Annotated in this window: 198 protein-coding genes, 1 tRNA gene, 5 pseudogenes and 1 riboswitch; of the genes and pseudogenes, 92 read left to right on the forward strand and 112 right to left on the reverse strand. The window is 72.2% G+C overall.

What is annotated here, in order from left to right; all coding sequences use genetic code 11:
- Nucleotides 1-222: 222 nt before the first annotated feature.
- Nucleotides 223-699: a nitroreductase/quinone reductase family protein gene (locus AB0D74_RS25355; protein WP_362591219.1), complete on the reverse strand. Its 477-nt coding sequence runs from the start codon at nt 697-699 to the stop codon at nt 223-225.
- A complete protein-coding gene (locus AB0D74_RS25360) occupies nt 696-1,883 on the reverse strand; it encodes an acyl-CoA dehydrogenase family protein (protein WP_362591221.1) in 1,188 nt (395 codons plus the stop codon). Before AB0D74_RS25360 ends, AB0D74_RS25355 begins: the two co-directional genes overlap by 4 nt.
- 99 nt (nt 1,884-1,982) lie before the next feature.
- Here AB0D74_RS25360 and AB0D74_RS25365 point away from each other — a divergent pair, with 99 nt between their 5' ends.
- Nucleotides 1,983-3,152, forward strand: a complete 1,170-nt coding sequence (locus AB0D74_RS25365) for an acetyl-CoA acetyltransferase (RefSeq protein WP_362591224.1) — start codon at nt 1,983-1,985, stop codon at nt 3,150-3,152.
- 129 nt (nt 3,153-3,281) lie between these two features.
- Nucleotides 3,282-4,283: an expansin EXLX1 family cellulose-binding protein gene (locus tag AB0D74_RS25370; RefSeq protein WP_362591226.1), complete on the forward strand. Its 1,002-nt coding sequence runs from the start codon at nt 3,282-3,284 to the stop codon at nt 4,281-4,283.
- A 106-nt stretch (nt 4,284-4,389) separates the two neighbouring features.
- Here AB0D74_RS25370 and AB0D74_RS25375 read toward each other — a convergent pair whose 3' ends face one another.
- Entirely contained in the window at nt 4,390-4,836 is a 447-nt protein-coding gene (locus AB0D74_RS25375; protein ID WP_362591229.1) for a hypothetical protein, read from the reverse strand.
- Between the two features lie 141 nt (nt 4,837-4,977).
- Between AB0D74_RS25375 and AB0D74_RS25380 the strand changes: the two genes are divergently transcribed.
- Nucleotides 4,978-5,649: a pyridoxal 5'-phosphate synthase gene (locus AB0D74_RS25380; RefSeq protein ID WP_362591232.1), complete on the forward strand. Its 672-nt coding sequence runs from the start codon at nt 4,978-4,980 to the stop codon at nt 5,647-5,649.
- A 43-nt stretch (nt 5,650-5,692) separates the two neighbouring features.
- Here AB0D74_RS25380 and AB0D74_RS25385 read toward each other — a convergent pair whose 3' ends face one another.
- From AB0D74_RS25385 to AB0D74_RS25410, 6 genes are all read right to left on the reverse strand, one after another.
- Nucleotides 5,693-6,901 carry a cytochrome P450 gene (locus AB0D74_RS25385; RefSeq protein WP_362591235.1) on the reverse strand — a complete coding sequence of 403 codons (1,209 nt, stop codon included), beginning with the start codon at nt 6,899-6,901 and terminating at the stop codon, nt 5,693-5,695.
- Nucleotides 6,902-6,940: 39 nt separating this feature from the next.
- The gene (locus AB0D74_RS25390; RefSeq protein ID WP_362591237.1) at nt 6,941-8,335 is read right to left on the reverse strand and encodes an FAD-dependent oxidoreductase; all 1,395 of its coding nucleotides are present in this window, start codon (nt 8,333-8,335) and stop codon (nt 6,941-6,943) included.
- Nucleotides 8,325-8,552, reverse strand: a complete 228-nt coding sequence (locus AB0D74_RS25395; RefSeq protein WP_362591241.1) for a ferredoxin — start codon at nt 8,550-8,552, stop codon at nt 8,325-8,327. The genes AB0D74_RS25390 and AB0D74_RS25395 overlap by 11 nt, the downstream gene beginning before the upstream one ends.
- Before the next feature lie 247 nt (nt 8,553-8,799).
- Nucleotides 8,800-9,681: a GNAT family N-acetyltransferase gene (locus tag AB0D74_RS25400; protein WP_362591244.1), complete on the reverse strand. Its 882-nt coding sequence runs from the start codon at nt 9,679-9,681 to the stop codon at nt 8,800-8,802.
- Nucleotides 9,682-9,731: 50 nt separating this feature from the next.
- Nucleotides 9,732-10,355, reverse strand: coding sequence for a GNAT family protein (locus AB0D74_RS25405; RefSeq protein WP_362591247.1), 624 nt, complete (start codon nt 10,353-10,355; stop codon nt 9,732-9,734).
- A gap of 68 nt (nt 10,356-10,423) precedes the next feature.
- A complete protein-coding gene (locus AB0D74_RS25410; protein WP_362591250.1) occupies nt 10,424-10,909 on the reverse strand; it encodes a Zn-ribbon domain-containing OB-fold protein in 486 nt (161 codons plus the stop codon).
- Between the two features lie 227 nt (nt 10,910-11,136).
- Here AB0D74_RS25410 and AB0D74_RS25415 point away from each other — a divergent pair, with 227 nt between their 5' ends.
- From AB0D74_RS25415 to AB0D74_RS25445, 7 genes are all read left to right on the forward strand, one after another.
- Nucleotides 11,137-12,756, forward strand: a complete 1,620-nt coding sequence (locus tag AB0D74_RS25415; RefSeq protein WP_362591762.1) for a subtype B tannase — start codon at nt 11,137-11,139, stop codon at nt 12,754-12,756.
- A 301-nt stretch (nt 12,757-13,057) separates the two neighbouring features.
- A complete protein-coding gene (locus AB0D74_RS25420; protein ID WP_362591253.1) occupies nt 13,058-14,263 on the forward strand; it encodes an NAD(P)/FAD-dependent oxidoreductase in 1,206 nt (401 codons plus the stop codon).
- Nucleotides 14,264-14,424: 161 nt separating this feature from the next.
- A complete protein-coding gene (locus tag AB0D74_RS25425; RefSeq protein ID WP_362591256.1) occupies nt 14,425-15,969 on the forward strand; it encodes an FAD-dependent oxidoreductase in 1,545 nt (514 codons plus the stop codon).
- Nucleotides 15,970-16,087: 118 nt separating this feature from the next.
- On the forward strand, nt 16,088-18,325 hold the full coding sequence (locus AB0D74_RS25430; protein ID WP_362591258.1) for an acetate--CoA ligase family protein: 2,238 nt from the start codon (nt 16,088-16,090) through the stop codon (nt 18,323-18,325).
- Nucleotides 18,325-19,110 carry an enoyl-CoA hydratase-related protein gene (locus tag AB0D74_RS25435; protein ID WP_362591261.1) on the forward strand — a complete coding sequence of 262 codons (786 nt, stop codon included), beginning with the start codon at nt 18,325-18,327 and terminating at the stop codon, nt 19,108-19,110. Before AB0D74_RS25430 ends, AB0D74_RS25435 begins: the two co-directional genes overlap by 1 nt.
- A gap of 61 nt (nt 19,111-19,171) precedes the next feature.
- Nucleotides 19,172-19,771, forward strand: coding sequence for a flavin reductase family protein (locus AB0D74_RS25440; RefSeq protein ID WP_362591263.1), 600 nt, complete (start codon nt 19,172-19,174; stop codon nt 19,769-19,771).
- Between the two features lie 244 nt (nt 19,772-20,015).
- Nucleotides 20,016-21,545 carry an ATP-binding protein gene (locus tag AB0D74_RS25445; protein WP_362591266.1) on the forward strand — a complete coding sequence of 510 codons (1,530 nt, stop codon included), beginning with the start codon at nt 20,016-20,018 and terminating at the stop codon, nt 21,543-21,545.
- Here AB0D74_RS25445 and AB0D74_RS25450 read toward each other — a convergent pair.
- The gene (locus tag AB0D74_RS25450) at nt 21,542-22,888 is read right to left on the reverse strand and encodes an MFS transporter (RefSeq protein ID WP_362591269.1); all 1,347 of its coding nucleotides are present in this window, start codon (nt 22,886-22,888) and stop codon (nt 21,542-21,544) included. The two genes, AB0D74_RS25445 and AB0D74_RS25450, sit on opposite strands and share 4 nt — an antisense overlap.
- Before the next feature lie 70 nt (nt 22,889-22,958).
- Between AB0D74_RS25450 and AB0D74_RS25455 the strand changes: the two genes are divergently transcribed.
- Nucleotides 22,959-23,999, forward strand: coding sequence for a helix-turn-helix domain-containing protein (locus AB0D74_RS25455; RefSeq protein WP_362591273.1), 1,041 nt, complete (start codon nt 22,959-22,961; stop codon nt 23,997-23,999).
- On the opposite strand, the gene AB0D74_RS25460 is transcribed toward AB0D74_RS25455, so the two are convergent.
- The 4 genes from AB0D74_RS25460 to AB0D74_RS25475 form a co-directional block, all read right to left on the reverse strand.
- A complete protein-coding gene (locus AB0D74_RS25460) occupies nt 23,886-25,160 on the reverse strand; it encodes an MFS transporter (RefSeq protein WP_362591276.1) in 1,275 nt (424 codons plus the stop codon). The two genes, AB0D74_RS25455 and AB0D74_RS25460, sit on opposite strands and share 114 nt — an antisense overlap.
- A gap of 129 nt (nt 25,161-25,289) precedes the next feature.
- On the reverse strand, nt 25,290-26,339 hold the full coding sequence (locus tag AB0D74_RS25465) for a Zn-dependent alcohol dehydrogenase (RefSeq protein WP_362591278.1): 1,050 nt from the start codon (nt 26,337-26,339) through the stop codon (nt 25,290-25,292).
- Nucleotides 26,339-27,493 (reverse strand): acyl-CoA dehydrogenase family protein, encoded by a 1,155-nt coding sequence (locus tag AB0D74_RS25470; protein WP_362591281.1) that lies wholly within the window; start codon nt 27,491-27,493, stop codon nt 26,339-26,341. Before AB0D74_RS25470 ends, AB0D74_RS25465 begins: the two co-directional genes overlap by 1 nt.
- 210 nt (nt 27,494-27,703) lie before the next feature.
- Entirely contained in the window at nt 27,704-28,618 is a 915-nt protein-coding gene (locus AB0D74_RS25475; RefSeq protein WP_362591284.1) for an SDR family NAD(P)-dependent oxidoreductase, read from the reverse strand.
- 86 nt (nt 28,619-28,704) lie between these two features.
- Between AB0D74_RS25475 and AB0D74_RS25480 the strand changes: the two genes are divergently transcribed.
- Nucleotides 28,705-29,640 carry a cyclase family protein gene (locus AB0D74_RS25480; protein WP_362591287.1) on the forward strand — a complete coding sequence of 312 codons (936 nt, stop codon included), beginning with the start codon at nt 28,705-28,707 and terminating at the stop codon, nt 29,638-29,640.
- A 324-nt stretch (nt 29,641-29,964) separates the two neighbouring features.
- On the opposite strand, the gene AB0D74_RS25485 is transcribed toward AB0D74_RS25480, so the two are convergent.
- The 3 genes from AB0D74_RS25485 to AB0D74_RS25495 form a co-directional block, all read right to left on the reverse strand.
- The gene (locus tag AB0D74_RS25485) at nt 29,965-30,441 is read right to left on the reverse strand and encodes an ATP-binding protein (RefSeq protein ID WP_362591765.1); all 477 of its coding nucleotides are present in this window, start codon (nt 30,439-30,441) and stop codon (nt 29,965-29,967) included.
- A 553-nt stretch (nt 30,442-30,994) separates the two neighbouring features.
- Complete coding sequence (locus AB0D74_RS25490) at nt 30,995-31,867, reverse strand: acyl-CoA dehydrogenase family protein (RefSeq protein WP_362591290.1); 873 nt, start codon at nt 31,865-31,867, stop codon at nt 30,995-30,997.
- A 6-nt stretch (nt 31,868-31,873) separates the two neighbouring features.
- The gene (locus AB0D74_RS25495) at nt 31,874-33,004 is read right to left on the reverse strand and encodes an acyl-CoA dehydrogenase family protein (RefSeq protein WP_362591293.1); all 1,131 of its coding nucleotides are present in this window, start codon (nt 33,002-33,004) and stop codon (nt 31,874-31,876) included.
- Between the two features lie 119 nt (nt 33,005-33,123).
- Between AB0D74_RS25495 and AB0D74_RS25500 the strand changes: the two genes are divergently transcribed.
- Nucleotides 33,124-34,671: an AMP-binding protein gene (locus tag AB0D74_RS25500; protein ID WP_362591296.1), complete on the forward strand. Its 1,548-nt coding sequence runs from the start codon at nt 33,124-33,126 to the stop codon at nt 34,669-34,671.
- On the opposite strand, the gene AB0D74_RS25505 is transcribed toward AB0D74_RS25500, so the two are convergent.
- Both AB0D74_RS25505 and AB0D74_RS25510 read right to left on the reverse strand, forming a co-directional pair.
- Nucleotides 34,655-35,167 carry an EF-hand domain-containing protein gene (locus AB0D74_RS25505; RefSeq protein ID WP_362591299.1) on the reverse strand — a complete coding sequence of 171 codons (513 nt, stop codon included), beginning with the start codon at nt 35,165-35,167 and terminating at the stop codon, nt 34,655-34,657. The two genes, AB0D74_RS25500 and AB0D74_RS25505, sit on opposite strands and share 17 nt — an antisense overlap.
- 167 nt (nt 35,168-35,334) lie before the next feature.
- A complete protein-coding gene (locus tag AB0D74_RS25510) occupies nt 35,335-35,709 on the reverse strand; it encodes an STAS domain-containing protein (RefSeq protein WP_362591302.1) in 375 nt (124 codons plus the stop codon).
- Nucleotides 35,710-36,108: 399 nt separating this feature from the next.
- On the opposite strand from AB0D74_RS25510, the gene AB0D74_RS25515 reads away from it, so the two are divergent.
- Both AB0D74_RS25515 and AB0D74_RS25520 read left to right on the forward strand, forming a co-directional pair.
- Nucleotides 36,109-36,690 (forward strand): sigma-70 family RNA polymerase sigma factor, encoded by a 582-nt coding sequence (locus tag AB0D74_RS25515; protein WP_362591305.1) that lies wholly within the window; start codon nt 36,109-36,111, stop codon nt 36,688-36,690.
- Nucleotides 36,691-36,743: 53 nt separating this feature from the next.
- Nucleotides 36,744-37,967: a maleylpyruvate isomerase N-terminal domain-containing protein gene (locus AB0D74_RS25520; RefSeq protein ID WP_362591767.1), complete on the forward strand. Its 1,224-nt coding sequence runs from the start codon at nt 36,744-36,746 to the stop codon at nt 37,965-37,967.
- 328 nt (nt 37,968-38,295) lie between these two features.
- Here the strand turns inward: AB0D74_RS25520 and purU are convergent, their stop codons facing one another.
- Nucleotides 38,296-39,180: a formyltetrahydrofolate deformylase gene (gene purU / locus AB0D74_RS25525; protein WP_362591308.1), complete on the reverse strand. Its 885-nt coding sequence runs from the start codon at nt 39,178-39,180 to the stop codon at nt 38,296-38,298.
- 56 nt (nt 39,181-39,236) lie between these two features.
- Nucleotides 39,237-39,683, reverse strand: coding sequence for a hypothetical protein (locus tag AB0D74_RS25530; protein ID WP_362591311.1), 447 nt, complete (start codon nt 39,681-39,683; stop codon nt 39,237-39,239).
- A 172-nt stretch (nt 39,684-39,855) separates the two neighbouring features.
- On the opposite strand from AB0D74_RS25530, the gene AB0D74_RS25535 reads away from it, so the two are divergent.
- On the forward strand, nt 39,856-41,181 hold the full coding sequence (locus tag AB0D74_RS25535) for an ABC transporter substrate-binding protein (protein ID WP_362591314.1): 1,326 nt from the start codon (nt 39,856-39,858) through the stop codon (nt 41,179-41,181).
- A gap of 72 nt (nt 41,182-41,253) precedes the next feature.
- Here the strand turns inward: AB0D74_RS25535 and AB0D74_RS25540 are convergent, their stop codons facing one another.
- Nucleotides 41,254-42,882, reverse strand: a complete 1,629-nt coding sequence (locus tag AB0D74_RS25540) for a hypothetical protein (RefSeq protein WP_362591317.1) — start codon at nt 42,880-42,882, stop codon at nt 41,254-41,256.
- Nucleotides 42,883-43,081: 199 nt separating this feature from the next.
- A complete protein-coding gene (locus AB0D74_RS25545; RefSeq protein ID WP_362591320.1) occupies nt 43,082-44,467 on the reverse strand; it encodes a transcriptional regulator in 1,386 nt (461 codons plus the stop codon).
- 275 nt (nt 44,468-44,742) lie between these two features.
- Between AB0D74_RS25545 and AB0D74_RS25550 the strand changes: the two genes are divergently transcribed.
- From AB0D74_RS25550 to AB0D74_RS25560, 3 genes are all read left to right on the forward strand, one after another.
- Entirely contained in the window at nt 44,743-45,405 is a 663-nt protein-coding gene (locus AB0D74_RS25550) for a bifunctional DNA primase/polymerase (RefSeq protein WP_362591323.1), read from the forward strand.
- Between the two features lie 216 nt (nt 45,406-45,621).
- A complete protein-coding gene (locus AB0D74_RS25555; RefSeq protein ID WP_362591326.1) occupies nt 45,622-46,395 on the forward strand; it encodes an ABC transporter ATP-binding protein in 774 nt (257 codons plus the stop codon).
- Nucleotides 46,392-47,984, forward strand: coding sequence for a transporter (locus AB0D74_RS25560; protein WP_362591329.1), 1,593 nt, complete (start codon nt 46,392-46,394; stop codon nt 47,982-47,984). Before AB0D74_RS25555 ends, AB0D74_RS25560 begins: the two co-directional genes overlap by 4 nt.
- A 251-nt stretch (nt 47,985-48,235) precedes the next feature.
- Here the strand turns inward: AB0D74_RS25560 and AB0D74_RS25565 are convergent, their stop codons facing one another.
- Nucleotides 48,236-49,096 carry an alpha/beta hydrolase gene (locus AB0D74_RS25565; protein WP_362591332.1) on the reverse strand — a complete coding sequence of 287 codons (861 nt, stop codon included), beginning with the start codon at nt 49,094-49,096 and terminating at the stop codon, nt 48,236-48,238.
- A 520-nt stretch (nt 49,097-49,616) separates the two neighbouring features.
- Nucleotides 49,617-50,309 carry a metal-dependent transcriptional regulator gene (locus tag AB0D74_RS25570; RefSeq protein ID WP_351702825.1) on the reverse strand — a complete coding sequence of 231 codons (693 nt, stop codon included), beginning with the start codon at nt 50,307-50,309 and terminating at the stop codon, nt 49,617-49,619.
- A gap of 321 nt (nt 50,310-50,630) precedes the next feature.
- On the opposite strand from AB0D74_RS25570, the gene AB0D74_RS25575 reads away from it, so the two are divergent.
- The gene (locus AB0D74_RS25575) at nt 50,631-51,386 is read left to right on the forward strand and encodes an SIS domain-containing protein (RefSeq protein ID WP_362591335.1); all 756 of its coding nucleotides are present in this window, start codon (nt 50,631-50,633) and stop codon (nt 51,384-51,386) included.
- A 13-nt stretch (nt 51,387-51,399) separates the two neighbouring features.
- Here the strand turns inward: AB0D74_RS25575 and AB0D74_RS25580 are convergent, their stop codons facing one another.
- The 3 genes from AB0D74_RS25580 to pdxH form a co-directional block, all read right to left on the reverse strand.
- Nucleotides 51,400-52,821 carry a PAS domain S-box protein gene (locus tag AB0D74_RS25580; RefSeq protein ID WP_362591339.1) on the reverse strand — a complete coding sequence of 474 codons (1,422 nt, stop codon included), beginning with the start codon at nt 52,819-52,821 and terminating at the stop codon, nt 51,400-51,402.
- 114 nt (nt 52,822-52,935) lie between these two features.
- Nucleotides 52,936-53,385, reverse strand: a complete 450-nt coding sequence (locus AB0D74_RS25585) for a GNAT family N-acetyltransferase (RefSeq protein ID WP_362591342.1) — start codon at nt 53,383-53,385, stop codon at nt 52,936-52,938.
- A 308-nt stretch (nt 53,386-53,693) separates the two neighbouring features.
- The gene (pdxH, locus tag AB0D74_RS25590) at nt 53,694-54,386 is read right to left on the reverse strand and encodes a pyridoxamine 5'-phosphate oxidase (RefSeq protein ID WP_362591345.1); all 693 of its coding nucleotides are present in this window, start codon (nt 54,384-54,386) and stop codon (nt 53,694-53,696) included.
- 145 nt (nt 54,387-54,531) lie between these two features.
- On the opposite strand from pdxH, the gene AB0D74_RS25595 reads away from it, so the two are divergent.
- On the forward strand, nt 54,532-55,632 hold the full coding sequence (locus AB0D74_RS25595; RefSeq protein WP_362591348.1) for a citrate synthase 2: 1,101 nt from the start codon (nt 54,532-54,534) through the stop codon (nt 55,630-55,632).
- 93 nt (nt 55,633-55,725) lie between these two features.
- Here AB0D74_RS25595 and AB0D74_RS25600 read toward each other — a convergent pair whose 3' ends face one another.
- The 8 genes from AB0D74_RS25600 to AB0D74_RS25635 all read right to left on the reverse strand — a co-directional run bounded on the left by AB0D74_RS25600 (nt 55,726) and on the right by AB0D74_RS25635 (nt 66,026).
- Nucleotides 55,726-56,319 carry a TetR/AcrR family transcriptional regulator gene (locus AB0D74_RS25600; RefSeq protein ID WP_362591351.1) on the reverse strand — a complete coding sequence of 198 codons (594 nt, stop codon included), beginning with the start codon at nt 56,317-56,319 and terminating at the stop codon, nt 55,726-55,728.
- 56 nt (nt 56,320-56,375) lie between these two features.
- Complete coding sequence (locus AB0D74_RS25605) at nt 56,376-57,110, reverse strand: enoyl-CoA hydratase family protein (protein WP_362591354.1); 735 nt, start codon at nt 57,108-57,110, stop codon at nt 56,376-56,378.
- Nucleotides 57,107-58,702 (reverse strand): 4-coumarate--CoA ligase family protein, encoded by a 1,596-nt coding sequence (locus tag AB0D74_RS25610; protein ID WP_362591357.1) that lies wholly within the window; start codon nt 58,700-58,702, stop codon nt 57,107-57,109. Before AB0D74_RS25610 ends, AB0D74_RS25605 begins: the two co-directional genes overlap by 4 nt.
- 58 nt (nt 58,703-58,760) lie before the next feature.
- Nucleotides 58,761-59,927, reverse strand: a complete 1,167-nt coding sequence (locus AB0D74_RS25615) for an acyl-CoA dehydrogenase family protein (protein WP_362591360.1) — start codon at nt 59,925-59,927, stop codon at nt 58,761-58,763.
- An 81-nt stretch (nt 59,928-60,008) separates the two neighbouring features.
- A complete protein-coding gene (locus tag AB0D74_RS25620) occupies nt 60,009-61,853 on the reverse strand; it encodes a biotin carboxylase N-terminal domain-containing protein (RefSeq protein ID WP_362591363.1) in 1,845 nt (614 codons plus the stop codon).
- Nucleotides 61,854-61,861: 8 nt separating this feature from the next.
- A complete protein-coding gene (locus AB0D74_RS25625; RefSeq protein ID WP_362591366.1) occupies nt 61,862-63,460 on the reverse strand; it encodes a carboxyl transferase domain-containing protein in 1,599 nt (532 codons plus the stop codon).
- A complete protein-coding gene (locus tag AB0D74_RS25630) occupies nt 63,457-65,235 on the reverse strand; it encodes an acyclic terpene utilization AtuA family protein (protein ID WP_362591369.1) in 1,779 nt (592 codons plus the stop codon). The genes AB0D74_RS25625 and AB0D74_RS25630 overlap by 4 nt, the downstream gene beginning before the upstream one ends.
- Nucleotides 65,232-66,026 carry a TIGR03084 family metal-binding protein gene (locus AB0D74_RS25635; RefSeq protein ID WP_362591372.1) on the reverse strand — a complete coding sequence of 265 codons (795 nt, stop codon included), beginning with the start codon at nt 66,024-66,026 and terminating at the stop codon, nt 65,232-65,234. The genes AB0D74_RS25630 and AB0D74_RS25635 overlap by 4 nt, the downstream gene beginning before the upstream one ends.
- A 321-nt stretch (nt 66,027-66,347) precedes the next feature.
- On the opposite strand from AB0D74_RS25635, the gene AB0D74_RS25640 reads away from it, so the two are divergent.
- Both AB0D74_RS25640 and AB0D74_RS25645 read left to right on the forward strand, forming a co-directional pair.
- Nucleotides 66,348-67,337 carry a permease gene (locus tag AB0D74_RS25640; protein WP_362591769.1) on the forward strand — a complete coding sequence of 330 codons (990 nt, stop codon included), beginning with the start codon at nt 66,348-66,350 and terminating at the stop codon, nt 67,335-67,337.
- Nucleotides 67,334-68,179, forward strand: coding sequence for a TIGR03943 family protein (locus tag AB0D74_RS25645; protein ID WP_362591374.1), 846 nt, complete (start codon nt 67,334-67,336; stop codon nt 68,177-68,179). Before AB0D74_RS25640 ends, AB0D74_RS25645 begins: the two co-directional genes overlap by 4 nt.
- Here AB0D74_RS25645 and AB0D74_RS25650 read toward each other — a convergent pair.
- The 4 genes from AB0D74_RS25650 to AB0D74_RS25665 all read right to left on the reverse strand — a co-directional run bounded on the left by AB0D74_RS25650 (nt 68,149) and on the right by AB0D74_RS25665 (nt 71,323).
- On the reverse strand, nt 68,149-69,183 hold the full coding sequence (locus tag AB0D74_RS25650) for an EamA family transporter (RefSeq protein ID WP_362591377.1): 1,035 nt from the start codon (nt 69,181-69,183) through the stop codon (nt 68,149-68,151). The genes AB0D74_RS25645 and AB0D74_RS25650 overlap by 31 nt on opposite strands.
- A gap of 146 nt (nt 69,184-69,329) precedes the next feature.
- Nucleotides 69,330-70,007, reverse strand: coding sequence for a hypothetical protein (locus AB0D74_RS25655; protein ID WP_362591380.1), 678 nt, complete (start codon nt 70,005-70,007; stop codon nt 69,330-69,332).
- A gap of 76 nt (nt 70,008-70,083) precedes the next feature.
- Nucleotides 70,084-70,260 carry a hypothetical protein gene (locus AB0D74_RS25660; protein WP_362591383.1) on the reverse strand — a complete coding sequence of 59 codons (177 nt, stop codon included), beginning with the start codon at nt 70,258-70,260 and terminating at the stop codon, nt 70,084-70,086.
- 175 nt (nt 70,261-70,435) lie between these two features.
- Complete coding sequence (locus AB0D74_RS25665) at nt 70,436-71,323, reverse strand: hypothetical protein (protein ID WP_362591386.1); 888 nt, start codon at nt 71,321-71,323, stop codon at nt 70,436-70,438.
- 315 nt (nt 71,324-71,638) lie between these two features.
- Between AB0D74_RS25665 and AB0D74_RS25670 the strand changes: the two genes are divergently transcribed.
- A complete protein-coding gene (locus AB0D74_RS25670) occupies nt 71,639-72,184 on the forward strand; it encodes a Fic family protein (protein ID WP_362591389.1) in 546 nt (181 codons plus the stop codon).
- 33 nt (nt 72,185-72,217) lie between these two features.
- Here the strand turns inward: AB0D74_RS25670 and AB0D74_RS25675 are convergent, their stop codons facing one another.
- From AB0D74_RS25675 to AB0D74_RS25695, 5 genes are all read right to left on the reverse strand, one after another.
- Nucleotides 72,218-74,383 (reverse strand): ABC transporter ATP-binding protein, encoded by a 2,166-nt coding sequence (locus AB0D74_RS25675; RefSeq protein WP_362591392.1) that lies wholly within the window; start codon nt 74,381-74,383, stop codon nt 72,218-72,220.
- A gap of 93 nt (nt 74,384-74,476) precedes the next feature.
- Entirely contained in the window at nt 74,477-74,608 is a 132-nt protein-coding gene (locus AB0D74_RS25680; RefSeq protein ID WP_352356046.1) for a hypothetical protein, read from the reverse strand.
- A 275-nt stretch (nt 74,609-74,883) separates the two neighbouring features.
- Entirely contained in the window at nt 74,884-76,038 is a 1,155-nt protein-coding gene (locus AB0D74_RS25685; RefSeq protein ID WP_362591396.1) for a peptidoglycan bridge formation glycyltransferase FemA/FemB family protein, read from the reverse strand.
- Nucleotides 76,039-76,243: 205 nt separating this feature from the next.
- Nucleotides 76,244-77,002 carry a metallophosphoesterase family protein gene (locus AB0D74_RS25690; RefSeq protein WP_362591399.1) on the reverse strand — a complete coding sequence of 253 codons (759 nt, stop codon included), beginning with the start codon at nt 77,000-77,002 and terminating at the stop codon, nt 76,244-76,246.
- On the reverse strand, nt 76,999-79,959 hold the full coding sequence (locus tag AB0D74_RS25695) for an FAD-binding and (Fe-S)-binding domain-containing protein (RefSeq protein ID WP_362591402.1): 2,961 nt from the start codon (nt 79,957-79,959) through the stop codon (nt 76,999-77,001). The genes AB0D74_RS25690 and AB0D74_RS25695 overlap by 4 nt, the downstream gene beginning before the upstream one ends.
- A 156-nt stretch (nt 79,960-80,115) precedes the next feature.
- Between AB0D74_RS25695 and serC the strand changes: the two genes are divergently transcribed.
- The gene (gene serC / locus AB0D74_RS25700) at nt 80,116-81,234 is read left to right on the forward strand and encodes a phosphoserine transaminase (protein ID WP_362591405.1); all 1,119 of its coding nucleotides are present in this window, start codon (nt 80,116-80,118) and stop codon (nt 81,232-81,234) included.
- A gap of 66 nt (nt 81,235-81,300) precedes the next feature.
- Here the strand turns inward: serC and gcvH are convergent, their stop codons facing one another.
- From gcvH to AB0D74_RS25715, 3 genes are all read right to left on the reverse strand, one after another.
- Nucleotides 81,301-81,693 (reverse strand): glycine cleavage system protein GcvH, encoded by a 393-nt coding sequence (gene gcvH, locus AB0D74_RS25705; RefSeq protein WP_362591408.1) that lies wholly within the window; start codon nt 81,691-81,693, stop codon nt 81,301-81,303.
- A gap of 163 nt (nt 81,694-81,856) precedes the next feature.
- Complete coding sequence (locus AB0D74_RS25710; RefSeq protein ID WP_362591411.1) at nt 81,857-82,396, reverse strand: hypothetical protein; 540 nt, start codon at nt 82,394-82,396, stop codon at nt 81,857-81,859.
- 158 nt (nt 82,397-82,554) lie between these two features.
- Nucleotides 82,555-83,568: a WD40 repeat domain-containing protein gene (locus AB0D74_RS25715; protein WP_362591414.1), complete on the reverse strand. Its 1,014-nt coding sequence runs from the start codon at nt 83,566-83,568 to the stop codon at nt 82,555-82,557.
- Between the two features lie 94 nt (nt 83,569-83,662).
- Between AB0D74_RS25715 and AB0D74_RS25720 the strand changes: the two genes are divergently transcribed.
- From AB0D74_RS25720 to AB0D74_RS25730, 3 genes are all read left to right on the forward strand, one after another.
- Complete coding sequence (locus tag AB0D74_RS25720) at nt 83,663-84,346, forward strand: GDSL-type esterase/lipase family protein (protein ID WP_362591417.1); 684 nt, start codon at nt 83,663-83,665, stop codon at nt 84,344-84,346.
- Between the two features lie 88 nt (nt 84,347-84,434).
- Nucleotides 84,435-85,022 (forward strand): Uma2 family endonuclease, encoded by a 588-nt coding sequence (locus AB0D74_RS25725; RefSeq protein ID WP_362591420.1) that lies wholly within the window; start codon nt 84,435-84,437, stop codon nt 85,020-85,022.
- Between the two features lie 50 nt (nt 85,023-85,072).
- A complete protein-coding gene (locus AB0D74_RS25730; RefSeq protein WP_362591423.1) occupies nt 85,073-86,065 on the forward strand; it encodes an aldo/keto reductase in 993 nt (330 codons plus the stop codon).
- Nucleotides 86,066-86,291: 226 nt separating this feature from the next.
- On the opposite strand, the gene thpR is transcribed toward AB0D74_RS25730, so the two are convergent.
- Nucleotides 86,292-86,864 carry an RNA 2',3'-cyclic phosphodiesterase gene (gene thpR / locus AB0D74_RS25735; RefSeq protein WP_362591425.1) on the reverse strand — a complete coding sequence of 191 codons (573 nt, stop codon included), beginning with the start codon at nt 86,862-86,864 and terminating at the stop codon, nt 86,292-86,294.
- Between the two features lie 25 nt (nt 86,865-86,889).
- Between thpR and AB0D74_RS25740 the strand changes: the two genes are divergently transcribed.
- Complete coding sequence (locus tag AB0D74_RS25740) at nt 86,890-87,408, forward strand: GNAT family N-acetyltransferase (protein WP_362591428.1); 519 nt, start codon at nt 86,890-86,892, stop codon at nt 87,406-87,408.
- Between the two features lie 59 nt (nt 87,409-87,467).
- On the opposite strand, the gene AB0D74_RS25745 is transcribed toward AB0D74_RS25740, so the two are convergent.
- Together AB0D74_RS25745 and AB0D74_RS25750 are read right to left on the reverse strand one after the other, a co-directional pair.
- Entirely contained in the window at nt 87,468-88,817 is a 1,350-nt protein-coding gene (locus AB0D74_RS25745) for an MFS transporter (RefSeq protein WP_362591431.1), read from the reverse strand.
- Between the two features lie 29 nt (nt 88,818-88,846).
- The gene (locus tag AB0D74_RS25750; protein ID WP_362591434.1) at nt 88,847-89,284 is read right to left on the reverse strand and encodes a MarR family transcriptional regulator; all 438 of its coding nucleotides are present in this window, start codon (nt 89,282-89,284) and stop codon (nt 88,847-88,849) included.
- Nucleotides 89,285-89,466: 182 nt separating this feature from the next.
- On the opposite strand from AB0D74_RS25750, the gene AB0D74_RS25755 reads away from it, so the two are divergent.
- Nucleotides 89,467-89,661 carry a ribbon-helix-helix protein, CopG family gene (locus AB0D74_RS25755; protein ID WP_362591441.1) on the forward strand — a complete coding sequence of 65 codons (195 nt, stop codon included), beginning with the start codon at nt 89,467-89,469 and terminating at the stop codon, nt 89,659-89,661.
- Here the strand turns inward: AB0D74_RS25755 and AB0D74_RS25760 are convergent.
- Complete coding sequence (locus AB0D74_RS25760) at nt 89,654-91,105, reverse strand: NCS2 family permease (protein ID WP_362591444.1); 1,452 nt, start codon at nt 91,103-91,105, stop codon at nt 89,654-89,656. The genes AB0D74_RS25755 and AB0D74_RS25760 overlap by 8 nt on opposite strands.
- Nucleotides 91,106-91,217: 112 nt before the next feature.
- On the opposite strand from AB0D74_RS25760, the gene AB0D74_RS25765 reads away from it, so the two are divergent.
- Both AB0D74_RS25765 and AB0D74_RS25770 read left to right on the forward strand, forming a co-directional pair.
- Nucleotides 91,218-91,472 carry a DUF2530 domain-containing protein gene (locus AB0D74_RS25765; RefSeq protein ID WP_362591447.1) on the forward strand — a complete coding sequence of 85 codons (255 nt, stop codon included), beginning with the start codon at nt 91,218-91,220 and terminating at the stop codon, nt 91,470-91,472.
- A gap of 253 nt (nt 91,473-91,725) precedes the next feature.
- The gene (locus tag AB0D74_RS25770) at nt 91,726-94,125 is read left to right on the forward strand and encodes a cation-translocating P-type ATPase (RefSeq protein WP_362591450.1); all 2,400 of its coding nucleotides are present in this window, start codon (nt 91,726-91,728) and stop codon (nt 94,123-94,125) included.
- Nucleotides 94,126-94,201: 76 nt separating this feature from the next.
- On the opposite strand, the gene AB0D74_RS25775 is transcribed toward AB0D74_RS25770, so the two are convergent.
- From AB0D74_RS25775 to AB0D74_RS25795, 5 genes are all read right to left on the reverse strand, one after another.
- Nucleotides 94,202-94,984, reverse strand: coding sequence for a hypothetical protein (locus AB0D74_RS25775; RefSeq protein ID WP_362591453.1), 783 nt, complete (start codon nt 94,982-94,984; stop codon nt 94,202-94,204).
- Nucleotides 94,985-95,157: 173 nt separating this feature from the next.
- Nucleotides 95,158-96,090: a hypothetical protein gene (locus AB0D74_RS25780; protein WP_362591456.1), complete on the reverse strand. Its 933-nt coding sequence runs from the start codon at nt 96,088-96,090 to the stop codon at nt 95,158-95,160.
- A gap of 117 nt (nt 96,091-96,207) precedes the next feature.
- Nucleotides 96,208-96,966 carry a calcium-binding protein gene (locus AB0D74_RS25785; RefSeq protein ID WP_362591459.1) on the reverse strand — a complete coding sequence of 253 codons (759 nt, stop codon included), beginning with the start codon at nt 96,964-96,966 and terminating at the stop codon, nt 96,208-96,210.
- A 109-nt stretch (nt 96,967-97,075) separates the two neighbouring features.
- Nucleotides 97,076-100,219, reverse strand: coding sequence for a molecular chaperone Hsp90 (locus AB0D74_RS25790; RefSeq protein ID WP_362591462.1), 3,144 nt, complete (start codon nt 100,217-100,219; stop codon nt 97,076-97,078).
- A gap of 263 nt (nt 100,220-100,482) precedes the next feature.
- Nucleotides 100,483-101,409, reverse strand: coding sequence for a DUF3027 domain-containing protein (locus tag AB0D74_RS25795; RefSeq protein WP_362591465.1), 927 nt, complete (start codon nt 101,407-101,409; stop codon nt 100,483-100,485).
- Nucleotides 101,410-102,018: 609 nt separating this feature from the next.
- On the opposite strand from AB0D74_RS25795, the gene AB0D74_RS25800 reads away from it, so the two are divergent.
- The 4 genes from AB0D74_RS25800 (at nt 102,019) to AB0D74_RS25815 (ending at nt 105,467) form a co-directional block, all read left to right on the forward strand.
- Entirely contained in the window at nt 102,019-103,362 is a 1,344-nt protein-coding gene (locus AB0D74_RS25800) for an MFS transporter (protein ID WP_362591468.1), read from the forward strand.
- 62 nt (nt 103,363-103,424) lie between these two features.
- Complete coding sequence (locus AB0D74_RS25805) at nt 103,425-103,898, forward strand: DUF2771 domain-containing protein (RefSeq protein WP_362591471.1); 474 nt, start codon at nt 103,425-103,427, stop codon at nt 103,896-103,898.
- On the forward strand, nt 103,868-104,626 hold the full coding sequence (locus AB0D74_RS25810; protein WP_362591474.1) for a futalosine hydrolase: 759 nt from the start codon (nt 103,868-103,870) through the stop codon (nt 104,624-104,626). Before AB0D74_RS25805 ends, AB0D74_RS25810 begins: the two co-directional genes overlap by 31 nt.
- The gene (locus AB0D74_RS25815; protein WP_362591477.1) at nt 104,613-105,467 is read left to right on the forward strand and encodes a 1,4-dihydroxy-6-naphthoate synthase; all 855 of its coding nucleotides are present in this window, start codon (nt 104,613-104,615) and stop codon (nt 105,465-105,467) included. Before AB0D74_RS25810 ends, AB0D74_RS25815 begins: the two co-directional genes overlap by 14 nt.
- A gap of 67 nt (nt 105,468-105,534) precedes the next feature.
- Here the strand turns inward: AB0D74_RS25815 and AB0D74_RS25820 are convergent, their stop codons facing one another.
- On the reverse strand, nt 105,535-105,918 hold the full coding sequence (locus tag AB0D74_RS25820; RefSeq protein ID WP_089101875.1) for a cold-shock protein: 384 nt from the start codon (nt 105,916-105,918) through the stop codon (nt 105,535-105,537).
- A gap of 188 nt (nt 105,919-106,106) precedes the next feature.
- Here AB0D74_RS25820 and AB0D74_RS25825 point away from each other — a divergent pair, with 188 nt between their 5' ends.
- The gene (locus AB0D74_RS25825; protein ID WP_093501502.1) at nt 106,107-106,361 is read left to right on the forward strand and encodes a hypothetical protein; all 255 of its coding nucleotides are present in this window, start codon (nt 106,107-106,109) and stop codon (nt 106,359-106,361) included.
- Here the strand turns inward: AB0D74_RS25825 and AB0D74_RS25830 are convergent.
- From AB0D74_RS25830 to AB0D74_RS25840, 3 genes are all read right to left on the reverse strand, one after another.
- The gene (locus AB0D74_RS25830; RefSeq protein WP_362591482.1) at nt 106,334-106,972 is read right to left on the reverse strand and encodes an HAD family hydrolase; all 639 of its coding nucleotides are present in this window, start codon (nt 106,970-106,972) and stop codon (nt 106,334-106,336) included. The genes AB0D74_RS25825 and AB0D74_RS25830 overlap by 28 nt on opposite strands.
- 266 nt (nt 106,973-107,238) lie before the next feature.
- Nucleotides 107,239-108,153, reverse strand: coding sequence for a hypothetical protein (locus tag AB0D74_RS25835; RefSeq protein WP_362591484.1), 915 nt, complete (start codon nt 108,151-108,153; stop codon nt 107,239-107,241).
- Between the two features lie 84 nt (nt 108,154-108,237).
- Nucleotides 108,238-109,863: a substrate-binding domain-containing protein gene (locus AB0D74_RS25840; RefSeq protein WP_362591487.1), complete on the reverse strand. Its 1,626-nt coding sequence runs from the start codon at nt 109,861-109,863 to the stop codon at nt 108,238-108,240.
- A gap of 237 nt (nt 109,864-110,100) precedes the next feature.
- Here AB0D74_RS25840 and AB0D74_RS25845 point away from each other — a divergent pair, with 237 nt between their 5' ends.
- Nucleotides 110,101-112,647: a helicase-associated domain-containing protein gene (locus AB0D74_RS25845; protein ID WP_362591490.1), complete on the forward strand. Its 2,547-nt coding sequence runs from the start codon at nt 110,101-110,103 to the stop codon at nt 112,645-112,647.
- A 122-nt stretch (nt 112,648-112,769) separates the two neighbouring features.
- On the opposite strand, the gene AB0D74_RS25850 is transcribed toward AB0D74_RS25845, so the two are convergent.
- Nucleotides 112,770-113,312, reverse strand: a complete 543-nt coding sequence (locus AB0D74_RS25850; protein ID WP_362591493.1) for a hypothetical protein — start codon at nt 113,310-113,312, stop codon at nt 112,770-112,772.
- Nucleotides 113,313-113,544: 232 nt separating this feature from the next.
- Between AB0D74_RS25850 and AB0D74_RS25855 the strand changes: the two genes are divergently transcribed.
- On the forward strand, nt 113,545-115,188 hold the full coding sequence (locus tag AB0D74_RS25855; protein WP_294001275.1) for a DNA repair helicase XPB: 1,644 nt from the start codon (nt 113,545-113,547) through the stop codon (nt 115,186-115,188).
- Here AB0D74_RS25855 and AB0D74_RS25860 read toward each other — a convergent pair.
- Together AB0D74_RS25860 and AB0D74_RS25865 are read right to left on the reverse strand one after the other, a co-directional pair.
- Nucleotides 115,146-116,294, reverse strand: a complete 1,149-nt coding sequence (locus AB0D74_RS25860) for a glycosyltransferase 87 family protein (RefSeq protein WP_362591772.1) — start codon at nt 116,292-116,294, stop codon at nt 115,146-115,148. The two genes, AB0D74_RS25855 and AB0D74_RS25860, sit on opposite strands and share 43 nt — an antisense overlap.
- A gap of 144 nt (nt 116,295-116,438) precedes the next feature.
- Nucleotides 116,439-116,624 carry a hypothetical protein gene (locus tag AB0D74_RS25865; protein WP_351957006.1) on the reverse strand — a complete coding sequence of 62 codons (186 nt, stop codon included), beginning with the start codon at nt 116,622-116,624 and terminating at the stop codon, nt 116,439-116,441.
- Between the two features lie 410 nt (nt 116,625-117,034).
- Here AB0D74_RS25865 and AB0D74_RS25870 point away from each other — a divergent pair, with 410 nt between their 5' ends.
- The gene (locus AB0D74_RS25870; protein WP_362591774.1) at nt 117,035-119,002 is read left to right on the forward strand and encodes a UvrD-helicase domain-containing protein; all 1,968 of its coding nucleotides are present in this window, start codon (nt 117,035-117,037) and stop codon (nt 119,000-119,002) included.
- A gap of 104 nt (nt 119,003-119,106) precedes the next feature.
- On the opposite strand, the gene AB0D74_RS25875 is transcribed toward AB0D74_RS25870, so the two are convergent.
- Nucleotides 119,107-119,685, reverse strand: a complete 579-nt coding sequence (locus AB0D74_RS25875; protein WP_362591497.1) for a helix-turn-helix transcriptional regulator — start codon at nt 119,683-119,685, stop codon at nt 119,107-119,109.
- A gap of 73 nt (nt 119,686-119,758) precedes the next feature.
- On the opposite strand from AB0D74_RS25875, the gene AB0D74_RS25880 reads away from it, so the two are divergent.
- Complete coding sequence (locus AB0D74_RS25880) at nt 119,759-120,463, forward strand: ABC transporter ATP-binding protein (protein ID WP_362591500.1); 705 nt, start codon at nt 119,759-119,761, stop codon at nt 120,461-120,463.
- 5 nt (nt 120,464-120,468) lie between these two features.
- On the forward strand, nt 120,469-123,291 hold the full coding sequence (locus tag AB0D74_RS25885) for an FtsX-like permease family protein (RefSeq protein ID WP_362591777.1): 2,823 nt from the start codon (nt 120,469-120,471) through the stop codon (nt 123,289-123,291).
- A 208-nt stretch (nt 123,292-123,499) separates the two neighbouring features.
- Here AB0D74_RS25885 and AB0D74_RS25890 read toward each other — a convergent pair whose 3' ends face one another.
- Both AB0D74_RS25890 and AB0D74_RS25895 read right to left on the reverse strand, forming a co-directional pair.
- Nucleotides 123,500-124,210, reverse strand: coding sequence for a copper homeostasis protein CutC (locus tag AB0D74_RS25890; RefSeq protein WP_362591503.1), 711 nt, complete (start codon nt 124,208-124,210; stop codon nt 123,500-123,502).
- Nucleotides 124,211-124,346: 136 nt separating this feature from the next.
- A pseudogene (locus AB0D74_RS25895) lies at nt 124,347-125,049 on the reverse strand (maleylpyruvate isomerase family mycothiol-dependent enzyme).
- Between the two features lie 47 nt (nt 125,050-125,096).
- Here AB0D74_RS25895 and AB0D74_RS25900 point away from each other — a divergent pair.
- The 4 genes from AB0D74_RS25900 to AB0D74_RS25915 all read left to right on the forward strand — a co-directional run bounded on the left by AB0D74_RS25900 (nt 125,097) and on the right by AB0D74_RS25915 (nt 132,153).
- Nucleotides 125,097-125,762, forward strand: coding sequence for a hypothetical protein (locus AB0D74_RS25900; RefSeq protein WP_362591506.1), 666 nt, complete (start codon nt 125,097-125,099; stop codon nt 125,760-125,762).
- Nucleotides 125,763-125,772: 10 nt separating this feature from the next.
- On the forward strand, nt 125,773-126,840 hold the full coding sequence (locus AB0D74_RS25905; RefSeq protein WP_362591509.1) for a GNAT family N-acetyltransferase: 1,068 nt from the start codon (nt 125,773-125,775) through the stop codon (nt 126,838-126,840).
- Nucleotides 126,841-126,959: 119 nt separating this feature from the next.
- A complete protein-coding gene (locus AB0D74_RS25910) occupies nt 126,960-127,367 on the forward strand; it encodes a hypothetical protein (RefSeq protein ID WP_362591512.1) in 408 nt (135 codons plus the stop codon).
- Between the two features lie 13 nt (nt 127,368-127,380).
- The gene (locus AB0D74_RS25915) at nt 127,381-132,153 is read left to right on the forward strand and encodes a caspase family protein (RefSeq protein WP_362591515.1); all 4,773 of its coding nucleotides are present in this window, start codon (nt 127,381-127,383) and stop codon (nt 132,151-132,153) included.
- Here AB0D74_RS25915 and AB0D74_RS25920 read toward each other — a convergent pair.
- Both AB0D74_RS25920 and AB0D74_RS25925 read right to left on the reverse strand, forming a co-directional pair.
- On the reverse strand, nt 132,095-132,376 hold the full coding sequence (locus AB0D74_RS25920; RefSeq protein ID WP_362591518.1) for a DUF4031 domain-containing protein: 282 nt from the start codon (nt 132,374-132,376) through the stop codon (nt 132,095-132,097). The two genes, AB0D74_RS25915 and AB0D74_RS25920, sit on opposite strands and share 59 nt — an antisense overlap.
- Entirely contained in the window at nt 132,373-132,756 is a 384-nt protein-coding gene (locus tag AB0D74_RS25925) for a hypothetical protein (protein ID WP_362591521.1), read from the reverse strand. The genes AB0D74_RS25920 and AB0D74_RS25925 overlap by 4 nt, the downstream gene beginning before the upstream one ends.
- 55 nt (nt 132,757-132,811) lie before the next feature.
- On the opposite strand from AB0D74_RS25925, the gene AB0D74_RS25930 reads away from it, so the two are divergent.
- The 3 genes from AB0D74_RS25930 (at nt 132,812) to AB0D74_RS25940 (ending at nt 136,343) form a co-directional block, all read left to right on the forward strand.
- Complete coding sequence (locus AB0D74_RS25930; RefSeq protein ID WP_362591524.1) at nt 132,812-133,750, forward strand: MurR/RpiR family transcriptional regulator; 939 nt, start codon at nt 132,812-132,814, stop codon at nt 133,748-133,750.
- 138 nt (nt 133,751-133,888) lie between these two features.
- Nucleotides 133,889-134,818: an N-acetylmuramic acid 6-phosphate etherase gene (murQ, locus tag AB0D74_RS25935; protein WP_362591527.1), complete on the forward strand. Its 930-nt coding sequence runs from the start codon at nt 133,889-133,891 to the stop codon at nt 134,816-134,818.
- 16 nt (nt 134,819-134,834) lie between these two features.
- Entirely contained in the window at nt 134,835-136,343 is a 1,509-nt protein-coding gene (locus AB0D74_RS25940; RefSeq protein WP_362591530.1) for a PTS transporter subunit EIIC, read from the forward strand.
- 31 nt (nt 136,344-136,374) lie between these two features.
- Here the strand turns inward: AB0D74_RS25940 and AB0D74_RS25945 are convergent, their stop codons facing one another.
- Both AB0D74_RS25945 and AB0D74_RS25950 read right to left on the reverse strand, forming a co-directional pair.
- Nucleotides 136,375-137,283 carry an aminoglycoside phosphotransferase family protein gene (locus tag AB0D74_RS25945; protein WP_362591533.1) on the reverse strand — a complete coding sequence of 303 codons (909 nt, stop codon included), beginning with the start codon at nt 137,281-137,283 and terminating at the stop codon, nt 136,375-136,377.
- The gene (locus AB0D74_RS25950; RefSeq protein WP_362591780.1) at nt 137,280-137,672 is read right to left on the reverse strand and encodes a hypothetical protein; all 393 of its coding nucleotides are present in this window, start codon (nt 137,670-137,672) and stop codon (nt 137,280-137,282) included. The genes AB0D74_RS25945 and AB0D74_RS25950 overlap by 4 nt, the downstream gene beginning before the upstream one ends.
- 118 nt (nt 137,673-137,790) lie before the next feature.
- Here AB0D74_RS25950 and AB0D74_RS25955 point away from each other — a divergent pair, with 118 nt between their 5' ends.
- Entirely contained in the window at nt 137,791-138,630 is an 840-nt protein-coding gene (locus AB0D74_RS25955) for a helix-turn-helix transcriptional regulator (protein ID WP_362591536.1), read from the forward strand.
- Nucleotides 138,614-138,925 (forward strand): DUF397 domain-containing protein, encoded by a 312-nt coding sequence (locus AB0D74_RS25960; protein ID WP_362591539.1) that lies wholly within the window; start codon nt 138,614-138,616, stop codon nt 138,923-138,925. The genes AB0D74_RS25955 and AB0D74_RS25960 overlap by 17 nt, the downstream gene beginning before the upstream one ends.
- Here the strand turns inward: AB0D74_RS25960 and AB0D74_RS25965 are convergent.
- The 3 genes and pseudogenes from AB0D74_RS25965 to nthB form a co-directional block, all read right to left on the reverse strand.
- Nucleotides 138,867-139,193: a nitrile hydratase accessory protein gene (locus AB0D74_RS25965; protein WP_362591542.1), complete on the reverse strand. Its 327-nt coding sequence runs from the start codon at nt 139,191-139,193 to the stop codon at nt 138,867-138,869. The two genes, AB0D74_RS25960 and AB0D74_RS25965, sit on opposite strands and share 59 nt — an antisense overlap.
- Nucleotides 139,190-139,786, reverse strand: a complete 597-nt coding sequence (gene nthA / locus AB0D74_RS25970; RefSeq protein ID WP_362591546.1) for a nitrile hydratase subunit alpha — start codon at nt 139,784-139,786, stop codon at nt 139,190-139,192. The genes AB0D74_RS25965 and nthA overlap by 4 nt, the downstream gene beginning before the upstream one ends.
- Nucleotides 139,783-140,634 (reverse strand): annotated as a pseudogene (nthB, locus tag AB0D74_RS25975) (nitrile hydratase subunit beta). Before nthB ends, nthA begins: the two are co-directional and overlap by 4 nt.
- Here nthB and AB0D74_RS25980 point away from each other — a divergent pair.
- From AB0D74_RS25980 to AB0D74_RS25990, 3 genes are all read left to right on the forward strand, one after another.
- Complete coding sequence (locus AB0D74_RS25980; RefSeq protein WP_362591549.1) at nt 140,633-141,208, forward strand: hypothetical protein; 576 nt, start codon at nt 140,633-140,635, stop codon at nt 141,206-141,208. The pseudogene nthB and the gene AB0D74_RS25980 sit on opposite strands and share 2 nt — an antisense overlap.
- A 104-nt stretch (nt 141,209-141,312) precedes the next feature.
- Nucleotides 141,313-142,107 (forward strand): SDR family oxidoreductase, encoded by a 795-nt coding sequence (locus AB0D74_RS25985; RefSeq protein ID WP_362591552.1) that lies wholly within the window; start codon nt 141,313-141,315, stop codon nt 142,105-142,107.
- 56 nt (nt 142,108-142,163) lie between these two features.
- Nucleotides 142,164-143,069 (forward strand): helix-turn-helix domain-containing GNAT family N-acetyltransferase, encoded by a 906-nt coding sequence (locus AB0D74_RS25990; RefSeq protein ID WP_362591555.1) that lies wholly within the window; start codon nt 142,164-142,166, stop codon nt 143,067-143,069.
- On the opposite strand, the gene AB0D74_RS25995 is transcribed toward AB0D74_RS25990, so the two are convergent.
- A complete protein-coding gene (locus AB0D74_RS25995) occupies nt 143,052-144,605 on the reverse strand; it encodes a carboxylesterase family protein (protein ID WP_362591558.1) in 1,554 nt (517 codons plus the stop codon). The genes AB0D74_RS25990 and AB0D74_RS25995 overlap by 18 nt on opposite strands.
- A gap of 473 nt (nt 144,606-145,078) precedes the next feature.
- Between AB0D74_RS25995 and AB0D74_RS26000 the strand changes: the two genes are divergently transcribed.
- Both AB0D74_RS26000 and AB0D74_RS26005 read left to right on the forward strand, forming a co-directional pair.
- The gene (locus tag AB0D74_RS26000; RefSeq protein WP_362591561.1) at nt 145,079-145,582 is read left to right on the forward strand and encodes a hypothetical protein; all 504 of its coding nucleotides are present in this window, start codon (nt 145,079-145,081) and stop codon (nt 145,580-145,582) included.
- The gene (locus AB0D74_RS26005; RefSeq protein WP_362591564.1) at nt 145,573-145,977 is read left to right on the forward strand and encodes a hypothetical protein; all 405 of its coding nucleotides are present in this window, start codon (nt 145,573-145,575) and stop codon (nt 145,975-145,977) included. Before AB0D74_RS26000 ends, AB0D74_RS26005 begins: the two co-directional genes overlap by 10 nt.
- 32 nt (nt 145,978-146,009) lie before the next feature.
- Here the strand turns inward: AB0D74_RS26005 and AB0D74_RS26010 are convergent, their stop codons facing one another.
- Nucleotides 146,010-147,137: an NADH:flavin oxidoreductase gene (locus AB0D74_RS26010; RefSeq protein ID WP_362591567.1), complete on the reverse strand. Its 1,128-nt coding sequence runs from the start codon at nt 147,135-147,137 to the stop codon at nt 146,010-146,012.
- A gap of 177 nt (nt 147,138-147,314) precedes the next feature.
- The gene (locus AB0D74_RS26015) at nt 147,315-148,382 is read right to left on the reverse strand and encodes a tyrosine-protein phosphatase (RefSeq protein ID WP_362591570.1); all 1,068 of its coding nucleotides are present in this window, start codon (nt 148,380-148,382) and stop codon (nt 147,315-147,317) included.
- Nucleotides 148,383-148,589: 207 nt separating this feature from the next.
- Between AB0D74_RS26015 and AB0D74_RS26020 the strand changes: the two genes are divergently transcribed.
- The gene (locus tag AB0D74_RS26020; protein ID WP_362591573.1) at nt 148,590-149,246 is read left to right on the forward strand and encodes an NAD(P)H-dependent oxidoreductase; all 657 of its coding nucleotides are present in this window, start codon (nt 148,590-148,592) and stop codon (nt 149,244-149,246) included.
- Between the two features lie 63 nt (nt 149,247-149,309).
- Here AB0D74_RS26020 and AB0D74_RS26025 read toward each other — a convergent pair whose 3' ends face one another.
- The 5 genes from AB0D74_RS26025 to thrC all read right to left on the reverse strand — a co-directional run bounded on the left by AB0D74_RS26025 (nt 149,310) and on the right by thrC (nt 154,349).
- Nucleotides 149,310-149,927, reverse strand: a complete 618-nt coding sequence (locus tag AB0D74_RS26025; protein WP_362591575.1) for a helix-turn-helix domain-containing protein — start codon at nt 149,925-149,927, stop codon at nt 149,310-149,312.
- Nucleotides 149,928-150,125: 198 nt separating this feature from the next.
- Nucleotides 150,126-151,748, reverse strand: coding sequence for a chaperonin GroEL (groL, locus tag AB0D74_RS26030; RefSeq protein WP_362591578.1), 1,623 nt, complete (start codon nt 151,746-151,748; stop codon nt 150,126-150,128).
- A 323-nt stretch (nt 151,749-152,071) separates the two neighbouring features.
- On the reverse strand, nt 152,072-152,278 hold the full coding sequence (locus AB0D74_RS26035) for a cold-shock protein (protein WP_019057200.1): 207 nt from the start codon (nt 152,276-152,278) through the stop codon (nt 152,072-152,074).
- 468 nt (nt 152,279-152,746) lie between these two features.
- Nucleotides 152,747-153,022: a ubiquitin-like small modifier protein 1 gene (locus AB0D74_RS26040; RefSeq protein WP_362591580.1), complete on the reverse strand. Its 276-nt coding sequence runs from the start codon at nt 153,020-153,022 to the stop codon at nt 152,747-152,749.
- A gap of 43 nt (nt 153,023-153,065) precedes the next feature.
- Entirely contained in the window at nt 153,066-154,349 is a 1,284-nt protein-coding gene (gene thrC / locus AB0D74_RS26045) for a threonine synthase (protein ID WP_362591583.1), read from the reverse strand.
- Between the two features lie 18 nt (nt 154,350-154,367).
- A riboswitch (SAM riboswitch) is annotated at nt 154,368-154,529 on the reverse strand.
- 157 nt (nt 154,530-154,686) lie between these two features.
- Here thrC and AB0D74_RS26050 point away from each other — a divergent pair.
- Nucleotides 154,687-155,631 (forward strand): glucosyl-3-phosphoglycerate synthase, encoded by a 945-nt coding sequence (locus AB0D74_RS26050; protein ID WP_362591586.1) that lies wholly within the window; start codon nt 154,687-154,689, stop codon nt 155,629-155,631.
- 94 nt (nt 155,632-155,725) lie between these two features.
- A complete protein-coding gene (locus tag AB0D74_RS26055; protein WP_362591783.1) occupies nt 155,726-157,165 on the forward strand; it encodes a trehalose-6-phosphate synthase in 1,440 nt (479 codons plus the stop codon).
- Nucleotides 157,166-157,248: 83 nt separating this feature from the next.
- Here AB0D74_RS26055 and otsB read toward each other — a convergent pair whose 3' ends face one another.
- The 3 genes from otsB to AB0D74_RS26070 form a co-directional block, all read right to left on the reverse strand.
- On the reverse strand, nt 157,249-158,100 hold the full coding sequence (gene otsB, locus AB0D74_RS26060) for a trehalose-phosphatase (RefSeq protein ID WP_362591589.1): 852 nt from the start codon (nt 158,098-158,100) through the stop codon (nt 157,249-157,251).
- A gap of 119 nt (nt 158,101-158,219) precedes the next feature.
- A complete protein-coding gene (locus tag AB0D74_RS26065) occupies nt 158,220-158,453 on the reverse strand; it encodes a DUF3263 domain-containing protein (protein ID WP_362591592.1) in 234 nt (77 codons plus the stop codon).
- Between the two features lie 17 nt (nt 158,454-158,470).
- A complete protein-coding gene (locus tag AB0D74_RS26070) occupies nt 158,471-159,742 on the reverse strand; it encodes an extracellular solute-binding protein (RefSeq protein ID WP_362591595.1) in 1,272 nt (423 codons plus the stop codon).
- 131 nt (nt 159,743-159,873) lie between these two features.
- Between AB0D74_RS26070 and AB0D74_RS26075 the strand changes: the two genes are divergently transcribed.
- The 3 genes from AB0D74_RS26075 to AB0D74_RS26085 all read left to right on the forward strand — a co-directional run bounded on the left by AB0D74_RS26075 (nt 159,874) and on the right by AB0D74_RS26085 (nt 163,101).
- Nucleotides 159,874-160,812, forward strand: a complete 939-nt coding sequence (locus AB0D74_RS26075; RefSeq protein WP_362591598.1) for an ROK family protein — start codon at nt 159,874-159,876, stop codon at nt 160,810-160,812.
- 122 nt (nt 160,813-160,934) lie between these two features.
- Nucleotides 160,935-162,065: an N-acetylglucosamine-6-phosphate deacetylase gene (gene nagA, locus AB0D74_RS26080; RefSeq protein ID WP_362591786.1), complete on the forward strand. Its 1,131-nt coding sequence runs from the start codon at nt 160,935-160,937 to the stop codon at nt 162,063-162,065.
- Between the two features lie 106 nt (nt 162,066-162,171).
- On the forward strand, nt 162,172-163,101 hold the full coding sequence (locus tag AB0D74_RS26085) for a 1-phosphofructokinase family hexose kinase (protein ID WP_362591601.1): 930 nt from the start codon (nt 162,172-162,174) through the stop codon (nt 163,099-163,101).
- Here AB0D74_RS26085 and AB0D74_RS26090 read toward each other — a convergent pair.
- Nucleotides 163,098-164,048 carry a carbohydrate-binding protein gene (locus AB0D74_RS26090; RefSeq protein WP_362591603.1) on the reverse strand — a complete coding sequence of 317 codons (951 nt, stop codon included), beginning with the start codon at nt 164,046-164,048 and terminating at the stop codon, nt 163,098-163,100. The two genes, AB0D74_RS26085 and AB0D74_RS26090, sit on opposite strands and share 4 nt — an antisense overlap.
- Nucleotides 164,049-164,166: 118 nt before the next feature.
- On the reverse strand, nt 164,167-165,822 hold the full coding sequence (gene cdgB / locus AB0D74_RS26095; RefSeq protein ID WP_362591606.1) for a diguanylate cyclase CdgB: 1,656 nt from the start codon (nt 165,820-165,822) through the stop codon (nt 164,167-164,169).
- A 379-nt stretch (nt 165,823-166,201) separates the two neighbouring features.
- Here cdgB and AB0D74_RS26100 point away from each other — a divergent pair, with 379 nt between their 5' ends.
- Together AB0D74_RS26100 and AB0D74_RS26105 are read left to right on the forward strand one after the other, a co-directional pair.
- A complete protein-coding gene (locus tag AB0D74_RS26100; protein ID WP_362591609.1) occupies nt 166,202-166,720 on the forward strand; it encodes a flavin reductase family protein in 519 nt (172 codons plus the stop codon).
- A 75-nt stretch (nt 166,721-166,795) separates the two neighbouring features.
- Nucleotides 166,796-167,083, forward strand: a pseudogene (locus AB0D74_RS26105) (GNAT family N-acetyltransferase); the annotation flags it as partial.
- Nucleotides 167,084-167,152: 69 nt separating this feature from the next.
- Here the strand turns inward: AB0D74_RS26105 and arfB are convergent.
- Nucleotides 167,153-167,581: an alternative ribosome rescue aminoacyl-tRNA hydrolase ArfB gene (arfB, locus tag AB0D74_RS26110; protein WP_362591611.1), complete on the reverse strand. Its 429-nt coding sequence runs from the start codon at nt 167,579-167,581 to the stop codon at nt 167,153-167,155.
- Nucleotides 167,582-167,763: 182 nt separating this feature from the next.
- Here arfB and AB0D74_RS26115 point away from each other — a divergent pair, with 182 nt between their 5' ends.
- Nucleotides 167,764-168,339 (forward strand): TerD family protein, encoded by a 576-nt coding sequence (locus AB0D74_RS26115; RefSeq protein WP_362591614.1) that lies wholly within the window; start codon nt 167,764-167,766, stop codon nt 168,337-168,339.
- 56 nt (nt 168,340-168,395) lie between these two features.
- Here AB0D74_RS26115 and AB0D74_RS26120 read toward each other — a convergent pair.
- From AB0D74_RS26120 to AB0D74_RS26140, 5 genes and pseudogenes are all read right to left on the reverse strand, one after another.
- Nucleotides 168,396-168,860 (reverse strand): annotated as a pseudogene (locus tag AB0D74_RS26120) (hypothetical protein); the annotation flags it as partial.
- Between the two features lie 85 nt (nt 168,861-168,945).
- The gene (locus tag AB0D74_RS26125; protein WP_362591617.1) at nt 168,946-169,170 is read right to left on the reverse strand and encodes a DUF397 domain-containing protein; all 225 of its coding nucleotides are present in this window, start codon (nt 169,168-169,170) and stop codon (nt 168,946-168,948) included.
- A gap of 715 nt (nt 169,171-169,885) precedes the next feature.
- A complete protein-coding gene (locus AB0D74_RS26130; protein WP_362591620.1) occupies nt 169,886-170,734 on the reverse strand; it encodes a helix-turn-helix transcriptional regulator in 849 nt (282 codons plus the stop codon).
- Nucleotides 170,735-170,746: 12 nt separating this feature from the next.
- Nucleotides 170,747-171,265 carry a DUF6879 family protein gene (locus AB0D74_RS26135; RefSeq protein WP_362591623.1) on the reverse strand — a complete coding sequence of 173 codons (519 nt, stop codon included), beginning with the start codon at nt 171,263-171,265 and terminating at the stop codon, nt 170,747-170,749.
- Nucleotides 171,246-171,521 carry a hypothetical protein gene (locus tag AB0D74_RS26140; RefSeq protein WP_362591626.1) on the reverse strand — a complete coding sequence of 92 codons (276 nt, stop codon included), beginning with the start codon at nt 171,519-171,521 and terminating at the stop codon, nt 171,246-171,248. Before AB0D74_RS26140 ends, AB0D74_RS26135 begins: the two co-directional genes overlap by 20 nt.
- A 411-nt stretch (nt 171,522-171,932) precedes the next feature.
- Between AB0D74_RS26140 and AB0D74_RS26145 the strand changes: the two genes are divergently transcribed.
- The 4 genes from AB0D74_RS26145 (at nt 171,933) to AB0D74_RS26160 (ending at nt 179,341) form a co-directional block, all read left to right on the forward strand.
- A complete protein-coding gene (locus AB0D74_RS26145) occupies nt 171,933-172,790 on the forward strand; it encodes a helix-turn-helix domain-containing protein (RefSeq protein WP_362591628.1) in 858 nt (285 codons plus the stop codon).
- A 73-nt stretch (nt 172,791-172,863) separates the two neighbouring features.
- Nucleotides 172,864-173,388, forward strand: coding sequence for a GNAT family N-acetyltransferase (locus tag AB0D74_RS26150; RefSeq protein ID WP_362591631.1), 525 nt, complete (start codon nt 172,864-172,866; stop codon nt 173,386-173,388).
- Nucleotides 173,389-173,431: 43 nt separating this feature from the next.
- Nucleotides 173,432-173,932 (forward strand): hypothetical protein, encoded by a 501-nt coding sequence (locus tag AB0D74_RS26155; RefSeq protein ID WP_362591634.1) that lies wholly within the window; start codon nt 173,432-173,434, stop codon nt 173,930-173,932.
- A 117-nt stretch (nt 173,933-174,049) separates the two neighbouring features.
- A complete protein-coding gene (locus AB0D74_RS26160) occupies nt 174,050-179,341 on the forward strand; it encodes a hypothetical protein (RefSeq protein ID WP_362591637.1) in 5,292 nt (1,763 codons plus the stop codon).
- A gap of 130 nt (nt 179,342-179,471) precedes the next feature.
- Here AB0D74_RS26160 and AB0D74_RS26165 read toward each other — a convergent pair whose 3' ends face one another.
- Nucleotides 179,472-180,158 carry a pentapeptide repeat-containing protein gene (locus AB0D74_RS26165; RefSeq protein ID WP_362591640.1) on the reverse strand — a complete coding sequence of 229 codons (687 nt, stop codon included), beginning with the start codon at nt 180,156-180,158 and terminating at the stop codon, nt 179,472-179,474.
- A 147-nt stretch (nt 180,159-180,305) separates the two neighbouring features.
- Between AB0D74_RS26165 and AB0D74_RS26170 the strand changes: the two genes are divergently transcribed.
- Nucleotides 180,306-181,280: a zinc-binding dehydrogenase gene (locus tag AB0D74_RS26170; RefSeq protein WP_362591643.1), complete on the forward strand. Its 975-nt coding sequence runs from the start codon at nt 180,306-180,308 to the stop codon at nt 181,278-181,280.
- A gap of 239 nt (nt 181,281-181,519) precedes the next feature.
- Nucleotides 181,520-184,528: a BTAD domain-containing putative transcriptional regulator gene (locus AB0D74_RS26175; protein ID WP_362591646.1), complete on the forward strand. Its 3,009-nt coding sequence runs from the start codon at nt 181,520-181,522 to the stop codon at nt 184,526-184,528.
- On the opposite strand, the gene AB0D74_RS26180 is transcribed toward AB0D74_RS26175, so the two are convergent.
- The 3 genes from AB0D74_RS26180 to AB0D74_RS26190 all read right to left on the reverse strand — a co-directional run bounded on the left by AB0D74_RS26180 (nt 184,504) and on the right by AB0D74_RS26190 (nt 186,991).
- Nucleotides 184,504-185,163, reverse strand: a complete 660-nt coding sequence (locus AB0D74_RS26180) for a sigma-70 family RNA polymerase sigma factor (protein WP_362591649.1) — start codon at nt 185,161-185,163, stop codon at nt 184,504-184,506. The two genes, AB0D74_RS26175 and AB0D74_RS26180, sit on opposite strands and share 25 nt — an antisense overlap.
- Before the next feature lie 102 nt (nt 185,164-185,265).
- Nucleotides 185,266-186,147 (reverse strand): hypothetical protein, encoded by an 882-nt coding sequence (locus tag AB0D74_RS26185; protein ID WP_362591651.1) that lies wholly within the window; start codon nt 186,145-186,147, stop codon nt 185,266-185,268.
- Between the two features lie 16 nt (nt 186,148-186,163).
- The gene (locus AB0D74_RS26190) at nt 186,164-186,991 is read right to left on the reverse strand and encodes a lytic transglycosylase domain-containing protein (RefSeq protein WP_362591654.1); all 828 of its coding nucleotides are present in this window, start codon (nt 186,989-186,991) and stop codon (nt 186,164-186,166) included.
- 173 nt (nt 186,992-187,164) lie between these two features.
- Here AB0D74_RS26190 and AB0D74_RS26195 point away from each other — a divergent pair, with 173 nt between their 5' ends.
- From AB0D74_RS26195 to AB0D74_RS26230, 8 genes are all read left to right on the forward strand, one after another.
- Nucleotides 187,165-188,061, forward strand: coding sequence for a DUF6668 family protein (locus tag AB0D74_RS26195; protein WP_362591657.1), 897 nt, complete (start codon nt 187,165-187,167; stop codon nt 188,059-188,061).
- Entirely contained in the window at nt 188,058-188,336 is a 279-nt protein-coding gene (locus AB0D74_RS26200) for a hypothetical protein (protein ID WP_362591660.1), read from the forward strand. The genes AB0D74_RS26195 and AB0D74_RS26200 overlap by 4 nt, the downstream gene beginning before the upstream one ends.
- A 144-nt stretch (nt 188,337-188,480) precedes the next feature.
- Nucleotides 188,481-188,771, forward strand: a complete 291-nt coding sequence (locus tag AB0D74_RS26205; RefSeq protein WP_362591663.1) for a hypothetical protein — start codon at nt 188,481-188,483, stop codon at nt 188,769-188,771.
- Nucleotides 188,772-188,791: 20 nt separating this feature from the next.
- Nucleotides 188,792-189,700, forward strand: a complete 909-nt coding sequence (locus AB0D74_RS26210; protein ID WP_362591666.1) for a hypothetical protein — start codon at nt 188,792-188,794, stop codon at nt 189,698-189,700.
- A gap of 1 nt (nt 189,701) precedes the next feature.
- Entirely contained in the window at nt 189,702-190,919 is a 1,218-nt protein-coding gene (locus AB0D74_RS26215; protein ID WP_362591668.1) for a hypothetical protein, read from the forward strand.
- 248 nt (nt 190,920-191,167) lie between these two features.
- Nucleotides 191,168-192,661, forward strand: a complete 1,494-nt coding sequence (locus AB0D74_RS26220; RefSeq protein ID WP_362591671.1) for an SCO6880 family protein — start codon at nt 191,168-191,170, stop codon at nt 192,659-192,661.
- On the forward strand, nt 192,658-194,502 hold the full coding sequence (locus AB0D74_RS26225) for an ATP/GTP-binding protein (RefSeq protein WP_362591674.1): 1,845 nt from the start codon (nt 192,658-192,660) through the stop codon (nt 194,500-194,502). Before AB0D74_RS26220 ends, AB0D74_RS26225 begins: the two co-directional genes overlap by 4 nt.
- Nucleotides 194,499-196,337, forward strand: a complete 1,839-nt coding sequence (locus tag AB0D74_RS26230; protein WP_362591677.1) for a TraM recognition domain-containing protein — start codon at nt 194,499-194,501, stop codon at nt 196,335-196,337. Before AB0D74_RS26225 ends, AB0D74_RS26230 begins: the two co-directional genes overlap by 4 nt.
- Nucleotides 196,338-196,429: 92 nt before the next feature.
- On the opposite strand, the gene AB0D74_RS26235 is transcribed toward AB0D74_RS26230, so the two are convergent.
- Nucleotides 196,430-196,600, reverse strand: coding sequence for a hypothetical protein (locus AB0D74_RS26235; protein WP_362591680.1), 171 nt, complete (start codon nt 196,598-196,600; stop codon nt 196,430-196,432).
- 73 nt (nt 196,601-196,673) lie between these two features.
- Nucleotides 196,674-198,188, reverse strand: coding sequence for a hypothetical protein (locus tag AB0D74_RS26240; protein WP_362591683.1), 1,515 nt, complete (start codon nt 198,186-198,188; stop codon nt 196,674-196,676).
- A gap of 139 nt (nt 198,189-198,327) precedes the next feature.
- On the opposite strand from AB0D74_RS26240, the gene AB0D74_RS26245 reads away from it, so the two are divergent.
- Nucleotides 198,328-198,726 (forward strand): DUF4913 domain-containing protein, encoded by a 399-nt coding sequence (locus tag AB0D74_RS26245; RefSeq protein WP_362591686.1) that lies wholly within the window; start codon nt 198,328-198,330, stop codon nt 198,724-198,726.
- A 30-nt stretch (nt 198,727-198,756) separates the two neighbouring features.
- Here AB0D74_RS26245 and AB0D74_RS26250 read toward each other — a convergent pair whose 3' ends face one another.
- A complete protein-coding gene (locus tag AB0D74_RS26250; RefSeq protein WP_362591689.1) occupies nt 198,757-200,163 on the reverse strand; it encodes an aldo/keto reductase in 1,407 nt (468 codons plus the stop codon).
- 175 nt (nt 200,164-200,338) lie between these two features.
- Here AB0D74_RS26250 and AB0D74_RS26255 point away from each other — a divergent pair, with 175 nt between their 5' ends.
- From AB0D74_RS26255 to AB0D74_RS26270, 4 genes are all read left to right on the forward strand, one after another.
- A complete protein-coding gene (locus AB0D74_RS26255) occupies nt 200,339-201,187 on the forward strand; it encodes an MHYT domain-containing protein (RefSeq protein ID WP_362591692.1) in 849 nt (282 codons plus the stop codon).
- Between the two features lie 138 nt (nt 201,188-201,325).
- On the forward strand, nt 201,326-201,982 hold the full coding sequence (locus tag AB0D74_RS26260; protein WP_362591694.1) for a rhomboid-like protein: 657 nt from the start codon (nt 201,326-201,328) through the stop codon (nt 201,980-201,982).
- 10 nt (nt 201,983-201,992) lie between these two features.
- Nucleotides 201,993-203,411, forward strand: a complete 1,419-nt coding sequence (locus tag AB0D74_RS26265) for an FAD-binding oxidoreductase (protein WP_362591697.1) — start codon at nt 201,993-201,995, stop codon at nt 203,409-203,411.
- Between the two features lie 97 nt (nt 203,412-203,508).
- Nucleotides 203,509-206,763 carry a Tat pathway signal protein gene (locus tag AB0D74_RS26270; RefSeq protein ID WP_362591700.1) on the forward strand — a complete coding sequence of 1,085 codons (3,255 nt, stop codon included), beginning with the start codon at nt 203,509-203,511 and terminating at the stop codon, nt 206,761-206,763.
- A gap of 187 nt (nt 206,764-206,950) precedes the next feature.
- Here the strand turns inward: AB0D74_RS26270 and AB0D74_RS26275 are convergent, their stop codons facing one another.
- On the reverse strand, nt 206,951-207,760 hold the full coding sequence (locus AB0D74_RS26275; protein WP_362591703.1) for a hypothetical protein: 810 nt from the start codon (nt 207,758-207,760) through the stop codon (nt 206,951-206,953).
- On the opposite strand from AB0D74_RS26275, the gene AB0D74_RS26280 reads away from it, so the two are divergent.
- A complete protein-coding gene (locus AB0D74_RS26280; protein ID WP_362591706.1) occupies nt 207,761-208,801 on the forward strand; it encodes a site-specific integrase in 1,041 nt (346 codons plus the stop codon).
- Nucleotides 208,802-208,880: 79 nt separating this feature from the next.
- On the opposite strand, the gene AB0D74_RS26285 is transcribed toward AB0D74_RS26280, so the two are convergent.
- Nucleotides 208,881-208,954: transfer RNA gene (locus tag AB0D74_RS26285), tRNA-Thr, on the reverse strand.
- A gap of 230 nt (nt 208,955-209,184) precedes the next feature.
- Here AB0D74_RS26285 and ugpC point away from each other — a divergent pair.
- From ugpC to AB0D74_RS26300, 3 genes are all read left to right on the forward strand, one after another.
- A complete protein-coding gene (ugpC, locus tag AB0D74_RS26290) occupies nt 209,185-210,321 on the forward strand; it encodes a sn-glycerol-3-phosphate ABC transporter ATP-binding protein UgpC (RefSeq protein ID WP_362591709.1) in 1,137 nt (378 codons plus the stop codon).
- Between the two features lie 287 nt (nt 210,322-210,608).
- A complete protein-coding gene (locus AB0D74_RS26295; protein ID WP_362591712.1) occupies nt 210,609-211,070 on the forward strand; it encodes a hypothetical protein in 462 nt (153 codons plus the stop codon).
- A gap of 85 nt (nt 211,071-211,155) precedes the next feature.
- Nucleotides 211,156-211,887, forward strand: a complete 732-nt coding sequence (locus tag AB0D74_RS26300) for a nucleotidyltransferase family protein (protein ID WP_362591715.1) — start codon at nt 211,156-211,158, stop codon at nt 211,885-211,887.
- Nucleotides 211,888-212,215: 328 nt separating this feature from the next.
- On the opposite strand, the gene AB0D74_RS26305 is transcribed toward AB0D74_RS26300, so the two are convergent.
- The 7 genes and pseudogenes from AB0D74_RS26305 to AB0D74_RS26335 form a co-directional block, all read right to left on the reverse strand.
- Complete coding sequence (locus tag AB0D74_RS26305) at nt 212,216-213,910, reverse strand: DoxX family protein (protein WP_362591718.1); 1,695 nt, start codon at nt 213,908-213,910, stop codon at nt 212,216-212,218.
- A 117-nt stretch (nt 213,911-214,027) separates the two neighbouring features.
- Nucleotides 214,028-214,135 (reverse strand): annotated as a pseudogene (locus AB0D74_RS26310) (TrmH family RNA methyltransferase); the annotation flags it as partial.
- A gap of 88 nt (nt 214,136-214,223) precedes the next feature.
- Complete coding sequence (gene rlmB / locus AB0D74_RS26315; RefSeq protein WP_362591721.1) at nt 214,224-215,165, reverse strand: 23S rRNA (guanosine(2251)-2'-O)-methyltransferase RlmB; 942 nt, start codon at nt 215,163-215,165, stop codon at nt 214,224-214,226.
- Between the two features lie 107 nt (nt 215,166-215,272).
- Nucleotides 215,273-216,670, reverse strand: coding sequence for a cysteine--tRNA ligase (gene cysS / locus AB0D74_RS26320; protein ID WP_362591724.1), 1,398 nt, complete (start codon nt 216,668-216,670; stop codon nt 215,273-215,275).
- Nucleotides 216,671-216,818: 148 nt separating this feature from the next.
- Nucleotides 216,819-217,310, reverse strand: coding sequence for a 2-C-methyl-D-erythritol 2,4-cyclodiphosphate synthase (gene ispF, locus AB0D74_RS26325; RefSeq protein WP_362591727.1), 492 nt, complete (start codon nt 217,308-217,310; stop codon nt 216,819-216,821).
- Nucleotides 217,300-218,064 (reverse strand): 2-C-methyl-D-erythritol 4-phosphate cytidylyltransferase, encoded by a 765-nt coding sequence (ispD, locus tag AB0D74_RS26330; protein ID WP_362591729.1) that lies wholly within the window; start codon nt 218,062-218,064, stop codon nt 217,300-217,302. Before ispD ends, ispF begins: the two co-directional genes overlap by 11 nt.
- 341 nt (nt 218,065-218,405) lie before the next feature.
- Nucleotides 218,406-218,888 carry a CarD family transcriptional regulator gene (locus AB0D74_RS26335; RefSeq protein ID WP_003953493.1) on the reverse strand — a complete coding sequence of 161 codons (483 nt, stop codon included), beginning with the start codon at nt 218,886-218,888 and terminating at the stop codon, nt 218,406-218,408.
- A gap of 641 nt (nt 218,889-219,529) precedes the next feature.
- Here AB0D74_RS26335 and AB0D74_RS26340 point away from each other — a divergent pair.
- Nucleotides 219,530-220,207 (forward strand): DUF461 domain-containing protein, encoded by a 678-nt coding sequence (locus tag AB0D74_RS26340; protein WP_362591732.1) that lies wholly within the window; start codon nt 219,530-219,532, stop codon nt 220,205-220,207.
- Between the two features lie 197 nt (nt 220,208-220,404).
- On the opposite strand, the gene AB0D74_RS26345 is transcribed toward AB0D74_RS26340, so the two are convergent.
- Together AB0D74_RS26345 and AB0D74_RS26350 are read right to left on the reverse strand one after the other, a co-directional pair.
- Nucleotides 220,405-221,085 carry a response regulator transcription factor gene (locus tag AB0D74_RS26345; protein ID WP_010358452.1) on the reverse strand — a complete coding sequence of 227 codons (681 nt, stop codon included), beginning with the start codon at nt 221,083-221,085 and terminating at the stop codon, nt 220,405-220,407.
- On the reverse strand, nt 221,082-222,338 hold the full coding sequence (locus tag AB0D74_RS26350; RefSeq protein WP_359207598.1) for an ATP-binding protein: 1,257 nt from the start codon (nt 222,336-222,338) through the stop codon (nt 221,082-221,084). Before AB0D74_RS26350 ends, AB0D74_RS26345 begins: the two co-directional genes overlap by 4 nt.
- Before the next feature lie 222 nt (nt 222,339-222,560).
- Between AB0D74_RS26350 and phoU the strand changes: the two genes are divergently transcribed.
- From phoU to AB0D74_RS26365, 3 genes are all read left to right on the forward strand, one after another.
- Nucleotides 222,561-223,250, forward strand: a complete 690-nt coding sequence (gene phoU, locus AB0D74_RS26355) for a phosphate signaling complex protein PhoU (protein WP_362591737.1) — start codon at nt 222,561-222,563, stop codon at nt 223,248-223,250.
- 156 nt (nt 223,251-223,406) lie between these two features.
- The gene (locus AB0D74_RS26360) at nt 223,407-223,562 is read left to right on the forward strand and encodes a hypothetical protein (RefSeq protein WP_177233040.1); all 156 of its coding nucleotides are present in this window, start codon (nt 223,407-223,409) and stop codon (nt 223,560-223,562) included.
- Nucleotides 223,563-223,737: 175 nt separating this feature from the next.
- Nucleotides 223,738-223,986: an SCO4226 family nickel-binding protein gene (locus AB0D74_RS26365; RefSeq protein WP_362591740.1), complete on the forward strand. Its 249-nt coding sequence runs from the start codon at nt 223,738-223,740 to the stop codon at nt 223,984-223,986.
- 39 nt (nt 223,987-224,025) lie between these two features.
- Here AB0D74_RS26365 and AB0D74_RS26370 read toward each other — a convergent pair whose 3' ends face one another.
- The gene (locus AB0D74_RS26370; RefSeq protein WP_362591743.1) at nt 224,026-225,015 is read right to left on the reverse strand and encodes an alpha/beta hydrolase; all 990 of its coding nucleotides are present in this window, start codon (nt 225,013-225,015) and stop codon (nt 224,026-224,028) included.
- Between the last annotated feature and the right edge of the window lie 38 nt (nt 225,016-225,053).

The following is a 225,053-nucleotide window of genomic DNA, read 5'->3' on the forward strand; positions in this document are numbered from 1 at the left end:
CTCCTCCACCTGCCCCCGGTCGACTGCGCGCTGGATCAGGGACGGAAGTTCCGGAGCCGCCCGCACGATCCTAAAAACAGGGGCGCACCGCAGCGCCCCTGTTTTTAGGGGCGCGGGGAACTGCGCGGCCCGCCCCCACTCGCCCGCGGCCGACAGCGGTCGGCAGCGCCCCAAAGGGGCGCGGGGAACTGCGCGATCAGCCACGACGGCGGGGCGTACGTCTCAGGGGGTGCTCTGTCGGTGGGTCAGGCGGAAGATGCGGATCTGGCGGTCTATGCGGTCCTGGTAGGCGGCGTAGGGCGGCCAGAACGTGAGGAGTCGCTGCCAGGCAGCCGCCCGTTCCGGCCCCTCCAGGAGCCGGGCGGTGACCGGGATGTCGCGGCCCTTCCAGCTGATGTCGGCGTCGGGACGGGCCAGGAGGTTGTAGGTCCAGGCGGGATGACCGGTGCGGCCGAAGTTGGAGCCGACGAGGAGCCAGTCGTCGCCCTCGGGCATGCACGCCAGTGGAGTGCGGCGGGGCCGGCCGCTGCGGGCGCCGGTGGAGGTGAGGATCACCCCGGGCAGCATCTGGGCGCTGAGCAGCACCCGGCCGCCGCTGAGCCGGTGCACGGCGCGGTCCAGGGCCGGGATCACGTGCGGGGCCACCTTGGCGAACCCCCGGGTGGCGGACACCTTCTGCACCAGCCGTACGCCGATCACACCGCCACCTCCCGCCCCGCGAACAGCCCGGCCGCCTCGGCCGCGTACCCGCGCAGCCGGTGCGCGGGCCCGAACAGCAACTCGTCCCCGGCGGCCCGCTTGAAGTACAGGTGGGCCTCGTGCTCCCAGGTGAACCCGATCCCGCCGTGCAGCTGGATGCCCTCCCCCGCGGCGGTCCGCAGCGCCTCCAGCGCCTGCGCGAGCGCCAGGCCGCCGGCCGGCTCCCCGTGCACGGTCGCCCAGGCCGCGTAATAGGCCGCGGACCGCGCCGCCCGCACGGCCACGTACACGTCGGCCAGCCGGTGCTTGACCGCCTGGAAGGACCCGATCGGCCGCCCGAACTGCTCCCGCTGCTTCACGTACTCCACGGTCCGCTCCAGCGCCCGGTCGGCGGCTCCCACGGCCTCGGCGGCGAGCACGGCGGCCACGAAGTCGCCGAGGCCGGCGAGCGCGGAACGGACGTCGGTGTCCGGGGCGGGACCCAGCAACTCGGCTTCGGCATTGCGCAGTTGCACCCGGCCCTGACTCCGGGTGGCGTCCAGGCTGGTCCGCCGGGTCCGCACCACCCCGGCGGCGTCGCCCGGCACCAGGAAGAACAGGACGCGCGAGCGGGCGTACCCGCCGGTGTGCGCGGGGACGAGCAGCAGTCCGGCGCTGTGGCCGTCGAGGACCTGGTCGGCCTCCCCGTACAGCCGCCACCGGTCCGCCGTGCGGCGGGCCTGGACTCCCCCGGCCCGGCCGCCGCCCGCCCAGTCGGCGGCGGGCGGCCCGGTGAGCGCGAGGGCGCCGCCGAGCCGGGTGCCGGGGACGGCGAGGGCGGCGGTGAGGCTGCCGTCGGCGATCCGCGGGAGCAGTTCGGCTCGCTGGGCGTCGGTGCCGAGGGCGAGCAGCAGCGGGGCGGCGAGCACGGCGGTGGCGAGGAACGGGACGGGGGCGAGGGCCCGCCCCAACTCCTCGGCGGCGAGGACGACTTCCGTGCGGGAACAGCCGGTCCCGCCGTACGCCTCGGGCAGGGCGAGGCCGGGCAGGCCGAGTTGTTCGCCGAGGACGGTCCACAGGGCGGTGTCGTACCCCTCCGGCCTGTCGACGGCGGCCCGCACGTCCTCCGTACCGCAGCGCTTGTGGAGCAGTTCACGCAGGGCGCGCCGGATCTCGTCCTGCTCGTCGGTGAAGCGGGCGTCCATGACCGGACCTCCTGACGATCTGACGGCCCGTCATGCTAGGGGCGCCGGATGCAGATGCACAGGGGTGGAGTCCAGCGGATCTGATGTACCGTCAGATTCATGACTGGACCCCGCAAGGTCGCCGTGGTCGGCGTGGCCCTGTCCGACTGCGGCCGGGTGGACGAGGCCACCCCGTACGCCCTGCACGCCCAGGCGGCCCGCCGCGCGCTGGCCGACGCCGGTCTCGGCCGGGACGTGGTGGACGGCTTCGCGTCGGCGGGGCTCGGCACGCTGGCGCCCGTGGAGGTGGCCGAGTACCTGGGCCTGCGCCCCACCTGGGCCGACTCCACCTCCGTGGGCGGCTCGACCTGGGAGGTCATGGCGGCCCACGCGGCCGACGCGATCGCCGCCGGCCACGCCAACGCGGTCCTGCTGGTGTACGGCTCGACGGCCCGCGCCGACATCCGGGCGGGGCGGCGCACCGGGAACCTGTCCTTCGGCGCCCGCGGCCCGCTCCAGTTCGAGGTGCCCTACGGCCACACCCTCATCGCCAAGTACGCGATGGCCGCCCGCCGTCACATGATCGAACACGGCACCACCGTCGAGCAGTTGGCGGAGATCGCGGTCCAGGCCCGGGCCAACGCGGCGCTGAACCCGGACGCGATGTTCCGTACCCCGATCACGGTCGACGAGGTCCTGTCCGGACCGATGATCGCCGACCCGTTCACCAAACTGCACTGCTGCATACGCTCGGACGGCGGCGCGGCGGTCCTGCTGGCGGCCGAGGAGTACGTACGGGACTGCCGTACCGCCCCGGTGTGGGTCCTCGGCACGGGCGAGTGCCTCTCCCACGCCACCATGTCGGAGTGGGCGGACTTCACGGTCTCCCCGGCGGCGGTGAGCGGCGAACTGGCCTTCCGGCGGGCCGGGGTCACGCCCGCCGACGTCGACTTCGCCGAGATCTACGACGCGTTCACCTACATGACCCTGGTCACCCTGGAGGACCTCGGCTTCTGCGCGAAGGGCGAGGGCGGGGCGTTCGTGGAGAAGGGACGGCTGCGGGTCGCGGGCGGGGAGCTCCCGGTGAACACCGACGGCGGCGGCCTGTCGGCCCAGCACCCCGGGATGCGCGGCCTGTTCCTCCTCGTGGAGGCGGTACGGCAACTGCGCGGCGAGGCCGGCGAACGGCAGGTGCGGCGGGCGGACGGGGGTCTGCCGCAGCTGGGGGTGGCGTCGGGGACGGGCGGCTGGTTCTGCTCGTCGGGGACGGTGGTGCTGGGACGGGGGTGACACGGGCTCCGCGAGCGGCTGAAAAAACCCACGGGACGGCGGCAACCTCCCGGGGCCCGGCGGCAACTGTCGTACGGAAGCTTCGATGTTCGAAGGACGTGCACCGCCGAACCGCGTAAGGATCCCTCCGTGGCCTCCTCCTCACATCGCCGACGCCCGCAGCCGGACCGGGACTTCGCCTGGCGCCCGGTGCGCGGACCGCTGCTCGCCGTGACCGCCGTGGCCGTCGTCGCCCTGGTCGTGACCCTGGCCGTGGCCTTCCGCCCCGGCACCGCGGCAGGCGCCGCCGGACCGGAGCGGGCGGTGGCCGGATCCGCGTCGCGGGCCGCACCCAGCGCGACGACGGCCTCGGCCACGCCGACACCTTCGAAGCCGTCGAAGCCGTCGACCGCGTCACCGAAGCCGTCCGCGAGCAGCCGGACCACCCCGAAGGCGTCCCCGTCCACCACCGCCTCCCGGCGTGCGGAGAGCGGCACCGCCCACGCCCCCTCCGTCGCCACCACCACCGCCCCCGCGGCCGGCCGGATCCGCCCCGGCACCACCTACCAGGGCGTCGCCACCTCCTACGACGTCGGCAACGGCGACGGCGCCTGCTCCTACGGCCCGACCTCCGACGTGATGACCGCGGCGATGAACACCGCGGACTACGAGACGGCGAAGGCCTGCGGCGCGTACGTCTCCGTCCGCGCGGCGAGCGGTACGGCCATCACCGTACGGATCACCAACGAGTGCCCGGCGCCCTGCGCGCCCGGCCAACTCGACCTCAGCCAGCAGGCGTTCGCGAAGCTGGCGCCCCTGTCGGCGGGCCGGATCGCGATCACCTGGAGCCTGCTGAGCCCGGCCACCTCCGAGACCGTCTCGATCCGCTACAAGACCGGCTCCACCCAGTACTGGTGCGGCATCCAGGCGATCGGCCACCGCAACCCGCTGGCCCGCCTGGAGGTCCGCACCGGCAGCGGCTGGCTGGCGCTGACCCGCACCGGGTACAACTACTTCCTCTCCGAGCAGGGCACCGGCTGCGGCCACGACATCCGCCTCACCGACATCTACGGCGAACAACTCACCGTGCCGGCCCTCGCGGTACGCCCGGACGCGACCCAGCAGACCGGGGTCCAGTTCGCGCGGCATTGAAGGAACGCGCCCCGAAGGGGGCGCGGGGAACTGCGCGACCAGCCACAACGGCGCCGCACTCGACGACGAACCGGCGGCCCCCGGCAAAGCGCCTAGCGCCCGGCGCCTAACGGGCCGGCACGATCCGGTGGCTCCGCCTGGGCTCGGGCCCGTCGAGAAGCGCGACGCCGATGTGGTGGCGGCTGCGCACCCACGCCGTGGGCGTCAGGACGAGCCCGACGACCGCGACGAACACGCTGGCCGAGAAGACGGCCGGCAGCGCCCTGCCGCCCTCGTGGACCGCGTAGCCGACGGCGGCGACGGAGACGAGCAGGGAGAACCCCGACACCGCCGCCCACCCGTTCCGCACCCGCCGGGTCCGCGCGTGGTCGGCGACCTCGGCGAGGACGGCCGCCGTACAGACGGGACACTCCAGCTCGACCCGGTCCCGCCCCTCGGCCGGCCGCACCAGCCGGAAGTCGCGGGCGGCCCAGGTGACGGCCCGCGTCCTGCGCCGTCCGACATCGCCGTTTACATGGCGTACAGCCACTTTCACGGTCTTCGGTCCCCTCATGCCGGACAGTGTGCGGGCGGGGCACAGGTGTTCGCAGCGGTTTGCTCGGTTGTGCCCCCTGGCTTGGCCGCGGGGCCCCGGGGCCGCCGTACGAGGTGGCTGATGACACGGGTGCGGGAGTTGCCGAGTGATACTCGGCACATGGCAGCAACGGATCTTCACGCGCTCCTGAAGTCGCTCCGCGTCTGGCACCCCGAGGCCACGGAGCTACGGCCGTTCGACCCCGGGTCGGCGCCGGACGCCCCGCTCCCGCTCTTCACCACGTGGTTCGCGGAGGCGGTGGCGGCCGGACAGCCGGAGCCGCACACCGTGTCGCTGGCGACGTCGGACGACACGGGCCGGGCGGACGTCCGGATCGTGATGCTGCACGGCGCGGACGCGCACGGCTGGTCCTTCGCGTCGCACGTGACCAGCCGCAAGGGGCACCAGCTGAGCGCCCGCCCGTACGCGGCCCTCGCCTTCTACTGGCCGGTGCTGGGCCGCCAGGTCCGGCTCCGCGGCCCCGTCACCGCGGCGCCCTCGGAGGAGAGCCAGGCCGATCTGCACGCCCGCTCGACCGGCGCCCTGGCGGCGGCGCTCACCGGCCGCCAGAGCAGCCCCCTGTCCTCGCTGGAGGAACTGCGCACGGAGTCGGAGGCGGCCTGGCGACGCGCCCACGCCGACCCGGCCGCCCCCTCCCCGACCTGGACCCTGTACCACCTGCGCCCCGAGGAGGCGGAGTTCTTCCAGGGCGACCCGGACCGCCGGCACGTCCGGCTCCGGTACGTCGCCGAGGAGGACGGCGGGTGGCGGAAGGAATTGCTCTGGCCGTGACCGCCGTGATCGGCGGGGCCGCCGGGGCCGCCGGGGCCGGTGCTCAGGCCGCGAGGCCCTCGATCGCCACGGGCAGGTGGCGGGGGCCGCGCAGCACCGCGTTGGCACGGTACGGCGGCGGGTCCTCCAGCAGCCCGGAGAACTTCACCCGCCGGAACAACTCGGGTACGGCCGCGTGGAGTTCGATCCGGGCGAGCGGGGCGCCGAAGCAGTAGTGGATGCCGGTGTAGAAGCCGAGGTGCTCGTTGTCCTTGCGGTCGGGATCGAACCGGTCGGGGTCGTGGAAGCGCGCGGGGTCGCGGTTGGCCGCGGCCAGCATGAGCCAGACCGGCGAGCCCTTGGGAATCGTGGTGCCGGCGACCTCGATGTCGGCCAGGGCGGTGGTCCACGGGACGAACTGCACCGGGGGCTCGAACCGCAGCACCTCCTCGATGAGCGGGACGGCCAGCCGCGGCTCCTTGTGGAACCGGTCGAGGAGGTCGGGGTGGCGCAGCAGGGTGAGGGTCGTGTTGGTGATCGCGTTGACGGTGGTCTCGTGGCCGGCGACCAGCAGCAGCACCGCGGTGGCCTCCAGGTCCGCCGGTGTCATGTCGGGGGCGAGCGCGCTGAGTATCCCGGGGCCGGGGTGGCGGCGCCTGGTCTCGATCAGCTCGGCCAGGTAGCCGCCCATCTCCTGGCGGGCCCGCTGTGCCTGCTCCTGCGCGTCGTCGCCGCCGGCCGCGGGATCGAGGGACGACGCCAGGGCGTCGGCCCAGCCGTGGAAGCGCGGTTCGTCCTCGCGCGGCACGCCCAGCACCCGGCAGATGGCGGTGACGGGCAGCGGGTAGGAGAAGTCCTCGACGATGTCGACCCGGTCCTTGCCGTCGAAGGCGTCGAGCAGTTCGGTGACGACCGTGGACAGTTCCCCGCGCAGGCCGTCGAGGAACCGGGGGCTGTGCGGCGGCCCGAACGGCCGGTTGATGGTGTCGCGCAGCCGGTCGTGCACGGGCGGGTCGGTGAAGATGAAGCTGGGCGGCAGGCCGGACTCCTCCGTCGGCTGCCCGACGCGGGCGTAGCCGGGCGGGCGGTTGCTGGTGTCGTTGCTCAGCCGAGGGTCGTTGGCCAGCCCCCGTACCTCGTGGTAGGTGCTGACCAGGTAGGTGCCGTCGTCCTCCCGCAGGACCGGTGTCTTGCGCAGCTCCGCGTAGAGCGGGTACGGATCGGCCCGGTTGGCGTAGTCGGCGATCTGTGCGGAGATGGGCTCGGGCGTCATGGCGTCTCCTCGGGGCTCCGGGCGGTACAAGGCCGCTGGTCAGGCATGCGACGGAACGAACTCGACACGCCGTTCGCTCGGTGAGTGACCCGTCAGCGTGACCGTGGCCCCGTGGGTGGGCAGGTGGGGGTCGGGGAAGGCGGGGTCGACCGGCTCCAGCGTCTCGGTCCTGCGGTCGACCGTGCGGTACTCCGGCGGGAAGGGCGCCCCGGACGCGATCTGCTGCTCGTAGAACCCCAGCCACTTGGCCCCGTCGAAGGCCACCGCGGCGATGCACCGGCCGTGGTACCCGTACACCGCGACGAACCGCTCCTCGGTGAGCGCCCCCTGCGCGACGACCAGCTGGTCGCCCAGCGAGGGCACGCCCACCGACTTGATGTTGACGCCGAACTGGGAGGACCAGAACATCGGCAGCCACAGATGCGGCCGGCGCTCCGGGCTCGCGCAGATCATGTTGTGGGCGGCGATCTCGGCCTGCTCGACCGCGTTGCCCCAGTGCTCCAGCGACAGGAACTGGTAGTCGAACAGCGGGTGGGGACTGCGTGCGACGTCCCCGGCGGCGTAGATGTCGTCGGTGACGATGCCGTTGACGTCGAACACCCGGCACCCCGCGTCGCACGCGATCCCCCGGGGCCCCGCGGCCACCCCGGACCCGGCCAGCCAGTCCGTGTTCCGCATGGCACCGAGCGAGACGACCGCCACCTGCACGTCGATCACCGAACCGTCGGACAGATGGGCGCGCCTGAGCCGCCCCACGTCGTCGCCCTCCAGGGCGGTGACGCTGATGCCGCAGCGCAGGTCGACACCGTGCTTGCGCTGCAACCGGTCCGCGACCGCGCCGACCACCCCGCCGAGCGCGCCCACCAGCGGAGCCGGGCCGCGTTCCGCGACCGTCACGTCGAGGCCCAGCTCCCGGCAGGCCGAGGCGACTTCGGAACCCGTGAAGCCGGCCCCGATCACCAGCACCCGGGACACGCCCCCGGCCAGTTTCCGGGTCAGGCGCGCGGAGTCGTCGCGGGTGCGCAGCACGAACACCCCGTCCAGCGCGGCCTCCTCCGGGTGGATCCAGGGCCGGGCCCTGGTCCCGGTGGTGATCAGCAGCCGGTCGTAGGGGACGCTGTCGCCGTTCGCCAGGATCACCCGCCTGGCGTCCCGGTCCAGTTCCTCGGCGGCGACCCCCAGCCGCCACTCGGCGTCGATGTCCCGCCGCCGCGGCAGCGTGGTGTCCTCGGGCCGCGCCCGCCCGAGCAGCGCCTGCTTGGACAGCGGCGGCCGGTCGTAGGGTTCGTACGGCTCGTCGCCGATCATGGTCAGTGACCCGGTGAAGCCCTGCTCGCGCAGGGTCTCCGCGGCACGCAGACCGGCCAGCGAGGCGCCGACGACGACAATGCGGCCCTCGCGCCGCAGGACCTCGACCTCCGTGTCAGCCGGCATGGGACTCCACCCGCCTCGTCGGCTCGTCGGAGTAGTCGACCAGGATGGCCTGGACGGGGCAGGCGGCAGCGGCCTCCTCCACCCGGTCGCGGAGTTCCTCGTCGAAGCGAGGGGAGAACAGCAGCGCTTCCTCGCCGTGCAGGGCGAAGACGTCCGGGGCGAGGAAGACGCACTGCGCGAATCCCTGGCACCGGTTGAGATCGACGACAAGCCTCATCGGGCACCCGCTCTCTGCGCGAGCCGCGGCTCCCCGCGTACCCCGCGACCACCCGCGCTCGGTCCATACGCCGGCCGGCGTGCCTTCCTCCCAGCGTGTGCCTCCGCAGAGGGCCTCGCAAGACGAGCAATCCGGTCTGCGGTTCCCCGCGCCCCCAGGGGCGCGGGGAACCGCGCGACCAGCCACAACGCACCCGCAGACGACAGACGGCAGAGGCAAACGGCAGACCGCGGCTCCGCCGCTCCGCTCAGGACACCGCCCCGAACTCGTACAGCGCCCAGTCCGCCACCGCCCGGTAGCCGATCCGCTGGTAGAGCCCGTTGCTCGTCGGATTCGCGAGGTCCGTGAAGAGCAGCACCTCGGCGGCGCCCGCGGCCAGCGCCGCCCGGCTCACCTCCGCCGTCACCGCACCCGCGTACCCACGGCCGCGCAGTTCCGGCGGGGTGTAGACCGGCCCGACCCGGACCTGACCGGCGACCGCGAGGGTCAGGCCGGCCATGGAGACGGGGGTGCCGTCGGCGGTCTCCCAGAGCGTGGCGCCACCGTAGGAGAGCCGGAAGTCGGCCCAGTCCGCGGCGTCCCGGCCCCCGTGCAGGCCCGCGTCGGCCACGAACCCGTCGTACCAGCGGATCAGCAGGTCCCGGTCGGAGGACGCGGCCATCCTCGCCCGCCCCTCCGGCGCCGGGTCGGGAGGCGTCAACTCGGCGAGCCGATACAGGCGTTGCAGCTCGCGCGGCTTTCCCGGCGCCCCCGTACGGCGCGTCCACTCCGCCACGAACGCCTCCGCCGTGGCGGCATCGGCGCAGATCCCGGAGACCGGGTGGCCGAGGGCGAGGAGCCGTACGGCCAGCGCCTCGGCCTCGGCGGCCGTGAGGCGGGTGACGTTCAGGGCGTACGGGGGCGTGTGCAGCAGCGCCGCGGCCACCCCGCCGTCGCCGCGGGTCAGAAGCCCGAAGAACGGCGGGTCGTCGCCGTACGCCCGCGGCCCCCGCAGCCGGAGCTGTGCCGTGACCGTGAGGTGGACAGTGTGGAGATCGGGACGGGAGCGGAGGAAGTCGCCGCCCCGGTAGAGGTGTTCGTCGACGTCGTCGGTGAAGTGCCAGGAGGCCGACCGGAGTTGTGCAGTCATGGTTGATGGTCCCGGCGGATCGCCGCACTCCGCACCCGAATTGACCCGGTCTACCCCCGCGCCGGGACCCGGTCGAGGTCCGGGCTCGGGTCCGTGGCGAGGCGGCCGTGCAGGTGCACGTCCCGGAAGGCGTCCTTCCGGCCGGCCTCGAACATCGCGCCCCGCAGCGTCCCCTCGTAGTCGTAGCCGCATGTCAGGGCTATCCGGCAGGACGCGTCATGGCCGAGGGCGTGCCCCAGCTCCAGGCGGTGCAGGCCCAGTTCGGCGAAGGCCCAGTCCGTGGCCAGCGCCAGGGCACGGGTGGCGACCCGGCGGCCCCGCGCCTCGGGCAGCACCCAGTAGCCCACGCGGGCCGTCCGGAACGTGTGGTCGATCATGTTGACGCCGACGTGGCCGAGGGTCGTACCGCTCGCCGCGTCCGCGATCCGGAACGGCGCGCAGGTGCCGTCCGCCGCCTGCTTCCGCTGCGCGACCAGGGTGGCGCGGGCACCCGCGAGGTCGCTCACCTCGGTGAGCGGGGTGTTCCAGCGCCGGAAGTCCGGGTCGGTACGGCTGCGCAGCCAGGCCTCGACCTGCGCCTCCGCGTCCGGGTCCCAGCGGTCGAGCCGCAGACCGTGACCGTGCGGGGTGGCGTCGGGGCGATGGGCGGCGGGCTGTTCGTCGGTGAGGGCCATGGGGCCATTCAAACGCGTGCGCCGGGCCAGGCCCCAGCGGGTTTCCCCGCCCGGCCGGGCGGGCGGCCTCAGTGCGGCGGTGCGGATTCCCGTGCCGGCGCCGGTGCTGGTTCCGGCGCCGGGCGGAACACCGGTGCCCCCTCCCGGAAGGCGACCTCCAGCTCCAGTCCGGCGCGCAGGGTCCCCGGGTCGGCGGCCACCAGTTCCGTCATCATGCGCGGCCCCTCCGCGAGGTCGACCACGGCCGGCACGTACGGGACGCGGTCGCCGAACGGCGGGAGGTCGTTGCGGTGGACGACGGACCAGGTGTAAAGGGTCGCGCGGCCGGTGGCCCGTTCCCAGGTGACGTCCTCGCTCCAGCAGTGCGGGCAGAACTCCCGGGGGTAGTGGTGGGCCCGGCCGCAGTCGCCGCAGCGGCGCAGCAGCAGCCGGCTCTCGGCCGCCGCCTCCCAGTAGGGGCGGGTGAAGGCGTCCGGTTCGGGGCGGTCGTACCGCGGGCGCTCGCCGCGTATGCCGTGCGTGCCGTGCGTGCCGTCGGAACTCGTCGCGTCCATGAATGTGACGGTACGTCAGTTCCTGAAGCGCAGCCCAGCCCCGGATGGGCAAAACCTGTGCGATTCCGGTGGGCCTGTGGGTCCCCCGTGAGATCCCGGAAAATTGTTGACGATTTTGTCGGCGCAAGATTACGTTCGCAACCGCAAGGCCAAGGAGTTCGGCACGAGGGTTCGACACGAGAGGCAGCAGGGTGAAGCACAGGGCAGTCAAGCGCAGGACCGTGGTCATGGGGATCGGCGCCACGGCCGGTGTCGCGGCAGTCGGCGGTATCGCCCTCAGCGCGCAGGCGTCGAGCGGTTCCTCCTCGTCCCCGGACTCGCTGGCCTTCGACCCGGACGGGTACGCGAAGCTGACGAAGACGATCACGGACGCCGAGGGCACCGAGCACGAGGTGACCTACCACTTCTGGAAGGCGATCACCTACGTCGCCGACCCGGTGGACGCCACCTACCAGTCCCTGATCGTCAGCGCCCCGGTCGAGATCGACGGCACCGCCGTCGACCCGGCGAACGCCCCGATCCTGCTCGCCAACTCCGTCGGCGGGTACATGCCCTCCTCCGTGGCCGACGCCACCGAGGTCGGCGGCGGCGGTTCCGCCATGGGCGGCGGCGCGGCGCCGAGCGGTGCGCCCACCGGCGCGGCCCCCAGCTCCTCCGCGAGCACGGCCGCCAACGCCAACGGCAACACCAACGCCACCGGCGGCGCCACCTCCAGCAACCAGCTGCTCGCGCTGGCCGCCGGGTACGTCGTGATCGAGCCCGGCGCCCGCGGCCGTACCCTCAAGAACTCCGACGGCGCGTACTACGGCACCGCCCCGGCCGCGATCGTCGACCTCAAGGCCGCCGTCCGGTACATCAGGGCGAACAAGGGCCTGATCCCCGGCGACACCGAGCGCATCGTCTCCGCGGGCACCAGCGCGGGCGGCGCCCTGTCCTCGCTGCTCGGCGCGTCCGGCGACAGCCCGATCTACGAGAAGTACCTGAAGGAGCTCGGCGCGGCCGACGCCTCCGACGCGATCTTCGCGGTCGGCGCCTGGTGCCCGATCACCGACCTGGAGCACGCCGACGGCGCCTACGAGTGGAACTGGGGCACCAACGACCTCGCCACCGGCAAGCAGGTCGACCAGTCCGTCTCCAAGGACCTGAAGGCGCAGTTCGCCGAGTACCAGGCGGGCCTGAAGCTGCGCGGCCTGGCCGGCTTCGGCCCGCTGACCGCCCGCAACTACGACGACTACCTGGTCGAGCAGTACCTGCAGCCCTCGGCCACCAGGTACCTCGCCGCCCTCTCGGACTCGGACCGCGATACGTACCTGGCGAAGAACACCTTCATCACCTGGTCCGGCGGCAGGGCCGCGTTCGCCTGGGACGACTTCCTCACCCACGTCGGCGCCCGCAAGAAGGACACCCCGGCGTTCGACGCCTTCGACCTGTCGGCCGGCGAGAACAATGAATTCGGAGCGGGCACCACCGAGACCCGCCACTTCACGGCGTACGGCGCGAAGAATGACACCACGGGCCTCAGCAGCAAGCGGGTCGCCGCCGACATCCCCGAGAAGCTGAACCTGATGAACCCGATGTACCACCTGGTCGAGAGGGTCAACGACCGCCGCTCCAGGCACTGGTGGATCCGTCTCGGCACCAGCGACTCCGACACCTCGCACGTCGTCTCCGCGAACCTGGCGGCCCGCCTGGACAACCTCGGCGACGACGTGAACCACCTCTACTACTGGGACGAGGGACACGGCGCCAACACCGACCCGGGCGACTTCATCACCTGGATCGCCACGGTGACGGGCTATGACAAGAGCAAGGGCAAGAGCAAGGGCAAGAAGGACAAGCGGAATTAACAGGCATCAGCGGAAGTAAGAAGCTCTCACAATCGTGATGGCGCTCTCGTAGCCGCGATAGCCTCCCCGAACGCGGTGTCCTTTTTCCCGTCTGTCTAAGGACGCCGCCCACCCGTGACGTCGGGCCCCAGCGCACCGGGGCCCGACGTCACGGGCTTTTCTCTTTTCGACCCGCCGAACGCCAGATGAGGTGGGCTACGTCACAGGACCCACGCACTTCTCCTACGGGTGTGATCAATCCGCAACCAATTCCGGTCTTGACCGAGACCCATCAACGTGAAGCGTGATTACGCTCGCGCTCATGGCCGCATTCCCCCCCACCGTTTCGCCCGTCTACGTCATCGGCGCAGGCCCCGGAGGGCTCGCCGCCGCTTACGCGCTGCGGGCCCGGGGCATCCGTGCCGTGATCCTGGAGAAGTCGGACGACGTCGGCGCGTCCTGGCGCCGCCACTACGACCGTCTCCACCTGCACACCACCCGGCGCCTGTCCGCGCTCCCCGGGCTGCCCATGCCGCGCCGGTTCGGCCGCTGGGTCTCCCGTGACGACGTGGTGCGCTACCTGGAGAAGTACGCCGAGCACCACGAACTGGAGATCGTCACCGGCGTCGAGGTCTCCCGCGTGGAACGCTCGCCCGACGGCGACGGCTGGCTGCTGCACGCCTCCGGCGGACGGGAGCTGACCGGCTCCGCGGTGGTGGTCGCCACCGGCTTCAACCACACCCCGCGCATCCCCGACTGGCCGGGCCGGGACGGCTTCCGCGGCGAGTTCCTGCACGCCGGCGCGTACCGCGACGCCAAGCCCTTCGCCGGCCGGGACGTCCTCGTCGTCGGCACCGGCAACACCGGCGCCGAGATCGCCGTCGACCTGGCCGAGGGCGGCGCCTCCCGGGTGCGGCTGGCCGTCCGCACGGTCCCGCACATCCTGCGCCGCTCCACCGCGGGCTGGGCGGCCCAGTACAGCTCCGTCCTGGTACGACGGCTCCCGACCGGCTTCGTCGACCGGCTGGCCCGCACGATGGCCAAGGTCAGCGTGCCCGACCTGGCCGAGCAGGGCCTGCCCCGCCCCGACAGCGGCCTCTACAGCAGGGTGAAGCAGGGCGCCATCCCGGTCCTGGACGTCGGCCTGATCGACGCGGTGCGCCGGGGCAGGGTCGAGATCGTGGCCGCCGTCGACGGCTTCGAGGACGGCGAGGTCGCCCTCGCCGACGGCACCCGCGTCTCCCCCGACGCGGTGATCGCCGCGACCGGTTACGTCCGCGCTCTGGAGGGCCTGGTCGGCCACCTCGACGTGCTCGACGACCGCGGCCACCCGGTCGCCCACGGCCCCCGCACCCCGAAGAACGCCCCCGGCCTCTACTTCACCGGCTACACCAACCCCATCAGCGGCAACATCCGCGAGATGGCCATCGACGCGGAGAAGATCGCGAAGGCCGTCGCCAGGACGGCCGCGAGGTCGACCGCCGAGCGGCAGCGGCAGGCCCGGTCCGAGCGGCAGCAGACGGCGTAGATAGCCCCGATCTCCTTGTAGAGCAACCCCGTTGCCCATGTGACGCAGGCGACGGGTGTTGGTTGTTACCGGCGGTAGCATCCCGCCCGTGCCCGGGACCAGAATGTGAGCCCTGCTCAACTTTCCGGTTCCACCCCTCTCGCCCAGCACGGAGGACGCACGTGGCACGTGAAAGACAGCTCTCCCCCCGGCCCTCCCCGCGGCTCTCCCGCCGCTCCCTCCTCGGCGCCGCCGCCGGGGCCGCCGGCCTCACCGCGGTCTCCGCGGGCACCGCTTCGGCCGACTCGGCCGCCACGGCTGCCGCGTCCGCCGCGACCGCCGCGTCCCGGACCGTGGACGTCGCGATCGTCGGTGGCGGCATCGCCGGGCTCACCGCGGCCCGTGACCTGGTGGCCGGCGGCAGGACGGTGGCGGTGCTGGAGGCCCGGGACCGGGTCGGCGGCCGGGTGGTGAACCTGAAGCTGGCCAACGGCGGCTTCACCGAGGGCGGCGGCGAGTTCATCGGCCCCACCCAGAACCGCATCAAGGCCCTCGCCGACTCCCTGGGCGTCGCCACCTTCACCACCTACAACACGGGGAACAACCTCCTCTACAAGGACGGCAAGCGCACCCCGTACGACACCAGCGGCCTGCTCGGCTCGGTCCCGCCGGTGGACGCGGCGGGCCTCGCCAACGCGGCGATCGTGCAGTCGGAACTGGACAGCATGGCCGCGACGGTGCCGGTGGACGCCCCCTGGACCGCCGCCAAGGCCGCCGAGTGGGACAAGCAGACCTTCGAGAGCTGGCTGAACGCCCACGCGATCGTGCCCTCCGCCAAGTTCCTGCTGGACCTGGCCTGCACGTCGGTCTTCTCGGCCCAGCCCCGCGAACTCTCCCTGCTCTACGTCCTCTACTACATCGCCGCCGCCGGCGACGAGTCCGACGCCGGCACCCTGGAACGCCTCACCGACACGGCGGGCGGCGCCCAGGAGTCCCGTTTCGTCGGCGGCTCCCAGCAGGTCCCGATCAAGCTGGCCGCGACCCTCGGCGACCGGGTGGTGCTGAGCGCGCCGGTGCGGTCGATCGCCGGGTCCGGTGGCGCGTACGTCGTCACGGCGGACGGCATCACGGTCACCGCGACCCGCGTCGTCGTCGCCCTGCCGCCCCCGCTGGCCGCCCGCATCAGCTACGACCCGCTGCTCCCGGCCGCCCGCGACCAGCTCACCCAGCGGATGCCGATGGGCTCGATCGGCAAGGCCATCGCGGTGTACGACACCCCGTTCTGGCGGGCCGACGGCCTCAACGGGCAGGCGGTCAGCGACTCCGGCGTGGTCCGCTCGACCTTCGACAACTCCCCGCCGGACGGCTCCTACGGCGCCCTGATGGGGTTCATCGAGGCCGACGAGATGCGGGCGTACGACGCGGCGGCCGAGGCCGACGTCAGGGCCGCCGTGCTGGCCGACTACGCCAACTACTTCGGCGACAAGGCCAAATCCCCCACTTCCTTCGTGCTCCAGCGCTGGGACAATGAGGGCTTCTCGCGGGGCGGCCCGGTGGCCTACGCGCCGCCCGGGGTGCTCACCGAGTACGGGGCCGCGCTGCGCGAGCCGGCGGGCGGGATCCACTGGGCCGGGACGGAGACGTCGACGTTCTGGACCGGGTACATGGACGGGGCGGTGCGGTCGGGCGAGCGGGTGGCGAAGGAGGTACTGGCCGCCCTCGGGTGAGAAGAAGAGCTGCTTCGTCCCTCAACTTTGCGTGCAGACCAGTTCCTGACGCAGCGTCAGTTCAGTAATCTGACACTGCGTCAGTTAATTGTGCTGTCACACAGGAGCGGGCGGAACGATGCTTGGATCAACCCACGGCACCCTCACCACCGACTCCCGCCGGGCCCGGGTCATCGCCTGCGGTGAGCAGCGTCCCGGGCCCGCCGTCCACGGCCGCGCGGCCGACTCGGACGACGCGGACGCGCTGGACGTCAGCGGACGGCCGCTGTACGCGGACGTACCGGATCTGGACAGGTTCTTCCGCCCCGAGTCCGTCGCCGTGATCGGCGCCTCGGACGCCGAGGGGCGGCCCAACACCGGTATCACCCGGCAGCTGCTCGACTGGGCCGGGCGGGTCGGGGCCCGGGTGCACCCGGTGCATCCGACCCGGCCGTCCGTGTTCGGCATCGCCTGCGTGCCCTCCGTCGCCGACCTGCCCGAGCAGGTCGACCTCGCGGTGCTGCTGGTCGCCGACCCGCTGCCGGTGATCGAGGAACTGGCCGAGGCCAAGGTGCGGTTCGCCGTGGCCTTCGCCTCCGGGTTCGCCGAGACCGGCGAGGAGGGCGCGGCGGCCCAGACCCGGCTGGCGGCGGCCGTACGCCGGTCCGGGCTGCGGCTGCTCGGCCCGAACACCAACCTGAACGCCTTCGAGCGGTTCCGCGAGGACCTGGACGGCCCGGCGATCGCCCTGATCACCCAGTCCGGGCACCAGGGCCGGCCCGTCTTCGCCGCCCAGGAACTCGGCATCCGGCTCTCGCACTGGGCGCCGACCGGCAACGAGGCCGACCTGGAGACCGCCGACTTCATCTCCTACTTCGCCGAGCGCCCCGAGGTCGGCGCCATCGCCTGCTACGTCGAGGGGCTCAAGGACGGCCGTGCCTTCCTGCTCGCCGCCGACCGCGCGGCCCGCCGCCGGGTCCCGGTGGTCGCCGTGAAGGTCGGCCGCACCGAGGCCGGCGCCCGCACCGCCGCCTCCCACACCGGCAAGCTGACCGGCGCAGACGATGTGGTCGACGCCGCGCTGCGCCAGTACGGCGTGATCCGCGTCGACGGCCTCGACGAACTCCAGGACACCGCGGCCCTGCTGGCCCGGGCCCGGCCGCCGCGCGCCGACGGGGTGGTCGTCTACTCGATCTCGGGCGGCACCGGCGCGCACGTCGCCGACCTCGCCTCCGGCCTCGGCCTGCGGCTGCCGGAACTGTCGGCGGCCCGGCAGGCCGAGCTGCACCAGTGGATACCGGAGTACCTGAGCGTGGCCAACCCGGTCGACAACGGCGGGCACCCGGTGGGCGACTGGCGCGGCCGGAAGATCATCGACGCGATCCTCGCCGACCCGGAGGTCGGGGTGCTCGTATGCCCGATCACCGGCCCGTTCCCGCCGCTCAGCGACAAGCTCGTCCGGGACCTGGTGGACGCGGCCGAGGCGACCGACAAGCTGGTGTGCGTGGTGTGGGGTTCGCCGGTCGGCACCGAGGCCGCCTACCGCGAGGTCCTGCTCGGCTCCTCCCGGGTGGCCACCTTCCGCACGGTCGGCAACTGCCTCACGGCCGTCCGCGCCTACCTCGACCACCACCGCTTCGTGAGCGACTACCGCTCCCCCTTCGACGAGGCCCCGCGCACCCCGTCCCCCTCCTACCGCAAGGCGCTCGCGCTGATGCGGCCCGGACAGCAGCTGAGCGAGCACGCGGCGAAGCAGCTGCTGCGCGCGTACGGCATCCGGGTGCCGCGCGAGCAGCTGGTGACCAGCGCGGCGGCGGCCGTGCGCGCGGCCGGGCTGGTCGGCTACCCGGTGGTGATGAAGGCGTCCGGCGGCCAGATCGCCCACAAGACGGAGCTGGGCCTGGTGAAGATCGGCCTGACCTCGGCCAGCCAGGTCCGGGACGCGTACCGCGACCTGACGGACATCGCCCGCTACGAGGGGGTCGCCCTGGACGGCGTACTGGTCTGCCAGATGGTGGAGCGGGGCGTGGAGATGGTCGTCGGGGTCACCCACGACGACCTGTTCGGGCCGACGGTGACCGTGGGGCTCGGCGGGGTCCTGGTGGAGGTCCTGCACGACGCGGCGGTGCGGGTGCCGCCGTTCGGCGAGGAGCAGGCCCGGGACATGCTCGCGGAGCTGCGCGGGCGGGCCCTGCTGGACGGGGTCCGGGGCCGGCCGCCGGCCGATCTCGAAGCCCTCGTCGAGGTGGTCCTCCGGGTCCAGCGGATGGCCCTGGAGCTCGGCGACCAGCTCGCGGAGCTCGACATCAACCCGCTGATGGTGCTGGAGCAGGGCCAGGGCGCGGTGGCGCTGGACGCGCTGGCGGTGTGCCGCTGATGGACACCGTCCGGTACGTGACCGCGGAGCGGGTCGCCCACCTCACCCTGGACCGCCCCGACGCCCTCAACGCCCTCACCCCCGACCAGCGCGACCACGTCATCGAGCTCCTCGGCGAGGCCTCCGCGGACCCGGGGATCGGCGCGGTGGTCGTCACCGGCACCGGCCGCGCCTTCTGCGCGGGCGCCGACCTCCGCGGCGGTGGCGGCACCGCCGAGCGGGTCCCCGGTGACGTGGCCCGCACCATCCGGCTCGGCGCCCAGCGGCTGGTCGCCGCCGTCCTCGACTGCGAGAAACCGGTGATCGCGGCCGTCAACGGCACCGCCGCCGGTCTCGGCGCGCATCTCGCGCTCGCCTGCGACCTGGTCCTGGCCGCCGAGTCGGCCCGGTTCATCGAGGTGTTCGTGCGGCGCGGCCTGGTCCCCGACGGCGGCGGCGCCTACCTGCTCCCCCGCCTGATCGGCCCGCACCGCGCGAAGGAGCTGATGTTCTTCGGCGACGCGCTCTCCGCGCCGGAGGCGGAACGCCTGGGCCTGGTCAACCGGGTCGTCCCGGACGCCGACCTGCCCAAGACGGCCCGCGACTGGGCCACCCGCCTCGCCACCGGCCCCACCCGCGCCCTCGCCCTCACCAAACAGCTGGTCAACGCCTCCCTGGACACCGACCGCTCCTCCGCCTTCGCCGCCGAGGCCGCCGCCCAGGAGATCAACATGACGACCCGGGACGCCCAGGACGGGGTACGGGCCTTCGTGGAGCGCAGGGCCCCCGATTTCCAGGGCCGATGACGCCGATACCGGGTCCCTGCCCCTTCCCATCTGATGCCCCGTCACTTTCAATGAAGAGGTGATGGGACACGCAGGGGCAGCCGCGGCTGCCGTCCGTTATCTGAGGTCGGTTCCCGCGGCGGGGCCCGTGGAGGCGCTGCCGCGCCCGGAGTTGCGGTGCGTGCGTGCGGACGAGCGGGCGCCGGTCGACCAGACGGAGTTCCGGCGCGTGCTCGGCACCTTCGCGACCGGGGTGACCGTGATCACCGCACCGGCCGCCGAGGGCGAGTCCTCCCCGGCCGGCTTCGCCTGCCAGTCCTTCTCCTCGCTCTCCCTCGACCCGCCGCTGGTCTGCTTCATGGTCGGCCGCACGTCGGCCACCTGGCCGCGGATCGCCCGCGCCGGCGTCTTCTGCGTCAACGTCCTCGGCGCGGGCCAGGGCGAGCTGTGCCGCGCCTTCGCGGTGAGCGGCACCGACAAGTTCACCGGCGTCACCCACGACCCGGCCCCGGTCTCCGGCTCCCCCCGGCTGACCGGCGCCGCCGCCTGGATCGACTGCACGATCCACGCGGTCCACACGGGCGGCGACCACCTGATCGTGGTCGGCCGGGTCACCGCCCTGGGCACGGACACCGACCCGGACCGGGCCCCCCTGCTCTTCCACAAGGGACGCTTCCTGTAGCCGGTCAGGCGCCCCTGGGCGGCCTGCCCCTTTTCGGAGCGACAGGCCGCCAGGACATCACTTCCTCCGCGGTCTCTCGGGTGAGCAGCGGGTTCGGCCCCGGGCTCTGTGATCCGGAGCAGTTGCTCCACGCGTGCCGGCGACGCCTGCGCTCACCTGCCGGAGGCTTCCCCCGCACCTGATTCATTAGGGATACACTCCTTAGAAGTGTATCCCTAAGGTCAGTGAGGCCCCGGGAGTGGTCATGCAGCAGCCGAGGCCGGCCAAGCCGTCACGCGTCTTCGATCGAGGCGCCGAGTGGGAGGCACTCACATCCTTCGCGGACCGGCCCGTCCCGCACGCCGCGCTCGGGGTCCTCAGCGGCAGGCGTCGCATGGGGAAGACGTATCTGTTGCGGGCGCTCGTCGAACAGTGCGGCGGGTTCTACTTCGGGGCCACCGACGCCACCGAGGCGGAGTCTCTCAGGCAGTTCAGTGCCGCCCTGGCCGAACACGTGGGCTCACCGGTGCCCTTCTCGTTCGCCACCTGGGACGACGCGGTCACCTATCTCTTCGGGCTCTCCGCCACCGGCGCCCGGACACCCGGCGGTCAGGCACCGGACACCCCTTTTCTCGTGGTCATCGACGAGTTCCCGTATCTCGTGCGGGCGGCTCCGGAACTTCCGTCCCTGATCCAGCGCGCAGTCGACCGGGGCCAGGTGGAGGAGAGCCGCATGCGACTGCTGCTGTGCGGCTCGGCGATGTCCGTCATGGGCGGACTGCTGGCCAGCAGTGCGCCGCTGCGGGGCCGGGCTCAGCTCGAACTCGTCGTACGGCCCTTCGGCTACCGGGCGGCGGCGGACTTCTGGGGTGTCGCCACGGATCCCGCGCTGGCGGCACGGTTGCACGCGGTCCTGGGCGGCACCCCGGCCTATCGCCGCCAGTTCCTGGCGGACGATGTCCCCGCCGATCTGGACGGCTTCGACGAATGGATCTGCCGCACGGTCCTCTCCCCGTTCAGTCCCCTCTTCCGGGAGGCCCGATACCTGCTCGCCGAGGAGGCCGACATCCGGGACACCGCGCTCTATCACTCGGTGCTGGCTGCCGTGGCGCAGGGCAACACCACGCGTGGGGGCATCGCGGGTTACATCGGCCGCAAGTCCGTCGACATCTCGCACCCGCTCAACGTCCTGGAGGACAGCCATCTCCTGGTGCGGGAGGCCGACATCTTCCGGGCCGGGAAGTCCCAGTACCGCATCACCGAGCCCCTGATCACCTTCTACGAGGCCGTCATGCGTCCGGCCTGGGCCCGGCTGGAAGCGGGTCAGGCCGCCGAGGTGTGGGCGCAGGCAGGCCAACGCTTCGCGGCGCAGGTGGCCGGTCCGCACTTCGAGGCGATGTGCCGTGAGTACGTCCTGGGGCCCGGACGGACCCTGCTCAGTACGTCTCTGGGCGAGGTGGGCAGCGGCGTTGTGACCGATACGAAGGAGCGTCGGCAGATCCAGGTCGACGTCGCCGTCGTCGAGCAGGGCTCCGGAGGAAGCCGCCCGTCGGTCGCGCTGCTCGGCGAGGCGAAGTGGGGCACGGTCATGGGAGTCGGCCATCTCGAACGCCTCGCACGCGCAAGGGAGCTGCTTGCCGGGCGCGGCATGGACACCTCGCACTGCGGGTTGGCCTGTTTCAGTGCCGCCGGTTTCAGCGAAGCGCTCCGCGCCGAGGCCGCCCGGAGCGGGGCGCTGCTGATCGGCCTGGACGAGTTGTACGGCCGGTCCGTGCCGACGGGGTTCCTGCCCTAGGCCGCCGGTACCGACCGGTTCACGGCGCCGAGTCCCCCCACCGCCGTCACCGGCCGTCGGCGGATCAGGAGGGCCATCAGGGCCGCTGCCGCGCAGAGGGTGCCGGAGGCGTACCAGACCATGTCGTAGGTGCCGAAGGCGTCGCGGGCGACGCCGCCGAGCCAGGCGACGAGGGCCGCGCCGATCTGGTGGGAGGCGAGGACCCAGCCGAAGACGATGGCGCTGTCGTCGCCGTAGCGCTCCCGGCACAGGGCCAGGGTGGGCGGGACGGTGGCGACCCAGTCGAGGCCGTAGAAGACGATGAAGAAGATCATCGGGGGGTGGATCGAGGGGCCGAGCAGCATCGGGAGGAAGAGCAGGGAGATGCCGCGCAGGGCGTAGTAGACGGCGAGCAGGCGGCGCGGTTCGAAGCGGTCGGTGAACCAGCCGGAGGCGATCGTGCCGACGACGTCGAAGACGCCGACGACCGCGAGCAGCGAGGCCGCCGTGGTGACCGGCAGGCCGTGGTCGTGGGCGGCGGGCACGAAGTGGGTCTGGACCAGGCCGTTGGTGGACGCCCCGCAGATCGCGAAGGTCCCGGCGAGCAGCCAGAAGGGCCCGGTGCGGACCGCGGAGGCCAGCACGCCGAGGGTCCTGCGGGCGGCTCCGGTGACCGGCGCCGGCTTCGGCACGAACTCGGTGGCGCCGTACGGCTTCTGGCCCACGTCGGCCGGGTGGTCGCGGAGCAGCAGCCAGACGAAGGGGACGACCGCGAGGGCGGCGAGGGCGACGGTGACGGCGGCCGGACGCCAGTCGTACGTCTCGACCATCCAGGAGAGGAGCGGGAGGAAGATCAGCTGGCCGGAGGCGGAGGCGGCGGTGAGGATGCCGCTGACCAGGCCGCGCCGGGTGGTGAACCAGCGGTTGGTGACCGTGGCGGCGAAGGCGAGCGCCATCGAGCCGGAACCGAGGCCGACCAGCAGGCCCCAGCAGAGCAGCAACTGCCAGGCCGCCGTCATCCACACGGTCAGGCCCGAGCCGACCGCGATCACGGTCAGGGCGACGGCGACCACCCGGCGTATGCCGAAACGGTCCATCAGCGCGGCGGCGAAGGGCGCGGTGAGCCCGTACAGCGCGAGGTTGACGGAGACCGCCGCGCCGATCGTGCCGCGCGACCAGCCGAACTCCGTGTGCAGGGGGTCGATGAGCAGGCCGGGCAGGGAGCGGAAGGCGGCGGCACCGATGATCGTGACGAAGGTGACGGCGGCGACGAACCAGGCACGGTGGATGCGCGGTGAACGGGTCGGCTTCGAGCCCTCCGAGTCCTCGGCGGGGGCGGCTGCGGCTGCGCTTGTCTGGGTCACGCCACAAATATCCGGCCCCGGGTTCCCTCCATCGAGTGGCCCGGAGGACAGCATTCGCTAGGATCGGGCCATGAGCAGTGACCCCGGCTTCCGCCCGCACCGTGTCGTCGTCCTCGCCCTGGACGGCCTGCTCCCCTTCGAGCTGGGCATCCCGCACCGCATCTTCGGCCGTCCCAAGGACGACCGGGGGCGGCATCTCTACGAGGTCGTGACCTGCTCGGTCCGCCCGCCCGGCCCGGTCGACACCGACGCCGACTTCGCGATCCACGTGCCCAACGGCCCGGAGACGCTGGCCACCGCCGACACCGTGATCATCCCGGCCTCGTACGAGCTGGGCCCGGTCTTCGAGCAGGGCGTCCTCACCCCCGAACTGGCCGCCGCCCTCGCCCACATCCGCCCCGGCACCCGGCTCGCCTCCATCTGCACCGGCGTCTACGTCCTTGCCGCCGCCGGCTACCTGGACGGCCGCCCGGCGACCACGCACTGGGCCGAGGCGGACCATCTCCAGCGGCTGTTCCCGCGGCTGGAGGTGGACGCGGACGTCCTCTTCATCGACGACGGCGACATCCTCACCTCCGCCGGGGTGGCCGCCGGCATCGACCTGTGCCTGCACATGGTCCGCCGCGACCACGGCACGGCCGTCGCCAACGAGGTGGCCCGCCGCACCGTCGTCCCCCCGCACCGGGACGGCGGCCAGGCCCAGTACATCCACCGCCCGGTCCCCGACCCCCAGGTCGCCACCACCACCGCGGCCCGCGCCTGGGCGCTGGGCCGCCTCCACGAGCCCATCCAGCTGCGCGACATGGCCGAGCAGGAGGCCATGTCGGTACGGACCTTCACCCGCCGTTTCCGCGAGGAGACCGGCGTCAGCCCCGGCCAGTGGCTCACCCAGCAGCGCGTCGAACGCGCCCGCCACCTCCTGGAGTCCACCGGCCTCTCCGTCGACCAGGTCGCCCGCGACGCGGGCTTCGGCACCGCCCAGTCGATGCGCCAGCACCTACAGACGACGCTCGGCGTCACCCCGACCGCGTATCGCCGTACCTTCCGCACCGGCGCGAGCACCGGGGCGGGCACCGGCGACGGCCCCGGCACGGTCGGCGCCGCGCGCTGATCTCCCGGCCCGCCGCACCTCGCCCCACCAGCCGAGCGCGCTGAGCGTCAGGGTCACGCCGACCCCGGCCAGGACGGCCGTGGACGGCGCCACCACCCGCAGCAGCGCACCGGCGAGGGAGCCGGTCACCGCGTAACCGGCGCTGGCCGCCGCGTACATGACCGCGTACCCGGCGGCCAGGGCATCGGGCGGGAGCACCTCGCGCAGCGCCAGGTTGCGGGTGAGCATCGCGGCCGACTGGAGCATGCCGCCCAGGACGAGCACGGGCGCGATCCCGGCCGTGTGCGGTATCAGCGCCGCGAGCGCCACACAGGCCGCCGTGCCGGCCATCAGCAGCACGCTGTGGGTGCGCAGCCGTCCCGGCCAGGCGCGCAGGCCGTGCAGGAACGCGCCGAGCCCGCCGCCCACCGCCATCCCGGTCAGCAGCGGCCCCGACCAGCCCACGCCGATCCCGCGCTGTTCGAGCAGGGCGGGCAGCACGAGTTCGGACAGCCCGAGCAGGGTCAGGCTGGCCGCGCCCGTGATGTACACCGGCCAGGCGCCGGCCAGGACGCGTGCGAGGGACGCTTCCGCACGCTCGCCCGCGCCCATGCCCCAGGCCGCCGGAAGGAGCCGCAGCCCGGCCACCGAGGAGGCCATGAGGGCGGCTGCGAGCCACAACGGGACGCCCGGCGCGACGCCCAGGGCCAGGCCGGCCACCGCGGCCGGGGCGACGGCCCACACGGCGGCCGTCAGGATCGACTCGACGGACAGCGCCTGCGCCGCCGCACGCTCCGGGACCAGTGCCGTGAGCAGGGTGCGCAGGCCCCCGGTGGCGGCGGCCGGCGCGGCACCGGCGACGCACGCGAAGACGGCGAGGACGGCCGGGGGCGCGGCCGGGAAGCCGCCGAGCCCGGCGAACGCGGCGGCACCGACCGCGAGTCCGACGGCCAGCTGTGCCCGCGCCCGCTCCGGGCGCAGCCGCATCCCGAGCACGGGCGCGCCCACGATCTCGCCGATCACGTAGGCCGCCGCGAGCAGCGCGCCCAGCGAGTAGCCGCCGGGCCGCTCGCGGACCAGGAACACCAGGGCCAACGGCGCCATGGCGACCGGCATACGGGCACCCACGGCGGTCCCGGCCCAGGCCAGGACCTGCCGGGACGCGACATCACGGTAGGTCATGGGACGACGGTAGGCGGCGGGACCGACAACGCCGAGAGGTTTTCCCGGGGCCTGTGGACAACGTGGACACCGTGGCCAACGCGGACACCGTGGCCAACGTGGCCACCGTGGACGACTCCGTGCGCGCCCCTAGAAAGTGAGCACCCCCCGGGCCACCCGCCCCGCCTCGGCGTCCGCCCGCGCCTTCTCGAAGTCCTCCACCGGGTACGTCTCGGTCACCAGTTCGTCGAGCAGCAGGCTGCCCTGGCGGTACAGGCCGGCGTAGCGGGCGATGTCGTACTGCGGGCGCGAGGAGCCGTAGCGGCAGCCCAGGATGGACTTGTCGAGGAACATGGAGGCGACGACGAAGGACGCCTCGGCGGTGGCGGCCGGCATGCCGAGGAGGACGGCCTGGCCGTGCCGGTCGAGGAGGTCGACGGCCTGCCGGACCAGTTCGACCCGGCCGACGCACTCGAAGGCGTGGTCCACCCCGGTCGGCAGCAGGTCCTTCACGCCCTCCGTCGAGGTCAGGAAGTCGGTCGCGCCGAACTGCCGGGCCACCTCCTCCTTGGCCGGGTTGGCGTCCACGGCGACGATCCGCAGGGCGCCCGCGATCCGCGCGCCCTGGATGACGTTCAGGCCGATCCCGCCGGTGCCGATGACCAGGACGGTGTCGCCGCGGTCGACGCGGGCGCGGTTCAGGACGGCGCCGACACCGGTCAGCACCCCGCACCCGATGAGGGCGGCCGACGTCAGGGGGATGTCCTTCGGGATCCGGACCGCCTGCACGGCCCTGACGACCGTCCGTTCCGCGAAGGCCGAGTTGCACGCGAACTGGTACAGGGCCTGGCCGCCCCGCAGGAACGGCTTCTGCGGGCGACCTATGGCCTTGCGGCACATGGTGGGCCGTCCCCGGTCGCAGTCGGCGCAGGCACCGCAGTTGGCGAGGGTGGACAGCGCGACATGGTCCCCGGGCGCCACATGGCTGACGCCCACACCTACGGCCTCCACCACGCCGGCACCCTCATGGCCCAGCACCACGGGAACGGGGAAGGGTATGGTCCCGTCCACCACCGACAGGTCGCTGTGGCAGAGTCCGGCCGCCGACACCGCGACCAGCACCTCCCCCGGCCCCGGCTCCCGTACGTCCAGGTCGTCGACGACCTGCACCTGTTTCCCGTCGAACACGACTCCGCGCATCACGACTCGACCCCCTTCGGTTCCCTCGGCAGACCGAGCACCCGCTCGGCGATGATCGTGCGCTGCACCTGGTCCGAGCCGCCGTAGACGGTGTCGGCCCGGGAGAAGAGGAACAGGTGCTGGGCGGCGTCCAGTTCGTAGGGCGCGGCGGCCGACCAGCCGGCCGGGCCGATGCTCGCGGCGGCGCCCCGCACCAGGACGGCGAGCTCACCGAGCCGCTGGTGCCAGCCGCCCCACAGCAGCTTGGCCACACTGGGCGCGCCGGGCTCGGCGGCCGGGTTCCCCAGCGTCCGCAGGGCGTTCCACCGCATCACCCGCAACTCGGCCCACTGCCGCACCAACCGGTCCCGTACGACGGGATCGTCGGCCGCCCCGCTCCGCACCGCGTCCCGCACCACCCGCCCCAGCTCCTCGGCGAACCCGATCTGCTGGGCGAGCGTGGACACCCCGCGCTCGAAGCCGAGCAGGCTCATCGCGACCCGCCACCCGTTGCCCTCGCCGCCGACGACGTGCTCCAGGCGCGCGTGCGCGCCGTCGAAGAAGACCTCGTTGAACTCGCTGGTGCCGGTCATCTGCCGGATCGGGCGGACCTCGATACGTCCCGGCTGGTCCATGGGCACGAGCAGGAAGCTCAGTCCGTGGTGGCGCCGCGAGCCGGGCTCGGTCCGCGCGAGCACGAAGCACCAGTCGGCCTCGTGTGCGAGCGAGGTCCAGATCTTCTGCCCGGTGACGCGGTAGCCGTCCGCCTCCCGGACGGCCGCGGTCCGCACACCGGCCAGGTCGGACCCCGCGCCGGGCTCGCTGTACCCCTGGCACCACAGCTCCTCGCCGGCGGCTACGGGCGGCAGGAACCGTGCCTTCTGCTCCGCGCTGCCGTGCGCGATGAGCGTCGGGGCGAACAGGTTCTCCCCGATGTGCCCGGAACGGGGCGGCGCGGCCGACCGCGCGTACTCCTCGGCCCAGGCGACCTGCTGGGTGAGCGTGGCGGTCCGGTTCCCGTACCCGCCCTCCGCCCAGCCCAGCCCGATCCACCCGTCGGCCCCGAGGGTCCGCTCCCAACTGCGCCGGTCCGCACCCGATGCGGCATGCGCACCGAGCCAGTCCCGCACTTCACTGCGAAACACCTCATCCTCCGGCGCTGCGCCGAAATCCACGGTGACCTCCAGAGCTGCATCGGGGTTAATGCGGTACGAGAACCGCCGGTGACACCGTGGTGGCTGATCGCCGTCGCGGCGGAGAGAAGAGGTAGGCGGGCAGAGGGAGCCTGTGAACGCCGACGCGGGCAACCGACCCAAGGGGCGCGGGGAACTGCGCGAACAACCCCCACGCCGCCGCACCCGCGCACATACCGCACCCCCTGCCCACTAGGCGTTCGGCCGGCTTCCCGTCCGCGCGGCGACCTCCATCGCCGCCAGCCGCGCCAGCATCGGCATCGGATCCGTCCCCACGCTCCCGGGCAGCGCCGCCGCGATCCGTTCCGGCGTCCAGGAACCCCCGTCGGCGTACGCGGCCCGCAACTCCCTCGGCTGGGCCCAGACCGCGATCTTCGGTCCGGCCACCGTGTAGACCTGCCCGGTGACCCCCGCGTCCCGCGCCGCGTCCGACAGCAGGTAGACGACGAACGCGGCCACGTCCTCCGGCTCGCCGATCTCGGTCAGTTCCGTCGGTACGCCTGCCGACATCCGGGTCCGGGCCACCGGCGCCACCGCGTTCGCGGTCACCCCGTACTTGTGCAGGCCGAGCGCCGCGCTGCGGACCAGGGAGATGATCCCGCCCTTGGCCGCGCTGTAGTTGGCCTGCGAGACCGAGCCCTGGTGGTTGCCGCTGGTGAAGCCGATCAGCGTGCCGGCGCGCTGGGCGCGCATCACCGCGGACGCGGCGCGGAACACCGTGAACGTGCCCTTGAGGTGGGTGGCGACCACCGGGTCCCACTCCGCCTCGGCCATGTTGAAGAGCATCCGCTCGCGCAGGATCCCCGCCACGCACACGACCCCGTCGAGCCGACCGTACGACGACAGCGCGGTGTCCACGACCCGCTGGCCGCCGGCCATCGTGGAGATGTCGTCGGCGACCGCGACCGCGTCGCCGCCCGCCGCCCCGATCTCCTTGACGACGGCCTCGGCGACCTCGCTGGTGGGCGAGGCGCCGTCGACCGAGACGCCGTAGTCGTTGACGACGACCTTCGCGCCCTCGGCCGCCGCCGCCAGCGCCACCGCCCGTCCGATACCGCGCCCCGCACCCGTCACGGCGACGACCTTGCCTGCCAAGAAGTTCCCCACGCCCGGCCCCTTCCCGCGGTTTCTGACGGACCGTTAGATTTTATGACCCGTCAGATGTGCGGACACAAGGCCTGGGGAGGACCCAGATGTCACTGCCGGCGCTTCATCCCGCGTTCCACGACATCGCCAAGCGCGTCAACAACTGGGGGCGCTGGGGCGCCGACGACGAGATCGGCACGCTGAACCTGATCACCGACGAGGTGGTGCGGGAGGCGGCGGCGACGGTGCGGACCGGGCGCCGGGTGCCGCTGGCCCTGCCGCTGCGACAGGACGGGGTGCAGACCGGGATGATCCCGGGGCGGGTCAACCCACTGCACGCCATGGTGCAGATCAACCAGGAGCTGTTCGGCCCCGGGACGGTCGCGTGCAGCGACGACGCCGTGACCATGGGGCTGCAGGCCGGCACCCACTGGGACGCGCTCACCCATGTGTCGCACTCGGGGAAGCTGTACAACGGCCGCCCGGCGGACACCGTGACCGCGCACGGCGGGGCGGAGTTCAGCGGGATCGCCACGGCCCGGCACATCGTCTCGCGCGGGGTGCTCCTCGACGTGGCACGCGCGCGGGGCGTGGACCGGCTGGAGGGCGGCCACGCGGTCACCCCGGAGGACCTCGACGCGGCCGAGGAGCTCGCCGGGACGACCGTACGGGCCGGTGACATCGTCCTCGTACGGACCGGGCAGGTGCAGGTGTACCTCGCCGGGGACAAGCACGGGTACGGCTATCCGTCGCCGGGTCTGTCGGTGCACACCCCTGAGTGGTTCCACGCGCGCGATGTGGCCGCCGTGGCGAACGACACCCTGACGTTCGAGATCTTCCCGCCCGAGATCGAGGACCTGTGGCTGCCCGTGCACGCCCTGGACCTGGTCGAGATGGGGATGCTGCAGGGGCAGAACTGGAATCTCGAAGAGTTGTCCACAGCCTGTGGAGAAACCGGCCGGTACGCGTTCCTGCTGTCGGCGATGCCCGAGCCGTTCGTCGGCGCGACGGGCACTCCCGTTGCCCCGGTGGCTGTCCTCTGAACGCCGCGGCCGTCCCGGTGGAAGCCGGTGTCACACCCGTGGGGGCGTGACACCGGCTCTCCCCCATTCCCCCCTGCATCCGGACGGCTGCGCACACCGGCCCGCCCCGAGCCCGGCCCCGCACGCCGCCGTCCGACTCGACCCACACTCGACGAGGGCGTCCGTCACCCAGACCCTCGCCGTCCCCTCGCGGCGAATCGCAGACCTCAAGCGTGAGCAAACGGTCACAAGGCGTCAACACCCGTTCGGGGTTTTACGACTTATGCCCCGGTTCACCATGGGCGCGCACGGATGCAAACCCCGGCGCATGGCCGCGCACCGGGATCACACCGCCTCGAAGGCCAGCCCTTCGTACGAGGCCAGACCGCCGCCGTACGCCACCGCCGCGCCCTGCCGGGTTTCCGAACAGCGGTCGAGTTCGCACCAGATGCGCTTGCCGGCGCCTTCGGGGCTCCAGCCCCAGCGGTCGGCGAGCCCGTCGACGAGGGCGAGGCCCCGGCCGCCGGTCGCGTCGCCGTCGGCGCACCGCGGCACGGGCGCGCGGTCGCTGGCGTCGGCGACCTCCAGCCGTACGGTGACCGAGCCGTCGGCGCCCTCCCGGTCGGTGCCCGGCAGCGAGAGCCGCAGCACGGCCGGACAGCCCGTGTGCACCACGGCGTTGGTGACCAGCTCGGAGACGAGCAGGATCAGCGTCTCGGCCAGCGGCTCGTCCGCCGCTATACCGGACCCGGCGAGGCGCGAGCGGGCCCACCTTCTGGCCCGCCCCACCTCCGCGGGGTCGGGCCGGATCTCCAGCTGCACTTGAAGCACCTGCACCGCTCACACCATCCGAACCGGCGGACACATGAACCCGCACCGACCGGGCGCCGCGGCGAGGGCCGCGACGACAAGCACGACGAGGGCCACGATCGTAGCCATTTTCTGCATGGCCAGAACAACGGCCAGAGCAAGGGTCACGGAACGTGATTCCCTTACGAGACAGCATGGTTGACGTACAGTCACCCCAACAAGCGCTTCGGGCATATTCCAGCGCGAAGGAGTACGCCTACGGCATACTGTGCGACGCTCGCGGCGGGGAGTCGAACAAGCGGGGGCGCAAGCCCTTACCGCCCTGCGAGCGGCGGTGCGCACCACGAGCGGCGGGGCCGCTTCGACGGCTCCGCCGGCATGGCTCGTCCTCGGAACCACTCGCATCCCACAGAAGGTACCGGAGGGGACAGCCGACTCCAGGCCGTGACGAGTCACGCGTTGGACACAACCCGGTATCAACGCTCAGTGATTCCGCTATGCCACAATCCGCGACATCCCGACCCCCCGGACCCATGATTCCGCAGGTCGGAGCCGTTTCGAACGCTCAGCCGAGCAGCTCCGCGGCCAGCATTTCCTCACGCTCCGCATTCACTCCGGCACGCTGCGCCCGCACCCATGTCCGTTTCAGATGCAGATGCACTTCCGACTCCCAGGTGAAGCCCATCCCGCCGTGCACCTGGAGACAGTCCCGCGCGCCGCGTACGGCGGCCTCGTCGGCGAGCAGCCGGGCCGCCGCGATGTCCACGGGGTCGGCCGTCACCGCGGCGGCGTAGACGGCCACCCGCGCGGTCTCGGCGCGCACCAGCATCTCGGCACACAGGTGCTGGACCGCCTGGAAGGCCCCGACGGGCCGGCCGAACTGCACGCGCGTGCGGGCGTGTTGCACGGCCAGCTCGCACACGCGCGTGGCCGTGCCGAGCTGCTCGGCGGCGGTGAGCAGCACGGCGAACGGGTCGGGCGCCGCGGCGGCGGGTCCCGGGACCCGGTGCAGGGGCGTCAGCGGGTCCGCGGAGCGCACCGGTACGGCCCCCGACGCGTCCCCCGTCACCGCGTCCGCCTCGGCCAGCCACTCCGCCAGGCCGCCGTCCACGCGGGCCACCACGGCCTCCCCGGTGGCCGCGCCGGGCACGTCGGCCGCCGCGAGGTGGGTGGCCACCAGCGGTCCCGGCAGCAGCGCCCGCCCCGCCTCCTCGAACACCAACACGGCCTCCGGCAGCCCGAGTCCGACCCCGCCGTCGGCCTCCGGCAGCCGCAGCGCGAAGAACCCGGCGGCCCCCAGCTCCCGCCACAGGGCCCGGTCGAGACGCACCGGGCCGCCGGCGGCGGCCCGCAGCGCCGCGCCGTCGAACCGGCGCCCGAGCAGCTCCCGCATGCCCTGCCGGACCGCCTCCTGGTCACGGGTCAGTCGAAAGCGCACGTCCGCTCACCGCCCCTTCGGCAGCCCGAGGATCCGCTCGGCCACGATGTTCCGCTGGATCTGCGAGGTCCCGGCCGCGATGGTGTACGAGAGCGAGGAGAGCCGGTCGAGGACCCAGGGCCGGTCCAGGTCGAGCGCGTCGGGCCCGAGCACGGCCGCCGACGCGTCGTACAGCTCCTGGCGCGCGTGCGAGTACCGCAGCTTGAAGACCGAGCCGCCGACGCCCGGCACGCCGCTGCCCTCCGCCTCGCTGACGTTCCACTGGGTGAGCCGCCACAGCGCCCGGAACTCGGCGTTCAGGCGGCCGAGACGGCGGCGCAGTTCCGGGTCGTCCCAGGTGCCGTTCGCGTGCGCCACGCGCGCGAGGTCGCCGAGCACCCGGCGGCAGGCGACGACCTCCCCGACGAAGGCGGTGCCGCGTTCGAAGGAGAGGGTCACCATGGTGACGCGCCAACCGTCGTTCTCGCCGCCGACCCGGTTGGCCGCGGGCACCCGCACCTCGTCGAGGAACACCTCGGCGAACTCGGCCGACCCGGCGAGCGTGCGCAGCGGCCGTACGGTGATGCCCGGCGCGTCCATGGGCATGGCCAGCCAGGTGATGCCCCGGTGCCTGGGCGCCTCCGGGTCCGTCCGCACCAGCAGCTCGCACCAGTCGGCGACCTCCGCGTGCGAGGTCCAGATCTTGGACCCGCTCACCACGTAGTCGTCGCCGTCCCGCCACGCGCGCGTGCGCAGCGCCGCCAGGTCGGAGCCGGCGTCCGGCTCGCTGAAGCCCTGGCACCACACCTCGTCGCCGCGCAGGATCGGCGCCAGCCAGCGGGCCCGCTGCGCCTCGGTGCCCTCGGCGGCGATGGTGGGGCCCGCGTGCAGCAGACCGACGAAGTTGGCGCCCACGTAGGGCGCGCCGGCCTTCTCGGTCTCCTCCAGGAAGATCAGCCGGGTGGTCGGGGAGGCGTCCCAGTGGACGTCGGCGTACCCGGCGTCGTACAGCGTGCGCTGCCAGCCGAGGTCGTGGGCGCGGCGGCCCGGCCAGTCGTCGGGGCTCGGCTTCGGCGGGAGGCCGGGCAGCACCTTGGCGAGCCACTCCCGCAGCCGCGCCCGGAACTCCTCCTCCTCGGGCGTGTACGACAGATCCACCGGCCCTCCATGGTTGACGGTCCGTCAGATCTCGCAGGCTAGCCCCGCACCCCTGGACCGACAAGGCACCAGGACCTACGATCTGACGACTCGTCAGCTCTGCCCGGCAGGGGGACCCCATGACGGACTCCGTGAACGCCACCGCACACGAACTGAGTACCGCCCGCACCCTCTGGGACCTGCTCGACCGGCGCGCCGCGCTCACCCCCGACCGGCCGGTGTTCCTCCAGGGCGACCGCGCCCTCTCCTTCGGCGGACTGCGCGCGCGTGCCGAGCGGGTGGCGGCCGGCCTGTACGGCATGGGCGTACGCCCCGGCACGGTGGTCGCCTGGCAGCTGCCGACCCGGATCGAGACGGCCGTGCTGTCCTTCGCGCTGGCCAGGCTCGGCGCCGTCCAGTCGCCGGTCATCCCGTTCTACCGGGACCGCGAGGTCGGCTTCGCGCTGCGCGAGTCCAGGGCCGAGTTCTTCGCCGTGCCCGGCGTGTGGCGCGGCTTCGACCACACGGAGCTGGCGCGGCGGCTGGGCGCCAAGGGGATCTTCGAGGCGTACGACGACGCCGATCTGCCCGACGGCGATCCGGGCGTGCTGCCCGCGCCGCCCGCCGAGGGCACCTCCGTCCGGTGGATCTACTGGACCTCGGGAACCACCTCGGACCCCAAGGGCGTTCTCCACACGGACCGTTCGCTCGTCGCGGGCGGTTCGTGCCTCGCGCACGCGCTGCGGCTCACGGCGGACGACGTGGGCTCGATGGCGTTCCCGTACGCGCACATCGCCGGCCCCGACTACACGGTGATGCTGCTGCTGTACGGCTTCCCGGCGGTGCTGTTCGAGCAGTTCGCGCTGCCGGACGCGCTGGCGGAGTACCGCAGGCACGGGGTGACGGTGGCGGGCGGTTCGACGGCGTTCTACTCGATGTTCCTCGCCGAGCAGCGCAAACAGCCCGGGGTGCCGGTGATCCCCTCGCTGCGGCTGCTGGCCGGCGGCGGGGCGCCCAAGCCGCCGGAGGTGTACCACGCGGTGGTGCGCGAGATGGGGGTGCAGCTGACGCACGGGTACGGCATGACCGAGGTGCCGATGATCACGATGGGGGCGCCGGACGACACCGCGGAGAACCTGGCGACGACCGAGGGGAAGCCGCCGGCGGGGATGGAGATACGGATCGCGGAGGGCGGCGAGGTGCGGCTGCGCGGGGAGGCGGTGTGCCAGGGGTACCTGGATCCGGTGCAGTCCGCCGCGGCCTTCGACGAGGACGGGTTCCTGCGCACCGGCGACCTGGGCCGGGTGACCGGGACCGGCCATCTCGTCCTCACCGGGCGGCTCAAGGACGTGATCATCCGCAAGGGCGAGAACATCTCGGCGAAGGAGATCGAGGACCTGCTCGCCGCGCATCCGGCGGTGGCCGACGCGGCGGTGGTCGGGCTGCCGGACGCGGAGCGCGGGGAACTGGTCTGCGCGGTGGTCGAACAGCCGCCGGGATCCGCCGCGCCGACGCTCCCGGAGCTGGTGTCGTACCTGCGCGCGGAGGGGCTGTCGGTGCACAAGCTGCCGGAGCGGCTGGAGGTGGTGGACGCCCTTCCGCGCAACGAGACGCTGCGCAAGGTGCTCAAGTACAAGCTGCGCGAGCGGTTCTCCGAGGCGCCCGGGAGCGCTACTCCGGGATCGTGAAGTAGCGGGCGAACGCCGGGACGATCTCGGCCTCCGCGACATTGCCGTCGCCGTCGGTGTCCAGGCCCGACGCGATCGCCCGGGCGAGCTCGGGGACGACGCCGAGGACGCGCAGCACGCGCACGGTGTCGGCGACGGTCGCCGTGCCGGTGCCCGCGGTGTCCGCGAGGGCGAGGGCCGCGTGCAGGAAGGGGCGGGCGATCTCGCCGAACCGCTCGGGGTTGTCGTGCAGCCGCTTGACCGCGCCGCTCACGAACTCCTGGCGGGTGATGCGCTGGTCGCCGTCCCGGTCCGCCATGCCGGCCATGCCCTGCCAGAAGGCCTCCGCGCCGGCGTACAGGGCCTGGCCCTTGGCGGAGCGCGCGGGGACCTCGAACTCGGCGAGCAGTGCCTTGGCCGCCGAGTTGAAGTCCTCGCGGTCGATCCAGCCGTTGCCGTCCTGGTCGAAGGTTGCGAACCGGGCGGCGATCCGTCGCTCGTACTCGGTGCTGACCATGTCTGTTCGGGCCGCCTTACGTGACGTGGGGGTTCATCTCGCAGGGAGCGTACGACGCGGCGGCGGCCGGAGAGCGGGAAAACGACGGTTGTGCCAAGACCGGGGGAATTCCGCGACAACAACGTGGCACTGTCGTCATCGTCGGCTATGGGCGTGAGGGGGCGCGGCTACGCCGACAGCGGGTCCTCCTCGTCGGTGGTCGCGCTGTCGACGTCGGCGTAGACCTCGAAGAGGCGTCGTACGCCGAGGGCGCCGAGCACCCGGTTGACGTGAGAACCGTCACTCGCGCCCTGGGCGGGCAGGATCAGCCGCAGCCGGCCCCGGCAGGAGCGGATCAGGCGGCGGGCCGCGATGAGGACGCCGACCCCGCTGGAGTCGCAGAAGAAGACGTCGGACAGGTCGAGGACCAGGCTGTGGTGGCCCTCCGCGACCATGTCGTGCACCCGCTGGCGCAGCGCCGGCGAGGTCACCAGGTCCAGTTCGCCCGACACCTCGAGCACGGCCCACTCACCCTGTTCGACGCCGGTCACCTTGAAAGCCACGGCTCAGCCCTCCGCTCGCCGGATCTCCGGAACCGCCCGGAAACGGAGCGTGTTCCTACGCTTCTTCTCGCGCGGCTGCCCAGCGGCCGTTCCCCGAAACCCCCGACGAGAAACGAGCACCGATCGGGAAGGGTCTTGTTTCGGTCATGGTCAGTCCTGTTCGATCAGAAACAGAAGGTTTGACCGAAGACGCGCGTGAGAGCCGAGGAGTAGCCAGGGAGCGGCCCAGGAGCGGCCCAGGAGCGGGGAGATGCGGGGGATTACCGGAAGCACCTCTTACCACCTGCGGTCCGTCAAGGGGCGCGCATTGCCATAAAGGGGCGTGCGTTGCCGAACGTGCCGACTACATTCGAGGTGACGGTGGAGACACGCTGGACACAGGCACGGGGAGGGGGCCGCATGGCGAAGAAGGACGTTCCGCCCCGCTGGGACCGCAAGATGCAGCAGCGGCTCGCCCGCGGCGAGGCGGCAGCCCTCGGTGAGCTGTACGACCGCTTCGCCTCGCTCGTGCACGGACTCGCGCACCGCGTCCTCGGGGACGAGCGGGCCGCCGACGGCATAACCCGCGAGGTCTTCGCCCAGGTCTGGGAGCACCCCGACGCCTACGACCCCCGGCAGGGGCCGTTGCGCTCCTGGCTCGCCGCGCTGGCCCACCGGCTCGCCGTGCAGCGCCTGCGGGCCACCGAGACCGCCGCGCTGGCCCCCGGCGAGAGCGGCTCCCCGCAGGCCGCGGCGGAGCTGGAGCACAAGGTGCGGCGGGCCTCCGTCGCGGCCCGCGCGGACTACATCGTGCACTCCATGCCGACCCCGCTGCGCGCCGCCCTGGAGCTCGCGTACTTCCAGCGCCGCGACTACCGGCAGACCGCGGTGGACCTCAGCGTCACCGAGGACGAGGCGCGCCGCCGGCTGCGCCTGGGCCTGCAGCTGCTGTCCACCGCGCACGACGCCGGGACGCCCCCCGGGTACGGAGGTGGGCGGTGACCGGCGCCGAGTTCTCCGGGGCGCACGACGGCACCGGCTCCGGGGACGGTGACATGCCCCGGGACGGCGGCGGCGACCTCGGCCGGCCGCCGCGCATACCGCTGCCCCGCAGCTCCGTCGAGGACGGCGGGCAGCCGCTGCCCGACCCGGCCGGGCTGCCGCCCGTACCGCTGGAGCTGTCCCACGACGTCCTGAAGTCGCTGCTCGGGGCGTGGGCGCTGGCCGCGTGCTCGACGGCGGAGTCCCTCGCCGTCGAGGTCCACCTCGGCGACTGCGGGGCCTGCGCGGACGAGGCGCGGCGGCTGCGCGAGGCGGTCGGCCTGCTGCACCAGCCGGAGAGCCTGGACCTCGACCCGGGCCTGCGCACCCGGGTCCTGGAGGCCTGCCTGGACCGCCGCCCGGCCAGGATCCCGATCCCCGCCTGGGCGGCGCCCTACGACGCGGAGACCGCCCGCCTGGACGCCCTGCTCCAGGACATCGGCGACGCGGAGTGGCACGCGCCGGTGCGGCTGCGCTGGTTCGACGGCGAGGCGGCGGCGACCCGCCGGACGACGGTCGCCGGCGTGATCGCGCACCTGCTGACCGTCGACGGTCTCGTGGCGACCGCGCTGGGCCTGGAGGACCCGCTGGGGGACGCCCGCGCGCAGGGCCCGGCCGCCCGCACCGAGGCGTTCTGGCAGGCCTCGCACTTCCCGCCGACGCGTGGGGTGCGGGTGCCCTGGCGGGAGCAGAGCCACCGGCTCGTGCAGACCGTCTCCTTCACCGGCGGCGGCGCCGGGCGCCTCGGGGTGTCGTACGGCGACTTCGAACTGCCCCTGCACGACGCGATGCTGGACCGCGCCTTCGAGTGCTGGGTGCACGCGGAGGACATCGCGGAGGCCGTCGACTATCCCTACGGGCCGCCGGCGCCCAGGCACCTGCACCGGATGATCGACCTCGCGGCCCGGATGCTGCCCGCCGCGCTGGCCGAGCGCCGGCGGGCGGGGCTGGCGTCGCCGGGCCAGACCCCCCACCTGGTCCCTGCGGGACGGCCCGGCCGCAGCCTGCGGCTGGAGATCGAGGGCAACGGCGGCGGCGAGTGGCTGATCCCGCTGGACTCGCCGGGGGCGGTGGGCTCGGCGGAGTTCGAGGTCGCGCATGTGGCCCTGGACGACGTCGAGTTCTGCAGGCTGGCCGCAGGCCACGTCCCTCCGGAGGAAGCCGCCGCGGGCCAGCTCGGCGACCGCGCGGCCATCAGGGACGTCCTCTTCGCCGCAGCGAACCTCAGCCGGATGTAGACGGGTCCGCCCACGGGGCGGGGTGGTCCGGCCGTACGGCGGCTGCGGGTGGTTCGTGGCTGGTCGCGCAGTTCCCCGCGCCCCCAAAGGCGAAAAGCGGGGCGCAGCCCCGTCTTTTCAGGGGCGCGGGGAACTGCGCGAACAACCCCCACGCACCCGCACCCGCCGTACGACCGGGCCGTCCCGCCCCTCAGGCGAAGACCACCGTCCGTCGGCCGTTGAGAAAGACGGCGGCTGCGCCCCGCTTTTGGGTTTTGAGGGGCGCGGGGAACTGCGCGAACGGCCCCCGCGCGCCCGCGGTCGCCGTACGACCGGGCCGTCCCGGGCGTCAGGCGAAGACGACCGTGCGTCGGCCGTTGAGGAGGATGCGGCGTTCCGCGTGCCACTTCACGGCTCGGGCCAGCGCCTGGCACTCCACGTCGCGGCCGATCGCGACGAGTTGGTCGGGGGTGACGTCGTGGCCGACGCGCTCGACCTCCTGCTCGATGATCGGGCCCTCGTCGAGGTCCGCCGTGACGTAGTGCGCGGTCGCGCCGATCAGCTTGACGCCCCGCGCGTGCGCCTGGTGGTACGGCTTCGCGCCCTTGAAGCTCGGCAGGAACGAGTGGTGGATGTTGATGATCCGGCCGCTCAGCTGCTTGCACAGGTCGTCCGAGAGGACCTGCATGTAGCGGGCCAGGACGACCAGCTCGACGTCCTGCTCGCGGACGAGGGCGAGCAGCTGGGCCTCGCCGTCGGCCTTCGTCTCCTTCGTCACCGGGATGTGGTGGAAGGGGACGTGGTACGAGTCCACCAGTTCCGCGAAGTCGGTGTGGTTGGAGACCACGGCCGCGATGTCCACCGGCAGGGCGCCGATGCGGGCGCGGAAGAGGAGGTCGTTCAGGCAGTGACCGAACTTGCTGACCATGAGGACGATGCGCATCCGCTCGTCGGCCCGGTTGATCTGCCAGTCCATGTGGAAGGAGTCACCGATCGCCGCGAAGCTCGCCCGCAGCTTGTCGACCGTCACCGGCGCGTCCGCGGAGAAGTGCACCCGCATGAAGAACAGACCCGTGTCGTGGTCGCCGAACTGCTGGCTGTCCTCGATGTTGCAGCCGGTCATGAACAGGTAGCTCGACACGGCGTGCACGATGCCCTTTTTGTCCGGGCAGGAGAGCGTGAGAACGTACTGGTCGGCCGGGGCGGCCTGGGCTCGTGTGCCTTGATCGGTCATGCACCACAGAATCTCACGCCCCGCCCGCCCCGCCGGTCAGCGTCCGCTCCGCGGACTCAGGCCGCCCGCGTCATGATCCGCAGCACGTCGAGGCTGCGCGGCGGGATGTCCGGGTCGTCGCCGTCGCTCGTCGCCAGGCGTATGTGCGCGTCCCGGGCGGCCCGGATCGCGTCCGGCCATCCCTGGTGCTCCAGGTAGGCGGAGACGTGCGCGTCCGGCCCCACCTGGTGCATGATCCGCAGCACCCGCAGCACGGCGGTGTCGACGAGCGCCGCCTCCTGCGAGTCGCGGAATATCGTCCCGACGTATTTCTCCGCGGACCAGTTGTCCAGCCAGGTGTCCTCGACCAGCCGGTAGACCGCGTCGGTCACGTCGCCGTACCCGTCCTGCCCGGCGAGCCAGACGTTCCGCTGGAAGTCCGGGTCCGAGAGCATGTGCAGCGCGGAGCGCACATTGCTGCGCCAGCGCCACCACGGCATGTCGTTGAGTGGCATGCCGCCCATGGTGGAGGAGCGACGGCCGCGACGGGAAGAGTTCTCCGAACCTTGCACGGTCGTCGATCGTACGTTCCTCGTCACACACCCTTAACAGGCCCCCCGTAATTCACCTGCAGGTCACCTCTCGTTGACCATGGGTCACTTCCGGGTTAGTGATGTGGCGGAATCGTGCGTGTCCATGACCGGCAGGCGCCCCACTTCCAGCACCACCCCCAGCAGGATCCTTCCCGCGACCCACGCGACCCACCGGCGCGTCAGAGCAACCGCTCTGTCCGCGGTGGCCATGACGGCCTGCGCCGCACTCGCGGCCGGCTGCGGCGTCATCCCAGGACTCTCCACCTCGACGGACGACTCGATCAAGGTGATGACCTGGGCGCCCCAGGGGACCAGCGCCACCAACAAGCCCGGCATGCCCGCCATGGCCTCCGCCTACGTCAAGTGGATCAACTCCCAGGGCGGCATCCACGGCCACAAGCTCAAGCTCCTCACCTGCAACGACCACAACTCCAGCGTGGGCGCCGCGGCCTGCGCCCAGCGCGCGGTCGACGAGAACGTCGTCGCCGTGGTCGGCTCCTACAGCCAGTTCGGCGACTCCTACTTCGCCCCGCTGGAAGGCGCGGCCATCCCCTACATAGGCGGCTACGGGGCGTCGAACGAGGAGTTCACCAGCCCCGTCTCCTACCCGGTCAACGGCGGCTCGCTGACCCTGCTGGCCGGACTCGGGGAGGCGCTGGCCGACTCCTGCGGCCCGGTCACCCTGGTCCGCCCGGACAGCATCGCCGGCGACCAGCTGCCCCAGCTGCTCGACTCGGGCCTGCAGGCGGGCGGCCATGCCAAGGCGATCGACCAGCTCGCGGCCGAGGACCTCACCGAGTACGACGAGCAGTCGCAGAAGGCGCTGGAGAGCGCCACCTCGAACACGGGGAAGACGGGCTGCGTGGTACCCGAGCTGGGCGACCGCACGGCCACCTTCATGGACAACTTCCAGCGGGCCCGCCAGGACTACCCGAAGGTGAAGACGGCCGCCGAGGTCGGCAGCGTCGACCAGACGGTCATCAACTCCACCGGCGGCGCGGCCGGCCCGTACGAGGGGTCGTACATCACCGGCTGGTACCCGGCGGCCTCGGACAAGCGCTGGGACGAGATGAAGAAGGTCATCAGCAAGGAGGCCTTCGGCGACAACCGGATCGACCCGGCCGACGCCGGGGTGCAGACCACCTGGATCGCCTACCAGGTCCTCACCGCCGCGCTGGAGAAGATCGGCGAGGGCGACATCAGCTCCGACAGCGTGCGGCACACCCTCAACGACGGCCTGAAGGTCTCCACCGGCGGCCTCACCCCGTCCCTGACCTGGCCCTACCAGGGCAAGCTCGCCGCGGCCGGCTTCGCCCGGCTGGTCAACGCCGACGTGAACGTGCAGACGGTCAAGAGCGGCCTGCTGCAGTCGGCGAACAAGCAGGCCCTGGACATGACCAAGATCCTGGAGAACGCCGACCTCAGCTGAGCCGGCCCCGGCCGGCCGGCGGCACGCGCACCCGCCCGTGCCGGCCGCGCCGCCCGTGCCGGCCGTTCGCGGTCACAGCTGGGTCGGCTGCCGCTGGGTCAGTCCGTACTTGCTCGCGATCGTGTTCCACAGCGCAGCCGCCTTCACCTTCTGGCTGCTGGCGGTGCCGCTCTCCCGGTTGCCTGCGGCGGTCTGGCCCGTGGCGCGGGCCTGGCCCTTGCGGCAGCCGTGCTTGTCCTTGGCCTGGTCGGCCCAGGCCGCGTAGTGGTTGTCGGCGTTCGCGGAGGCCTGCCACGCCTTGGTGAGCGAGTCGCTCAGCTGGGCGTTGTCCGGCAGCTTGTCGACGGACAGCTTCGACAGCCGGGTGACCAGCTCGGTGCGCTGCTGGGCGGCGTTGCGCAGGTCGGAGGCGGAGCCGTCGAGGTTCCTGCACTGCTTGACCTGGGCGACGGCGTTGATCACCGAGGCCCGGCTGCTGCCGCTGTCGGCGAGCAGCTTGTCCAAGGCGACGGCCTGCGCCTTCGCGGCGTCGGTCGCGGCCGACGAGGAGCCGTCGGAGGCCGGGGCGGACGCGGCCACCGTCTTGCCGGTGTCGTCCGAGTTCCCGCCGCCCCCGCTGAACATGGCCCCGGCGCCGATGCCGAGCACGGCGATGCCGATCCCGACGGCCGCGATCAGCGGCACCTTCGATCTGCCCCGGCCGCCCCGGCCGCCACCGTCGTCGTCGTGGTGGTCGTACGACGTCGGGGGCGGCGTGTACGCCGGCGGCTGCTGGTAGCCGCTCTGGGGCTGCTGCTGGAAGCGCGGCAGCTGGGCCGTGGAGGCGGCCGGGGGCTCGCCGCCGGGCGCGCTGCGGAAGAGGTTGTCGAACTCGGCGGGCGGCTGCCGGTCGCCCTCGGCCTGCGGGCCGGAAGCCTGGTACGGCGGGATGTACTGCGTGGCATCGGCGTCGGAGTGCGCCGCGGGGGCCGGCCGGCCCCCGAGGTAGGCGGTCTGGTCGTGGGACATCTCGGGCGGCAGCGCCCCGGGTCCCACCGGCGGTATGAGCTGGGTGGCCCCCTCGGTGCCCGCGGGCACCGGCGGTATGTACTGCGTGGCGCCCTCGTCCACCGGCGCGGCGGGCACCGGCGGTATGAACTGGGTCGCGCCCTCGTCGGCGGGCGGCAGCGCACCGCCGTAGCCGCCGTGGCCCCCCTGCGGGACGGCGGGCGGCAGCGCGCTGCCCGGGGCGCCGTAGGGGTCCTGGCCGGCGGCCTGGGGCAGCGGGGCGCCGTACCCCTGGTGGGGCTGGGCGGCGCCGTAGCCGTACGACTGCTCGTAGCCGCCGTACGACGGGCCGGGCGCGCTCTCCGCCGGGAGCGGGCCCGCGCCGGGGGCCTGGGCCTGGGCGGTGTGCGACCGGGCCGCGTGCGACTGGGCACTCCAGGCGGGCGGCAGCGGCTGCGGCTCCTCCGGAGCGGCCCACTCCTGACCGGCGGCCTGCGGCCAGCCCTGGCCGGGCTGCTCGGGCTGCGGGCTCTGCTGGTGGCCGGGGCCCCACGGCTGGCCCCAGGACTGGCCCTCGGGCGGCGCGGCGGCCGGGGCGGGCGGCTGCGCGACGGGAACCGGGCTGCCCGTCATGCCCGGCAGCAGCGGCTCGCCACCGTCGGAGGGCAGCACGATGCCTTCGCGCGCGGGCTCGCCCTGTCCACTCTGCGTCACCGGGACTCCTACTAATGGGGGACCTTGTGAATCGGACTCACGCTACCGGGTCCCCTCAGCAGGGTGCCACGCAGCCAAGGGCGCGATCTTGTTCCCTGTGACAGCAGTAACAGAACCGCCCCGCGGTGCGCTGTATAGGCCGCTTCTTGCGCGGCAAGGTGTGGTTTCCCACACGTTCACGCATCCGCGGGGCAGGAATTCACGCAGCCGCCTGGAGATCCAGACGCGCTCCGAACTCCCTGACCACCGGTTCGTCCCGGAACGGCTCCAACCGCTGCTGGAAGTCCTCCAGATACTCCGCGCCCCGGTTGGAGCGGACCGACTCCAGCAACTCGACCGCCTTCGTCCCGGTGGCGCAGGCCTGTTCGATCTCGCGCTGCTGCACCTGCGCTGTGGCGAGGAGCACATAGCCGATCGCCCGGCGCCGGGCCCGGGTCTCCGGGTGCCCGTCCAGCGACTGCTGCGCGCACCGGGCTGCCGCGTCGGCCTGGCCCAGGTCGCGGTGGCAGTGCGCCAACTCGTCGGCCAGGTAGGCCTCGTCGAAGTGCCTGATCCACGCCGGGTCGTCCCCGGACACCGGATCGGCCGCCTCCATCGCCGACACCGCCCGCCCGGACGCCAGCTGCGCCGACCGCACGTCGCCCAGCAGCGCGTGGCCGCGGGCCTCGGCCGCGAAGAACATCGCCTCCGCGCGCGGCGTCACGCGACCCCGCGCCCCTTCCTGCGCCGCCCGCGCCAACTGGGCGATCTCACGCGGGTTTCCGAGCTGCGCGGCGAGGTGGCTCATCGAGGAGGCGAGCACGTAGCCGCCGTAGCCGCGGTCGCCGGCCGCCTGCGCGAGGCGCAGCGACTGGATGTAGTACCGCTGGGCGAGACCGGGTTGACCGGTGTCGACGGCCATGTACCCGGCCAGCTCGGTCAGTCGGGCGACGGCGGCGAACAACTCCCGCCCAACGGACTCCCGGTAGGAGCCGGCCAGCAGCCCGGAGACGACGCTGTTGAGGTAGTGCACGACGACCGGCCGCACGTGCCCGCTGCCGAACTGGTGGTCCAGGTCGGTGAGCGCCTGCGTCATCGCCTTCACCGCCGCGACGTCCGACTGCCCGACCCGCGGCCCCGCCTGCCGTGCCACCTGCGCGTCCGGCGCCGAGATCAGCCAGTCCCGGCTGGGCTCCACCAGCGCGGACGCGGCGACCGACGAACCGGACAGGAAGTCCCGGCGCCCCACGTCGCTGCGCCACAGCTCGCAGACCTGCTCGATGGCCCCCAGGACGGTCGGCGAGAACTGGAGACCGACGCCCGACGCGAGGTTCTTGCCGTTGGCCATGCCGATCTCGTCGATCGTGACCGTACGGCCCAGCTTCCGCCCCAGCGCCTCGGCGATGATCGCGGGCGCCCGGCCCCGCGGCTGCTGGCCGCGCAGCCAGCGGGCGACCGACGTCTTGTCGTACCGGAGGTCGAGACCGTGCTCGGCGCCGCACATGTTGACCCGGCGGGCCAGCCCGGCGTTCGAGCACCCCGCCTCCTGGATGAGCGCCTGCAACCGTTCGTTCGGCTGCCGCGCGACAAGCGGCCTTGCGGCCATGGCGTACCCCCTGCGAACTCCCTGTAGGGAAAAGATCCGGCCTTTGCGATCACTGCCCAGCGGACATACCGAAAATGCGGGACATACGAGGATTGCCGGGTAAAGGCAGCGGAACTGCGGGGACGACCGCCACCGAACCCCCCACGTGTGACTACCCGCTCACGCCCCGGTTCCTCCTGCGCGCCCCCACACATGCATCCATGCGCCCCAGTTGCGGAGAGGATGCTCCTCCCCCGCGCGCGTTACGCCCGTAACTCCAGGTGGGTGCGGGAGTTGTGTTGGGCGTGGAAGAGACGATCGCCGGCGCCGAAGCCGCTCAGATTCCGAAGCAGCGCGGGGAATCGCTGCTGGACACCGCCGTACGCTACGCCGAGGAGCGTCACTGGGACGTCTTTCCCGGCACCTGGCTGGAAGCGGTCGAGGGGGTGCAGCACTGCTCCTGCGGTGAGGTCGCGTGCGGCGCGCCCGGCGCGCACGCAGCGCGCCCGGACTGGGCGACGCAGGCCACCGGCAGTGCGACGGTCGCGCGCCGGATGTGGCAGAAGCAGCCGACGGCGTCGATCCTGCTGCCGACGGGTCGTACCTTCGACGCGCTGTCCGTCCCGGAGACGGCGGGGTTCCTCGCGCTGGCGCGCATGGAGCGGATGGAACTGACGCTGGGCCCGGTGACGCTGACGCCCGACCGCCGGATGCAGTTCTTCGTCCTTCCCGGGGCGTCGGTGAAGGTGCCGGACCTGGTCCGGAAGATCGGCTGGTCACCGGCGTCACTGGACCTCGCGGCGCTCGGCGAGGGAGCCTACGTTCCGGCTCCGCCGACGCGGTACGGGTCGCGGGGGGCCGTGCAGTGGGCCTGCAGGCCGACCGCCGCGAACCGGTGGCTGCCGGACGCGGAGGAGCTGATCTCGCCGTTGGCGTATGCGTGCGGGCGGGATCGGTAGCGCGGCTATCGGGCTGCCGAGTGCTGTGGTCCCGGCGGCTGCGGGCCGGTGGGGGTTGCTCGCGCAGTTCCCCGCGCCCCTTACAGGGCGCTTCACAGCTACCCAGCTGCGGGCAGGCGTGCCGCAGGGCGGCACGGGTGGGCGCGGCGGCACCCGGCAAGCGCCGGTAAGCGTCCCCACCCCCCGGCCCCAGCCCACCCACCGTAGGGTTCACCCATGACCGATGCCGTACGTGTTCGTGGGCTCTGGAAACGGTTTGGGCAACAGGTGGCCGTCGGCGGGATCGACCTGTCGCTGCCCGCCGGGAAGTTCGTCGGGCTGGTCGGGCCCAACGGCGCCGGCAAGACCACCACCCTCTCCATGGTGACCGGGCTGCTCCGCCCGGACCAGGGCTCCGTCGAGGTCGTCGGCCACGACGTGTGGCGGGACCCGGTCGCGGTGAAGGCCCGCATCGGCGTCCTCCCCGAAGGCCTCCGTCTCTTCGAGCGGCTCTCCGGCCGCGAACTGCTCGGCTACTCCGGCCGCCTGCGCGGACTCCCCGGCGCCGAGGTCGACAAGCGGGCCACCCAGCTCCTGGACGTGCTCGACCTGGCCGGCGCCCAACACAAACTCGTCGTCGACTACTCGACCGGCATGCGCAAGAAGATCGGGCTCGCCGCCGCTCTCCTCCACAACCCCGAAGTCCTCTTCCTGGACGAGCCGTTCGAGGGCGTCGACCCGGTCTCCGCGCAGACCATCCGGGGCGTCCTTGAGCGCTACACCGGCTCCGGCGCGACCGTCGTCTTCTCCTCCCACGTGATGGAGCTCGTCGAGTCGCTGTGCGACTGGGTCGCGGTGCTGGCCGCCGGGCGGATCCGCGCGACGGGGACGCTGGAGGAGGTGCGCGGGGCGCATCCCACCCTCCAGGCCGCGTTCCTCGAACTCGTCGGGGCGAGCGGCCGGGACACGGCCTCCGACCTGGACTGGCTGGGCGGCGGGGCGGCCCGATGACGGACGTGACGGCCACCGTCGTACGGCTGAAGCTGTCGCTGCTGCGCAACGGGCTGCGCCAGTCCGGCGGCCGACGGGCCGCGTTCGTCGCGTCGGCGGTCGTCGCGCTGCTGTTCGCGGCACTTCAGCTGCTGGGCCTGGTCCTGCTGCGCGGGCACGCGCACGCGGACGCGGTGGCCGTCCTGGGGGCCGCCGTGCTGGCGCTGGGGTGGGCGTTCATGCCGCTGTTCTTCCCGGGCGGCGACGAGACCCTGGACCCGACCCGCCTGGTGATGCTCCCGCTGCGGCCCCGGTCGCTGGTCCGGGCCCTGCTCGCCGCCTCGCTGATCGGCATCGGCCCCGTGTTCAGCCTGCTGCTGCTCGTGGGCTGCGCGGTGGCGGTGGCGCACGGCGCGGCCGGCTACGGCGTCGCGGTCGTCGCCGTGGCCCTCGCACTGCTGGTCTGCGTGGCGCTCGCGCGGGCCGTGGCCACCGCCAACGTCCGGCTGCTCAGCAGCCGTAAGGGACGTGACCTGGCCGTCCTGAGCGGCCTGGTCATCGCCGTCGGGGCGCAGCTGGTCAACTTCGGCGCGCAGAGCCTCGGTTCGGCCGGACTCGGCAGGCTCGCGCCGGTGGCCGACGTGGTGCGGTGGCTGCCGCCCGCGTCGGCGATCGGCGCGGTGCACTCGGCGAGCGAGGGGTCGTACGGCACCGCGGCCCTCCAGCTCGGCCTGTCCCTCGCCGCCCTGGCGCTGCTCGTCGGCGTCTGGGCGCGGACGCTGGACCGGCTGATGACCTCACCCGACGGTTCCACGCTCCAGGCGCCCGACGCGGCCACCCGGAGCCGCTCGCCCGAAGGCGGCGGTCTGGGGCGGCTGCTGCCCGGCGGACGCACCGGTACGGTCATGGCGCGCAGCCTGCGCTACGTCTGGCGCGACCCCAAGACCAAGGCCGCCTGGGTGACCTCGCTGGCCATCGGCCTCATCGTGCCCGTCTTCAACGCCCTGCAGGGCACCGGGTCGATCTACTTCGCGTGCTTCGCCGCCGGGATGCTCGGCATCCAGATGTACAACCAGTTCGGGCAGGACACCTCCGCCTTCTGGATGGTGGCGACGACCATCTCGTCCGCGCGGGACGCCTACGCGGAACTGCGCGGCCGGGCGCTGGCCCTGCTCCTGATCACCCTGCCGTACGCCACGCTGGTGACCGTCCTGACCACGGCCCTGCTGGGCGACTGGCCCCGGCTGCCCGAGGTGCTCGGCCTCTCCTTCGCCCTGCTCGGCGCGATGCTGGCGACCGGCGCCTGGACCTCCGCCCGCTTCCCGTACTCCATCCCGCAGGAGGGCCACAAGAACGTCGCCCCCGGCCAGGCCGGCCTCGCCTGGATCGCGATCTTCGGCGGCATGGTCTCGGCGGCCCTGCTCTGCTCCCCCGTCATCGCCCTGACCATCGCACTCAACGTGAGCGCGGGAGGCGACGAGTGGACCTGGCTGCTGCTGCCGGTGGGCGCCGGGTACGGCGCCGCGATCACCTGGACGGGGCTACGCGCGGCGGCCCCACGCACAGCAGCCCACCTACCGGAAATCCTGACAGCCGTCAGCAGGGGCTAGCCGGGACGCCCCGACAGAGGAGTCAGAAACAGCGCCCCGTCACAGGGGGGTGGAATGCGGCGCCCCGTCAGGGGGCACGAAGCGGCGCCCCGTCACAGGGCACGAAGCGGCGCCCCGTCACGGGGCGAGAGGCAGCGCCCCGTCACGGGGCGGGAGACAGCGCCCCGTCAGGGGCGCGGGGAACTGCGCGAGCAACCACGGCGCACCCGCAGCCGCCGAATGCGCGCACCCCCCGCCCGGTAGGCGCTTGCTCACTCCCCCACCCGATCAAGAAACGGCTCCACCGCCGCCCGCCACGCCTCCGGCCGGTCGTACGGCAGCAGATGCCCGGCGTCCGCCACCTCGGCGTACTCCCCCCTCGGCAGCACCCGGACCATCTCCTGCGCCTCCGCCCGCCCCAGCTCCCCGTCCACCCCGCGCACCACCAGCGTGGGGCACGGCACCTGGGCCAGCTCCTCCCAGTGCGCGTCGTACACCCAGGTCTCCCGGGACCTCAGCATCCGGTCGGGGTCGAACACCGGCCGCCAGCCGTCGGCGCACTCGTGCATCACCTCGGCGTAGAACTCCCCGCGCGCGGGGTTCGGCCGCTCCACCCAGGGATCGTCCTCGCCGAACCACTTGCGTACGTCGGCGAGCGTGGCGAAGGGAACGGGCCAGGCCTTGAACCAGTCGGACCAGTCGCGCTGCGAGGCCGCGCCGAGCGCGGAGGCCCGCATGTCGCAGATGATCAGGCCCCGCACCAGTTCGGGGCGCTTCGCGGCGAGCTGCCAGGCGGTCAGCGCGCCCATGGCGTGGCCGATGAGCACGGCCGGGGCGAGGCCCAGCTGCTCGACGGCGGCAGCGGCATCCTCGACGTACGCCTCACGGGTGTACGCGGCCTGCGGGGGCTTGCCGCTCTGGCCGTGGCCGCGCTGGTCGAGGGCGACGGCACGGTGCCGGCCGGCGAGCCAGCGGGCGGTGGACGCCCAGTGCGAGGCGCGGCCCATCAGGCCGTGCAGTAACAGCACGCCGGGAAACGAACGGCCCGGGTCCTCCGTCTTGGGCGGGTCCGCGAACTCCCAGGCGGCGAGGTGTACGCCGCCGGCTCCTGTCACGTCGATGCGCCGTGCCATGGGCTTGGCACCCCCCTAGCTCCGCGTGCCTAGTGTCGCCTCGGATCGCTTCGTGGTGCTTCGGTACCACCGCAGCCTATCGAACCTCTATTCGAAAATCGGGTTCCCGCGGGCAACACCCCTCATTCGAGTGACCCCTCCCCAGGCATGATCGGCGCCGCCGGGGGGATTTGTTCTGCGGGGGGCGGGCCGCTCGGGGAAAACGGTCCGCGGGGATGACCCTGAGAGCTCGGGGCTCCGGGTCAGCACTGGGGAGGACAGGCCCCGGTACCGAAAGGTGCCGGGGCCAATCCCCTGTCCACGCCTCCGGCACATCCTCCCCGCCCCCTCAGGTCATATGCCTCTCGCGACAGCCTTGCACGCGAAACGTTCCAGCGCTGCGATTCGGCACACTGAATCTTGGATTCGACGCGTTCGACACACACGGGAAAGACGTCGAGGAAAGACGTCAACTACCGCACGGACAACGGAAGTTCAAGGGCGCCGCGGAGTTCAGGGGCACTCCGGTTCCGCCCCGCGCTCAGCGCTTGGCGACGAACACGTGGGAGGCCACGTCCGCCTCCAGCTCGGCCGCCTCGCCGCCGCTGCCCACCAGCACCCCGCCGGCCGACTCCGTCACGCTCACCACCGAACCGGGCTGCACGCCCGCCCGCCGCAGCGTGTACATCAGCTGCGCGTCGGTCTGGATGGGCTCGCCGATCCGGCGCACGACCACCGTCTTGCCGTCCGCGCCCGGGTCCAGGTCCGCCAGCGACACCATGCTCTCGTCCAGGAACGGGTCCGCGCCGTCCTTCTCGCCCAGCTCCTCCAGACCCGGGATCGGATTGCCGTACGGCGACTCGGTCGGGTGCCGCAGCAGCTCCAGGACGCGCCGCTCCACGGCCTCGCTCATCACGTGCTCCCAGCGACACGCCTCGGCGTGCACCTGCTCCCACTCCAGGCCGATCACGTCGACCAGCAGGCACTCGGCGAGCCGGTGCTTGCGCATCACACGCGTCGCCAGCCGGCGCCCCTCGTCGGTCAGCTCCAGGTGACGGTCGGTGGCGACGGACACGAGACCGTCCCGCTCCATCCGCGCCACCGTCTGGCTCACCGTCGGCCCGCTCTGGTCGAGCCGCTCCGCGATGCGGGCGCGCATGGGGACGACGCCTTCCTCTTCGAGCTCGAGGATGGTGCGGAGATACATCTCCGTGGTGTCGATCAGTCCGGACATTCGTGCCCCTCGATTACCTCTGCCGGAAGCCCCGGCGGCGTGCGCTGGCCCTGGAACCAATTCTGCCGGATCCCACTGACAAGCGGGGGACACCGGAAAAACGGGGGGTGCGGGCCGTCCGTCGGCAACCCAGACCCAGGCAGGCGTGCCGCAGGGCGGCACGGGTGGGCGCAGCGGCACCCGGCAAGCGCCGGTGAGCGTCCCCACCCCCCGGCCCCAGCCCACCCGCACCAACCACCGGCCGTATTGACACGGCACTGGTCCAGACCTGAGGGTGATCCGCGACACAGACGCTGACGTCGACCGCGCAAAGGGGCCCGCATGAGCGACGGCACGCCCGCCGACCTGTTCTTCGACGCCGCCATCGGCCTCCTGCAACGGGTCCGGGAGGAGGAGGCCGAGGCCATCGCCGCCGCCGGCACCCTGCTGGCCGACACCGTCACCGCCGGCGGCCGGCTCTTCGCCTTCGGCGCCGGGCACTCCTCCCTCCCCGCCCAGGACGTCGTCTACCGCGCCGGCGGCCTCGCCCTCATGAACCTCCTCGCCGCCCCCGGCCTCGTCGGCGTCGACGTGATGCCCGCCACCCTCGGCTCCCGCCTCGAACGCGTCGACGGCCTCGCCACCGCCGTCCTCGACACCTCGCCCCTGCGCGCCGGCGACACCCTCGTGATCATCTCCCTGTCCGGCCGCAACGCCCTGCCCGTCGAGATGGCCGTCACCGCCCGCGACCGCGGCGCCAAGGTCATCGGCGTGACATCGGTCGCGTACGCCGCCGAGACCACCTCCCGGCACGCCTCCGGCACCTACCTCAAGGACCACTGCGACATCGTCCTCGACTCGAAGATCGCCGTCGGGGACGCCGAACTCACCCTCGACACCATCCCGGCCCCCTTCGCACCCGCCTCCACGGTCGTCACCAGCGCCCTGCTCCAGGCGGTCCTGGCCACCACCGCCGCCACCCTCGCCGACCGCGGCACCGAACCCCCGCTGCTGCGCTCCGGCAACGTCGACGGCGGCCACGAATGGAACGCCCGCGTGTTCGAGGAGTACCGCGACCGGATCTTCTACCAGCAGTGAGGCCCGCCGACCGCTACTGCTGCCGGTCCTTCGCGAGGTGGGCGAGATCCAGCGCGGTCGCGATCCGCACGGCCACGTCCTCGGCGTACGTCGCGTCCGCGCGCTCGAAACGGCTGCGCGCCGACCCGCGCAGGAACGTCACGACGCCCAGCGTCCGCCCCCGGCTGCGCAGCACCGCGCACAACGCGTGCACCGCGTCCCCGGGCCACTGCCGGTCCAGCGCCCAGGCCCGCGCCCGGTCCAGCGGCACCGAACCCGCGTCCGCCCGCACACTCCCGGCCCGCGCCACGCACTGCAACGCCGGATGCCCCTCCTCGTAGCGCACCGGCAGCCCCGCCGCGCCCGTCAGCATGCTCGGCCCCGGCGCCCCGGACGGCGTGGCCGCGATCCGCACCAGCCGCACCGGCCCCACCTCGCCGTCGGCCCGGGAGCCGCCCACCACCCGGTCGATCACCGCGTGGTCGGCGAACCCGGCCAGCGCGAAGTCCAGATGGACGGTCGCCGCCTCCGCCGGGTCCTCGCACTCCGCCGCCGCACGGGCCGCACGATGCAGCTGGTTGGCCCGGAAGCGCAGCATCGCCGCCTCCTGCTCGGCCTGCTTGGCCTCCGTGACGTCCTGGAACAGCCAGCCGACCCCGAGCGGCACCGGCTCCTCCGCGAGCGGCGACGCCAGCCGCAGGAACCCCGACCGCCAGCAGCGCCGCTGCTCGCCCTCCGGGGTCCGCACGCTCACCCACATCTCGGCCGGCGCGGGCGGCGCCCCCTCGGCCAGCACATGCGTCAGCGCGCCCTCGAGGTCCTCCACCCCCAGCGCCAGCAACTCCCCCAACGGCCGCCCGAGCGCCGACGTGCGCCCGATACCGAGCGACCGCGCGGCGTACGCGTTGACGACGGCGGGCCGCAGGTCCGCGTCCACGACCACGACGCCCCAGGCCGCGTCCTCGAACAGCGCCTCGCTCAGCGCGATCGACCGCTCCAGGTCGATCTGCGCGTGCACCTCGCTGAACGCGCAGTACACCCCCGCCGGCTTCCCGTCCGGCCCGCGCACGGCCGCCGACTGCGTCCGTACGAGGACCCGCCCGCCGTCCTTCGTGAGCAGCGCGAACTCGTGCACCTGGCGCCCGGGAGCGTGCATGGCGGACAGCAGCCGCCCCTCGACCTCGTCGGCATCCGCCTCCCGCACCGCCCAGCCGGCGAACCCCTGCCGGCCCACCGCCTCGGCCGCCGTCCACCCCAGGATCCGCTCGGCCTCCCGGTTCCAGTGCGTGACGAAACCGTCCGCGTCGAAGGCACACAGTGCCGCGTCCATGCCGTCGAGCAGTGCCGCGAGCAGGTCGGAGCCGCCCGAGTCCTCCGGAACATCCCGCTCCGGCTCCGGCTCGGGCTCGTCGGGCCCCAACTCGTCCGTGGCCCCACTACGCCGGGAAGCACTCACCTGGACCCCCATCAGGCTCACTCGCTGCCCTTCATTCAACTCGAACGTGACGCAGCCCACACTGTGTTCCCGCAAGATTGAGGGAATCGTTGCAACCCGCCGCCCGGCACCGCCTCACAGCACGAGCCGCAGATCCACCCACTCGTCGCTCTCCCCGTCGAGCACATACCGCTCCACCTCGGCAAACCCCCGCCGCCGCGCGAACCGCAACCCGTCCTCGTTGACACCCAGCACACATGTCTCGACGACCTCGGCCCCCTGCACACGCGCGTACGCGAGCGCATGCTCGTACAGGGCCGCCCCGAACCCGCGCCGCCGGAACTCCGGCAGCACCCGCGCGATCACCGTCACCACCCCGCCGACAGCGGGCCGCACGGTAGAACACCCCACCAGCACGTCCCCGTCGTACGCGTTCTCCAGCCGATACCCCCGGCCCAGCCGCTCCCGCGCCTCCTCGACCGACATCGCAGCAGGCGGCACCACCACGTTGTGCACATACCGCCACTCCTCCAGCGCCTCCCCACCCCCGTCCCCGTCCACGAGTCCGATCCGCAACCCACTCACGCGGCACGTCACCTCCGAATAAATCCCTTGAGCACCTTCGGTCAGCTTCGTAGGGTGTGACGTACACGAGAAGGGAGGTGGTTCGGCAGATGTATGACAACCGGACGCGTGAGGTGGCTGCGGGCTAGCGGCCCGTCACCACAGCGAGTGCGGTGCCGGACCAGCGCGTGACAGACACGTGCAGCCGGCCCAATCCCAAGCAGTCACCCGACCCGCGGGCTCGCCGGTACGTCCGGCCGGCTTCTCTGCCGTATGGCGGAGGGACCCGAGCTCGCGGGTCGTCTGCGTTTGCGGCCCCGCGGGGGATGTCAGGGGCTGAGGCGTTCCACGTGCCAGGTGCCGGCGGGGTCGGCGACGTAGCGGAGGCGGTCGTGGAGGCGGTTCTGGCGGCCCTGCCAGAACTCGACGGTCTGGGGGGCGATGCGGAAGCCGCCCCAGTGCGGGGGCACCGGGACCTGTTCGCCCTCGGGGTAGCGGGCGCTGAGCTCCGCGTAGGAGGCGTCGAGTTCGGCGCGGGAGTAGATCACCGTGGACTGGGTGCTGGCCCAGGCGCCGAGCTGGGAGCCGTGCGGGCGGGTGCGGAAGTAGGCGGCGGTCTCGTCGCGTCCGGTGCGGCGGGCGGTGCCGGTGACGACGACCTGGCGGGCGATGGCGTGCCAGGGGAAGACCAGCGAGACGTAGGGGTTCGCGGCGAGGTCCTGGGCCTTGCGGGAGTCGTAGTTGGTGTAGAAGACGAAGCCCCGGGTGTCGTACTGCTTCATCAGGACCGTGCGGGAGCTGGGGCGGCCCTCGGCGTCGGCGGTGGCGACGACCATCGCGTTGGGTTCGTAGATCATCCCGTCGGCGGCGGCCCGCGCGGCCTGGTGGAACCAGGCGGTGAACTGGTCCATGGGATGTGCGGCCAGGTCGTGCTCTTCGAGGCCCTCGGCCCGGTAGTGCTTGCGCATCGCGGCGGGGTCGAGGGTGGGTTCGTCGGAGGCGGCGGCGTCACGATCGGTCACGCGGTCATCTTGCCGTATGCACATATGGGTCCGGGGCACATGTGACGCATACCTACGGTGGCACTGAGTGCCGCTGGACTCCCCATCTCTGGCACTCGGAGTTATGGTGCAGTTGCCTCCGCCTACACCCATGAGGAGCCGCCCCATGTCCGACTTCGTGCCTGGGCTCGAAGGAGTCGTCGCGTTCGAGACGGAGATCGCCGAACCGGACAAGGAGGGCGGCGCCCTGCGGTACCGGGGCGTCGACATCGAGGATCTGGTCGGGCACGTCTCGTTCGGGAACGTGTGGGGGCTGCTCGTCGACGGGGCCTTCAACCCGGGGCTGCCGCCGGCCGAACCGTTCCCGATCCCCGTCCATTCGGGTGACATCCGGGTGGACGTGCAGTCGGCGCTCGCCATGCTGGCGCCGGTGTGGGGGCTGAAGCCGCTGCTCGACATCGATGCCGACCAGGCCCGGGAGGACCTGGCGCGGGCCGCGGTCATGGCGCTGTCGTACGTCGCCCAGTCCGCGCGCGGGCAGGGGCTGGCGATGGTGCCGCAGCGGGAGATCGACAAGGCGCACTCGGTGGTCGAGCGGTTCATGATCCGGTGGCGTGGGGAGCCGGACCCGAAGCATGTGGCGGCCGTGGACGCCTACTGGACCTCGGCCGCCGAGCACGGGATGAACGCGTCCACGTTCACGGCGCGGGTGATCGCCTCGACCGGTGCCGATGTCGCTGCGGCGCTGTCGGGTGCGGTGGGGGCCATGTCGGGGCCGTTGCACGGGGGTGCGCCCTCCCGGGTGCTCGGGATGATCGAGGAGATCGAGCGGACCGGGGACGCGGTGGGCTACGTCAGGCGGGCGCTGGACCGGGGTGAGCGGCTGATGGGGTTCGGGCACCGGGTGTACCGGGCGGAGGATCCGCGGGCGCGGGTGCTGCGGCGGACGGCGCGGGAGCTGGGGGCGCCGCGGTTCGAGATCGCGGAGGCGTTGGAGAAGGCGGCGCTGGAGGAGCTCCACAATCGGCGGCCGGATCGTGTGCTGGCCACCAACGTGGAGTTCTGGGCGGCGATCATGCTGGACTTCGCGGAGGTGCCGGCGCACATGTTCACGTCGATGTTCACGTGTGCGCGGACCGCGGGGTGGTCGGCGCACATTCTGGAGCAGAAGCGGACGGGGCGGTTGGTGCGGCCGTCGGCGGAGTATGTGGGGCCGGGGGTGCGGCGGCCTCAGGACATCGAGGGGTATGGGGATATCGCCCACTAGGGGGGCGGCGGTGGGTGGGCGACCGCGGGTTGCGTGTGGTTGCTCGCGCAGTTCCCCGCGCCCCTGAAAAGCGGGCCCTGCGGGCCCTGCTTTTCAGCCCAGGGTCTCGTCCAGCAGCGCCGCCCACTGGGCCACCACGCGCTCCCGTCTCGCCCTGTCGTCCGTCAGGAGGTTGGCGAGGCCCAGGCCCCGGGCCATGTCCAGGAGCCCTTGGACCGTCTCGCGGGTGCCGGGGCGGGATTCGTCGGCGCCGAGCAGGTCCACGGCGATGCGGTGGGTCTCGCGGCCGACGCGGGCCTCCAGTTCCGTCACCCGGGGGCGGAGCTGGTCCTCGTTGGAGGCGGCGACCCAGAGGTGGAGGGCGGCGCGGAAGAGGGGGCCGGTGTAGAGGTCGACGATGGCGGTGACGGCTGCGCGGCGGTCGCCGGTGGTGCCTTCGGGGAACAGGGCGCGCAGGGCCGTGGAGCGTTCCTCGGCGACGTATTCGACGGCGGCCGTGAAGAGGTCCTCGCGGGTGGGGAAGTGGTGCTGGGCCGCGCCCCGGGAGACGCCGGCGCGTTCGGCGACGACGGCGACCGTGGAGCCGGTCCAGCCGTGTTCGGCGAGGCAGGCCACGGCGGCCTCCAGGAGCCGCTGCCGGGTGGCCCGGCTGCGGTCCTGTTTCGGCGCGCGCTCCGGCGTACTCACCCCGGTGCTCGCACCCGTACCCGCGCCTGTGCTCACACCCGTGTTCGCACCTGTGTTCACACCACCCACGCCGCGTCCCGTCGTTCGAGGAAGGCCGTCATCCCCTCGCGGGCCTGGTCGGAGGAGAACAGCCGGGCCGAGAGTGCGGTGAGGGGGGCCGCGTCCCGGTCGAATGTCTCCAGCACCCTAGCCGTGAGCAGCTGTTTCGTCTCGGCCAGGGCCTGAGGGGCGGAGCGGCGGAGGCCGTCGAGGATGGGTTCGAGGGCGGTGTCGACGTCGTCGGCGGTGGTGGTGAGGAGGCCCAGGCGGACGGCTTCGGCCGGGTCGAAGCGTTCGCCGGTGAGGTAGTAGCGGGCGAGGGCCCGGGGGTCGGTGCGCGGGAGGAGGGGCAGGGAGATCACCGCGGGGGCGACGCCGATCCGTACCTCCGTGAAGGCGAAGGTGGAGTCGGCGGACGCGGCGGCGATGTCGCAGGCGGCGAGGAGGCCGAGGCCGCCCGCGCGGACGTGGCCGGTGACGCGGGCGACGACGGGCCTGGGCAGTTCGACGAGCTGGCGCAGGAGGCCGACGAGCGCGTCGGGGTCGGGCGGGTCGCGCAGGTCGGCGCCGGCGCTGAACGTCGTACCGGTGTGCGTGAGGACGACGGCGCGGACGTCGGGGTCCTTGGCGCAGTCGGTGAGGGCCTCCGCGAGTTCGGCGACGAGGGCGGCGGACAGGGCGTTGCGGGTGGCGGTGGCGTCGAGGCTGAGGGTGGTGACGGCACGCGCGTGTGCCCGTCCGATCAACGTCATGGGCGCTCCTCGGGTTCCGCGGTCTTCGCGAGGGCACGCAGTTCGCGGCGGAGTATCTTCCCGGAGGCCGCGCGGGGCACTCCGGCGATGAAGGTGACCTTGCGGACGCGCTTGTAGGGCGCGACGCGTTCGGCGACGTAGAGCATGGTCTCGTTCTCGGTGAGGTCGCCCGCGGTGGGCTGGCGGACGACGAAGGCGTGCGGGATCTCGTTGCCGTCCTCGTTGTAGGCGCCGACGACGGCGGCGTCGGCGATGCCCGGGTGGGTGAGCAGGAGGGCCTCCAGTTCGGCGGGGGCCACCTGGAAGCCCTTGTACTTGATGAGTTCCTTGACCCGGTCGACGACGAACAGCCAGCCGTCGGCGTCGACGTGGCCGACGTCGCCGGTGTGCAGCCAGCCGTCGGTGTCGATCATGTCGGCGGTGGCGTCGGGGCGGCCGAGGTAGCCCTTCATGACCTGGGGGCCGCGGATGAGGATCTCGCCGGGTTCGCCGGTGATGACGTCCTTGTGCGGGTCGTCGAGGGAGACGATCCGCATCTCGGTGCCGGCGATGAGCTTGCCGACGGTGCCGGGCGGTGCCTGGTCCAGGGCGTCGAGCGGGGTGACGTGGGTGCCGGGCGAGAGTTCCGTCATGCCGTAGGCCTGGGCGACCGGCGGCAGGCCGAGGCGCTGTGAACAGGCGGCGGCGAGGCGGGCGTCCAGGGGCGCGGCGGCGCTCATGACGTACTTCAGGGAGGAGAGGTCGTAGTCGGCGACCTTGGGGTGCTTGGCGAGGGCGAGGACGATCGGCGGGGCGACGTACAGGCCGGTGATGCGGTGGTTCTGGATGGCGGCGAGGAAGGTGTCCAGGTCGAAGCGGGGCAGGACGACGACGGTGGCGCCCTTGCGGAGCGGGGCGTTCATGAGCGCGGTGAGGCCGTAGATGTGGAACAGCGGGAGGACCGCGAGGATGCGGTCGCCGGGGCCGGCCGGGACGGCGGGGTCGAGCTGGGCGAGGTTGGTGGCGATCTGCCGGTGGGTGAGCATCACGCCCTTGGGGACGCCGGTGGTGCCGGAGGAGTACGGCAGGGCGGCGACGTCCTCGACGGGGTCGATGTCGACCTGCGGCTCGGGGGCCTCGCCGGCGAGCATGTCCATCAGGGAGCGGTGTCCGGGTGCGCTGTCGCAGACGAATATCTCCGCTATGCCGCCGGCGAGTTCGGCGGCCCGGCGGGCTGCCTCCAGGAGCGGTGAGACGGTGACGATCCAGCGGGCCGCGGAGTCCGTGAGCTGTTTGGCGAACTCCTCGGGCGTGGCGAGCGGGTGCACGGTGGTGACGGAGGCACCCGCGCGCGTGGCCGCGTAGAACGCGGTCGGGAAGGCGACCGTGTTGGGGCTGTGCAGGGCGAGGACGTCGCCCTTGCGGACGCCGGCGTCGGCGAGCGCGGCGGCGATCCGCCGGTGGAACCGGTCCAGTTGTGCGTACGTCAGGGTGGTGCCGTCGGCGCCGTCGATCAGGGCGGGTGCGTCGCCGAACTCGGCGGCCCGGCCCAGCACGGCCTCGTGGATGGGGAGTTCTACGGGCTCAACGTCTGCGTACTCACTGCGGAACACGGTTCCTCCAAGGCGGCCTTGGGCCTCGGTACGGCCTCGGTGCGGGCTGAGTGCGACCTCAGTACGACTTGGGCAGGCCGAGGGTCTGGTGGGAGACGTAGTTGAGAATCATCTCCCTGCTCACCGGAGCAATACGAGCCACGCGCGCGGCCGTTATCAACGAGGCGAGCCCGAATTCCCGGGTGAGTCCGTTGCCGCCGAGGGTGTGCACGGCCTGGTCGACGGCCCTCACGCACGCCTCGCCCGCCGCGTATTTCGCCATGTTGGCGGCTTCACCTGCGCCGACGTCGTCGCCCGCGTCGTACAGGTGTGCTGCCTTCTGCATCATCAGGCGGGCGAGTTCGAGGTCGATGTGCGCCTGGGCGAGGGGGTGCGCGATGGCCTGGTGGGCGCCGATGGGGGCCTTCCAGACGGTGCGGTCGCGCGCGTACTCGATCGCCTTGGAGAGCGCGTAGCGGCCCATGCCGATCGCGAACGCGGCCGTCATGATCCGCTCGGGGTTGAGTCCGGCGAAGAGCTGGAGCAGGCCGGCGTCCTCGTCGCCGACGAGGGCGTCGGCGGGCAGCCGTACGTCGTCGAGGGTGAGCTCGAACTGCTTCTCGGCGGCGTTGAGTTCCATGTCGATGGGCTGCCTGTGGAAGCCTTCGGCGTCCGTCGGGACGATGAACAGGCAGGGCTTGAGGCGGCCGGTGCGGGCGTCCTCGGTGCGGCCGACGACGAGGACGGCGTCGGCCAGGTCGACGCCGGAGATGAAGACCTTGCGGCCGGTGAGCAGCCAGTCGCCGCCGGCCGGGTCGCGGCGGGCGGTGGTGGTGATGCGGTGGGAGTTGGAGCCGGCGTCGGGTTCGGTGATGCCGAACGCCATGAGACGGGAACCGTCGGAGAGGCCGGGGAGCCAGGTCCGCTTCTGTTCCTCGGTGCCGAAGCGGGCGATCACGGTGCCGCAGATGGCGGGGGAGACGACGAGCATCAGCAGCGGCGAGCCTGCCGCGCCCAGCTCTTCGAGGACGATGGAGAGTTCGGCGATGCCGCTGCCTCCGCCGCCGTACTCCTCCGGGAGGTTGACGCCGAGGTAGCCGAGTTTCCCGGCCTCTTGCCAGAGTTCGGTCGGGGGACGGCCCTCGGCGATCGTGCGGGTGATGTAGTCGCGGCCGTATTTGGCGCCGAGGGTGGCTACTGCTGCGCGGAGTGCCTTGTGTTCGTCGGATTCGATCTGGGTGGACACGGTGCTCCTTCGGGTGCGGGATCGTCGTGGTTTCTCGCGCTCACGCGGCGGCAGCCGCATATCGAATACAGTCCCGCGCCCCTAAAGGGGCGCTTGCACTACTGCCAGGAGAGAGCCGGGCTCCACCTGTTGGCCGACCACGACCCGCAGTTCGCTCAGCGTGCCCGTCACCGGCGCCTTGATCTGGTGCTGCATCTTCATCGCCTCCAGCCAGAGGAGGGGCTGGCCCGCCTCCACCGCCGACCCTGCCTCCAGCCCCTCGGCCAGCCGTACGACCGTTCCCGGCATCGGTGCCAGCAGGGATCCCGGTGCCAACTGAGCCTTGGCGTCGGGGAAGCGGGGCAGGGCGGTGAGGGTCGTGTTGTTGACGTGGACCTGGTCGCCGTACCGCGCGACCTGGAACCTGCGGTGCACGCCGTCGATGTCGAGTACGACGAGTCGCGCACCGGCGTGCACGACCCGTACGCCGTCTGCCGTGAGGCCCTCGCGGGTGTGCCGGTAGTGGGTCTCGTGCTCCTCGCCGGCCATCAGGTAGCGCTTGGTCTGGGGCTGGGAGGGCAGGTTGCGCCAGCCGCCGAAGCGGGAGCGGCCGTGGGCGTCGGCCAGGGCGGCGGCGAGGGGGGCGTGCGGGTCGGGGGCGGGTGCCGTGAGGTCGGTGAGGTGGCGGTCGTAGAAGCCGGTGTCCATGCGGGCCGTCGCGAACTCCTCGTGGCGCAGCGACCGGACGAGGAGGTCGCGGTTGGTGGCGGGGCCGTGCAGGGTGGCCCGTTCGAGGGCGTGGGCCAGTTTGCGGAGGGCTTCCGCGCGGGTGGGGGCGTGGGCGACGACTTTCGCGAGCATCGCGTCGTAGTGGACGCCGATCTCGTCGCCGTCGGTGTAGCCGGTGTCCAGACGGACGCTGTCCGGTACGGCGAGGCGGTGCAGGGTGCCGGTCTGCGGGGCCCAGTCGCGGGCGGGGTCCTCGGCGTAGAGGCGGGCCTCGATCGCGTGGCCACGCGCGCGTGGGGCGTCGAGGGGAAGGGGGTGGCCCTCGGCGACGCGGATCTGCTCGGCGACGAGGTCGAGGCCGAACACCGCCTCGGTGACGGGGTGTTCCACCTGGAGGCGGGTGTTCATCTCCAGGAAGTGCGCCGTGCCGTCGGCGACGAGGAACTCGACGGTGCCCGCGCCGACGTAGGCCACGGAGCGCGCGGCGCGCACGGCCAGCGCGTGCAGCTCCTTCACGAGCCCCTCGGGGAGGGCGGGCGCGGGTGCTTCCTCGACGACCTTCTGGTGCCTGCGCTGGAGCGAGCAGTCGCGGGTGCCGAGCGGCCATACCGTGCCGTGGGCGTCGGCGAGGATCTGCACCTCGACGTGGCGGCCACGCTCGATGTACGGCTCGACGAAGACCTCGCCGTCGCCGAAGGCGCTCGCGGCCTCGGCGCGCGCGCCCTCCAGCGCGGCGTCCAGTTCGTCGAGGCGGCGCACGATGCGCATGCCGCGCCCGCCGCCGCCGGCAGCCGCCTTGACCAGCACCGGCAGGTCGGACGCGCGCACCTCGCCGAGCGGGGCGATGCCCATCAGCTCCTTGGCGCGGGTCTTGGACGCCATCGCCTCGATCGCCTCGGGGGGCGGTCCGATCCAGACCAGGCCGGCGTCGATGACGGCCCGTGCGAAGTCGGCGTTCTCGGAGAGGAAGCCGTACCCGGGGTGCACGGCGTCCGCGCCGGCGCTCACGGCCGCCTTCACCACCAGGTCACCGCGCAGGTAGGTGTCGGCGGGGGTGGCGCCGGGCAGCCGTACGGCGGTGTCGGCCACGCGCGCGTGGAGCGCGTTCCCGTCGGCGTCGGAGTGCACGGCGACGGTGCTGATGCCGAGTTCGGCGCAGGTGCGGAAGATCCGGCAGGCGATCTCGCCGCGGTTGGCGACGAGCAGGGTCGAGATCATGTGATGCCTCACATCCGGAAGACGCCGAAGCCGCCCCGCGCGCCCTCGTAGGGGGCGGTGTGGATGGCGGACAGGCACAGGCCGAGGACGGTGCGGGTGTCGCGCGGGTCGATGACGCCGTCGTCGTACAGCCGCCCGGACAGGAACGTGGGCAACGACTCGGACTCGATCTGCTGCTCGACCATGGCGCGCAGGGCCGCGTCGCCGTCCTCGTCGTACGGCCGGCCCTTCGCGGCGGCCGACTGGCGGGCGACGATCGAGAGCACGCCGGCGAGCTGCTGCGGGCCCATGACGGCGGACTTGGCGCTGGGCCAGGCGAACAGGAAGCGCGGGTCGTAGGCGCGCCCGCACATGCCGTAGTGCCCGGCGCCGTAGGAGGCGCCCATGAGGACGGAGAGGTGCGGGACGCGGCTGTTGCTGACCGCGTTGATCATCATCGCGCCGTGCTTGATGATCCCGCCCTGCTCGTACTCCTTGCCGACCATGTAGCCGGTGGTGTTGTGGAGGAAGAGCAGCGGGATGTCGCGCTGGTTGGCCAGCTGGATGAACTGGGCGGCCTTCTGGGACTCCTGGCTGAACAGCACGCCCTGCGCGTTCGCCAGGATGCCGACCGGGTAGCCGTGCAGGCTCGCCCAGCCGGTCGCGAGACTCGTCCCGTACAGCGGCTTGAACTCGTCGAAGTCGGAGGCGTCGACCAGGCGGGCGATCACCTCGCGCGGGTCGAAGGGGATCTTCAGGTCGCCGGGGACGATGCCGAGGAGTTCGTCGGCCGCGTACTTGGGCGGTTCGGCGGGGCCGGGGTCGGGGTGCGCCTTGCGGTGGTTGAGGCGGGCGACCACGCGCCGGGCCTGCCGGAGCGCGTCCGGTTCGTCGACGGCGAAGTAGTCGGCGAGGCCCGACACGCGCGCGTGCATCTCCGCGCCGCCCAGCGACTCGTCGTCGCTCTCCTCGCCGGTGGCCATCTTCACCAGGGGCGGTCCGCCGAGGAAGACCTTGGCACGCTCCTTGACCATGATCACGTGGTCGGACATGCCGGGGATGTAGGCGCCGCCGGCGGTGGAGTTGCCGAAGACGACGGCGACCGTGGGGATCCCGGCGGCCGAGAGCCGGGTGAGGTCGCGGAAGATGGCGCCGCCCGGGATGAAGATCTCCTTCTGGGAGGGCAGGTCGGCGCCGCCGGACTCGACCAGGCTGATGCAGGGCAGCCGGTTGGCGAGGGCGATGTCGTTGGCGCGCAGCGCCTTCTTCAGCGACCAGGGGTTGCTGGCACCGCCGCGCACGGTCGGGTCGTTCGCGGTGATCAGGCACTCCACGCCCTCGACCACCCCGATCCCGGTGACCAGCGAGGCGCCGACCGCGTAGTCGCTGCCCCAGGCGGCCAGCGGGGACAGCTCCAGGAAGGGGGTGTCGGGGTCGAGGAGGAGTTCGATGCGCTCGCGGGCGAGGAGCTTGCCGCGCTTGCGGTGCCGTTCGACGTACTTGTCGCCGCCGCCCGCGAGGGCCTTGGCGTGTTCGGCCTCCAGGTCGGTGAGCTTGGCGAGCATGGCGTCGCGGTTCGCCCGGTAGTCGGGGGTGTGGGTGTCGAGGGTGGTCTCGATGACCGTCACAGCAGGGCCTCCGGGATGTCCAGGTGGCGGGAGCGGAGCCATTCGCCGAGGGCCTTGGCCTGGGGGTCGAAACGGTGTTGCGCGGCCACACCCTCGCCCAGCAGGCCCTCGACGGTGAAGTTGAGGGCACGCAGGTTCGGGAGCGGGTGCCGGGTGACCGCCAGCTCGGCGGTCTCGGGCAGGAGCCGGCGGAAGGTGTCCACGGTCAGGGCGTGCGCGAGCCAGCGCCACGCCTCCTCCGAGCGCACCCAGACGCCGACGTTGGCGTTCCCGCCCTTGTCCCCGCTGCGGGCCCCGGCGACGAGCCCGAGCGGCGCCCGCCGGGTGGGACCACCGGCCGGGTACGGCCCCGCCGGCGGCTCGGTCAGCGCCCCGGCCGGCGGCTCGGGCAGCGGGGGTTCGGGCAGGTCCTGGAGTACGAGGGTGTCCTGGGCCGGCGGCACGGGGATCCGTCGTCCGTCATGGAGGACGGCCACATGGGGCACCTCACCATGGGGGACGTACACATCCTCGAAGACCCCATAGGGCGCGCCCTTTCCCGGTGGGGCGAGCACATGGAAACCGGGGTAGCTGGCGAGCGCGAGTTCCACGGCGGCGCCGGTCAGCGCCCGGCCGACCTTCTCCTCGTCGCGGTCCCGCACGACGAGCCGGAGCAGCGCGCTGGCCGTCTCCTCGGTGTCCGCGTCGGGCCGGTCGGTGCGGGCCAGCTCCCAGCTGACGCCGGACGGCGGGGACTTGGCGAGCGCGTCGGCCATCTGCTCGCGCACCAGCGCGGCCTTCGCCTCGATGTCGAGCCCGGTGAGCACGAAGACGACCTCGTTGCGGAAACCGCCCAGCCGGTTGCGGCCGACCTTGAGGGTCGGGGGCGGGGCCTCGCCCCTGACGCCCTCGATCCGCACCCGGTCGGGGCCGTCCTGGCTCAGCCGGACGCTGTCCAGGCGGGCGGTGACGTCGGGTCCGGCGTAGCGGGCGCCGCCGGTCTCGTAGAGGAGCTGGGCGGTCACCGTGCCGACGTCGACGAAGCCGCCGGTGCCGGGGTGCTTGGTGATGACGCAGCTGCCGTCCTCGTGGATCTCGGCGAGCGGGAAGCCGGGGCGGCGGAGGTCCCGGCCCGCCCCCGCTCCGGCTCCGGCTCCCGCCTGGGCTCCAGCTCCCGCCGCGGCTCCGGCTCCGGCCTCGGCGAAGAAGGCGTAGTTGCCGCCGGTGGCCTGGGTGCCGCACTCCAGGACGTGCCCGGCGACGACGGCGCCGGCGAGCCGGTCGTACTCCCCCGGCTGCCAGCCGAAGTGGGCGGCGGCGGGCCCGGTGACCAGGGCCGCGTCGGTGACCCGGCCGGTGACCACGACGTCGGCACCGGCCCGCAGGCACTCGGCGATCCCGAAACCGCCGAGGTAGGCGTGGGCGGCGAGGCTGCCGGGGTGGGCGGCGGTGAGGTCGTCGCCCTCCACATGTGCGACGCGCACAGGTATGCCGAGCCGGTCGGCCAGCCGCCGTACGGCGTCGGCGAGCCCCGCCGGGTTGAGGCCGCCGGCGTTGGTGACGATCCGCACGCCCCGCTCGTGGGCCAGGCCCAGGCAGTCCTCCAGCTGGCGCAGGAAGGTGCGGGCGTATCCGGCGCCGGGGTCCTTGAGCCGGTCGCGGCCCAGGATGAGCATGGTCAGCTCGGCGAGGTAGTCGCCGGTGAGGACGTCGAGTTCGCCACCGGTGAGCATCTCCCGCAGCGCGTCGAAACGGTCGCCGTAGAAGCCGGAGGCGTTGCCTATGCGCAGGGTCACGAGGTGCCGCCCTTGGGAGTGCGGCCGGGTCCTGGCGGGCCCGCGAAGGCCTGGGCGATGTCCAGCCAGCGGTCGGCGTCGGGACCGGTGGCTTCGAGGGCGAGGTCGGCGCGGTGGGCGCGCTGGGTGACCAGGAGGCAGAAGTCGAGGGCGGGGCCGGTGACCCGGTCGTCGGCGTCCTCGGGTCCGTATGTCCACAGCTCGCCGGACGGGGCGGTCAGTTCGACGCGGAACTCCTCGAACGGCACGGGCTGTCCGTGCACGCCGAAGGCGAAGTCGCGGGTGCGGACGCCGAGCCGGACGATGTGCCGGAGCCGGTCGGTGGGGGTACGGGACACACCCAGCGCGTCGGCGATGTCGAGGCCGTGCGCCCAGGTCTCCATCAGCCGGGCGGTGGCCATGGAGGCGACCGACATAGGGGGCCCGTACCAGGGGAAACGTGCCCGTACGGGCGCCGCGCGCAGTGCCTGGTCCAGGGCCTCGCGCCCGGCCCGCCAGTCCGCCAGCAACTCGGCGGGGGGCTTGGCGGCGCCTTCCTCGGCCCCGTTGTCCACGAAGTCCCCGGGCTGGGTCAGCGCCTTCTCGACCTCGCGGGAGAAGGCGTCCTGGTCGGTCACGGCCAGCAGCGAGGAGTGGTCGGTCCAGGCGAGGTGGGCGATCTGGTGGGCGACGGTCCAGCGGGGTGCGGGGGTGGCGAGAGCCCACTGCTCGGTACCCGACCCGGCTACCAGCCGGTCGAGTTCCGCACTCTCCTCACGCAGGTCGTCGATGACGGGCGTCGGATCGGACATGGGGGGAGCATGGCAGCGGGCCCGGAAACAATCAAGCACGCTTGCATGAATTCGGGAGAGCCATGGCCGGCCGCACAGGGCGGCCGACCCGGTGCGGCGGTGTGGCGGTGGTCCTTGGCGACATCCGGAGTCAGCCCGGGGCAAACCTTGGCACAACCCGTCACGGCAAGGGGACCGTCATGCCCTATGTTCGATGCGAACATCCGGCGATGGAGTGATGTGTGAGGCGTGCGGGGCGTGCGGAGGACAGATGAACCCGCCGTGGGGGCCGAGACGACTGCCGTCTTGACACCCCCGGCAGGCACGGTAGGCGGCTACCCGGTGGACGCGGGCGTCGAGGATCAGCCCCCGCGCGAACCGCCCCGCTTCTGGCCCCTCCTCCTCGTGGCCGCCGCCGTCCTGCCCGGTACCGCCCTCTTCCTCGTGGGCCAGGGCGTCAGCAAGGCCGCGCTACAGGCCTGGCAGACGGTGTGCCTCGCCGTGATCGTGCAGGCGACACCGTTTCTGCTGCTCGGTACGGCACTGTCGGGGGCGATCAACGCGTTCGTGCCGGAGCGGGTGTTCACCCGGCTGCTGCCCAAGCGGCCCGCGCTCGCGGTGCCGGTCGCCGGGGTCGCCGGGGTCGTGCTGCCGGGCTGCGAGTGCGCGTCGGTGCCGGTGGCCAGCAGCCTGATCGGGCGCGGGGTCACCCCGGCCGCCGCCTTCGCGTTCCTGCTCTCCGCGCCGGCCATCAACCCGGTCGTGCTGACCGCCACCGCCATCGCCTTCCCCGGCACTCCCCTCATGGTGCTGGCCCGGCTGGTCGCCTCGCTGGTCACCGCGGCCGTGATGGGCTGGCTGTGGCTCTGGCTGGGCCGGGAGGAGTGGCTACGGCCCGCCGTACGGCACACCGGGCACCAGCCGGGGCACAACCGCTGGACGGAGTTCCGGCGCGGTTTCCAGCACGACTTCCTCCAGGCCGGCGGTTTCCTGGTGGTCGGCGCCATGGCCGCGGCCACCTTCAACGTGGCCGTACCGCGGTCGGTCCTCGACACCTTCTCCGGTTCACCCTGGCTGTCGGTGCTGTTCCTGGCGGCGCTGGCGATCATCCTCGCGGTGTGCTCGGAGGCGGACGCGTTCGTGGCGTCGTCGCTCACGGGTTTCTCGCCCACTGCCAGGCTGGCGTTCATGGTGGTCGGGCCCATGGTGGACCTCAAGCTGATCGCGTTGCAGGCGGGCACGTTCGGCCGGGCCTTCGCGGCCCGCTTCTCAGCCGCCACGACGGTCGTCGCGGTCCTGTGCAGTGTGCTGGTCGGAGGAGTGCTGCTGTGAGACGTCCGCTCCAGGTGACCCTGCTGGTCCTCAGCGGCCTCGGCCTGCTGCACGCCTCCCTCTTCACCGACCTGTGCCTGCGCTACGTCAAGCCCGGGATGCGGCCCCTGCTGATCGCGTCCGGGTTCGTGCTGCTGGTGCTGGGCATCGTGGAGGCGGCGATGCGCGACGGCCAGGAGCGACGGGATGGCCAGCCGGGACGGAAGGGACACGGCAGGCATGGGAGTCACGCACATGGTGCGCCCGCACATGGCGTGCCCGCACACGGCCCCCACGCACATGTCGCCGACCCCCAAGACGAGCCGGAACAGCACCACGGTCACGACCACTCGACGGTCCCCCGGGTCGCCTGGCTGCTCCTGCTCCCCGCGCTGAGTCTGCTCTTCTACGCCCCGCCGGCCCTCGGTGCGTACACCGCCTCCCGGCAGCCGGCCAAGGTCATCGCGGAGCAGGACGAGTTCGATCCGCTGCCGAAGACGTCGCCGTTGCCCATCACGCTCACGGACTTCACCACGCGGGTGCAGCAGGACCGCTCGCTGGCCATCAAGGCGCGGACCGTGGAGATGAGCGGGCTGGTCACGCCCGTCCCCGGGGGCGGGAGCTGGGACCTGACCCGGATCATCATCTCCTGCTGCGCGGCCGACGCGCAGTCCGTGAAGGTGCGGATCTACAGCACCAGCATCCCGACCGCCAACACGTGGGTGTCCGTCACCGGGAACTGGCACCCCGGCGGGAAGCTGGGCACGAAGTCGGCGCCGGTCGCGCTGGACGCCCAGACCGTGAAGAAGATCCAGCGTCCGTCGAACGGCTATCAGGACGCGCTGCCGTTCCCTTCCGGCTGAACGACGACGACCGGCTGCGGCTCCGGCCGTAGGGCGACCACCGGCTCCGGCTGGACAGCGATCACCGGCTCCGGCTGGGCGCCGCCCGCCGGTTTCCGGCCGCGTCCCACCTGGGAGCGGACCGCGCCGACGCTCGCCGCGATGACGAGGGCGACGGCAGCCGCCTGGGGCGCCGACAGGGCCTGGCCGAGGACGAGGAAGCCGGCGGTGGCGGCGATGGCCGGTTCCAGGCTCATGAGGACGGCGAAGGTGTGGGCCGGGAGGCGGCGCAGGGCGAGGAGTTCGAGGGTGTAGGGCAGGACGGAGGAGAGGACCGCGACCGACGAGCCCAGGGCGACGGTGGTCGGGTCCAGGAGCCTGCTGCCGGCTCCGGCGATGCCCAGCGGGAGGAACAGCAGGGCCGCGACCGCCATGGCCAGGGCCAGACCGTCGGCCTGCGGGAAACGGCGGCCGGTGCGGGCGCTGAAGATGATGTAGGTGGCCCACATGGCGCCGGCGCCCAGGGCCAGGCCGACACCCACGGGGTCGAGACCGCTGAAGTCCCCGCCGCCGAGCAGGAAGACACCGCCCAGCGCGAGCCCCGCCCAGAGGGCGTTGATCAGGCGCCGGGAGGCCAGCACGGACAGGGCGAGCGGCCCGAGCACTTCGAGGGTGACGGCGAGGCCCAGCGGGATGCGGTCGACGGCCTCGTAGAAGAGACCGTTCATCGCACCCATGGTGATGCCGAAGACGATCACCGTGCCCCAGTCGGTGCGGGAGTGGCCGCGCAGCCGTGGCCGGCACACCACGAGCAGGATCACCGCGGCGGCGAGCAGCCGCAGCGTCACCACGCCGAGCGCACCCGCCCGCGGCATCAGGGTGACCGCGAGGGCCCCGCCGAACTGCACGGAGATCCCACCGGCCAGAACCAGCCCGACGGGCCCGAGCGAGCCGAGTCGCCCCGGGACACCGGTGGCGGCGGGCGTGGACGTCGACGTCGGCTGCGAGGAGCTGGAGCTGGTCACGGGCGGTCCAGGAGAGTCGCTGTTCATTACGATGCACTTCTCAGTCCAGGGTAATGGACTTCGACAGGCGCGTGAACCCCTTATGGAACTGTCCTGGATGCTGAGATGCGTGGCCTGCCGACCACCTGCCGTGCCGCGAGCCGCGCCTAGGGCACGGCCGGGACGACGTGGAGGTAGCCTTCGTCGACCAGATCCGGATAGCCGAACCGCTCGCCGACCGCGAGGAACGCCTGGTGGTCATGCGGGTCGATGGGCAAGGCGGAGGCCTTCAACGCCCGTAGGAACAGCCGGAACCCCAAGTCCGCGTCGACCTTCTCGACCACCTCGGTCAGAGCGGGTACCAAGCCGGTGAGCTTGGGGGGCCAGACGCGGTCCTCCGTCGCGGCCGTCAGCCGGGGCGCCACGCGGCCGATGGCTTCCAGCACTGCCGCGCGCAGCCCCGGATCGGGCGCCTGCGCCGGCAGAGGCGGGACGAAGTGCGGGTCCGCCAGCCGTTCGGCCTCCAGCCACGCCGCCTCGATCCCGGCCAGCCAGTCCCGCATGCACTCCTTGTCCCAGTCGGGATCGAAGGCTGTTTCAGCGCCGCCGACCCACACCGTGCGCAGCACGGGGTCGTCGAGAGGCGACTCCAGCAGCCCTCGTACGTCCGGACCGAGCAGGGTGTGGCCCGGCGCGGGAACGTCGGTCACCGAACGGGCGGCGATCATCAGCAGAGCGCCCTTGGTACTGCTTTCCACGAGGCAGTCAAGTTCCGCCACTGTCAGAGTCTGCTCCATGCCGTCGCATTGCATGGACAGCCAGGAAAGTCCGAATTCCGCCGTCATGATCATCCCTCCGGACACACCGTGCAGGCGACCCGCTTCTCCTTGTGGACCTGGGTTTGGTTTTGCGCTGCGATCACTAGGTGGTGATTTCCTCACCGGCCGCGTTCCAGGCCCGGGTGAACCCCGGCACGTCCGAGGAGGCGAACACGGTCACCATGCCCGGAACGTACTCGACATGACCACCGACCTGGTCATCGGGCGCGGGCGGGAACAGGACGTCGAGGTGATCCCCCGAGGACAGTTCGTACTCCATGCCCGAAGGCTCGAACTGAACGGTGAGCGGCCCCTCGTGGGCACTGATTCGGATACGCATCGGCTACCGGTTCTCCAGGTCGGCACGCGGCTCTTGGACGACGCGTTCGGCCTCGCCCCGTGCTCGGGGCGAGGCCGAACGGCAGTGAAACGAATCTTCAGGTGACGGCCGGAAGCTACTTCACGTCGACGTAGTCGCCGGTCGCCGTCGAGGCGCCGGTGGTGGCGTTGGTCGCGAACGAGTAGCGGTAGTAACCGTCGGCCGTGGCCTTGACCGTGGTCTTGAGGGCGCCGCCGGTCCCGGCGGTGATGGTCTTGAGGGTGGTGTAGGTGGTGCTGCTCTTCTTGCGGTACTGCAACTGCACCTTCTGCGACGCGTAGCCGGAGTACTTGCCGGTGTTCCAGTCGGCGCGCGTCAGCTTGCCGGTGACGGTGATGGTCTTGCCCTTCTTCACCGGCTCCGGGGCGGCGTCGACGGTCAGCTTGGAAGCCTTCTTGATCTTGCCGGTGCCGATGTTGTCGTCGAAGCTGGCGCTCGCGGAGAGGTCGTCGCCGCCGATGGCGAGCTTCCAGGTGCCGGCGACACCGTTGTTCTTCATGTCGGTGGCCGCGTGGATGTTGAAGACCGCCTTGCAGCTGTAGACGCCGGTCTGGGTGGTCGACTCGGTGCAGACCGGGTCGTCGTCGGTGCCCAGGGCGCCCGTGATGGTGTCCACGCTGGAGGGGTCGGTGCCCTGCCAGAGGAACGCCTCCGTGACCGCGACGCCGCTGGAGCTGGTGGCGGTGTAGGTCGCGGTGACGGACTTGTTCGTGGTGGTGCCGAGGACGATGTCCTTGCCGCCGTTGACGACGCCCTTGGAGAAGGAGATGCTCCCGATTCCGGTCTTCGGCCGGACGGTCTGCGCGGAGTTCGAGGCGTGCGCGGCGGGCGCGGAGTTCGCGAAGAAGGAGCTGAGCTGCGCCTTCGCGCTCGGGCCCGACGCCGCCTGGGCGGCCACCGGGACAGCGAGCGCGGACAGAGCGACCGCACCGGACAGAACAGTGGCCGCGACGCGTATACGCATGTGAATCCCCCTGGGATCGCGAGGGGCCCGGCGAGTCGCCCCCGGCCGGGCCCATTGGCGTACGCAGCCTACGAACGACATGGAGAATTCTTGAAGATCCCCTGTGCAATAAGTGTGTAACAAGGGTGATGTGACGGGCACTCACACCGCGACGCACACGTCAGAAGGTGACCGCTGGACGTACCGCCCGCACCAGGGTGCGGTCCGGAAAACCGTTCGCGCCCCAGGAGTCCTCGAGCGGAGACTGGTGGGGCGATCACCTCGGACAGGCTCGGACAGGAAGAGTGGCCGACGCTGACGTACAACCATGACACCTTGCCCTTCCCCGAGAACCGCGTGCCCCCCGTCACCTCCCGGGCCACGCAGGACTGGGACGAACTCGACCCGGGCCGCAACCCGTTCCGCTGGGACGCAGACGAGGAGGCCCACCTCCGCTCGCTGGTCCGCGAGTGGGTGCCGCCCGTGCTCTCCGGCATGGCCGGCCGGTGGCAGGGCGAGGTCCTCGGCGAGCCGGAGGCGCCGTTCCGCGCGGACGACGCCTTTGCGAAGGCCGGCCGCGAGCGCTACGGCCTGGCTCCGCGCACCCAGGCCGACTTCGCTTCCTGCCTGGGCGAGACGACCGACCCGGACATCCCGCTGGCGGCCCGCGCGGCCCGCGTGTACCTCGACGTGGCGTTCTTCCACCCCTTCGCCGACGGCAACGCCCGCGCCGCCCTGCTGACCCTGGTGCACGTCCTGGCCCGGGAGGACGTCGTCCTTCCCGAGGTCGGCCCTCTCCAGACCACCCGCTACGCGGACGACCCGGCGGGCGCCGCCGACCTTGCCGCTCTCATCGGGGTGCTCAACCGCCGCCGGTCCTGAAGCCCTCACCCTCTTGGGCCGTCCGGAGGCGGTTCAGATACCCGGCCAGGGCTCCTCGTCGCGGAACAGGGGTCGGCCGTCGGGGAGTGTGGTGGGCACATCGGACCCGTAGGGGGCCTGTGTGTGGGCCTCGTACACGGGCTGTGGCCACAGTCCCGCGGCCGTGTACACGTTGTAGTCGTACATGTTCCCGTACGGCTGCTGGTAGGCGTACCCGTCGCTCGGAGGCGCCCCCACTCCCACGCCCACGGCCTCTGCCGCCGGTGTCGGTGTCGGGACCGCGCCGCCCTGCTCCATGAACAGCGGCAGTCGCAGTTCGCCGGTGTCCATGACCGCGTTGTTCTGGGAGCGGTGGAGGCGGGAGTAGGCGCCGCCGCGGGCGAGGAGTTCGTCGTGGCGGCCGGTTTCGACGATGCGACCGCGGTCGACGACGAGGATGCGGTCGGCGTCGGGGGCGAGGTTGAGGTCGTGGGTGATCATGATGGTGGTGCGGCCGGCCATCAGGCGCCGCAGCGGCTTGACGACCCGGCGGGCGGCCATCGCGTCCAGGCCGGTGGTCGGCTCGTCGAGGACGAGGACCGGGGCGTCGCGCAGGATGGCGCGGGCGATGGCCAGGCGCTGGAGCTGACCGCCGGAGAGCCGGGCGGAGTTGGGGTCGACCCTGGTGTCGTAGCCGTCGGGGAGCCGGACGATGAAGTCGTGGGCGTCGGCGGCCTTCGCGGCGTCCTCGATGGCCTGGTCGCTGGCGCCGGGACGGCCGCAGGCGATGTTGGCGCGGACGGTGTCGTGCAGGACGAGGGTCTCCTGGGGCAGGAGGGTGATGTACTCGCGCAGCCGGGCCAGCGGGAAGTCGCGGATCGGGACGCCGTCGAGGAGGATCTCGCCGCTGTCCGGGTCGTAGAAGCGGAGCAGCATCTTGGAGACGGTGGACTTGCCGGCGCCGCTGGGGCCGGTGATGATCACGAGTTCGCCGGGGCTGACGGCGAAGGACAGGCCCTCCAGGGCGGTCCGGTCGGCGCCGGGATAGCGGAAGCCGACGTCGCGGACCTCGACGGCGCCGTCCGGGCGGCCGATGTCGGTGCCGGTGCCGCGGCGGGGGTCGGTGACCGAGGGCCGCACGTCCAGGATCTCGATCAGCCGTTCCGCGCCCGCCGTGGCCGCGGTGACGGTGAGGCCGAGCTGGGCCAGGCCGCGCACCGGCGGGTAGAGGTAGCCGAGGAAGGCGGAGAAGGCGAGGAGCTGGCCGAGGGTCATACGGCCGGTGGAGATCTCCCAGGCGCCGATGCCGATGACGGCGAGGACGCAGACGGTCTCGATGACCGCGACGAGCTGTTCGTAGGCCTCGTTGAGGCGGGTGGAGCGCACGGAGGCGCGGAACCAGGCGCTCGCCTCCTCGTTCAGGCGCCGGCGCTCGGCGTCGCGGCGGTCGTACGCCTGCGTCAGCACGATGTTGCCGAGGGACTCCTCGACGACGGAGGTGATCGCGCCGTCGGCGACCCGGCCCTCCCGGGACACATCCTTGATGGAGCCGGAGAAGCGGCGGGCGGCCAGCCAGAACAGGGGTGCGAGGACGAAGGTGGCGGCGGCCAGGTCCCAGCGCAGCCAGAACGCGGCTGCCGCGTAGAAGATGGCGCTGAACAGAGCCGACGCGGCACCGACGAGCCCGGACACGACCATGGTCTCGATGGCCTCGACGTCGCTGGTCAGGCGGGAGAGCAGGTCGCCCTGGCGGTGGCGCTGGAAGAAGTGCGGGGGCAGCTGCTGGACGTGGTCGAAGACGTGTTCGCGCAGCCGCATGACGAAGCGTTCGGTGACCCAGGCGGCCAGGGAGTTACCGGCGTACGCGACGATCGCGCCGACGATCGCGATGCCCAGCCATTTGGTCGCCGGGCTCCAGAAGGCGCTGAGCGAGCCCTTCTGCAGGGCGTGGTCGGTGAGGTCGCTGAAGAGCAGGATGGCCTCGGTCTCGGCGAGCGCGGCGATCACCGTGCACACCCAGACGATCACCAGCCAGCGGCGCAGCCCCCGGGTCAGCGGCCAGAAGCGGCGGAAGGCGACACGGGCCGGGATGGTGGGCGTGTCCTCGCCTTCCTCGTCCTCCTCGTCGTCCTCGTACTCGTCGTCATCGACCTCGTATTTCGAATCGGCGACTTGGTATTCGTATTCGTATTGCGTGTCTCCGCTCCCTTTCACACTCATTTCACACTGCCTCCATTCTTCGACGCCGGAACCGCTGAAATCAACGAGCGAAAAAGGACCGACGGCGAACCGTCGGTCCTTTTTACGGCCGGCTCAGTTGTCCTGGCCGCCGGGGATCGGCTTCGGAGCCGGCTTCGGAGCCTTCTTCTTGGGCTTCGGCGGCGGCGGGGGAGGCAGCTGCTTCTTGGGCTTGGGGGGCAGCGGGGCGAGCTTCTTGAGGCTCATTCCGACTCCTTGAGAGTTCGAAGTGCAAGTGGTGCAGGATGGTACGAGAATTCTCTTGGGGCAACGTCCGGGGATTTTGGATCGTCATCCTCGGCAATCCCCGCCGCCCGACACCGAGAAACTTACACGGCCCAGATCCCAAGCAACGGCAAAGTCGGCTTGCGAACGGCAAACAGGTGCTGTGAAAACCTGGGTAACAGCTGTATAACGACCCCGAACCTGAGAGTTCTCTTATGAACCTGAGAGCCGGCTTATGAAGCTGAGCGGAACGGGCCTCAGCGGCGGGCCATGTACAGGTCGAACGCCTTGTGGAGCAGCTTGTTGAGCGGGAAGTCCCACTCCCCGACGTACTCGACGGCCTCGCCGCCGGCGCCCACCTTGAAGCGGAGCAGCCCCAGCAGGTGGTGGGACTCCTCCAGGGTGTCGGTGATGCCCCGGAAGTCGTACACGGCGGCGCCGAGTTCGTGGGCGTCGCACATCATCCGCCACTGCATGGCGTTGTTGGGCTGGACCTCGCGCCGGCGGCCGGTGGACGCGCCGTAGGAGTACCAGACGTGGTCGCCGACGGTGAGCATGGTCGCCGCGGCGAGGACCTCGCCCTCGTGGTGGGCGAGGTAGAGGCGCATGCGGTCGGGGTGTTCGGCGGTGAGCGCGGTCCACATGCGCTGGAAGTAGGAGAGGGGACGCGCGATGAAGCGGTCGCGCTCGGCGGTCTCCGTGTACAGGCCGTAGAAGGCCGGCAGGTCCTCGTACCCGCCCCGCACCACCTTGACCCCGGCCTTCTCCGCCTTCTTCACGTTGCGCCGCCACTGCTGGTTGAGCCCGCGCTGGATGTCCGCCAACGACCGGCCCGCGAACGGCACCTGGAACACGTACCGGGGCTGCCCGGCCGCGAACCCCTCCTCGCCGCCCGCCTCGGCCTGCCGCCACCCGGTCCGGCGCAGCCGCTCGGCGAGGCCGGTGCCGAGGGCGTCGTACGACGTCGGCCCGGTGTCCCCCAGCCGCCGCGCGGCCGGATCGGCGATGGCCTCCTTCACGGCCTCCGCGCTCCACCTGCGGACGGCGACCGGCGGGCCCATCTTCACCGCGAACGCCCCGCGCCCCTTCAGATACGCCAGCAGCGGGTCGAGCCACCGCTCCAGCCGCGGGTCGTGCCAGTCGATGACGGGCCCCTCCGGCAGGTACGCCAGATACCGCTTCACCCGGGGCACCGCCCGCAGCAGCACCAGCCCGGCCCCGACCATCCGCCCCTCCCCGTCGAACCATCCGAGGCTCTCGGCCTCCCAGTCGGGTTTCACGTCCCCCCAGGACGGCAGCTGCATATGGCTGACGGAGGGGCGGGACGCCGCGAAGGCGAGATGCTCGGCACGGGAGACGGGCCGGAGGCGGAGGGCTGCGGTCGTGGGCGTCATGGGCGGCACGGGCGTCATGGGCGGGGCTCCTGGGCAGGTCGGTGCGGAGGCTCACTGACGACGCCCACCGGACAGGGCGGCGGTCGGGTTCGGTGGCGTCGGCATCAAGGACAACAGACACCCGCCCGCCGGGAATCGTTTCGGCGCGAGAGGCCGAGGGCGTGTCGGCGGCCTCCGGGAACGGCGCGCACCGGCGTCCCCGGACACCCGCGGGACCCAGGCCCTAGCGCGCACCGAACACCCCGAGCGCCTCCCCGTCCGACGCCCGGGCCCGCAGGAAGTAGTCGGCCCATTCCTCGATGCCGGGGTAGGCGCACTCCGCCACGACCCGGGCGACGGCCGCCGGGATGTCGTACGGCGTGACGCGCAGGTCGGTGCCGGGGCCGAGGAGGCACCAGTGGGCGCCCGGACGGCCGTACGGCATGCCGACGCTGCCGGGGTTGACCACCAGACGGCCGTGGGCGAGGCGCAGGTAGGGCATGTGGGTGTGACCGCAGACGACCGTGCCGATGTCGGGGGCGACGGGCGCGAGGACCTCCGCCCAGCGGTCCAGGGGCGAGTCGACCAGGACGATCTCCTCGTCGTCGCGCGGCGTCGCGTGACAGAAGAGGACCCGGCCGAGGCCCCGGACCGTCAGGGTGGCGGTCCCCGGGAGGGCGGCGAGGAAGTCGACCTGGTCGTCCCGGAGCGCGTCCGCCGCGAACGGGCCTATCGGGTCCGGGATCCCGGTGCGCTCTCCCCTGCGGTACTCCACCAGTTCCCGGTCGGCGTTCCCCGACAGCCACAGCACCCGGTCGCCCAGGCCGCGCAGCACGTCGATCGTCTCGGCCGGCTGCGGACCCGCCGTGATGTCGCCGGTGAGGACGATCCGGTCGGCCGCGGCCACGTCCGGTTCCGCCAGCACCGCCTCCAGCGCCGGGAGCACCCCGTGGATGTCGGAGAGCACCGCCACCCGGCCGAACCCGGTCTCGCCGCCCGTCACCTCCCCTCCCCGTCCAGCCCCTGGGCCAGTACCTCCGCCAGATGGCTCCCCCGCACCCCGGCCAGCTGTTCCAGCTGCGTACGGCACGAGAAACCGTCGGCGAGGACCACCGTGCCGGGCTCCGCCTCCCGTACCGCCGGCAGGAGCTGTTCCTCCGCGCACGTCCTCGACACCTCGAAGTGCCCCTTCTCGAAGCCGAAGTTGCCCGCCAGGCCGCAGCAGCCGCCGGCCAGGTCGCCGGTGAGGGCGGCGGCCTCGCGGAGACGGCGGTCGGGGGCGTCGCCGAGGACCGCGTGCTGGTGGCAGTGGGTCTGGCCGGTGACCGGGCGGTCCAGGCGGGGCGGGGTCCAGTCGGGGGCCAGTCGTTCCAGTGCCTCCGCGAAGGTGAGGACGTTCGCGGCGAGGCGGGCGGCCCGGGGGTCGTCGGGGAGCAGCTCCGGCAGGTCGGCACGGAGGGCGGCGGCACAGCTGGGCTCCAGGACGACGAACGGCGGCGGGTGCGGGAAATCGGCGTCCGCGTCCGTCTCCAGGTCCGACGGCGGCAGCAACGGCTCCAGCAGATCCAGCGTCCGGCGCAGCACCTCGCGGGCGCGGTCCAGCTGGCCCGTCGAGAGGTAGGTGAGGCCGCAGCAGGCGCGGGTGCGGCGGGGGTCCAGCACGGACATGCCGTAGCCCTCCAGTCGGCCGTCGGCGGTTCGCCGTGCCTTCCAGCGGCGTGACGGAAGCTGTACGACTCCCACTCCGGCCGCTTCCAGCACCCGTACGGCGGCCCGGCCCACCTGCGGTGACAGGTACTCCGTGAAGGTGTCCGGCCAGAGGAGGGCCGTCCGCTCCGGGAGGTCCGGCCGGCGTCCCTTCCTCGCTTCGGTCGCCCAGTCCCGCAGCCGCGCCCGCTGCCGGTGCCGCTCCCACCGGCTGAACGGCTCCCGCGCGAGCCGCGGGAGCCCGCGCTCCGGTGCGATCCCGCCCAGGCGTTTCGCCAGTGCCGCCAGCGGCCGTACCGAAGCGAGCGCGTTGACGGCCGCCGCCGTGCGCGTGCCGGCCACCAGGCGCAGCCATCTCGGCAACCACCCCATGCTGTAGTGCGCGGCCGGTCGCCTCCGGCCCGCGTAGTGGTGGTGCAGGAACTCCGCCTTGTACGTCGCCATGTCCACCCCGACCGGGCAGTCCGACCGGCAGCCCTTGCAGGACAGGCAGAGGTCGAGGGCGTCCCTGACCTCCGTCGAGCGCCAGCCGTCGGTGACCAGTTCGCCCGCCAGCATCTCGTGCAGCAGCCGGGCCCGGCCGCGCGTGGAGTGCGCCTCCTCGCCCGTGGCCCGGAAGGACGGGCACATGACGGACGCGCCGGACGGCTCGGTCGTACGGCACTTCGCCACGCCCACGCAGCGGCGGACCGCGGCCGGGAAGTCGCCGCCGTCGGACGGGTAGCCGAAGACCACGGGCACCGGCTCGCGCGGGAGGACCGCGAAGCGGAGGTTCGCGTCCAGGGGGGCGGGCCGGACCAGCATGCCCGGGTTCAGGAGGTCGTCCGGGTCCCACACCCCCTTCGCCCGCTCGAACAGCGCCACCGTCTCCGCGCCGTACATCTTCGGGAGGAGTTCCGCGCGGGCCTGGCCGTCCCCGTGTTCCCCGGAGAGCGAGCCGCCGTGGGCCACCACCACGTCCGCGAGCTCTTCCGAGAAGCGGCGGAAGCGGGCCACGCCCGCCTCGGTCAGCAGGTCGAAGTCGATACGGACGTGGATGCAGCCGTCGCCGAAGTGGCCGTAGGGCGTGCCGCGCAGGTGATGGGAGGTCAGCAGGGCGCGGAAGTCCCGCAGGTACGCGCCCAGGCGGGCCGGCGGGACCGCGCAGTCCTCCCAGCCCGGCCAGGCCTCCGTGCCGTCCGGCATCCGCGTCGCCGTACCGGAGGCGTCCTCGCGGACGCGCCACAGGGCGCGCTGCCCGGCCGGGTCGGTGACGACCAGGGCGTCGAGGACGTCCGCGGCCCGGACGACCGTCTCCGCACGGGCGCGTGCCTCCGCCGCCGTCTCGCCGCCCGTCTCGACGAACAGCCAGGCACCGCCCCGGGGCAGTCCGGCCGGGGACGGCACGAGGTCGGCCGCCATGCCCTCGACGGTGAGCGGGCCGTACGGCAGCAGCCCGGCCGCCGCCTCCGCCGCCGCGCTCTCGTCGCCGTAGCCGAGCACCGCCAGCGCACGCGCGCGTGGCGCGTCCACGAGCCGTACGGTCGCCTCCGTGAGGATCCCCAGCGTGCCCTCGCTGCCGCAGAAGGAGCGGGCGACGTCCCCACCCCTCTCGGGGAGGAGGGCGTCCAGGGCGTAGCCGGAGATGCGGCGGGGGAGGTCGGGGAAGCCCGTGCGCAGGCGTGCCAGCTCCCCCTCGGCCAGCTCCCGCAGGCCCTCCGGCGCCCCGGCCCAGTCCCGCCCGGGCCGCAGCCGCCGCCCGCGCGCGGTGAGCACCTCCAGCTCCCGGACGCTGTCCGCCGTGGTCCCCCAGGCCACGCTGTGCGAGCCGCAGGAGTTGTTGCCGATCATCCCGCCGAGCGTGCAGCGGCCGTGCGTGGAGGGGTCGGGGCCGAAGCGCAGGCCGTGCGGGGCGGCGGCCTCCTGGAGGCGGTCGAGGACCAGACCCGGCTGGACGACGGCCGTCCGGGTGGCCGGGTCGAGGCCGACCAGGCGGTTCATGTGCCGGGTGAAGTCCAGGACCACGCCCGTGCCCGTCGCCTGGCCCGCGATCGACGTGCCGCCGCCGCGGGCCACCACCGGCACGCCACGCGCCCGGCACACCTCCAGGACGGCCGCCACGTCGTCGGCGTCCCGCGGGGCCACCACCCCCGCCGGAACCCGCCGGTAGTTGGAGGCGTCCATGGTGACCAGCGCCCGGGACGTGACGTCGAAGCCGACCTCACCCCGGACCGCACCCCGCAGTTCCGTCTCAAGTCCCGCCAGATCCGTCATGCGTCCAGGATGCATCCGATCACGCACAGTCACCGACCTTTTTCCACAGCCACGCCAATATCGTCGTACAACCTCACAAGTCCAGGGCTTGGCGATCTCGTCTCATCGAACGGACACGGTTCCGTCCCGTTTCGCCCAACGGCTACCCTCCGACTCGTGGCTGACATCCAGATTCCTGCTGACATCAAGCCCGCTGACGGTCGGTTCGGCGCGGGTCCCTCCAAGGTGCGGGTGGAGGCGCTGGACGCGCTGGCCGCCACCGGTACGTCCCTGCTCGGCACCTCCCACCGCCAGGCCCCGGTCAAGAACCTGGTCGGCCGGGTCCGCGAGGGCATCAGCGCCCTGTTCTCCCTCCCGGACGGCTACGAGGTCGTCCTCGGCAACGGCGGCTCGACGGCGTTCTGGGACGTCGCCACCCACGGCCTGATCGACGCCAAGTCGCAGCACCTCACCTTCGGCGAGTTCTCGTCCAAGTTCGCCAAGGCGGCCAAGCTGGCCCCCTGGCTGGCCGAGCCCACCGTGATCGCCTCCGACCCGGGCACCCACCCGCAGGCGCAGGCCGAGGCCGGCGTCGACGTCTACGCGTTCACCCACAACGAGACCTCGACCGGTGTCGCCATGCCCATCCGGCGGGTCGCGGGCGCCGACGAGGGCGCACTGGTCCTCGTGGACGCCACCTCCGGCGCCGGCGGCCTCCCGGTCGACGTCGCCGAGACCGACGTCTACTACTTCGCCCCGCAGAAGTCCTTCGCCTCCGACGGCGGCCTGTGGATCGGGATCTTCTCCCCGGCCGCGATCGAGCGCGCCGAGCGGATCCACGCGTCCGGCCGCCACGTCCCGGAGTTCTTCAGCCTCCCCACGGCGATCGACAACTCCCGCAAGAACCAGACGTACAACACCCCGGCCCTCGCCACCCTCTTCCTGCTCGACCAGCAGCTGGAGTGGCTCAACGGCCAGGGCGGCCTCGCCTTCTCGACCGGCCGTACGAAGGACTCCTCGACCCGCCTGTACACCTGGGCCGAGGAGAGCAAGTACGCCACCCCGTTCGTCACCGACCCGGCCCAGCGCTCGCAGGTCATCGGCACGGTCGACTTCGCCGACGAGATCGACGCGGCGGCCGTCGCCAAGGTGCTGCGCGCCAACGGCATCGTCGACACCGAGCCGTACCGCAAGCTCGGCCGCAACCAGCTGCGCATCGCGATGTTCCCGGCGATCGACCCGGCGGACGTCGAGGCGCTGACGAAGTGCGTCGACTACGTGATCGAGAAGCTCTGACCGCGTTCACGGCCCGTACGACGAGGGGCGCCCGGTGTGGGTACACACCGGGCGCCCCTCGCTCTTTCACTGCCCGTCGACGAGCTTCTGGTACGCCTTGGCGTCGAGCAGCCCGTTGGACGCCGCCCCGCCCTTGCTCTTGCTCTTGATCCTGAAGAGCCACATCTCGTAGGGGTCGGAGTTGACCTCTTCGGGGCTGTCGACGACCTCCTCGTTGATCGCGACCACCTCGCCCTCGAACGGGCTGAAGATGTCGGACGCCGCCTTGACCGACTCGACCACGCCGACGGCCTCCCCCGCCTGGATCTTCCTGCCGACCTGGGGCAGCTCGAAGAAGACGATGTCGCCGAGGTTCTTCTGGGCGTGGTCGGTGATGCCGACGGTCAGGCTGCCGTCGGCCTCGGTGCGGATCCACTCGTGGTCGTCGGTGTAGCGGAGGTCGGCGGGCACGTAGGACATCTCAGCTCCATCAGCCGTCGTGGTGCGGTGGGGTCCGGCCGTCCCTGTCGACGACCGGCAGGAACAGCCTGCTGCACCGCCCCCCGAAGCGCCGTATTTCGGGCATCACGGTCCACCGGCCGGGTGACGGCGGGCGGGTGACGGCAGGCGGGTGACGGCCGGGTCAGGGCGCGGGGTCGCCGACCGTGGCGGTGACGGCGCCGATGACGCCGGTGCTGTCGACGGTGACCGACACCGTGACCGGCCGGACCGGGTTCGGCGGCACGATCGGGTTGGGCGGCACGAGGGGGGAGAGCAGCAGGAAGAGCGGCTTGACCTTGAGCGTCGTGGTCGCCGCCGCCGAGAACGGCAGGCTGTCCCGGTGCGCGCCGACGAGGTCGTACGCGCCGCGGCTCGGGTCGCCGGTGCCGGAGGTGTCGTCCAGGCTGCTGATGATCTGGGCGGTGCCGCCGCCGGCCGCGTTCGGCACGGTGATCACGGAGACGTCGAGGGTGCCCGTGACGGCGATGTTCTCGCTCGGGCCCCTGAAGGTGCCCCTGATCGGCAGGCGCACCGAACGGACCTGCGGAAGGGCCGCGGCCACCGCCCGGGCCGTCCGGGCGGGCCCCGCCGTGGCGGTGCCGGCCATGGCGGGGACGGTCAGGCCCAGGGCGGCCGTGAGCAGACAGACGTGCCCGGCCAGGCGCGGGGCGTTACGGCGCATCGGTACTCCCGTTCCGTACGGCGGGACCCGGTGCCGCCTCGTTGCCGCCCCGTCCCGCGGGACGGTTCCCAGCCTGCCCGGCCCGGTGCGGTGCCGCCCGGCCGGTGAGCCGGAAGGGTGAGCAGCGGCCGTCCGGCGGGTCAGTGCCGTCCGGCGGGTCAGTGCCGGCGGGCGGACGGGCGCCGCAGCCGCCGCAGCCCGAAGAGGGCGAGCACGGCGACCCCGACGGCGACGGCGCCGATCTTCGCACTGCTGCTCGGGGAACTCCCGCCGTCGCCCCCGGCGGCCGAACCGCTCCCGCCCGACGGCGAGGCCTTGCCCGACCCGCCCGGCACGTCCTCGGCCTGTACCGGGCTGTCGGTCCCCTCGCTCCCGTACAGCAGCTTGGTGCCGTCGGTGGAGTAGGTGATCGACTCGCCCTGCTTCTGGAGCGGCACGTCGAGCCGGCCCTCGCGCTTGATCTTCCCGCCGTTCCAGTCGTAGTAGATGCCGCCGAAGTAGCCGCGCACGGCGAGCTGCGTGCCGTCGGGGGAGAAGGCGGCGTCGGTGGCCCAGAGGTCGACGGTGGCGACGGGCTTGAAGATGTTCGTGCCCGTCGGGGAGAGGGTCGCCGGGCCCTCGTACAGGTGCCCGCCGTCCTCCTTCTTGTCGATGATGTACACCCGCCCGGTCTTGGGGTGCACGATCAGCGACTCGGCGTTCCGGGCGCCGTTCGAGTACTTGACGACGTACTGCGTGGCCCGCACGGTCTGGTCGACCAGCTGCTTCGGCTCGGGCAGCCGGTAGATCCAGACGTACGGCCAGCTGCCGTCGAGGTTGTCGCCGATGTCGCCGACGTAGATCTGGTTGTCGGGGCCGATGGAGATGGCCTCGACGTCACGGGGCGTGCCGACCCCGCTGAGCGTGATCCGGGCGACGGTCTTCCCGGTCGCGCTGTCGACGGCGTAGATGTACGGGCCGTCACCGCTGTCGTTGTGCGTCCAGTAGACGCCGGGGTGCAGGTGGGAGGCGGCGAGTCCGCTGGACTCGGCGATCCGCGGGTCCTTGATCGTGAACCCCTTGTCGCCGGTGCCGCCGGTGCCGTCGGCCGCGGAGGCCGGTGCGGCGGGTGCGGCGGCGAGGGCACCCGTGAGCAGGACACCGGCGAGGAGGGCGAGCGATCGTGGACGCATGGGCCCAAGCCTGCCATCCCGCGCTGTGTCCGGACGCGGCGGACGTGTCGGTCCTCACACCCCGCCGCTCCTGCTGATCGTCCATCATGAGCGGATGCTCAGGTTCATGCCCGTCGGGGACTCGATGACGATCGGCAGCGCGGGCGAGCACACATGGCGGTACCGCATGTGGCAGCACCTGTGCGCGACGTACGGCGGCCCGTTCACGCTCGTCGGCCCGCGCGAGACGCTGTACGACAAGCTGGCCGACGCGCCCACCTCGTACGCGTACGCCGACCCCGGCTTCCCCCGCGGCCACCTGGCCGGCTGGGGCGAGGGCTGGCTGCACATGGCGCCGCTGGTCGGGGAGGCGGTGCGCTCCTGCCGTGCCGACGTCCTCCTCGTCTCCCTCGGCCTGATCGACCTGGGCTTCTACACCAACGCGGAGCAGACGACGGCGAACGCGCGGGCCTTCGTCGCGGCGGCGCGGGAGGCCAACGCGAGGATCCACCTGGTCCTCCTGCCGGTGATACCGAACATCCGCGCGACGACGGACGAGCCGTTCGCGGAGCAGGTGACCCTCTTCAACGAACTCCTGGCGAAGACCGCCGCCGACCTCGACGAGCCCCGCTCCCCGGTCCTGCTGGCCGCGCCCCCGGAGTCGTACGACATCCACACGGACACCTACGACGGCACCCACCCGAACGCGAACGGCGAGCACCTGATCGCGGGGGCGTTCGCGGAGGCGATGCGGCAGGGCTGGGACCTGGGCGAGGAGTACGCGGCCGGAACAGGTTGACCGAATTCGGCCGCTTCCCGGTCACCGTGCGTATCGTTGAACCGCGCGGCTGTACTCGTGTGGAGAGCGGCCGGGGAGGAGCGCCAGGATGACCGTCCTCGAAGACAGGATCGCGATGGCCGAGAGCGACGACGAGATCACGCTCGACGAGCTGTTCGAACGGATCGAGAAGATGCCCGCCCCCGAGGGATACAAGGTCGAGATCGTCGAGGGGATCGTCTTCATGTCGCCGCAGCGGGACACCCACTGGGAGATCATCCTGGACATCGTCGAGCAGTTGCGGACCAAGTACCCCCGGAAGCGGATCAAGTCCGACGTCCGTGTCGACTACCCGGGACACCTCAACGGGTTCGCGTCGGACGTAACGCTGATGGCCGAGAGCGCCGTCAAGACGAAGAAGGGGCTCTGGCGCTACCAGGACGTCGAGTTCGTCGCCGAGGTCATCTCCAAGGGCACCGCGGCCAACGACTACGGCCTCAAGAAGGCCGCGTACGCGGTGGCCGAGGTCGCCCTCTACCTGATCGCCGACCCCTACCAGCGTCGCTGCCACGTCTACAGCAACCCCAAGGGCGACGACTACACGACCGAGACGAGGGTCGACTTCGGCACCGACATCGATCTGACCGGCACGGTGGTGGACCTCGTCCTCAAGACCGACGAGTTTCCCACCGAGTGAGGCATCCAGGCCTTGCCTAGAGCGCACTCCACGCCGTTGGCTGGGTGACCATGAAGTACACGCAGCTCGGACGTACCGGACTCAAGGTCAGCCGACTCGTCCTCGGCACCATGAACTTCGGCCCGCAGACCGACGAGGCCGACAGCCACGCGATCATGGACGCGGCCCTCGACGCCGGCATCAACTTCTTCGACACCGCCAACGTGTACGGGTGGGGTGAGAACAAGGGGCGGACCGAGGAGATCATCGGCAACTGGTTCGCCAAGAGCCCCGCCCACCGCGACAAGGTGGTGCTCGCCACCAAGGTGTACGGCAACATGGCCGCCGACGGCGACGCCTGGCCCAACCACGACAAGCTCTCCGCGCTGAACATCCGGCGCGCGGTCGACGCCAGCCTCAGGCGGCTGCAGACCGACCACATCGACGTCTACCAGTTCCACCACGTCGACCGGCGGACCCCCTTCGAGGAGATCTGGCAGGCGATCGACACCCTCGTCACGCAGGGCAAGATCCTCTACGTCGGCTCCTCCAACTTCCCCGGCTACAAGATCGCCCAGGCCAACGAGATCGCCGCCCGGCGCGGCGGGACCATCGGGCTGGTCAGCGAGCAGTGCCTCTACAACCTCGCCGAGCGCCGCGCCGAGATGGAGGTCATCCCGGCCGCGCAGGAGTACGGCCTCGGGGTCATCCCCTGGTCACCGCTGCACGGCGGGCTGCTGGGCGGCGTGCTCAAGAAGGAGGTCGAGGGCGGGCGCCGGGCCGGCGGCCGGGCCGCCGACTCCCTCGCCAACACCACCATCCGCGCCCAGATCCAGGCCTACGAGGACCTGCTGGACAAGCACGGCGTGGAGCCCGGCGAGGCCGCCCTGGCCTGGCTGCTCACGCGTCCGGGCGTCACCGGCCCGATCGTCGGCCCCCGCACCGCGGAGCAGCTGGAGTCGGCGCTGCGGGCCGTGGAGCTGGAACTGAGCGAGGAGCTGCTGGCCGGCCTGGACGAGATCTTCCCCGGCCCGGGCCCCTCCCCGGAAGCCTTCGCCTGGTAGTCCCGTCAGGGAAAACGCCCCGTAAGGGAAGGCGCCCCGTAAGGGGCGCGGGGAACTGCGCGACCAGCCACCGACGGCCCGCAGCCGACGAGCCGACCGCGGTTCCCCGCCGCCCCACCCTCGCCGCCCTCACCTCATCGCAGAGGCCACGGCAACCACCACGAACAACAACACAAGCGCACCGGCCATGATCCGGTTCCGGGTCTTCGGGTCCACGGCAACGAGCCTAACCGGCCGCCCCGAGCCCCCAGCGGCCGACCGTCTCGTACCGCGGCTGTTCCCCCGGCACCCCGGACGTCGGCAGGTTGCTCCGCACCAGCGCCAGCTCCCCGACCGTCCAGCTCCGGCTCGCGAACTCCGCGAGCAGCGCGACGTACGGCCGTACCTGTACCGCGTCCCGGCTGCGGGCCACCGTCAGGTGGGCCTTGTAGCGGCGGTGCTCCCCCATGTCCACGCCCGCCTTGCGGGCCGCCGCCTCCGCGCGGTCGGCCAGCAGCCGGAGGGCGTCCAGGTCGCCGTCGGCCCCCGCCCACAGGGCCCTGCCGTGCCCGAACTGCCCGCCGCCCGCGACGGCCAGCGCGAAGGGCGGGGTGCGGTGGGCGGCGCGGGCGAGGCGGTCCGAGAGGTCCGGTACGACGTCGTCGTCGACCTCGCCGTAGAACGCGAGGGTGTAGTGCCAGCCGGGGCGGCCGGTCCAGCGCAGCGCCTCGGCACCGGGCAGCTTCTTCAACCCGGCCACACGCTCGGCGAGTTCGGCGGCCACGTCCGCCGGGGGCAGCACGGCGGCGAAGAGTCTCATGGGGCCACCCTGCCATCATGGGGCGATGCAGATCACCATCAGAGAAGGCGGCCCCGACGACATACCCGTGATCCTCGGCATGCTCGACAGCTCCGTGGAGTGGCTGGTGGGGCTAGGCCGGACCGAGCAGTGGGGGGCCGCGCCGCTGTCGGCGCACGAGAAGACCGTGGAGTCGGTCGCCCGGTACATGGACGAGGGCGTGACGTATCTCGCCGAGGCGGACGGGGTGCCGGCCGCCACGCTCACCCTCACCGATGCCCCCGGCGCCTACCTGGCCCATCTGCCGCCGCCCGGTGAGCCCGAGCGGTACATCCACTGGCTCGCCTCCGACCGGCGTTTCAAGGGCCACGGCATCGGCAGCGCCCTGCTGGCGCACGCGGCCGAGGAGACCCGGCAGGCCGGGGTCGGGCTGCTGCGGGTGGACTGCTACGCGGGCGCCGACGGAAAGCTGGTCCGCTACTACGAGAGCAACGGCTTCATCCGCACCGACGCCTACACGGCGACGCGCGACTGGCCGGGACAGGTACTGGCCCGGAGGCTGTAGCCGAGGTCCGGGCACGCCTCCGGGCCGGTACCTGTCCCGGAGGCGTGCCCGTACGCGGCTCAGGCCGCCGGGGCGAGCTGTTCCTGCTGGTCTCTCGGGACGAAGCGGACCCGGGGGTGGCCGCCGTGCCAGCCGACCGACAGGCGGAGGTTGCCGACCCGGGCCAGGACGAGGCCGATGACGATCGCCGCGGCGGCGGCGATCGCCCCGCCGACGGCGAGGCCGGCCCGGACGCCGTAGGTGTCGGTGATCCAGCCGGCGATGGGCGCGCCGATGGGTGAGCCGCCCATGAACACCATCATGTAGAGGGCCATCACCCGGCCCCGCATGGCCGGGTCGGTGCCCATCTGGACGGTGGTGTTGGCGGTGACGTTGACCGTCATGCCGAACATGCCGATCGGGACCATGAGCAGGGAGAACAGCCAGAGGGACGGGGCGGTCGCGGCCACCAGCTCCAGGCCGCCGAAGGCGACCGCCGCCGCGAGCATCACCCGCATCTTGGCGGTGCCGCGTCTGGCCGCGAGCAGGGCGCCGGCCAGGGAGCCGGCCGCCATCAGGGTGTTGAAGAGGCTGTAGGAGCCGGCGCCCGCGTGGAAGACGTCGTCGGCGAAGGCGGAGAGGTAGACGGGGAAGTTGAAGCCGAAGGTGCCGATGAACCCGATCAGGATGATGGTCCAGGTCAGGTCGGGGCGGCCGGCGACGTAGCGCAGGCCCTCTCTGAGCTGGCCCTTCCCCTTCGGGGTGCGCTGGACGGCGTGCAGGTCACGCGCGCGCATGAGCAGCAGGCCGACGAGGGGGGCCACGAAGGACAGGCCGTTGAAGAGGAACGCCCAGCCGGTGCCCACGCCGGTGATCATGAGGCCGGCGACGGCGGGGCCGACCAGGCGGGCGGACTGGAAGTTCGCGGAGTTCAGGCTGACCGCGTTCTGCAGCTGGTCCGGGCCGACCATCTCGGAGACGAAGGACTGGCGGGCCGGGTTGTCGACGACCGTGGCGAGGCCGACGACGAAGGCGGCGAGGTAGACCTGCCAGACCTGGACGTGGCCGGAGAGGGTCAGCAGCGCCAGCGCGATGCCGGTGAGGGCCATCGACGTCTGGGTGACGAGGAGGGCGCGCCGCTTGTTGAGGCGGTCGACCAGGACCCCGCCGTAGAGGCCGAAGAGCAGCATCGGCAGGAACTGCAGGGCGGTGGTGACGCCGACCGCGGTCGCGGAGCCGGTGAGGCTGAGGACCAGCCAGTCCTGCGCGATCCGCTGCATCCAGGTGCCTATGTTCGAGACGACCTGGCCGGCGAAGAACAGCCGGTAGTTCCTGACCTTCAGCGAGCTGAACATCGAGGACCTACGGGCTGCGGGGGTAGTCGGGGCGGTCGGTGCGGGGGCGGAAGGTGTTCCGGGTCCCGTACTCAAACGGATTCGCCTCCTCCTTCTATCGGCTGTTACAGGTGTGCGAGCTTCTCCAGCACGGGGGCGGCGGCGCGGAGCTTTGCCCACTCGTCCTCGTCGAGGCCGTCGACCAGGCCGGCCAGGAACGCGTTGCGCTTGCGACGGCTCTCTTCGAGCATCGTCTCGGCCTGCTCGGTCCTGGTGACGACCTTCTGGCGCCGGTCCTCGGGGTGCGGCTCCAGCCGGACCAGTCCCTTGGCCTCCAGCAGCGCGACGATGCGGGTCATCGACGGCGGCTGGACGTGCTCCTTGCGGGCCAGCTCACCGGGGGTGGCCTGGCCGCAGTTGGAGAGGGTGCCCAGCACCGACATCTCGGTGGGGCTCAGTGACTCGTCGACCCGCTGGTGCTTGAGCCGTCGCGAGAGTCGCATCACGGCGGAGCGGAGGGAGTTCACGGCGGCCGCGTCGTCGCCCTGGGTAAGGTCCGGCATGTTCTTTAGAGTAACTCATTACCCTACCTAAAGACCACCGGGACACGCCGATATGCCCGTGACCTCGGCCACTGAACCCGGGGGTCTGGGGGCATCCCCCAGAAAACATCGCCTCACTCTTACGGGTGAGCCGGATCCCGAAAGTGACGCATCGGGCGCGTGGATGTGGCGCCCTCGTATGCATGGGGACCAGTGTGCTCAGCCTGCGGATAGACGGGGAGCTGCTCGAACGGCTCCGGTGTCATGCGGCGAAAAGAGGAATGAGCGTCCAGGACTACGTGGTCCGGACGCTCATTCGGGACGACTTCGACGAGCGGTTCTCGGCCGCCGTCGAGGAGACGGAGAGGTTCTACGGCGATCAGGTCAGGGTCACGTGAGACCCAGGGCCGGCATCAGGTAGTAGAACGCGAACACCGCCGAGACCACGTACATCGCGACCGGGATCTCCCTGGCCCGCCCGGCGGCCAGGCGCAGCACCACGAAGGTGATGAAGCCCATGCCGATGCCGTTCGTGATCGAGTAGGTGAACGGCATCATCACCATGGTCACGAAGGCCGGGATGGCGAGGGTGTGGTCGGCCCAGTCGATCTCCTTGATCGACCCGGCCAGGATCAGGAAGCCGACCGCGAACAGCGCCGGGGTGGCCGCCTGGGACGGGACCATCGTGGCCACGGGGGTGAGGAACAGCGCCACGGTGAACAGCCCGCCGGTGACGACGTTGGCGAAGCCGGTGCGGGCACCCTCGCCGACGCCGGCCGTCGACTCCACGAAGCAGGTGGTGGCGGAGGAGGAGCTGGCACCGCCGACCGCGACCGCGACACCGTCGATGAAGAGGACCTTGTTGATGCCCGGCATGTAGCCCTGGGCGTCGGTCAGCCTGGCCTCGTCGCTGACGCCCATGATCGTGCCCATGGCGTCGAAGAAGCAGGACAGCAGGACCGTGAAGACGAAGAGGACGCCGGTCAGCACGCCGACCTTGTCGAAGCCGCCGAAGAGGCTGACCTTGCCGAGCAGGCCGAAGTCCGGGGTGGCGGCCGGGTTGCCGGGCCACTTCGGGACGGTCAGGCCCCAGGTCGTCACGTGCGCGACGGCGTTGATGACCAGCGCGAGGACCGTCATCGCGACGATCGAGATCAGGATCGCGCCGGAGACCTTGCGGACGATCAGCGCGAGGGTGAGCAGCACGCCGAGCACGAAGACGAGCACCGGCCAGCCGTTGAGGTGACCGTCGGCGCCGAGCTGCAGCGGGACGGTGGTCTGGGCGACGTCCGGGATGCGGGTGACGAAGCCGGAGTCCACCAGGCCGATCAGCATGATGAACAGGCCGATACCGATCGAGATCGCCTTGCGCAGGCTGTAGGGGACGGCGTTCATCACGCGCTCGCGCAGACCGCTGGCGACCAGCAGCATCACGACGATGCCGGCCAGTACCACCATGCCCATGGCGTCCGGCCAGGACATCCGGGGCGCCAGCTGGAGCGCGACGACGGAGTTCACGCCGAGGCCGGCGGCGAGCGCGATCGGGACGTTGCCGATGACGCCCATCAGCAGCGTCGTGAAGGCCGCGGTGATGACCGTGGCGGTGACCAGCTGACCGTGGTCGAGCTGGTGGCCGTACATGTCCTTCGCGCTGCCGAGGATGATCGGGTTCAGCACGATGATGTACGCCATCGCGAAGAAGGTGGCGAAGCCGCCACGCACCTCACGGGCGAGGGTGCTGCCCCGCTCGGAGATCTTGAAGTAACGATCCAGCGCGCCGTACGCGGGGGTCGCACCCGGCTGTTCGGGAGCGGGGGCCTGGGTGGAAGCCGGGGTCGACATTGGAGGTTCCTACGATCAGAAGTGGTCAAACACAAACGGTTTCAGTATGAACATATGATGTCCAGATCGCTATCTCCGCGCGTAGACCTTGCGGGTGCGTAAGCTGAGCGCCATGGCGAAGTGGACCCCCCAGCACGAGGCACCGGAGCCCCTTGAGGGCCCTGTCGTCCCGACGATCATCGGCGGCACGATCATCTGGTTCGTCCTCTTCCTGGCCCAGCTCCCCTTCTACGGGTGGTACGCCGACCACGGCCACACCTGGTGGATCTGGACCTGCCTGGCCGGCGGCGGCCTCGGCCTGATCGGCGTGTACTACGTCAAGCGCCGGGACGCGGCGATCAAGGCGCACCGGGCGGCGGCCGGGTAGGGACCGGCCGGTCCACGGGTGCGGGTGCGTCGTGCCCGGTCGCGCAGTTCCCCGCGCCCCTTACGGGGCGGAGAGTGGACCCACCCTCTTGGGGGCGCGGGGAACTGCGCGACCAACCCCCACCGGCCCACAGCCGACAGGTGGGCAAGAAGTCGCGGCGTCTACAACCTGCGCACGAGTTCGGTCCTCCCCTGGTCGGATCTTCCGGGCACTCGGCAGGTGAACGCGCAAATCCGCACGTACCGTCGAATGCATGCAGCACATCGACGCGGGCGCCGAGCTCGACCCTGTGCATCCCGTACCGCTGCCGGCGCCCGTGCGGCCGACCGGCCTGACAGCCGCCGAGGTCGCACAGCGGATCGCGCGCGGCGAGGTGAACGACGTACCGGTGCGCAGCAGCCGCTCGTTCGGCGAGATCGTGCGCGCGAACGTCTTCACCCGGTTCAACGCGATCATCGGCGTGCTGTGGCTGATCATGCTGGTCGTGGCGCCGATCCAGGACAGCCTGTTCGGCTTCGTGATCCTCGCCAACACGGGCATCGGCATCGTGCAGGAGTGGCGGGCGAAGAAGACCCTGGACTCGCTCGCGGTGATAGGCGAGTCACGGCCGACGGTGCGCCGGGACGGGGCCGCCGTCGAAGTGAGCACGAGCGAGATCGTGCTCGGCGACCTGATCGAGATCGGGCCCGGCGACAAGATCGTCGTCGACGGGGTGTGCGCCGAGGCCGACGGCCTGGAGATCGACGAGTCGCTGCTCACCGGCGAGGCCGACCCGGTCGTCAAACGCCGCGGCGACCAGGTGATGTCGGGCTCCTTCGTGGTGGCCGGCGGCGGCGCCTTCGCGGCGACGAAGGTCGGCCGGGAGGCGTACGCGGCCCAGCTCGCCGAGGAGGCGTCCAGGTTCACGCTCGTCCACTCCGAGCTGCGCTCCGGTATCTCGACCATCCTCAAGTACGTGACCTGGATGATGGTCCCGGCCGCGATCGGCCTGGTCATCACCCAGCTCGTCGTGAAGAACGACGGCCTCAAGGACGCCGTCGCCCGCACGGTCGGCGGCATCGTCCCGATGGTCCCCGAGGGGCTCGTGCTCCTCACCTCCGTCGCCTTCGCGATCGGCGTGATCCGGCTGGGCCGCCAGCAGTGCCTGGTCCAGGAGCTCCCCGCGATCGAGGGCCTCGCCCGGATCGACACCGTCTGCCTCGACAAGACCGGCACCCTCACCGAGGGCGGCATGGACGTCACCGAGCTGCGGGCGCTGGACGGGGTCGACGAGACGTACGTACGCAAGGTGCTGGGCTCGCTCGGCGAGTCCGACCCGCGCCCCAACGCCTCCCTCCAGGCGATCATCGACGCCTACCCGGACAGCGAGGACTGGCGGTGCGTGGAGTCGCTGCCCTTCTCCTCCGCCCGCAAGTACAGCGGGGCGACCTTCAGCGAGGGCGACGGCGAGCTGAGCACCTGGCTGCTGGGGGCGCCGGACGTGCTCCTCGGCGCCGACGACCCGGCACTGGCCGAAACCGTACGCCTCAACGAGCAGGGACTGCGGGTGCTGCTGCTCGCCCGCGCCGGCCGGGACCTCGACGACCCGGAGGTGGCCCAAGGCGCCGACGCCACCGCGCTGGTGGTCCTGGAGCAGCGGCTCCGCCCGGACGCCGCCGACACCCTCCGCTACTTCGCCGACCAGGACGTCCGCGCCAAGGTCATCTCCGGCGACAACGCGGTCTCGGTGGGCGCGGTGGCCGCCAAGCTCGGCCTCAGCGGTACGACGGTGGACGCGCGCCGGCTGCCGGCCGAGCGGGACGGGATGGCCGAGGCCCTGGACGCCGGCACCGTCTTCGGACGGGTCACCCCGCAGCAGAAGCGGGACATGGTCGGGGCGTTGCAGTCGCGCGGGCACACGGTCGCGATGACCGGCGACGGCGTGAACGACGTACTCGCCCTCAAGGACGCCGACATCGGGGTCTCGATGGGCTCGGGCTCGGAGGCGACCCGGGCGGTGGCCCAGATCGTGCTGCTCAACAACAGCTTCGCCACGCTGCCCTCGGTGGTGGCCGAGGGGCGGCGGGTGATCGGCAACATCACCCGGGTCGCCACGCTGTTCCTGGTCAAGACGGTGTACTCGGTGCTGCTCGCGGTGCTGGTGGTCTGCTGGCAGGTCGAGTACCCGTTCCTGCCGAGGCACCTGACGCTCCTGTCGACCCTGACGATCGGCATCCCGGCCTTCTTCCTCGCCCTGGCGCCGAACAGGGAACGGGCCCAGCCGCACTTCGTCCGGCGGGTGATGCGGTACTCGATCCCGGGGGGCGTGGTGGCCGGCGTCGCGACCTTCGTGATGTACCTGATCGCCCGCCACTACTACACGGGGCCGGGGTCCCTGGACGCCGAGACCAGTGCGGCGACGCTCACGCTGTTCCTGATCTCGATGTGGGTGCTGGCGATCATCGCGCGGCCGTACACCTGGTGGCGTGTCGCCCTGGTGGCGTCGATGGGCGTGGCCTTCGTGTTCGTGCTCGCCGTGCCGGCGCTGCAGAGCTTCTTCGCGTTGAAGCTGGTGGGGGTGGTCATGCCGTGGACTGCCGTCGGCGTGGCCGTGGTGGGGTCGGCTCTGCTGGAGTTTCTCTGGAAGTGGGTGGAGCGTCGCTATCCGGTGTGATGCGGTCCGTGGGAACTGCGCGGGCCCGGTGGGGGCTGGTCGCGCAGTTCCCCGCGCCCCTTACGGGGCGCGCTCACTACTGCACGTCGACGTAGTCGCCCGTGGCGCTGACCGCCGGGCTTGTGGTGGAGCCCGCGAAGGAGTAGCGGTAGTAGCCGTCGACCGTCGCGGTGGTCGTCGTCTTCAGGGCGCCCGTGGAGGAGGCCTTGACGGTCTTCAGGGTGGTGTAGGCGGTGGAGCTCTTCTTGCGGAACTGGAGCTTGACCGACTGGCTGCCGTAGGCGCCGTACTTGTGGGTGTCCCAGTTGGCGCGGGTCAGGGAGCCGGTGACCGTGACGGTCTTGCCCTTCTTGACCGGCTCGGGGGTGGCGTTGACCGTCAGCTTCGTGGCGCGCAGGACCTTGGTGGTGCCCAGGCTCCCGACCCACTTCGAGCCGCCTTCGCCGATGGCGACCGCGCCGACGCTCCAGGAGCCCGCCTCGGAGTTGGTCAGATCCTCGTCCCCGTTGACCGTGAAGACCAGGGCGGCCTTGCAGTTGAGGACGGTGGTGGAGGCGGCGGTGCAGGTGCCCGGCTCGTCGGAGACGAACAGGTCGCTCGGCTTCGTGATCGAGGTACCCCGGTAGATGGCCGGGCCGGTGGCGAAGTCGCTCGCCTTCAGGCTCGCCGCGTGCGTCACGGTGTACGTGACGGAGAAGGACGCCTTGGTCGTGCCGACGACCATGCTGCTGCCCTTGTTGACCTTCATGTTGGAGAAGGTGACGTCCGGCGCGCTGCCGGCGGCGTGCGCGGCCGGGGCGACGAACGCGGAGAGGGCCAGGGCGCCGGAGACGGCGGCCACAGTGGCACGAATGCGCATGGATTCCCCAGTGGGAACAGTGGGCGCGAGGCCCAAGTGATCTAGGGAGTCTGTTGACTCGGGTGATCAGATCCACGAGGGGTGAGCGAGGTTGTACGTGTGAGACGTAATCCGGTCAGATTTTGTTTCTTTTACGACCGGATTACGTCCCCTTGGGGTTACTCCCGGTGCCGCTACTTCACGTCGACGTAGTCACCCGTCGCGTTGACCGCCGGGGTCGTGGCGGTGCCGACGAAGGAGAAGCGGTAGTAGCCGTCCACCGTCGCCTTGGTCGTCGTCTTCAGGGTGCCGGTCGAGGACGACTTGATGCCCTTGACGTTGGTGTAGGTGGTGCTGCCCTTCTTGCGGAACTGCAGCCGCACGGACTGGCCGGCGTAGCCGTGGTACTTGCCGTCGTCCCAGTTGGCCCGGGACAGCTTGCCGGTGACCGTGAGGGTCTTGCCCTTCTTCACCGGCTCCGGGGCGGCGTTCACCGTCAGCTTCGACAGGCGCTGGAGCCTGGTGGTGGCCAGGTTGTCCTGCTCGGTGTAGCCGATCTTGCTCCAGTCGTCGCCGGTCGGGTCCTGGCCGTTGAGGGCGATGGCGAAGCCGAACGCCTTCCAGGTGGTGGCGTCGGCGTTGGAGAGCTGCTCGTCCGCGAAGACGTCGATGGTGCCCTTGCAGTTGGCGGTGGTGGTCGAGGTGTCCGTGCAGGTCGCCCAGTCCACGCCGAAGAGCTCGTTCGAGGGGTCCTCGGGAGAGCCGCGGTAGATCTCGACGTCCATCAGGAAGTCGTCGGCGTGGATGTCGACGTCCGCCCCGTGCGTCACCGTGTACGTGACCGGGAACGTCCCGTGGGTGGTGGTGCCCGCGACGAGCGGCTTGCCCTTGTTGACCGTCACGGCGGAGAAGGTCAGGTCCAGCGGGTAGGGGTCGCCGGCGTCGGCCGCGGTCGACGCGGTGTACGCCGAGCGGCCGGCGGTGGCCTGGTGCTCCTGGACGAGCTTCGCCAGGCCGGCCGGGCTGTACGAGGACGAGGTGCCGCCGGCGGCCAGTGCGGTCGGCACGGCGAGGGCGGAGAGGGCCAGGGCGCCGGAGACGGCGGCCACGGTGACGCGCATACGCATGTGCTTCCTCGGAGGTAAGAGGTGGGAAAGAGGAGGCGTGGGGGGTGGGGATGACGAGCGGTGCCCGGAGGGCGGGAGGAGCGCGGGGCCCGCGGGCCGTCGGCTACTTCACGTCGGCTACTTCACGTCGACGAAGTCGCCCGTGGCGCTGACCGCGCCCGTGGTCCCGTTGCCCGCGAAGACGTAGCGGTAGTAGCCGTCCACGGTCGCCTTGGTCGTCGTCTTCAGGGCGCCCGCCGAGGTGGCCTTGACGGTCTTCAGCGTGGTGTAGGTGCTGGAACTCTTCTTGCGGAACTGCAGCTGCACCGACTGGCTGCCGTACGCCGAGTACTTCAGCGACTCCCAGTTGGCGCGGGTCAGGCTGCCGGTGACCGTGAGGGTCTTGCCCTTCTTGACCGGCTCGGGCGTGGCGTTGACCGTCAGCTTGGCGGCGCGCTGGAACTTGAAGGAGCCCGCCTTCTCGACCCAGACGAAGTCCCCGTCCTTCGCGTCGATCCACGCGTCGACGTACCAGGTACCGGCGCTCGCGTTGCTGAGGTAGTCGACCTTCGGGTCGATCTTCACGGTGCCGGTGCACGTCGAGGTGGTCGAACTGGCGGCCACGCAGGTCGGCTTGGACGTGGTGAAGAAGCCGTAGTCCGGTCCCGACAGCGAGAAGTTGTCGGCGCTCTCGATACCGGAGCCGTCCTTGGCCGTCACCGCGACCTTGACCGTCACCGCGCCGGACGTGCCCACGACCACCTTGTTGTCGCCGTCGACGACGACCTTGGTGATCGTGGTGTCACCGGATCCCCCGTCGGCCTGGGCCACCGGCACCGCGACCGCGCAGAGGGCCAGGGCGCCCGTGAGGGACGCTCCGAAGACTCGTGTACGCATGGGTTCCCCACGTTGAGTTGATCAGCGAGTCTTGCTGACTCGCTGATCAGACTCCGGGGACGGGGGGACGGTTGTACGAATCTTTAAACTTGTGTGCGATCCGTGAAGCTCAGTCGAACCAGCGGTCCCGGGCCAGCTCCTCCGTCCGGGACGGGTCCTCCAGGAGGGCCGCCACCTCGAAGCGGCGCGGCCACTGGCCCGCGGCCCAGGCGAGACCGGCGGCCACCCCTTCCAGGGTCGCGGCGTGCAGGACGCCGTCCCCGGTGAGGCGCCAGTCGATCTCGACGCCGTCGACGACCAGTTCCTCGTGCTCGACGTACGTCCGCGGGGTGCGCGGGCCGAGCAGGACGTGCACCGGATCCGGGACGTCGTGCTCCGTGCCCTCCGAGTCGACCGATCCCGTCACCGACTCGCTCAGCCGCCGCACCTGGAACAGGTCGGCCAGCTCGGCGGCCCGGGACGGCCGTACGGGCAGCAGCGGGACACCGGCCGTGAACGGCAGCAGGTCGGGCGAGTCGACGACCACCGCGTCCGCCGCGTCCACGACCTCCACCCGGCCGTCGATCACCGCCCGCACCTCGTCGGGGAGGGTCACCTGCTCGGGGTCCAGGTCCGCCAGCGCGCCGTACAGCGCGTGCAGCTGGGCGCCGGTGACGGAACGGTCCGGGTCGGCGAGGCGGTCGAGCAGCTCGGCGGCGCCGCCGGGCTCGTCGAGCAGGGCGGCCACCGAGGTCCGTACGCCCAGCGCCCGCAGCACCTGCTCGTCCTCGAAGCCGGTCGCGTCGGCCTCCTCGTACAGGCCGCGCAGCAGCGGGTCGCCGCCTGCCGCCAGCAGGCCGGCCGGGCGGCGGCCGTCGAGGACCGGGTGCCCGCGCAGCCACCACGCGGTGTACGGCCGTACGACCTCGTGGGTGCCGTCGGGCAGCAGGATGCGGACCGGCTGGGTGAGGGCGTCGCGCAGCGGCGGCCGGGCGAGCAGGGCGAGGGCCTCGGGCCAGTGGTCCTCGTCGACGAGGTCGAGGTCGCGGACGGCGATCAGCTCGGTGGCGACCGGCGGGACGGGGGTGTCCGGGAAGCGGTCGAGGATGTCCTCGCACCAGACGTCGACGGCGTCGAGCAGGCCCGCGTCGTCGGGTTCGGCGAAGTCGCCCTCGCGGGGCTCCAGTTCGTCCGGGTCCAGGACGACGTCGGTGGCGCGGACGAGCGCGAAGTCCGCGAGCACCCCGCAGGCGGCCAGCGGCCCCTCGCCCCACTTCTCGGCCAACTCGGCGTCCACGGACGCCAGTTCGTCCTGCCTGATGACGCGGGCGAAGGCGCTGCCGGGGAAGACCAGTTCACCGGCCGGGGCCGGCTCGCCGTCCTCGTCGGGGAGCGCCAGCGCGCCCAGCCAGGGCTCGTCGCCGGGCTCGAGTCCGGCGTCCCGGACCAGCGCCAGCACGGTCTCGGCCAGCTCCTCGGCGTCCGGCGCGTCCTCCTCCCAGTTCACTCCGCCCTCGTCGTCCAGCGAGGCCGCCACCGCGGCCCGCACCTGCGGGGTGGTGAGGACCGCGCGGGGACTCGCGGGCAGGGCGCCGAGCTTCTCCAGGAGCGGGTGGGCGGCGTCCTGGTGGGCGACCTTGAGACCGAGCCGCGTGAGCACCTCGGGGTCGATGGCGGTCTCGTCGGGGGTGGGGAGCAGAACCTGCCGGGGACCGATGGTGGTCCTCCCGTCAGCCAGCGGCACCGGCAGGCCGGAGAGCCGTTCCGGGTCGACGCCCGCGAGGCTGTCGTAGAGCCGCCACCACCAGTCCGGGTCCTTCTCCAGACCCGCCAGGCGGTCGACGGCGTCGGCCAGCGGCAGCCGGGCCACGGACAACGTCCGCAGTTCCACACGGCGTTCGAGACCGGCGGGCAGGAGGGTGGGCAGCACCTCGGCGAGGACGCGGACGGTCTCCGCGCCCGCGCCCTCCACGATCTCGGCGTCGCGGGGCCGCAGTGCCTCCGGAAGGCCGGGGTCCTCGGCGTCGTCCGGGCCGTGGAGGCCGTCGGGCTCGATGGCGGGCGGCAGGAACGCGGTGCGCGGCAGCCGGTCCAGGACCGCCTGCCGCAGCGCGCCGTCCAGTTCGCCCTTGCCGAGCGGGCCGGGCACCAGGTGGATGATGCCCTCCCCCACCGGCCGCCAGTCGGCGAGGAGTTCGGCGTACGCGTCGGCCGCGCGCTGCACCAGGAAGTCGGTGAGCGGGCCGGGGGCGGCGTGCCGGCGGGTGGTGTCGAGGGGGAAGGAGGCGATGAGCAGGGCGGGCACGCCGAGCGGCTCGTCGCTGGGGGTCGGGGCGTGTACGACGGCGGCGGTGCGCGGCCGGTCGGGGGCGCCCTCGCCGTCCGTGGGCACGGCCCAGGTCAGCGACCAGTGCGGTCGCAGCCGCTCCTCGACGGGCCGGCCGGCGAGCAGGTCGGGGGTGAGCGGTCCGTGCGCGGAGACGGTACGCCAGCGGGTCGTGCCCTCCTGCGAGTCCGCCACGACGGTGAGCGCGCCGTCGGTGCTGCGGCGCAGGGTGCGGGTGGTGTCGGCGTTCTCGACCACGACCTCCTCCAGCCCGGGAAGGGCGAGGAGCAGGGCGTCGTCCACGGCGGCGAGGAGGCGCTCGGCGAGGTCGGCGGCAGCGGTGTCCCGCAGGGGCAGGATCACGACGGTGTCGTACGGGTCGGGGGCGGTGCCCTCGGCGGCGAACGGGAGCCGGAGCAGGGGGACATGGCCGTCGCGGCGGCGGATCTCGTCGCCGAGGCCGGAGCTCTGGGCCGCGGTCTCCTCGGCCAGCTCCCGGGCCTCCGCGAGGGACCAGCGGACCCCGCCGTGCCGCCCCACGACCGCGGGTTCGTCGGTCACGGCCAGTACGGCGGCGAACCCGACGCCGAACCGCCCGACCGCCCCCTCGCTGTCCCCCCGCTTCGCGGAGGCGCGCAGGGTGGAGAGGGACTCGGCGCCGGCCGCGTCCAGCGGGGCGCCGGTGTTGGCGGCGAACAGGACGCCGTCGCGGAGGGTGAGCCGGAGCCGTCCGGGCACCCCGGCGCGGGCAGCCGCGTCGGCCGCGTTCTGTGCGAGCTCCACGACGAGCCGGTCCCGGTACCCGCCGAGGACCAGGTCCTCCTCGGCGTTGGCGTCCTCACGGAACCGGGCGGGGCTGGTGGCCCATGCGTCGAGGACACCGCGGCGCAGGCGGGCGGTGCCGAAGGGATCGGCACCCTCGGCGGCGGGCCGCACGAACTTGCTCACGTTCACTCTCCAAGTCGACGTGAGGACGAAGGTACCGCGCGCCGGGGCTCCGTCCGCCCGCCCGGCTCACCCGGCGGAGAATCGCAAGCGCGGCTGCCCAAGCCGTTCCAGGGCCCGGCTGCCCCAGGTCCGGCTGCCCCAGGTCCGGCCGCCTCGGGTCCGGCCACCTCGGGTCCGGCCGCCTCGGGTCCGGCTGCCGGGGCGCGGGTGACGCGGCCCGGCTGGACAGACCCCGGCCCTTTGGCCGACGAGGTGTCGGACCGCTACGAGTGGCCCAGCTCCGCCGACGTCTCGTCCTCCGTCGTCGGTACCGAACCGGAGTCGGAGGCGGGGCGGAGGGGGAAGGGGTCGACCCTGGTCTCGTCGACGACCGGCGGGGCCGGCTGGGGGGGCTTCGGCATGACGGCGGCCTCGGAGTGGCCGCCGCAGCCGTAGGAGAGGGAGACGATCCGGCCGTCGGCCGGGGAGAACTCGTTGGCGCAGACGCCGAAGGCCTGGCCGAGGGAGCCGCCGATGGGGCTGAGGAAGCCGCAGCTCACGCAGGTCGCGGGGGCCGCCTGGGCCATGGGGGTCGTGGCGCCGTACGCCTCCTCCCAGCGGTCGGCGGCGATGTGCAGGCCGTAGCGGGACAGGACCCGGGCGCGCCGCATGCCGAGTTCCTCGGCGACCGAGGCGATCGTGCCGCGGGAGGGAACCGTGGGGAGGTGTGCGGGGGTGCCCGCGGTGACGTCGGCGTCCTCCGCCTCCGCCAGCTCCTCCATCTCCTCCGAGATCGGGGAGTTCGGCTCCGGTCCGTCCTCGCCGGTGTAGCCGGGCTCCAGGCGGAGGTCCTCGGCCTCGGTGGGCAGCAGGTCGCCGGGGCCCATGTCGCCGGGGCGCAGCCGCTCGCTCCACGGCACCCACTCGGGGGCGAGGAGGGCGTCGGGGCCGGGGAGGAGGACCACCTCGTCCAGGGTGACGACCTTGGCGCGGGAGGCGCGGGCCACGGTCACCGCCCAGCGCCAGCCGCGGTATCCCAGTTCCTTGCACTCGAAGAAGTGCGTGACCACGCGATCGCCCTCGGCCACCGCGCCGGCGTGCTCGCCGACCACCCCTGGTGCGGCGGCCTCCTCGGCTGCTCCACGGGCGAGGTCGACGGCCTCGGCGCACAGACGGTCGGGGGTGCGGCTTCGCGTTGTCGCTGCGCTCACAGGTATCGCTTCTCTCCTACGCCGTCTCACGAGTGCGGTTGCCTCCGGCGGTGGGGCGGACGGAGCGGACCTGTGGGCCGCATCGACGTCCGCGTCCGATCGCGCTCGGGCGCACCTATGCCATCCATTCTGCTTTATGGCTGAGATACGCACGCTACCCCGTCGTCGGTGGATGGGGACAGTCCGGCGTGCGAGCGGGGAGGAGGAGAGCCGACGGGGGTGGGGTGCGGGCCGGTTTCGAGGCGGGGTGAGGGTGGGCGCAAGAGGGGGGGTGGCTCTGAAGGCGAGGGGCTGGTTTTTTTGGGGTGGTGGCGGGTTGTGGGTCGGGTGCGGGTGGGTGGGGGCTGGGCGCGCAGTTCCCCGCGCCCCTTACGGGGCTCCTCAGCCGCGGGCAGGCGTGCCGCAGGGCGGCACGGGTGGGCGCGGCGGCACCCGGCGAGCGCCGGCGAGCGCCGGTGAGCGTCCCCACCCCACGGCCCCACCCCCGGCCCCCCGCGACTCGCTTGGCCCAAAGTGCACTAGGGGCTGCACTCTCAGGGCACTATGAAGCACGTGGCAACCGCGAGGTCACCCCAACGGGCTGTAGGGGTCGGTAGCGGTGCGGGCCGGATGCGCGGTGCCGTCCGCTCGGTCGGGCGTGCCCTGCACCTTCCGGTGACCGGTACCGCCCGCTCCATCCGCAAGGCCACCCACGCGCACGGCGCCGGCGAGTCCGGGCTGGGGAAGCTGATCGAGCTGCACGCGGTCAACGGCGCGGGGGACGTGATGATCACCGTCGCGCTCGCCTCCACCGTGTTCTTCTCCGTGCCCACCGACGAGGCCCGTGGCCGCGTCGCGCTCTACCTCGCCATCACGATGGCGCCCTTCACCGTCCTCGCCCCCGTCATCGGCCCCCTCCTCGACCGGCTGCCGCACGGCCGCCGCGCCGCGATGGCCGGCGCGATGCTCGCCCGGGCGCTGCTCGCGCTCATCATCGCGGGCGCGGTGGCCGGCGGCGGCCTGGAGCTGTACCCGGCCGCGCTCGGGGTGCTGGTCGCGTCGAAGGCGTACGGCGTGGTGCGCAGTGCCGTCGTGCCCAGACTCCTGCCACCCCGGTTCTCGCTGGTGAAGGCCAACTCGCGGGTCACCCTGGCCGGGCTGCTCGCCACCGGGGTCGCCGCCCCGGTCGGAGCCGGGCTGCACGCGATCGGCGACCCGTGGCCGCTCTACGGCGCCTTCGTGATCTTCGTGGCGGGAACCTTTCTCTCCTTCTCGCTGCCGCCGAAGGTCGACTCCGCCAAGGGCGAGGACGTGGCGCTGCTCGCCGCCGACGAGGAGCATCTGCACGGCCCGCTGCGGCAGGGGGCGAAGCGGCCGGGGCTGCGGACGGTCGGGCCGGCCGTCACCCACGCCCTCGGCGCCAACGCCGCCCTGCGCTGCCTCTCCGGCTTCCTGATCTTCTTCCTGGCGTTCCTGCTCCGCGAGCACCCGCTGACCGGTGAGAGCGCCGCCGTGTCGCTCGGGGTAGTCGGGGTCGCGGCGGGCGTCGGCAACGCGCTCGGCACGGCGGTGGGGTCCTGGCTGCGCTCCCGGGCGCCGGAGATCATCATCGTGGGGGCGGTGGCCCTGGTACTGGGCACGGCGATCGTCGCGGCGCTGTTCTTCGGCGCCTTCCTGGTGGCGGTGCTGGCGGCGATGGCCGGTTTCGGGCAGGCGCTGGCCAAGCTCTCCCTGGACGCGCTGATCCAGCGGGACGTGCCGGAACTGGTGCGCACGTCCGCGTTCGCCCGCTCGGAGACGCTGCTCCAGGTGGCCTGGGTGTTCGGCGGTGCGGTGGGCATCGTGATGCCGCTGAACGGCACCCTGGGGCTTGTGGTGGCCGCCGCGATCGTGGCGGTCGGCTGGCTGGCGACCCTGCGTGGCCTGCTCGGCTCCGCCCGGCACGGCACCCGTACGCGCCCGCGAGTGGCGTAACGAACCGGGCACGCCGTACCCCACATGGGGAGACGGCCCGGAGCGCCCGATAGCCTTCGGCCATGACCACGCTGCACTCCCGCTCGCGACGCCGCCGCGTCGTCGCCGCCGCCGGCGCCGTTTCCGCCGGACTGCTCGTCCTGTCTGCCTGTGACAAGCCGACGCCGATCGCCACGGTCACCGTCGGCACGAACTCGGTCAACTCCGAGGCCACCTGCTACAACGACGGCAAGGCCCTGGACACCGCGTCCCTCACGAAGTGCCTGAAGGACACCGGGATCAAGTCCATCAAGGTGGACCCGGACGACACCGTCCGCTTCGGCGTCGACCCGAAGATCGCGGACAACGGCTGGACGATCCTGATGAACGGTCAGGCGCTCACCGACTCCAGCACCAAGACCTACCGCACCATCCCGGGCAGCGTGTTCTTCAACGCCCAGTACGGCGCCTCCGGCAACTCGACGCTCGTCTCCATCAAGGAGGGCGACAAGTCGGTGCTGGGCCTGTGGTCCTTCAAGCTCAAGAAGGACGCCTGACCACGTCCGCCGCGCGGATCCTCGTGGTCACCGCGGTCCCGGCCGAACGGGACGCGGTGGCCCGGGCGTTCCCCGACGGTACGGCGGAGGAGGTACGGCTGCCGGGCCAGGTCCCGCTGCTGCGCGCCGCCGGCGGGTACGGCCTGCTCGCCGCCGGGGTCGGTCCGGCCCTCGCCGCCGCCGGCACCGCGACCGCCCTCACCGCCGCCGCCCTCGACGGCCGCCCCTACGCGCTGGTCGTCTCCGCCGGGATCGCCGGCGGTTTCCAGCCGGAGGCCCCGGTCGGCTCCCTGGTCGTCGCCGACGAGATCACCGCGGCCGACCTGGGCGCCGAGACGGCCGACGGATTCCTGCCGGTCACCGAACTGGGCTTCGGAACCGTCAGCCACCGTCCACAAAATTCACTCGTCCGAGTGATGGCGCAGGCCACCGGGGCCCGCCCCGGAGCGGTACTCACCGTCTCCACGGTGACCGGCACCGCCGCCCGCGCCGCCGCGCTGCGGACCCGGCACCCGGGCGCCCTCGCCGAGGCCATGGAGGGCTTCGGCGTCGCCGAGGCGGCCGTCGCCCACGGCGTGCCCGTGCTGGAGCTGCGCGCGGTCTCCAACCCCGTCGGCCCCCGCGACCGTGCCGCCTGGCGCATCGGCGACGCCCTGGCCGCCCTGACCGAGGCCTTCGGGAAGCTCGTGCCCGCCCTGGAGAGTTGGAACCCACATGACCACCGCTGACTCCTTGCGCATCGCGTACTCGCCCTGCCCGAACGACACCTTCGTCTTCGACGCCCTCGCCCACGGCCGGATCCCGGACACGCCCGCGCTCGACGTGACCTTCGCGGACATCGACATCACCAACGGCATGGCCGAACGCGGCGAGTCGGACGCGCTGAAGGTGTCGTACGCCGTGCTGCCGTACGTCCTCGACGAGTACGCGCTGCTGCCCTGCGGGGGCGCGCTGGGGCGGGGCTGCGGGCCGCTGGTGCTGACGCGGGAGGCTGGGGCCGACCTGACCGGCCGTACCGTCGCCGTACCGAGCGAGAAGTCGACCGCGTACCTGCTGTTCCGGCTCTGGGCCGCGGACACGCTGACGGACGGCGGCGTGGGCGAGATCGTCGTCATGCCCTTCCACGAGATCATGCCGGCCGTACGGGACGGGAAGGTCGACGCGGGGCTGGTCATCCACGAGGCGCGCTTCACGTACCAGAACTACGGCCTGCACAAGCTCGCCGACATGGGCGAGCACTGGGAGAGCACGACGGGCCTGCCGATCCCGCTCGGCGCGATCATCGCGAAGCGCTCGCTGGGCGCCGAGGCGCTCACCCGGCTCGCCGGCTCGATCCGCGCCTCGGTCCACGCGGCCTGGGACGATCCCGAGGTCTCCCGGCCGTACGTCATGGCGCACGCCCAGGAGATGGACCCGGCCGTCGCCGACCAGCACATCGGGCTCTACGTCAACGAGTTCACCTCGGAACTCGGCGAGGACGGTTACGCGGCGGTGCGCGGACTGCTCACCCGCGCGGCTGCCGAGGGACTCGTCCCGCCCCTCGGCCCGCACGCACTCGATTTCCCCTGAAAAAACGCACGGGACTTACCCGCTTCCGAGAGGCATATGCCGCTTGCGCGGTCACGCGACTACCCGGCTACACGTCCAGCTGGTCCGCGACCGCGCGCAGCAGCCCGGCGATCTTCGATCCGGCGGCCTTGTCCGGGTAACGGCCGCGTTCCAGCATCGGCGTGATGTTTTCGAGCAGGGTCGTCAGGTCCTGCACGATCGAGGCCAGCTCGTCCGGCTTCTTCCGCTGGGCGGCGGCGACCGACGGGGTGGGGTCGAGCAGGACCACGGACAGCGCCTGGTCACCGCGCTGACCGGCGACGACGCCGAACTCCACGCGCTGGCCCGGCTTGAGTGCGTCGACCCCGTCGGGGAGAACCGAGGAATGGACGAAGACGTCACCGCCGTCGTCGCGGGAGAGAAAGCCGAAGCCCTTCTCGCTGTTGAACCACTTGACCTTGCCGGTAGGCACGTCTGTCCTCGTCCTCGTATCTCGTCGGAAACTGCTCGGAAAACTTCTGAATGCAACAGCTCTGGAACGGGCCTTGATAGCACTCGGGCGGGTCGACCACGACCCGCCGGTACCAAGGCTAATGGTCTTCGGGCGCGTGACAAGACGTCGCCCGGTTGTTCCTTCGGGCAGGGAACTACCCTGGTCGAGTGCGTGACAAAACCCAAGCGAATTCCGCCGGGCCCGGTGACCGACTGGTCCGCGCCGGAGCCGTGGTCTTCTTCATCGGTACGGTGGCCACACTCGTCACCGTGATACCGCTGTTCCTCGGTGCGAAGCCTTTTCCGACGTACATGTACCTGCTGAGCATGCTCATGGGCGTCGGCTTCCTGGTCGCCGCCGCCGGAGTGCTCCAGTCGGTCGCGGCCGGACGCCGTCAGGCGCGGGAGGCGTCCTCCCGGTAGCCGGCCAGCCAGGCGGGCAGCTCGGTGAGGTCGGCGAGCACCACGTCGGCGCCGGCCGCACGCAGCTCCTCCGCGTCGCAGGGCCCGGTGGCCACCGCCACCGACAGGGCTCCCGCCTTGCGCGCCCCGCGTACGTCTCCGACGTGGTCGCCGACGTACGCGCCGGCGGCGTGCTCGCGCAGCGCCACCGCCTTCTGCTCGGCCCACAGGTCGCCGACGACCGCGTCCGGGACTATGCCGAGGTGGCGGAGGTGCAGTTTCGCGTTGGGCTCGTACTTCGCGGTGACCACCACGCTCTTCCCGCCGGCCTCCCGCACCGCCGCGATCGCCTCCCGCGCGCCCGGCATGGCGGGCGTCGCCGCGATGGCGATCTCCGGGTACATCGCCCGGTACAGATCACCGACCTCCGCGATCCGCTCGGCCGGGAACCAGTGCACCAACTCCTCGGCGAGCGGCGGCCCCAGCCGGGTCACCGCCAGATCGGCATCGATGTACGTCCCGGTCCGCTCGGCGAGCGCCACGTAGGTGGCGTGGATGCCGGGCCGGGAATCGATGAGCGTCATGTCGAGATCGAACCCGACGGTGCCGAGGGGGAGGGGGCGAGGAGTCATACGGGCCATTTTGCAGGGTGGGGGGTGCCGGGTGGAGGGTGCCGTGGGTGGGGGCTGGGGTGGGGGTGGGGACGCTCACCGGCGCTGGCCGGGTGCCGCCGCGCCCACCCGTGCCGCCCTGCGGCACGCCTGCCCGCAGCTGAGTAGCCCCGCAAGGGGCGCGGGGAACTGCGCGACCAGCCCCCACCGGCCCGCGGTGGAGCGGCTGCCCGCGGCTATGTCTTTGTCTTTCAGGGGCGCGGGGAACTGCGCGGGCGCCCCGCCCCCTACCGCGTTCTCTGGGACCGCCAGACCACAAAGACGGCCGAGGCCAGCGCAGCGCCCCGTACGACCCACGGCCAGGTCTCCCCCACCGCACCGCTCATCTGCCCCTGGGCGATCGGCGCGCCCCAGCGCCCCGCGCTGCGGCCCCACAGCCACACCAGGCCGGCCGCGACGGACAGCCCCGGTACCCACATCACCGCCAGCTTCGTCTCCGCCGGGGTGAGCCGCCGGGAGCCGTAGGCGATGGCCCAGCCGAGGACGAGCGCGAACCAGTTGCCGAGGACCGCACCGACCACGAGCGCGGCGGCGGCCAGCAGGAGGAGCGGGTTGCTCCAGCCGACGGCCGCAGGGCGGAAGCGGCGGCGTCCGGACGGAGCGGCCTCCTCCACCACAGGGGGCGCCTCCGGCTTGCCCGGCTCCTCCTCCGCCGGCTCCGGCTTCCGCAGCCGCGGCCTGCTGAGCAGCTCCGGGATCTCCACCCCGCCGACGAACCCCGGCACCCCGTCGCCGTCCCCGAACGGGCTGCTGTCCACCCGCCACCAGTCCGGCGGCGGCGCCTCCGCACCGTCCGGCTCGGCGGGCCGGGGACGCGGCACGACGCGCCGCAGGTCCTCGGCCGGTACCGAGGGCTCCCCGTCCCGTTGGACGGGGACCGTGCCCGACGGCGGCTGCGGCGCCCCGGCCGCCGGCGTACCGCCCGCCGCCTCGACGACCGCGTCGGGCGTGCCCAGCCGGTCCAGGATGCGCCGTACCGCGGCCGGGCTGTCGACGGTCGCCTTCGCCCGCTGCCGGTCGATGTCGTTGCGCAGCCCGGAGACCAGCCGCATCCGCTCGGCCGACGACAACTGGCGCTGGTGCGCGATGTCCCCGACGCGGCTCAGATACTCGTAGACGACCTGGTCGCTCTCGATACCCACGAAGTCCCCTCCGGGGCCGGTGCGTTGTCTTGGCTTTACCGTCTTGGCTTACCCCGTCGGAACGACGGTAGCGCAGGCCACGGCTCATGTCGGCCTGCACACCAGCGGGTAACGGGTCTCGGAGCAAGGCCGGTTCCCGTACTCGCGCAGGATGTCCTTGCCGCCCTGGTCGGTGAGGTAGCGCAGGAAGGCGGCGGCGAGGGAGCCGGCGGGCGGTTCGCCGTAGGTGTAGGCGTACTCGGTCTGCCAGTACGGGTACGTGCCCTGCTCGACGCCTTCGAGGGTGGGGGGCATGCCGCCGACGTCCAGCTTGACGAGGTTGCCCGCCGGCACGCTGCTGACCTCGCTGTAGCCGAGGCCGCCGGGGTCGGCGCTCACGGCGTCCAGCAGGCTGTCGGTGGTGTTGACCTCGCAGACGCCGTACTTGTCCGTGCCGAGCGCCGCGCAGTCGTTGACGTCGGCCTCCGGGACCGACCTGCCCGCGAGGACCCGCTGTTCGAGGGCGTTGCGGGTGCCGGAGCCGCGGTGGCGGTTGACGAGGTGGACGGGGACGTCGTGGCCGCCGACCTGGGACCAGTTCCTGACCTTGCCCGCGTAGATGTCGCGGATCTGCCGGAGGGAGAGGTTGTGGACATCGGCGGCGTCGTTCACGACGAGGCTGAACAGGGAGTAGACGACCGGCCGGGGCAGCAGCTGGGCGTGGTTGCCCTCGGCCGGGCCGTCGGTGAAGGTGATGTGGTCGCCGAGCCCCTCGTCGCCCTTGATCCCGGCGGCCTTGCCGGCCTGCTGGAGCGTGGTGAGGCCGTCGGTGCTGCTCTGGAAGGTGCCGTCGTCGACGGGGATGTCCGCCTTCTTGGCCGCGCACAGCTTCGTGTACTGCCTGGCCGCCGCCGTCACCGCGGGCGCGAACGCGGTCGAGCCCGACAGGTGCAGGGTGCCGCCGACGCAGTCCAGCGGGGCGGGCTTGGCGGGGAAGAACAGGGTGAGGCTCGCCTGGACGAGGACCGCCGCCGCCAGCAGGGCCAGACCGCCCACGGCCGGCCGGGAGGCGAAGGTGTGGCTCTCGGTGTGGGCCAGCTTGAGCCGGGCCAGCCAGCGGACCCAGGCGAAGGAGTGGTCCATGCCCCCGGTCACCGCGGCCTGGAACTCCGGCGGCGGGAAGGGCGCGTGCTCGCTGCCGCCGCGCCGCTCCAGGACGGCCAGGATCTTGTAGTGGGCGCCGGGGTTCAGCGTCACCTTGGGCAGCCGGATGACGCCGACGCCGTCCTCCCAGTCCTTCCCGAAGCCGTCGGTCTCCTGGGTCCTGCCCTCGCGGGTGGTGACGAAGAAGTGCCGGAGGGTGGGCTGGCTGAGTTCGGTCACCGCCATGCCGACGACCCGGCGGTCCCGGAACAGCACCCGGATGCCGGTCTTGTCGTCGGGCGGGGTCAGGTAGTCGCCGGGGACGATCTCCCGCCAGCCGGCGTTCTCGATCCGCACCAGCACGAACGACGGTTCCACCAGCTCGTGGCCGTCGTCCCGCATCCGCGCCAGCACGTCGGCGCTCGGCGCGTGCGCGGTGTCCGTGGCCAGGGTGTCCATCTGGAGGCGGTAGCCGAGCCGTTTTCGGCGGATGACGACGAACTCCCAGAAGAACGCCAGCACCGGGATCACGACGCTGAAGATCGCGACGACGTTGTTGAAGTTGAGTTCGACGCCGAGCGTTCGCACGACCGCATCCCCCGAATCGTCGTGTCCCACCGCGTTGTTGACTTCGCGCGGTTGCCAGGGAGCCCAGGGTGACGACCGGGTGCCGAGTGTTGCCAGAGGTGCCGTGATCCTCCCGCTGAAATTCATTCGCCGGACATCTCCGCAACGTTCCGTTCGCCCGGTGGCTGCCCCTTACACAGGAACGGCCTCGGGGCAGGTGATCCCGGTGTCCGCCCCGCACCCGCTACCGTGGGTCGGATGAGCAACCCGGCCACCCCGCCGCGTTCCCTCGCGGAGGCGCTTCGGGCCAGGGACGACGCCTCCCTGGCCGCACTGCTGCGTGCCCGCCCCGACCTCATCACCCCCGTCCCCACCGACCTGACCCAGCTGGCCACCCGGGCCGGCACCCGCGCCTCGGTGCTGCGCGCGCTGGAACGCCTTGACCGCTTCGCCCTGCAGAGCGCGGAGGCGCTGGCGGTGGCCGGCGACCCGGCGTCGTACCAGGAGCTGCTCGGCCTGATGGCCGGGGACGGCGGGGACCCGGCGGTCGCCGCCGAGCTGCCGCGGGCCGTCGCCGCGCTCCGCGACCAGGCGCTGGTGTGGGGCGACGACGACCGGCTGCGGCTGGTGCGGACCGCGCGCGAGGTGCTCGCCCCGTCCCCGCAGCACCCGTCGCCGACCGGTCTCGGCCCGAGCGTGCGGGAGGCCACCTCGGGGATGTCGCCGGGTCGGATCCAGGAGATCGTGGCCGCCGCCGGGCTGCCCTCCACGCACGACTCGGTCTCCGCGGTGGACGCGCTCACCAAGCTGTTCGGGCACCGCAAGAAGATGGCGAAACTGCTCGCCGCGGCGCCCGCCGAGTCCCGCGAGGTCCTCTCCCGGCTGGTCTGGGGGCCGCCGTACGGGCAGATCGCCCCCGAGCCGGCCGCCCACCTGCGCTGGCTCCTCGACCGCGGCCTGCTGCTGCCGACCGCGCCCGGCACCGTGGTGCTGCCCCGCGAGGTCGCCCTGCACCTGCGCGAGGGCCGCGCCCACCGCGAACCGGAGCCCGTGCCGCCCGCCGTCGAGCCCGCCGCCGCCCACCGTCCACAGGTTGTGGACGCGACCGCGGCCGGGCAGGCGTACACCACCCTCGCGACCGTCGAGGAGCTGCTGAAGGACTGGGACGAGGGCGGTCCCGCGGTGCTGCGGGCCGGCGGTCTGAGCGTCCGGGACCTCAAGCGGACGGCCGTCGCCCTGGACCTGCCCGAGCCGGTCGCCGCCTTCTGGGTCGAGCTGGCCTACGCGGCCGGGCTGCTCGCCTCCGACGGCGAGGCCGACGAACGCTTCGCGGCCACCCCCGCCTACGACGAGTGGCTGGAACGGCCGCCCGCCGAACGCTGGGCCCGGCTCGCCGAGGCCTGGCTGACCGCGACCCGCACCTCCGGCCTGGTCGGCGGCCGGGACGCCAAGGACCGCGCCCTGTCCGCGCTCGGCCCCGGCCTCGACCGCTCCGCCGCGCCCGAGGTACGGCACCGGGTGCTGACCCTCCTCGCCGGGCTCCCGGAGGGCACCTCACCGACCGCCGACTCGGTGCTGGCCCGGCTGCGCTGGGAACGCCCGCTGCGCGGCCCCCAGCAGCGCGGCGACGACCTGCGCACCCGGCTGGCCCGCTGGACCCTGTCCGAGGCCGAGCTGCTGGGCGTGACGGGACGCGGGGCGCTGTCGGCGCACGGCCGCGCGCTGCTCGGTGCACCGGCCGCCGGGAAGACACCCGAGAAGGCGGCCGAGCAGGCGGCGGAACCGTCCGGTCCGGGCGACAAGCTCCCGGTGCACCGGCACCACCTCGCCCCCGCCCTCGAACCCCTCTCCCCGCCCGAGCAGGCCGTCGCCACCGCCACCGCGGGCCGGCTGCTCACCCCGCTGCTGCCCGAGCCCCTCGACCACGTCCTGCTCCAGGCCGACCTGACCGCGGTCGCCCCGGGCCCGCTGCGCCGCCCGCTCGCCGACGCGCTGGGGGTCCTCGCCGACGTCGAGTCGAAGGGCGGCGCCACGGTCTACCGCTTCACGCCCGCGTCCGTCCGGCGCGCACTGGACGCCGGCCAGACCGCCGCCGACCTGCACGCCTTCCTCACCACCCACTCCCGCACGCCGGTGCCGCAGCCACTCGCGTACCTGATCGACGACGTGGCCCGCAGGCACGGGCACCTGCGGGTGGGCGCGGCCTCGGCGTACGTCCGCTGCGACGACGACACCGTCCTCAACGAGATCATGGCCGACAAGCGGGCGTCGGGTCTGCGTCTGCGCCGGCTGGCCCCGACGGTGCTCGCCACCCAGGCCGACCCGGCGGCGCTCCTGGAGGGCCTGCGCGCGATGGGGTACGCGCCGGCCGCCGAGTCCGCCGAGGGCGACGTGCTGATCACCCGTGCCCACGCGCACCGCACCCCGCCGCGCACGGCGCCCGAGCCGGTGCCGGACGGGCCGCCGCCGCCGGACTCCACGCTCCTCGCGGCGGCGATCCGGGCGATCCGGGCGGGCGACCTCGCGGCCACCGCCCCGCGCAAGGCGGGCGGCGCGGCCGTCAAGGGCGGGGAGCTCCCGCGCACCACCGCCGCGGAGACGCTCGCCACGATGCAGGCCGCCGTCCTCACCGGCGACACGCTCTGGATCGGCTACGTCAACGCCGAGGGCACCGCCAGCCAGCGGGTCATCGCCCCGATCCGCGTGGAGGGCGGCTTCGTCACGGCGTACGACCACACGGCGGACGAGGTCCGCACCTATCCCTTGCACCGGGTGACGGGCGTGGCCGAGCTCGCGGAGGACTGAAACGCTCCGCTGGAAACGCCACGATGTGCCGTCGTTCGGCTACCGCACCGTCGTGGCTGGTCGCGCAGTTCCCCGCGCCCCTTTCGGGGCGCTTCAGTTCGGGGTGCTTCTGCCTGGCGCTGTCAGCAGTCCCGTACCGGTGCCTCGGCCGGGAGGCCGAAGTGGGTGCGGGCTGCGGTCTGGAGGCCGGTGGACGTCATTCCCTTGTCGAGGTGGGACGCCGCGTAGTGGCTGAAGTGGTGTTCCTCCCATTCGGCGCTGTCGTCCTCCGGCGCCTGTTCCTCGGAGACGACGCGATAGCCACTGTCGGACGGGGCCCTCTCCAGCCGCACCACCTCCGGTATCTCCGCACCGGTGCACAGCACCAGGGCACCCGCGCGCTCCCCGTACTCCTCGCACAGCGTGTTGACGCCGGCGCGCACCCGGCCCCCGCTCTCCTCCAGGTCCAGCACCTCCGCCCGGCAGAACCACCGCGACCTGAGAGCAGGCTCGCTCTCCCCGGCCCCGGTCCCTGCGGACTGTGTCACCAGCCGCGCCTCGATCGCGGGACGCACCTGGGCCCACAGCCCGGCGTCCACCGCGCTCGACCCGCGTGCCCACACACCGGCCGCCACCAGTATCGCCATGGCCCCCGCGCCGGTACCCCAGATGCGTACGGACGTCACCCCAGCCTCCCCACCGAGTCGCGGTCGTCCGCGTCTCCCTCGGACATGACATCCGAAACGGGCCCAAGGTTGCACAGGACGATCAGATGGCCACTGAAGCCGGTCACGGGCGGTGCGCGTTCCGCCGAACGGCGAAGGTGTTCGCTCGGACATGAGGCACACTGGAACTTTGGTCCGTGACGACGGCCGCCATGGCGATGGCCACACGGGCCGAAGGGAAAGGGTGCCGCGCGTGAATGGTCCTCTGATCGTCCAGTCCGACAAGACCCTGCTCCTGGAAGTCGACCACGAGCGGGCCGACGACTGCCGTCGGGCGATCGCGCCCTTCGCCGAGCTGGAGCGGGCGCCGGAGCACATCCACACCTACCGGGTGACCCCGCTGGGGCTGTGGAACGCGCGGGCGGCCGGGCACGACGCCGAGCAGGTCGTGGACGCGCTGGTCGAGTACAGCCGCTACCCGGTGCCGCACGCCCTGCTGGTCGACATCGCCGAGACGATGGACCGGTACGGGCGGCTGACGCTCTCCAAGCACCCGGCGCACGGGCTGGTGCTCACCACCACCGACCGGCCGGTCCTGGAGGAGATCCTGCGCTCCAAGCGGATCATCCCGCTGGTCGGCGCCCGGATCGACCCGGACACCGTCGCCGTGCACCCCTCCGAGCGCGGGCAGATCAAGCAGACCCTGCTGAAGCTGGGCTGGCCCGCCGAGGACCTCGCCGGGTACGTGGACGGCGAGGCGCACCCGATCGAGCTCGCCGAGGACGGCTGGGCGCTGCGGCCGTACCAGAAGCAGGCCGTGGAGAACTTCTGGCACGGCGGCAGCGGTGTCGTGGTGCTGCCCTGCGGGGCCGGGAAGACGCTGGTCGGGGCCGGGTCCATGGCGCAGGCCAAGTCGACGACCCTGATCCTCGTCACCAACACCGTCTCCGCGCGGCAGTGGAAGCACGAGCTGGTGAAGCGGACCAGTCTCACCGAGGACGAGATCGGCGAGTACAGCGGGACGCGGAAGGAGATCCGGCCCGTCACCATCGCCACCTACCAGGTGCTCACCACCCGGCGGAAGGGCGTCTACCCGCACCTGGAGCTCTTCGACTCCCGGGACTGGGGTCTGATCGTCTACGACGAGGTCCATCTGCTGCCGGCTCCCGTCTTCAAGTTCACCGCCGACCTCCAGGCGCGCCGGCGGCTGGGGCTGACGGCCACCCTCGTGCGCGAGGACGGCCGGGAATCGGACGTGTTCTCCCTGATCGGGCCCAAGCGCTTCGACGCTCCGTGGAAGGAGATCGAGGCGCAGGGCTACATCGCACCCGCCGACTGCGTGGAGGTGCGGGTGAACCTGACGGACTCGGAGCGGCTGGCCTACGCCACCGCCGAGACCGAGGAGAAGTACCGCTTCTGTGCGACCACCGCGACCAAGCGGAAGGTCACGGAGGCGATCGTGAAGCGCTTCGCGGGTCAGCAGATCCTCGTCATCGGCCAGTACATCGACCAGCTCGACGAACTCGGCGAGCACCTGAACGCCCCCGTCATCAAGGGCGAGACCTCCAACGCCCAGCGCGAGAAGCTCTTCGACGCCTTCCGCGAGGGCGAGATCAGCGTGCTCGTCGTCTCGAAGGTCGCCAACTTCTCCATCGACCTGCCGGAGGCGACGGTCGCCATCCAGGTCTCGGGCACCTTCGGGTCCCGCCAGGAGGAGGCACAGCGGCTGGGGCGGGTGCTGCGCCCCAAGGCCGACGGCCACCAGGCCCACTTCTACTCGGTCGTCGCCCGCGACACCATCGACCAGGACTTCGCCGCCCACCGGCAGCGGTTCCTGGCGGAGCAGGGGTACGCCTACCGGATCATGGACGCGGACGAGCTGCTGGCCGAGGGCTGAGAGCCGTCCGGCAGCGCGTCCGGCAGAGCGGCGCCCGGGCTGCCCGGCGGGGTGTCGCTCCGCCGCAGCCTCCGTCCCTGCCTGCGCCGGGCCGCGACGGCGCCTGCCAGCAGCGCCGGCGCCAGCAGCGGGTACGGCGATGCGCACAGCTGCTGCCACCCCGGCAGGTGCAGGTCACGGTCGCCCGCGTGGGGCACCAGCCACATCGTGCGGGCCGTGAAGACCAGCGCCGCCGTGGCCGCGAGGAGGGTCCGGCCCTCGGCCAGCAGGACCGCCAGCAGCGGTACGCACCACACCCAGTGGTGGGACCAGCTGATCGGGCAGACCAGCAGGGCCGTGAACGCGGTGAGCAGGACGCCCCAGCTCTCGGAGCCGTGCACACGGTGCGCGCGGGTGGCCAGCCACAGGCCCGTCGCCGCCACCACCGCCGCCGGGACCGCCCAGGCCAGGCCCGGTGCCGCCGTGCCCGTGGCCCGCGCCACCAGGCCCTGGAGCGACTGGTTGTCGACGATCCAGGCCTTGCCGACCCGGCCGGTCTCGAACAGGCGCCGCGTCCAGAAGTCCACGGTCGCCGCCGGGAGGAGCAGGGCGCCGAACAGGGCCGTACCGGCGAAGGACGCCGTCGCGGTGGCCGCCTCCTTTCTGCGCGCGGTGAGGAACAGGTAGGCGATGAAGATCGCCGGGGTGAGCTTGACGCCCGCCGCGATGCCCAGGGCCAGGCCCTTGGCACGGGCGCCGGGCGGACGGGTGAGGTCCCACAGGACCAGGCCGGTGACCGCCAGGTTGACCTGGCCGAACAGGAGGGTCTGGAAGACCGGCTCCAGCCAGAGCGCGAGTGCGGTCGCCGCGCACAGCAGCGGAAGGGGTGCCGTGCGGCCGGCCAGGCGGGCGGAGAGGGCGACGACCCAGGCGAGCAGGAGCGCGTTGCCCGCGAGGAACAGGGCCTTCAGGGCCGGGACCGGGATCACTGTCGTCGGGACGAACAGGACCGCCGCGAAGGGCGGATACGTCGCCGGCAGCCGCCACTCGGTGACCGTGAAGCCGTACAGGTCACCGCCGTGGACCACGGCCTCGCCCTCGGCCCGGTAGACCAGCAGGTCGGCCATCGGGGCGCGGAGCAGGATGCAGAGGGCGGCGAAGGAGCAGAGGGAGACCGTCAGTAAGGAGAGGGACAGAAGCAGGGGGCGGGAGGCGGGCGGGGCAGGGGGTGACGTCACCGTCCGGTTCGGCACGGAGGCGACCCTATGCCGTTACTTGCGGCGTATGCCCGCTTCCTCGCCGTACTCACCGAGTATCGCGACGCTGAACGCCGCGCTGACGAAGACCTTGACGGCGCGCAGGGCGTCGCCGAGGCGGTGGTGGGGTTGCGGGACTCCGTCGAGGGCCGTGGCGCCCGGGGGACGGCTGGGGGCTGGGTGGATGGTTGCTGCGCTCATGTCTCCATGGTGGAACTCCGGGTGCCGGTACGGCATCGGTCCACGGGTCCAATTTCCGGCATACCGCCGTCCACCCCCCGATGGACCCCGCCCCCCAGCCCGGCCCCACCCTGCGGGTGACGCTTCCCCTAGGGGTTGCGGGACGGGTGCGCTGCCCACGCTGCCCCCAGGAAATCCATTCGCTTCCCCCGCCCGCACCTCACTAGAATCTCCGCTCTTGCCCGCCTCCGTCTCCCGGAGTGCCGCCGCCCGGACGGAAACCGGTCGGCAGATCGCCACCTGTGCGCCATCCACACCTGAGCGCCATCGACCCGCAGGCCTTCGGAGGCACCCCCTTGTCCACGCCCGCCCACGACCCGCTCTCCAGGGAACGCTCCCACCTCGCCGAGTCCCGTTCCGCCCTGCGTGCCATGCGCGAGGACGTCGAGTCGCTGGACATCAGAGACGTCACCGCGAACTGGGTCAACGCCGAGGTCCTCGCCCGCCAGATGGAGGAGCGCGTCAAGGCGCTGGCCGACCTCAGCGACACCCCGTTGTTCTTCGGCCGCCTCGACTACCTGCACGCCCCCGGCGCCGACCAGGCGGAAGGCGCGTACGGCGAGCGTTTCTACATCGGGCGCCGGCACGTGCACGACCACGACGGCGACCCGATGGTCATCGACTGGCGGGCGCCGGTCTCCCAGCCGTTCTACCGGGCCTCCAAGAAGGACCCGATGGACATCGCGCTGCGCCGCCGCTTCGGGTACACCCGCGGCGACATCACGGCGTACGAGGACGAGCACCTCTCCGACCCCGCCGAAACGGCCCGCACCAGCAAGCTGCTCCAGCAGGAGATCGAGCGCCCGCGCGTCGGCCCGATGCGCGACATCGTGGCGACGATCCAGCCCGAGCAGGACGAGATCGTGCGCAGCGGGCTCGGCGGAACGGTGTGCGTGCAGGGTGGCCCGGGGACCGGGAAGACCGCCGTCGGCCTGCACCGGGTCGCGTACCTCCTCTACGCCCACCGGGAGCGGCTCGCCCGCACCGGCACCCTGGTCATCGGGCCGAACCGGTCCTTCCTGCACTACATCGAGCAGGTGCTGCCGGCCCTGGGCGAGCTGGCCGTGCAGCAGGCGACGGTGGACGACCTGGTGGCACGGGACGTCGACATCCGCGGCACCGACGACGCCCCCGCCGCGGTCGTCAAGGGCGACGCCCGGATGGCGGAGGTCCTGCGCAGGGCCGTCTACGCGCACGTCACGCCGCCCACCGAACCGGTCGTGGTGGTGCGCGGCTCCCGGCGCTGGCGGGTCCCGGCGTACGAACTGGAGGTCATCGTCCGCGAGTTGCTGGACCGGGGCATCCGGTACGGCGCCGCGCGCGAGGCCCTGCCGCAGCGCATCGCGCACGCCGTGCTGGTCCAGATGGAGCGCTCGGGGGAGGCGCCCGACGACCGCGTGCAGGACTCGGTGGCGCGCAACGCGGCGGTGAAGGCGGCCGTCAAGCAGGTCTGGCCGCCGGTCGACCCGGCGAAGCTCGTGCTGCGCCTGCTCACGGACGCGGACTTCCTCGCGGAGCACGCCGCCGGGATCCTCGACGAGGACGAGCAGAAGACGATCGTCTGGGCGAAGCCGGTACGCAGCGTCAAGGCGGCCAGGTGGTCGGCCGCGGACGCGGTGCTGATCGACGAGACGACGGACCTCGTGCAGCGCACGCACTCGCTCGGCCATGTCGTCCTGGACGAGGCGCAGGACCTCTCCCCCATGCAGTACCGCGCGGTCGGCCGGCGCTGCACCACCGGTTCGGCGACCGTCCTCGGCGACCTGGCGCAGGGCACCACGCCGTGGGCGACGCGGAGCTGGGACGAGGCGCTGGCCCACCTCGGCAAGACCGAGGGCGTGATCGAGGAGCTGACGGCGGGTTTCCGCGTCCCGACCGACGTCATCGCCTACGCCTCCCGGCTCCTCCCGCACATCGCCCCCGGCCTCACCCCGGTCGCCTCGGTCCGTGAGAACCCCGGCTTCTTCGCCCTCCGTCCGGTCACGGAGACCGCGGACGTGGTCGCGGCGTGCGAGGAGCTGCTCCGCAACGAGGGTTCGACGGGCCTGATCGCGGCGGACGCGCGCGTGCCCGAGCTGGCGGCGGCGCTGGCGGCGGCCGGCATCGGTCACCTGGCCCCCGGCGAGGAGACCACGGCCGAGACCCGCCTCACCCTGGTCCCGGCGTCGCTGGCCAAGGGCCTGGAGTACGACTACGTGGTCCTCGACGAGCCGCGGGCCGTCGTCGACGGGGAACCGGACGAGCGCACGGGCCTGCGGCGCCTGTACGTGGCGCTGACCCGGGCCGTGTCCGGCCTGATCGTGACCCACACGGCCGCGTTGCCGCCGCAGCTGGTCTGAGCCGGCCGGTCCTGCGCCGGAAGCGCCACGATGTGCCGTGTGCCGACTGCGGCGCCGTCGTGGCTGGTCGCGCAGTTCCCCGCGCCCCCTACGGGGCGCTGCGCTCAGGCCGACTCCGCGCGGGACTCGCCCTGCGCCTGCGTCTGCGTGTCGTCGTGTGTCGCGGCGAGCGGGCCCAGGTGCTGGGCGGCGCTGTCCAGCAGTTCGAGGTCGGCCTTGGTGTGGGCGACGGCGGCGTCGATCAGGACGGCGACCAGTGGCTCGGCGGCGTGGGCCCGGCGTTGCCGGGCCAGGCCCGCGAGTTCGGAGAGGTATGTCTGCCGCTGCGACTCGATCAGCGTGGTCAGGGCCTGCGGGCCCAGCGCGGAGGCACCGAGGAGCTTCAGGAAGAGTTCGTCGCGGAAGCCGCCGACCCGTACCCAGGCGGTGGTCGCCCAGGAGCGCAGTTCGGCCTCGCCCGCCTCGGTGAGCGTGTAGAGGTTCTTGTCGGGCCGGTCGGTCTGCGTGACCTGCGAGCGGGAGACATAGCCGTCGCGGACCAGCCGTTCGAGGATCTGGTAGAGGTGCCCGATGTTCAGGCCACCCCACTGCGGGCCGATGGCCTCCTCGAACCGGGCCTTGAGTTCGTATCCGTGATTCGGCCGGCGGGTCAGCAGCGCGAGCACGGCGTGGTGGAGCGGCATATACGTCCCTTCTACATTGTGACAACATACCCCTGAATTGCCGCAATGTAGGTGCGAGGGCGAGGCTGCATCGATGGCTGTGAGCGTGGCGTTGCGCGGGGTGAGCCGCCGGTATCCCGGGCTGACCGCGCTGGACGGGGTCGACCTGGAGGTCGCGGCGGGCGAGGTGGTGATGCTGACCGGGCCGTCCGGTGCCGGCAAGTCCACCGTGCTGCACGTGACCGGGGGCATGGACCGGCCCGACGAGGGACACGTCGAGATCGACGGCACGGAACTCGTGCGCCGGGACCTGGACCGGCACCGCAGGCGGATCGGCTTCGTCTTCCAGCGCTTCCACCTGCTGCCCGCGCTGACCGCGCTGGACAACGTACTGGCCCCCGTCCTGCCGCGCAGGGTGGACTTCGACCGCCGTGCGCGCGGCATGGAACTGCTCGAAGCGGTCGGCCTGGACCACCGGGCCGACGCGTTGCCCTCGCAGTTGTCGGGCGGCCAGCAGCAACGCGTCGCCGTCGCCCGCGCGTTGGTCAACCGGCCGGGGCTGCTGCTGGCGGACGAGCCCACCGGCAACCTGGACAGCGTCATCGGGCGGGAGATCATCGACCTGCTGATGTCGCTGCGCGAGCGGTACGGGATGACGATGCTGATCGCCACCCACGACGCGGAGGTCGCGGCCAACGGCGACCGGGTGGTGCGGCTGCAGGACGGCAGGATCACCTCGGACCAGCGGGTCACGCCGTTCGGCGACGTACTGGACCGGCTGGGGGGCCTGCGCCCGTGATCACGATGATCCTCGACCAGCTCCGGCGGCGGCGCGGGCGCGCACTGGCCCTGGCCGCCGGGATCCTGGTGGCGGCGACCAGCTTCACCCTGCTGACCTCGACGGTGAGCACGAGCCAGGCGACCACCGTGGGCACCGTACGGAAGAACGCCCGGTCCGCGTACGACGTCCTGGTGCGCCCGCCCGGCTCCCAGACGGCCGTGGAGCGGCAGAGCGGCCTGGTCGCGCCGAACTTCCTGTCCGGCACGTTCGGCGGCATCACCATGGACCAGTACCGGCGCATCCGCGGCCTGGCCGGGGTCGACGTGGCCGCACCGGTCGCCAACATCGGCTACCTGATGGTGTCGAGCACGGTCACCGTGGACGTGTCCCGCTTCCTGGACTCCGACGCGTCCCGGCAGATCCTGCGCATCAGCCCGACGCTCACCTCCGGACTGGGCGCCTACCGCACCGCCGACGAGTACGTCTACCTCACCCGCTCCCCCCTGACCTCGGCGGGAAAGGAGGAGGACCTGTTCCAGTCCGACACCCTGGAAGCGGGCGCGGTCGACAAGAGCACCCGGCGGTATCAGCTGAAGGGGAAGTACGACGTCTGCTTCTACTTCAACTGGGACAAGACCGAGCAGACCGAGTTCAACCTGAACCTGCCGATGAGGCCGAACTTCATCGCCGAGGACCTCAGAGAGAGGTCGCCGTTCGACCCGGACCTCAGTTCGCGGATGAACTGCCAGTCCGGCCGGGACAAGGCCACCATCGACGTCCCGGTCAGTTACCCCGTGCTGCTGGCCGCCGTCGACCCGGCGGCCGAGGACGAGCTGGTGGGCCTGGGCTCCGCCGTCACCTCGGGCCGGATGCTCACCGAGCGGGACAAGCCGTGGACGGTGTCGTCCGCCAAGAGCGTCCACGGACAGCACGACTCCTACATCCCGGCGCTGCTCAGCGACGACCCGCTGACCACCGGAACGCTCGACGCCACCGTCCAGCGGCTCGACGTCGGCGACCCGGCCGAGCTGCCCTCGAAGCTGGGCAACCCGACGGCCGACAGCTTCGTCCGGGGCCTGCGCGGCACCACGGTGGGCAGGACCCGGGTCGACCTGGGCAAGGGCTACCGGAAGGCGCTGACCGAAGACTCGTTCGACACCGGGAACTACTGGACGGTCGGCCCGGTCACCTACCGCCGTACCTCCGACGGCGGCCTCGCCGCGCAGCCGCAGCCGCCCCAGAAGCGCGGCCTGTGGATCACCGCGGACCAGCAGCCGTTCCGCAGCGTCCCCGAGGAGAACCACCAGGGCATCCAGTACCGGAAGGTGACCAGTCACGCCGCCACGGACTGCATCGGGCTGGGTTCCTGTGACGGCGTCGACTCCGGGCGCCTGCCCAACCCCTTCGTCCGCCTGGTCGGCCGCTACGACACCGGCAGGCTGCACGGCTTCTCGGCGCTCTCCGACAACCCGCTGGAGACCTACCAGTCGCCGCAGGTCACCGGCGCGGACGCCGCGACCCGGGCGAAGCTCCAGGGCAGGCCGCTGCGGCCCGACCGCAACCTGGGCGGCTACCTCAGCCCGCCGCCCACCATGCTGACGACGATGGACTCCGTCACCGCGCTCACCAAGAGCCGCCGGGTCGCGGGCCTCCAGGACCGGGCGCCGGTGAGCGCGATCAGGATCCGGGTGGCCGGGGTGACCGGCGTCGACACCGCCTCCCGGGCCCGGGTGAACGCCGTGGCCGGGGCGATCCGGGCCGCCTACCCCCGGCTCCAGGTCGACGTCACCGTCGGCAGCTCGCCCGCCCCGCGGACGGTGGCGCTGAGCGGGTCGGCGCAGGTGACGGAGCGCTGGGTCGCCAAGGGCGTGGCGCTGCGCATCCTCCGGGCGGTGGACACCAAGAGCGCGGTGCTCTTCGTCCTGGTCCTCGTCGTGTGTGCGCTCTTCCTCGGGCAGGCGGCGCTGGCCTCGGTGCGCTCGCGCCGCACCGAGATCGGCACGCTGCGTTGCCTCGGCTGGAGCGGCGGCGAGGTACTCCGCCTGGTGCTCGGCGAACTCGCGGTGATCGGCCTCGCCGCCGGGGCCGCGGGCGCGCTGCTCGCGTACGTGCTGGGCCTGTTGCTGGGACAGCCCGCGGCCGGGGCCAAGGCGCTCCTCGTACTCCCGGTGGCGCTCCTGCTGGCGACGGCCGCGGGCCTGGTCCCCGCCTGGCTCGCCACCCGGCTGGGCCCGATGGAGGCCGTCCGGCCCCCGGTGGCGGCGGCCCGGCGCGCCCGCCCGGTGCGTTCGGTGGCCGGGCTGGCCGTGCTCAACCTGCTGCGGGTGCGGGGCCGCACGCTGCTGGGCGCGGCGGGGCTGGCGCTGGGCGTGGCCGCCTTCACGGTACTGCTCGCCCTGACACTGGCCTTCCGGGGGGAGGTGGCCGGGTCGCTGCTCGGCAGTGCCGTGGTGGCGCAGGCGCGCGAGGCCGACTACCTCAGCGTCGCCCTGTCCCTGCTGCTGGGCGCCGCCGGTGCCATCGACGTCCTGGTCATCTCGCAGCGCGAACGCGCCGCCGACCTCGCGGTGCTGCGGGCGACCGGCTGGACCGACCGCGAGCTGGCGCGGCTGACCCTCTACGAGGGGATCGGCCTGGCCCTGCTGGGCGGCCTGTCCGGCGCGGTGGCCGGTCTGGCCGGGGTGCTGGCACTGGGCAGGGGCGTGCTGCACGGACACCTGCTCACGGTCACCGGCGCCGCACTGCTGGCCACGCTCGCCGCGACCGCCCTGGTGGTGGCGGCCCTGACCGTGCCCATCCGTCGACTGTCCCGGATCGCCCCGGCCCACCTGCTCGCCGCCGAGTGAACCGGCGGGTGAACCGACGGGTGGTGAGCCGACGGGTGAACCGCTGAGGGAATCGCCGAGCGAACCGCCGACGGAGCCGCCGACCGGGCTGTCGCCACCAGAGCCGCCGACCGATCCACCGACCGAGCCGTCACCACCAGGCCCGCCGACCGATCCACCGACCGAGCCGTCACCACCAGGCCCGCCGACCGGGCCGGGTGCGGCTCGGTCAACGCGGTAGCGCGGCCTCCGACCCGTCCAGCGCCCGGCGCCAGGACCGCACCGCGTCCTCGGACACGGCGCCGGCCCAGCCCGTCGGCCGGGCGGCGCCGCCGATGTGGAAGGCCTCGATGCCCGCCGCCCGCAGCTCGGTCACGTGGTCGAGCCGCAGGCCGCCGCCCACCAGGAGCGTCTGCTCGTACCCCGGCTCGCCGCGCCGCCCCGCCTCGGCCAGCAGTCTGGGCAGCCCCTCGTCCACGCCCTCCGCGGCCCCCGCCGTGAGGTAGGTGTCGAGGCCGGGCAGGTCGGCGAGCTGCTTGCGCAGGGCGTCGCGGTCCGCGGCCCGGTCGATGGCCCGGTGGAAGGTCCAGCGGCAGCCGTCCAGCCCGGCCACCACCCGCTCCACCGCGTCCAGGTCCACCCCGCCCGACGCGTCCAGGAACCCGAGCACGAACTGGTCGGCGCCGGCCGCCCGCAGCTCCCCGGCCACCCCCACCAGACGGTCGGCGTCGCCCGCGGCGAACCCGTCCGCCAGCCGGATCATCACGCGCAGGTCGATGTCGACGGCGGCCCGGATCGCGGTGAAGGTCCGGGGCGGCGGGGTCAGCCCGTCGGCCGCCATGTCGGTGACCAGTTCGAGGCGGTCCGCGCCTCCGGCCTGGGCGGCGACCGCGTCCTCGGCGTCGAGGGCGATCACCTCCAGGACTGCACGCGTGCTCATAGGGCCCCTTCCGTGGTGTTCCCCGTGCACCCCGGGCTCCTCACACAAGAGGTCTAGTCCGGAGGTCTAGTCCAATCCAGGGTACGCGGGGAACACCGGGGGCCGCGAGACCGCCTCCGTCACACGGGGTCCGGATTCAGCCGTAGATGTTCAGCTCCGCCGTCTCCGCCCCCATCAGCTCGTACGACGCCCCGTCCGGCGACCGCCCGGTGTACAGCCGTACGAGCGTCGCCGCGTCGCCCATGAAGCGGGCCGGGGTCCGGGTCCCGCTGTTCTCGCCCAGGTGCAGCGGGTCGTCGAGGTCGTCCAGGTCGGCCTGGAGCCGCAGGTGCCCCCGGACCCGGGTCACCCGGGCCAGCAGCGAGAGCGCGTGCGGCAGGCTCGCGCCCGTGTAGGCGCCGGGTTCGCCGAGGGTGTCGCGGACGTCACCGGCGTGCACCCTCCCCCACTGCCTTAAGGGCGTGGGGGGACCCCCAGCCGAAGGCGACCGGGTCCAGGCGCCCGTCCGCCCGGTCCGCGATCACCTCGCCGGCCTCGGTCATCCCGCGCTCCAGCTCGTCGAGGACCCGGGAGTTCGTCCAGTCGGCGCGCTCGGCGATGTCCCGGTCGTTCGACTCGGGCGAGAACACCCCGGGCTCGAAACGGCTTTCGACCACCCGGATCAGCGCGGACGAGCAGTGGGCGAGCACGTCCCGGACCGTCCACCCGGGACAGGCGGCGGTCGGCAGCGCGAGGTCCGCGTCCGGGCGGGAGCGGAGCAGCGGGATGAGCGCGTCGCGTTCGGCGGTGAGGAGACGGCCGGGGAGGAGGGGGTCGCGTGCGTCGTCAGCAGCAGTCATGGCTCCCACGCTAGGGGGATGTCGGTGGCGGGCGGGAGAATGGGCGCATGGCCGATCTCGACGCCCTGCGTTCCCGCTGGCTGACCGCCTTCCTCAGGTCGCGGGACGACGACTCCTGCGCCCCGGACCCTTACCGCTACGCCGACGAACTGCTCCGCCGCTGGCAGGAGCCCCAGCGCCGGTACCACACGGTCACCCACCTCGTCGCGGTCCTCGACCGCATCGACGCGCTGGAGGAGTACGCGGACGAACCGGACCTGGTCAGGCTCGCCGCGTGGTTTCACGACGCGGTCTACCTGCCGGACCGCTCGACGAACGAGGAGCGCTCGGCCCGCCTCGCCGAACGCGCCCTCCCCGAGGCCGGGGTCTCCGCGGCGCACACCGCCGAGGTCGCCCGCCTGGTCCGGCTCACCGTCACCCACGACCCGGCCCCCGGCGACCGCAACGGCGAGGTCCTGTGCGACGCCGACCTCGCGATCCTCGCCGCCCCGCCCGCCGCGTACGCCGCCTACACCGCCGCCGTCCGCGAGGAGTACCACTTCGTCCCCAACGACGCCTTCCGCACGGGCCGTTCCGCGATCCTGCGGCAACTCCTCGACCTGCCACGGCTGTTCAGAACGCCGTACGGCCGGACCGAGTGGGAGCCGACCGCCCGCTACAACCTCGCCGCGGAGCTGGAAATGCTGTCGACCGCCGAGGACCCGGCGCCCTAGGGTGCGAGCCATGCGGGAAACGGGCGGGGACCAGGTGGAAGAGGCCGTCGCGGGCTGTGTGGCCGCGCTGCGGCCCGCGGTGACGAGGGACTGGGCGGAGGTGCCGGCCGGCCGGCTGGACTGGAACTGCCACGAGACGGCGGTCCATGTCGCCGACGACCTCGTCGCGTACGCCGCCAACCTGGCCGGGCGCGCCCAGGACGCGTACGTGCCCTTCGAGCTCAGGCTCGACGACGGGACCGACAACTCCGGCCTGCTGCACGTGATCCAGACGACCGGCGCCCTGCTCGCCGCCACCGTCCGCACGACCCCGCGCGAGGTCCGCGCCTTCCACCCGTACCCCTTCCGCAGCGCGGACCGGGCCGGCTTCGCCGCGATGGGGATCGCCGAAGTGCTGCTCCACACCCACGACATGACCACGGGCCTCGGGCTCCCCTACCAGCCCTCCGAAGAACTCGCCGAGTCCGTCCTGGCCTGGCTGTTCCCGCACGTCCAGCCCGGCCCCGCCGCCTGGCCGACCCTCCTGTGGGCCACCGGCCGCGGCGAGCTGCCCGGCCGCGCCCCGGTCACCGAGTGGCGCTGGCGCAACAACCTGGTCGTCCCCGCCGAGCGCCTCGACCTCGTCGGGATCCGCCCCGCCGAGGCCCGTGACCTGCGCCTCGGCGGCGACGGCGGCTTCGAGTGGATCGACGGCGGCCCCTACGAGGGCACCCGCGACGCGGCCGGCTTCCTGCTCAAGGCGTACGAAGGGGGCGTCCACCGGCCGGAGTTCGGCGTCTTCGCCCTGGTCCGCCGGGCGGACGGCCGCGCGGTCGGAGGCATCGGCTTCCACTCCGCCCCGGACGAGGAGGGGCGGGTGGAGATCGGCTACGACCTGGCCGAGGCCGCCCGCGGCCACGGCTACGCGACGGAAGCGCTCCGCGCACTGGCCGACTGGGCCCTGGCCCGCGACGACGTACACACCCTGTTCGCCACCGTCGAGACCGCCAACACCGCCTCCCAGGCGGTCGTCACCCGCGCCGGGTTCGGCAGGGTGAGCGAGGGCGAGCAGGAGCTGGCCTTCGCGCTGCGGCAATGAGCCGACCGACCGCAGACGAAGTCGAGCATCGCCGAACACAAACTCCCCTGATGGAACTAGAGTTGTCTGCCCCGCGTAGCTGGCGACGGGCGTGACATGGCTGAGGGGAGCCAGACGGCATGAGCGAGCAGGCCTTGGTCCGGGTCGGAGAAGCCGAAGGAGCCACGGAGAGCAGCACGGTCCAGGACACCGACGACGCGCGGACCCTGTCGTTCTGGGTGACGGCCACGGATGAGGACATCGCCCTCGCGGCGCAGAACAGCGACACCATGGGCAGTCTCTTCAGCCGTGACGGCGACTCCGTGTTGCGTTCGGTGCCGCTCGGTCCCCTTCGCAAGAATCTGGCCGATGCCGTCGACGCTCTTCAGCGTGTCTTCCAGGAGGTCGCCGACCGCGGTGGCCCCCTTCCTCTGGCCGAGGCTCAGCTGTCCTTCCAGGTCACCGCGAGTGGCGGGGTCCAGTTCATCGGATCGGGGCAGATGCAGGGCGCTCGGAGCCTGACACTGACGTTCAAGCGGCCTGCCTGAGCCGGCGCCTCCCATGGCGAGCAAGCACAAGGCCCTGCTGATCGGAGCGAGCGACTACTCCGACATCCCCGGCTACGGCGACCTGCCCTTCGTCCGGGACGACATCCAGCGGCTGCGCGAAGTCCTGACCGGCCGCGGTTTCCAGGCCGACACCCTGGAGAACCGGCGCGGCATCACGCAGAACACCGTGCGCGGTGCCGTTCACCGGTTCCTGGCCGACGCTCGCTCCGGCGACACCCTGCTCATCGTGTTGAGCGGACACGGTATCCACATCGAGGGCAAGGACTACCTGGTACCGGAGGACGCCCCCGAGGCGGAGCCGTTCACCGACGGCTGCATCGAGATCGGCTGGCACAAAGAGGTGGAGAAGTCCCTCTGCGAACGCGTCGTCTTCCTGATCGATGCCTGTCGCGAGGGCCGGGTGCCGGACACCAAGTCGGTGCCCGGTACGCGCCCGTGGCGGGCCCCTGAGATCATCGGCACGCTGCGCCGCAAGGTCGCCTACGTACATGCCTGTGCGAAGCCTCAGTCGGCGTTGTTCGTACGGGACACGGACACAGTCCGCCCCGGCTTCGAGGTCGGTGTGCAGCAAGGCGAGTCGTTCAGTCTGTTCTCCCGCGCAGTCGCCGACGTAATCGCCACCGACCAGCACGCCCTCTCCCTACGGGAGTTGTCCGGGCAGGTACAGGATCGGGTCGACCTCTATCACCGTGCCTACGGCAAGGCCGGGCAGCCTCAGCAGGTCAAGGTCACCTGCGAATCCGGGGCCGACGGCGGAGACTTTCCTCTGCTGCCGGGCGCCGAACGGCGGACCGAGGTGCACGCCTGGGTGCGGGACGTCGACGAGTTCCCCTGGCACCGCGCCCTGGAGGGCACGACCCGGGAGACCATCAGGGAAGTCTGCCGGGCTCTCGCCGGGCAGTTGGCCGCGACGTACCAGAAGGCGACGCAGGACGCGGCCCGGGCAGCAGGCAGCGACCCGTGGCATGATCCCGTGCTGGCGGAACGCACCCATGAACGAATGGCGTTCATGGTCGGCCAACTGGCCAAGGACGTGGTGCTGTCTCCGACCGAGGCAGCGCTCGCCTTCCTCTTCCCGTTGGTCGCCCAGACGTTCTGGGCCCAGGAGGCGGCGCAGCGGATCGGCGTCCTCACCACGGATGTGTCCCCTCACCGCAACGCCCCGGCTGCACCCGACGCGGCTGTGAACAACGGCCCAGACCAGCACAGCTTCGACAAGTTCACCCAGGGCTTTCCCCGCCTCAAGCGTCGGCTCGGCGCCCTGGAACACCGCAAGGACTCCGGCGACTCGGTCCGCCGTATCAAGTGGTGGCTGTTCCATCGCTGGCTCATAAAACAACCCGAACTGTACACAGCGGAGCGGCTCAAGGCGCTTCTGGGAGAGGTCGCTTCCCGCCGCGACCAGCCCTCCTGGGTCGCCGACGCCCTCTCTGGGGAGCGGCTGGCGGGATTGCTCCGCGAGCACCGCACAGCACCCTTCACCATGCGCCGCGCCACCGCCGCCCGTCTCGACGAGCTCCAGGTGTACGACAACGACAACGACCACGACGTCATCGCCGCCACCACCGGCGACGAACACGAGGTACGTACCGCCCTGGTAGCCGCGCTGGTGAAGGCGGCCTCTGCGATGGCGGTCGATCCGGTCGACCTGCCCGAGATCGTCGTCGAACACATCGGCGTGCATGACAGCGTCGATCCGGGGGGACTGCTGGCCACCGTGCAGCGTTCCGACTGGCGGGTCTCCGGTCTCGGCCGCTCGCTGAACGCCGTGTGCACGCACCCCGCGGTCCAGGTCGCCCTGCGCGAGCACGCGACCCGCGTCGACGTACTGCTGCGTGACATCAACCGCGGCGACCTGCCCGCCCTCGCCCCGCTGCGCACCCTCCCGCCTTACGCCGACGGCAGCCGGGTCCGCCTGGACGGCAACACCCCGGACCAGCTCTCCGACGGTATCCGCTTCCAACTAGCCGAGGACCGGGTCCAGGAGCTCCTCATGGGCGAGGAGCTCTACGGCACCAGCGATCTGGCCGTACGCGAGCTGTACCAGAACGCGCTGGACGCCCTCCGGTACCGCGACTGCCGTACCCGGTACCTGCGCCGCACGGGCCATACGGTCGCAGACTGGGAGGGCCGGATCGAGTTCGTGCAGGGCGTCCGTTCCGACGGCCGTGCCTACCTGGAGTGCCGCGACAACGGCATCGGCATGGGCATCAGCGAACTCAGTACCGTCTTCTCCCAGGGCGGCGCCCGCTTCGTCGATCTCCCGGAGTACGTCGAGGAGCAGGCCGCCTGGTCCCAGCTTTCGGACCCAAAACCGGAGTTGTATCCGAACTCCCGGTTCGGGATCGGGGTGCTCAGTTACTTCATGCTGGCCGACGAAATCGTCGTACGAACCTGCCGAATGGGACGCGAAGGACATCCCGGTCGGCTGTTGCAGGTGACGATCGCCGGTCCGGGCAACTTCTTCCGGGTGGAGGACCTGGGACCGGGGGACGGTTCCGGCACCACCGTGCAGCTGCTGCTGAGCAACCGGCGCAGGTCCGTGTCGTGTGTGGAGGCGCTGGAGGAAGTGCTGTGGGTGGCGCCCTATCTCACGACGGCGACCCATGGTGCCCGGTCGCGCGATTGGCTGCCGGGCGAGTTGTCTCCGGAGAGCCTGGAGATCCACGGCCCCCGGACGTACGCCCCCAACGGGTACATGCTGTGCGTCCCGTCGGACCAGCCGGACGTGTGGTGGATCAAGGGCGAAGGCGTTCTACTGGCCGACGGGCTGCTGGCGGAGACCGATTACAAGGACCGGGTGTACGGGGCGGTCGTCAACCTCACCAACAGGCACGCGCCGGACCTCACCGTGGACCGCAAGAAGGTGCGCTCCTTCGACGAGAAGCATGTACAGGCCCGCATGACAGCCGCCCTGCCGAGCCTCATCGCCCATGGGAACGGGCTGCTGGGCCCTCAGTGGCTGGAGGAATCGAGCAACTGGTCCGTGTCCTTCGCCGACCGGGTGGCCGAGGAGGCACACCGGGCTGATCTTGCCTGGCCGCTCGGAGAGAACATCACGGCTCCCTTCGGCCAGGTGGGAGGCTTCCCAGCCGACACCGCCCTACTGCCCCTGGTGACCGGCCGCTACAGCGATCACTATGACCGGGCGGCACTCGCCTCGTTCTTTCTCACCGTGCCGCCGCATGTCCTGCGCTGGAGGCTGCGGACGCTGTACCGGGCCGGGCTCGGTGGACCTGCCGCACTGGACGACGCCGATACGGCGCGCTGGGCGCGGCCGTCTGATCTACGGCTGCTCAGCGATTCCCGGGTCTTCGTCTATGGCTGGGGACGAGCCTATGACGGATGGCTGCGAGGGCCTCTGTGGCCCCTGTTCGGGGACCCGCCTTCCCCGCAGCTGGCCGACACCGGTCTGCTCAGCATCATGGGGCTGTCGGACTGGCGCGATCCAGCGGTTCCGGTCCGTTCGGCGGACACCTTCACACTGAGTTCGCGCACCGAGCGCTCACCCGCTGAGACGGCCGAGCGGCTGACAGAACTGGGCTACCGGGTCGAGCCGATGCTCGGTTGCGCGGCGGCCTCGTACACCGATCTGCCGTTGCTCCGGCCGCTGGGCAACCTGGACGGCTGGCTGAGCCCCGGAGCCACGCTCTCGGCGGCCCAGATCGGCGTCAGTGCCGTCACGGCCGAATGCAGCACCTCATGGGCCGCCCGGCGACTGGCCGAGTTGGGCTTCACCGTGCCGGCCGAGTTCCCCGCCCGGGAACAGTGGAGCGAGGAAGAGCGCAGCATCGTCGCCGGGTTGTGGCCGCCGTACGAGACCGAACCCTCGCCCGAGGAGGCGGAACGGGTCTCCCGGGCCCGGTTGAACTGGGTGGCGCGCCGGACGGACCTGCCCCTGCGGTCGGTCGTGGACTTCCTCGGCGAACTCGGCTTCGCCCTTCCGCCGAACGCGGCCGACCTGCCCGAACTGACCGACGACGACCGGGGTCTGCTCGCCGAGGTACGCCGTGTGAACCAGGACGTGAATCTCCGCGCCGTGGCTTCCGCCGCCCGCCGGCTCAACAGCCCGCCCGGTTTCCTCGTCGAGAGGCTCCGGGAGCTCGGCTACGGGGTGGCCGACCTACCCGACGACGAGCGGCTGCCCTCCCGCGAGGACATCACCCTCCTGGGCACTGGCCCCGAACTGGACGACATGAGGCGCCCGTTGCCTCTGGTGGACGTGGCGGAGATGGCCGACCAGGCAGCCGTCACGTTGGCCGCAGCCGTGGACCGGCTGGGAGCCCTGGGTTACCGCTTCGGCTTCGACCCGGCGGCGGTTTCCGCGCTACGGGACCAGGATGTCCAAGCCGTCTGCTTCGGGCGGTTCCCGGCACCGGAGTTCTTCGGCCCCGTCTCCCCGGACGCCGTCCGCGCCGCCGCACACCACACCGGCCAGGAGCCCGAGAAAATCACCGCCGCCCTCACCGCACTCGGTTACCAGGTCGCCCCGGTCAGCAAAGAGTGGGCCGAGGAACGCCGGCTTGAAGACTTCCTGTACGCCATCATCAGCAAGCCACCCAACGCCCCAGCGCTCCTCTTCCGGGAGCGCCCCGCGATGTCCCTGACCGCCCTCCTACTGACCGCCATGCGGCTCGGGAAGCCCCTGCGCGAAGTCGCCGAGACCGCCACGACGATCGGTATCCGGCACGAGGCCGAGACCTGGTTCATCCGGGCGCCCGAGGAACCGTCCGCCCCTTCCGCCGCCGTAGACCGGCTCGTGTGAGCAGCCGCACCACCTCGCGGCTGCTGACCTCCACGGCGCCGGCCCGGACCGCGTCCGGGTAGCGGTGCGAGGGGATGTCGTAGTGGTCGCGCTCGAAGGCGCGGCGCTGTACGCCCATGCCATCGGCGAAGGCGTGCAGTTCGGCGTACGACACGTCGCTGACGAGGTGGGACCACATCCGGCCGTGGCCCGGCCAGTCCGGCGGATCGATGTACACCGTCACGAGGACGCCGTCCCGCCCATGGCACCGCCCAGGGAGCCGACCGAGGCGACCTTCACGCCCGCCTTGTGGCACACCCAGTGCGGGTCGGGGCCGAGTTCCGGTTCGACGTCCAGGGCGTGCGGGTCGCCGGAGCCGCACACCGGGCACAGCGGCCAGCGGCCGTACCGCTCCAGGAGCGCGTCCTGTACGTCCTGGGCCACCAGCCCCGCCACGTATCCCGCGCCCTCCGGCCACTGCTCCACCCACCAGCGGCGCTGTACGACGGAGTCCTCGACCAGCGAGACCACGTCCGCCTCGGCGACCTCGCCCGCGACCAGATCGGCGAGCACGAGGGCGCGGGCTGCGTGCAGCGCCTGTTCCAAGGGGCTTACGGGGTCCATGGTCCTATTGTGCGCGGTCTTGACCGGGTACCCGAACCGAAAATATCTTTCAAGGGTGACCGAGAAGGTGAAGGAAATTTTCGGCGGCCGTGGACCCGGCGGCCCGGGCGGCGCGCCGCCGGCTCCCGCCGCCCTCGCGGCCAAGGTGCGGACCCTCGCCCCCTCCATGACCCGCTCCATGCAGCGCGTCGCCGAGGCCGTCGCCGGCGACCCGGCCGGCTGCGCGGCGCTCACGGTCACCGGCCTCGCGGAACTGACCGGCACCAGCGAGGCGACCGTCGTCCGCACCGCCCGCCTGCTCGGTTACCCCGGCTACCGCGACCTGCGGCTCGCCCTCGCCGGGCTCGCCGCGCAGCAGCAGTCGGGGCGGGCGCCCGCGATCACCACCGACATCGCCGTGGACGACCCGATCGCCGACGTCGTCGCGAAACTCGCCTACGACGAGCAGCAGACCCTCGCGGACACGGCCGCCGGTCTCGACACGGTGCAGCTGGGGGCCGCGGTGAGCGCGCTCGCCGGGGCGCGGCGGACCGACGTGTACGGCATCGGGGCGTCGGGTCTTGTCGCGCAGGACCTCACGCAGAAGCTGCTGCGGATAGGGCTGATAGCGCACGCCCACAGCGATCCGCATCTCGCGGTCACCAACGCGGTGCAGTTGCGGGCCGGGGACGTGGCGATAGCGATCACGCACTCCGGGTCGACCGGGGATGTCATAGAGCCGCTGCGGGTGGCCTTCGAACGGGGTGCCACGACCGTCGCGATCACCGGGCGGCCGGGGTCGTCGGTGACGCAGTACGCCGACCATGTGCTGACGACGTCGACGGCGCGGGAGAGCGAGCTGCGGCCGGCGGCGATGTCGTCGCGGACCGGGCAGTTGCTGGTGGTGGACTGTCTGTTCGTGGGGGTCGCGCAACGGACGTACGACGCGGCGGCGCCGGCGTTGGCGGCGTCTTACGAGGCGTTGGCTCATCGGCACCGGAGTGTGCCCCGATAGACCGTACGGGGAAGCGTTGTGGAGCGAGTGCGGGCCGCATACGGCTGATCGCGCCCGCGCGGCGGTAGCCGCACATTCGATACCGCCCCGCCCCCCTGAGTTAGTGCACTCGTCCGCGTTGGAAAGAGCCGTCTGCCGATGACCACCGAACATCACACCCTCCGCACCGAACTCGAAACGCTCACCACCGAGGCGTTCCGGCCGGAACTCGCCGAGATCGACACGTTGCCCACGCTCGACATCGCGCGGCTGATGAACGGGGAGGACGCCGGGGTGGCCGGGGCCGTGGCGTTGCGACTGCCGCAGATCTCGGCGGCGATCGACGCGATCGCCGCCCGGATGGCCCAGGGCGGCCGGCTGGTCTACGCCGGGGCCGGTACCGCCGGGCGGCTCGGGATCCTGGACGCGTCCGAGTGTCCGCCCACCTTCAACACCCGGCCCGGTCAGGTGGTCGGGGTCATCGCGGGCGGTCCTGCGGCCATGGTCACGTCCGTGGAAGGGGCCGAGGACTCCGCCGAACTGGCCCGCACGGACCTCGACGCGCTCGCGATCGGCGCCGCCGACACCGTCGTCGGCGTCTCGGCCTCCGGCCGCACCCCCTACGCCGTCGGCGCCGTCGGGCACGCCCGCGCCCTGGGGGCCCTGACCGTCGGCCTCTCCTGCAACGCGGGCAGCGCGCTCGCAGCCGCCGCCGAGCACGGGATCGAGGTCGTCGTCGGCCCCGAACTGCTCACCGGGTCCACCCGGCTCAAGGCCGGCACCGCGCAGAAGCTCGTCCTGAACATGCTGTCGACGATCACGATGATCCGGCTCGGCAAGACCTACGGGAACCTGATGGTCGACGTCCGCGCCTCGAACGAGAAGCTGCGGGCCCGCTCCCGCCGGATCGTCGCGCTCGCCACGGGTGCGCCGGACGCCGAGATCGAGGCGGCCCTCACCGCCACCGACGGCGAGGTGAAGCCCGCCGTCCTGGTGATCCTGGCCGGTGTCGACGGGCCCACCGCAGCCCGCCTTCTGGAGGAGTCCGGCGGTCATCTGCGCGCGGCGCTCACCGCGACGGGCGGCTGACCCGCACGCTCGGGGGGTGCAGAGATCGTCGTACGACACCGCCGCCGCGCTGCTGCCCCTGGTCGGCGGCCCCGGGAACGTCAGCTCCGTCGCGCACTGCATGACCCGGCTGCGGCTGGGCGTCGCCGACCGGGAGAGGGTCGACGCGGAGGCGGTGCGGGCGGTGCCCGGGGTGCTGGGGGTGGTGGCGGACGGGGACACCCTCCAGGTGGTGATCGGGCCGGGTGCGGTGGTGGCGGTGACCGCCGAGTTCGAGAAGCTGCTCGGTGGCGGCCTGCCGGGGTCACCGCAGCGCGCCCCGGAGGGGCGCGGGGAACCGCGCGAGCAACCACGACGCGCCCGCACCCGGCCCGGCAACGACGGTGCCGCGGACCTCGCCGCCCGTGGTGCCGAGCTGAAAGCGGTCCGCGCCCGGCGCAACGCGACCCCCCTCAAGACGGCCCTCCGCCGCATCGCCGACGTCTTCGTGCCGCTGATCCCGGCCCTGATCGGCTGCGGAATCCTCGCCGGGCTCGACGGGCTCCTCGTGAACGCGGGCTGGCTGCCCTGGCTGACCCCCGCGCTCGCCGCCGTCGCCTCCGGCTTCATGGCCCTGATCAGCGTCTTCGTCGGCTACAACACGGCGAAGGTGTTCGGCGGCACACCCGTCCTCGGGGGCGCGGTCGCGGCGATCGTCGTCTATCCGGGCGTCGCGAAGGTGACGGCCTTCGGGGTGGCGCTCGTCCCCGGTGAGGGCGGGGTCCTCGGGGCCCTGGCGGCGGCGCTGCTCGCCGTCGGCGTCGAGAGGTGGTGCCGGGGCCGCGTCCCCGACGCCCTCGACGTGCTCCTCACCCCCACCGTCACCGTCCTCGTCGCGGGCCTCGCCACCCTCTACGGCCTCATGTACGCCGCGGGTCTCGTCTCCTCCGCCATCGGCACCGCGGCGGACTGGCTCCTCGCCACCACCGGACCGCTGGCCGGCCTGGTCCTCGGCGGCCTCTTCCTCCCCCTCGTCATGCTGGGCCTGCACCAGGCCCTGATCCCCATCCACACCACCCTGATCCAGCAGCAGGGCTACACCGTGCTGCTCCCCCTCCTCGCCATGGCCGGCGCGGGCCAGGTCGGCGCGGCGCTCGCCGTCTACGCCCGCCTCCGCCACCACACGCAGCTCCGTACGACGATCAGATCGGCGCTCCCGGCGGGCCTGCTGGGCGTGGGCGAGCCCCTCATCTACGGCGTCTCGCTCCCCCTCGGCCGCCCTTTCCTCACCGCCTGCGCGGGCGGAGCGGCGGGCGGCGCCTTCGTCGGCTTCTTCGCGGTCCTCGGCGACCGCGTGGGTGCCACCGCCATCGGCCCCTCGGGCTGGGCCCTCTTCCCCCTGCTCACCGGCAACAGAGGCCCGGCCCTCGCCGCCGCGATCTACGCGGGCGGCCTCCTGACCGGCTACGCGGTGGGCTTCCTCACGACGTACGCCGGCTTCAGCGGGGCGGAGGTGCCGGATGACGCCGGTAGCGCGAGCGACCCGGCAACTCGGCGATCCGGGTGAGCCGCACCCGGAGGGCCCCCGTCCAGGCGCGTCACGGCGCGGCGGCGTCTTCGAGGATCGACCGGAGTCGCGCCAGACATTCGGCGACGAAGGCGGGAAAGGTCCGCCAGTAGTAGGCGACTCCGGCGACACCGACGGCGATCGCCCACGCGCGGGCCCGCGTCCAGGTCGGATCATCGACGCCCAGGGCGTCCCAGTAGATCTGCCGAGCTTCCCGCGGCAGGTCCCAGAGCACGGAGTGTTCCGCGTCCGGACGGCCGACCGAGAGAGACCCGAAGTCGATGACCGCGTGCAGCCTGCCCTGCCGGACCAGGAGGTTGGTGGGCTTGAGGTCGCCGTGCAGCCATACGTGCGGCCCGCGGGCCTCGGGCAGCGCGAGCGCCGCCCGCCACAGCCGCTCCAGGGTCTCGACGTCGAGTTCGTCCCCGGCGACCTCACGGCATTCCTCGAAATACGGACCGACCCAGTCGGCACAATCCCGCAGGCTGCCTCCGCGGTACCAGCTCAGGTCATCCGCGCGCGCCGCCCCCATGAGGCCGACGCCGTGCAGCTCCCGTACGACCCCCGCCAGGTCGGCACCGAAGGCTGCCCAGTCCCGGACGGTGTCCGGACCGGCCTCGTCACCCTCGATCCACCGGTACACCGACCAGCGGGCCGGGTAGGCGCCGGTGGGCGTCCCCGCATGGACAGGCTCGGGAACGCGACACGAAAGGGAGGGCGCAAGGCGCGGCAGCCACTCCTGCTCCTTCCGCAGGGCCCGCCCCTTCTCCACGGTCCGGGGCAGCCGCACCAGCAGGTCATCGCCCAGCCGGTACATGGTGTTCTCCGTACCCGCTCCGACCCGCTTCAGAGGCAGCCCGGCCCACTCCGGCCACTGCGCCGCCAACAGCTCCCGGATCAGCGTCTCATGGACCGGTATCTCGCCCTCATGAAGAGTCATGTCGGCAGTCTCGCCGCCGTGTTCGCCCGCCGCACCTGCTCCCGCAGCACGTCGTCCGGCAGCGCAGGCTCCAGCGACCCCGGCGGGCAGTCCCACTCCCGCCCACCCGCCACGGGCCGCAGCTGCACCTTCCCTCCGACATGCCCCCTCACCTCCCCGATCCGCCCGTCCCGTACGTCCGTCACGAACGTCCCGAACGGCGGCCGTTCGCCCCGGACCACCGACGCCAGCCGCTCCGCGACCCGCACATTGCACCGCCCCAACTCGACCAGGGCGAAGGGCTCGTCGCTCGCACCGGTCACCGGGTCGACGCACAACGACGGCAGTACGACACCGGCGCCCCGCAGGGCCGACCGCAACGTCTCGACGACTTCTTCGGTGGGTCGCAGCACCATTCCCTACCTCCACGCTGAGTTCTCGGTTCGCGACACAGCGTGGCGGGCGGGCCTCTAACCTGGCCAGACAGGACATCCCAACAACCTCGGGTGTTCAGAGCGGGAGTTGCCCATGACAGGACCGAAAGACCTGGACCCGTCGTCCTCACCGCGAGCCATGCTGGGGGCGGAGTTGCGGCACGCCCGGGAGAAGGCGGATCTGAGTCAGGCGGAGTTGGGGCAACGGCTGTTCGTGAGCGGGTCGTTCATCGGGCAGTTGGAGGCGGGGACGCGGCGGATGCAGCCGGAGTACGCGCGGATGCTGGACGAGACCCTGGGGACGGACGACTTCTTCCGACGGAACAGTGAGGCTGCGGCCAAATCGAAGTACCCGGACCACTTCGCCGAAGCCGCGGAGGCGGAGGCGCGAGCCACGGCGATCAGCCAGTACGCGGCGCTGCTGATTCCGGGACTGCTTCAGACAAGCGCCTACGCGGAGGCGGTGTTCCGCGCCTACAAACCGACGGCCCCGGAGCAGGTGATCGCGGAGCTGGTAGCCGCCCGCATGGAGCGGACCCGCCTTCTCGACGATCCAACAGAGCCGGTGTTGTGGGCGGTGATCGACGAGGCAGCGTTACGCAGGTTGACGGGCGGGCCCTCCGCGATGGCCGAAGCCCTGCAACACCTGGCCAGGTTGATCCGCCGAAGGCGGGTGATCGTGCAGGTGCTGCCGTTCCGCGTCGGAGCGCATGCCTCGCTGGACGGCCCGCTGAAACTGATGGAGTTCGCCGACGGGCCGCCGCTCTCCTTCGTGGAGGCACCCGACATGGGAAGGCTGCTGGACGACCCAGCCGTCGTTGCCCGCCATACCCAGATGTTCAAACTCCTGGTCGCCGCCGCCCTTTCCCCGTCGGATTCCCTAGCCTTGATCGAGTCGGCGGCGCAGGATTACGAGCATGAGGAACTTGCCTGAGTACGACCTGAGCACCGCCACATGGCACAAGTCCAGCTACAGCGGCGGTCAGGGGGGCGACTGCCTCGAAGTCGCCCGCTGGCGCAAGTCGACCTACAGCGGCGGCAGCGGCGGCGATTGCCTCGAAGTCTCCGACGCCCACCCCACCCTCATCCCCGTCCGCGACTCCAAGGCGGCCCCCCACGGCCCAACGCTCACCTTCCTCCCGGAGGTCTGGGCGGCCTTCGTCAAGGGTGTCAAGCGCGGTGGTCGTGGCCCTGAGGGCGCTGTGACAGGGTCTGGGCGCGGGCGGTGATGTCGGCCGGGGAGAGGACGGACAGGTCTGCGAGTACGTCTTCCAGGGCGCCCAGCCACAACTGGTAGTACTGGTAGGGCTCTTCGCGGGGCGCGGACGCGATGCGGGCGATCAGTGCGGCCTGGAACCGGGGCCAGGTGAACGCGCCGGACTCGTAGAGGCTGACGGCCATGCCGAAGGCGCGGCTCTCCCACGGTTCGGCGAAGGTGAGTTCGCCGTTGGCGCGGGGCGGGGCGGCCGGGCCGTCGGTGTCGAGGGGGGCGGTCACGGGGCCGTCACCTTGGCGACGCCGACCATCGCGTCGCGGGTCACGAGCGGCACGAGTTCCTCCTCGGTCAGGTGGGCGGTGCCCGCCGGCCGCTCGGGGAGGACCAGCCAGCGGACCTCGCTGGTGGAGTCGTGGACGGTGATCTGCACGTCGTCGGCGAGGTCGAGGCCCATCTCGGCGAGCACCCGGCGGGGCTCTTTCACGACGCGGGCGCGGTAGGCGGGGTCCTTGTACCAGCTGGGCGGCAGGCCGAGTACGGGCCAGGGGTAGCAGGAGCACAGCGTGCAGACGACGACGTGATGCGTGGTGGGGGTGTTCGCCACGACGACGATGTGCTCGCCCTGCGGTCCCGAGAAGCCGAGTTCCTTGATGGCGGCGGTGCCGTCGCGGAGCAGCCGGTCCCGGTACGCCGGGTCGGTCCAGGCCCTGGCGACGACCTGGGCGCCGTTGAGGGGGCCCACGTTGGTCTCGTACTCGGTGATGATCCCGTCCATCACCTTCGGGTCGATCAGGCCCCGTTCGGTGAGCAGTTGCTCCAGCGCCTCGGTGCGCAGGGCGGGGGGCGGGCGTTCGCCGGGTCCGGCGGTGGTCATGCGGCGGCCTCCAGGTAGCTCTCGTACATCTCGACGGTGACGGCGAAGGGCTCGGCGTCGGCGCCCCACAGCTCGCGGGAGTCGAACCGCACCTAGTAGACGTACTGCGGGTTCTCGCCCTGGAAGTGGGCGTTGGTGTCGGGCAGTACGGCGGCGGGCTGTACGGCCTCGACGGTGCCGGTGTGGCCGCGGGCGTAGCGGGGCAGCCGGGTGTGTCCGGGCACGGACGCGGCGCGGGCCCGGACCCGCTCGCCGGCGGTGAAGGCGGGGGCGGTGTCCAGCGTGCGCAGCGAGCCCGCGGCGGTCGGCGCGTAGTCGGGGCGGTGGGGCTCGGGGCTCGGGGGCTCCGGGACGTGTTCGCCGCGCAGGTTCCGGGCGCGGGCGTCGATCGCACCGGGCGCGAGGACGGCGCTGTCGTCGAGCATCAGCTCCCCGGCGTTGAGCCAGCGGCCGTAGTAGCCGTCGTCGAAGTAGGCCGCCCGGTCCAGCCGCTCCAGCGCGTGCCGGAAGGCGTCGGCGTTGACGCCGCCGGACGCGACCCGGCTGGAGAGGATCGCCAGCGCGAAGGCCCGCCGCTGCCAGGACTCCGCGAAGACCGGTTCACCGGACACCGGAGGCCGGACGGAACCCCAACCGGCTGTGCCGCCCAGGTCGGCGATACCGTCCATAACAGATCTCCCCATACGGGACAAAAGTTCTAAAAGTGCTCTACGTGAAGCGTAGGCGACAGGTCCCGCCCATGCCGGGTCTCTCCCCCGGCCCCGTCTCCGCCACCGACGGCCTCGGCAACCTCGCGTCCAGAACACTCCGGCGGTGTTGTCGGTGCCCTGTGCAACCCTGGTTCCCATGAATCACGCGCAGCTCACCGCCCTGGGCCGGGCCCTTCGTCTGCTCGGTGAGCACGGGGAAGCCCTGACCGGTGACACGCCCGACGGCAAGTTGCACGAGGTCAAGGACGATCTGCGGCGGGCGCTCGACCTGCTGGAGGAGAGCGTCACCGGTGCCGCGCCCACGACCCGGTGCGCCGAGCATCCGCAGGGGCCCGTGGACGAGAGCGCGCCCGATCTGTGTCTGCTGTGCGAGACGCGACGGCGGGCCGCGCGGAGGTCGGAGTACGGCGGCGGGCCGCGGCCGGTGCCGGGCGAGGCCGCCGGGCCGTCCATGTCGCGGTACGGGGTGCGGGGCGACCGGCCGCAGCCGCAGCAGCGCTGGCTGCCGGAGGCGTGGAACGGCCGGGAGTGGGAGCTGTGCGGCACCCCCCGGCGCGACCGGCAGGAGGCGGAGCTGTATCTCGCCGCCCAGCGGCGCGGGTCCCGGCCGGCGATGGCCTACCGGCTGGTGCACGAGTTCACCGACTACGAGGTGCTCCGGGTCTGGGGCACTCCGGTGCACGTGGACATCGAACCGCTCGGCAACCTCTGACGCCCCGGTGCCGCCATCCAGGCACTGAACACCCGAACCCACCATGCCGGGACGCCCGCCCGGGTACCTGAGCGGGGACACGTTCACGGAAGGGGTTCGGCGGGATGAGGATCGATCTGACGGGGCGCACGGCACTGGTCACCGGCTCCACGCAGGGCATCGGCGCGGCGATCGCCGTCGGCCTGGCCCGGGCCGGGGCCCGGGTGGGGGTCAACGGCCGGGACGCGCGGCGCGTCGAGGAGAGCGTGGCCCGGCTGAGGGAACAGGCGCCGGGGGCCGATCTCGTGCCGGTCGCGGCGGACGTGACCGGCGAGGAGGGGGCCCGGCGGGCGGCGGAGGCGCTGCCGGGGGTGGACATCCTCGTCAACAACCTGGGGATCTTCGGCGCCGAGGACCCCCTGCGGATCACCGACGACGAGTGGCGGCACTACTTCGAGGTGAACGTCCTGGCCGCGGTACGGCTGACCCGCCTCTTCCTGCCCGGCATGACCGAACGCGGCTGGGGGCGCGTCCAGTACATCGCCAGCGACTCGGCGATCGTGATCCCCGCGGAGATGATCCACTACGGCATGTCGAAGACCGCGCTGCTCGCGGTGGGCCGCGGCTTCGCCAAGCAGGCCGCCGGCACCGGCGTCACGGTGAACTCCGTGATCGCCGGCCCCACCCACACCGCAGGCGTCGAGGACTTCGTCTACGAACTCGTCGACCGCGACCTGCCCTGGGACGAGGCCCAGCGCGTCTTCATGCGCACGCACCGGCCGCAGTCGCTGCTCCAGCGCCTGATCGAGCCGGAGGAGATCGCCCACATGGTCGTCTACCTCAGCTCCGACCAGGCCTCGGCCACCACCGGCGGCGCCCTCCGGGTGGACGGCGGCTACGTCGACTCCATCCTGCCGTGACCGGCGCCGACGGCCCCCGCTGGACCACCGCTCCATTCTCTGACTAGAGTCAGAGAATGGAGGCTGCACAGATCGACCAGGTACGGCGGTTCAACCGCACCGTCACCGAACGCGTGGGCGTGCTCCACGACCGCTACCTGGGCCGCGACCGGCCGATCGGCGAGGCCCGGCTGCTCTGGGAGATCGGCGAGCAGGGCCAGGACGTCCGGCGCCTGCGCGAGCGGCTCGGCCTCGACTCCGGGTACGTCAGCCGGCTGCTGCGCTCCCTGGAGGCGGACGGCTTGGTGGCCGTGGAACCGCAACCCCAGGACCGGCGGGTGCGCACCGTACGGCTGACCGGGAAGGGGCGGGCGGAGCGCGCACTGCTCGACGGCCGCAGCGACGACCTGGCCGCTTCGATGCTCCAGCCGCTCAACGCCGGGCAGCGCGCCCGGCTGGTCGCGGCCATGGCCGAGGTCGACCGGCTGCTGACCGCCGGGACGGTCACCCTGGACGTCGTCGACCCCGACCAGCCCGACGCCCGGCACTGCCTGCTGGCCTACTTCGCCGAACTGCAGGAGCGCTTCGACACCGGCTTCGACCCCGCCCGCAGCCTGCTGCCCGACGCGGGCGAACTCCGGCCGCCGCGCGGCCTGTTCCTGGTCGCCCGGCTGCACGGCGAACCCGTCGGCTGCGCCGGCGTGAAGCTGCCGGCCGGCGCCCCGGCGGAGATCAAGCGCATGTGGGTCGCCCCGGCGGCCCGCCGGCTCGGCCTCGCCCGCCGGTTCCTGACCGAACTGGAGGCACGGGCCGCCGGGCACGGCTACGACACCCTGCGCCTCGACACCAACAAGACGCTCGACGCCGCGATCAACCTCTACCACTCCTTCGGCTTCGAGGAGGTCCCCGCCTTCAACGACGAGCCCTACGCCCACCACTGGTTCGAGAAGCGGATCACCGCGCCGTCAGCCGAGCAGCGGTGACGGACCGAAGTCGTATCCCTCCCACAGCCGCCTGGCCTTCTCCTCCGGGTACGCCGTCACCGTCGGGGTCGCGTCCAGGACCTGGGTGGTGCGGGCCTCGGTGTCGTAGGCCGGCCAGCCCGGGTCGCCGGTCGCGGCGAAGGACGTCCACGCGGTGCGGAAGCGGTCGGAGAGGGCCTCGGCCTCGGGGGTGACGCCGGCGCCGGCCCAGAGCAGGTCGGCGAGGTCCGCCTCGAAGGTGCCGAAGAGAAGCGGGATGTCCAGGCCGTGGCAGGCGCCGAGCAGTCCGCCGTTGCCCGGGGCGGCCCAGGCCAGTTCGTAGAGGTGGGCCCGGCCGCCGCCCGCGGTCTGCGCCTCGGCCAGGCGCAGGGACGGCATGGCGAACAGCCAGTCGGTCTGGACCCGTTCGTACAGGTCGCTCGGCGAGGCGTCGGGGTGGGCCGCGCGGTAGGCGCGCTCGCCCGCCGCGCCGCCCGGTGCGAACAGGCGCAGGGCGCCGGTCGCCTGCTCCTCCGTGATCTTGCCGTACATCCCGCTCATCACCAAGAACAGGCGGAACTCGTCGCGGTTGTGGCCGACGAGGAGATCCACGTCCCGGGCGGAGCCGGAGGCCAGCGCCTGCCAGGGGGTGCTGGGGAGCACCTCGCCGTCGACCACCGGGGAGAACGGGGTGACCGTCGGCGCGATCTGGCCCCAACGGTCCACGTACTGGGGCATCTTGGTGCCGAGCGCCTGCCCGGCCTCGGTCAGCCGGCGCGGGTCGGTGGTCGCCAGGTCGGCCACCGTGGGGCGCAGGCCGGCCTCGGCCGCGAGGGCACGGCCGATGTCCTCGGCCAGGTCGAGGGAGAGGAACGTGCCCGGGACGCTCTGCGCGATCGCCCGCCGGAACAGCCCGCGCGCCCTCTCCATCGCCAGCAGGGACGCCACCGATCCGGCGCCCGCCGACTCGCCGAAGACGGTGACCAGGTCGGGGTCGCCGCCGAACGCCGTGATGTTCTCCCGGACCCACTCCAGCGCCGCCACCTGGTCCAGCAGGCCCCGGTTGGCGGGCGCCCCCTCGATCTGGGCGAAACCCTCCATGCCGACGCGGTAGTTGAGGGAGACCACGACCACGTCGCCGTCACGGGCGATGCGCCGGGCGTCGTAGCCGGGGCTGCCGGAGTGGCCCAGCTTGTAGGCGCCGCCGTAGATCCACACCATCACCGGGCGGCGGGCGGCCGGATCCGGGTCCGGTGTCCACACGTTCACCGTCAGCCAGTCGTCGCCCTCGGGGGCCTCCAGGACACCGGTGCGCCCCTGGATGCCCAGGTCCTGCGGGGGCGGCGGACCGAAGGCGTACGCCTCGCGCGTCCCGTCCCACGGGCGTGCAGGGCGGGGCGCCGCGAACCTGGCCGCTCCCACCGGAGGTTCGGCGAACGGTATCCCCCGGAAGACCGCCAGACCGTCCTCCCGCAACCCGCGCACGGCACCTGCGGTGGTGCGCACGACGGGACCCTCGGTGGCGGGCGCGGGCCCGGCGGACTCGTTCGTGATCATGATCGCTCGCTTTCGACGGCTGGTTGCTGCCAGATTGCTGACACTTCCGACGACTGACCGCTGCCGGTTTCACAGCCGGTCACCGATGAAACGTCCGGCGCTTCGCACGAGTGCCGAACACCCCTCACCCGTTGGAGTGAATCAAGGCAATCCAGGTCAGCCGCGCCGGGCCATGAACGCCCTGGCCTCCGCCTCGCCGATCTCGTACACCCCCTCATGGGCCCGTGGATCGCACGCAGGGAACACCTGTCCGCTCGGCCGGAACGGCACCGGTGGCATCGACAGCACCGACAGCACCGACAGCCATCACGAGCCGATAACGAAATGTCCGTGGCAAGTGGGCCGGTTCCGCACCCCACTTGAGACGTTCCGGCAGGTCAGCCTCGCGTCTTGGGGCCGTTCCCGAGGATCTTCCGCACAGGATCCTGTCGTGTTATATCTCAACAGCCCGCCGCCGACCGAAGAGCCGAACCGTGACGAACCACCCGATCCCCGAGCCGGGACCAGCGCCGATGAGCGGCCTGCTCAAGCAGTTGCGGGTATCCCTGCTGATCACCCTCGGGGTGTCCGCCTTCATCGCGGCGGGGGACCTGCTGGACGGCCTGGTGCGCGGCGACTTCCTCGGGGCCCTGGTCGAACGGGCCTCGGGGACGGCCGTCGTCTGCGCCCTCGTCGCCCTCGTCCACTCCGTGGTCTACGGCGTGATGCGCTTCGGGCGCCCCGAGACGCGCGACGTGCGGGGCGTGTGGGCCGGGGTGGGGGTGCTGATGGTGCTCGACGTGGTCCCGCTGTTCGCGGCGGGTCACCTCGTACTGGCCCTCCTCCCCCTCCTGGCCGCCGTCGGGGGCTGGGCCTTCGGGAGGCACACCGGCGCGACGGCGGACGCCGCGCCCTACGGGGCCCTGTTCTTCGGCCTCCTGTCGCTGCCGGTGCAGCTCGTGGTCGCCGTGGTCATGAGCATCGCGGGGTGGCTGTGACCGTCTCCGCGGACACCGCCGCCGCCTGGGCCACCGTGCTGGCACTCGCCGGTCTGCCCGCGATCGGGTACGCGCTCCTCACCAGGCTCACCGGCCGGGGACGCGCGGACGCCGCCCCGTGGCGGGTGCAGGCCGATCCGACGACCTGGGTCGGGGCGGGTGCGGCGGTCGTGGGCCATGTGCTGGCCGGGGTCGCCGTGGTCGGCGAGTGGGGCAGGGTGCTCGGCTTCCTGGCGACGGCGTACATGGGCGGGTGCGTCGCCAGTGCGTTCGTCTATGCGTACGACACCTGGGTGCGCGCGGGCGAGCAGCGGCGGCAGGCCCTGCGCCCCGCGCTCCTGCTCGTGGTGCCCTACTCGGTCGCCCTCGGGTTCTTCGGCCGGATCGCCGGCTGACCCGAGGGCGGACCGGGCAGGGTCGGCTCAGGTCAGCTCAGGGTCTGGAGCGACGCGGCGTCGTAGGACCTGAGCTCGCCCGTGCGGCCGGCCAGGACCTTCGCCGCCCACTCAGGGTCCTGGAGGAGGGCGCGGCCGACGGCGACCATGTCGTACTCGTCGCGCTCCAGGCTGTCGAGGAGGTCGTCGATGCCCCTGGTCACGGAACCCTCGCCCGCGAAGGCCTTGATGAAGTCGCCGTCCAGGCCGACCGAGCCGACGGTGATGGTGGGCTTTCCGGTGAGCTTCTTGGTCCAGCCGGCCAGGTTGAGGTCGGAGTCCTCGAACTCGGGGAGCCAGTAGCGGCGGGTGGAGGCGTGGAAGGCGTCGACGCCGGCGGCGGCCAACGGGGTCAGGATCGCCTCCAGCTCCTCGGGGGTCTCGGCGAGGCGGGCGTCGTAGTTGTCGGACTTCCACTGCGAGTAGCGGAAGAGGACGGGGAAGTCGGCGGAGACGGAGTCCCGTACGGCCGCCACGATCTCGGCCGCGAACTTCGTGCGGGCGACCGGGTCGCCGCCGTAGGCGTCGGTGCGGCGGTTGGTGCCCGCCCACAGGAACTGGTCGAGCAGGTAGCCGTGGGCGCCGTGCAGCTCGACGCCGTCGAAGCCGATGCGCTCGGCGTCGGCTGCGGCCTCGGCGAACGCGCGGATGACGTCGTCCAGATCCTGCGAGGTCATCGCCCTGCCCTCGCCCTCGGTGCCGTCCAGGCGGATGCCGGAGGGGCCGACGGCGGGGGCGTCCGCGAACGGCGGCTGGCCCTGCTTGCGGACCATGCCGATGTGCCACAGCTGCGGGACGATCGTGCCGCCGGCCGCGTGCACGCCCTCGGCGACCTTCGCCCAGCCCGCCAGCTGCTCCTCGCCGTGGAACCGCGGGATGCGGCTGCTCTGCCCGGCCGAGTCGTGACCGACGTACGTCCCCTCGGTGACGATCAGACCGACACCGGCCGCGGCCCGGCGGGAGTAGTACGAGACCACGTCCTCGCCGGGGACGCCGCCGGGGCTGAACTGGCGGGTCATCGGCGCCATCACGATCCGGTTGGGGACCGTGAGCCCGTTCAGGGCGAGGGGACGGGAGAGGATCTCGGCCGCGCGGGAGGCGGGGGGCGTGGTGACGGTCACGTGGGGGGCTCCTCGTGGGTGGGGCGGGGACCCGGGCCGTGCACCCGGGCCTTATACCGTTCGGTATGTGCACACGCATCGAGTGCACGCCGGTGCAAACGACCGGCCAGGCGGTGCGCATTCCCGCTCCCGCGCGGATGCCGTGTGACCCGGGACACGGACCCGCGGCCGTCCCGGCTAGCCGACGAGCAACTCCCGCTCGAGTGCGCGCAGTTCCCGGTCGTCGACGCCCAGACCCTGCTTCAGGTACGCGCCGAACGAGCCGTACGCGTCCTCGACCTCGTCGAAGCCGGAGTTCAGGTATTCGGCGCGGACGTCCAGGAGCGGCTTGTAGACCTTCGCCTGGGCCGGGGTCATCGCGGCGAGCGTGGCGGCGTTGGCCGAGGCGCGGTAGGTGTTGCTGGCCAGGTAGTCCGCCGTCACCGTGTCCCGGGGCACGCCGAGCGCGGTGAGCAGGGCGGCGCTGGACCAGCCGGTGCGGTCCTTGCCCGCGGTGCAGTGGTAGAGGAGACCGTGCTCGTGCTCGTCGGCCACGCCCGCGAAGACGGAGGTGTAGGCGGCCCGCGCGGTGGCACCGCTGACCATGAACTTCTCGCCGTCCACCATCATCTGGACGGCGGCTTCCTCGGTCGTCGGCATGGTGCTGGTCATGCTGGACCCGGCCAGCACGTCGGCGACGTGGTAGGTCACCCCGGACGGTACGACGTCGGGTGCGGAGGCGCGCTCGGAGGCGGTCCGCAGGTCGTAGTCGGCGCGGATGCCGAGGCGGCGGAGCTTGGCGACGTCGGCGGCGGTGAGCTTGTCCAGGGCGTCGGAGCGGTAGATCTCGCCCATCTTCACCCAGTGGCCGTCGGCGGTCCGGTAGCCGCCCGCGTCACGGAAGTTGACCGTGCCGTCGAGCTTGATCAGCCGGTCGGCGAGGTGCAGGGAGCCGCCGCGCCCGGGGACGAAGTCGAACCACTGGCGGTCGGCGGCGGGCAGCCCCCGCACGGTGACGTCGCCGGTGGCACCGCCGCGCGCGACGACACGGCCGTGCGCGCGGACGGTCACCGAGCGGACGCCGGGCGCCGTCCAGACGAGCCGGTAGGAGCCGTCGTCGTTCGCGGTCACGGTGGCCGCGGTGAAGGGGATGCGCGAGGAGTGCGGCGCGTGCGCGGCCGGCGCGGCGGAGGCCGCGGGCGCGGTGAGCGTGACGGAGGCGGCGCCGAGGGCGAGGACGACGGCGGCGAGTCTGGTGTTGTTCATGAAACGGATGCTGTGTGCACTTACCGACGGCCGCGTGAACGGCAGATGACTGGCTGAATGTGCAGAGATGGCAGTTTGTGCCACTCGTCACCCGCCCACCGGAATAACTTGATGGCACCCTCAAGTTTTGTTACGTTGAATTTGAGGCCACACTCAAGTTGGGTGGCCGAGCGCATGCTGCCCCACTGACCTGCAAGGAGACCTTCCATGGCCACCCTTCTGCACATAGATTCCTCCGTCCTTCCCGCTGCCGAGTCCGCGTCGCGTCAGGTCGCGGAGACCTTCCGCAAGGCGTGGCTGGAGCAGCACCCGCAGGGGCGGATCGTCCACCGCGACCTGGCGGTGTCGCCGGTGTCGCACATCGACGCCGCCGCGCAGCACGCGGGATACGTCGACCCGGCCGCGCATTCGGCGGCACAGGCCGCGGCGTTCGCCGAACGGCGGGAGCTGATCGAGGAGTTGGAGGCGGCCGACGCGGTGCTGGTCGGTGCGCCGATGTACAACCTGTCGGTGCCCTCCAGCCTGAAGGCGTGGATCGACAACGTGGTGCTGATGGGGCGCACGGCGATGGGGGCGGCGACGGTCGCGGGCAAGCCGGTGACGGTGATCGCCAGCCGGGGCGGCGCCTACGGGCCGGGGACGCCCCGGGACGGCTTCGACTACGTGCAGAACTTCCTTGAGGGGGTGTTCGGGATGATGCTGGGCATGGAGGTCGACTTCATCGTGCCCGAGCTGACGGGTGCTCCGGTGGATCCCAGGATGGCCGAGCTGCTGCCGCTGTTCGAGGCGTCCCGTGAGCGCGCGCACAGCCAGGCGCTCCTGCGGGGCAGGGGACCGGCCGCCCGGCCGGCCGAGGCCGCGTGAGCCGACACCCTCCGGCGCGGCCGAGGGGCAGGGCAGGTGCCGGACGGTCGGCCGCGCCGCGTCTCAGGGGGCGTCGGCGGGGGCCGCGGCTGCCGTCGGGCCGGTCCCTGTCGTCCGGCCGGTCCACGCGGAGTCCAGGGAGCGCATCAGGACGCGGCGCCATCCGGGCGGTGCGGTCGCTTCGCGGTGGGCGGTGCCGGCCATCCACAGCAGGCAGAACAGGTCCTCGCCGGTGAAGCCCGGATCGAGGGAGCCCTCCCGGTGGGCCTGGGAGACCAGGTCGTCGCCGAGGGCGGAGGAGACCGCACAGGTCTCGACCAGCGCGGTCGCCTCGGGGAAGCGCCGCATGATCGCGTCGTTGAGGGCGGGGTCGTCGTGCTGGAGGTCGATCATGCCGTGCACGAAGGTCTCCAGCCGCTGCCGTGCGCTCGCCCCGGCCGCCACCTTCTCGCCCAGTTCCCTGAGCCTGCCGCCCGCGATCTCGGGGACGACCGAGTCGATCAGGGCCTCACGGGTTCCGAAGCGGTTGTAGAGGGTGCCGACGCTCACGCCGGCCACCTTCGCGATCTCCTCCAACGGGGCCCCGAGCCCCTTGGCCGAGAAGACCTCGAGGGCCGCGGCGCGCAGCTTGGCCACGTTGTCCCGCGCGTCGCGCCGCAACGCCTTCGCCTGTGCGGCCATGTCCGCTCCCTCGCATCTTGGGTGCACCCTCGAGTCAGGCGCCACGATTCATCTTGAGGCACTACTCAATTTACCGGAGCGCGGTCCCTTCCCGGAACCGACCGCAACCGGAGCCGTAGCGGAGACGCCGAAGGGCGGCACCCCCCGAACAGGGGGTGCCGCCCTCGGTGCTGCTTCGGAACTGCCGAGCCGTCAGGCTCAGAAGTCCATGTCACCGCCCGGCATGCCGCCCGGAGCAGCCGCGGCGGCCTTCTCCGGCTTGTCGGCGATGACGGCCTCGGTGGTGAGGAACAGCGCGGCGATGGAGGCGGCGTTCTGCAGGGCAGAGCGGGTCACCTTCGCCGGGTCGATGATGCCCTCGGCGATCATGTCGACGTACTCGCCGGTCGCGGCGTTCAGGCCGTGGCCGACCTGGAGGTTGCGGACCTTCTCGACGACGACGCCACCCTCGAGACCACCGTTGACGGCGATCTGCTTGAGCGGGGCCTCCAGGGCGAGCTTCACGGCGTTGGCGCCGGTCGCCTCGTCACCCTCGAGCTCCAGCTTCTCGAAGACCTGGGAGGCCTGGAGCAGGGCCACGCCACCACCGGCGACGATGCCCTCCTCGACGGCCGCCTTCGCGTTGCGAACGGCGTCCTCGATGCGGTGCTTGCGCTCCTTGAGCTCGACCTCGGTCGCGGCACCGGCCTTGATGACGGCGACGCCACCGGCGAGCTTGGCCAGGCGCTCCTGGAGCTTCTCGCGGTCGTAGTCCGAGTCGGACTGCTCGATCTCGGCGCGGATCTGGTTGACCCGGCCCTGGACCTGCTCGGTGGAGCCGGCGCCGTCGACGATGGTGGTCTCGTCCTTGGTGATGACCACCTTGCGGGCGCGGCCCAGCAGGTCGAGGGTCGTGTTCTCCAGCTTGAGACCGACCTCCTCGGAGATGACCTCGCCGCCGGTGAGGATGGCGATGTCGTTCAGCATCGCCTTGCGGCGGTCGCCGAAGCCCGGGGCCTTGACGGCGACGGACTTGAAGGTGCCGCGGATCTTGTTGACGACCAGGGTCGACAGGGCCTCGCCCTCGACGTCCTCGGCGATGATCAGCAGCGGCTTGCCCGACTGCATGACCTTCTCCAGGAGCGGGAGCAGGTCCTTGACGGAGCCGATCTTCGAGTTGGCGATCAGGATGTACGGGTCGTCGAGGGACGCCTCCATACGCTCCATGTCGGTGGCGAAGTACGCCGAGATGTAGCCCTTGTCGAAGCGCATACCCTCGGTGAGCTCCAGCTCCAGACCGAAGGTCTGGGACTCCTCGACGGTGATGACGCCTTCCTTGCCGACCTTGTCCATGGCCTCGGCGATGAGCTCGCCGATCTGGGTGTCGGCGGCGGAGATGGAGGCCGTGGAGGCGATCTGCTCCTTGGTCTCGACGTCCTTGGCCTGCTCGAGCAGGGCACCGGAGACCGCCTCGACGGCCTTCTCGATACCGCGCTTCAGGGCCATCGGGTTGGCACCGGCGGCCACGTTGCGCAGGCCCTCGCGGACCAAGGCCTGGGCGAGCACGGTCGCGGTGGTCGTACCGTCGCCGGCGACGTCGTCCGTCTTCTTGGCGACTTCCTTGACCAGCTCGGCGCCGATCTTCTCGTACGGGTCCTCCAGCTCGATCTCCTTGGCGATGGACACACCATCGTTGGTGATCGTGGGGGCGCCCCACTTCTTCTCAAGGACGACGTTGCGGCCCTTGGGGCCGAGGGTGACCTTGACGGCGTCGGCGAGCTGGTTCATACCGCGCTCAAGGCCGCGCCGCGCCTCCTCGTCGAACGCGATGATCTTGGCCATGTGAAGTGGTCCCTCCAGGACTGGGGGTGAGTCTTCGGACCGCGCCCGCGCCCGCGACGGACGGCTCGCCGACCCGTGGGTTTCTTGCCCCACCCGGCCTGCGGGCCTCACCGACCCGGTCCTTCGTTGTCACTCTCACCTTCAGAGTGCTAACGCCAATGATTAGCACTCGCCCATGCCGAGTGCAAGCGCCTCCCGGGGATCGGGCGCCCGGAGTCCGGCTCGCGCGGGGCACGCCCGGGCATGCCGAAGGGCCCGTGCCCCGGGAGGCACGAGCCCTTCGGACAAGTACAGAAGAACGTCGCTGTCAGTCGGCGCGTGCTTCAGCTGGTCGCCAGCCGGACCATGTCCGCCTGCGGCCCCTTCTGGCCCTGCGAGATCTCGAAATCGACTCGCTGACCTTCCTCCAGGGTGCGGTAGCCGTCCATCTGAATCGCGCTGTAGTGGACGAAAACATCCGCACCACCGTCGACCGCGATGAAGCCGTACCCCTTCTCCGCGTTGAACCACTTGACGGTGCCCTGAGCCATGCCTAACTCCCCTATTACTGGCCCTTGCACAGATCCACACTTCGCGGATCCGGGTCAGACCTCACCCCCCATTGGTTGGGGGCGTGCGCCGGAACGCGTCGACCGCGGCTGAATGTATCTGTCCAACTGCCGTCTGCAACAGGTCAATCGGACGAGAATTCTGGACGGAAGGGGTCCGGAATGTAGCAAGAATTCGGCCGAATTCAGGGCAAGTCGGGCCCCGTAAAGGCCACAAAAGCCGCATATAACCCGCGCACTTTGGCTACTTCTTGCCGGGCTCGCGGTATCGAATACGGGGCTCCCGACCTGGAGATCGGGACCGTGTTCCCCAACTCTACCGCGCTCAACCACACAGAATTGCCCCCTCCGCTTCTCTCACGGAGGGGGCAATCAGATGAACAGTCGGTGATCGGCGTTACCGAAGGTAATGTTCGGTCATTCGATCAGCCTGTCAAGCAGGTCGGCAGGTCAACCGCCGGCGACGGCCGGGATGATGGAGACGCCGGCGCCGTCCGGGGTGGCGGTCTCCAGGCCCTGCTCGAAGCGGACGTCGTCGTCGTTGACGTACACGTTGACGAACCGGCGCAGCTTTCCCTGGTCGTCGAGAACGCGCGCGGAGATCCCGGTGTGCTTCTTCTCCAGGTCCGAGATGACCTCGCCGAGGGTGGCCCCTTCGGCGGCGACTTCGGCCTGACCACCGGTGTAGGTGCGCAGGATGGTGGGGATGCGAACGGTGACGCTCACGTTTTTACCTCCGGTCTGGGCAACGCCCTATTTCTCGGGGGACTCAGGCGAGCCCGGCTTCGCGGAAAGACTCCAGATTCGGGCGAATGGTCGCGGTGAGTCCAGTCCCCGCCACCGCGTCCAGCGTCTTCAGTCCATCACCGGTGTTGAGTACAACGACCGACTTTGCCGGATCAATCAGCCCATTCTCAATGAGCTTTTTGGTGACTCCAACCGTCACTCCGCCGGCTGTTTCCGCGAAGATTCCCTCGGTCCGCGCGAGCAGCTTGATGGCGTCGACGACCTGCTCGTCGGTGACGTCCTCCACCGCACCGCCGGTGCGCCGCGCGATGTCGAGGACGTACGGCCCGTCCGCCGGGTTGCCGATGGCCAGCGACTTGGCGATGGTGTTCGGCTTCTGCGGGCGGACCACGTCGTGGCCCTCCTTGTAGGCCACCGACACCGGCGAGCACCCCTCGGCCTGGGCACCGAAGATCTTGTACGGCTTGTCCTCGACGAGACCGAGCTTGATCAGCTCCTGCAGCCCCTTGTCGATCTTCGTGAGCTGCGAGCCGGAGGCGATCGGGATGACCAGCTGGTCCGGGATCTGCCAGCCGAGCTGCTCGCAGATCTCGTACGCCAGGGTCTTGGAGCCCTCCGCGTAGTACGGCCGCAGGTTGACGTTGACGAAGCCCCAGCCCTCGCCGGCCGGGTCGCCGATCAGCTCGGAGCAGAAACGGTTCACGTCGTCGTAGTTGCCCTCGATGCCGACGAGCTCGCCGCCGTAGATCGCGGCCATGACGACCTTGCCCTGCTCCAGGTCGTGCGGGATGAAGACGCAGGAACGGAAGCCGGCCCGGGCGGCGGCGGCACCGACCGCGCCGGCCAGGTTGCCGGTGGAGGAGCAGGAGAGGGTGGTGTAGCCGAAGGCGCGGGCGGCCTCGACGGCCTGGGCGACGACGCGGTCCTTGAAGGAGTGCGTCGGGTTGCCCGAGTCGTCCTTCACGTACAGCCCGCCGGTCACCCCGAGCTCGCGGGCCAGGTTGTCGGCCTGGACCAGCTTGGTCCAGCCGGGGTTGATGTTCGGCTTGGTCGCCACGTCCGCGGGGACGGGCAGCAGCGGCGCGTAGCGCCAGATGTTCGCGGGACCCGCTTCGATCGTCTTGCGGAGTTCCTCGGTGTCGTAGGCCGAGAAGTCGTACGCGATCTCCAGCGGGCCGAAACACTCCTCGCAGGCGAAGACCGGGCCGAGCGGCACCCGGTGACCGCACTCGCGGCAGCTCAGGGCAGCGGCGGGGCCGAGGTCTACGGTGGAATCCGTGGTGCTTGCAACAGTCTGCACAGCCATGTGAGGCGAGGCCCTTTCTCCTCATCTTCCTCACGACGCATCTCGCCGTGAGACGGATTTGGCACCTTCCCTAGCCGGGAGCCTCGCGAACGATCGACACTGATCGGCGATCTACGAGAACCGACTGGAGGGTTGCCGGGGCTTCAACGGGCCGTTTCCCTCTGCCCCTCTGGATGAGCGGTATGTGGTTGTCAACGCCGGGTGACCCCAGGACATGCGATGGTCATCGGCGTTGTTCAAGACTGTAACCGAAGGCCAGGACAGTTGAGAGAGTCGTCCGAACCGCGAGATGGATCACACGTCGTCGTGTGGCCGTGACAGTGAGGAGCCGCTGACCGTGCTGGAAGAAGTCGAGCGCTGGCTGGCCACCCGCTCCTGGTCCGTAACCGATCGCCCGCTGCACCGGGTCATGGCCGCCAAACGGTCCTCCGGGCAGACGGTCAGCGTGGTGCTGCCCGCGCTCAACGAGGAGGAGACCGTCGGCGACATCGTCGCGGTCATCCGCCACGACCTCATGCAGCAGGTGCCGCTCGTCGACGAGATCGTCGTCGTCGACTCCGGCTCCACCGACCGCACGGCGGCCGTCGCCGCGGCGGCCGGCGCCCGCGTCGTGCACCGCGACGCGATCCTGCCCCGCATCCCCGCCGTCCCCGGCAAGGGCGAGGTCCTCTGGCGCTCGCTCCTCGTCACGTCGGGTGACGTCGTCTGCTTCATCGACGCCGACCTGCGCGACTTCTCCTCCGACTTCGTCACCGGCATCGTCGGCCCGCTCCTCACCGACCCGGACGTGGACCTGGTCAAGGCGATGTACGACCGCCCGCTCGGCGGCGCCGCCGGACAGGGCGGCCGGGTCACCGAGCTGATGGCCCGCCCGCTGCTGAACATGCACTGGCCGCAGCTGGCCGGTTTCGTCCAGCCGCTCGGCGGCGAGTACGCGGCCCGCCGCTCGCTCCTCGAACAGCTCCCCTTCCCGGTCGGCTACGGCGTGGAGCTGGGCATGCTGGTCGACGCCCTGCACCTGGTCGGGCTCGACGCGCTGGCCCAGGTCGACGTCGGCGTCCGCAAGCACCGCCACCAGGACGGCCAGGCCCTCGGCCGGATGTCCGCCGCGATCTACCGCACGGCCCAGCTGCGGCTGGCGCGCGGCCACCTGATCCGCCCCTCCCTCACCCAGTTCGAACGGGGCGAGGACGGCTTCGAACCGCGCACGTACTCCGTGGACACGGAGGAACGGCCGCCGATGGCGGAGATCGCGGAGTACGCGGAACGCAAAGTGGCGTGAGTTCGCCGTACGGCCGTATACGGCGGCGCGTCGGGCGCGGCCGTACGTTTGAGCGTTTCCGGGCCGGGCTAGGTTGACGCGTATGGCTTCCCCCATGGCTTCCACCGGCGGTGCCGAGGTGCTGGTCGCCTCGAACCGCGGCCCGGTCTCGTACGACCTGCGCGAAGACGGTTCGCTGCACGCCAAACGGGGCGGCGGCGGGCTGGTCTCAGGGCTCTCGGCCATCGGGCCCGACGCCGACGCCGTATGGGTGTGCGCGGCGCTGGGCGACGGCGACCGCGAGGCGGTACGGCGGGCCGAGGGCGGCCGGCTGCCGGCCGGGGACACCGGCGGGCAGCAGGTCCGGATGCTCGACATCGACGCGGACGTCTTCGCCGACGCGTACAACGGCATCGCGAACTCGGCGCTCTGGTTCGTCCACCACATGCTCTACCAGACCCCGCTGGAACCGGTCTTCGACGCGGAGTTCCGCCGCCGGTGGGCGTCGTACCAGGCCTACAACCGCGCGTTCGCCGAGGCGCTGGCGCAGGAGGCGGCCGAGGGTGCGGTGGTGGTCATCCAGGACTACCACCTGGCACTGGCCCCGCGGATGCTCCGCCGGCTCCGCCCCGACCTGCGGATCGGCCACTTCTCCCACACGCCCTGGGCGCCGCCGGACTACTTCCGGCTGCTCCCCGACGACATCGCCGCCGAGCTGCTCAGCGGGATCCTGGGCGCCGACCACGCCGCGTTCCTGACGCGGCGGTGGGCGGACGCGTTCGTCGACTGCTGCCACGCGGTGCTGGGCCCGGGGATCCCGGCCGCCGACCCGGCGTCCGGCGGGACCAGGATCGGGGTGCACGGGCTGGGCGCCGACGCGGACTTCCTGCGGAAGCGGTCGCACGAACCGGACGTCGGCGAGCGGATGGCCGCGCTGCGGGAGGAGATCGGCGGCGAGGGGCGGAAGACGATCGTCCGCGTCGACCGCACGGAGCTGTCGAAGAACATCGTGCGGGGACTGCTGGCCTACCGGCAGCTGCTCGACGACCGTCCCGAGTGGCGGGAGCGGGTGGTGCACGTCGCGTTCGCGTACCCGTCGCGGCAGGACCTCGCGGTGTACCGCGACTACACCGCCGAGGTGCAGCGGGTCGCGGACGACATCAACTCGGCGTACGGGACGGCGGGTTGGACGCCGGTGGTACTGCACGTCAAGGACGACTTCGCCCGCTCCCTCGCGGCGTACCGGCTGGCCGACGTGGCACTCGTCAACCCCATCCGGGACGGGATGAACCTGGTCGCCAAGGAGATTCCCGTGGTGTCGGACGAGGGGTGCGTGCTGGTGCTGTCGCGGGAGGCGGGGGCGTACGAGGAGCTGGGCGAGGACGCGGTCGTGGTGAACCCGTACGACATCGGGGGGACGGCGGAGGCGCTGGCGCTGGCGCTGGCCATGCCGGTGGAGGAGCGGGCGGAGCGCTGCAAGCGGCTGGCCGCCGCGGCTACGGGGTTGCCGCCGGCGGCCTGGTTCCTCGAGCAGCTGGAGGCGTTGGGCGGGTAGAGCCGAATCCGCGGGCCGGTGGGGGCTGGTCGCGCAGTTCCCCGCGCCCCTTACGGGGCGCTTCAGTCAAGGGGCGCTAGAAGTTACGGGGCGCTCAAAGCTGCCAGGCTTCTCAGGAGGCGTACTACCCCTTCCGGGCCTTCCACCACCAGGTCGGAGCGGTCGGCCAGTTCGGTGACCTCCTCGCTGCCGCTGCATACGAGCAGGCCGGGGACGCCCTCCTCGCGGAGTTTCTCGACGGCGGCGAAGGCGGGGATGTCGCCGAGGTCGTCGCCGGCGTAGAGGATCGCGCCGGCGTTGAGGTGCCGTGCGTATGCGCGCAGGGCCACGCCCTTGTCCATGCCCGGGGGGCGGAGTTCCAGGACCAGGCGGCCCGGTTCGACGATCAGGGCGTGGTCGGTGGCGAGGTCGGTGAGGGGGGCGCGGAGGGTTTCGAAGGTGGCCTGGGGGTCGGGGGCGCGGCGGGTGTGGACCGCGATCGCCCGGCCCTTCTCCTCGATCCAGGTGCCGTGCGCGGCCCCGGCGCGGTCGAGGAGGGCGGGGAGTTCGGCGCGGACGGCGGCGATGCCGGGGTGCGGGGGCGGTGCGGTGAGCTCGCCGGTGGCCGCGTCCCAGCGTTCGGCGCCGTAGTGGCCGAGGACGACGAGGTGTTCCAGGCCGGGCACGCCCGCGAAGCCGCCGTAGCGGACGGCCACCTCGGCCGGGCGCCCGGTGACCACGGCGACGGCGGCCACCTTCGGGGCGAGCGCGGCCAGCACCGGTACGGCGTCCGGGTGGGCCCGCGCCTGCTCGGGGTCGGCGACGATCGGCGCGAGCGTCCCGTCGAAGTCGAGTCCGACGAGCGCGGTGCCGGGCTGAGCGAGGAGAGCGGCGAGGCCGTCGCGACCGGCCTGGGTCCGCGGCGTCGGGAGGGGTTCCGTGATGTGGGTTCCCATGAGCCGACACTATCCGAGCAACGCCCCGTACAGCGCCCCGTAAGGGGCGCTGGGGGTCCCCCCGGCCGAAGGCTGGGGGAGGAACTGCGCGACCAGCCCCCACCGGCCCGCGGATCAGGTCACCGCTCCTCCCGCCGCGCGTCCCGCACGCGCCGCAGCCTGTTCACCGTCACCGGATCATGGGCCAACGCCCGCTCGTCATCGAGCAGGGCGTTCAGGAGCTGGTAATAGCGCACCGGCGCCAGGTCCAGCTCCTCGCGTATCGCGCGTTCCTTCGCGCCGGGGCTCGGGAAGCCCCGGCGTTCGAGGGCGAGGACGGCCCGCTCGCGCTCGCCCAGTTCATGCCGGTCCATGGCGAGAACGGTAGCGCTCAGCCGGTCGCCGCCGCCGTACGGCTGTCCGCCGTCGCCGCCTCGGCCTGGATGCGGGTGAGGACGCCGGTCGGGTTGCCGGCCGGGCTCACCGCCGTACCGATCTGCTTCTTGATGTCGGCGCTGATCGCGGCCCAGGAGGTCTTGCCCGCGGGGTAGAGCTGCGAGGTGGGCAGCTGCTCCAGGAAGGGGCGCAGCTGCTTGTCCTCGGCCCGGGTGGAGTCGGTCATCGTCTGGGACGCGGAGGTGGTGACGGGCAGCAGGCCGTACTCGCGGGAGAAGGCGAGGACGTTCTTCTCGCTGTACACGTAGTCCAGGAAGTCGCCGACCTGCTCGGCGTGGCCGTTCTGCTTGAACGCGGCCATCCAGTCGGCGACGCCCATGGACGCGGTGGTGGTGCTCTGGCCGGCGCGGGCCGGCATCGGGACCGCGCCGAACTTCACGCCCTTCTTCTCGGCCTGCTTGATCAGCGTGGGGTGGCCGTTGACCATGCCGACCCGGCCGTCGGCGAAGGCGGCGAACGCGGTCGCGCGGTTCAGCTTGGCGGGGGCCACCGGGCCGGTCAGGCCCTTGCCGACCAGTTCGTCCTTGAGCCAGGTGAGGGTGTCGATGTTCTGCGAGGAGTCGATCGTGTACGTGCCGGTGTCGTCGGTGTAGCCGCTGCCGCCGCTGAGCAGCCACTGCATGGTCTCCGCCTGCGCCTCCTCGGGGCCGAGCGGCAGCGCGTACGGGTATGTCACGCCGTCCGCCTTGAGCGCCTTCGCGTCGGCTTCGAGCTCGTCCCAGGTGGTGGGCGCGGTGGTGATGCCGGCCTGGGAGAAGAGGGTCTTGTTGTAGAAGAGGACGCGCGTGGACGCGGCGAAGGGTATGCCGTACTGCGCGTGGTTCCACTGGCCGGCTTCGGCGAGCTGGGAGGGGAAGTCGGCCTGGACCGGGATGGAGAGCAGGTCACCGGCCTCGTACAGCTTGCCGGCGGCGGCGTAGTCGGCGTACGCGCCGATCTGGGCCAGGTCGGGGGCGTCGCCCGCGTCGACCATGTCCTTGACCTTGCGGTCGACGTCGTTCCACGAGTAGACGGTGACGTCGACCTTCACGCCGGAGTGCTGGGCCTCGTAGGCCTTGGCCAGCTTGGACCAGTACTTCTGGGAGCTGTTGGCGGCGGAGTCTCCGTAGTCGGCGGCGACGAGTCTGAGGGTGACGTCCGAGGATCCCGTCGTCCCACACCCACCGAGGACCGCCGTCATGCCCGTTGCGGACACCACCGCGATCATTCCTGCCCTACGCCGCCGCACGTGTACTACCCCTGTTTCTTACTGTCTCGCTGTTCAATATGTGGACCTATAAGGTCTACACCACGCAAGTGGACTAGACCTCTTGCGGGTCGACGGGCCACACTGTTCCCGTGAGACATGTCATCGCCCTGGACGTGGGCGGCACCGGAATGAAGGCCGCGCTGGTCGGCCCGGACGGCGAGCTGCTCCACCGGGACCGCCGGGCGACCGGCCGGGACCGCGGCCCCGACGCCGTCGTCACCGCCATCCTCGACTTCGCCGCCGAGCTGAAGGCGTACGGCGAGCAGCACCTCGGCGAACCGGCGTCCGCGGCCGGCCTCGCGGTCCCCGGCATCGTGGACGAGCGGGCCGGCGTCGCGGTCTACGCGGCCAACCTCGGCTGGCGCGACGTCCCGCTGCGCACCCTCCTCGCCGACCGCCTCGGCATCCCGGTCGCCCTCGGCCACGACGTCCGCACCGGCGGCCTGGCCGAGGGCAGGCTCGGCGCGGGCCGGGGCGCCGACCGCTTCTTCTTCGTGGCCCTCGGCACCGGGATCGCCGGCGGCTTCGGCCTGGACGGCCGGGTGGAGTCGGGCGCGCACGGCTTCGCGGGCGAGATCGGCCATGTCGTCGTACGGCCGCAGGGTGCCCCCTGCCCGTGCGGGCAGCGCGGCTGCCTGGAGCGGTACGCGTCGGCGGCGGCGGTGAGCGAGGCGTGGGCGGAGGCCGTCGGCGACCCGGACGCGGACGCGGCGGACTGTGCGAAGGCGGTCACGTCCGGTGACCCGAACGCCGTCCGGATCTGGGACGAGGCGGTGGCCGCCCTGGCCGACGGCCTGGTCACCGCCCTCACCCTCCTCGACCCCCGGGTCCTCATCATCGGCGGCGGCCTGGCGGAGGCGGGGGACGTCCTCTTCGAACCCCTGCGGGAGGCGGTGGAGGCCCGGGTGACCTTCCAGAAACTCCCGTCCATCGTCCCGGCCGAGCTGGGGGACACGGCCGGCTGCCTGGGCGCGGGCCTGCTCGCCCAGGACCTACTCACGACGACCACTCCGGAGGTAACCCCCTGATGGCTGCAAACGAGCGTGACTACAGCGCCCCGTCAGGGGCGCGGGGCGTAGTTCAATCTGCGGCTACCGCCGCGTGCGCGCGACCAGCCACAACACTCCCGCAGCCGGCGTCGAACGGTCTGATCCTCAACGGTGCCCGAACAGTCCTCCCCACCGGAGTGGTCGACAGGGGACGCCTGGTCGTCAATGGCACGAAAATCGCCGCCGACGCCCCTGAGAACGCCCAGGTCATCGACCTCACCGGCCACTGGCTCCTGCCAGGCTTCGTCGACCTCCACAACCACGGCGGCGGCGGAGCCTCCTTCAGCTCCGGCACCGCCGAACAGGTCCTCACCGGCGTCCACACCCACCGCACGCACGGCACGACCACCCTGGTCGCCTCCACCGTCACCGACGACATGGACGTCCTCGCCCGCCAGGCCGGCCTTCTCTCCGAGCTCGCCGAGCAGGGCGACATCGCCGGCATCCACTTCGAGGGCCCCTTCATCTCCCCGTGCCGCAAGGGCGCGCACTCCGAGGCGCTGCTGCGGGACCCGGACCCGGCGGAGGTCCGCAAGCTGCTCGACGCGGCGCGCGGGCACGCGAAGATGGTCACGCTCGCCACCGAACTGCCCGGCGGCATCGAGTCGGTACGGCTGCTCGCGGAGCACGGCGTGATCGCCGCCGTCGGCCACACGGACGCGACGTACGAGCAGACGGTGGAGGCGATCGACGCGGGCGCCACGGTCGCCACCCACCTCTTCAACGCGATGCCGCAGATCGGCCACCGCGCCCCCGGCCCGATCACCGCGCTCCTGGAGGACGGCCGTGTGACGGTCGAGCTGATCAACGACGGCACCCATCTCCACCCCGCCTCGCTGCAGTTGGCCTTCCACCACGCGGGTCCGGACCGGGTCGCGTTCATCACGGACGCGATGGACGCGGCCGGCAGCGGTGACGGCCGCTTCCTCCTCGGTCCGCTGGAGGTCGAGGTCACCGACGGGGTGGCCCGGCTGGTGGACGGCGGTGCCATCGCGGGCTCCACGCTGACGCTGGACCGCGCGCTGCGGCGGGCGGTCACCGTCGACGGGCTCCCCGTCGAGCACGCCGTCGCCGCCCTCTCCGCCAACCCGGCCCGCCTGCTGGGCCTCTACGACCAGGTCGGCTCCCTGGAGCCCGGCAAGGACGCCGATCTCCTGGTCCTGGACGCGGACTTCACGCTGAAGGGCGTGATGCGGAAGGGTGCGTGGGTGGTCGCACCCGAACTGTCCTGATCCCTCCCCCTGTCGAGAGACGGCGACCCTAGGCCGGTCGCCGTCTCTTTGGCATGATCGAGGCCCCCCAACCGACGGCACGGGCATATGCGAGGGAGGTCGCCCGGTGATCCTCACCGTCACGCTGAACGCCGCCCTGGACATCACCTACCGGGTCGGCACCCTGCGCCCGCACACCACGCACCGCGTCTCGGACGTGACGGAACGGCCGGGCGGCAAGGGGATCAACGTGGCCCGGGTGCTGGCCGCGCTCGGGCACGAGACGACGGTGACCGGGTTCGCGGGCGGGGCCACCGGGAGGGCGGTACGGCAACTCCTCGCGGACACCCCGGGCGTACGGGACGCACTGCTCCCGGTCGCCGGGCCGACCCGCCGCACCATCGCCGTCGTGGACGAACTGACCGGCGACACGACCCAGTTGAACGAACCCGGCCCGCAGACAGCGCCCGCCGAGTGGGGCACCTTCCTCGACCGCTACGAGGAACTGCTCGCCGGAGCCTCGGCGGTGGCACTGTGCGGCAGCCTGCCGCCGGGGGTGCCGGTGGGGGCGTACGCCGGGCTGATCAAGGCCGCCCGGTCCGCCGGGGTCCCGGTCCTCCTCGACACCAGCGGGGAGCCACTGCGCCGCGGGGTCGCGGCCCGCCCGGACCTGGTCAAGCCGAACGCCGACGAACTGGCCGAACTCACCGGCTCCCACGACCCGGCCCGCGCCACCCAGGACGCCCGCCGCCGCGGCGCCCGCACGGTGGTCGCCTCCCTGGGCGCCCAGGGCCTGCTGGCCCTCACCCCGGAGGGCCGCTGGCGCGCCACCCCACCCACCCGCGAACACGGCAACCCCACCGGCGCGGGCGACTCCGCCGTAGCCGGCCTCCTCTCCGGCCTGGTGGAACAACTCCCCTGGCCAACCCGCCTGACCCGCGCGATCGCCCTGTCGGCAGCGACGGTACGGGCCCCGGCAGCGGGCGAGTTCGACCGCGTGACCTACGAGAGGCTGCTCGGCCAGGTCACGGTGACGGGCGGCGCGACGGCTGCTTAGCCCTTGTTCGTGTGCTTGCCCTGCTGCACCCACAGCTGGTCCAGCAGGACGTCGCAGCTGTCCCCGCTCTGGCAGGACAGGGAGATCGTGTTGGTGCCCTTGGTGAGGGTCGGCCACGTGTAGCTGGTGGTCCAGGCCTTGGTGGGGTCACTCTGGTGCGTGTAGTTGTCCAGACTGAACTTGCTGCCGAACGCCTTGCCATTGATGGTGAGCGTCATGCTCCCATCCGTTGTGGCGCTGTAGTGGGCGAAGATGGTGTAGAGCCCGTCCGCCGGGATGCCGTTGACCGTCCAGGTGACGCCGGCGCCGGTCTGGTTGAGGTTCGTCACATAGATGCCGCCGTCGGCCTTCGCGCCCTTCACGTCCGACGCCAGCGAGGCGCCGCCGTCCAGGCGGAGGGCCTTCGCGTCGATCGGCGGGATGTCGCCCGTGGAGTCGGCCGAGCTCGTGCTCGACGGTGAAGGCGAGGCGCTCGTCGACTGGGTCGGGGTGGTGGAGGCGTCGCCGCTTGCCTTGTTGTCGTCTCCGTTGCCGTTCATCATCGCGACGCTGATGCCTATGACGACGGCGGCGACGACCGCGACGGCTCCGATGAGGAGGCCCTTGGTGTTGGGGCCCCGGCCGCGGCCGGTGTTCTGCGGGGCGTGGCGGGTGGTCGGGGCGCCGCCCGGGAAGGTCTCCGGGGCCTGGTAGGCCGCGTTCGGTGGCTGGCCGTAGCCGCCCGGCTGCTGGGGGATGGTCTGGCCGCCGTACTGCGGCTGGGGTGCCTGCTGCTGGCCGCCGTACGTACGCTCGCCGACCGAGCGCACCCTGCTGACCTGATGCGGGTAGCCGTAGCCACCGCCGCCGGACGGCGGCTGGGCCCCTCTGGCCTGACCATCGGCGTAGAGGTAGCCGAACGGGTCGTCGTCCTCGGGCGTGCTCGCGCCGTTGTCGCCGGGCGTCATCCCTTGGTACTCCTCAACAGGTGCGGGCGGATGCGGTACAGGTATTGAGAGTCGAGCCTACCCGGTCTGGCTGAGCCAATCGGGTGACTCGGATCGCATCAACGCGATGACCTGCGGATCATCCGGCGCGGCGATGTGCTTTGGGACGAGATCGTTTCTCTACGTACATCCGCTCGTCGGCGGATTTCAGGACTTCGTCGGCCGTCATGCCGCAGTGCGCCCATCCGATGCCGAAACTGGCGCCCACCCGGACGGCCCGGCCCTCGGCGCGGATCGGCTGGATGATCTCGTTGCGCAGGCGTACGGCCAGGTCCTGGGCGTCGGCCTTGCCGAGGCCGTCGGCGAGGATCACGAACTCGTCGCCGCCGAGGCGGGCCACGGTGTCGCCGTCGCGGACGCCCCGGGAGAGCCGTCTGGCGACCTCGATGAGGACCGCGTCGCCCGCGTTGTGGCCGAACCGGTCGTTGATCGACTTGAAGCCGTCGAGGTCGCAGAAGAGCACCGCGAGCCCCTTGGCGCCGTCGTCGCGGCCCTCCTCGGGGGCGACGGTGTGCACGTGGTGGTCGTAGCCCTCGTACGTCGTGGTCGCGCCCGCGAAGTCGAAGCCGTGGCCGTTGACGTCGTAGGCGGGGTGGCCGTAGGCCGCGTCCAGGGATTCCAGCTCCCCGGCGTGCCCGGCGCGCCGGCAGAGCCGGGAGGAGAGCCGGGAGCGCAGCTCGGCGGAGTTCGGGAGGCCGGTGAGGGAGTCGTGGGAGGCGCGGTGGGCGAGCTGGAGCTCGCGGCGCTTGCGCTCCTCTATGTCCTCGAGGTGGGTGAGGAGGAAGCGGGGTCCGTCGGCGGCGTCGGCGACGACCGAGTTGCGCAGGGAGACCCAGACGTAGGTGCCGTCGCGGCGGCCGAGGCGGAGCTCGGCCCGGCCGCCCTCCGCGGAGGTGCGGAGCAGGGTGCCGATGTCCTCGGGGTGGACCAGGTCGGAGAAGGAGTAGCGGCGCATCGCGGAGGCGGGGCGGCCCAGGAGGCGGCACAGGGCGTCGTTGGAGCGCAGTATTCGGCCGTGCTGGTCGCCGCCCATCTCGGCTATCGCCATGCCGGAGGGGGCGTACTCGAAGGCCTGCCGGAAGGACTCCTCGCTGGCCCGCAGCGCCTGCTGCTCGCGCTCCAGGCGGACCAGGGCGCGCTGCATGTTGGCGCGCAGCCGGGCGTTGCTGATCGCGATCGCGGCCTGGAAGGCGTACATCTGGAGGGCCTCGCGGCCCCAGGCGCCCGGGTGGCGGCCGTTGCGCGGGCGGTCGACGGAGATCACGCCGAGCAGTTCGCCGCAGGAGCTGCCCGAGACGCCGGGCGTGTACATGGGGGCGAAGAGCCGGTCGGAGGGGTGCCACTCGTCCTCGAACCGGGGCGCGGGGCCGTCGGTGTACCACTGCGGGACGTCGTCGTCGTCGAGGACCCAGCCCTCGGTGTGCGGTATGAAGACGAGGTCGCCCCAGTTCTCGCCCATGTTCAGCCGCCGCTCCCAGGACTCGCGGGAGCCGACCCGGCCGGTGATCAGGGCCTCGGCGGCGGAGTTCCCGGCGAAGGCGGCGACCACGAGGTCGCCCTCGGCGGGGCGTACGAGGTTGATGCACGCCATCTCGTAGTTGAGGGCGGTGATGACGCCGTCGGCGACGGTCTGCAGTGTGTCCGCCAGGCTGCGGGCCGTGTTCATGTCGGCCATGACCTGGTGCAGCTGTCGCAGGGACGCAAGACGGACGTAGGGCTCCGACTCGGTCTCCATGCTCGCCCTCCCCCCGAGACCTCGCAGCGAATCAAGGGTCTGCTTCGGCGCTACTTTTCCCCGCCACTGAATCACAGCGCGCTGCCCACTCGGTACACAGGGTCAACAATTAACGTGCCTTGTGACTCAAGTCACAGGAGAACGTGAACAATTGCGTGGAGTTTCCGCGTTTTCCCTGTGCGTTTACTGAACACAGCCTTTGCGGGTGTGCGCACATGGTGCACGTTACGGCCTTTCGCCCCGCCACACCCGCCGTTGGTCCTAGGACCCGGCTCGGGCCGATGGCCGATGTGGCCGCGCCGGGTCCGACACTAGCGTTTCCGGCGTGCTGAAGACTCCCTCCACCGCCGCCGCAGAAGCCACCGGGCATGCTGTGGGGGTGAGCAACGAAGCGTTCAAGGCCGCCCTCTCCCGGCTCGCCGCCGGCGTGGTCCTGGTGACCGCTCAGGAGCCGCCACTGGACCCGGACGACCCGCTGGCGCCGGCCGGCGAGGACGTCGGCATGACCGCCACCGCGTTCCTGTCGGTGTCGCTCGACCCGCCATTGGTGCTGGTCAGCCTGCGTGAGGGCTCCCGGATGGACGACCTCCTCGACGAACAGCCACGCTGGGCGGTCTCCGTGCTCACCGAGAGCCAGCGGCACATCGCCGGCCGCTTCGCGATGAAGGGCCGGATCAGCGACCGCCTGCTCTTCGAGGACATCCCGTACGTCCGCGGCGAGGCCAGCGGCGCCCCACTGGTCGGCGGCGCCCTCGCGACCCTGGAGTGCCGCACCGAACAGCGGATCACGGCGGGCGACCACACCCTCGTCATCGGCCGCGTCCTCACCGCCGAACTGCCGAGTGCGGAAGGCGGACCGCTGATGTATTTCCGGGGGCGTTACCGGCAGTTGGGATGAGACCGCACGGTCGGTTTTGCACATTCCGCAGACGGCTGCCGACGGGTTGCCGAATGGGCCTTCCGGAGTGCGCGAATGCCTTCTCTGCCGCGCCTCGAAGAAGTGACCACCGCAAATCCGACCACGGCCCTCTGCATTCGCGTGCGGCCCGAGCAGGAACAGAACGTCGAACCGGTCGCCGATTCCCTCACCGAGGCGTACGTCCGTCCATCCCTCACCGAGGCGTACGTCCGTCCGCCGGGGGTCGCCCGGCCGCATCCGATCGTCGACGGAGACCGCACGGTCGGCTTTCTGACGGCCTTCCTCGACACGGCGGAACAGGGCAGGGGCTACGGCGGGTTCGCGGTGGCGACGAGGTCAGCGGCGCCCAGCCGGTGGGCGCACTGGACCTCCGACTCCCACCTGGCTCCGCCTCCCCTGCCGCCCCCGCCGCTAGGACCAGTCGCGGCCGGTTCGCCCCCGCTTCGTGTCCGAGCGCTGCTTCTTCTCCCGCAGCCGGCGTTCGTTGATCCCGCGCGGGATCCGGGTCGGCCGGCGCGGCTTGGGCGGGGGCGCGGTGGCCTCCGCGAGGAGCGCGGCGAGGCGTACGGCGGCGGTCTCGCGGTTGCGCCACTGCGAACGGTGCTCGGACGCCCGTACGACGATCACCCCGTCGACGAGCCGCCCCGCCAGCCGCTCCAGCGCCCGTGCCTTCCAGACCGGCGGCAGCGCGTCGGTGTTCGCGAGGTCGAAGCGGAGCTCCACCTGCGAGTCACTGGTGTTGACGTGCTGGCCGCCCGGGCCGGACGACCGCGAGAAACGCCAGTTGAGCTCGGCCTCGGGGAGGGAGACGGAGCCGCGGATGACGTAGGGACCGGACATGCCCCTATGGTCGCGCGCCTGACCGGCACACGTCACGCGAATATCGTTCATCACCCGTTTGGCAAAGAAAGTAAAGCGAGGTGGAACCTTCGGTACCCCTCGTGGCGTTCATACGGGTAGCTGTAGCTTCAAGCCCGTACGCCGCACGGCCGTACGCGAAACGAGGGAAAGGACTCCCGACCATGGCTGTAAGCCTCTCCAAGGGTGGCAACGTCTCGCTCACCAAGGAGGCTCCGGGCCTGACCGCCGTCACCGTGGGCCTCGGCTGGGACGTCCGCACCACCACCGGCACGGACTTCGACCTGGATGCCTCCGCCATCGCGGTCAACACGCAGGGCAAGGTCTACTCCGACGGCCACTTCGTCTTCTTCAACAACAAGCAGACCCCGGACCAGACCATCGTCCACACGGGCGACAACCGCACCGGCGAGGGCGCCGGCGACGACGAGGCGATCAACGTCAACCTGGCGGGCCTCCCCGCCGACATCGACAAGATCGTCTTCCCGGTCTCGATCTACGACGCGGAGACCCGCTCGCAGAACTTCGGCCAGGTCCGCAACGCCTACATCCGCATCGTCAACCAGGCCGGCGGCGCCGAGATCGCCCGCTACGACCTCTCCGAGGACGCGGCGACGGAGACGGCCATGGTCTTCGGCGAGCTCTACCGCAACGGCGCCGAGTGGAAGTTCCGCGCGGTCGGCCAGGGCTACGCGTCCGGCCTGGTCGGCATCGCCCAGGACTTCGGCGTCAACGTCTGACGGTCGCTGCGCAGTGCAGAAGCCCCCGGTCGCTTGGACGCGGCCGGGGGCTTCTCCGCGACCGGGCATCTCAGTTCGGGCCGCGCGCGGTTCGGGGAGCAGGTCACCACGGCCAGGGACAGGTAGGCGGGCCGCTCCAGATAGAAGCCGTACGAGACGTCAGTACCGGAGTGCAGTTGCTCGGCCGCAACGTTCACCAGTCGGGCCAGGCGCGCAGTGTCCCGGTCCCTCTCGGAGGCGAAACGAGGCGTGTACTCGACCAGCCGCTCGCCCAGCCATGACGCGGCTTCCTTCGCCTCCTCCCATGTGCCACGGACCGAGGGACGTGGCTTGATCAGCCAGTACGCCGTCTCCAGCGGCGGCAGATCCGACGTGGGGAACTCCGCGGCCACCTCGCGATACCGCTGGATCAGCTCCGGCCTGCTTCCGGCCGGGGGCGGCTCGGAGTGCGGGGGCCGCCGTAGCGCTTCCTGGTCGAAGCGGTCTTTCGGGCCGGTCCACAGGTAGCCGTGGTGGTGCACGAGTCGTTCCCGTTCCGAGAAACGCCGACCGGACCGGCCCCGGGAGGGTGCGGAAGGGACGGCCCGGCCGACCGAGGGCGAGGGATCAGACGTGGAGGCCGAAGCGCACCGGGTCGATACCGGCCGCGTCCAGTTCCTCCGAGGTGAACCGCAGCGGCTGCGCGTCGGGCCGCTTGCTGTCACCCAGCGCCCAGGCGCCGTCGCCGATCCGGGCGAGGGTCACGCACCCCTCGGTGCAGGGTCCGCCGCACGCCTTCACGAACGAGGCCCCGTCGATATCGAGCGCGTACAGATCACTTCCGTCCAGCATCACTGCACCTTCCTGCTCAACTGATCACGGCCACGACCGACCGCCGCCGCCCGTGAAAGGGGCGGGAGTTCAGGGATTCCACCGCTAGGCCGGTGTGGCTCTACTCGGCGCGAACGACCATGGCGAACGAGGTCCGGATGCGCCGGTAACCGGCGTGACCGGACCGGCCTGTGTGGCTCAGGCACGCCACGTCGACGGGCGCCGAGTCATCGGCCGACGTCGACTTCCAACCGCAGTGCAGACACTCGGCCTCGAACGTCGCACCTGTATCGGGATGCTCGGTGATCCGGTGCATCACGTACCGCATCGCCGTCCGAACGCTCACAGTCCGCCCCTGCGGCTGCGCGCGTTGGCTGCGGCGACTCTGGTGCTCAGTCCTCTTGCCGAGTTGGTCGACGGGGGCTTGTAGTCAGGACACTTCGGGCTCCCGCACTCGCACGGAGGCCAGTGCAAGGCCGGCCCCGGTGCCAGGTCGGCGCCTTCGGGGCCGGGGTCACTCTTCTGCACCATGAGCACGCCGCCGACGCCGAACGCTTCGGACAGACGGGAGAGGAACTGCCGGGCCTCACTGCTGCCCGGATGATCGGCTGCTCCGGTCCCCTGCGCCCTGCTGTCGCTCGCCATGGCCCGCCCTCTCCGATGACTTCTCCATGGCAAGGACGTTAGAGAGAGCTGGAAGCGTGGGACCACGAAGTTGCATGGGATTGCATGGCAGTCACCCGAGTGAGTGCATAGCCGCTGTGATCAGGGCGCGGGCATTCGCGCCGTAAACGGCAAGGTCGGCCAACTCAGCGAACGTATCCGCGTACATGGCTACCTCGCTGGGCTGTGTGAGCGTGAGGTATCCCGAAACCAACTCGACGTTGACCTGTGCCGCGTCGAAGATCCAGAATCCCTCTACCGGCATCCGCGAACGGTCCGTGCTCATGGGCACCACGCCCAAGCTGACGTTGGACAGCGTGCCGACCGTGAGCAGGTGGCCAAGCTGGCCAATCTGCACATCGGTCCCTCCGATGCCGTTCCGTAGAACCGATTCCTCAACGAGGAAGGCGAAGCGCCGGCCTCCGTCATAAAGCACGCGCTGCCGCTCCATACGAGCCGTTACCGCTTCCGCCACGTCATCGACTTCGACCCGTCGGCGCTGAACGGCCCGCAACACGGCTTCCGTATAGCCGTATGTCTGGATCAGCCCCGGCACCAACCATGACGAGTAGGACCGGAATCGGTGCGTGCGCTCAAACAGCGGCGAGCGCGCCTCTTGCGCCTGCCTGAGCCCAGCCCGCTCCATTCGCCGCCAACCGACCCACATGCCTTCAGCGGTCCGTAGCGAGGCGATCAGATCGGCGGTCTGATCCTCCGCACCACATGCCTGGCACCAGGCCCGGAGGTCTTCCGCCGATGGGGGCGTGCGGGCGTTCATGATCCGGGATGACTTGGACGGATGCCAGCCGCAGCGCTCAGCGATGTCGCGCCCGGACAACCCAGCGTCCCGGCATAACTCCGTAAGCCGATCAGCGAGAGCCTGCCGGGCTTGCTGGGCACTTGAAGATGGGGAAGCAGCCATGGATCAGATGCCTCAGCGAGGCCGGTACTCCTCGTGAGGTATCGCGCGTCGCCAAGCTGCGTCAAAGGCGTCTGTGCAGAGCTTCACCCGTGCGAAATCGTCCGTGTACTCTCGCCCGTTCTCATCCAACTGTCCGTCACCGGTGAAGTGATGAAAGAGAGCTTGCGCGTCATCGAACACCCAGAAATCGGTGCCGGGCAGCGCGAGATCCGTCGTCTTCCGCCTTGGCAGCCATTTGACTGATTCACCGGCCGCGATATTGGTGAACGTACAGTCGTACTCATACCTCACGTAGTCACTGATCGGCTCAGAGACGATACGCACACGCCGGACGGCGACGCCACGAGCTCTCGCGTCACGCACCGCGTCATGCCAGCCACCCCACCATGCCGACGGGTCGCTGGGGTCGAGGCGCTTCCCCTGTTGCCACGCGATGAACTCGGGGTCATCCAGCATGTAGCTGTCGCGCAGCTCAAGGTGCACTGCTGCCCACTGAGCCTTCGCCAAAGCGCTACGCGCTGGTGGTTGCACTTGCGGTCTCTCGGTTGTCGCCGTGCGGACGGGGGATGTACTGAAGCATGACCGCGGGGAGCCTGATGATCGTCTCGTGTTCCGGGACGTCAGTGGAGTGGCCGGGGATCGAACCGATCTTCTGGCACTCCTTCACTTCCTCCTCAGTCGCCTTGTACGACTGGATCAGGAGGTCTCCCGTCTCCTCATGAAGCCAGATCGTCGGAGACTCGTCGGTCGGCGTGTTGGGGATGATGCCGAGAAACCTTAAGGGCACGTTCGCTCCCGCTGTCGAGTGGTTGCACCAGCGTGCACGAGCGTCACGCGTCCGGCTGTTCAGCGCAAGGGGGCGCATGGGGCAGAGTTGGTGCAGGCGGTTACTCACGCGACGGTGCGCCCGAGATCGCGGTGGCGCCGAAGCCCGGAAACGCGGGCTCCGGTCGTGAGGGGCGTCACTACCAAAGGAACGACGGGGAGAAAGAACCCGACCAAGCCCCACCCCTCCCGCCCGTCGCGCAGCGTCACTCCGGCGAGTGAATATGCGCAAGTGGGCTGGATTTGGGGCGGGTTGCGTGGCCTACGCTCAGCGCAACACGACCGCGATCACCGCGGAAAGACTTCGGCCCCCGCCGGGACGGCAATCCCAGTGCGAGGGCCTGACCACCCAGGAAGTGAACCCCTCTTCCCGATGGATACCGAAAACCCTAGCGCGCCCTCGTGCGCCGAGTCCCGTGTTGCCGCCAGGAAGCACCCGAATCGGGGGTCCGGCGGCGGGCTCATTCACGAACACACCCGCCACACCTCGCACTTCACCGTCGTCGGCAACGACCTGGCCCAGCACCCCGACCTCTCGGGGCTCGCGATCGGCATCGGCACCCACATCCAGTCGCTTCCCGCCGGTGCCCGCGTCGACATCAAGACGCTGGCGGAGCGCCTGAAGGAGGGCAGGACCCGTATCGCCGCCGCGCTGCGGGAACTTGAGGCCGTCGGCTACCTGCGCCGCGAACACGTGCGGCTGCCCGACGGCCGCATCATCACCCGCACGGTCTTCTGCAACCGACCCGGCCACAGCAGCCAGACCCGTCGGCCCGCAGCCGCACCCACACCCGCAGCACGACCGAAGCCGCCGCAGAAGCCGGCCCGAAAGGCCGCCCTCCCGCCCGTACCGCAGCCCTCGTGTGCCGCGCCCGCGCTGCTCCGGCAATCCCTCGACCTGCTCGTACGCCTGCGCCGCCACGACTCCCGGCTGCTGCTGTCGGCCACCGACACCGAGCACCTGGCCCCCGGAGTCGCCGCCTGGCTGGAACGGGACGTCAGCGCAGCCGCCGTAGCGCGCGCCCTGACCACCGACCTGCCGGCCGAGGACCTGCGCCGCCCCGCCGCCCTGCTCGCCCACCGCCTGACGGACCGGCTCCCGCCACCACCGCCGTTCCGCACCCCGGCGCCACAACCGCCCGTAGCGACCAGAGTGCACAACTGCGACAGCTGCGACCGTGGCTTTCGGTCGCCCACCCCCGGACTCTGCCGCGACTGCCGAACCGAATGACAGGGAGTGTCATGACCATCGTCGGCGACAACACCGGGCGAACGGGCTCCCCGAGCCGGGATAGGTTGCCCGCATGATTCTCGCCCCCGTTCCTCTCACCGCCGATCGCGACATCCCGGCGCCGGTTCTCACCGAGCTGACCGCGTTGTATGCGTCCAACCGGGAGTTCCACGCGCTCAGTGGTGACTTCCCGGATCCGGACGGCGTCCGGCCGGAGCAGGTGGCTGCCGCGCTGGCCGACGAGCTGGCGGAGCCGGAGGCGGAGGTGCTGCTCGCGCGGGCCGGGGGGCGGCTGGTCGGGGTGGTGGTCACGCTGGCCCGGCACCCCGACCCGGCCGACCCGGATCCGTGGATCGGGCTGCTGATGGTGGACGCGGAGGCGCAGGGCAAGGGGTACGGGCGGCGGATCGCGGAGGACGTGGAGCGGCGGTTCCGGGCGGCGGGGCGGGACGCCGTGCGGCTCGCCGTGCTGGAGGACAACCCGAAGGGGCTCGCCTTCTGGACCGCCCTCGGGTACGAGGTGACCGGCCACCGCCCGGACCGCGAACGCGGGCGGCCGTGCGCCGTACTCCGCAAGGAGCTGGGCGAGGGCGCGTAGGCACGCCGCCGGAGGGGGCGCGGCGCCATGACACCATCAGCACGTGCTCGACATCGGATACGCCCTCTCCAACCGCTTCCCGGACCCGCCCCAGGCGGACTACCGGCGCGTGGACGTCCACGCGCTGCGCCACGACCTGTTCTGCGGGGACGTCTACCTCGCGGACACCAAGGCGGACCGGGAACTGTCCACAGCCTGGGGATGGGTGCCGGTGCTGGACTTCGCGTGGGCGCTGTGCGACATCGTGGAGCGGCTGGACCGGGATCCGGCGGGGTCCAGGGCGGCCCGGCCCCAGCACGCGGAGCTCGACTTCACCGAGTCCACCGACCGCATGCTCTTCGAGCGCCGCTTCGGCTGGGTGGACATCGAGGCGGACTGGATGCCGGCCGAGGAACCGCCCCTCACCTTCTCCCACGCCGAACTGCGCCGGGAGGCGAGGGACTTCCTGCACGACCTGGTCGCCGACCTCACCGACCTGCACGAGGACCTGGCGGACAATCCGGCGATCTGGACGCTCCAGGCCCGTTTCCCGAGGGTGTCGTAGCCGTTTCGGACGTTTGAACGACCCCCCGGTGTACGGAAGTTGATCACCTGCCGAGGCGGCGGTGACAAGTGGTGCGGCAGGCGTTCCCGTCGGCCCGGCCGCGCCTACGTTGACTCCGTGCGGACGCAGCAGCAGGCAGGCGGCAGCGGAAAGGACGCCTCTTCCGAGGCCTCCCGGACCCCGGCCACCGTCACTCCCCTCGGCTCCACGCGACCCGTCGGGCCCACGGAACACGCGATGCTCGCCCTCCAGGGTCGGGCGGGGAACGCGGCCACCACGCTGGCGCTGCGGGACGCGAAGGGCAAGGGCATCGCACGGCCCCCGGCGGTACGCGGCCGGCCGGTGGCGCCCGTGGCCACCGTCGAGGAGGAACGCACCGAGCCGGGCCTCGTACTGCCCCCGTACCTGATGGACTTCCAGGCCGCCGGGCTGTCCACGGCGTACGGCCTGACCGGGCACGAGTTCGTACGGAACGCGGTGACCGCCGTCGTCGGGCACGGCGACGGCACGGTCGCCGAGATCGGCGCCGAGCTCGCCGGACGCCCCGGTTCCTTCTACGGGCAGGGCCGCGCCTTCGCCGTCGAGGGCAGGACCGGCAAGGAGTGGTACGACGTCACCGTCACCGTCTCCCGCGCCCCCGACGACCGGCCGCCCGTCTTCCACCCCAAGGACCTGCTCGCCCAGACCGTGCCGGACCCGGACGGGGCGCCGCTCGCCGCGGTGGACGACACCGAGGGCAAGGACACCAAGGTCGACGTCCAGCACAACACCGCCGCCACCGTCGCGACCACCGCGAGCGGCAGTTCCAGCAAGGGCGCCGGCGGCATGGCCTTCGGGCTCGCACCCGTCGTACCGGGGCTGTGGCTGGGCGGCGCCGGCCTGCTGAACGCGCAGCCCTGGCAGTCCTCGCGGGAGTCCCGCGGCCAGCGCAACGTGGCCGAACCGCGCGTGCTGCGCAGCGAGAAGGGCTCCGTCGAGGCACCCCGCAGGGTGCGGTACGGCGTACGGGTCAAGAAGCAGGGCACCCAGCAGGCGCAGACCTTCCACGGCTCGGGCGCCCTCACCCAGCGCGTGCCCACCGAACACCTCGTCCCGGCCGGCACCCAGGCCCCCGCAGCCCCGCAGCCCGTCGACGCGGACACCGCCCGGCTCGTCTCGCTCGCCGACTCCATGGCCCCGGTCGCCGTCACGGACACCGCCGCCCCGCACCAGGGCGGCGGCGGGCTCTTCGACACGGTCGCCTCCGTCCTGCACCCCTCGCTCACCGCGCCCGGCGCCCCCGGCCGCTCCCGCCTCTACGAGGCCACCTCCACCGCGACCGTCCTGGAGGACATGCCCCGGCTGCTGCGCGACGGCGTCACCGGCGAGGACCTGGCCGCCAAGGACGGCGGCACCGTCGGCAGCTACCGCCTGCACGCCGAGATCACCGGCATGTCGCCCGCCTGGGGAACCGGCGGGACCCAGCTGCGCACCCACCAGCAGACCCAGCACACGGTCACCGAGAGCGCCGGCAAGGGACGTGCCCTCGCCGGCGGCCTGGGCCCGGCCATCGGCGTCGGCGTGACCGGCAACGCGGCCGTCCTGCGGGGCACGGCCATGCCGGTCGCGGCGGCCCGCAAGGCCCGGTTCACCGTGGCCGAGCAGACCGTGTCCAGCCGCCAGGGCGCGGAAGTGCGCGGCGACAAGGTGCTCTACCTCGCGACCGTCCAGTTCACCGCGGAGGGTACGGGGCAGCGCTCGGCCGAGATGGTGCTGCGCCCCGGGACGCGGGTCGCCCGGCACCCGATGCGGGTCTGGATGAGCCTGCGGGCCGACGAGGCGCGCTCCCTCGGGCTGCCGCTGCCCCCCGGCGCCGAGGCCAAGGACGCCGAGGATCCCAAAGAGGCCCAGAACCCCAAGGCCCCCAAGGACCCCAAGGACCCCAAGGACCGGAAGAGCGCCAAGGAGTTCATCGAGAAGGCGAAGCGGACCGACGAGAACGGCGACGAGGCCGACGTCGAACGGCACCTCCCGTTCGGCGCCATGGGCTCCAGCGTCACCCTCAGCCAGCTCGACACCCGCCCCCTGGTACAGGCCGTGGAACAGCTGTTCGCGACCGATCCCCAGCTGTCCGGCTACCTGCCCTCCTTCGGCACCGACGCGCGCCCCACCCCTTCGTCCAAGGAGGAGGCCGCCCTCCAGCGGCGCAACCACCGCGAGCTGATGGCCGCCCTGTCCGAGACCAACCTCCGGGTCAACAAAGACCAGTTGACCAGCACCGGCATCCGGGTGCGGCTGCGCCGCAAGTCCACCCTGCACTCCCACGACGTGCAGGTCCACGTCCGCGGACAGCTCCGCGAGACCGGCTACCTCGGCGACACCGACGACTGGCTGGTGCGCAGCCACTCCGGCGTCACCGCCAACACCCAGAGCGGCCGGGGCAGTTCGCGCTCGATCGGCGGTCTGGTGCTCGGCCAGGCCAGGATCGTCCCCGGCATCCTGACCGGCTCGGCCCGCTACGAGAGGCACAGCACCGGAACCCGCCGCAACCAGGCCGGCCCCACCACCCGTACGGACGTCCTCACCAACGGCTCCGAGAAGGCCAGCACCTTCGGGGCGGCCCTGCGCTTCGACGTCGACGTCACCATGACCTCCCGGCAGCGCAAGCTGGGCCGCGCCCTCACCCCCGGCGCCCCCGGCCGGCAGGCGCCCGAGGCGCGGCAGCTGGCGGACCTGCACCTGGACGAGCAGGACGTACGGCTGGTCACGCCGACCGAGTTCACCCTCGACGAGGAGGGCAAGCAGCGGCAGGACGCGGTGGGCGACCGGCGCCGGGCACAGGCCCCGCGCCCCGAGCACGCCGTCACCGCCGAGGGCATCGGCGACCTGGCCGGTCTCGCGCCCCGGCCGTCGGTCGGGCAGCCGCTGCGGGACTGGCAGCTGGTGGAGACGGTCGGCGACGGCCAGGCCGTCCGGGACCTCGCCTTCCAGCTGCTGTCCAAGGCCGCCGCCCGCAACAAGGGGGTCCGCGAGGATCCCGCGCTGCAGACCGAGGGGCTCGCGCCGCGGCTGGCGATCGAGGAGCGGTTCGGGCCGCAGGCCATCACGGCGTCGCTGCGGCAGGCCGCGTCCTCCGGGTGGGTGGTGAAGAACCTGCGCTATCCGCGCCGGCTCGCCGCGCTGAACGGGGCCGTCGGCACCCGGCTCACGCTGACCAACCCGAAGTTCCTGCACCGGGGCGCGGGTCCCGGCACCGAGACCTTCGTGCTCGGCGGCCACCAGGCCGCCGGTCAGGAGGGGCAGGGCACCACCAGCACCTGGCAGTTCGGGGCCACCGGCTCGGAGAACGACGCCGAGTGGCGGCTGGGCCAGGGCCTCTCCGGGAACCGCACCACGAGCCAGGGCGACGCCCGGACCGCGGCGCTGTCCGGCACGGTCGAGCGCAACGCCCACACCCCGAAGAAGGCGCCGCTCTACCTGGTCCAGTGCGACCTGCTCGTCACCATGGTCGCCGAGGTGAAGGTCACCGGCGGCGGCCCCTACGTGGCGACGGCCGCCCGCACCCTGCCGGCCGAGGCGGCGGTGTGGCTGACGGAGGCACAGCTTCCGGCACCGATCCGCCGCCAGCTGAAGCTCGACCCCGAACCGGCGCCGATGACGTCGTCGAAAACCTCGCCGAAGACCTCGCCAGCGGACTCGTCGCTGACGTCGCCGTCCCGGCAGCCGGGGCAGCGGCCCGCGGAGAGCTCCCGGGCGGGCGCCGAGCGCGAGGGCCGGGAGCAGGCGCGCGCCGCGGACACCGCCGGGTCCTCGACCTCCGCGCCGCCGCGCACCGCCGCCCCCTCCTTCGCCCGCACGCTCCCCCTCGGCTTCGGCATGGTCGAGAACCTGCCCAACTTCGTACCGCTGCTGGCCCGGCTGCGCAGCCGCCTCGCGGAGAACGGGCAGCAGAGCCTCGCCGACGACCTGCTGCCCCGGCAGCAGCTGGCCGACCGCAACGACAACGTGCAACGGCTGCTGCGCGTCCTGGACCGCGACGGCAGCGCGGGACTGCTGTCGGGCGCGATGGACGGCGGGGTCACCGTCGAGCTGTTCGACGGCCGCAAGACCCCCTACTGGGCGGTGTTCAAGGTCAACCGGGTCGCCGACGGCGCCTACGACGGTGCCGCGGACGACGGCCGGGACATGGAGTACATCACCGCGGCCGTCGCCCAGCAGGCCGCCACCCACGACGAGGGCGCCTCGACCGGCGTGGAGGGGATCTTCGCCGGCTCCGGCAAACCGGACGGCGGGGCCGGGCAGCTGAAGAGCATGGGCGGCGCGGCGGGGCTCGGCGTCGGCTCGGGCGGCGCGCGGCGCTCCGGCACCGCGAGCCGCGGCCAGCTCGGCATGAAGACGGTCGCGGAGGCGAAGACCGCGAAGTCGTCGAAGATGCGGGTGCCGATCGAGGCCACCCTCGAACTGCACCGCGGCGACCGCCGGCTGGCGCTGGTCTCGCTGGGCCGCCAGGCGGTGACCCACCGCGTCCTGGACAAGGACCTCGCCGCCCTCGGCCGGCTGGCCGCGCCCCGCCGGCAGGCGGTGGCCCCGGCACCCGGCCCGGGGGACGGCCGCCCGGCCGCGCTCGGCGGCTGGCGCTCCGGCGGGGTGCGGCTGCCGATGGAGGCGCAGGTGAACGGCTTCCAAGGGGCCCCGCAGGTACGGGAGCTGGTCAACTCCGCGGTCCGGGAGGCGGGCGGCGGGGACCGCTTCCGGTCCAAGGGCCAAGCCGCCGCGTACACCCTTCAGGAGGCCGTCTCCACCGAGTGGCTGACCGCGGCGCTGCCGCTGCTGACCTCGGCCGGGGCGGAGCTGCCGCCGGTGCACGCCAGTGGGGCGGCGGGCCAGGATCTGCGGGCGTCCCTGCACGCGCGGCTGCGGGACGGGCGGGTGCTGGGCGTCGGCGACAAGATGACCTTCGAGACGGTGGGACAGAGCCATCTGGACGCGCCCCGGCCCACCCAGACCGACGGCCTGAGCTCCGCCGACCACGGCCGGTCGGCGCGCGGCCTCGCGGGCGCGGGGCTGCTCAACGCCGACGAGTTCCGCCTCAACCAGATGATGGGCAACGCCGGTGGCGCGGGCGGCGCGGCCGACGCGGCGGTGAACGCGTCCGGCTCGATGCCGCTGCACAAGCCCAAGTCGGCGTCGGTCCTGGTGCAGTTCACGCTGGACGTGCGGGTGGTGGCGCAGGTGACCGACCGCGTCCGCGCCGGCCGTACCGGGACGGCCGTGCGGGAGCTGACGCTGCCGCGGCCGGTGGTGATCCGTATGCCGGAACCGGCGGTCCGCCGCATGCTTGCTGCGCAGCCGGACCGGCTCCAGGATCCGGACGATCATCTGGGGCTGCGGAAGAAGGCGGCGCCGGTGCCGGTGCCTCCGGCGAGCTGAGGGCCGACGGGCTGCGTGGCTGTGGCCGGTGCTCGGCTGACGGTCGGTGGGGGCTGGTCGCGCCCACGCGGCGGTAGCCGCACATCGACACGGCCCCGCGCCCCTTACGGGGCGCTGTCCTCGGGGTTGGTCAGTCCTCGACCCGGATGCCCAGCTGTGCTGCCAGTACCGGGGCCAGGTCGAGCAGTTGGGAGGTGCTGATCACGGCGCCGGACAGGCGCTCCACGCCGGTCGCGATCTCCAGGGACGCGGCGCCCCGCAGATCGACGTCCTTCATGGTCACCCCCCGGAAGTCGGCGCCCTTCACCGTGCAGCCGATGAACTCGACCCGCTCCAGGGCCGCGTTGCCGAAGTCCGGTTCCACCAGGACGCAGCCCTCGAAGACGACGTCTCTGAGCTTCGCGGTGCGCAGGTTGAGGTAGTCGATCTTGCCGCCGCGGATCACCACGCGCTCCAGGACGGAACCGTGCAGCTGGGTGCCGCCCAGCCGGGCGTCGACCAGCTCGACGTCGCGCAGGGTCGCCTCGGCGAGATCGGTGCCGACGCCCCTTATGCCGGTGAGCACCGTGTCCAGCACGCGCGCGTGCCGCAGCCTCGTCTCGTCGAAGGCGCAGTCCGTCAGCGCGCAGTCCATGAAGCGGGCGCCCGCCGCGTCCTGGCCGACGAAGTCCGCCTCCCGGAACGCCTGCCCGTCGTAGTCCCCGTCCGGCTCCAGCTCGCCGCCGGTCCAGGGCGCCAGCTCGGGCAGCCGCACCTCCGGCCGCCGCGCGCCCTTCACCCTGCCTCCGCCGGCCCCACCGGCCCCTGTCCTCGCCATGCCCCCATCTTGCAGGCTGCCACTGACAATCACCGCGGCCCGGGTGCGGGAGCGGCCCGCCCTTGACCTCAAGCGCACTTGAGGACGGAGAGTCGCACGGGTCAGAGAGCCGGACCGCCGGACCGGCCGTCACCTCGGGGAGTCCCTGTGCACGCCATCGTTCTGCACGCCTTCGGCCCTGCCGAGAACCTCGTCCACGAGAAGGTGGCGCCCCCGGTGCCGGGCCCGGGCCAGGTGCGGATCGCCGTCGCCGCGGCCGGTGTCCACCTGCTCGACACCGCGCTGCGGGCGGGCCACCAGGGCCCGGCGCCGCACCCGACCGTGCTGCCGACGATCCCCGGCCGCGAGGTCGCCGGGGTCGTCGAGGCGCTCGGCGACGGCGTCGACGGGGGCTGGCTCGGGCGGCGCGTCGTCGCCCACCTCGGCTTCGTCCCGGGCGGGTACGCGGAGCTCGCGGTCACCGAGGTCGAGCGGCTGCACGAGGTCCCGGAGAACCTCGGCTTCCCCGAGGCGGTCGCCATGATCGGGACGGGGCGTACGGCTCTGGGCATCCTGCAGTTCGTGGAGCTGGGCCCGGATGCGGTGGTCCTCGTCCCGGCGGCGGCCGGCGGCATCGGCACGCTGCTCGTCCAGGCCGCCAAACACGCGGGCGCCACGGTGATCGGCCTCGCGGGCGGCCCCGAGAAGGCGGCGCGGGTCCGGGCCGAGGGCGCCGACCTCGCCCTCGACTACACCGACCCCGGCTGGGCGGACCGGGTCCGCGACCACTCCGGGACCGTCACCGTCGTCCTCGACGGCGTCGGTGGCGAGACCGCCCGGGAGGCCCTCGCGCTGCTCGGCGAGGACGGCCGGCACCTGGTCTTCGGCTGGTCGGCGGAGGGTATCGCGGCCGGCGGCGGCCACCTCGCCGACAGGCGGTCGGAGTCCCTCCTCGGCCCCGCGATGCTCCGCCGGACCGGCGGCCCCGACCCCCTGCGCACCCTCGAACTCCGCGCCCTCGCCGAGGCCGCCCACGGCCGGCTCCGCCCCGCCGTCACCCGCTTCCCCCTGCCCGAGGCAGCCACCGCACACCGCGCCCTGGAAACCCGCGCCACCATCGGCAAGGTGATCCTGGAACCGTGACCGTGAGCGGCCGAGTGCGGGTCGTGGTGGGTTGCTCGCGCAGTTCCCCGCGCCCCTTAAAAACAGCGAGTCACGGAAGCGCCCCTTCAGGGGCGCGGGGAACTGCGCGGCCAGCCACGGCGGTGGCGCGGCCGACCTGCGAGAAGGTGCCGCGCAATCCCGCCGATGACCTGTGGCCACCCGGCCAATTCGCAGTATCCGGCTGACGTTCCGCAATCCGCTCGCTACTCTCCGGCCCTGTGAAGGCAACCGGCACGGATCCGCTCCGGTTCTCGCTGCTCGGCCCCCTGCGCGCGTGGCGGGCCGAGTCCGAACTGGAACTGGGATCGCCCCAGCAGCGCGCCGTCCTGGCCGGGCTGCTGCTGCGCCGGGGCCGCGCGGCCGGGCTCGGCGACCTGGTGGCCGGTGTCTGGGGCACCGACCCGCCGCCCGGCGCGGTCTCGGTGCTGCGCACCTACGTCTCCCGGCTCCGCAAGCTCCTGGAACCGGAGCGGGAGACCGGCGAGCCGCCCCGGCTGGTGGTGTCCCTCGGCGACGGGTACGCCCTGCGCACCGACACGGTCTCCAGCGACCTCGACACGTTCGAGGAGTACGTGGCCCGCGCCGAGCGGCACCGTGCGGCCGGCGACCCGGGCAGCGCGGCCGACCTGCTCCGCACCGCGCTCGGCACCTGGTCCGGCACCCCGCTCGCCGGGGTCCCCGGCCCGTACGCCGAAGCCGAGCGCACCCATCTGGACCGGCGGCGGCTGGGCATGCTGGAGACCAGGCTGCGCCTGGAGCTCGACCTCGGCCGCCACGAGGCGGTGCTGCCGGAGCTGGCCGCGCTGCGGGACGCGCATCCGCTGCGGGAGAACGTGTGCGAACTGCTGCTGCTCGCCCTGTACCGGGCGGGCCGGCAGGCCGAGGCGCTGGAGGAGTACGCCCGTACCCGCCGAACCCTCGTCGACGAACTGGGCATCGAACCGGGGCCGTCGCTGCGCGCGCTGCACGCCAGGATCCTGGCCGGGGAAGGGGAGCCGGAGGAGCCGGCCGCCCGAAGCGCCGCGAGCCCCGCCGGGGACCCGGCCGCGCAACCGCCCGCACAGACACCGCCGTTACCCAAGGCCGTGCTGCAACCCGCCCAACTCCCCGCCGACCTTCCGGTGTTCACCGGCCGCCGCAGCGAACTCGACCGCGCCACCGCACTGTTACCCGAGGACGGACCGCCGGCCGGTGCGACGATCGTGCTCGTCGAGGGGATGGCCGGCACCGGCAAGACCAGCCTCGCCGTGCACTGGGCCCACCGCGTCGCCGGCCGCTTCCCCGACGGCGCCCTCTACGTCAACCTCCGCGGCTACGACCCCGGCGGCACCGGCATGCCCCCCTCGTACGCGCTCCAGACGTTTCTCGTCGCGCTCGGCGTGCCCCCCGGCTCGGTACCGGACGGACTCGACGCCCAGGCCGCGCTCTACCGCAGCGTCCTCGCCCGGCGCCGGGTCCTGATCGTCCTCGACAACGCGCGCGACGCCGAGCAGGTCCGGCCGCTGCTGCCCGGCACCCCCGGCTGCCTGGTCGTCGTCACCAGCCGGTCCCGGCTCAGCAGCCTGGTCGCCGGACAGGGCGCGTACCCGCTCACGCTCGGCCCGCCGACCCCGGAAGAGGCCCGCGAGATGCTCGTACGACGGCTGGGCCCGGCCCGGGTCGCGGCCGAACCGGAGGCGGCGGACGCCATCGTCGGCCTGTGCGCGGGGCTTCCGCTGGCCCTCGCCATCACCGCCGCGCGCGCCGCCCAGCACCCCGGCTTCCGGCTCGCGGACATCGCCGACGAGTTGCGGGAGAACCACGGCGGCCTCGACGCGTTCGCCGGCGGCGACGCCGAGACGGACGCGCGGGCCGTCTTCTCCTGGTCCTACCGCGCGCTGCCGCCCGCCACCGCGGAACTCTTCCGCCGGCTCGCCCTGCACCCGGGACCGGACGTCACCAGCCCGGCCGCAGCCGCCCTGGCCGGGGTACCCATCAGGGCGGTCCGTGCTCTGCTGGCCGAACTCACCACCGCGAACCTGCTGATGGAGCGCTCCCCGGGCCGTTTCGTCTTCCACGACCTGCTGCGCGCATACGCGACGGAACTCGCGGAGGCGGAGGCGGAGGCGGAGACAGAGGCCGAGGCCGAGACGGAGCCCGAGGCTGAGGCGGGGGCGGGGGGCTCCGCGGCCGGGCGTGCGCTGCTGCGCATGCACGACCACTATCTGCGCACCGCCCACCACGTGGCCGCCGTACTCGGGCCGTTCCACGCGACGGTGCCGCTGCCCGAGGCCGTGCCGGGCAGCTCCCCGGGCCGGTTCGAGGACCGCAAGCAGGCCACCACCTGGCTGCGCACCGAACGGCAGGTGCTCGGCGCGGTCGTCGCGCACGCCGCCGCCCACGGCTACGACGAGCACGCCTGGCGCACGGCCTGCGCGCTGGACCTGTACTTCAACCGCCTCGGCTACAACCACGACCTCGTCGAGATCAACGCCATCGCCCTGCGCGCCGCCCGCGCCCTCGGCGACCGCGTCGGCCAGGCGCACGCCCTGCGCGGACTGGGCTACTCGGCACTGCGGCTCGGCCGCGCGGAGGGCATGCGGCAGCTCGAACACGCCCTGGAGCTGTTCCAGGAGGCCGGCGACGGCTTCGGCGAGGCCCTCACCCGCCGTTCGCTGGCCTTCCAGACCAACCAGGCCGGCCGGCACGACGTCTCGCTCGGCCACTACGACCGTGCCCTCGCGCTCTACCGCGAACTGGGGCTGCGCAACGGCGAGGCGGGTGTGCGCAACGAGGTCGGCTGGACGTACATCCTGCTCGGCGAGCACGAGAAGGCACTGCGCGAGTGCGAGCAGGCCATCACCGTCTACCGGGAGACCGGCGACCTGTTCGGCCTGGCCTCCGCGGAGGACAGCCTCGGCTACGCGCTGCACCATCTCGGCCGGTACGACGGGGCCGTCCCGCGGTTCGAGCGGTCGGTCGAGCTGTTCCGGGAGATCGGCGACCGCTACATGGAGGCCGACTCGCTGCGGCACCTCGGGGCCACCCACCGCGCCGCGGGCGACCCGGCCGGCGCGCAGACGGCCTGGTCGAGGGCGGTCGTCCTGCTGGCCGAGGCGGGCAACCCGGAGGCGGAGGAGGTACGGGAGGACCTGCGCGCACTGGGCGGGACCGGCGCGGTGGGCAACGGCCGGTCCGGTGTCGCGAGTGCGGCGGCGGGGCATCAGGAGGGGTCGCGTTCGGCGTGACCGCCGCCCGGTAAGGCGGGCCCGGTCCGCGGCGGGGGCGGGGGCGGCGGGCCCTCGCCGAGCGAGATCCCCTGTTCCTGGAGGGCCAGTTTGAGGTTGCGCAGGGCGTAGTAGACCCGGGACTTCACGGTCCCGTGCGGTATACCGAGGGCCTCCGCCGCCTCCTGCGTGGTGCGGTCCGCGAAGTACGTGGCCTCCAGCGCCTCCCGGTGCGCGGGCGAGAGCGCGTCCAGCGCCTCCCGCAGCACCATCGCGGAGAGCATCCGGTCGATGTCGTCGGTCCCGGCCACCACGGCGGACTTCTCGCCGAGCCAGGCACTGCCGTCCACCTCGACCGGGCGGGCGCGGCGCGTGCGGTGGCCGTCGATGACGAGGTTGCGGGCCACCCGGAACAGCCAGGGCCGCACGGACACCTGCGCCGCGTCGGCGGGATCGGCCCAGCCGTTCCATTTCTCCGCGTTCTTCCAGCAGCGCAGCAACGTCTCCTGGACGATGTCCTCCGCACGGTGGCAGTCCCCGCCGACCAGCCGCACGACGTACGCGTACAGGGCGGGACCGTGCGCCTTGTAGAGGCCGTGCAGCGCCCGTTCCTCGGGCGAGACGGCGGCGGCCGATCCGATGACAGTCAGGTTCATGGGCGTTCCTCGGTGTGGTCGACCCCCGTGGGCCGAGAAATTCCGTGCTCCGATGAGATGACTTGGGCGGGGTGCGGCGGCGAGAGCCGCTGCCGGTGGCCCTCAAGCCGGTCCGAGTGTGCCGACCCGGGATCCACGTTCCGTTGACGCCTGGTGTACGACCCCGTCGACGTAGCGGCGGACCGCCGTGACCACCTCGGCATGGGCCGGCGGCAGCAGCTCGCGCCGCGCCAACTCGTCCCACAGGTCCAGCAGTTCACGGCCGTGACCGAGCAGGGCCCGCGGGTCGTCGAGGGCGCCCCAGGCCGCGGCGGCACGGGCCACGGCGTCGGCGGCCCGCGGATCCCCGCCGCGGCAGCGGACCCGGGCCACGGCCAGCGCGGGCACGACGGTCTGCCGCCGTCCGTCGCGCAGCCGGGCGAGCACGGACTCCAGGGCCCGCACCTCCCACACGTACGGATGCGTATCGCCGCCGACCTGCGCGAGCCGCTTCCGCAGGGTGCTCGCCAGTTCGTACGCCTGCTCCAGCTCGCGCACGGCCACGTCGTCGACGAGCCGCTCCATCCGGGCCGCGAGGGCGGCGGGGACGAGGGGGGCCGGGACGAGGGGGGCGGCGGGGCGGACGGCCACGGGTGCCGGTGTCGGTGGCGGGGACGGGGACGGGATTTCGGGTGCCGTGGGCGTAGGTGTCGCGGACGTAGGCGTCGCGGGTGTGGCGGGGAGGACGTGGCTGGAGCCGTCCGGGGCGACCTCCAGGTGGAAGCGGGTCGCGCCGGGGCGGTCGTGCACCCATGCCGTGACCGGTGTCCCCCGTTCCCGTGCCTGCCGTTGGAGCAGGTCCAGGACCAACTCCTGGACGGACCGGCCGGATTCGGGGAACAGCGGCACGCCGTCGACGAGCGCGGCTCCGTCGTCGGAGAGGAAGACGTCGACGTTGCCGCCGTGACCGTCGTTCTGGCGGTCGCCCCCGTGGTTGGTCTCCATGGTCGTACTCCTCACTTCACTGGGTGTCCGGAGCGGGCGTCGCGGCGGGCGTCGCGGCGGCCGGTGGCGGGGCGGGCGGCGAGGTCGTCGTCGGTGGGGGCGTGACGAGGCCCTCGTACTTGGCCAGCAGGGCCCGCACCCCGGCGACGTAGCCCTGGGCCTCGTTGGTCTTCGGCACGCCCTGGGCCTGGCGGACGGCGTCCAGGCCCTGGTCGTAGCCGACCAGCGCGAGGTCCAGGACGGAGCCGTTCGCCGCGCCGCTGTCGATGAGCTGCTGGGCCTGACCGGCGAGGTCGCACAGGAAACGGCCCTGCGCGACGATCGAGTCGGCCGGGTCGAGTGCCGACGTCTTGCCGTTGCCGTCCTCGTCCTCGCCGAACCGCGCGAAGACCGCGGGCGGGAGCTGTGAGATGCCCTGGGCCCCGTCCGGTCCGACCAGCGTCCGGTTGTAGTTCGACTCGCGCTCGATCTGCGCGGCGATCACCGTCGGCCCGATCGCGTCGCACAGCGCGCCCGCCTTCTGGATGGGGTCGACGAGATCGGCGGGGACGGCGGCGGGGTCGAGCTCTCCCTTGCCGTCGCCCTGGAACACCGCGATCAGGTCGTCCGCGGAGGGCTGTCCGCCGCCGCCTCCGCCGCCCCCGCCGAACGCCGTGATCAGCGCGATCAGGGGCGCCAGGATCACCCCGAACCCGCCGATGATGATGATCACGACCACCGCGCCGAGCAGCACCACCGGCGACAGCAGGCAGCCGCAGCCGGACACGGCCAGCGCGTTGCGCACGGCGGCCGAGGCCGCCTCGCCGGCGTCGTCTCCCGTTCCCTCTTCCGAACCTGAACTCATGTGTGCGCCTTCTCCCTTCCGGCCGTCCGCCGGTGCCTTTGAACCGCCCGGGGTGACCGTGCGTTGTGAGGTCCAACGGACTCGTGAGACTCAAACGGGCCGGAAAGCAAACAGGTTCAAACCATGGGAAACCGGATGGGCAGCAACGACATGAGAGACAAGGCGGCACGCGCATGACCGCTCCACCGACCACTCCGCCGGGACCGCAGTCCTGGGTACGCGGCCCGACCGCCTACGGCGGAACCGACGCCCCCACCACCTCGATTCAGGTGCCGATACCGACGCCGATGCCGGTGCCGACCCCGATGCCGATGCCGACGCCGGTGCCGTTATCGGTGCTGGCACCCGCACCCGCACCGGCCGCCGAGGCGGCGCCCGCACCGGAACCCATGGCGGCGTACCTGTCGGCGCCCGCACCGGCCCACGTACCCGCGCCCGCTCCCGAAGCCTCTTACGAAGCCGCTTACGAGGTCACTTCCGAAGCCGCTTCCGAACCGGCCCTCCTGACCGGCGCCCCCGCGCAGGGCCGTCGGCATCGGCGCCGGAACGGGCCACCGCCCCCGGCGGTACCCGACCCCGCGGCCTCCTGGAACGCGCCGCCGGAGGCCGAGCCGCCCCGGTCCGGCCGCCGTGCGCAGCGGACCGTGTGCTGGGTGAAGGCGCACGGCGGGGCCGGTGCCAGCACACTGGCGGGGCTCTTCGGGGGCATGGACGCGGGGAGCCGGTGGCCCGACCCGGCCGCCGGGGAGCCGAGCCGCCTGATGGTGGTGGGCCGCACCAACGCCGACGGCCTCCAGGCGGTCGCCCAGGTCCTGAACTCGCTGCGCGAGGGACGCGCCCCCGAGGGCCTGAACCTGCTGTCGCTGGTCCTGGTCGCGGACGCCCCGGGACGGCTGCCGTTCAGCCTGGCCCGCCGGCTGCGGATCATCGCGTCGGTCGCGCCGGTCCAGTGGGTGCCGTGGGTACCGGCCTGGCGGGTGGGTGGCCGGCCGAAGACCCTGCCGCGCGAATTCTCCGCGCTCGCCGATCTGATCGGCGTACGCCTCGGGGACGAGGAGGACGGCCGATGACCCCGACCGGCCCGGCCGGCCTGCCCGTCACCCTGGCCGCGTTCGACCCGGGTGCCGACGGCGACCAGATCCTCGGCATCCTCGCCTGGTCCGCGTCCGCCTGCGGCGTCGCCGGGCTCATCACCATCGGCATCCAGATGGCGCTCCAGCTCCGCCGCGGCGACCCGGGCGAGGGCGGCGAGCACTTCCGGGGCGTCTTCTTCGTCCTGCTCGGCTGCGTGATCGCGGCCTCGGCGGGCCCGCTGATCGAGGCGCTGGGCGACCTGTCCATCTGAGCCCCGCCCCACACCCCGCCCCGTCCCACAACCCCGGCCCCACCCCCGTATCCGCGGTGCCGCGTCCCCGCACGCCCACCCCTACACCTTTCATCCTCCTTCACACCCTTTCATCCATGTTCGTCATGATCCACGGAGGGCATCATGAGCACACTCCTGCACTCGGCCTCGGTCCTGCTGGCCGACGGTGCGGTACCCGACCCCACCCGCAACGCACCCGACCAGCTCACCGGCAAGGTCAACACCGTGCTGGGCATAGCCGCCTGGGCGGGCACCGCGGCCGGTGTCGCCGGCGTGCTGATCACCGGCGCGATGATGGCCATCTCCCTGAAGCGCGGGGAGAGTTCGGAGCACATGGGCCGGCTCGGCATGGTGCTCGGCGGCTGTGTCCTGGTGGCCACCGCCGGCCCGCTGATCCAGTTCGTCTTCCAGTGAGCCGGCGGGAGACGATCCTCATGCGAGACAAGTCGAACGACCGCCAGGACGGCTTCGGCGTCCCCTGGCGGGACGAGACCCCGGCACGACGGGAACCGGCCGGCCTGCACCGGCGCGGCCCGCGCGAGGACACCCGTGTCCCGCGTCCGCAGTGGGCCGAGGACGGGCCCCGCCCGTTCTGGCGGCAGCGCAGCTGGCAGCTGTCGGCGGGCTTCTTCGCCGTCGTGCTGTTCGTGGCCGCCGTCGTGGCGCTGACCAGGAGCGGCGGCTCGGGCAGCGGCGACGGCACGGTCTCGGCGCGCGGCGGGCAGGTGGTGGCCCTGCCGACCATGAACGGTGGCCGCCCCGAGGGCTGCGCCACCGACGACGGGACCGGCGACGGGACCGGCGACGGCACCGAGGGCGGGACCGGGGGCGGGGACACCACGCCGCCCACGGCCGTACCCACGGACGTGCAGTGGCGCGACCTGTCCGGCAGCCGGGTGCCGGTCTCCGCCTCGGCGGGCCCCACCATGACGACCGGACCGGTGTGGTGGTGCTTCGCGCACACCCCGACCGGCGCCGCGCTCGCCGCGCACGTCATCCCGTCGCAGATGAGCGGGTCCGCCTGGCGGACGGTCGCCCGGATGCAGGTGGTCGCGGGCCGCGGCCGTGACCTGTTCGTCACCCAGCGCGCCACGGTGCCCGACACCCCCCGGGGCGCCTCGGGTTCCTCGGCCTCCTACGCGGGGTTCTCCGTGGTGTCGTACCGGAAGTCGGCCGCGACGGTGGCGCTGCTCATCAAGACGGCCAGCGGCTACGCCGCCACGAACGTCGGGCTGCGCTGGGACGACGGTGACTGGAAGGTCGCGCCCGCCGCCGACGGCTCGCTGCACACGCCCGTCCAGACCGTCTCCGGTACCGGCGGTTTCCTCCTGTGGGGAGTGTGAGATGGCAGCGACCTGTACCACCGGCGACCCGCTCAGCGATGCGGCCAAGGGCTTCTTCGACTTCCTCGGCGATCCCATCGGCACGATCGTCGCGGGGATCGCGAACACCGTGCTGTCGGCCGCCATCTCGGTGTTCGGCAGCCTCACCACCGCCATCCCGACCCTGGCCGGGGAGGACTCGGCCCGCGCGGTCGACGACCAGACCCAGGGCATCGTGGTCTATCTGGCGGTCGGCTCCCTGCTCTTCGCCGCGGCCCGGATGGCCCTGGAGCGGCGCGGGGACGCGGGCCGTACCGCGCTCAAGGGCGTCATCCGGATGATCCTGGTCGCGGGCGCCGCCACCACCGTCCTCACGGCGGCGGCCCGGCTCTCCGACCAGTACGCCGACGAACTCTTCGCGCAGGGCGCGCAGAACCAGCTCGACAACTTCGGCTGCCAGACCGACATCGAGTCCTTCCTGCTGCTGATCCTCGCGTTCCTGCTGCTGGTCGCCGGGATCGTGCAGACGATCCTGCTGTTCGTGCGGCTCGGCGTGATGATCCTGCTGCTGGGCACGCTGCCGCTGGCCGCGGCGGCGTCGATGACCGACTGGGGCGGCGGCTGGTGGCGCAAGCACATCGGCTGGATGGTCGCCTGGCTGCTCTACAAGCCGGCCGCCGGACTCGTGCTGTTCGCCGGTTCGGCGATCTTCACCGCGGGCGGTCAGGGCGGGGCGGACGGCAACGGTGACATCAACCAGCGCATCGCCGGCATCGGCGTGATGCTGCTGTCCGCGATCGCGCTGCCCGCGCTGCTGAAACTCGTCGTACCCGCCACGGCCGCGCTCGGCAGCGGCAATGCCATGTCCGTCGCGATGTCCACGGCCGGTTCGCTCGCCTCGGGCGCCCGGTCGACGGGCGGCGGCGGCAGCGGTGGCGGAGCCGGCCAGGCGGGCCCCTCGGGCGCGTCGGGCACCGGCGGCGCAAGCGGCGGCAGCGGCTCCGCGGGCACGACGGGTTCGGCAGGGTCGGCCGGCTCGGCAGGGTCCAGCGGATCCGCGGGGTCCGCCGGCGGTGCCGGGTCCGCGGGCGGCGCGGGCGCGGCCGGCGGTGCCGGTGCGGCCGGTGCGGCGGCAGCGGCAGGACCCGCGGCAGCCGCGGTCGCCGCGGCACAGTTCGTCGGCCGCGTCGCCTCCGGCGCCGTCCAGGACGCCGACGGCGACCGAGGCCACAACAGCTGAGCACAGCGCCCCTGAAGGGGCGCGGGGAACTGCGCGACCAACCCCCACCGGCCGGTGCCAAACACACCACGCCACCCACCCCGCACCACACAACCAACCCAAGAACAAGCCGCCCCAAAGGGGCGCGGGGAACTGCGCGACCAGCCCCCACCGGCCGGTGGGAGACACACCGCCTCAGCCACCCCCCTCCCCACCCCGCACGTCACCCCTCGCATCCCACACCTCACACGAGAAGGAGGTCCCCTCCCATGTCCACGGAAGCCGTCACCCATCCCACCTACGGAAACTGGCGTCGTCCGCGCAGGCCGGGTCTGGGTCCGCTCGGGCTCGTCGGCACCTTCGGTGTCTTCGGCGGGCTGATCCTGACCCTGCTGGTGTCGCTGATCTCGCTGACCGCGGCACTGGTCGTGATCGGACCGCTGCTGCTGTTCCTGGTCCCGCTCGCCGTCCGGACCCAGGACGGCCGCAACGTCTACCAGTTGATGACCCTGCGGATCGGCTGGCGCCGCCGCAAGCGCAAGGGCGCCCACCTCTACGTCTCGGGCCCGCTCTCCCGCCGTCCCGGCGGCCGGTTCCGCCCGCCGGGTCTGCTGAACAAGGTGACCATGCACGAGGGCCGGGACGCCTACGACCGCCCGTTCGGCGTACTGCGCCACGCGGCCCGGGGCCAGTACACGATCGTCCTCGGCTGCGACCCCGACGGCGGCTCCCTGGTCGACCCCGACCAGGTCGACGTGTGGGTGGCGATGTGGGGCGACTGGCTGGCCCGGCTCTCCCACGAACCCGGCCTGCGCGGCGCCGCCGTGATCGTGGAGACCGCCCCCGACCCGGGCACCCGCCTCGCCAACGAGGTGCTGCCCCGTATCGCCCCCGACGCCCCGCCCGCCGCCCGCGCGGTGATGGAGGAGGTCGTCCAGCGCTATCCGAGCGCCTCCTCCGAGATGCACACGTACGTCACCCTCACCTACGGCGTCCCGCCGGGGCAGAAACGCACCCCGGACGACGTCCTCACCGACCTCGCGATCCGCATCCCCGGCCTGCTCAGCGGGCTGGTCGGCGCGGGCGGCGGCGCGGCCTACCCGCTGTCCGCGGAGCGCATCGCCGAGGTCGTCCGCGTCGCCTACGACCCGGCGGTCGCCCCCGACGTGCTCAACGCCCGTGCCCAGCACGGCGGTACCGGCCTGGAGTGGGAGGACGCGGGGCCGGCCGCCGCGGTCGAGACCGTCGGCAGCTACCAGCACGACTCGGGCGTCTCCCGGACCTGGCTGCTGACGCTGGCGCCCCGGGGCACCGTACGGTCCTCGGTGCTGCGCGGGCTGCTGGAGGCGGCGCCCGGCACCCGGCGCAAGCGGGTCGCGCTGGTCTACCGGCCCATCGACCCGGCCACCTCGGCCCGGATCGTCGAGTCCGACCGGCGCAGCGCGCAGTTCATGGCGACGTCCGGGCGGGGCATGGTGCAGGCCCGCGCCGCCTCCGAGGTGCGCGCGGCCGAGCAGGCGGCGGCGGAGGAGGCGGCCGGTGCGGGGCTCGTGGAGTTCTCGCTGATGCTGACGGTCACCGTGGACTCGGACGCGGAACTCGCCGACGCCGGTGTGACCGTGCGCAACCTGTCGGCCGCCGCGCGCGTGCAGTTGCGCGCCGCCGACCGGATGCAGGCGGCGGCCTTCAACTGCACGCTCCCCGCCGGGCTGCTGCCCTGGGAGCAGACCCTGGTTCCGCAGCAGTTGCAGGAGGCACTGTGAGCAGGCGCGACAGCAAGAAGAAGCCGGCCGACCGGCTGTACGTGCCGGCCCGCGGCTGGGCCGGACCCGGTGGCGGGCGCGTCGGGCACATGGACCCGCCGACCATGTGGCGGGCCACCACCGTGCAGGCCTGCGGCATGTGGCCGTTCGCGGCGGGTTCCGGCTCGCCGATGACCGGGGTGCCGCTCGGACAGCACCTGTTCACCGGCGCCACGGTGTGCGGGGACCCGCTGAACTGGTTCACCCGGGCCCGCTACATCTCCAACCCGTCCCTGTTCATGCTGGGCATGCCGGGACTCGGCAAGTCCACGCTGGTCAACCGGATGCTGATCGGGCTCGCCGCGACCGGGGTCGTACCGCTGGTCCTCGGCGACCTCAAGCCCGACTACGCCGACACCGTACGGGCGCTGGGCGGTCAGGTCATCTCCATCGGGCGCGGGCGGGGCGGCATCAACGTCCTCGACCCGGGCGCGATGGGCGCGGCGGCGGCCCGGATCGGCGGGGAGGCCGGCGAGGTCCTCAAGGCCGAGACGCACGGCCGCGTCCTGAACATGGTGGCGGCGCTGATCACCATCGTGCGCGGCCGTCCGATGGACGACCACGAGCAGTCGGTGCTCTCCGCGGTCCTGCACCATCTGCGCGAGCGCACCCCGGCCGGGCGTTCGCTGCTGCTGCCCGACCTGCTGCGGGTGCTGACCGAGGGGCCGGACCGGGTGCGGGCGGTGACCCTGGACCGGGGCGACGACACCCGCTACCGGGACGCCGTGGACCCGCTGCACCGCTCCCTGCTGGGCATCCTGGACGGGCCGCTCGGCGACACCTTCGCCTCCGAGACGTCCACCAGGATCAACCCGGACGCGCCCGCCGTGTGCATCGACATCTCCGGCATCGGGGAGGCGGACACCCAGCTGACCGCCGCGGCGATGCTGGCCGCCTGGTCGGACGGGCTCGGCACGGTGGCCGCGGCGCACGCGCTGGCGGACGCGGGCCTCGCGCCCCGCCGCTGGTTCTTCACGGTCCTCGACGAGCTGTGGCGACCGCTGCGGGCCGCCTCCGGCATCGTCGACCGCATCGACGCGCTCACCCGCCTGAACCGCTCGCTCGGCCTCGGCGACGCGAAGATCACCCACACCCTGAAGGACGCGGAGGCCCTGGGCACGGACTCGGACCGGGCCAAGGCACGCGGGTTCGTGGAGCGGGCCGGGATGGTGGTGTGCGCGGGTCTGCCGCGGGCCGAGATGGAGGACCTGGGCAAGGTCGTGGGCCTGTCCCAGCGGGAGATCGAACTGGTCTCCTCCTGGTCGTCCCCGCCCGGCTGGGGCACCTCCGGCGACCACGAGGAGCCGCCCGGCCGGGGCCGCTTCCTCATCAAGGTCGGCGGCCGTCCCGGCATCCCGATCCGGGTCGCCATCACCGACGTGGAACGCCGGCTCCACGACACGAACACCCGCTGGACACCGAACGGGGTGACGACGAGCCGGGTGGTGGACCTCGGCGCGCTCGGACCGGGCGGCACAGCCGTCCCGGCCGCGGCGGCCGAAGCATTCGGCCCAGTCGAGACGGCGGATTCCGGGACCGCGGCCGGGGCCGGGGCTGCGTCTGAGGCGGCCGATGTCGGGGCCGGTATCGGCGTCGGGGCCGGTATCGGTGCCGGTATCGGTGCCGGGGCCGGTATCGGTGTCGGTGCCGAGGCCGGTGTCGGGGCCGCGGTGGAGGCCGTTGCGCAGGATGCCGGGCCGGTCGTCGGACACGGTGGTGCCCCGCAGGACGCCGCGTACGGTGCCGCGCCCCTGGACGACCCGCCGACCATGCTGCTGAGCCGGCTACGGAGGCCCGCATGAGTGCCGGGCGGCCCTCCGCAGCCGGAGGCGGCCAGGAGATGGCGTCCTGGGCGGTCGTCGCGGTGGCCGCCGTGTCCCTGCTGCTGTTCACGCTGCTGTGGTGCGGCGGCACCCTGGGCGCCGGACTCAGCGGACACGGCTGGAGCGCACCGCCGTTCGCGCTGTCGACCGTGACCGCGCTGGCCGCCGACGGCCCGGCCCGGCTGTGGCCCGGGGCACCGCCCGCCGCGGTGTACGCGGGCCTGGCCGGACTGCCCGCGCTGCTCGCGGTGCCCGTCGTCGTCGGCGTACGACTGGTGCTGAAGCGCCTGGCGCGGCCCTCCGGGCTGGCCGGGAGCCGGGAGCTGGCGAGCATGTGCCCGCAGGGCATCGCGGCCCGCGCCCGCGACCTGCGCCCCACCCTGAAGGGCCGCGACCGCCTGGACCCGGACGAGACCGGCAACCTCCTCGGCGACCTCGACCCCTCCGGGCCCGAACTCCGCTCCTCCTACGAGGACGTGGAACTGGACCTGATGGCCCCCCGGGCCGGCAAGTCCACCGGCATCGCGATCCCCCGGGTGCTGCGCGCGCAGGGCCCGGTGCTGCTGACCTCGAACAAGTCCGACGTGTACGCCGTCACCCGCGCCGCCCGCGCCGAGGCCGGCACCGTGTGGACCTTCGACCCGCAGGGCATCGCGCACACCCCGCGCGGCATGTGGTGGAACATGCTCGGCGAGTGCACGACGATCGAGGGCGCCCGCCGGCTGGCCGGTCACTTCGTGGCGTCGGTCAACGACGACTCGTCCCAGAAGGACTTCTGGATCGCCGCCGCCCAGAACACCCTGACCGCCCTCTTCCTGGCCGCCGCGCGCGGCGGGGTCGACGTCCGCGAGCTGCTGGCCTGGCTCGCGGACCCGGCCGACCGCACCCCGATCGACCTGCTGCGGGATGCCGGACTCCCGGCGATGGCGGACCAGTTGCAGGGCACCGTGCGGGGCGCGGTGGAGACCAGGGACGGCATCTACGAGACCGCCCGGCAGACCGTCTCCTGTCTCCTGGACCCGGAGATCCTGGCCTGGGTGACCCGGGACCCGGACCTGCCCGAGTTCGTGCCGGCCGTCCACGTCCTCGGCCGCGACACCCTCTACCTGCTCTCCAAGGACGGCGGCGGCTCGGCTGCGGGCGTCATCGCGGGCATCGCGGACGCCACCATGCGGGCCGGCGTGGTGGCGGCGGAGCGGATGGGCGGCCGGCTGGACCCGCCGATGACGGCGGTCCTGGACGAGGCGGCGAACGTCTGCCGCATCTCCGATCTCCCCGACCTGTACTCGCACTTCGGCTCCCGTGGCATCAACGTCGTGACGCTGCTCCAGAGTTACCGGCAGGGGGCGCGGGTGTGGGGCGACGCCGGCATGGACGCGCTGTGGAGCGCGGCGACCGTCAAGCTGCTCGGCGCGGGCCTGGACGACGCGGACTTCGTGCAGAAGATCTCCACGCTGGTCGGCCAGCACGACGTGCGCACCCCCAGCATCTCCCGCAGCAAGGACGGCACTTCACGGTCGTACTCCTACCGCCAGGAGTCGGTGCTGCCGCCCGACCGGATCCGCGCCCTCCCCAAGGGCACGGCCCTGCTCCTCGCCACCGGCATCCGGCCGGCCCTGATCCGGCTGCGCCCCTGGTACAAGGAGCCGGACGCGGGCCCCATCTCCGCAGCGGCGAAGGCAGAGACGGCGGCCATCACCGAGCGCGCCGCGGCCCGGCTGGGCGCTGGTCCGGTACCGCTCACCAAGCCGACGGAACAGATGGAACAGATGGGACAGATGGAACAGACGGGCACGGCCCCCACGACCGCGTAGGCGGCGAGGCAGCGGGGCACATGCGGCTGGGGCCGGGAGCGGATGCCGCTCCCGGCCCCAGCCGCATGCTCTGCCGCCACCGCACGGCGGCGCTACGGCCCCGACAGCGCGATCGCGGCGGCGATCCCGAAGGCCAGACTGGAGGCCAGGAACCAGCCCAGCGCCTGCTCCCACGTCCGCCGTCCGGCCTCCCGCAACGCCCGCACCAGGCAGTACCCGCCCAGGCCCGTGCCGACGGCCGTCAGGGCCAACTCCCCGTACATACCGCTCCTTTCACGCCTCGGGGGACGAGCCCTACGGCCCGTCCCCCCACCTCGTCCGGCGTCGCCGCGCCCGCTACTGCGCCCGTCCCCCGGCGTTGTTGTTGGCCGGTGCGCTGGTGCTGCGCACCATGGCCGCCGCCTGCACCACCTCACTGTTCTGGGCCACGGTGTCGGAGTTCGGGATCTGCATGCCGGCCACATCCGCGGCCAGTTGGTTCATGTTCGGGGAGGGCAGCCGGGGCGGGGTCTGGTTCGGGGAGTTCCCGGTGGTCGCCGGCCTCCGGTCGGCGAGGACGAACTTCACCGGATCCTGCAGCCCCGACGTGTCACCCCGCTGCTGTGCCTGCTGCACCCCGAGGTTGGTGGCGTGCAGCACGGTCATCTTGTTGCCCGCCAGCAGTGACTGCTGGACGCCGTCCTTGACCACCTGCGTGTGCAGGTTCTGCGGGTCCTCGGGCTTGTCCCGCTCCCGCCACGAGTTCTGGGCGTCCTTGGTCAGATTCAGCCCCGGGATCACGCGCAGCCCGTTCACGTCGTACGCCTGCATGGTGATGTCTTTCCAGACCTGGTCGGAGACCGTCCGGGTCGGCATCACCGTGTTGTCCGGGTGGGGTTCGTGGCTGGGCTCCCCGTACACCATGTGGATGGCGTCGCTGAGCGAGTTGACGGCCATGTAGCCGATCACCTGCTCGCGGTCCGGGTCCTGGGTGTTGAACTTGGCGCTCAGCCAGTTGTCCCTGTCACGCTGGTAGTTGGGGTCGGTGGGGTCCGCCCGGTCGATGCTGATCGTCTCCGGCACGAGCCGCTTGGGGCCGCTCTGCTCCGCGAACGTGATGAAGTTGCCCTTGTCCGCCGCCTGGACCATGTTGGCGTAGTTCGACAGCCACGCCTCGGCCCCCGCGGTCATCACCTCCTGCCCCTTGGTGCCCACCTGGGAGTAGAAGCCGTTGACGTCGAGGTGCGGGGTGAACGACGGTTCCATGTCGGCCTCGGGGAACTTCTGGCCGTGCGGCAGGAAGTCCGTCTGCATCGGGTTGCGCATGAGCACGCGTTGGCCCTGCGAGAGGTCGATGACCTTCAGTTCGGCCTTGTCGTATTCGATGGGTGCGGCGGCTTCCGCATTGTATTCGCGGTGATTCTTCGCCGCTTCGAGTTCGCCCTCGCGCATATGCCGGTGCGACAGGTCGAGGGTGAGACTCGTCTCCCTGGAGTTGATCAGCATCGCGGTCAGGTCCTTGGCCGCGATGAAGCCCTGATTGCCCATCTCCAGGGTGTAGATGTCCCGGATGGTCTGCCCGTCGAATTTCGACTGGTCCAGATTTCCGGCCAGCCAGTCGGCTTCCTTGTAGGCGTTCCGGATCTCGAAGCCGGTGCTCTCGGCCTCCTGCTGGTACTCCGCCATCAGCCTGTCGTACTCCTGCTTGCCGGTATCCCCCGACCGCCGCCGGGGCATCACCCACAGGAACTTCTGCGACTCCGGGAATCGCGTAGCGAGGTCCCGGAGGCCTTGCTTCGCGTTCTCGCTCATCGGCCCGCCGAACCAGATGCCCTGCACGCGCTGCGGGTCGTTCACCGGATCGAATGCCATGTGTGTCTCCTTCACTCACCGACGGTTTTCCTGTCCGGCACAACGGGCCGCACGAACACCGCGGTTCAATCCGGCTGAACCTCACGGGACCGTCCTGTCGTAGTGCTGGCGACGAGACCTCGCCGACCGGGAGCACGCGATGGAAGAAGAGCCGAAGACAGCGGCGGACGAGGGGGAGAAAAACCCCTTCATCCTCTATCTGAAAGGCGACGAACACGAGGACGCCCTGCACAAACTCACCCTCTGGGTCCGTTACCTGCTGCTGCCGGTGTACGGCCGTGAAGTCACCTCCACCGCGCCCTGGTGCACGAGTTGGTGGCGGCACCGGGAGGCGGTGGCTCAGCTCTACGGCCTCTGGATGGCCTGGCAGGAACTCACCAGCCCCAAAGCCGGCATGACCGGCCCCTCCGTCTGGCAGCGCGACCACCTCTCCCCCGTCATGACCGCCCTCCGCGACCCCTCCGGCCCCTTCGCCGGCTGCAAGGCGGGCGGCCACCGGGAGAAGGAACCGCCGGGTATGGCTCCTTATCCGGAGTGAGGGAAGCGGGGAGCAGGGGCAGAACGGTTGTCAGCGTGTGTGGGCGGTCGTCTGTGACGCGGTGTGCTGCGACAGGGCCGTGATGGCGCGCACGTCCTGGCTCTGACCTTGCCCCTGCCCTTGGCCCAGCGACTCCGTATTGACCCCGCGCAACGCCGCCACGTCGGCGGTCGACGGCGGTGCCGCGACCGTGTTCAGAGCCGGCCGGACCTCGTTCCAGGTGGCGGCGTCGTGCAGCAGGGCGTAGCCGAGTTCGTGCGCCACCGCCTGGTCACGGGGGTTCGGGCCCAGGTGCCCGGCGAGGACGTCGGCCAGCCTCATGTCCCGGTACTCGCCCCGCAGCCCCACCCGGTCCGGCACGGTGACGCCCTCCAACTCCTCGCGAGTGAAGCCCCGTTCCTCCATCAGCCAGCGGCTGACCGCCTCCCGGTCCACGGCCCCGGCCCCCGCGTACTCGCGGACCTCCGCCCGCAGCCCTTCCGGGTCCTCGTAGAGGGGGACCAGAAGGTCCCGGAGCCCGTCCGGGAGGGGCGTGTCGTCGTTGCGGAGGACGATGTCACGGGCACGGGTGGACGGCCCGGGCTGCTGCGGCGGGACCGGGGTACCCGACCCCGACGGTCCCTGGGGTCCGGGGCCCTGGGACACCTGCGGTCCCTGCGAAGCCGGCGACGCTGCCTGCGGTGTCGGCGAGGCCGATGACATCTGCGGCGCCTGCGACGTCCGCGCTTCCTGCTGAGCCTGTGGAGTCTGCTGTGCCTGCGGGGCCTGCTGTGCCTGCGGGGCCTGCCGCAGCTGAGGGCCCTGCTGCAGCTGCGCGGCCTGCTGTGTCTGTGCCGCGCGGCCCAGCAGCTCCCCCAGGGCCTTCACCACCTTGTAGTACTGGAGGTCCTCGCCCCCGCCCAACGCGTCGAGCAGGTTCTTCCGCCACCCCTCCCCCGCTCCCCGGCCCTGGCCCTGGCCCTGGCCACGCCCCGCGGGCTCCGGTGCGAAGTCGACGACGTCGACGGGCCGCTCCTGCCGGAGGTCCACGAGGAGGTTCGCGTGTGCGGGCGTCACCCCGGCGACCCCGGTCTCCCGGACCGTCCCCTCCTCCTTCAGCTCGCCCAGTACCTCCCAGGCCTCCTTGACCTGTTCCTCGGGCGCGTCGAGATTGCCGATGACCGCGGCGTCGAGGCGCCCGTCGAACTTCGCCGCGACCTCCTGGAGCCTGGCCTTGAGGTCGGCCCGGCTCTCGTCCGCCCGTACGTCGAACCGGTAGAGGACCTCGACCCCCTCCCGGTCCACCCCGCTGTCCCGGACCGCCTCGGCCAGTTCGTCGGTCGTACTGCCGTAGCCCTCTCCGGCGTCGAACCGGCGATAGCCCAGATCCACGGCGTCCCGCACGTCCTGCGTGCTCCGCCCTTCCAGCCCGAACACGTGCCACGGCTTGTGCGCCATCCGAACCCCGCCTCCCTCTGTGCCGTTGCGCGTACTCCCGCGCTCTCCCGCGCCGACACAACGGCGTGCGCGTGGACACCGGTTCACACGGGCGTTGAACCGCCGCCCCGGGCCGGGCCGTTGACGTCACCACGACCCAGGACCGCACGGTGAGACACCAGCAGGGAGTGCTCCCATGAACGGCACAGTCTCGAACTTCCACTACGGCGCCGTGACACCGGTGACGGCCTATCTGATGGCCTGCCTGGGCTCGGCGCTCGGCCTGCGCTGCACCACCAGGTCGCTGCGCCGCGCCCGCCCTGGCCGCAGGGCGGGCTGGCTGCTGCTGGGCGCGGTGTCGCTCGGCTGCGGGATCTGGACCATGCACTTCATCGCCATGATCGGCTTCGGCGTCGCGGAGACCCCCGTGGACTACGACCCGGAGCGGACGATGCTCAGCCTCGCCATCGCGATCGTCGTGGTCGCCGTGGGCGTCTTCCTGGTCGGCTACCGGGGCGCCGCGCCCGGGAACCTGGCCGTGGCGGGCGTCTTCACCGGACTCGGCGTGGCCGCCATGCACTACGTCGGCATGGCCGCCCTGGAGATGCGCGGGGCCGTGCACTACCGGACGACCGAGGTGGTGCTGTCCGTGGTGATCTCGGTGGTCGCCGCCACCGCGGCCCTGTGGGCGGCGGTCTCGGTGCGCGGGGCCTGGCCGGCCTTCGGGGCGAGCCTGGTCATGGCGATGGCGGTGACCGGCATGCACTACACGGGCATGGCCGCGGTCACGGTCCGGCTGCACGAGGTCTCGCCGACCGCCCAGTCGTCCGTGGGGCTGATGTCGTTCCTGCTGGTGATGCTGGCCGGGCCGCTGGTGGCCCTGCTGGTGGCCGGCGTGATCGTCATGTTCGACCCGGACGTGGTCCTGGGCGACGGCCCGTGGAACACCCCGGGTACGCCCGCCAGCACCCCCCGGCACGCCCTCGCAAGATCCCCGCACACTGGAGGCGTCAGCCCGCAAACAGGGACGCGCAGCCCCACGTAAGGGGCGCGAGGAACTGCGCGAACGGCCACAGCGGCGCCGCAGCCGCCGGACGGCAGCACACCCCCGAGCTCTCAGGCGATCGGCCCATCCCGGATGTCACTCACACACCCGGCGTCACGGTCATGCATGAATCGCCTCATGCGAATTCTCCGGGGACTCGGCGGCAGCGTGTGGACGTACGTCCGCAGCGCCCCCGGTACGTACCTCTGGCTGGCGATCCTCTTCGTGACCACCGTCGCGCTGCACCACATGTCCCCGGAGTTCGAGCAGCAGTTCCTGCGCCAGCGGTCCACCAACCTCCGGGAACTGTCGGACAACCCGGTGCGCGTGCTGGTCGCCAGCGCGATGTGGATCGACGGCGGTCACTGGGTGCTGTACGCCCTTCTCTACACCGTCTTCCACGCGCCGGCGGAACGCTGGCTCGGCACCGTCCGCTGGCTGGCGGTGTGCGTGACCGCGCACGTGCTCGCCACCCTGATCAGCGAGGGCGCGCTGCTGAAGGGGATCCACGACGGCATCGCCCCGCACTCCGCGGTCAACACCCTCGACATCGGGGTGAGTTACGCGCTGGCCGGGGTGGTCGCGGTGCTCGCGTACCGGATCGCGACGCCCTGGCGGTACGCCTACCTCGTGACCGTCCTGCTGGTCTACGGGCTGCCGCTGACCGAGTCGCCGACCTTCACCGACCTCGGGCACTTCGTCGCCGCGCTACTCGGTCTCGCCTGCCATCCGCTGGTCAGAGGGCGCGGAAAAGCATGGAATCCGAAGGAGACACTGGCCGCCCTCAAGGGTTAGCGTCCAGGTCATGAGCAGCGCGGCGAGCAGGTCGGCAAGCGGTGTCGTCAACGGCGGCATCTCCTTCTGGTACGCGGACGACGGCCTCCCGGCGGTACGGGAGCCGCTGGACGGTGACTCGTCGGCGGACGTGGTGATCGTGGGCGGCGGGTACACCGGCCTGTGGACCGCGTACTACCTGAAGAAGGCCGCCCCCTTCCTCCGGGTCACCCTCCTGGAGCAGAAGTTCTGCGGCTACGGCGCCTCCGGCCGCAACGGCGGCTGGCTCTACAACGGCATCGCCGGCCGCGACCGGTACGCCGCGCTGCACGGCCGCGAGGCCGCCGTACGCCTGCAGAAGGCCATGAACGAGACCGTCGACGAGGTCGTGGCGGTCGCCGCAGCCGAGGGCATCGACGCCGACCTGCACAAGGGCGGGGTGCTGGAGGTCGCCACCACCCCGGCCCAGCTGGCCCGCCTGAAGGCCTTCCACGCGGACGAGCTGTCGTACGGCGAGAAGGACCGCGAGCTGTACGGCGCCGGGGAGACCAGGGAGCGGATCCGCGTCGCCGACGCGGTGGGCGGCACCTGGACGCCGCACGGTGCCCGGCTGCACCCGGTGAAGCTGGTGAAGGGCCTGGTGGCGGCCGTGGAGGCGCTCGGTGTGGACATCCACGAGTCCACCCCGGTGACCGAGATCCGGACCGGGCACGCCGTCACGCCGTACGGCACGGTCCGCGCCCCGTACATCCTGCGCTGCACAGAGGGCTTCACCGCGAACCTGAAGGGCCAGAAGCGCACCTGGCTGCCGATGAACTCCTCGATGATCGCCACCGAGCCGCTGACGGCGGAGCAGTGGGCGTCGGTGGGCTGGGACGGCCGGGAGACCCTGGGGGACATGGCGCACGCGTACATGTACGCGCAGCGCACGGCCGACGGGCGGATCGCGCTCGGCGGGCGCGGGGTGCCGTACCGGTTCGGGTCGCGCACGGACAACGACGGCCGCACGCAGGACGCGACGGTCGAGGCGCTGCGCGAGATCCTCGTGCGGTTCTTCCCGTCCCTGGCGGGTGTCGCGGTCGAGCACGCCTGGTCCGGGGTGCTCGGGGTGCCGCGGGACTGGTGCGCGACCGTCACCCTGGACCGGTCGACGGGGCTCGGCTGGGCCGGCGGCTACGTCGGCTCCGGGGTCGCCACCACCAACCTCGCCGCCCGCACCCTGCGGGACCTCGTCCAGCTCGACTCCGGTCAGGCCGGCCGCACCGACCTGACCGAGCTGCCCTGGGTGAACCACAAGGTCCGCAGGTGGGAGCCGGAGCCCTTCCGCTGGCTCGGCGTCCAGGGCATGTACGCCACCTACCGCGCCGCCGACCAGCGCGAACGGCTCCGCCCGAGCACGGAGTCGTCCCGCCTGGCGCGGGTCGCGGACCGGGTCGCCGGGCGGCACTGAGGTCACGCCCCGCGCGGGCGCCCCCGGAAACCCGTTGAGGCTGTGTCCTGCCTGTGTGCGACCATCGCCCCAACGTTCGTATTCCAGGGGGGAATTGATGGCGCTTCGCGTGCCCGGCACCGGTTTCGGTCCCGGTACGACGGCGAGACCCGGGCGGCTCACCGCCGTGACGGTCCTGGTCGTATCGCTGCTCACCTCGCTGCTCACCCTCACCGGCGCCGGGTCCGCCCGCGCCGACGACCCGGCGTGCGCGCCGCTCGCCCTCGCGCCCTTCGGCGACCCCGGGGACGCGGAGACCGCGGTGTCGGTGCCGGCCGACGGCAGTACCTGCTTCACCCTCACCGCCGGGGCGCCCGGCCTGCACCTGGTCTCCCTCGGCGCCGGCAGCAGCGACCTGTACCCGCAGCTGTACACCGCCGACGGCACCCCACTCGACTGCTACGACACCGAGTACAGCGTCAAGGGCTGGTGCGACCTGCCCGCGGCCGGCGCCTACACCCTCAAGGTCGTCAACACCGGCTGGGACCTCGCCGCCTCGACGCTCACCGTCGTCCCGCTCACCTCGGCCACCCCGGGCTGTTTCGACCCGGCCGGCACCGGCTGGGACCAGCCGCCCGCCACCCGCACCACCGTGAGCCCGACCGAGGTCGACTGCCAGCCCTTCACCGGGCAGACCGGCGAGCGCATCCGCCTCACCGCCGCCACCTCGGTCTACGGCAGCGCCACCGCATGGCTCACCGACGCGACCGGAGCCCGCGTCTGCCCGCGCTTCCCGGAGGACGGCGAGGACAGCTGCGTCCTGACCGGCAGCGGCCCCTACCGGGTGATCTCCCAGGTCGGCTCCTCGGAGAACGGCTTCCCTGCCGGGTACACGGTCGCCGCCCGCCGCCTGAACGATCCGCAGGGCTGCACGACCGCCCCGGTCCGCCCCTACGGCGCCCTGGACCCGCAGGACCTCACCGTCGGCGGCTGCCACACCTTCACCACCGGCAAGGCCGGCCTCTACACCGTCCACTACGTCGACGAGGACCGCGGCACCGGCCCGGTCCGGGTCTACGACGCGGACGGCAGGACCGTGTGCCGCTCCGGCACCGACCCGTGCCGGGTGCCCGCGCCCGGCACCTACACCGCGATCCCCGAGGGCCCCGCCCGCCAGGGCGTGATCGTCCTCGACCGCGGCTCCGACGCCGGCTGCGTGAGCACCGGGTACGGCCTGCACCAGGGCGAGCTGAGCACGCCCGGCCAGTACGACTGCCTGACCCTGCCCGCCCCGCGGAACGCCCGGATCGCCGCCCTCACCCCGCTCGTCTCCGCCGGTGTCGACGCCGACGTGGAGGTCGTCGACGCCGACGGCACCGCCCAGTGCGACGGAGAGGCCCTCGCGGGCGGCAACTGCGCGCTCACCGGCACCGCGCCCTACCGCGTGCTGCTGCACAGCGAGTACCAGGCCGAGGGCGCGACCGGCGCCTACCGCGTCGCCCTGCACCGCACCGACGCCCCCGAGGGCTGCCCGGTGCTGCCCGCGGGCAGCTTCGCGGCCGACGGCGCGAAGGCCGCGTTCACCACCGGCGGCGGTGTCTTCTCGCAGTGCCTGAGCATCCCCGCGGACGCCCACACCGGCGCCGAGCTGCTCCAGCTGACCGCCACGTCCGGGGACGTACCCGCGAAGTTCTCGGTGCTGGACTCCACCGGCAAGAAGGTCTGCGAGCGCTACGCCACCACCGACGGCTGGACCGTCTGCCCGCTCACCCCGGGCAAGGCCCACACCGTGCTGGTCACCGGCCGGGACAAGGCGGCCGGGTACACGCTGACCCGACGGGACGTCACCGCCTCCGCGACCTCGGCGGGCTGCGCGAAGACCGCGGCGGCCAAGGTCGGCGGCCCCTCCGTGCAGCGCGGCTACGGCGCCGCCGGCACCGTCGACTGCGTCCAGGTCACCACCCCCGCCGCCACCGACGTCCTGCACGTCAACGTGCGGGACGCGCTGGGCACGGCGAACCTCACGGTGCTCGGCGGCGACGGCAGGGTCGAGTGCTCCTACCGCAACAGCGCCTGCGCGGTCACCGGCTCCACCACCCACCAGGTCCTCGTCCAGACCCCGGCCGGCCAGCAGGCCTCCCCCGCGTACCACCTGGACGCCCTGCGCATCGCGACCGCCGACGGCCCCGCGCCCGAGTGCACCAGGGTCCCGTCGGTGTCGTACGGGTACGGCACGGTCACCGGCACCCTCGACGAGGCGCACAGCGCCGTCTGCGCGGTCCTGCCGACGGCCGGTCTCGACCGCTTCTCGGCCGACATCAAGGACACCGCCGGCGCGACCGCCACGGCCGTACCGGCGCTGTACAACCCGGCGTCCTGGCGCAACGACTGCGTCCACTACCTCGGTACGGACGGCGACGGCTACGACTGCGCCGCGCTCGGCTCGTCCGCGGCGGCCACCCCGACCGTGTTCCTGCTCGGCCTGCCCGAGACCGCGTCCCGCACCGCCTACAGCGCCCGCCTGGCCTGCTCGTCCCCCCTCTGCGGCACCGACAGGGTGAGCGTCACGGGGATCAGCCCGGCCACCGGGGTGAGCGGCACGAAGGCGAAGGTGACGGTCACCGGCACCGCGCTCGGCCCGGACACGCAGGTACGGCTGAGCCTGTCCGGCCGGACGGTCTCCGCGAAGGCCGACTCGGTCGCCGCCGACAACCGCTCGGTGACGGCCACCCTGGACCTGACCGGCGCGGCCGTCGGCGACTGGAACGTCAGCGTGCTGTCGTTCTGCTGCGCGTACCCGGGCGGCACCTTCACGGTGACCCGGCCCCAGCTGGCGAGCACGGCCGCCCCGAAGATCACCGGCACCGCCAAGGTCGGCGCCAAGGTCACGGCCACGACCGGGAGTTGGTCGGCGTCCCCGACCTCCTACACCTACCAGTGGAAGGCCGACGGCACGGCCGTCTCCGGGGCGACCGCCGCGTCGTACACCGTCCCGGCGGCCCTGCTCGGCAAGAAGCTCACGGTGACCGTGACGGCCGTGAAGAGCGGCTGGACCGGCGGGTCGGCGACCTCGGCCGCGGTGACGGTCGCCAAGGGCGACGCCCCGAAAGCCACCAGGGCCCCGGCCGTCACCGGCACGGCGAAGGTCGGCAGGAAGCTGACGGCGGCCCACGGCACCTGGAGCCCGGCGGCCACCTCCTACGCGTACCAGTGGTACGCCAACGGCAAGGCGATCAGCGGAGCCACCAAGTCCACGCTGACCCTGAAGCCGGCCCAGAAGGGCAAGAAGATCACCGCGAAGATCACGGCCCACCGCACCGGCCACAAGGACGGCACGGCAACCAGCGGCCCGACGAAGACGGTCACCGGCTGAGCGCCGGCCCACCGCGGGGGGAACGAACGGAGCCCCCTGTCGGATTCGAACCGACGACCTTCGCTTTACAAGTTCCCCCTACGACACGCCGGCCATGGATCTGGCTCGCCCGCCTGCCCTGCGTGATCCGTGGCCGGTTCGTCCAGTACTGCAACGTCCGACGGGCCGTGATCAAGAGGAACCGCTTCTACAGCTGATCAGCGGGATGAGGCATCGTCCGCGTGGGCACGCCCGTTCCATTCGACGGCGTCACGGAAGGGCCAGAAGCGTAGTAAAGCTGGCTCGCACGGGCGTTGGACACCTCAAGGTCCACCCTCATGAGCGAGCGCATGTCCTCCCACCGACTCCAGATTCGCCGAAGGTACTCGCGAATTTCCTCGAAGGATCCGATCTCTGGCTCGGGGGTTCCCGCCTGCAAGGACATGATCTTGCGATATCCCACGCCAAGCTTGACGGCTAGGTCATCGAGTTGTTCAAGCACCGCGGCCGACGCAATCATTTGAGCTTCGGCGAACACCTTTTGGTGCTCATGTCGAGCCGCTTCAAGTTCCTCTCTCGTGGCCTCGGTGACGTCCTCTCCACGCACGTGCCAGAGGTAGTGAACCAGCGCGACACGATAACGGTGATATGCCGCATTCGTGGCAACGTAGCAGGTTCGCCGCTGCGCAAACTCCAACCGCGCCTCTTCACGCTCCCACTGCGTTTGCGCTGCTCGCTGCTGGCGTTCGAAATCTTCCCTCAGCGCCTTCGCCTGCGATCGCTGAGACAGGACCGGTGCCAGAAGCGTTCCCGTCACACCAACTACCGCCGCAACTAACGCAATCGCCGCATCCCCCACAACGCCCCCTCGGTAACCGAAGAACGGGGCAGCCGCTGTCTCGCCAAAGTCCGCGGCTGCCCCCTCCCAACTCTCGTTCGCAGAAGTGGAGAAACCAGCATGACCCACGCAACCAACTTTGAGCGAGCCTGCGGACACCTGCCGGCTGAGGATGGCCACATGAGCGAGCATCTGCGCACTGCGCTGGTGCTCGCGGCAGACGGCCCGCCCGTGCAGCCGCTACATAAGGGGAAGCCGCCGTTAGGTAACTGCCCCGCCTGCGCGCGGAGCGCATGCGGCGGCCGGCCGAACATGAAAACCCCCGGTCCCTACGCCGGCCCGCGGCCGTGCCATGCCTGGGCCGCCACCACCAACGCTCACGTCCTCACCTCCCCTGAGTGGGCCCCGGCATGGCAGCGGGCGGCCACGGTCGCCTACCACCCCGGCGGCGCCGACCCCACTGTGGTCGACATGGACGATCCGGCGGCCGTCCAGTGGGCCCGCACCAACCTGCCGGCCACCCGAACCGTGACCACCACCCTCAGACGCAACGTCGTCCAGTTGGTTCCCGCGCCGCGAGTCGAGCCGCGGGAACTGCGCCCCTGGTCGCCCGACGAGACCCTGACGTTCCTGGAAGCTGCGCGGACGGATCCGCTCTACACGGCGTTCGTCCTCGCCGTCGCCCTCGGTCTGCGGCGCGGCGAGATCCTCGGCTTGCAGTGGAAGGACGTCGACCTTGACCGGCGCACCCTTACGGTCCGGACCACGCTCAACCGGGGCGGCAGGGAGCTCTACCTCGACACGACCAAGAACCGGCGGGCGCGGGTGATCCCCATTGCGCTGATGTGCGTGGCGCCGCTCCGATGGCAGCGCATGCGAAAGGCGGAGCGACGGACGGCGGCCGGCGCGGAGTGGCACGAGAGCGATCACGTGTTCACGACGCGGAGCGGTCGCCCGATCGAGCCTCGCAACCTGTACCGGTCGTTCCTGTCGTTCCTGCGGATCTCGGAGTCCGCAAAGCTGCCCAAGGTGCGGCTGCACGACACCCGTCACGGGTGCGCGTCCCTGCTCTTCGCGGCCGGCGTCGCGCCCCGCACCGTCATGGAGATCCTCGGTCACTCGCAGATCGCCGTGACCATGAACGTGTACACCCACGTGAGCGATGACCACCGGCGGGAAGCGATGGGTCACATGGATCGCCTGCTCAAGCGGCGCCGTTAAGCGGGACTGCCGTCAAGTTCTGCCGTCAGCGCCTCCGCGGTCGGAAGGTCGCGGGGGCGTTGTCCCAGCTAGATCAAAGAGCCCCCTGTCGGATTCGAACCGACGACCTTCGCTTTACAAGAGCGGCGCTCTGACCAGCTGAGCTAAGGAGGCGTGCGCCCACTCCGGGTGGGCGCCTCGTGCAGTGTACCCACGTCCCGGGCGGGCCCTGTCGAAAATTTCCGCGAAGTTCACAGGGCTCCAGGTACTGACATACGGGGTGAACGCCAGGTACCGTCCTGATCCAGTTCACTCGTGTGGACCACCCGAGTGGACTACACCAACCACCTTCCTACAACGGATCGTCCGGCACGTTCCTGCCGGTAGAAGGGGGCCTCTGAGCCATGGCCACTGTCACGTTCGACAAGGCGACCCGGATCTACCCGGGTTCCACCAAGCCCGCCGTCGACGGCCTTGAGATCGACATCGAGGACGGCGAGTTCCTCGTCCTCGTCGGTCCGTCGGGCTGCGGCAAGTCCACCTCCCTGCGGATGCTCGCGGGCCTGGAGGACGTCAACGCCGGCGCCATCCGCATCGGTGACCGCGACGTCACGCACCTGCCGCCCAAGGACCGGGACATCGCCATGGTGTTCCAGAACTACGCGCTCTACCCGCACATGAGCGTCGCCGACAACATGGGCTTCGCGCTCAAGATCGCCGGCGTCAACAAGGCGGAGATCCGGCAGAAGGTCGAGGAGGCCGCGAAGATCCTCGACCTCACCGAGTACCTGGACCGCAAGCCGAAGGCGCTCTCCGGCGGTCAGCGCCAGCGTGTCGCGATGGGCCGCGCCATCGTCCGTGAGCCGCAGGTCTTCCTCATGGACGAGCCGCTGTCCAACCTGGACGCCAAGCTCCGCGTCTCGACCCGTACGCAGATCGCGTCGCTGCAGCGCCGCCTCGGCATCACCACCGTCTACGTCACCCACGACCAGGTCGAGGCCATGACGATGGGCGACCGCGTCGCGGTCCTCAAGGACGGTCTGCTCCAGCAGGTCGACTCGCCGCGCAACATGTACGACCGCCCGGCCAACCTCTTCGTCGCCGGCTTCATCGGCTCCCCGGCCATGAACCTGGTCGAGGTCCCGATCACCGACGGCGGCGTGAAGTTCGGCAACAGCGTCGTCCCGGTCAACCGCGACGCGCTCAAGGCCGCCTCCGACAAGGGCGACCGCACGGTCACCGTCGGCGTCCGCCCCGAGCACTTCGACGTGGTCGAGCACAACGGCGAGGCCGCCTCCGCCCTCTCCAAGGACACCGAGGACGCCCCGCACGGCCTCGCGGTCTCCGTGAACGTCGTCGAGGAGCTCGGCGCCGACGGCTACGTCTACGGCAGCGCCAAGGTCGGCGACGACCTCAAGGACCTCGTCGTCCGCGTCAGCGGCCGTGCGGTCCCGGAGAAGGGCGCCACGCTGCACGTCGTGCCGCGGCCGGGCGAGACCCACGTGTTCTCGACGTCCACGGGCGAGCGCCTCTCCGACTGACCGATCCGCCTGAGCGATTCGCCTGAGCGATCCGGCTGAGCGATCCGCCTGGTCGATCAAGCGTCGATCAAGCAGAGAAACCTCTGACCAGGGTGAATTCACCCAGGTTGACGGAAAGGGCCCCGCGACCTGCTGCGGGGCCCTTTCCGTTGCCCCGATCTACCCCGGCAAGCGGGTGGTTTTCGAGCAGTGTGCGTCAACCCCGTACCCGAAACACGGCGCTTCTCCATCCCCCGAACCGGTGACTAAATGTCGCCAAATCATTACCGCACGCTACCCTCACACGCGTGAAGCACTCCACCACCCCTCAGACGCGACGCGGCCACCGGGGCGGCCCTGCCCGCCGGATCGGCCGCACTCTCGCCCTTGTCCTGCCCGTCGTCCTGGTGCTCTCCGGGACCCTCGCGGTCACCCGCGTCAACTGGACCGGGTCCCCGCGGAGCTCGGTGCTCACCGCGACCGACGTGACCGACGCGCACGTCTCCGCCAAGGCGGTCGCCCAGGCCCCGCAGGACGTGCTGCGCGAGCAGCTGATGACCGAGCTCCAGGACAAGAACCCGGGCCAGGTCCTCACCCACCTCCAGCAGGCGGTCAACGGCCACCCGGCGCTGGCGCGGCACTGCACGTCCATCGCCCGCGCGCTGGGCCGGGCCGCGGTGCGGATGTACGGCGCCTCGCGCGCCCAGTCGTACGCCCGCCCGGTCTGCGACACGTCCTTCGCGTCTGGCGTGCTGGCCGCGCACAGCTGAACCGCCGGTGGGAAGTCGGTAACAGCTCCCCAAGGGAGCCCGTCCGGCGGGAAGCCGGCCCCGGGGCGCGCCGTACAGTTCGGGCATGACCCATCCGAACGCCGCGTTGCGCCCCACTCAAGCCGTGGTCCTGGCCGGTGGCCAGGGCTCACGGCTTCGTCCGTACACCGACGACCGGCCCAAGCCGATGGTCGAGATCCCGGGTACGGGCACGCCGATCATCGGCCACCAGCTGACCTGGCTCGCCGAGGAGGGCGTCACGGACGTGGTGGTCTCCTGCGGCCATCTCGCCGAGGTCCTGCAGAAGTGGCTGGCGACGGCCGACCTGCCGCTCTCCGTCACCACGGTGGTGGAGAGCGAGCCGCTGGGCCGGGGCGGCGGCCTCAGGTACGCCGCCGCGCACCTTCCCCACTCCGACCGGCCCTGGTACGCCACGAACGGCGACATCTGGACGCGGTTCTCGCTGCGCGACATGGCCGACTTCCACACGGAGCGGGACGCGGTGGCGACGCTGGCGCTGGCCCGGCCGCGGATTCCGTGGGGCGCCGTGCAGACGGACGGCTTCGGCCACATCACCGACTTCATCGAGGCGCCGCCGTCGACGTTCGAGATCAACGCCGGCGTCTACGTCTTCTCTCCCGAGTTCGCCACGATGCTGCCGGAACGGGGCGACCACGAACGCACCACGTTCCCGCACCTGGCCCGGAGCCGGCAGCTGGCCGGGTTCCCGATCCCTCAGGGCGCGTACTGGCGGGCGATCGACACGGCGAAGGACCTGACAGAGGCAGCAAAGGAACTGGCCGCGCTGGGGCGGTAGGCCGAGGGGGGGTTGCGCCCGGTTCGCCGACTGCGGGCCGGTGGGCCCCTTCGCGCAGTTCCCCGCGCCCCTATGGGGGGGGCGAAGCACCGTCGCCCACTGCGGGTGCGCGGGGGCTGATCGCGCAGTTCCCCGCGCCCCTGTGGGGGGGTGGCGAAGCGTCGTCGTCCCCTGCCGGTGGGTGGGGGCTTGGCGCGCAGTTCCCCGCGCCCCTTGAACGGGGCGCTGCTGAACCGCCCCTGTAAGGGGCGCGGGGAACTGCGCGATCAGCCACGACGGTGCCGCAGTCGGCGGACGGCGTACGCGCCCTTTCGGTACGCCGTGGCTGTCAGCCGAGGAGGCCGCCTACCAGGCCCGGCTGGCCGGAGGAGGAGGCGCCGCCGGAGGTTCCCGTGCCGGTGCCGCCGGTCGTCGTGGACGTGCCGCCGCTCGCGGTGCCGCCCGAGGTGGGGCCCGCCGTGGTGGGCGCAGGGGCGGTGTGCTGGGGCGGGGCCTGGCCCGTGGTGCCCTGGGTCTGGCTGGGCGTCGTCGTGGTGGCGCCGCTCGTCGTGCGGTCGGCACCCGGTGTGGTCGCCGCCTGCGAAGGGCTCGCCGTGGCACCCCCGGAGGGAGCCGTGGAGGCCGACGGAGTCTTCCGGTGGGGCTTGGCCGACTCGCCGGGCAGCGGGGAACCGGGGAGGTTGTTGCGGGGCGCCTCACCGGGGCCGGGGACGACCACCCGGCTGGAGTCGCGGACCGCGCCGCCCAGCAGCGAGCCGACGAGGAGGGTGAGGCCGATGGTGATGCCCGTGATCAGGGCGCCGCGACGCAGTACGAAGGCGCGCAGCTCCCAGATGTCGGAGTGCGGGCCGAGCCGCCGCCAGGCGCTGCCCGCGAGGCGGCCGTCCACGGAGTAGACGGGGGCGCCCGCGATGATCAGCGGGGACCACGCGGCGAGGTAGATGATGTCGGGGGCGTCGTACGCGGGGACGGTCTTCCAGCTGACGGTGACGATGAGCGCGGCGGAGAGCAGCGCGCCGACGACCGCGGCCACCCGCTGCCAGCAGCCGAGGACGGTCAGGACACCCACGATCACCTGGAAGAAGGCGATGACGAGGCCGGAGCCGACCGGGTGCTGGAGGGCGAACTGGCGCAGCGGCTCGGCGACCTCCCAGGGGTGCAGCGTGTTGAGCCAGGTGACCATGGAACCGCGCTTGCCGCCGTCGAAGTAGACGGGGTCGCAGAGCTTGCCCATGCCGGCGTAGACGGAGATGAAGCCGAGGAAGATGCGCAGCGGGAGGAGGACCACGCCCAGGTTCATCCGGCGGCCGGGGTAGTACGCGTGCCGGGCCGGGTCGCCGTCGCCGGCCCGCCGGGCCGACCGCGGTTCGTCGAAGTCCTCGAACTCGTCGTCGCCGTAGGGCGGTTCGCCGTAGGCCGGGTCGCCGTAGCCCGGGTCGTCGTAAGCCGGGTCGTCGTAAGCCGGGTCGTCGTAGGCGCTGCCCACCGCCGGCATGTTCGGCAGCAGCCGGTTCTCGCCGGAGGCCGGGGAGCGCGGGTGGCCGACCAGCGGCGTCTCGACGGTCTGTTCGAGAACGTCGTAGCGGTCGTCGACGCGCGGGATGACCCGGGTCGCGCCCGCCGGTTCGGCGGGTTCCTCGGCGTGCCGGACGCTGCCGCCCCGGACGGCCTGGAGCAGCCGGTGGGCGCCGGTGTCGTCGGGCGCGGACTTGCCGCTCCAGACGACCGGGCGGCGCCGGCCGGGCGCCGCCCCCGCTCTGCCCGCCGTGCCGACGACCGGGATGCGCGCGGTGTCCTCGCCGGCGCTCAGGTGCCGTGCGACCCGGGGGGATTGGGTACGCCGTGTCGATACGCCCAGCTGCACGCGGAAACTCACGTGGTTGACGATGACCTGCGCCGGATCGCTCGGCACCTTCACCATGCTCAGCGCGGGAGCGTCGTCGAGCCCGGAATCGAATCCGGAGCGGAATCCCGGCGAGCGGTCCCCCGTGGGTGTGCGGGGTGTTCTGGTGTCCACACTCATCTAACCGAGTGACGTGGAGTTAGGACACTGCTTTGACCGCCCGGATGTGTCCGGACCCCGTCAAGGATGTCCCGGACGCCGGAATTAACCCGCCCAGGTGAGGTTACGGACGTTTGTTCACCCGCGTCGGCGCGCCGCCTCGTACAACACGATCCCCGCCGCCACACCCGCGTTGAGCGACTCGGCACCGCCCGGCATCGGGATCCGGACCCGGTAGTCGCAGGACCCCTCTTGACCGCCGCTCTCGCACGCTACGCGGCTTCGAACAGCTGCGCCGGCCTCCGACCGGCGGGCTCCACCTGCCCGCCTGCCATCAGCCCCGTCGGCGCGCCGCCTCGTACAGCACGATGCCAGCCGCCACACCCGCGTTGAGCGACTCCGCACCACCCGGCATCGGGATCCGGACCCGGAAGTCGCAGGTCTCGCCGACCAGGCGGGACAGGCCCTTGCCCTCGCTGCCGACCACGATGACGACGGGGCCGCCGAGGGCCTCCAGGTCGCCGATCTCGTGCTCGCCGTCCGCGGCGAGGCCGACGACCACGATGCCGGCCTTCTTGTACGACTCCAGGGCGCGGGTCAGGTTCGTGGCGCGGGCGACGGGCGTGCGGGCCGCCGTACCGGCCGACGTCTTCCAGGCACCGGCGGTCATGCCGGCCGCGCGGCGCTCGGGGACGACCACGCCGTGGCCGCCGAAGGCGGAGACGGAGCGGACGACGGCGCCGAGGTTGCGCGGGTCGGTCACCCCGTCGAGGGCGACGATGAGCGGGTCCTCGCCCTCGTCGGCGGCGGCCTCGGCCAGGTCCTCGGGGTGCGCGTACTCGTACGGCGGGACCTGGAGGACCAGGCCCTGGTGGTTGAGGCCGTTGGTCATGCGGTCCAGCTCGGGGCGCGGAGCCTCCATGAGGTTGATGCCACCGCGCTCGGCGGCGAGCTGGAGAGCCTCGCGGACCCGCTCGTCGTTGTCGATGAACTGCTGGACGTAGAGGGTGGACGCCGGGACGCCCTCGCGGAGCGCCTCGACGACCGGGTTGCGGCCGACGACCATCTCGGACGTGCCCCTGCCGCCCCGGCCCCGGGCCACCGGGCGGCGCTGGACCTGCTTGGACTTGGCGTTGGCGATGCGGTTCTTCTTGTGTCCCTTGCGCATCTCGGCGGGCGGGGTCGGACCCTTGCCCTCCAGGCCTCGGCGCCGCTGGCCGCCACTGCCGATCTGCGCGCCCTTCTTGCCGGACATGCGGCGGTTGTTGGCTGCCATGGGTTACCCGTCTCCGTGAGCTGTCTTCGTAGGTCTTCGTACGTACGTCTTATGCAGTGTGCCGCCCGGGGGGCCGGGCGGCACAGTCGATCTTCAGATCCGGCGGGCTAGGACTTGAGGGTCCAGCGCGGGCCGGACGGACTGTCCTCGATCGCGAGACCGGACTGGTTCAGCTGGTCGCGGATGGCGTCGGCGGTCGCCCAGTCCTTACGGCCGCGGGCGGACTCGCGCTGGTCGAGGACGAGCCGTACCAGGGCGTCGACGACCCCGTGCAGGTCCTCGCCCTTCTCGCCCTCGCCGGACCAGTGCGCGGCCAGCGGGTCGAGGCCGAGGACGCCGAGCATGGCGCGGACCTCGGCGAGCCGGGCGACGGCGGCTTCCTTGTCGTCGGCGGCCAGCGCGCTGTTGCCCTGCCGGACCGTGGTGTGCACGACGGCGAGGGCCTGCGGGACGCCCAGGTCGTCGTCCATCGCCTCGGCGAAGGCCGGCGGGACCTCGGCCGAGGGCTCGACGACTCCCCCGGCCAGCTCCACCACGCGCTGCACGAAGCCCTCGATGCGCTCGAACGCCGACTGCGCCTCGCGCAGCGACTCCTCGCTGTACTCGATCATCGAGCGGTAGTGCGGGGTGCCGAGGTAGTAGCGCAGCACGATCGGGCGCCAGTTCTTGACCATCTCCGAGACGAGCACCGAGTTCCCGAGGGACTTCGACATCTTCTCGCCGCTCATGGTGACCCAGGCGTTGTGCACCCAGTACTGGGCGAAGTCGTCGCCGAACGCCTTGGCCTGCGCGATCTCGTTCTCGTGGTGCGGGAAGATCAGGTCGAGGCCGCCGCCGTGGATGTCGAAGGCCGCGCCGAGGTACTTGTGGGCCATCGCCGAGCACTCCAGGTGCCAGCCGGGCCGGCCGCGGCCCCACGGCGTCTCCCAGCTGGGCTCGCCCGGCTTCACGGCCTTCCACAGCGCGAAGTCCCGCTGGTCCCGCTTGCCGGTCTCACCCTCGCCCTCGGGCTGGCGCAGGTTGTCCAGCTCCTGGTTGGAGAGCTGGAGGTAGTCCGGGTAGGAGCGCACGTCGAAGTAGACGTTGCCGTCGGCCTCGTAGGCGTGACCGCGCTCGATCAGCCCGCGCATCATCTCGATCATCTCCGGTACGTGCCCGGTCGCCCGGGGCTCGTACGTCGGCGGGAGGCAGCCGAGCGCGGTGTAGCCGTCGTTGAACGCGCGCTCGTTCTCGTAGCCGATCGCCCACCAGGGGCGGCCCTGGTCGGCGGACTTGGCGATGATCTTGTCGTCGATGTCCGTGACGTTCCGGACGAACGTCACGGCATAGCCGCGGTATTCGAACCAGCGGCGCATGATGTCGAAGTTCAGGCCGGACCGGATGTGCCCGATGTGGGGCGCCGCCTGCACGGTGGCACCACAGAGGTAGATCGAGACACAACCCGCGGTGAGCGGGGCGAAATCACGGATCTGCCGGGCGTTGGTGTCGTACAGGCGAATAGTCACGGCACCTAGGGTAGTGGGCCGACGGAGGTGTGCGGCACCGGCGTGTGGAGCGCCGTTGCCGGGTGCGCGTGCGCGGGGGGGGCTTGTCGCGCCCCGCGGCGGAGCCGCTGATCGATACAGCCCCGCGCCCCTGACGGGGCGCGTCCGCTCACCCTGCTCGAACGACCAGCGCCGTTGCCACCGCCATAAGGCCTTCGCCCCGGCCCGGGAACCCCAGGCCGTCCGTGGTGGCCCCGGAAACCGACACGGGAGCCCCGGCCGCGTCCGAGAGGATCTTCTCGGCCTCGTCCCGGCGCTTGCCGATCTTCGGGCGCGGGCCCACGACCTGCACGGCCACGTTCCCGATGGTGAAACCGGCGTCGCGGACGATGCGGGCGGCCTCGGTCAGGAGGGTCACGCCCGACGCGCCGGACCACTGCGGGCGCCCCGTGCCGAAGTGCTGCCCCAGGTCGCCCAGCCCCGCCGCCGAGAACAGCGCGTTGCACGCCGCGTGCGCGACGACGTCCGCGTCCGAGTGGCCGGCCAGGCCGGGGCCCTCGCCCTCCCACTTCAGGCCGGCGCACCACAGGTCGCGGCCCTCCTCGAAGGCGTGGATGTCGGTGCCGATGCCCACCCGCGGGAGGATCACCTCAGAAGCCATCGTTCAGCCTCCTGCGGGCCAGGACCGCCTCGGCGAGGACCAGGTCGAGGGGGCGGGTGACCTTGAAGGCCTCCTCGTGGCCGGGGACGACCACGACCCGGTCGCCGAGCTGCTCGACCATGCTGGCGTCGTCGGTGACGTTCTCCGTGACCGTCTCGTGGGCGCGGACCAGGGTCCTGCGGTCGAAGCCCTGCGGGGTCTGGACGGCGCGCAGGCGGGCCCGCTCGGGGGTGGCGAGCACCGGCTCGGGGTCGCCGGGGGCGGTGGCCGGCTCGACCTCCTTGACCGTGTCGGCGAGCGGGAGGGCGGGGACGACCGCGGGGGCGCCGTCGCGGACCGCCTGGACCACGGCGTCGACCGTGTCGACGGGGACGAGGGGGCGGGCGGCGTCGTGGACCAGGACGATGTCGTAGTCCGGGGGCAGCGCGTCCAGGCCGAGCCTGACCGACTCCTGGCGGGACTCGCCGCCGGGGACGACCAGGAAGTCGGTGCGGTCGGGCAGCGCGTGGGCGTCGAGGAGGGACTTGACCTCGGGCGCGCCGTCGGGCGGGGCCACGACGACGACCAGGGAGACGGCGCGGGAGGCGGCGAGGGCGCGTACCGCGTGGATGAGCATGGGCGTGCCGTTCAGCGCGCGTAGCGCCTTGGGGGCGCCCGGGCCGAGCCGTACGCCACGGCCGGCGGCGGGAATCACGGCTGCCGTGCGCCGTGCGGTACCCGGTTCCGTACGCGAAGGACGCGAATCGTCAGACATCGGTTCCTGTCAGGTTTGTGTGCGGGCCTGGCGTGGGTATGGCCTGGGAAGTGCCGGGCGCGACGCCTTGACCGGACCCTTCCGTGACACTGGTCGAGCCAGCAGCCCGGGCCCGGCACGCCTAGTATCCGGGGTTTCCCGGCCTGGTACCGGCGTATCGGGGCTTCCCCGAAGGCGTGGGCACAGGCGCCTTGGCAGAAGGCGCTCGGCGCTCGGGCAGAAGGCGCAGACAGAGGCGACACAGACATGCCGCAGCGCCCGGCGACAGGGAAATTGTCATCGGGCACCGCGGCATTTCGGGTGTGCGGAGCTTCAGCGTGCTGAGCCGGACAGCGTCTGCGTCAGGACGCGAGGACCTCGTCGAGCAGGGCCTCGGCCTTGTCCTCGTTGGTGTTCTCCGCGAGGGCCAGCTCGCTCACCAGGATCTGGCGGGCCTTGGCGAGCATGCGCTTCTCACCGGCGGAGAGTCCACGCTCGCGCTCACGACGCCACAGGTCACGCACGACTTCCGCGACCTTGATGACATCGCCGGAGGCGAGCTTCTCCAGGTTTGCCTTGTAACGACGGGACCAGTTCGTGGGCTCCTCGGCGTACGGCGCGCGCAGCACCTCGAAGACCCGGTCCAGCCCGTCCTGACCGACCACATCACGCACGCCGACGAACTCCGCATTGTCCGCTGGCACACGTACCGTCAGGTCACCCTGGGCGACCTTCAGCACCAAGTAGGTCTTGTCCACGCCTTTGATCTGGCGAGTTTCGATGGCCTCGATCAGCGCGGCCCCGTGATGGGGATAGACCACGGTGTCGCCAACCTTGAACGTCATGTGACAGGTACCCCTTCCGTGGCTATCCAGGGTAACACGGAAACCGGCGGTTCTGAATGGCGTTTTCGCAGGTCAGGGCATATCTCGGGGCTTGACAACAGCAACAGGAACGTGCTTCGCGGGCCGTCCGGAAGCAGGTATTCGCAGGTGGGAGCGGCTCTCCGGGCGAGGTGAAACGCGGACGTTACACACATCCGGACGCCCGCCCGAGCGGCCGAACGTCCCCATATGTCCACTTCCAAGCGTACGACTTCCGCTACTCCGTTCGGTTGCCGGAGCCGGATCCCGGACGTTTCCGGAATTGATCACAGGGTCCGGCCGAACGCCCGACTGAACGGTACGCGAAGCCGTACCCGAAGCAGTACGTGATCAATTTCCCCGGTGGCCGTGCATTCCTTCACGGAAATTTTGCGCGTGGTGTTGCGGACGGGTTATGTGAATGCCGGACGAGCGTCGCTCCAAAGTGGCCGAAGGGGCACTTGTGGATGCCCTCGCGTACCCCCTGCCCGGGGGAAGCGCGGCGCTTGGGGAGGGTCGGGTGCGGCGGCGCGGGAACGGCTCGGTAACCTAAGGCCGCTGACAGACACTTAGGGCGGCTTTATAAGCGGGGCCGTCCGTGCGTTCAAGGAGTTGCCGCCGCCGTGAGCAGCAGCCTTCGACGCGGCGCCCTCGCCGCCTCCACCATCGCCTTCTCCGTCGCCGCGCTCTCCGCCTGCGGCGCGGGCAACAACTCCCAGACGCTGGAGATCAAGCCGGACAACGCGGCCACGAGTGTCGGCGACATCAAGGTCCAGAACGCGACCGTGATCACCCAGCCCGACCTCACGTCGACGGGCCCGGCCGTGGTCTCCGCGACCATCTTCAACACCGGCACCGAACCGGAGACGCTGCAGTCGATCACCGTCGCCGGCACCGGCAAGACGGCCGAGCTGCACGCCACCAAGACGCAGCCGCTGACCATCCCCGGCGGCGGCCGGCTGATCCTGGGCGGCAAGGACAACGCGTCCGCGGTGCTGGGCAGCAGCCGCGAGGCGGTCCAGGACGGCAACGCCCAGAAGATCACCTTCACTTTCAGCACGACCGGTGACGTGAGCCTGCGCGCGTTCGTCGTACCGGCCGAGAGCTTCTTCACCGGCTGGGGCCCGAGCGCGGTGCCGTCCGCCACGGCCTCCGCGTCCGCCTCGTCGTCGGCCTCCGGCTCCGGTTCCCCGGCCGCGGGCTCCACGGCGAGCGAGAGCGCCAAGGCCGGCAAGAAGAACAAGGAGTCCGCCTCGGCCACGCCCAGCGACTCGGCCTCGGAGTCGACGAACGCGGGCTGAGCGGCCCCGAAACCGACAGAAGGGCGGCACCCCGAGGGGGTGCCGCCCTTCTCCGCTGAGAAAACCGCGCCCCACAGGGGCGCGGGGAACGGCGCGGCCCGCCCCCACCGACCCGCGGATCCGCCGCTACGGACGGACGGGACGGCGCGACGGGGAGCGAGCCGGCGACGGGCCCGGCACAAGGCCGGGGCCGGTCTTTACGGCTCGAACTTGTAGCCGAGACCACGCACCGTCACCAGGTACCGCGGCGCACCCGGGTCCGGCTCGATCTTCGCGCGCAAGCGCTTGACGTGGACGTCGAGGGTCTTGGTGTCACCGACGTAGTCGGCGCCCCAGACCCGGTCGATGAGCTGCATGCGGGTGAGGACACGGCCCGCGTTGCGCAGGAGCATCTCCAGGAGGTCGAACTCCTTGAGCGGGAGGTCGACCTTGGAGCCGGAGACCGTCACCACGTGGCGGTCGACGTCCATGCGGACCGGGCCGGCCTCCAGCGCGGCCGGGGTGACCTCCTCCGGCTCGCCGCGACGGCGCAGGACGGCCCGGATACGGGCGACCAGCTCGCGGGAGGAGAAGGGCTTGGTGACGTAGTCATCGGCTCCTATTTCGAGCCCGACGACCTTGTCGATCTCGCTGTCCTTGGCCGTCACCATGATGACGGGGACGTTGGAGCGACCGCGCAGCTGGCGGCAGACCTCGGTGCCCGGCAGGCCGGGCAGCATCAGGTCGAGGAGGACGAGGTCGGCGCCGTTGCGCTCGAACTCGTCGAGTCCGTCGGGGCCCGTGGCCGCCACAGCGACCTCGAAGCCCTCCTTGCGGAGCATGTACGACAGGGCGTCGGAGAAGGACTCCTCGTCCTCGACGACAAGCACTCGGGTCACGGAAGGACCTCCGGGGCGGGAAGCGGTTCGTACGGGGATGACTCGGTGGTACCGGCCTCGTCGTCGAGGTCGGGGTCGGGGTGCTGCGACGCGCGGTCGCGTACCGCGCCCGCCTCCGGCAGCCTGAGGGTGAACGTGGAGCCCTGGTTCTCGGCGCTCCACACCGTGACCTCCCCGCCGTGCGAGGCGGCCACGTGCTTGACGATGGCGAGGCCGAGACCGGTGCCACCGGTGGCCCGCGAGCGGGCCGGGTCGACGCGGTAGAAGCGCTCGAAGATGCGCTCCTTGTCCTTGTCGGTGATGCCGATGCCCTGGTCGGTCACGGCGAGCTCGATCATGTCTCCGCCGGTCGCGCCGACCCGGCGGGCGGCTATCCCGACCCGGGTGCGGGCCGGGGAGTAGTTCACGGCGTTCTCGACCAGGTTGCCGAGGGCGGCGGCGAGCTGGCCGCGGTTGCCCCAGACATGCAGGTCGGCGGTGCCGCCGGCGGCCATGGTGATCTGCTTGGTGCCGGCCTGGTGGCGGCACCGGTCGATCGCCTCGGCGACCAGTTCGTCGACCCGGACGGGCTCGGCGTCCTCCAGCGGGTCGTCGTTCTGCACTCTCGACAGATCGATGAGCTCCTGGACCAGGTTGGTCAGGCGCGTGGCCTCGATCTGCATGCGACCGGCGAAGCGCTGCACGGCCTCCGGATCGTCCGAGGCGTCCATGACGGCCTCGGAGAGCAGGGAGAGCGCGCCGACCGGGGTCTTCAGCTCATGGCTGACGTTCGCCACGAAGTCCCGCCGTACCGCCTCGATGCGCCGGGCCTCGGTGAGGTCCTCGACGAGGAGCAGTACGAGCCGGGAGCCGAGGGGCGCCACCCGGGCGGAGACGGCCAGGGCCTCGCCCCGTCCGGTCCCCCGCCGCGGGAGATCCAGTTCGACCTGTCGTATCTCGCCGTCCCGCCGGGTGTCACGCGCCATGCCGAGCATCGGCTCGATGGCGAGTTTGCCGCCGCGCACGAGCCCGAGGGCGTACGCCGCCGAGCTCGCCTTGACGACCGTGTCGGCCTCGTCGAGGACGACCGCGGAGGAGCGCAGCACGCTCAGTACGGTGTCCACGCCCGGCGGCAGTACGGGGTCGGTGTGCAGAGAAGTCCTGGTCGGTCGCTTCTGGTCGCGTTCGCTCCAGCGGAACGCCAGCATGGCGATGACACCGGTAAGCACCCCGGCGATCGCTGCCGCTGCGGCGACCGCCGCGTTCACGTCCATGCAAACAGGTTAAGCAGGGGGTACGACATCCCCACAGCCATGGAGGTGCGAGCTCGAACACTCGTCGCCCAGAGTTCACCTTGGAGCCAGTATTGGTTCATTTGGGGTGGCAGAAACGGACGCGTAGGGACCGGAACGTGGGAGCGTGGGGTTCGCAGCTGGTTTCGGCCACGGCCCCCGGCCCCCGGAACCCCTGGACCACGCATACGAGAGGGAACCCTGATGCGGGACGCGTACCACGAGGAACTCGATTCGATCGGCGACAGCCTGGTCGACATGGCCCGCCTGGTCGGCTCGGCGATCGGACGCGCCACGACGGCGATCCTCGACGGCGACCTCAAGCTCGCCGAGAGCGTCATCGAGGCCGACCAGAAGGTGGACGAGCTCCACCACGACCTGGAGGCGCGCGCGATAGCCCTGCTCGCCCGCCAGCAGCCGGTGGCGACGGACCTGCGGATCGTCGTCACCTCGCTCCGTATGTCCGCCGACCTGGAGCGCTCCGGCGACCTCGCCCAGCACGTGGCGAAGCTGGCCCGGCTGCGCTTCCCCGAGCGCGCGGTCCCGCGTGACCTCGAGGCCACCATCCTGGAGATGGGCCAGCTCGCGCAGCGCCTGATGGCCAAGGCCGCCGAGGTCATCGTCACCAAGGACGTCGACCTGGCGCTCCAGCTGGAGCAGGACGACGACGAGATGGACACGCTGCACCGCGCGCTCTTCCAGCACCTGCTGGACGACCGCTGGCACCACGGCATCGAGACCGCCGTCGACGTGACCCTCCTCGGCCGCTACTACGAGCGGTACGCCGACCACGCGGTCGCCGTCGCCAAGCGCGTCGTCTTCCTGGTCACCGGCGAGCACGCGGACGAGCTGCAGCCCGACATCCAGCCGGTGACGGGCGCCGAGGGGGCGTAACCGCCCGGGCGGGCGGGGCTCGCGAGGTGCGGGGCGGGCGCGAGGCACCACCATGCGCCGCCGTGCGCTGTTGATGCGCCCAGTGAAATGGGCATGGAATGGGCAAAGGCACCACGCCCTGCATCCAGGGCACCTAGGGACCTCTAGGAGGGATCCATGGCCGAATCCCCCAGCACCACGCCCGACCCCACGCAGCAGCACGAGACCGACCAGCCCGCCGAGATCAAGAACCTGCTCGTCATCGGCGCCTGCGGCTGCGGCTCGGGCTGCGGCTGCGGCTGCCAGTCGGGCAGCCCCTGCCAGTGCGGCTGAGCGGACACGTCCGTACACGACAGCGCAGCACGTCAGCTACGGCGAAGGGCCCCGGACTCCGGTCCGGGGCCCTTTCGCGTGCCGGTCGCGTGCCGGTCGCGTGCCGGTCGCGGTGCCGGGCCGCGGTGCCGGGCGCACCATGGACAGGGGACAAGGCGAAGGAGGTGCGGTCGCCATGCCGCAGTACATGGACGTCCACAACGGGATGAAGGGCATCACCGCCGACCAGCTGAAGGAGGCCCACGAGGCCGACCTCGCCGTCGAGAAGGAGGAGGGCGTCCACTTCGAACGCGCCTGGGCCGACCCGGGTTCCGGCAAGGTCTACTGCCTCTCCGAGGCGCCCTCGGCCGAGGCGGTCAAGCGCGTCCACGAACGCGCGGGCCATCCTGCGGACGAGATCCACCAGGTGCCGTTGTCGATCTGATGAAGCCCGCGGGCCGGCGTCGATGCCCTCCGGTCGCTTTCAGACGGCGGGCAGCGCGGCGAGCCAGTCGACGAGCAGCCGGTTGACCTCGTCGGGCCGTTCCTGCTGGATCCAGTGCCCGCAGCCGTCGAGGATGTGGCAGGAGACCAGGCCCGGGAGGGTGACCGGGTACGCCTCGACGGCGTCGGCCAGCCAGGTCGTGGAGGCGTCGAGGCCGCCGCCGAGGAACAGGGACGGCTGGGTGATCGGGGCGCCGTCATAGGCGGCGAGGTCCTCCCAGTCGCGGTCCATGTTCCGGTACCGGTTGAGCGCCCCGGTCAGTCCGGTGCGCTCGAACTCCCCGGCGTAGACGTCGAGGTCCCGCTCACCGAGCCACCCGGGCAGCCGTCCGACGGGGAACCGCTCGCGAAGCGTCCCCCCGCCGCTCCCTCCGCCCCTTCGGCTCACGAAGTGCGGGTCGGGGGCGCCGGGTCCGGGCATGGTGTCGCCGGACAGCGCGCCGTAGAACCCCGCGAGCCAGCCCCGCACATCGGGTTCGATCTCGGCCTCGGCCCGTCCGGGCTCCTGGAAGTACGAGACGTAGAACTCCTCGTCCCCGCCGCTCATCCCCGCGAAGACGTCGCTGGGCCGCGGTCCGCCACGCGGGGTGTACGGGACGCTCAGCAGCCCCACGGCCCGGAACACCTCCGGCCTCAGCAGCGCGGAGTTCGCGGCGACGGCCGCACCCCAGTCGTGCCCGACGACCACCGCCGACTCCTCGCCGAGGGCCCGCACGACCTCGGCGTTGTCCGCCACCAGCTCGACCATCCGGTACGCGTCCGGCGCGGCCGGCCCGGAGGAACGCCCGTACCCCCGCACGTCGACGGCGACCGCCCGGTACCCCGCCGCGGCGAGCACCGGCAGCTGGTGCCGCCAGGAGTACCAGCACTCGGGAAACCCGTGCACGAGCAGCACGAGGGGCCCGCTCCCCTGCTCCACCAGATGAATCCGCCGTCCGGCCGCCAGGACCGTCCGATGCCGCGCTGCCATACGCCCTCCCTGCACTTGGGGTTCGCCGGTCTGCCGGC

The sequence above is a fragment of the Streptomyces sp. NPDC048278 genome, from assembly GCF_040652195.1.
Taxonomy (GTDB): domain Bacteria; phylum Actinomycetota; class Actinomycetes; order Streptomycetales; family Streptomycetaceae; genus Streptomyces.

What these genes read in the sequence shown, in the direction of transcription:
- AB0D74_RS25360 (WP_362591221.1), bottom strand. Translation starts at nt 1,883, where the DNA reads ATGGACGCCCGCTTCACCGACGAGCAGGACGAGATCCGGCGCGCCCTG.
- AB0D74_RS25365 (WP_362591224.1), top strand. Translation starts at nt 1,983, where the DNA reads ATGACTGGACCCCGCAAGGTCGCCGTGGTCGGCGTGGCCCTGTCCGAC.
- AB0D74_RS25375 (WP_362591229.1), bottom strand. Translation starts at nt 4,836, where the DNA reads ATGAGGGGACCGAAGACCGTGAAAGTGGCTGTACGCCATGTAAACGGC.
- AB0D74_RS25380 (WP_362591232.1), top strand. Translation starts at nt 4,978, where the DNA reads ATGGCAGCAACGGATCTTCACGCGCTCCTGAAGTCGCTCCGCGTCTGG.
- AB0D74_RS25385 (WP_362591235.1), bottom strand. Translation starts at nt 6,901, where the DNA reads ATGACGCCCGAGCCCATCTCCGCACAGATCGCCGACTACGCCAACCGG.
- AB0D74_RS25390 (WP_362591237.1), bottom strand. Translation starts at nt 8,335, where the DNA reads ATGCCGGCTGACACGGAGGTCGAGGTCCTGCGGCGCGAGGGCCGCATT.
- AB0D74_RS25395 (WP_362591241.1), bottom strand. Translation starts at nt 8,552, where the DNA reads ATGAGGCTTGTCGTCGATCTCAACCGGTGCCAGGGATTCGCGCAGTGC.
- AB0D74_RS25400 (WP_362591244.1), bottom strand. Translation starts at nt 9,681, where the DNA reads ATGACTGCACAACTCCGGTCGGCCTCCTGGCACTTCACCGACGACGTC.
- AB0D74_RS25405 (WP_362591247.1), bottom strand. Translation starts at nt 10,355, where the DNA reads ATGGCCCTCACCGACGAACAGCCCGCCGCCCATCGCCCCGACGCCACC.
- AB0D74_RS25410 (WP_362591250.1), bottom strand. Translation starts at nt 10,909, where the DNA reads ATGGACGCGACGAGTTCCGACGGCACGCACGGCACGCACGGCATACGC.
- AB0D74_RS25415 (WP_362591762.1), top strand. Translation starts at nt 11,137, where the DNA reads ATGGGGATCGGCGCCACGGCCGGTGTCGCGGCAGTCGGCGGTATCGCC.
- AB0D74_RS25420 (WP_362591253.1), top strand. Translation starts at nt 13,058, where the DNA reads ATGGCCGCATTCCCCCCCACCGTTTCGCCCGTCTACGTCATCGGCGCA.
- AB0D74_RS25430 (WP_362591258.1), top strand. Translation starts at nt 16,088, where the DNA reads ATGCTTGGATCAACCCACGGCACCCTCACCACCGACTCCCGCCGGGCC.
- AB0D74_RS25435 (WP_362591261.1), top strand. Translation starts at nt 18,325, where the DNA reads ATGGACACCGTCCGGTACGTGACCGCGGAGCGGGTCGCCCACCTCACC.
- AB0D74_RS25440 (WP_362591263.1), top strand. Translation starts at nt 19,172, where the DNA reads ATGGGACACGCAGGGGCAGCCGCGGCTGCCGTCCGTTATCTGAGGTCG.
- AB0D74_RS25445 (WP_362591266.1), top strand. Translation starts at nt 20,016, where the DNA reads ATGCAGCAGCCGAGGCCGGCCAAGCCGTCACGCGTCTTCGATCGAGGC.
- AB0D74_RS25455 (WP_362591273.1), top strand. Translation starts at nt 22,959, where the DNA reads ATGAGCAGTGACCCCGGCTTCCGCCCGCACCGTGTCGTCGTCCTCGCC.
- AB0D74_RS25460 (WP_362591276.1), bottom strand. Translation starts at nt 25,160, where the DNA reads ATGACCTACCGTGATGTCGCGTCCCGGCAGGTCCTGGCCTGGGCCGGG.
- AB0D74_RS25465 (WP_362591278.1), bottom strand. Translation starts at nt 26,339, where the DNA reads ATGCGCGGAGTCGTGTTCGACGGGAAACAGGTGCAGGTCGTCGACGAC.
- AB0D74_RS25480 (WP_362591287.1), top strand. Translation starts at nt 28,705, where the DNA reads ATGTCACTGCCGGCGCTTCATCCCGCGTTCCACGACATCGCCAAGCGC.
- AB0D74_RS25500 (WP_362591296.1), top strand. Translation starts at nt 33,124, where the DNA reads ATGACGGACTCCGTGAACGCCACCGCACACGAACTGAGTACCGCCCGC.
- AB0D74_RS25505 (WP_362591299.1), bottom strand. Translation starts at nt 35,167, where the DNA reads ATGGTCAGCACCGAGTACGAGCGACGGATCGCCGCCCGGTTCGCAACC.
- AB0D74_RS25515 (WP_362591305.1), top strand. Translation starts at nt 36,109, where the DNA reads ATGGCGAAGAAGGACGTTCCGCCCCGCTGGGACCGCAAGATGCAGCAG.
- AB0D74_RS25520 (WP_362591767.1), top strand. Translation starts at nt 36,744, where the DNA reads ATGCCCCGGGACGGCGGCGGCGACCTCGGCCGGCCGCCGCGCATACCG.
- purU (WP_362591308.1), bottom strand. Translation starts at nt 39,180, where the DNA reads ATGACCGATCAAGGCACACGAGCCCAGGCCGCCCCGGCCGACCAGTAC.
- AB0D74_RS25530 (WP_362591311.1), bottom strand. Translation starts at nt 39,683, where the DNA reads ATGGGCGGCATGCCACTCAACGACATGCCGTGGTGGCGCTGGCGCAGC.
- AB0D74_RS25535 (WP_362591314.1), top strand. Translation starts at nt 39,856, where the DNA reads ATGACCGGCAGGCGCCCCACTTCCAGCACCACCCCCAGCAGGATCCTT.
- AB0D74_RS25545 (WP_362591320.1), bottom strand. Translation starts at nt 44,467, where the DNA reads ATGGCCGCAAGGCCGCTTGTCGCGCGGCAGCCGAACGAACGGTTGCAG.
- AB0D74_RS25555 (WP_362591326.1), top strand. Translation starts at nt 45,622, where the DNA reads ATGACCGATGCCGTACGTGTTCGTGGGCTCTGGAAACGGTTTGGGCAA.
- AB0D74_RS25560 (WP_362591329.1), top strand. Translation starts at nt 46,392, where the DNA reads ATGACGGACGTGACGGCCACCGTCGTACGGCTGAAGCTGTCGCTGCTG.
- AB0D74_RS25565 (WP_362591332.1), bottom strand. Translation starts at nt 49,096, where the DNA reads ATGGCACGGCGCATCGACGTGACAGGAGCCGGCGGCGTACACCTCGCC.
- AB0D74_RS25570 (WP_351702825.1), bottom strand. Translation starts at nt 50,309, where the DNA reads ATGTCCGGACTGATCGACACCACGGAGATGTATCTCCGCACCATCCTC.
- AB0D74_RS25575 (WP_362591335.1), top strand. Translation starts at nt 50,631, where the DNA reads ATGAGCGACGGCACGCCCGCCGACCTGTTCTTCGACGCCGCCATCGGC.
- AB0D74_RS25595 (WP_362591348.1), top strand. Translation starts at nt 54,532, where the DNA reads ATGTCCGACTTCGTGCCTGGGCTCGAAGGAGTCGTCGCGTTCGAGACG.
- AB0D74_RS25605 (WP_362591354.1), bottom strand. Translation starts at nt 57,110, where the DNA reads ATGACGTTGATCGGACGGGCACACGCGCGTGCCGTCACCACCCTCAGC.
- AB0D74_RS25620 (WP_362591363.1), bottom strand. Translation starts at nt 61,853, where the DNA reads ATGATCTCGACCCTGCTCGTCGCCAACCGCGGCGAGATCGCCTGCCGG.
- AB0D74_RS25635 (WP_362591372.1), bottom strand. Translation starts at nt 66,026, where the DNA reads ATGTCCGATCCGACGCCCGTCATCGACGACCTGCGTGAGGAGAGTGCG.
- AB0D74_RS25655 (WP_362591380.1), bottom strand. Translation starts at nt 70,007, where the DNA reads ATGACGGCGGAATTCGGACTTTCCTGGCTGTCCATGCAATGCGACGGC.
- AB0D74_RS25660 (WP_362591383.1), bottom strand. Translation starts at nt 70,260, where the DNA reads ATGGAGTACGAACTGTCCTCGGGGGATCACCTCGACGTCCTGTTCCCG.
- AB0D74_RS25665 (WP_362591386.1), bottom strand. Translation starts at nt 71,323, where the DNA reads ATGCGTATACGCGTCGCGGCCACTGTTCTGTCCGGTGCGGTCGCTCTG.
- AB0D74_RS25675 (WP_362591392.1), bottom strand. Translation starts at nt 74,383, where the DNA reads ATGAGTGTGAAAGGGAGCGGAGACACGCAATACGAATACGAATACCAA.
- AB0D74_RS25680 (WP_352356046.1), bottom strand. Translation starts at nt 74,608, where the DNA reads ATGAGCCTCAAGAAGCTCGCCCCGCTGCCCCCCAAGCCCAAGAAGCAG.
- AB0D74_RS25685 (WP_362591396.1), bottom strand. Translation starts at nt 76,038, where the DNA reads ATGACGCCCGTGCCGCCCATGACGCCCACGACCGCAGCCCTCCGCCTC.
- AB0D74_RS25695 (WP_362591402.1), bottom strand. Translation starts at nt 79,959, where the DNA reads ATGACGGATCTGGCGGGACTTGAGACGGAACTGCGGGGTGCGGTCCGG.
- gcvH (WP_362591408.1), bottom strand. Translation starts at nt 81,693, where the DNA reads ATGTCCTACGTGCCCGCCGACCTCCGCTACACCGACGACCACGAGTGG.
- AB0D74_RS25710 (WP_362591411.1), bottom strand. Translation starts at nt 82,396, where the DNA reads ATGCGCCGTAACGCCCCGCGCCTGGCCGGGCACGTCTGTCTGCTCACG.
- AB0D74_RS25715 (WP_362591414.1), bottom strand. Translation starts at nt 83,568, where the DNA reads ATGCGTCCACGATCGCTCGCCCTCCTCGCCGGTGTCCTGCTCACGGGT.
- AB0D74_RS25720 (WP_362591417.1), top strand. Translation starts at nt 83,663, where the DNA reads ATGCTCAGGTTCATGCCCGTCGGGGACTCGATGACGATCGGCAGCGCG.
- AB0D74_RS25725 (WP_362591420.1), top strand. Translation starts at nt 84,435, where the DNA reads ATGACCGTCCTCGAAGACAGGATCGCGATGGCCGAGAGCGACGACGAG.
- AB0D74_RS25730 (WP_362591423.1), top strand. Translation starts at nt 85,073, where the DNA reads ATGAAGTACACGCAGCTCGGACGTACCGGACTCAAGGTCAGCCGACTC.
- thpR (WP_362591425.1), bottom strand. Translation starts at nt 86,864, where the DNA reads ATGAGACTCTTCGCCGCCGTGCTGCCCCCGGCGGACGTGGCCGCCGAA.
- AB0D74_RS25740 (WP_362591428.1), top strand. Translation starts at nt 86,890, where the DNA reads ATGCAGATCACCATCAGAGAAGGCGGCCCCGACGACATACCCGTGATC.
- AB0D74_RS25750 (WP_362591434.1), bottom strand. Translation starts at nt 89,284, where the DNA reads ATGCCGGACCTTACCCAGGGCGACGACGCGGCCGCCGTGAACTCCCTC.
- AB0D74_RS25755 (WP_362591441.1), top strand. Translation starts at nt 89,467, where the DNA reads ATGGGGACCAGTGTGCTCAGCCTGCGGATAGACGGGGAGCTGCTCGAA.
- AB0D74_RS25760 (WP_362591444.1), bottom strand. Translation starts at nt 91,105, where the DNA reads ATGTCGACCCCGGCTTCCACCCAGGCCCCCGCTCCCGAACAGCCGGGT.
- AB0D74_RS25765 (WP_362591447.1), top strand. Translation starts at nt 91,218, where the DNA reads ATGGCGAAGTGGACCCCCCAGCACGAGGCACCGGAGCCCCTTGAGGGC.
- AB0D74_RS25770 (WP_362591450.1), top strand. Translation starts at nt 91,726, where the DNA reads ATGCAGCACATCGACGCGGGCGCCGAGCTCGACCCTGTGCATCCCGTA.
- AB0D74_RS25775 (WP_362591453.1), bottom strand. Translation starts at nt 94,984, where the DNA reads ATGCGCATTCGTGCCACTGTGGCCGCCGTCTCCGGCGCCCTGGCCCTC.
- AB0D74_RS25780 (WP_362591456.1), bottom strand. Translation starts at nt 96,090, where the DNA reads ATGCGTATGCGCGTCACCGTGGCCGCCGTCTCCGGCGCCCTGGCCCTC.
- AB0D74_RS25785 (WP_362591459.1), bottom strand. Translation starts at nt 96,966, where the DNA reads ATGCGTACACGAGTCTTCGGAGCGTCCCTCACGGGCGCCCTGGCCCTC.
- AB0D74_RS25800 (WP_362591468.1), top strand. Translation starts at nt 102,019, where the DNA reads ATGCGCGGTGCCGTCCGCTCGGTCGGGCGTGCCCTGCACCTTCCGGTG.
- AB0D74_RS25805 (WP_362591471.1), top strand. Translation starts at nt 103,425, where the DNA reads ATGACCACGCTGCACTCCCGCTCGCGACGCCGCCGCGTCGTCGCCGCC.
- AB0D74_RS25815 (WP_362591477.1), top strand. Translation starts at nt 104,613, where the DNA reads ATGACCACCGCTGACTCCTTGCGCATCGCGTACTCGCCCTGCCCGAAC.
- AB0D74_RS25830 (WP_362591482.1), bottom strand. Translation starts at nt 106,972, where the DNA reads ATGACTCCTCGCCCCCTCCCCCTCGGCACCGTCGGGTTCGATCTCGAC.
- AB0D74_RS25845 (WP_362591490.1), top strand. Translation starts at nt 110,101, where the DNA reads ATGAGCAACCCGGCCACCCCGCCGCGTTCCCTCGCGGAGGCGCTTCGG.
- AB0D74_RS25860 (WP_362591772.1), bottom strand. Translation starts at nt 116,294, where the DNA reads ATGGCCGACCTGCTGGTCTACCGGGCCGAGGGCGAGGCCGTGGTCCAC.
- AB0D74_RS25865 (WP_351957006.1), bottom strand. Translation starts at nt 116,624, where the DNA reads ATGAGCGCAGCAACCATCCACCCAGCCCCCAGCCGTCCCCCGGGCGCC.
- AB0D74_RS25870 (WP_362591774.1), top strand. Translation starts at nt 117,035, where the DNA reads ATGCGCGAGGACGTCGAGTCGCTGGACATCAGAGACGTCACCGCGAAC.
- AB0D74_RS25875 (WP_362591497.1), bottom strand. Translation starts at nt 119,685, where the DNA reads ATGCCGCTCCACCACGCCGTGCTCGCGCTGCTGACCCGCCGGCCGAAT.
- AB0D74_RS25880 (WP_362591500.1), top strand. Translation starts at nt 119,759, where the DNA reads ATGGCTGTGAGCGTGGCGTTGCGCGGGGTGAGCCGCCGGTATCCCGGG.
- AB0D74_RS25885 (WP_362591777.1), top strand. Translation starts at nt 120,469, where the DNA reads ATGATCCTCGACCAGCTCCGGCGGCGGCGCGGGCGCGCACTGGCCCTG.
- AB0D74_RS25890 (WP_362591503.1), bottom strand. Translation starts at nt 124,210, where the DNA reads ATGAGCACGCGTGCAGTCCTGGAGGTGATCGCCCTCGACGCCGAGGAC.
- AB0D74_RS25900 (WP_362591506.1), top strand. Translation starts at nt 125,097, where the DNA reads ATGGCCGATCTCGACGCCCTGCGTTCCCGCTGGCTGACCGCCTTCCTC.
- AB0D74_RS25905 (WP_362591509.1), top strand. Translation starts at nt 125,773, where the DNA reads ATGCGGGAAACGGGCGGGGACCAGGTGGAAGAGGCCGTCGCGGGCTGT.
- AB0D74_RS25910 (WP_362591512.1), top strand. Translation starts at nt 126,960, where the DNA reads ATGAGCGAGCAGGCCTTGGTCCGGGTCGGAGAAGCCGAAGGAGCCACG.
- AB0D74_RS25915 (WP_362591515.1), top strand. Translation starts at nt 127,381, where the DNA reads ATGGCGAGCAAGCACAAGGCCCTGCTGATCGGAGCGAGCGACTACTCC.
- AB0D74_RS25925 (WP_362591521.1), bottom strand. Translation starts at nt 132,756, where the DNA reads ATGGACCCCGTAAGCCCCTTGGAACAGGCGCTGCACGCAGCCCGCGCC.
- murQ (WP_362591527.1), top strand. Translation starts at nt 133,889, where the DNA reads ATGACCACCGAACATCACACCCTCCGCACCGAACTCGAAACGCTCACC.
- AB0D74_RS25945 (WP_362591533.1), bottom strand. Translation starts at nt 137,283, where the DNA reads ATGACTCTTCATGAGGGCGAGATACCGGTCCATGAGACGCTGATCCGG.
- AB0D74_RS25955 (WP_362591536.1), top strand. Translation starts at nt 137,791, where the DNA reads ATGACAGGACCGAAAGACCTGGACCCGTCGTCCTCACCGCGAGCCATG.
- AB0D74_RS25960 (WP_362591539.1), top strand. Translation starts at nt 138,614, where the DNA reads ATGAGGAACTTGCCTGAGTACGACCTGAGCACCGCCACATGGCACAAG.
- nthA (WP_362591546.1), bottom strand. Translation starts at nt 139,786, where the DNA reads ATGACCACCGCCGGACCCGGCGAACGCCCGCCCCCCGCCCTGCGCACC.
- AB0D74_RS25980 (WP_362591549.1), top strand. Translation starts at nt 140,633, where the DNA reads ATGAATCACGCGCAGCTCACCGCCCTGGGCCGGGCCCTTCGTCTGCTC.
- AB0D74_RS25985 (WP_362591552.1), top strand. Translation starts at nt 141,313, where the DNA reads ATGAGGATCGATCTGACGGGGCGCACGGCACTGGTCACCGGCTCCACG.
- AB0D74_RS25990 (WP_362591555.1), top strand. Translation starts at nt 142,164, where the DNA reads ATGGAGGCTGCACAGATCGACCAGGTACGGCGGTTCAACCGCACCGTC.
- AB0D74_RS25995 (WP_362591558.1), bottom strand. Translation starts at nt 144,605, where the DNA reads ATGATCACGAACGAGTCCGCCGGGCCCGCGCCCGCCACCGAGGGTCCC.
- AB0D74_RS26015 (WP_362591570.1), bottom strand. Translation starts at nt 148,382, where the DNA reads ATGAACAACACCAGACTCGCCGCCGTCGTCCTCGCCCTCGGCGCCGCC.
- AB0D74_RS26020 (WP_362591573.1), top strand. Translation starts at nt 148,590, where the DNA reads ATGGCCACCCTTCTGCACATAGATTCCTCCGTCCTTCCCGCTGCCGAG.
- AB0D74_RS26025 (WP_362591575.1), bottom strand. Translation starts at nt 149,927, where the DNA reads ATGGCCGCACAGGCGAAGGCGTTGCGGCGCGACGCGCGGGACAACGTG.
- groL (WP_362591578.1), bottom strand. Translation starts at nt 151,748, where the DNA reads ATGGCCAAGATCATCGCGTTCGACGAGGAGGCGCGGCGCGGCCTTGAG.
- AB0D74_RS26035 (WP_019057200.1), bottom strand. Translation starts at nt 152,278, where the DNA reads ATGGCTCAGGGCACCGTCAAGTGGTTCAACGCGGAGAAGGGGTACGGC.
- thrC (WP_362591583.1), bottom strand. Translation starts at nt 154,349, where the DNA reads ATGGCTGTGCAGACTGTTGCAAGCACCACGGATTCCACCGTAGACCTC.
- AB0D74_RS26055 (WP_362591783.1), top strand. Translation starts at nt 155,726, where the DNA reads ATGGCTTCCACCGGCGGTGCCGAGGTGCTGGTCGCCTCGAACCGCGGC.
- otsB (WP_362591589.1), bottom strand. Translation starts at nt 158,100, where the DNA reads ATGGGAACCCACATCACGGAACCCCTCCCGACGCCGCGGACCCAGGCC.
- AB0D74_RS26065 (WP_362591592.1), bottom strand. Translation starts at nt 158,453, where the DNA reads ATGGACCGGCATGAACTGGGCGAGCGCGAGCGGGCCGTCCTCGCCCTC.
- AB0D74_RS26070 (WP_362591595.1), bottom strand. Translation starts at nt 159,742, where the DNA reads ATGATCGCGGTGGTGTCCGCAACGGGCATGACGGCGGTCCTCGGTGGG.
- AB0D74_RS26090 (WP_362591603.1), bottom strand. Translation starts at nt 164,048, where the DNA reads ATGACGCCCGGCGACAACGGCGCGAGCACGCCCGAGGACGACGACCCG.
- cdgB (WP_362591606.1), bottom strand. Translation starts at nt 165,822, where the DNA reads ATGGAGACCGAGTCGGAGCCCTACGTCCGTCTTGCGTCCCTGCGACAG.
- arfB (WP_362591611.1), bottom strand. Translation starts at nt 167,581, where the DNA reads ATGTCCGGTCCCTACGTCATCCGCGGCTCCGTCTCCCTCCCCGAGGCC.
- AB0D74_RS26115 (WP_362591614.1), top strand. Translation starts at nt 167,764, where the DNA reads ATGGCTGTAAGCCTCTCCAAGGGTGGCAACGTCTCGCTCACCAAGGAG.
- AB0D74_RS26125 (WP_362591617.1), bottom strand. Translation starts at nt 169,170, where the DNA reads ATGCTGGACGGAAGTGATCTGTACGCGCTCGATATCGACGGGGCCTCG.
- AB0D74_RS26130 (WP_362591620.1), bottom strand. Translation starts at nt 170,734, where the DNA reads ATGGCTGCTTCCCCATCTTCAAGTGCCCAGCAAGCCCGGCAGGCTCTC.
- AB0D74_RS26145 (WP_362591628.1), top strand. Translation starts at nt 171,933, where the DNA reads ATGGATACCGAAAACCCTAGCGCGCCCTCGTGCGCCGAGTCCCGTGTT.
- AB0D74_RS26150 (WP_362591631.1), top strand. Translation starts at nt 172,864, where the DNA reads ATGATTCTCGCCCCCGTTCCTCTCACCGCCGATCGCGACATCCCGGCG.
- AB0D74_RS26165 (WP_362591640.1), bottom strand. Translation starts at nt 180,158, where the DNA reads ATGGCGAGGACAGGGGCCGGTGGGGCCGGCGGAGGCAGGGTGAAGGGC.
- AB0D74_RS26180 (WP_362591649.1), bottom strand. Translation starts at nt 185,163, where the DNA reads ATGAACCTGACTGTCATCGGATCGGCCGCCGCCGTCTCGCCCGAGGAA.
- AB0D74_RS26185 (WP_362591651.1), bottom strand. Translation starts at nt 186,147, where the DNA reads ATGGAGACCAACCACGGGGGCGACCGCCAGAACGACGGTCACGGCGGC.
- AB0D74_RS26190 (WP_362591654.1), bottom strand. Translation starts at nt 186,991, where the DNA reads ATGAGTTCAGGTTCGGAAGAGGGAACGGGAGACGACGCCGGCGAGGCG.
- AB0D74_RS26195 (WP_362591657.1), top strand. Translation starts at nt 187,165, where the DNA reads ATGACCGCTCCACCGACCACTCCGCCGGGACCGCAGTCCTGGGTACGC.
- AB0D74_RS26200 (WP_362591660.1), top strand. Translation starts at nt 188,058, where the DNA reads ATGACCCCGACCGGCCCGGCCGGCCTGCCCGTCACCCTGGCCGCGTTC.
- AB0D74_RS26205 (WP_362591663.1), top strand. Translation starts at nt 188,481, where the DNA reads ATGAGCACACTCCTGCACTCGGCCTCGGTCCTGCTGGCCGACGGTGCG.
- AB0D74_RS26210 (WP_362591666.1), top strand. Translation starts at nt 188,792, where the DNA reads ATGCGAGACAAGTCGAACGACCGCCAGGACGGCTTCGGCGTCCCCTGG.
- AB0D74_RS26215 (WP_362591668.1), top strand. Translation starts at nt 189,702, where the DNA reads ATGGCAGCGACCTGTACCACCGGCGACCCGCTCAGCGATGCGGCCAAG.
- AB0D74_RS26220 (WP_362591671.1), top strand. Translation starts at nt 191,168, where the DNA reads ATGTCCACGGAAGCCGTCACCCATCCCACCTACGGAAACTGGCGTCGT.
- AB0D74_RS26230 (WP_362591677.1), top strand. Translation starts at nt 194,499, where the DNA reads ATGAGTGCCGGGCGGCCCTCCGCAGCCGGAGGCGGCCAGGAGATGGCG.
- AB0D74_RS26235 (WP_362591680.1), bottom strand. Translation starts at nt 196,600, where the DNA reads ATGTACGGGGAGTTGGCCCTGACGGCCGTCGGCACGGGCCTGGGCGGG.
- AB0D74_RS26240 (WP_362591683.1), bottom strand. Translation starts at nt 198,188, where the DNA reads ATGGCATTCGATCCGGTGAACGACCCGCAGCGCGTGCAGGGCATCTGG.
- AB0D74_RS26245 (WP_362591686.1), top strand. Translation starts at nt 198,328, where the DNA reads ATGGAAGAAGAGCCGAAGACAGCGGCGGACGAGGGGGAGAAAAACCCC.
- AB0D74_RS26250 (WP_362591689.1), bottom strand. Translation starts at nt 200,163, where the DNA reads ATGGCGCACAAGCCGTGGCACGTGTTCGGGCTGGAAGGGCGGAGCACG.
- AB0D74_RS26255 (WP_362591692.1), top strand. Translation starts at nt 200,339, where the DNA reads ATGAACGGCACAGTCTCGAACTTCCACTACGGCGCCGTGACACCGGTG.
- AB0D74_RS26260 (WP_362591694.1), top strand. Translation starts at nt 201,326, where the DNA reads ATGCGAATTCTCCGGGGACTCGGCGGCAGCGTGTGGACGTACGTCCGC.
- AB0D74_RS26265 (WP_362591697.1), top strand. Translation starts at nt 201,993, where the DNA reads ATGAGCAGCGCGGCGAGCAGGTCGGCAAGCGGTGTCGTCAACGGCGGC.
- AB0D74_RS26270 (WP_362591700.1), top strand. Translation starts at nt 203,509, where the DNA reads ATGGCGCTTCGCGTGCCCGGCACCGGTTTCGGTCCCGGTACGACGGCG.
- AB0D74_RS26280 (WP_362591706.1), top strand. Translation starts at nt 207,761, where the DNA reads ATGAGCGAGCATCTGCGCACTGCGCTGGTGCTCGCGGCAGACGGCCCG.
- ugpC (WP_362591709.1), top strand. Translation starts at nt 209,185, where the DNA reads ATGGCCACTGTCACGTTCGACAAGGCGACCCGGATCTACCCGGGTTCC.
- AB0D74_RS26300 (WP_362591715.1), top strand. Translation starts at nt 211,156, where the DNA reads ATGACCCATCCGAACGCCGCGTTGCGCCCCACTCAAGCCGTGGTCCTG.
- AB0D74_RS26305 (WP_362591718.1), bottom strand. Translation starts at nt 213,910, where the DNA reads ATGAGTGTGGACACCAGAACACCCCGCACACCCACGGGGGACCGCTCG.
- rlmB (WP_362591721.1), bottom strand. Translation starts at nt 215,165, where the DNA reads ATGGCAGCCAACAACCGCCGCATGTCCGGCAAGAAGGGCGCGCAGATC.
- ispF (WP_362591727.1), bottom strand. Translation starts at nt 217,310, where the DNA reads ATGGCTTCTGAGGTGATCCTCCCGCGGGTGGGCATCGGCACCGACATC.
- ispD (WP_362591729.1), bottom strand. Translation starts at nt 218,064, where the DNA reads ATGTCTGACGATTCGCGTCCTTCGCGTACGGAACCGGGTACCGCACGG.
- AB0D74_RS26335 (WP_003953493.1), bottom strand. Translation starts at nt 218,888, where the DNA reads ATGACGTTCAAGGTTGGCGACACCGTGGTCTATCCCCATCACGGGGCC.
- AB0D74_RS26350 (WP_359207598.1), bottom strand. Translation starts at nt 222,338, where the DNA reads ATGGACGTGAACGCGGCGGTCGCCGCAGCGGCAGCGATCGCCGGGGTG.
- phoU (WP_362591737.1), top strand. Translation starts at nt 222,561, where the DNA reads ATGCGGGACGCGTACCACGAGGAACTCGATTCGATCGGCGACAGCCTG.
- AB0D74_RS26360 (WP_177233040.1), top strand. Translation starts at nt 223,407, where the DNA reads ATGGCCGAATCCCCCAGCACCACGCCCGACCCCACGCAGCAGCACGAG.
- AB0D74_RS26365 (WP_362591740.1), top strand. Translation starts at nt 223,738, where the DNA reads ATGCCGCAGTACATGGACGTCCACAACGGGATGAAGGGCATCACCGCC.
- AB0D74_RS26370 (WP_362591743.1), bottom strand. Translation starts at nt 225,015, where the DNA reads ATGGCAGCGCGGCATCGGACGGTCCTGGCGGCCGGACGGCGGATTCAT.